Here is a 213,995-nt window from a genome sequence, read left to right on the forward strand (position 1 = left end):
TACCCTCGCTTGTCAAAGCCAGGGACGAGTTCAACATGGGTCAATTCTCAGTGGAAATTTACGCCCTACCCGGGTCACTTCTCAGTGGAAATCAACAAGCCGCCCTCAGTTCCGCTATCCGACGCTGGTTCTCCAGCTTCCCGGCATCTGATTTTCCCCGGATTTCGTCCCTGCGTTGAGAGTAAGTTCGCCTGGGATCGACCCTGTCCTCGATGTCCGCCAGCTGGCCCTGCTGGCTGTAACCCTGCATTGTGCGGTAGTTGAACCTCCCACCGCTGATCCACGGTTCGAAGGGGTCCTGTTCGGGCAGTTGTCGGCACGTGATCCAAGGCTGCCCATCAACGTTGATCTGGGTGACGTTTTCCGGGAGCTGCTCGATAAGTGCCATGGCGTAGATTTGGTTCAGCTCCCGCAGGTCGGCGGGGGTCTGCCGCTCAGCCGCAACGGTCCTTTGCTCTAGAGCGGCTATCTCCGACCTATGGGCGGCCTCGCTTCGCGCAACAAACTCATCGTGGCGAGCGAGGATGTTAGCCAGGTTTCCCTCTCCGCGATGGAGATCCTCGAAGTCCTTCGGATAGACATTTTTGTATATCAGTACGGCGAGCAGTTTGTTGGCGTCGAGCAGGTTCTGGTCGTCGGCTTCGAGGTTCGCTACGTAGATCGCGTATTCGTTGAATATGTTCGTGATCAGCCGGAGATCGCTGAGGTATCTCGAGACCTCACGCAGGAATTGGCGGTCGAGGCGCTCGATCAGCGCCAGCCGCTTGCCTTGATCCAACACCATGTCGATCGAGTTTGACGCGTTGATGATCGGGATGACCGGTATGATGAATTCAAAGAACTTGGTCCTGTCAGTGTTGACGAACATGTCGTCCCTCAACGCGTACAAGAACCTGATCTGCCGTTTTACGCCGGCATTGGCGTTAACAAGACTATTGATTTCCCGGAGCGTGATGAAGATATCCGCGTCGTTGAAGCGGTCGAGATCTTCAACAACCACGAGCTCGTAATCTGTGGATTGGAAGAAGTAGATAATCTCGTCTAGATGACGGTTTAGTATGGACTCTCCGGCGTCCGATGCGGGTTTTATCTCAATGTCCCTCAACGATATGCTCTTCAGCGACAGGCCGAAGCTTGCGACGTAGAAGTGGTGGATCGTCATCCACAGGAAGAGGCCCACCAGTACGATGCTGCCCAAATGAAGCCAGTTGCTTACCGCCAGGGGGCTGAGGAAGGTGCCGCCGATTACGGCTTGGCGGTTGAGGAACAAGTAGGCCGTGGCGGCTGTGCCGATCAGGATGAAGAGTGTCTTGAAGATCGACCAGAAGCCGGGGGATCGGATCCGCTTGAAGCGTGATAGCGGGAGCCTGTTCGCGTCAGCGCCGTAAAGCATCTGCTGCAGGATGCTTCTTTCGATTTCCTGACGATGGACCTCCTCGCTCGCGGCATCGACCCCCGGCACGAAGGCTGCCAGGGAAATGTTTAGCGCCGGTCGCGGGTATCGCTTCAGGAAAGACTTTATGATGCTGCTCTTGCCCGATCCATACGGACCCGTGAGCGCTATGTTGAATACCCTCTCGTTGTTCGTGGCGAAGCTGAGAGCTTCGGCGTAGACGCCCTCTTTGTCGGCCTCCTCGGTTGGGGCAAGGTCGATGAACTTCGACCCGGCGCTGCTTGGATGCGTCAGTTTGTCCAGGTAGGTCGCTGCTCGGCCCAACTGTACGCTAATCCAACGGAGGACGGATGTGGCGCGCGATTTCATTCGCCGGGACTAGCACAAACGCGCTTGCCGCCAACTCTTGTCGAACGTCACGACTTCAACGAGCGTCTGCTTTTAGGATCTGCAATTGGCCCGGCGATCGACCGGGATGAGGGCGCAAAGCGGACCAAAATCACTCGCACCGCTATCGGTGATTTTGAGTATAGACAATGGTCTCAAGGTGTCTCAAGAGGTAATTGCAGGGCGTGAATTTTGTGGATGCGGCGGCGCCTGTGGTAATTGGTGTGGGAAAGGTCAGGGTAATCCTAGTAAGACTACTTTGATTTCAAAGTCTTAGACTTGGCTTTTTTGTGGAAGCCCTGTCCACCACTTCCCCCGGCGAGGCTCGGCCCCGGGGGCGCTCCGTAGCACAGGAAAACGGCCCGGGAGGCCAGGCTCCCGGGGCAGTCAGGCTTGCACATCCTCCGTTTCGGCGACCTGCGCATCGTCGGCAAATCCGGGCCGGTCGGTGCCGGCCTCGCCTTGCTCGAGCGTGATCCCCTCCGCATCCTCTTCGGCGGTACCGTGGATGTGCGTCTCGTGGACGTGTCGTATCATCGTCGCCAGCTGGCGGAACGAACCCATTTCTGCGACCCCTCGCTTGGCTCTGATTGCAAGGGTCATAACTTAACTTTGGGTTCGGGGTTGCGGGAAATAAATCCTTAACGCGGCGCGAATCACCTTTCCTGGTCGAGCACCGCGGCAACGAGCTGGCGGAAGGCATCGGCGCGGTGGCTCATCGCATGCTTGGCCGCGGGCTCCATCTCGCCGAAGCTCTGCGCATGGCCGGCAGGCACGAACATCGGATCATAGCCGAAGCCCTGGCCGCCGCGCGGCGGCCAGACAAGCGTGCCGTCGACCCGGCCTTCGAACCATTCGACATGCCCGTCGGGCCAGGCAAGGGCGAGGGCGCAGACGAAATGCGCGTCGCGGCTGGTCTCGGGCGGCAGCGCCGCGAGCCGCTCTTCCACGCGCTGCATCGCGAAGCCGAAGTCCTTGCCCTCTCCCGCCCAGCGCGCGGAGAAGATGCCGGGCTCGTTGTTCAGCGCCTCGACGCACAGCCCCGAATCGTCGGCGAGCGCGGGCAGACCGGAAAGGTCCGCCGCCTGCAGCGCCTTCAGCTCGGCATTGGCGACGAAGGTCGTGCCCGTCTCCTCGGGCTCGGGCAGGTCCAGCTCGGCCGCGGAGACCGGCTCGATCCCATAGGGGCCGAGCAGCTCGCGAATCTCGCGTACCTTGCCGGCATTATGGCTGGCGATCACCAGCCGGCCCGGCTTCAGCTTGCGGATCGCCTGGGGGCCGATGTCCTTGGAAACTTCGCCTTCGCGGGTCATCCGATTGCCTTCAGCTGTGCGTCGAAGATCCGGTTGCAGCCGATCCGCGCGAGGCGGAGCAGGCGGAGCAGCCCTTCCTCGTCATAGGTCGCGCCTTCGGCAGTCGCCTGCGCCTCGGCGATGTTGCCGTTGGAGAGCAGGACGAAATTGGCGTCGGCGTCGGCGGCGCTGTCCTCGTCATAATCGAGGTCGAGCACCGGACTGCCCTTGTAGATGCCGCAGGAGACCGCGGCGACCTGGGCGGTGATCGGGTCTTCCTTGATCAGCCCGGCAGCCATCAGCTTGTTCACGGCGATGCGCAGCGCGACGAAGGCGCCCGAGATCGCCGCGGTGCGGGTGCCGCCGTCCGCCTGGATCACGTCGCAGTCGAGCGTGATCTGGCGTTCGCCGAGCAGCCTGAGGTCCGTCACGGCGCGCAGGCTGCGGCCGATCAGGCGCTGGATCTCCTGGGTGCGGCCGGACTGCTTGCCCTTCGCCGCCTCGCGCTGGCCGCGCGTATGGGTGGCGCGGGGGAGCATGCCGTACTCGGCGGTGACCCAGCCTTCGCCCTTGCCCTTGAGCCAGGGCGGCAGCCGTTCCTCGACGCTGGCGGTGACGAGCACGCGCGTGTCGCCGAAGCTGATCAGCACCGAACCCTCGGCATGGCGCGTGAAATGGGGCTCGATCGTGATCGTACGCATCTCGTCGGGGGCGCGGCCGGAAGGGCGCATCTGCTTCAGTCTCCTGCAAGGTTCGCAGCGGCACGTAGACGGAACGGTGGGAACGCGCCAGTCTTGGCGGGTGATCCGTGGAGGAACAGGGGAATGCGCAGGCTCTTGATCATGGGACTCGGCACGCTGGCGCTGGCGGGCTGCGTCAAGCCGAGCGGCGGGCCGGGCGGGCCGGTGCCGATCGAAGGCGATTCGATCCGCTACGAGACCGGCGCCTGTTTCGGCCGCTGCCCGATCTACGCCGTCACCGTGCGCCCCGATGGCACCGGCATGTTCGAGGGCAAGCGTTTCACGGCGGTGACCGGCCAGAAGGCATTCAGGCTCAGCCGCGCGCAATATGACGCCTTTGCCGCCAAGCTCGCGCCGTACCGGCCGGCGAGCGGCCAGGTCCGCTACGCGCCGGGCGAGAAGAATTGCGAGCCGGCGGCAACCGACATGCCCAGCGTCGACATCACCTGGACCCGCGCGATCGGCGACAGCCAGGGGCTCTATTTCTATTATGGCTGCCGCGCGGAGAAGAACCGCGCGCTTGGCCAGGCGCTGGGCGACGCCGTGGAGGCATTGCCGATCCAGGCGCTGATCGGCGAGCGGCCCTGAGATCCATCCTTCGTCGCCCCGGCGCAGGGCCGGGGTGACGGCAGAGGTTGGCGCGCCGGCTGTCCGCGCTACATAGGCTCCATGACCACCCCGCCGATCCGCGAACTGACCGACCGCGCCCGCGACGTGTTCCGCATGGTGGTCGAGTCGTATATCGATACCGGCGCGCCGGTGGGGTCGCGGACGATCGCGCAGATATCCGGGCTCAACCTCTCGCCTGCCTCGATCCGCAACGTGATGCAGGATCTGGAGGAGCTGGGGCTGCTGGCCGCGCCGCACACCAGCGCCGGCCGCATGCCGACCGAGACGGGCCTGCGCCTGTTCGTCGACGGCATGATGCAGGCGAGCGAGCCTTCGGTCGAGGAGCGCGCGGCGATCGAGCGCAACGCCGCCGAACACGGCCCGGTGGAAGCGGCGCTGGCCAACACCACCGCCGCACTCTCCGGCCTGTCGGCCTGTGCGGGGCTGGTGCTGGTGCCCAAGGCCGAGCCGGTGCTCCGCCAGTTCGGCTTCGTGCCCCTCAGCCGCGATCGGGCGCTGGCGGTGCTGGTGGGCGAGGATGGTTCGGTCGAGAACCGGGTGGTCGAGCTGCCCGGGATGGACCCGGCGGCGCTGCAGCGCGCGGCAAACTACCTCACCGGCACCTTTGGCGGGTTCACGCTCAGCCAGGCGCGGGCCAGGGTGGAGCGCGAGCTCGGCCAGCAGCGCGCGGCGCTCGACAGTGCGGCGGCGGCGCTGGTCGCGCGCGGGCTGGCGGTGTGGAGCGAGGATGGCGGCCGCCGGCCGGTGCTGATCGTGCGCGGCCAGGCGCGGCTGATCGATACCGCGGCGACGGAGGACCTCGACAAGGTCAGCCGGCTGCTCGATGAGCTCGAAGGGCAGGAGGAGATCGCCCGGCTGCTCGATTCGGCTCGGGAAGGCGAAGCGACGCGTATCTTCATCGGATCGGAGAACAAGCTGTTCGCCCTGTCCGGCTCGTCGGTGATCGCCAAGCCGGTGCGTGCGCTGGACGGGCGTGTGGTCGGCGTGGTGGGCGTGATCGGGCCGACGCGGTTGAACTATGCGCGAGTCGTCCCCATGGTGGATTTCACGGCGGCCACATTGGCCCGATTGCTGACCTGAACAGGGAAATATGACGGAAGAATCGAAGGTGACGGACACGGACGACACGACGCTGCGCGCGGAAACCGCGGAGGCTGCGCCTGAAGTGGCCGAGCAGGACCGCGTGGCGGAGCTCGAGGCGCAGCTCGCCGAGGCGAAGTCGGCGGTGATGTATGCCCAGGCCGAGACGCAGAATGTCCGCCGCCGCGCCGAGAAGGAAGCGCAGGACGCCAAGACCTATGCCGCGACCGGTTTCGCGCGCGATGTGCTGTCGGTGGCCGACAATCTTTCGCGCGCGCTTGCCGCGATCCCGGCCGAGCTTAAGGACGACGAGAAGTTCAAGGGCCTGGTGACCGGCCTGGAGGCGACCGGCCGCGAGCTTGATTCGGTCTTTGCGCGCCACGGCATCTCGAAGATCGTCGCGCTGGGCGAGGCGCTCGATCCCAATCGCCATCAGGCGATGATGGAAGTGCCGAGCGCCGATGCCGAGCCGGGTACGATCGTGCAGGAGATCCAGTCGGGCTACATGATCCGCGACCGGCTGCTCCGCCCGGCGCTGGTGGGCGTGGCCAAGAAGGCGGACTGAGCGGGGATGCATCCGTAACGGTAGCGATTGTGGGGGCGCGTCCTTTACCCTGCGTCGGCGCGACTATATTTTCCCCGCATGTCCAACGAAGATGCGCGCGCCCGCGCCCTGCGCCTGGCCGCCGAGGCCATCGAGATCTGCGATGAAGCGGGGCTCGACATTGCCGCGACCTATCTCCAGCACGGGCATGATCTGATTGCCCAGACGCCGGGGCGGGTCCGGCAGGATCGCTGGATCTGGGGCTCAGATGAGCCCCAGATTCCGCATGCTGACGATTCCGCTGCCGGCAACGACTAGGTGATCGTGGACGACGACGCCCAGCGTCCTGCCTGCCTCGATCAATTGCCGGGTGATGTCGATATCGGCCTTGCTAGGGGTCGCGTCCCCTGACGGATGATTGTGGACGACGATGATCGCGCCCGCGCCCACCTGAAGGGCGCGGCGCAGGATGTCCCGGACATAGAGCGGCGCTTCGTCGAGACAGCCTTCGCTGACGATCTCGTCGCGGAGCAGGCGATTGGCCGAGCTGAGGAAGAGTATGCGGACCTGCTCGGTGCGCTTGTACGTCAGGTCTGCGCGCAGATAGGCGACGAGGTCGGCATAGTTGCCGACGATCTCGCGGTCCCGGATGGGTTCGCGCAGCAGGAACAGGTGAATCTCGCGCGCCAGGGCGAGCAGCGCGGCGGCACGATCGTCGCCGTCCAGCTCCTCGCCAAGCAGCGTCTCGTCCGCGTTCAGCACCGCGGCGAGCGAGCCGTGCGCCGCGATCAGGGTTCGCGCGAGATCGCCGGATCGTTCGCCAAGGAACGGCGCGATGAGGCGTTCCACGAGGCGTCCTGCCCCTGCTTCTTCAGGCGCCTGCGATGGTTGTGCGTCGCGACGATCAGGATCGCCGTGACGAGATAGCTCCACAGGCTGCTCGTGAGCCAGTAGAGGAACGGATAGATTTGCGGATCGAGGGTCTTGAGAAAATGCCCCGCGACCTGAACGATCAGCAACGCGGCCATGGGAATCGGCCATAATCGGTTAGCCCGGACGACGAGGATCAGAATCGCGGCCAGCATCGTCGCGTCGACGATCAGCAGGCCCGTTTCCAGATTGAGCCAGCGCGCATGCGCGCCGGACACGGCGAAGAACGACCCGAGCGTGCCTCCCAGCACGACTGCCGCTCCGATCCTCTCGGGGGTGCCGCCACGCCAGAATGCATAGCCGACGCTCGCGACGAGCAGGATCAGAAAGACTGCGACGTGCCACATGGGACGGACGGCTGCCCGTCCCATGGGGCGCGGTCAAGCCGTTAGGCGGCGGCGCGCAGACGCGGCGCCTGCTCGGTGGCGCCGGTCGGGAAGCGCGGGCACGGCCAGAGGTCGCCGAACGACTCCGGCGAGGCGCCGAGCCGCTGCGCGAGCGCGCCGAGTTCCTGATGGGCCATGACCACGGCGCGACGGCTGTCGAAGGCGGCGATCATCGCGGTGCGGAGATGGTCGAGCGTGGATTGGGTGGCATGGGGCGGAAGCTGGATCGCCTCGGCCTGCGTCGTGGTCGCGCTCACCAGGTCCGCCAGGTTGCGCAATGCGGCGTCCGAAGCCTGCTCGCCGGCGATGGTGGCCTTGGCCACGATGGTGATGGCGTCGATATGCGGGAGGTTGGACATGCGTTTTCCTTTCCCCGCGCGGCAGGGCCGGCGCAGGTTGTTGCGACATTGGGTTTTGGCGAGGGCTAGCGGAGGAAGAGGCGGCCTATGGCGACGACGCCGTAGAGCAGCATGCTCAATCCGCCGAGCAGCATCGGCACGCCGATGGCGACCAGCAGCGTGAGGATGAACCGCTGTGCGGTACTGAGATCATGTGGCCGTACCCCCTTCAACAGCTGGCGCAGGCTGACATGTCCAACCCCCGGATCCATGTCGAACGCGCTCCGCGTCGCCTGGACCCGCTGGACGGGCATGTCGTTCCTGTCCGCCGCCGACGGAAATGCAGTGGCCGGGGCCGGATAGACAAGCGCCGCCGGGTCACGTGTGATTCGGTCATATCCCTGCTCCAGCCCGGCGTAGATGCGGGCGGCCTCGCGCCGCGAGGAGGCCCCGAGCACCTGGCGGGCACGGTCGAGCCGCTGGTCGATGGCCGATTTCGAGATCCCGAGCAGGCGGGCGATCTCCTTCGACGAAAGGTTCTGCTGGACGAGGCGCAGCACCTCGACCTGCTCGGCGGTGAGTCCGGCCGGCAGCTCGTTCATGCGGCGATCGCGACGGCGGCGATCGCGCGCCGGGGTTCCGGCCCGAAGGCCCGGAGCCTTTCATCCGGCGGCAAGAGGTCGCCCCATCCCCGAAGCATCGCGACTATCCAATCCCTGTTGCTCAGACATATCCGTCATCGCACCCGGACGGGGTGCCCATCAACTGCTTAAGCATCCGGAAGGGACGCGGAGCGGATTCGGCCCCTGCGCCGCCCATGCGGACATGACGGCTTTTTCATTTGAAATCCGGGACCGCCGCCGCCATCTCGGCCGTGGACGCACAATCGTGCGCCCGCAACCGCCACAACTCCGAGAATGGGGTCATGTCCAGCAACGATCATAGTCGATCGACCGTGCCGCCCAGGGCCGCCGTGCTGAGCTGATCCGCTCACCTCGCGCACCGGCCCGGGCGGCCGGTCGGCAGTGAGGTGCAATATGAACGCAGCCATCCGTTTCCTGTCGGATCTCCGCCGCCTGGGCATCGGGCGCGATCCGAACGCGCTGTTCGACGCGCGGCTGACCTTCGGCGAGAAGCTGGCCGATCGAGTCGCCGCGGTGGGCGGCTCCTGGAGCTTCATCATCGGCTTCGGCCTGTTCCTCGGCGCCTGGGCGCTGCTGAACACGATTCTGCTCGGCGCGCATGCCTTCGATCCGTTCCCCTTCATCTTCCTCAACCTGATGCTGTCGATGCTGGCCGCGCTGCAGGCCCCGATCATCATGATGAGCCAGAATCGCCAGGCGGCGAAGGACCGGCTGGAGGCGCGGCTCGACTATGAGACCAATCTGCGCACGGAGGTGCAGATCGACAGCCTGCACGAGAAGATCGACGCGCTGACCGCGGAGATAGCCAGGCTTTCGCGCGTCGAATAAAAACTACGCTATTGCTAATCATTCGCAACAAACGCTAAGGCGATTCGCGTGCCCGGATTCCCCCCGGCGCATGGGGATCGCCTTTGTACCAGTTCCTGGATCGCTCCGTCGCCGAGGTCGTGCCGATCGACCAATTGCTGCTCTCCTCGATGCGGCAATGGGTGGCGAGCGTGCGTGCCGGCCGCTGCCCATGCTCGACGCTGGGGCCCGCGTTGCAGAGGCAGGGACTTGCGAACCTGCTTCCCGATCTCAACATGGCAATGCTGCTGCTCGAGCGCGAGTCACTGTCCCAACTTCGCTTCAAACCGCCTTTCGCGGCGGAAATAGGCGACGACGAGGCCTTGCTCCTTTCGCTGCATGCGCTAGCACGCGCCGGCGCGCAGCCGCGCGTCGATGCCATCATCGAGCAGATCGTGAAGCCCGAAGCGCGCCTTCCCCTATCCGTAGCGGTGGCGCGGATTGCCGCCGCAATCGGGCGTTGAAGTGAAATTAGAGAGACCTGATCCCGTGAACATGCATGCCCGCCCGCCGATCGTCCTTCCCGAGCACGCTGCGTTCCAGACGTGCGCCGTCCGCTGGGTGAGGCATTGGAACGAGCATCTGTTCAGCTTCGCGATCGAGCGCCCGGCGAGCTTCCGCTTCCGCGCGGGCGAGTTCGTGATGATCGGGCTCGAAGTGGATGGCAAGGCGCTGATGCGCGCCTATTCGATCGCCAGCCCGACCTGGTCGGACGAGATCGAGTTCCTGTCGATCAAGGTAGAGGATGGGCCGCTCACGTCGCGCCTGCAGCTCGTCCGCCCGGGCGACCAGGTGTATCTCGGCAAGAAGCCGACCGGCACGCTCGTCGCCGACGCGCTGCTGCCCGGCAAGCGGCTCTTCATGCTCGCCACCGGCACCGGCCTGGCGCCGTTCCTGAGCCTGGCGCGCGATCCCGACATCTATGACCGGTTCAGCCAGGTGGTGATCGTCCATTCGACTCGCCGGGTGAGCGACCTTGCCTATCATGACGAGCTGACCGCGCAGCTGGCGGGGGATCCGCTGGTGGCGGATCAGGCGCTGCTCCAGTTCCACTATATCGCCACCGTCACTCGCGAGCCCTTCCGCACCACGGGACGGATCGGCCAGCTGATCGAGAATGGCTGGCTGTTCCAGCCGCCGGTGCTGGGCGACCGCGCGCTCAATCCCGAGACCGACCGCATCATGCTTTGCGGCTCGAACGCGATGATCAAGGATTTCGCGCACATGCTGGAAGGCCACGGCTTCACCGAAGGCTCGAACGCGAACCCCGGCAGCTTCGTGCTGGAGCGCGCCTTCGTCGGCTGATCGCGCAGTTCCGTCCCCCGGACTTGCCCCGGGGGAAGAACTGAGTGGATGACGCGCTCGCCGCGATTCCCTATCTCCGTCATATGGCCAATCGCTTCGATTCCGTCCCCAATCGCCGCGCGCTGATCGACCGGCGGGGCGTGGGCGAGCGGCTTCATGCGCTGCAGGCCAAGGACAGCGCCAGGCTGCGCGCGGCCGGGACGAAGGAACTCAAGGCGGCGCTCGATGCCGGACGCGCCGAGATCGCCGCCCGCCTCGCCGAGCACCCCTCCCGCGGGCACGAGATCGCGGCGGCGGGGGCCTTTCTGATCGACCAGCTCCTGCGCCTGCTCTGGGATTTCACCACGGAGCGCCTGCACCCCAACCCCAATCCCAGCGCAGCCGAGCGCATGGTGCTGATCGCGGTGGGCGGCTATGGCCGCGGCGAGATGGCGCCGCATTCGGACATCGACATCGGCTTCCTCGCCCCCTGGAAGGTTACCGGCTGGTGCGAGCAGGTGATCGAATCGATGCTCTATTCGCTGTGGGACATGCAGCTGAAGGTCGGCCATTCGTCGCGATCGCTCGACGAGATGGTGCGCCAGTCCAAGGCCGATGTGACGGTGCGCACCGCCCTGCTCGAGGCGCGCTATGTCTGGGGCGACACCGCGCTCTACGACGAGGCTGCGGCGCGCTTCAAGGCGGAGGTCCAGGCCGATACCGCGCGCACCTTCATCGCCGAGAAGCTTGCCGAGCGCGAGGCTCGGCACAAGCGGATGGGCGACAGCCGCTATGTCGTCGAGCCCAACGTCAAGGAAGGCAAGGGCGGCCTGCGCGACCTGCACACGCTCTTCTGGATCGGAAAATACGCCTATAACGTCCGCGAGCCGGCGGAGCTGGTCGAGAAGGGGCTGCTCACCAAGCTGGAGTTCCGCCAGTTCCGCCGGGCCGAGAATTTCCTCTGGGCGGTGCGCTGCCATCTCCATCTGATCACCGGTCGGGCCGAGGACCGGCTCACCTTCGACGTCCAGCGCGAGATCGCCGAGCGGATGCGCTATGCGGACCGGCCCGGCATGTCGAAAGTCGAGCGGTTCATGCGCTTCTACTTCCTCCAGGCGAAAGTGGTGGGCGACCTGACCGGCGTGTTCCTCGCCCATCTGGACGAGAAGTTCGCGGCCCGCGGCAGCCGCTTCGGCTTCCCGACATTGTGGCGCCGCCCCCGCAAGCTCAAGGGCTTCACGCTCGATCGCGGCCGCCTCGCCTTGCCGCGCGACGACTTCTTCCGGGAAGATCCGGTGCGGCTGATCGAGCTGTTCCAGCTGGCCGACCTGCACAATCTCGAGGTTCACCCGCTGGCGATGCGCGCCGCCGCGCGCGACGCCAAGCTGGTCGACGAGGTGCGCGACGATCCCCGCGCCAATGCGCTGTTCCTCGACGTGCTGACGTCGCCGCGCAATCCGGAGACGGTGCTGCGCTGGATGAACGAGGCGGGCGTGTTCGGCCGCTTCGTGCCCGATTTCGGCCGGGTCGTCGCGCAGATGCAGTTCGACATGTACCATCATTATACGGTGGACGAGCATTCGATCCGGGCGATCGGGCTGCTCAACCAGATCGAGAAGGGCGCGCTCAAGGACGACCACCCGCTCGGCACCAGCATCTTCAAGCAGATCGCCCAGCGCCGCGCGCTCTATGTCGCGGTGCTGCTGCACGACATCGCCAAGGGGCGCGGCGGCGACCATTCGATCCTGGGCGCCGAAGTGGCCGGGCGGCTCTGTCCGCGGCTGGGGATGAGCCCGGCCGAGACCGAGACGGTGGCCTGGCTGGTGCGCTGGCACCTGATCATGTCGGCCACCGCCTTCAAGCGCGACCTCAGCGACTTCAAGACGATCCTCGATTTCGCCGGCCAGGTGCAGAGCCCCGAGCGGCTGCGCATGCTGTTGCTGCTCACCATCGTCGACATCCGCGCAGTGGGGCCGGGCGTGTGGAACGGCTGGAAACGCCAGCTGCTCGCCGACCTGTACGATGCTACCGAGGAAGTGCTTCGCCTGGGCCACAAGCAGCGTGGGCGGACCGAGCGGATCGCCGCCAAGCAGGAGGAGCTCGCCCAGCTGCTCCGCTGGGACGAGGCGCGGATGGCCGCGTTCAGGAAGCGGATGACCGAGAGCTACTGGATCGCCGAGCCGGCCGACGTGCTCGAGCGCAATGCCCGCCAGATCGACGCGGCGGGCGATGCCCAGCTCTCGGTCGAGGCGCAGGTCTATCCCGAGCGCGGCGCGACGCTGGTGACGGTCTATGCCGCCGATCATCCCGGCCTGTTCTATCGCATCGCCGGGGCGATCCATGTCGCCGGCGGCAACATCATCGATGCGCGCATCCACACTACCCGCGACGGCATGGCGCTCGACAATTTCCTGATCCAGGACCCGCTGGGGCGGCCGTTCGACGAGGAGGCGCGGCTCAACCGGATCAAGGCGACGATCGCCGATGCGCTGGCCAACCGTGCCAAGCTCCAGGACCGGCTCAAGGCCAAGCCGTTGGTCCGGGCCCGCGCGGAAGCCTTTGCGATCGAGCCGAACGTGCTGATCGACAACAATGCCTCGAACCGCTTCACCGTGGTGGAGATCAACGCGCGCGACCGGCCGGCCTTGCTCTTCCATCTCGCCTACGCGCTGTTCCAGTCGAAGGTGACGATCCATTCCGCGCATGTCGCCACCTATGGCGAGCGCGCGGTCGATACCTTCTATCTGACCGATCTGATCGGCGATAAGATCGAGAGCGGCGGCCGATTGAAGACGATCGAGCGCCGCCTGCTCGAGGCCGCGATGGGCGATGGAACGGTGGCCGAGGCCGCCTGACGGAAGGAGATCGAGAATGCCGGTGATCGGACTGGGGGGCTTCTTCTTCCGGGCGCAGGACCCCGAGGGGCTCAAGGCCTGGTATGGCGAGGTGCTCGGCGTGGGCGGCGGCTTCGGGGCCGATGAGAGCGGCCAGACCAGCCCGTGGTTCTGGCATCCGGAACCCGGCCCGGTGGTGTTCGAGCCGTTCAAGGCGACGACCGACTATTTCGCGTCGGACAAGAGCTGCATGCTCAACTTCCGGGTGCGCGACCTGGACAGCCTGCTTGAGCAGCTCAACGCGCGCGGAGTGGAGATCACCACCAAGGACGAGTGGGACACGCCGGAGACCGGCCGTTTCGCCCGCATCCACGATCCCGAAGGCAACCCGATCGAGCTGTGGGAGCCGCCCGCGGCCTGACGGCCGGCCCTTCCCTGTATTTCAGGGGGCTTGTCTCCAGGGAATAATCGCCAGGCAAGTTCAGCATGACGGTGGGGAGGCCATGCGCCTTCGCCTGGGATCCTGGCTTCGCAGAGAGGTGGGGAAGGACAGGGCGTCGCCGCCTGCCGCCGCTCGCTAGCCCGGCTTCTTCTGCCACACCCGCACGTAATCGACTTCCATGCGCGACGGGAATGCATCGGCGTCGATTCCCTTGTCGCCGCCCCAGCCGCCGACCGCGACGTTGAGGATCAGATATTGCGGGCCGGCAAAGGGCCAGGTGTCGGGATTGCCCTTGTGGTCGTTGTCGAAGCGCAGAAAGGCGCGGCCGTCCACGCCGATCAGCATGCGATCCTGGTTCCAGTCCAGCTGATAATCGTGGAACGCGGTGCAGGCATCCGGCACCATTGCCTGGGCGGTCTTCTGCGTCTTGATGACGTGGTTATAGGCCTTGGTATGGATCGAGCCATGGACGCGGCCGGGATCCCAGCCGACATGCTCCATGATGTCGATCTCGCCCAGGCCCGGCCAGCCGGCCTTCTCGTCGCTGCCGAGCATCCAGATCGCCGGCCACAGCCCCTTGCCGCAGGCGAGCTTCGCCCGGACCTCGACGAAGCCGCCCGTCCAGTCGGCGAGGCCGCGGGTCTGGATCTTGCCCGAGCTATAGTCCTGGCCGCCATGATCGGCGCGGCCGCTCAGCCGCTCCCTGCGCGCCTCGATGACGAGCCGGCCGCGCTCGAGGCGGACATTCTCGCGGCGGTTCGCGGCATAATATTGCAGCTCGTTGTTCCACCAGCCTTCCTTGTTGCGGCTGGTGTCATAGGCCCATTTGCGGGGGTCGAGGCGCTTGCCGTCGAACTCGTCGGACCAGACGAGCGCATAGCCCGCCGGCACCGCCATCGGCTCGTCGGCATGGGCGGTGGAGAGCGGGGCCTGGATCGTCTGGGCGGAGGCGGCGCCCGGCAGCAGCAGTGCCGCCGCCAGGGCGCCGCATCGCATCACTTGGGCGCCAGCACCATCAGCATCTGGCGGCCTTCCATGCGCGGATAGGATTCGACCTTGGCATCCTCGGCACAGTCCTGCTGGACGCGCTGGAGCAGCGCCATGCCGAGCTGGCCATGCGAAAGCTCGCGGCCGCGGAAGCGCAGGGTGACCTTCACCTTGTCGCCTTCGCCGATGAACTTGTGGATCGCCTTCATCTTCACGTCGTAATCGTGATCGTCGATGTTCGGACGCATCTTGATCTCCTTGATCTCCTGCGTCTTCTGGCTCTTCCGGGCGAGGTTCGCCTTTTTCTGCGCCTCGTACTTGAACTTGCCGACATCGAGGAACTTGGCGACGGGCGGGTCCGCATTGGGGGAAACCTCGACCAGGTCGAGTCCAAGCTCCTGCGCCTGTTCCATCGCCTCGCGCGTGTACATCACGCCGAGATTCTCACCCTCATGGTCGATCACGCGGACCTTGGGCGACTGAATGAATTCGTTAAACCGCGGACCGTTCATCGGCGGTGCCACCATCGAGCGGCGATTCATGGGCGGACGTATACGACTTGCTCCTGTTGTTGCGGACTCAGGGTTTGGGCGGCTCAATAACGCAGGATGCGGCACTCGGGTAGTCCGACGCCTGCATTTCCGCCGAAATTCCGCGCACTGTGGCACGGCAACCGCAGATATCGGGTGTAAAGGCGCGGCCTGCAAGCCCGGTTTTAGCGATGGCTTAGGACCGGCCGGGCCATGAAGGCGCCCGAAAGGGCAGGGCATGGCGCGCATCGCCGCGATCGAATCGAGCGAGACCGGGTGGCGCATGCCCGCCTGGGCGGTGCCGCTCGCGCTGCTGCTCGGGCTCGTCCTGCTGTTCCCGCGTCCCTATGTCGGCGGCGGCGGCGACGACTGGCATTATCTCGAAGCGGCGCGGTGCGCGGCCCGGCATGGCCTCTGCCTTCCCGACACGCATTGGGCGGCGCGGTTTCCGCTGGTGGCGCCGATGGGCGCGGTGCTGTCGCTGCTCGGCGAGCGGCCCTGGACGGTAGGGCTGGTGCCGCTGCTCTATACCGTGGCGGGGCTGCTGCTGTTCGTCGGCAATGTCGAGCGCCGCTTCGGTGCCGCGGCGGCGATGCTGGCGGGATCGGCGCTGGCGCTGACGCCGCTGTTCCCGCTCAACGCCCTCCAGCCGCTGGTCGACCAGCCCGAATTCGCCTGGACCATGGCCGGCCTGCTCGCGATCCAGATCGCGCTGGAGCGGAACGATGCGCGCTGGGCGGCGGTGGCGGGCGCGATGCTGGCGCTGGCCGTGATGACTCGGATGAGCAGCCTGGCGCTGCTGCCGTTGCTCGGCCTGGGCTGGCTGATGCTGGCGCCGGACCGGCGGCGGCTCGCGCTGCCCTTCGCCGCCGCGGCCGTGGCGCTGCTCGGCATCGAGGCGCTTGCCTATGCGATGGCGACCGACGACCCGCTCCATGGCTGGAAGCTCTCGCTCCATCATGGCCGCATTCCCACCACCGAACTGGCGGCGGGCGTGGACACCGGCCGCAGCCCGCTGCTCAACCTGGACTTCATCCGCAACTGGCGGCGCAGCATGGGCATCCATGTCCATTGGACGGTGGACCCGCTGCTCAACCTTCTGGCCGATCCGTTGTGCGGGCTGACGCTGTGCGGCGCGCTGGCGCTCGCGGTGGCGCGGGCGGGCGCCTGGCGGCGCGATCGGTGGCTGCGCCTGGTCGCGGTCGCGGCGCTGCTCCATTTCGTGCTGCTCACCTATGTGCTGGCGGTGGATCCCAAGCCGCGCATGTTTCCCCTCGCCTATGCGGCGGCGGCGGCGACGCTGGGCGTGCTCGGGGCGCGGGCCTGGCGCGACGGCGGCCGGCTGATCGTCGCGGCGCTCTTCGCGCTGCTCGCCGGCCGCGCGCTGCTGATGGCCTATGACCAGCCCGACCTTGCATCGGCGCGGGCCGCCGCCGCGGGCTGGATCGCCGCGGCGCCGCCGGGAAGGCTCGCGACCGACGAATGGACGCGGCGGACCTTCGCCCTCGTTCCCGGCGCCGCTGCGCTGCCGCTGGGCGGGGACGCGCCGCGCCGTGACCTGCTCACGCTCGGCAAGGTGCCGTGCGCGGGCGGACAGGTGCTGCGCGAGGCGCGCTTCGAGCGGAACGAACCGGCGCCGCTTGCCTGGCTGCGCGGGCATGGCCTGTTGCTCGGTGCGCAGGTGCCCGTGCGCCTGTGCCTGGTCAGGCCGGCGCTCCCGCACGGCGCAGGTGGATGATCGGATAGGGCCGGCCGTGCGGATCGGTCTCCGAACGGCCGATCACTTCGAAGCCGCGGGCGAGATAGAAGGGCAGGGCGTTGTCCGCCTGTTCATTGGCATCGACCAGCGCGTCCGGCGAAAGCGCCAGCGCGTGACCGACCAGCGCGGTGCCGAAGCCGCGGCCATGCGCGGCGGGATCGACGAACAGCGCATCGATCATCGCGCCGTCCATGGCGAGGAAACCCTGCACCGTGCCGGCATCGTCCTCGACCAGCCAGAGCGGCGCCTGGGGCAGGAACTGTTCGGCGACGATCGCGTCGATCTCGGCGCGATGCTCGGGCGAGAGGAAGCCATGCGTCGCATCGACCGCGGCGCGCCAGATCGCCAGCGCGCGCGGGACGTCCGCGTCGGTGCCCGGGCGGATATGCGCCATCAGCGACGCCCCCACAGGATGACGATGCAGCCGAGCACCGCCAGCGCCGCGCCGGCCAGGTCCCAGCGCGTGGCGGGCACGCGCTCGACCAGCACCAGCCAGCCGAGCGAGGCGAGGATGTAGATCCCGCCATAGGCGGCATAGGCGCGACCGGCGGCATCCGCGCTGCTGAGCGTGAGCAGCCAGGCGAACAGGGCCAGCGCCGCGCCGCCGGGCACCAGCCACCAGACCGGCTTGCCCAGCCGCAGCACGCCCCAGAAGGTGAAGCAGCCCGCAATCTCCGCCAGTGCGGCGGCCGCGTAGATCGCGAGCGTGGCGGGGTTCATCGGCCGACGAGCCTCTCTATCGTCAAAAGCAGGACCAGGCTCAGGAGCGGACTGGCAATGGCCAGCGCCAGACCCGGGATGGGCCGGGCGGCATGAAGCCTCGCCCCGGCGCCGAGCGACAGGATCATGAGCGCGGGATAGAGCCAGAACTCTCGCTGCTTCTCGATGTCGCATGCCTGCATCGCGGCACTGCCGTCGCGCGGCAGGCATTCGCCGAGCGCCAGCAAGCCGAACAACACGAAACCGGCACCCAGGGCGCCGATGACTGCCGTCGCGAACATGCCCCAATGGGCCCGCCGGGCGCCGGGCGGGTTCATGCGAGGTCGGGCGGAGTCGCCTCGGCCACCAGCTTCGCCACCGCTTCGTCGAGGCTCAGCATCTGCTGGCCCTGCGAGCCGAGCACGCGCAGCGCCACGGTGCCTTCCTCGGCCTCGCGCTTGCCCACCACCAGCAGGTTGGGGACCTTGGCCACCGAATGCTCGCGCACCTTGTAGTTGATCTTCTCGTTGCGAAGATCGGTGTCGACGCGGATGCCGGCGGCCTGGAGCTTCTGCGCGACTTCCTTCGCATAGTCGTCGGCATCTGAGACGATGGTCGCGACCACGGCCTGGATGGGCGCCAGCCACACCGGCAGCTTGCCGGCGAAATGCTCGATCAGGATGCCGATGAAGCGCTCGTACGAGCCGAAGATCGCGCGGTGGAGCATCACCGGACGATGGCGCTCGCCGTCCTCGCCGACATAGCTGGCATCGAGGCGCTCGGGCAGCACCCGGTCCGACTGGACCGTGCCGACCTGCCAGGTGCGGCCGATCGCGTCGGTCAGGTGCCATTCGAGCTTGGGGGCATAGAAGGCGCCTTCGCCGGGCAGCTCTTCCCAGCCATATTCCTCGGTCGCCAGGCCGGCGCGGACCACGGCGTCGCGCAACTCCGCCTCGGCCTTGTCCCACATCTCCTCGGTGCCGAAGCGCTTGTCGGGGCGCAGCGCCAGCTTGATCGAATATTTGAAGCCGAAGTCGCGATAGATGCGGTCGGCCAGGCGGCAAAAGGCCTGCACTTCCTCGACGATCTGGTCCTCGCGGCAGAAGATGTGCGCATCGTCCTGGGTGAACTGGCGGACGCGCATCAGCCCGTGCAGCGCGCCGTGCGGCTCGTTGCGGTGGCAGCAGCCATTCTCGTAGAGCCGGATCGGCAGCTCGCGATAGGATTTGATGCCCTGGCGGAAGATCAGCACGTGCGCCGGGCAGTTCATCGGCTTGAGCGCCATCCAGTCGGCGGCGTCCGAGACGATCGGGCCCTCGTCGTCGATGTTCGGCACCTCGTCGGGGATGACGAACATGTTCTCGCGATACTTGCCCCAGTGGCCGGACTGCTCCCATTGGCGGGCGTCCATCACCTGCGGCGTCTTCACTTCGCTATAGCCGGCGGCGTCGATCGCGCGGCGCATATAGGCTTCGAGCTGGCGCCAGATGGTGAAGCCGTGCGGGTGCCAGAACACGCTGCCATGCGCTTCCTGCTGGAGGTGGAACAGGTCCATCTCCTGGCCCAGCTTGCGGTGGTCGCGCTTGGCGGCCTCCTCGAGGCGGGTCAGATGCTCGTCGAGCTGCTTCCTGTTGAGCCAGCCCGTGCCGTAGATGCGCGAGAGCATCGCGTTCTTCTGGTCGCCGCGCCAATAGGCGCCCGAGACGCGCGTCAGCTTGAAGGCATTGGGATCGACCTTGCCGGTGGAGGCGAGATGGGGCCCGCGGCACATGTCGAGCCACGCGTCCTCGCCCTTGCCGGCGCGGTATACCGTCAGCTCCTCGCCCTCGGGCAGCTCCTGCGCCCATTCGGCCTTGAAACTCTCGCCCTGCCTGGTCCAGCGCTCGATCAGGTCGGCGCGCGACCAGACTTCGCGGATCAGCGGCGCGTCGGCGGCGATGATCTTGCGCATCTCGGCCTCGATCGCCGGCAGGTCCTCCTCGGTGAAGGGGCGGTCCTTGGGCGCGAAGTCGTAATAGAAGCCGTCGTCGGTCGCCGGGCCGAACGTGATCTGCGTGCCGGGGAAGAGATTCTGCACCGCTTCGGCCAGGATGTGCGCATAATCGTGGCGCGCGAGCTCGAGCGCGTCCTTCTCGTCCTTGGCGGTGACGAGCGCCAGCTGCGCGTCGCCTTCGAACGGGCGGCCGATGTCGCGCAGCTCGCCATCGACGCGCGCGGCGAGCGCTGCCTTGGCCAGACCCGGGCCGATCGCGGCGGCGATGTCCGCCGGGGTAGTCCCCGGGGCTACCTCGCGGACGGAACCGTCGGGCAGCGTTATGCGGAACATCTCGGACACGGGGATGACTTTCGTGAAGGGGTGATCGGAGCGCGGCTTATGCCTTCGCGGGTGCGATATAAGCAAGCGCTGGTGAAATTGCGCGCCGGAAGGGCGGCAAAGCGAAGGGAGTGGCGTCCCATTGTCCCGCCTTGGTCCGGTAACCCGATCGCTCCCCCGGCGATCGATCCTGCGGCCTGGTTGCGCATGGGGCCGGGGGCGACAGGCAAAATCCTGCATTGGAAGCCCGTTTCGATGGCATAGAGCGGACGGACAGACGGAGAGGCCCAGATGGAAGAGCACCGCGCGACGACGATCCTGCCTTGCAACGACCTGGACGCCAGCCTCGCTTTCTATGTGCGGCTGGGCTTCCGGCTGGTCAGCGACTATGGCGACTACAAGATCCTGGATGACGGCAAGGGCTGGCACCTGCACCTCAACAAGGCGGTGCTCGGCTGGCTGGTGCCGGGGCACAATCCGTTCGGCATCTATCTCTATACCGACGATGTCGACGGCGTGGCGGATCGGGTGCGCGAGCTGATCATCGAGAAGGAAGGGCCGAGCCTGAAGCCCTGGGGCTGTTACGAGTTCGCGGTGAGCGATCCGGACGGGACGCTGGTGCGGATCGGCCGCATTGCATCCTGAAGCCGCGCAGCTGCTGGCCATGGCGGGCGAGGCGGCGCACCAGGGCCGCTTCGGCCAGGCGCTGCCGATGCTGAGCCATGCGCTGGCGCTCGACCTCGAAGGGACGGCGCCGGCCTATGCCGAACTGCTGGCGGGGCTGCGGCTCACCGGCTGGCCGCCGCAGCTCGAAGCGGATCTGGCGACCTGCCTGCACGCCGGATCGGTCGATCCGCAATCGCTGGCGCGGGCGGCGGCACGCATGCTGCTGGCGAAATATCCCGAGCCGGTGGTGGCGGAGGACCCGTTGTGGGCGGCGTTCCTCACGCGCTGCATCAATGTCGATCCGGCGATGGAGGCGCGGCTGGCATGGCTGGCCGGGCAGGCGCTGCCGGCGGCGTTGCGCGAAGCGCTGGCGGCACAGGCGTTCGCGAGCGAATATGTGTGGGGCGGGGAGGCGCTGGGGATTCCGCCCGGTGCCGCAGCCGAGATCGCGGAAGAGCGGCGGCTGGCGGCGGCAATGGTTTCGCTCGGCGACTCCTCCGATCGAGTCTCGCGGATGGTGCGCGCCCAGTATGAGGCCAACCCCTATCCCCGCTGGCGTGCGCCGGCGGCCCGCCCGCGTGTCTCGGTGGCGGCGCATCTCGCCGCGCTGGGGGCACCGCAGCCCGAGCCGCTGGAGGTGCTGGTCGCCGGGTGCGGCACCGGGTTCGAGCCGATCGACCTGGCGCGGATGGACGCGTCGCTTGCCATCACCGCGCTCGATCTGAGCGCCGCCAGCCTGGCCTATGGCCAGCGCATGGCCGGCGCGCTGGGCCTGGGAGCCATTCGCTTCGTCCAGGGCGACATACTCGATGCCGCGAAGCTCGGCGGCCGTTTCGGGCTGGTGAGCAGCACCGGGGTGCTGCACCATATGGAGCGGCCCGCGGACGGGCTGGCGGCGCTGGCGGAGGCGCTTGCGCGTGGCGGCGTGCTGCGGGTCGCGCTCTATAGCGAGCGTGCCCGCGCCTGGGTCGTCGAGGCGCATCGCGCGATCGCCGGGCATGGCTGGGACGCGAGCCCGGCGGGCATCCGCGCCTTCCGCGCCCAGGTCCTCGCACTGCCGGCCGGCCAGCCGCTCGCGCGGCTTCGGGAAAGCGATGATTTCTACACGCTGAGCGGATGCCGCGACTTGTGCTTCCATGTCCGCGAGCATTGGTATCGCCTGCCCGCGATCGGCGAGATGCTGGCGGCGGCCGGGCTCGAGCTGCTGATGCTCGATGCGCCGCCCGAGGCGCAGGCCCGGTTCGCGCAGGCCCACGGCGCCGCAGCCGACCGGCGCGACCTTGTGCTATGGGACCAGGTCGAGGCCGCGCATCCGCAGCTGTTCGCCGGCATGTTCCATCTCTGGTGCCGCAAACGGGACTAGGCTCGCATCGAAGCCGGGCATGCCCGTGCCTCTCGGCGTAGGACTATACCAACCCGAACGGCACCACGCGGTTCAGCTCGACATGGCCGATCTCGGCGCGGCCGAGATAGGGGACGCCCATTTCCCCGCACCAGCGCACGATCATCTGGTCGATCGTCTCGCCGAAGCTGTAGTTGCCGTCCGTCTCGCCATTGTCCTTGACCGCGGTGACCGCGCCCAGCCGCACGCCGGCAATGCCCTTGAGCTGCGTGGCATGCGCCATCTGGAACAGCATCCGGTCGATCCGGTAGAGTGGCTCGTCGACTTCCTCGATATAGAGCACGTGATCGGTCAGGTCGGGCAGATATTTGGTGCCGATCAGCGCGGCCAGGATGGCGAGGTTGAACGCGGCGGCGGGGCGCCCGTCGGCAAGGCCCGGCTCGAAGCCGCGCCTGTCGCCGTCGATCAGCCAGCCGAGCACCCAGCCGGCGCCCTCGCCGGTGTCGTTCATGCCCAGACTGGAGGCCATCGCGCCATGCGCCACCCGGCCGATCCGCCGGGCATAGAGTGCGCCGAGCAGGAAGCCCATGTCGGAGAAACCGACATAGGTCTTGTGGTTCGCCGCCGGCCCGAGCTTCGGCATCACGGCTTCCAGGATGCGGTTCGAACCATAGCCGCCGCGCGCGAACCAGATCGCGTCGAACGCCGGATCATTCGCGAATTCGAGGAATGCCGCCGCGCGCTCCGCGTCCGTGCCGGCGAAATGGCCGGCCTGCAGATAGCATTGCGGATGGAACACGATCTCGTGCCCGGGATAGGTCAGCGCCATGAACGCGGCCATGCGCAGCGATCCCTCGCGGCTGACCGGTCTTGCTGGTGCGACGACTCCGATGCGCATGCCTTGCCCCTTCGCTTCGAATTGCCGATAGCGCGAGGCCATGGAGCATCGCAAACCTTACTTCTTCGTGGGCATTGGCGGGTCGGGCATGATGCCGCTGGCGATGATCCTGGCCGGACAGGGCGCCAGGGTGGCCGGATCGGACCGCAGCCTCGACCAGGCGCGGCTGCCGGCGAAATTCGATTTCCTGGCGCGCAGCGGCATCGGGCTCTTCCCGCAGGACGGCAGCGGGATCGGCTCGGCCGAGCAGATCGTCGTCGCTTCGGCCGCGATCGAGGAGACCGTGCCCGATGCGCGCCGCGCCGCCGAGCTGGGCAATGCGCGGATGACGCGGGCGGAACTGAACGCCCGGCTGTTCAATGCCGCACCGCTCTCGATCGGCGTGGCGGGGACCAGCGGCAAGTCCACCGTCACCGGCATGATCGGCTGGATCCTCCACGCGCTGGGCCGCGATCCCACGGTGATGAACGGCGCGGTGATGAAGAACTTCGTCACGCCCGATGCCCCCTTTGCCAGCGCGCTGGTGGGAGCAGGCCAAGCCTATGTGAGCGAAGTCGACGAAAGCGACGGCTCGATCGCGCTCTATCGCCCGGGCGTGGCGGTGCTCAACAATGTCAGCCTCGATCACCTGCCGATGGACAAGCTGATCGAATTGTTCGGCGCATTCATCGCGCGGGCGGGCAAGGCAGTGATCAACCTCGACAATGGCGAGGGCGCCCTGCTGGCGGCGACGATGCCGCGCGAGCGGCTGCGCACCTTCGCGATCGGCGCGCCGGCGGATCTGACTGCGATCAACCTGCGCGAGCAGCGCTACGGCATCGCCTTCGAGCTGGCGCGCGAGGGCGAGGCGTCGATCCCGGTGACGCTGCAGGTGCCGGGCCGGCACAATGTCTCCAATGCGCTGGCGGCGATCGGCGCGGCGGCGGCGGCGGGGATCGCCGTGGAGGAGGCCGCCCAGGCGATCCAGGGCTTCCAGGGCCTGAAGCGCCGCTTCGAGCTGGTCGGCGAAGCGGGCGGGATCGCCGTGATCGACGATTTCGGGCACAATCCGGACAAGATCGCCGCGACACTGGACACGCTGCATGCCTTCGAGGGCAGGCTGCTCCTGTTGTTCCAGCCGCACGGCTATGGCCCGCTCAAGGTGATGCGTGCCGAACTCGTCGCGATGTTCGCCGAGAAGCTGGGCGGCGAGGATGTGCTGGTGCTGCCCGATCCCGTCTATCAGGGCGGCACCACCAGCCGCGAGGTGACCAGTGCGGACATCGTGGCCGATATCGCCGCGACCGGGCGCAATGCGCTCTACATTCCCGATCGCGCGGCAGCGGCGGCGCATCTCGTCGCCAATGCGCGCCCGGGCGATCGCATCGTGGTGATGGGTGCGCGCGACGACACGCTCAGCCACCTCGCCGCGGAGATGCTGGCACGGCTAGCGGATTAAAAACCGGTAATCTTTTCACGCATCTGCGCAAAAATATGGACTTTTCGGTGGAAAATGCCACCATTCCCGTGAGATTCCGGGGAGGCGGCACATGCGCTTGCTGCAGCCAGTCTATTGTCTTGTCGGCAAACATCACCGCAGTCGTGGTCGAGCCTGGAATGACGGCTCGGCTTTCCGATCCTGGTGCGAGGGATGCGGCAAACCGATGGTCCGCACCTTCCATGGCTGGCGCCTCGATCCCGAAGCACCGGCTGGAAAGTAGCATTAGCATCTAGTCTGGCAGGCTTTCCCATATGGAAAGCTTGGTTGACATTTCACGCCGACTCGAGTAAAGCTACCTTTACAAACTGCAAAGGAAGCCAATCATGGCCGGCAATCGGGCACAGAAGCGTTACACGAAATCGGTGATCCTGCTGATGGCGAGCTATGTGCTGATCCTGATCGGCGTGGTCATGCATGCGCGGAACAGTCCGCTGCATGGGCCGCTGGGCTATGTCGCCGGCGTGCTGCCGGCGCTGCCGGTGATCGGCGTGTTCTTCGTCCTCGGCCGCTATCTCGTCGAGGAGCAGGACGAGTATCTGCGCGTGCAGGTGACCCGCCAGGCGCTCGTCGCCACCGGCTTCGCGCTGAGCATCGCGACGGCATGGGGCTTTCTCGAGAATTTCGGCCTCGTGCCGCACGTCTATGCCTATTACGCCGCGATCCTGTGGTTCGCGGGCCTGGGCGTGGGCCGCTGCTTCAACAAGCTCGCGGCGATGCGCGGAGGCGGCGAATGATCAATCGCCTCCGCGTGCTGCGTGCCGAGCGGGCCTGGAGCCAGCAGGACCTGGCCGAGCGGCTCGATGTCTCCCGCCAAAGCGTCAACGCGATCGAGACCGGCCGCTACGACCCCTCGCTCCCGCTCGCCTTCAGGATCGCCGACCTGTTCGGCCTCACCATCGAAGAAATCTTCACCAATCCCAACCGCAAGGACTGACCGTCATGATCAAGCGCATCGCCTTCGCCCTGCTCGCCACCGCCAGCATCCCCGCCATCCTCCATGCCCCTGCGGCGCATGCCGCGACCGCGCCGGCACCGGCCGAGATGATCCAGATGGATCATCTCTCGGTGCAGGTGATCGGCAAGGGCAGTCCGGTGATCCTGATCCCCGGCCTGTCGAGCCCGCGCGCGGTGTGGGACGGCGTGGCGCCCGAGCTGGCGAAGACGCACACCGTGTATCTCGTCCAGGTCAACGGCTTTGGCGGCGACGCGCCGGGCGCCAATCTGGGCGAGGGGCTGCTCCCCGCCATGGTCGCCGAACTGCACAAGCTGGTCGCCGAGCGCAAGCTGGCGGGTGCCGCCGTGGTCGGCCATTCGATGGGCGGGCTGCTGACGCTGATGCTGGCCAAGGCGCATCCCGGCGATGTCGGCAAGGCGCTGATCGTCGACGCGATGCCGTTCGTCGGCTCGGCCTTCTTCCCCGGCTCGACGGTCGAATCGGTCAAGCCCCAGGCCGAGGCGATGCGCGCGCAGATGGCCGGCCTCTACGGCAAGCCGCTTCCCGAAGCGGTGGGCCAGGCCATTGCGCGGCAGAATGCGGCCAAGCCCGAATCGCAGGCGCAGGTCGCGGCCTGGATGGCCAAGGCGGACATGCGGGTCTCCGCCCAGACCATGTTCGAGGATCTCCAGACCGATCTGCGCCCCGACCTGAAGGCCATCGCCGCGCCGATCACCGTACTGGTGCCCTGGCTGGCGGCGCGGGGCGGCGAGGCGCCGACGCTCGACCTCTACAAGCGCGAATATGCCGGCGCGCCCAGGGTGAACCTGAAGGGCGTGGCCGATAGCGGGCATTTCATCATGCTCGACCAGCCCGAAGCGTTCCGCGCGGCGCTGACTGCGTTCCTGGCGGGCTGAGCCGGCGGCACACAAGGAAGGGCCCGGGACGTGTTCCCGGGCCCAGTTCTGCTCACATCCGTCATCTGGGGATCAATAGGTCCCGGAAAAGCTCCGGTTGAGATTCCGGTCGCGATTCCAGTCCTGGTCGTCGTGCCCTCCGAACAGCGCGCCCGCGCGCTCCTCGTCCTTCCACGCCGCATGCGCTTCGTCCGCGGTCTTGCGCAGTGTCACCTTGTCGTCGACCGACTGGATCCAGCGCGACGGGATCGAATGGTGATGGCCGCCGGCCTCGCTGTCGTTCCTGGTGAGGACGATGCGATCGCCGCGCACCTTGTCGACCTTGCCGACATGGCTGCCGTCCGAGCCAACCACTTCCATATGCTCGGCCACCCGGCGCAGGCCGTCGCGCTGGCCCTGGCGATCGGTGCGCCAGTTGTTGAACTCGTTCTCGAAGCGCTGGGCGTTCTCGCGGCGATACTCGTCATAATCGCTGTCGAGCTCGGCGATGCGCTGGCGGCGCCAGCCGGAATAGTGATCGTCGGGGCCATGGGGCCATCGTGTGTCGTAGCGCGTATCGGCTTCGCGGCGGCGCTCCGCTTCCTGGTCGCCGAACCAGGAGCGGACCTCGTCGCCGGCGCGATCGAAGAAGCCGCGGTCCGGATCCTGGCTGCGATACGGGGTGCGGGGCTCGTCCCAGCCGCGCTGCTCGCGGGCGCCGCGGTCCCAGCCGCCGCGATATTCGCTGCCATATCCGCCAGGGCCATAGCCGCGATTGCCGCGCGTTCGGCCGAGCTCGCCGGCCGCGGCATATTCGCGGGCGCTCGAATAATGTTCGCCGCCGGCGCGGCGGGCGCCGCTCACCTGATACTGGTCTTCGGGGCCGAAATAGCGGGGATCGGAGTAACGGTCGCTCATGGGAATCTTCTCCACTGCCGGTCCTTGGGGGGCTTGGCCGGCGTGGATTCAGCGGGCGAGAGCCGGCAATGGTTCCGGAAAAAGCCCCGCTTTTCAGTGCAGTTCGCCGCGCCGGCGAAGCGTTTTGCCGCGCTTGTTTCAAGCCGGTTGCATTGGGGAAAAAGCGCCGCTAATGGAGCGCCTCCCGGGGCCACCCGGGACAGGCGGCGGGGCTGTAGCTCAGATGGGAGAGCGCTGCAATCGCACTGCAGAGGTCAGGGGTTCGATTCCCCTCAGCTCCACCAGCCGCCAAGCCGCAGAATTCTGCGATTTCAATGTCATCGATGGACCCGAGCGGTGGCCGATTTGGTATCGCAAATGGGCATCGGTATGCTCGCCGACCGTCGCTCAAATGGCCTAGGTCGAGGCGAGGGATTTCCATGGGCATTCCGGGCGCAGGTGGATGTATTGGCACCGGTCCCCTCCTGCAGTGGCCGGCCTGCGAAAGGATAGGTCGCGTGGGAAAGGCTCAACATCCTCAATCATGCTGGGAAGCCGGATCGAGATTTTCGGTAATAGGCCGGCCAAGCGGATGGACCACAGGCTAGACAGCGATTTCCGACGTTCGTGAGATTTCATTCGCCTTCTCGCCATCCCAAACGAAGCGGAGGGCGATCTGCTTCCCGACGTTAGGAACCGGGATCGCTCCATTCATCCGCCACTGCTCGATTCTGTTGCAGGCCAGATTCTTCAGTGGGCTTGCCGTGTTGCGAATGATCAAGTTGAAATACTGGCCTGGGAATTTTATGCCACGAGTGCTGTCGCCCTCGCTCGCGATCACGACCAATCGAGGCCGGTCGTTGGTCAGATCAATAAGAAAGGTCGGCTCGACGGCTGCTTCCAGCATCAGGAAAACCTGATTGCCGACCTTGGGCGGGACAATCAGCCCCTGCGCGGCTCCGTTGTTCACATAGCCGCCGGTGTTGCCCTTCACAAAATAGTTGATGCCAACATCGACGCGACTGGTCGCGTCAACTTTCCAGAAAGTGTCTGATAGCGCCATGGCGTAGTTGCCTTCGAAGCGGACTACGCGTGAGTTGGTCAACTCGCCGATATGCCCGACCGCGCCGCCCTGCACCGAATTGTCGTAGAAGGCGATGTTGGGGATATTCACCATCCGGAAGGGACGGTTGGCAATGTTGTTCGACACGATGTCGATTTCGTTGTCGTAGAAGCTGAAGCCGGTGCCGGCGACAGGGGCCGGATTCGTTCTATTGTCGAAGATGCAGAGTTCGGCGTTCTCTTGCTGATTGAAGGTGTTGCCATGGATCAGCACGCTGTCGAAGTCTTCGCCATCGACCCAAATCACCGTTGCCGGGCCCATCTCAGCGTTGGTCTCGAACACGCAGCGGTCGCAAATCTCCATTGGCGTGCCACCGCCGGTGCCGTTTACGATGCGCATGAACTTGGGGGCGGCGCTGCCGAACCATTGCCGCTTCCACATCGAATAGCCCATGCTGGCGTTCTGAAGGTTGAATATCGATCGCGAGAAGCGAGTAGAGTCCTTTCTGGGAAGGAAGGAGAGCCGGTTGAAGTATAGATGCTGGCTGTGAACTAGGTCGAAGGCATCGGTTGCGCTGCCGTAGTTCTGCATCGCGAAGCCCTCGAAGGAGCAGTTCGTGGTGTTCACCGTGATCATTGGTCGCGCCACGCCGAACCAACGCAAGGTGCACGCCGGGCCAGCCGATCCGGCCTGCATCGGCGCGTAGGGATCGCCGATAAGCGCAATCGGGTAGCCAGAAATGTCGAGCGTAGTTTTCATCGGAAGGAGGCCGAATGGCAGGCGCACCGTGCCGCCCTGCAGGTTCTTCGCTACCAGCGCTGCTTTCTGAAGTGCAGGTGTGCCGTCGATCGAGTCCGCAATCGTCCAGTCACGGATCGCCTCGTCATAGTCCGGGCTGATCCAATGCAAAACGTGCACGGCATTATCGAACATGCCGGCACGATCCATCTGGGCGGCCGTTCTAGCGAACGTGCCCGCCTCCCCACGCTTGTGTTTCACGAGAGTGAAGCCGGTAGGCGATGCAAGTTCGGATGACCGGGCGGCGTCGCGGACCTTGGCTGCATCTTGGCGCTTCCAAGCACCGACCAAAAGGGGCTTGTGGTCGCTTTCCACGAAATCATCCGGAGCGTCCATCGCCTCGGCCGTGAAATTGCCCGGCGTCCATTTGAACACGACGCCGTCGTAGATCATGATATCGTTGGCTAGCGCCGCAGCTCTGAGCTGGAAAATGTCGCTGGCGACATTCCCGGCGGGGTCGGGATTGCCCTTGCGGCCTTCGGGAAGAAACGGAACTACGCCCGCCATGAAACTGCCGAAGGCAGCGCGCCTGGAAATCCCATCTTTCATGATGGGGAAATTATCTTCTCCCCCGGGGGAATCCGCAAGTGGGAGTTCCGAAATCCTCGCGATCATCAGTCACATTTGCGGGATGGGGTGAAGCACGAAATTTCACCCGATGGGAGCGGCGTGGGCGTGCCATCGGTCTGTGTGCCTGGTGGGATGTCAAGGCAAGCGATGGCCTCGAGGGGACATTCCCCTCAGCGCCGCCAGCCGCCCCTAGTTCCCGCATGTTGGAGCATGGCCGGCCTGGCATCCCGCCAGGTAGCGGGCTTGCGCGCGCCGGGCCATTGCCGTCCCGATTCGGACCGTTGTCCGTAATTTGCGCATTTCCCGGAACCGAATTCGCGTGCAGAACGTTGCGCCGGGCGGCGTCGTTCGGCGCCGATCTTGGTTGCGATCCCCGGATGCTGTTGGAATAAGGCGGCAATTTCTCGGGCTTGCCTTAGAGAACGGGGTTTGATGATCCACCGGTCCGGCGCGAAATACGAAATGCTGCTCTATGGCGCGCTCGCGGTTCTCCTCGTGGTGCCGTTCCTCGCCGACCTTCAGCTGCCGCTCGGCACTTCGGTATGGGTGATCTACCTGCTGCCGATCGTCTTCGCCTATCTGGCGCCGCGCCCGGTGGTGCCCGCCGCGGTCGCCCTAGTCGCGACGGTGCTGACCATCACCGGCTTCATGCTGGCGCGCAGCGGCGTCGACCCCAGCATCGCGCGGGTCAACCGCACGCTGGGCGTGCTCACCGCCTGGACGCTGGGCATCGTCGGCGTGCTGTTCGTCCGCAACCGGCTGGCCGTTCGCCGCGAGGAATGGCTGCAGGCGGGGCAGGTCGGGCTGGGACAGGCGCTCGCCGGAGACCTGGCGATCGACCGGCTCGGCGCGAGCGCGCTGCGCTTCCTCGCCGAATATCTGGGCGCGACGGCGGGGGCGATCTTCATCCGCAACGGCGACGGCTTCCTGCGCCGGGCCAGCTATGGCGTGCCGGCCGGCGCCGCGGTGCCCGAGCGAGTGACGCCGGGCGACGGGCTGCTCGGCCAGGCGATCGCCGACGGGCGGGGCTTCGTGCTGGCGCCGGTGCCGGACGGCTATCTCTATTTCGGCTCGGCGCTCGGCCAGGCCAGGCCCGGGCAGCTGCTGATCGCGCCCGCCCGGATCGACGGCCAGGTCAACACGGTGGTGGAGCTCGGCTTCGCCGGCGCCGCGATGCCGGCGGCGGCCGAGGACCTGCTCGAGCGGATCGCCGAGCAGCTCGGCATCGCGGTGCGCTCGGCCAAATATCGCACCCAGCTCCAGGAACTGCTCGAGGAGACCCAGGCACAGGCGGAGGAACTGCAGGCGCAGGGCGAGGAACTGCGATCGAGCAACGAGGAGCTGGAGGCGCAGGCCCGCGCGCTGCAGGAATCGCAGGCGCGGCTGGAAGTGCAGCAGGCCGAACTGGAGGAAAGCAACGCCCAGCTCGAGGAGCAGACCCAGACGCTGGAGGCGCAGCGCGACGACCTGGCGCATGCGCAGGCTTCGCTCGCCGGCCAGGCGCGCGCGCTGGAACAGGCGAGCCGCTACAAGTCCGAATTCCTCGCCAATATGAGCCACGAGCTGCGCACGCCGCTCAATTCGCTGCTGATCATGGCCCGGCTGCTCGCCGAGAACCGCGCGGGCAATATGAGCGCCGAGCAGGTGCGGCATGCGGAGACGATCGAGACGTCGGGCAACGACCTGCTCGCGCTGATCAACGACGTGCTCGACATCTCGAAGATCGAGGCCGGCAAGCTGGAACTGCAGCCGCGCCGCATCCGGATCTCGCCGATGCTGGAGAAGCTCCGCCAGGGCTTTGCGGCGGCGGCCGAGGCCAAGGGGCTGGCGCTGCGCTGCGAGGCGCTGCCGGGCACGCCCGACGACCTCGAGACCGATCCGCAGCGGCTGGAACAGGTGCTGCGCAACTTCCTCTCCAATGCCGTGAAGTTCACCGGCCGGGGCGAAGTGACGCTGAGCGCCGGGCGGGCCGCCGACGGGCGGCTGAGCTTCGCGGTGCGCGACACCGGCGTGGGGATCGCGCCCGAGCAGCAGAAGATCGTCTTCGAGGCGTTCCGCCAGGCGGACGGCACGATCAGCCGCAGATATGGCGGGACGGGCCTGGGCCTGTCGATCTCGCGCGAGCTGGCCCGGCTGCTGGGCGGCGAGATCCGGCTGGAGAGCAGCGCCGGCGAGGGCAGCGTCTTCACCCTGCTGCTGCCCGAGACCTATGATCCGGGGCTGATCGAGGCCGCGCCCATGGCGGAGGCACCGCTGATCGCCGCCGTGCCCACACCCCCCGCGCCCAGACGCGCCCCGCGCGCCGCCGAAGTCGCCGACGATCGCGAGCGGCTCAGCGGCGACAGCCGGGTACTGCTCGTCGTCGAGGACGATCCCGCCTTCGCGCGCATTCTCTATGACCTGGCGCACGAACTGGGCTTCGACTGCCTGATCGCGGGCACCGCCGACGAAGGCGCGCTGATGGCGCGGCAATATCTGCCCAACGCGGTGATCCTCGACATCGGGCTGCCCGACCATACCGGCCTGTCGGTGCTCGACCGGATCAAGCGCGATCCGCGCACGCGGCACATCCCGGTGCATGTCGTCTCGGCCGACGACAACAGCCAGGTGGCGCTCGCCGGCGGGGCGATCGGCTATATGCTCAAGCCGGTGCTGCGCGACCAGCTGGTCGGCGTGCTCGAAGGGCTGGAGGCGCACATGACGCGCCGCCTGCGCCGGGTGCTGGTGGTGGAGGACGATGCGCAACAGGCCGAAAGCGTGCGGCTGCTGCTCGCCTCGCGCGATGTCGAGACCGTCGATGCGCACAGCGCCGCGGCCGCGCTGGAGCGGCTCGGCAGCGAGACGTTCGACTGCATGGTGCTCGATCTCAACCTGCCCGACCTGCCGGGGCTCGACCTGCTCGAGCGGCTGAGCATGGACGAGAGCGTCGGCTTCCCGCCGGTGATCGTCTATACCGGGCGCGACCTTTCGGCCGACGAGGAGCTGCGGCTGCGGCGCTATTCCAAGTCGATCATCGTCAAGGGCGCGAAGTCGCCCGAGCGGCTGCTCGACGAAGTGACGCTGTTCCTCCACCAGGTGGTGTCGGACCTGCCCGAGCAGCAGCAGGCGATCCTGAGCCAGGCGCTCAAGCGCGACGCCGCGCTCGACGGGCGCCACATCCTCGTCGTCGAGGACGATATCCGCAACGTCTATGCGCTCACCTCGATCTTCGAGCCGCACGGCGCGAAGGTGCAGATCGCCCGCAACGGGATCGAGGCGCTGGCGGCGCTCGACGCGGCGCAGGGCGGGGGTGCCCCGGTCGAGCTGGTGCTGATGGACGTGATGATGCCCGAGATGGACGGGATCGCCGCGACCCGCGAGATTCGCGGGCGGCCGGAATGGCGCGGGCTGCCGGTGATCGCGCTCACCGCCAAGGCGATGGCGCGCGACCAGCAGGACTGCATCGCGGCGGGGGCGAACGACTATCTCGCCAAGCCGCTCGACGTCGACAAGCTGCTCAGCCTGGTCCGGGTGTGGATGCCGCGATGAGCGACGCCGCGGATCCGGTGGACGCGCTGGAGCTCGAGCTGCTGCTCGACGCGATCTGGCGGCGCTATCACCATGACTTTCGCGGCTATTCGCGCGGCTCGCTGCGGCGGCGGCTGGAGCGGGCGCAGGCGCGCTTCGGCTGCGATACCCTGTCGCAGCTGCAGGGGCGGGTGCTGCGCGAGCCGGCGCTGTTCGCCGAGCTGATGGGCTTCCTCACCATCCAGGTGAGCGAGATGTTCCGCGACCCGGCCTATTTCCGCGCGATCCGCGAACAGGTGGTGCCGCATCTGCGCACCTTCCCTTCGCTCAAGGTGTGGATCGCGGGCTGCGCGAACGGCGAGGAATTCTATTCGCTCGCCATCCTGTTCCGCGAGGAGGGGCTGGAGGAGCGGACCCTCTTCTACTGCACCGACATCAGCCCCGCCGCGCTCGAGCGGGCGGAGGCCGGCGTCTATGCGCTGGATCGCATCGCGCAGTTCACCGAGAACCACCGCGCCTCGGGCGGCAGGGGATCGCTCTCGGATCATTATACGGCGGGCTATGGCCGGGCGGTGTTCGACAAGAGCCTGCGCGCCCGGGCGGTGTTCGCCGAGCACAATCTCGCCAGCGACCAGGTCTTTGCCGAGGCGCACCTGGTCTCGAGCCGCAACGTGCTGATCTATTTCGATCGGGCGTTGCAGGATCGCGCGCTCGGCCTGTTCGGGCAGAGCCTGGTGCGCGGCGGTTTCCTGGGGCTCGGCGCGAAGGAGAATCTGCGCTTCTCCGCGCATGCCGGCGCATTCGCCGACTTCGTTTCCGAAGAGAAGATATACCGGCGCAACATCCGGCCGATAGCTGCGGAGGTCGACCATGCCGCAGCCTGAAACCGTGAAGATCCTCGTCGTCGACGATGTCGAGAAGAACCTGATCGCGATGGACGCGCTGCTTCGCCGCGACGGCGTGGAGATCCTCAAGGCGCCGTCGGGCCCGGCCGCGCTGGAACTGCTGCTCCGGCACGAAGTCGCGCTCGCCCTGCTCGACGTGCAGATGCCGGGGATGGACGGATATGAACTCGCCGAGCTGATGCGCGGGACGGAGCGGACGCGGCGCGTTCCGATCATCTTCGTGACGGCGGTGGCGACCGACGAGCGCCGGCGGTTCCGGGGATATGAGGCGGGCGCCGTCGACTATCTGTTCAAGCCGGTCGACCCGCAGATCGTGCGCAACAAGGTCGACATCTTCGTCGAGCTGGCGCGCCAGCGGCTGGAGATTGCCCGCCAGCGCGACCAGCTGGCCGCGGCGCTCGGCCGGATCCAGGCGCATAGCGACAACAGCCCGCTCGCCATCGTCGAATTCGATGCCGAGCTCCGGGTGATCGGCTGGTCGAACGGCGCCGAGCGGCTGTTCGGCTGGAGCGCGGCGGAAGTGCTGGGCCGGCGCGCCGCGAAGCTCGACTGGCTGGATCCCGCCAATGGCGCGGCGGTGGAGGCGGTGCTGGGGCAGATGGTCGAGGGGCATGAGCTGCGCCGCGTCGAGACGCTGCGCGCCAACGACAAGGGCGGAACCCTGCTCGACTGCGAATGCTATTGCTCGGCGCTGTTCGAGGGCGACCGGCTGGTCTCGGTCAGCGTCCAGATCCTCGATGTGACCGAGCGCAAGCGCGCCGAGGCGACGCAGCGGCTGCTGATCGGCGAGCTCAACCACCGCGTCAAGAACACGCTCGCCTCGGTCCAGGCGATCGCCACGCAGACGCTGCGCCATTCGGCCGGCCCTTCCGATTTCGCGCCGACCTTCATCGGCCGCATCCATGCGCTGGCCCGCGCCCATTCGCTGCTCAGCGCCACCACCTGGCAGGGCGCCAGGCTGCGCGAGCTGATCGAGGGGCAGCTCCAGCTCGGCACGATCGACCCGCAGCGCCTGAGCTTCGCCGGGCCCGAGATCGAGCTGTCGCCCGAGCCGGCGCTGCACCTTGCCCTGGTGCTCCATGAACTCGGCACCAATGCCAACAAATATGGCGCACTTTCGAACGAGGCGGGGCGGGTACGGTTGGAGTGGCGGCTGCGCGGCGCGATGCTCGAGCTCGAATGGGCGGAGACCGGCGGCCCGGCGGTGACGGCGCCGGGCCGGCGCGGCTTCGGCACGGCATTGATCGAGCGGAGCCTGAAGGCCGAGGGCGGATCGGCGGTGGCGGTCTTCGCGGCCGAGGGGCTGCGCTGGACCCTGACCGTGCCGCATTCCGGCGGCGCGGCGGAACTGCCGGCGGATCGCCCGGCGGATGACGGCGGCTGGACCAGGGGTGCCGGGGCCGCGATGGCGTCCATCGCCGGCAAGCGCTTCGCGATCATCGAGGACGAGCCGCTGGTCGCGCTCGAACTCGCCGCGATCCTCGCCGATGCCGGCGTGGAAGTGGTCGGCCCGGCCGCGACCGCCGAGCATGCCCGGGCGATCGTCGAAGGCGGACGGATCGACGGGGCGCTGCTCGACGGCAATTTGCAGGGCGCCAGCGTCGAGGCGATCGCAGCCGCGCTCGATGCGCATGGCGTGCCCTTCGCCTTTGTCAGCGGCTATGGCCGCGACCATCTGCCCGAGGGGTTCGCCGAGGTGCCGGCGATCGGCAAGCCCTTCGATCCCGTCGAGATCGTGGAAGTTGCCGGAGCCTTGCTGCGCGGCAAGGCGGTCCTCGCCTAGATAAGGGGCGCGAGCAGCACCATCAGCATCGCGACCGGCACCATGGCGCGCGGCACGGCCGGGCGATAGCTGAGCCCCAGCAGGATGATCGCGCTGGCGAAGGGGATCAGCCCGAACCACAGCACCAGCGCCCGCCCGCCGTCGCCCGCGAGACAGGCGATGAGGAAGGAGAACGCGAGCAGCGCCCAGCCATAGCGGGCCGGATGCCGGAGCGCGGCATGCCTTGCCCGGGCCCCGAGCAGGGGGTCGGCGTGGCGCGACATGCCGGCGGCGAGCGCGAACATGCCGAGATAGAGCAGACCGGCGACTGCCATCGTCATGCCGCGCGCCTCCGGCGTTCGGGGGCGCGCTTCGGGGGCCGCAGCTGCTTCGCGGCAAGCAGGGCGAGCGCCGCCGCGACGGCCAGCAGCACCGCCGACATGACGCTGATCGACAGGCCGATGAGTGCCGCGAGCGTACAGGCGAGCGCGGTCGCGCCGGTGAGCAGCGGCCAGGACCAGCGCGGCGGCAGCGCGGCGCCCATCGCCACTGCCGCGGCGGCGGCCCACAATGCCGTGGAGACCTCCAGCTCGGCCCGGCCGGTGAGACCGAGCGGCAACAGGCGGTTGGCGAGGAGATAGGCGGCGCACCCCAGCGGCACGCCGGGCAGTACGCCCGCGTTCAGCCGTTCGAGCACGCGGTTGCCGAGCGAGAGCGGCGCGCGCTCGCGGCGCTTGACGATCCACAGGACCAGGCCCGTCGCGATCGCCAGCGTCAGCATCGCGCCGCCCAGGAAATAGAGCCAGCGCGTCGCGATCGAGGCGAAGCGGGCCATGTGGAGTCCGTAGACGACATTATAGGTCTGGATCGCGCCGCGATTCTCCCGCCAGGCGCGGAGCGGCCTGCCGGTGGCGCCGTCGAAGCTGATCTCGGCGGGCGTGAAGCCGATCTGGTCGGCATCCGAGCGGAATATGGTGACCACCGCGGCCCGGTCGCCCGGGTTGATCACATAGACGCGGCCGATCGTGCCGCCGAGCCGGCGCTGGGCCTCGCGCAGCATCGGGGCGATCGGAGCCAGCGGCACGGGCACGTTCGCCCTGGCGCGCTCCGCCACGCCCGGCGCAAGATCGTGGTACACCGCGGCCAGGTCCTTGCCATAGGTGGCGGAGATGGCCCAGGGCATGTTGAGCGAGGCGAGCGTGACCAGCCCGGTGAAGGTGATCATCAAGTGGAACGGCGTGGCGAGCACGCCCAGCGCATTGTGCCCGTCGAGCCAGGAGCGCTGCCCCTTGGCCGGACGGAAGGTGAAATAGTCCTTGAAGATGCGGCGATGCGCGATGATCCCGGTGATCAGGGCGACCAGCATCGCCATCGCCGCGATCGACGCGAGCAGCCGGCCCCAGGGATAGGGCAGCTCCAGTTCGAAATGGAGGCGGTAGAAGAATTCTCCGCCCAGCGTCTCGCGCGGGGCGGGGGCGCCGCGCACCGGATCGAGCGCGCGATAGACGAAGCTGCCGTCGCTGTCATAGGCGGCCTCGACCGTGTTCGTCCGGGCGCTCGGGGCCGTGAGATACCAGCCGGTCGAACCTCGGGTGTTCGTCGCCAGCCAGTCGGTCGCGGCTTGCACGGCATCGGCCGGATCGGCGGTGGCGCGGGTCTCCGGGCGCATCCACTGGCCGATCTCGGGCTTGAACACGCTGAGCGTGCCGGCAAGGCACATGACGAACAGCACCCAGCCGAGCAGCAGCCCGGTCCAGCCGTGCAGCCAGGCCATGACCTGGCGCGCGCCTTCGCGGAGCGCGCTCATGCCGGTGCCCCGGCGGCCCAGCCGATCGCGGCGAAGAGCGCGGCGAGCAGGATTACCCCGGCCCAGGCGCGCCAGGGACCGCGGGCGAGGAACGCCCACAGCGTGACCGCCGGCCCGACGAGGAAGGCGAGCAGAGTCGCCGGCATGATCGCTTCCACTCTCGGCATCGGCAGCAGGCGCGCCATCGCCGCGGCGAACAGGGCGGCGACCGCATAGGCGCCGATCGTCCCGGCCACCGCGCGCGCCGTGACATTGACGCGGTAGCGCCAGCCCGCGCGCGCTCGTGCTGTTCCCGCCACGCGTTCCTCCCGGTTCAATATGCGAGGCGGAGCGAGGCGATGGGGTCGATCGCCTCGCGGCGCCTGTCCTGACCCTCTTCCTCGCCCGGCGCCGGGGCTCGCACGGCCATGGCGCCGGCGGGCAGCGCGCTGCGGAGGAAGGACTTCATCGCGGATCCCCTTGGAACACCCCTGTGGCGGGCTCGTTAGGGAATGGCATATTGCGAGTCAATCTCATTAGCGGAAGGCGGCGCGACGGGCGCACGCGCCGGGCAAAAAAAGAGGGAGCGGCAAAGCCGCTCCCCGGAGTTGCCTTCTTACGGCGGGTCTAGAAATCGATCTTCGCCCCGACGCGGAAATAGCGGCCCATGATGTTGGGGCCGGCCCAGGCCGGGTTGTAGCCGAAGGTGCTGTAGGCCGCGTTCGGATCGAAGGGCGGCTTGGTGTCGAGCAGGTTGAGCACGTTCAGCGACAGCGCGAAATTGTCGTTGATCCGGTGCTGGATCGTCAGGTCGACATTCCAGATGTCCTTCGAACGGCACTGCACCGGCGTGCCATCGTCATAGGTCGCCGCGCCATTGTCGACCGCGCTCGCGCAGTCGAACGGCGTGGCGCCGAAATCGACCTGCGAGACGTGATAGCCGGCGGTGTAATAGGCCGTGGCCGTCACGCTGGTGCCGCCGAGCTTGAGCGTGTTCTGCCAGCTCGCCCGCCAGCGCGGCGAACCCGAGCACGACGTGTTGTTGCAGGGGCTGAGCGTGTCCTCGTAGCGCTGCGGCGGCTGCGCCTCGCCGGTGATCGAGTCGATCAGCGTGAGGTGGTTCTTGTCGAGATACGAGACCTCGAGCGAGCTGATCCAGCGCACGCCCTCGGTCAGCTTCAGGTTCGCGTTGAAACCCGCGTCGATACCCTGGACCACCTGCCGGTTGGCATTGGCATAGAGGGCCCGGATGGTGCCGATATGCGGCAACGCGTTCGGATTGGCCGGATCCACCGGACCGGGGCGGACGGTGACGCCCGGAATGTTCACCACGCCGTTGTTGCGATAATAGGCGTCGAGCACCGGCGCCGTGTTGTTCACGCCGACGATCTGGTCCTTGACGCGGATCCGCCAGAAATCGAGCGTGAAGCTCAGGCCGCGGATCGGCTCGAAGATCAGGCCGGCGGTGATGCTCTCCGACTTCTCCGGCCGCAGATCGGGATTGCCGACATTGGTCAGGCCCATGCTGAAGGCCTGGCTGGCGTAGACATTGTTGCCGTGCGCGGCGCAGAACGCCGCATAGGTCTGGCAGAAGGTGCCGCCGCCGCGCGTGACGAAGCCGGTGGTCGGCGTGCCATAGGCTTCGTTGAAGCTCGGGATGCGGAAGCCCTTCGACCAGGTGCCGCGCACCGCAAGGGCACGGATCGGCGTGAACTTGGCGCCGACCTTGGGCGAGAAGTTCTTCTGGCCGCTCGAATAGGAGTCGTAACGGCCCGAGAGGTTCAGCTCGAGCATGTCCAGCGCGGTCGCCTGGACTTCGCCAAAGGCCGAGAAGACCTTGCGGCTGCCCGAGGTGCCGACTGCGTTGACGTTGTAATAGCGATCCCAGGGGCTGATGTCGCTGCCCGGATTGGCGCTGGGCGAGATGATCGATTCATAGCGATAGGAAAGGCCGCCCGCCGCATCCACGCCGCCGCCCGGCAGGTCGATGACGTGCCGCGACAGGTTCGCCGTGGCCTGCCACAGGTCCGAGTTCGACACCGTGGCGTTTTCCGGCGCGATATAGTCCCAGACGCTCTGCGGGTTCGCGGCCAGATTGGTGAAGTTGAACGTGCCGCGGGCCAGCACGTCCATGATCCGCTGCGGCTTCACATAGCCGCGCTGGATGCGGGTGAGCTTCGAATTGGCGGCGACGAAGCTCGCCGAATAGTCGAAGCCGGCGACCTGGCCGGACAGGCCGATCGTGCCGCGCAGCGTACGGGAGATCGCCTCATCCTCGCGAATCCGGTCGGACCGGAACAGGACCTGCGCGGTCTGGCCGGCGGCGGCATAGGGGTTCTGCGGGTTGAGCGTGCCGTTGGTGGCATCGCAACCGGTGTTCACTCCGTTGGGCGTGCCCCTGCCGGATGCGCACACATAGACCGGCATGATCACGCTGTAGGTGCCCACCGAGGTGGGATCCGGCAGGGTGCCGTTGAAGGCGTGCGGCGAGGACGTGGCGGCGGTGGACGTCTTGTAATAGTTCGCCTGTGCGTAGAACTGGTGCGAGTCGCCGATATTGGCGGTGAAGCGGCTCGACACGCCGAAGCGCTCCACGTCCGGCAGCAGCATCAGATACTCCGCCTGGTTGCCCTGGCAGACGATGCCGCTCGTGGGCGCGGTGGTCGCCTGTGCGATCTGCGCGGCGGAGAGCTGATACGGCGTCCAGCGTCCGCAGGGATTCGACGTGGCCATGTAGGAGAATCGCCCGGAACCGCTGGGGTTGCCCGGTGTCGCCACCGGACGGATCATCGCGACGCCAGGCGGGGCGTACAGGCCGAATACCGTCCCGTTCGCACTGATGCCGTTCCAGGTGTGGTTCGGCAGGCAGGATCCGCTGGCGCCGCAGATCCGGCTCCAGTCCAGCGTGTTGAACGGATAGTCGCGGTCCCGCGCCCAGAGCGGGTCCTGCTTCATATATTCGCCGCTGACGTAGAAATTGAAGCCCTGGTCGTTGAGGTCGCCATAGCCCCAGGTCAGGTCGGCGCGTCGCTCGCCCGCGTCGCCGCGCTGCGAGATGCCGGCCGAGACATTGGCGTGCAGGCCCTTGATCTCCTTCTTCGTGATCACGTTGATCACGCCGGCGACGGCATCCGCGCCATAGGTGGAGGAGGCGCCGTCCTTCAGCACGTCGATGCGCTCGATGATCGCGTTGGGGATGGTGTTCATGTCGACGAAGTTGCGCTGGCCGTCGTCCGCAAGCGGATAGGGCGCCATGCGCAGGCCGTCGAAGATGGTCAGCGTCGACTGCACGGTGAGGCCGCGCAGCGAGATGGCGCTGGCGCCCGCCGCGAAATTGCCGCCCGCATTCCAGCCCTGGGTGATCGTGCCGGCATTGCCGGCCGACAGGCGCTGCACCGCCTCGGTGACGGTGTTGAGGCCGCGCTGCTCCAGCGTCTCGGCCGAGAGCACGGTGACCGGCGACGGCGTTTCCGTGTCGGTGCGCCGGATCAGCGAGCCGGTGACGACGATCTGGTCGCCGGTCGCTTCCTGGGCAGCCGGGGCGGCCGCGGGAGCGGCAGCGTCCTGTGCGGATGACGCCGCCGGCGCGGCTTCCTGCGCCAATGCCGGCGCGGCGATCAGCATGGCGCCGCAAAGTGCCGTCGAGTCCCGCAACAGCCGGGTGATGGTCCTGGTTCGATTTATCATTGTCAGCCCTTTTGCTTGTGGCCGCGGCGGCAGTCTGTGCTCAGGCTGCTCGCGTGGCGGACCACTCCCTCTTTCGCTCGCGCGGCGGGGCTGCATCGCGCTCTGGCCATTTCGCTTGGGAAATTTCGCCGACCCGATCGTCCAGGATGTCGCCCGGCAGCCCGCCCGCTCGCTGCGCCGCCTTCACGATTGAAGCACGGGCGCAGGAGGTACGCTGCGGGGAGCGGGGGGCAGCTTCCTCCGTTAAGCGACCGAGGCGGCGCGTATTGCGACGAAGCCGGATCGATCGCGCATCGGGCGGACGAACGAAAAAGCCGGCGGGGTTGCCGCCGGCTTCGAAGTTGCTGGTAGGAAATGATCCAGGCCCGGCCGATGCGGGCGGCCGAGCCCGGAGCTGGCGGTCAGGCCGGCTTGGCGCCTGCCGTGCCGCACTTCACGAACTTGCCCTTGGCATCCTTGCAGTGCGTTGCCTTGGCGGGCGCGGGCTTTGCCGCCATGGGCTTGGCGGCAACGGGGGCGGCCGCCGCGGGCTTGGTGGCCATGGGCTTGGCCGCGGGCTTGGTCGGGCACTTCATGAACTTGCCGTGCGCGTCGCGGCACGGCGCTGCTGCGATCGAAGGCGTCGCCGCGGCGAGCATGGCGAGCGAGGCTCCGGCGATCATCAACTTCCTGAACATTGGCACTCTCCTGCTTGTGGAGAGGCGAGACTGCACCCGCCCGCGTGGCCGACAGTTCTCCGCAAGATGAACTTTCTGCAATATTCGGACACGGGAGAGTCACAGAGGGGCCGATTATTTCGGCGCGCCGGGAAAACATCCTGGCGCAGGGGCGATTGCATAGTGGTGGAGTAGGAATAGGCTGGCGACTCGTTGAGCGTGCCTTCCCGCCCGGCTGGGAGATAAGCGAATGCCCGAGAATGGCCTCTTCGATCTGTCGCTTCCGACACTGACCATCTATGATCGTGCCGACCGTCCCGCCCGCAGCCTGTTGGCGCATGCCGGGCAGATCATCGAGCTTGGCGGGGGCGGGCGCAACCTGTGGGCCGCGCGGCTCGACGAGGCGGTTCGCCTGACGGAGCGCCCGGTGATCCTGGTCGCGCACGGCATCGGCTGTTTCGCGGTGACCTGGTGGGCGCGGCTCTCGCCGGCTTCCTATGTCGAGAAGGTCGCTGGCGCGGTGTTCGTCCGGCCGCTGGGGTCGGCGGTGACTGCCTCGCCCGAGCAGCTCTTCGCCGGGCCCCGCCTGCGCATCGCCTTTCCCTCGATCCTGGCGGATACCGGAGCCGATGCCGCGGCGCTGGCACGCGACTGGGGCAGCCGCTTCCTCGATTCGACGCCGGTGCGCTCGATCGGCGACCTGCTCGCTTCGCTGCGCGGCGAACCGGACGCGGTGCCTGCGGCCGGGAATCCCCTGCTCTGCCTGGCGGGCTGAACCACAAAGCGCTGGATTCTCACGGGCACCTGCCCTAGGCCGGGCAGGTGCTGCTTCGGCAGTACCTCGCTATTTGGGGAGTAGCCAGCCGCGCCGTCGCGCGGGCTCCTGCGTCAACATGCTTGGCCGAGAGGCCATGGCGCGGGAGGGACGGGTCACCGTTCGGGCGAGACCAATGGCGTCGCATCTCCGCTCTTGCCGGGCGGGGAGGTGCGATGTCGTTGGATTTCGTCTCCGTCCGGCCCGGAGTATTGCCCGTGGAAGCCCTGCTCAGTTCCACCGCACTCGTGGCGCTCGCCGAGATCGGCGACAAGACCCAGTTGCTCGCCATCCTGCTCGCCACGCGCTTCAAGAAGCCGGTGCCGATCATCCTCGGCATCCTGGTCGCGACGCTGGCCAATCATTTCCTTGCCGCCCTGGTAGGTTCGGAAGCCGCCGCGCTGCTCCAGGGCGCCTGGTTCCGCTATCTGATCGCCGCTTCGTTCATCGCCATGGGGCTGTGGACGCTGATCCCCGACAAGATCGACGACATCGAGGACAAGCCGGCTCGCTTCGGCGCCTTCCTCACTACCGCCATTGCCTTCTTCCTGGTCGAGATGGGCGACAAGACTCAGCTCGCCACGGTGGCGCTGGGGGCGAAGTTCCATAATATATGGGCGGTCACCGCCGGCACCACGCTGGGCATGATGCTGGCCAATGTGCCGGCGGTGTTCCTTGGCAACGCGTTGCTCAAGCGCGTGCCGCTGCGGCTGGTGCACGGTATCGCCGCGGTGCTGTTCATCGCCGCGGGTATCATGATGCTGGGCGAAACCGCCGGCTGGTTCTGACGCCTAGGGACGCTGGATTTCGCCCATCTCGGCGGTGAAGGTGACGCGCAGCGCTTCGGAGAGGCTGCGCGCACCGAGCTTCTGCATCAGATTGGCGCGGTGCACTTCCACCGTGCGCGGCGAGATGCCGAGGTCATAGGCGATGGTCTTGTTGGGAAAGCCGGCCGCGAGCCCTTCCAGCACTTCGCGCTCGCGCGCGGAGAGATTGGCGAGCTGCGTGCGGGCCGCATCGGTGCGCGAGGCGCCGTTCGATTCGCGCATGCGCTCAAAGGCCTTGTCGATCGCGTTCAGCAGGCGATCGGCCTCGAACGGCTTTTCGAGGAAGTCGACCGCGCCCGCGCGCATCGCCTTCACCGCGACCGCCACGTCGCCATGTCCGGTGAGCACGATCACCGGCATGGCGGCACCGCGCTCGTTGAGCAGTTGCTGCACTTGCAGCCCGTCGATTTCGGGCATGCGGATGTCGAGCAGGACGCAGCCCGGCTCGACGCTGCGCAGTTCGCGGAGGAACGCCGCGCCCGATGGCCAGAGGCGCACGGCATAGCCCGTGGTCCGCAGCATGAACCCGATCGAGTTCCGGACGCTGTCCTCATCATCGACGATGTGCACCAGACGCTGGCCGTCCATCTAAATTACTCCATTTTGGTGCAAACGATATGCAGCGTATAAATGAAGGGAGCGGCGCATGGTCGCCGGTTGTTGCGGACGATGCGATGCCATTGCCGTCCAAATGCCCCTGACGCGTCCTGCGATATTCTCGTTCGTCAATTCGGCGGGGCTGCGGGAGGGCCCGCGGCATGCATCCGAGACTTGCATGACGGGCGCCCTATGTTTCCGCCAACTGGTGAGTCGAATGGATTCAACCATGGGAAGCGCGTAATCCCACCGATCGGCAAGTTCACACCCGTGAAAATACAGTGGTTAACCGGAGTGGAATGCGGAAGGGCCGCAAGGCATTGGACTTTTGGGTCCATCAACATTATGTACCGGTCATTATGGAAATCACCGCCTGTGCCGTCGCCAAGGGGCGCCCCCGCGAATTCGACACCGACTCGGCGTTGACCGCGGCGCTGCGCGTCTTCTGGAGCAAGGGTTATGAGGGCGCCTCGCTGAGCGACCTGACCGAAGCGATGGGGATCACCCGGCCGAGCCTCTATGCGGCGTTCGGCAACAAGGAAGCGCTCTTCCGGAAGACGCTGGATCTCTATCAGCGCGAGAAGCTCGACTATATGGGCAAGGCGCTCGACGCGCCGACTGCGCGTGGCGTCGCCGAGCGGCTGCTGATCGGCGCGCTCGAGATGCAGATGAGCTCGTGCGATCCCAAGGGCTGTATGGGCGTGATCAACTCGGTGGCTTGCGGGGCCGAAGCGGAGTCGATCCGCGCCGAGGTGCTCAAGCGCGGGGCAACCGTGAAGCAGGGCCTGATCGATCGATTCGAGCGCGCCAAGGACGAAGGCGACCTGCCCGCCGATACCGACGTGATCGGGCTCACCGCCTATCTGACCGCACTGCTCCAGGGCATTGCGCTCCAGGCCGGCGGCGGCACGTCGTGCGCCGATCTTCAGGCGCTGATCGACACCAGCCTGGCCTGCTGGCCGAGCAAGTAAGCGAGATTGCCGGCATCCGGCTTTCGCCGCGATGACAGGGAGGCGCCCGATCGCGAACGCCTCTTGAAAGTTTTTGTTTGGCCCCGCCTCGACAAAAAATACCGACCAGTATAAAAAGCCCTTGACGCAACGCAGCACGATTTCTATACCAGTCAGTATAGAATGAGGGAAGCTGCCGAAGCGACGACAAGGGGCCGACGCCCCGGGCCATCACTCCAGCAGCGCAGAATTTAGACAGGACCGGGACGGTGCGCCGCAGACACATGCGTCTGCGCGAAAGCCTCGTCTCGTGCCGGTTGGGGATGACCGGAAATGCCGGCGGAAACCGTTCCGCGCGGCACGGGGAGGCTTTTGCCTTCCGCCGGGCAACAAGCAGGAGGAGACGATCATGGCCTATCTCAACTTCGCCGCGCTCCAGGGCAGCCCGATCGCGGTGCCTGCCGATGTCCTCCCGGTCAGCGGCTTTTCCGCGCTCGAATGGCAAGTCGTCGCGATCGCGCAGCACGACCGGCTGGCGTCGCTGGAGAAGCCCGGTCGCCTCTCGGTGGCGCTGGGCGTGATCTTCGGGGGCGAGGTGCCCAATCCGAAACTAGCGGACCAGAAACTCGAGGCGCTGCGCCGCATGTCGGTGCTCGCCTGGCACAAGGGCTATGCCGTGCCCCGCCACGAGATCCGCGCCTTCCACGAAGCGGGCTTCACGCCCGACCAATATGAAACGCTGCTCGCCTCCATCAGCCGCGGCCGGGCAGCCCTGAATCAGGGGAAGCGATTCCAATGAACATGATCACGCGCATCGAATCCGAGACGGGCGACAACAAGCCGGGCGTCTCGGATCGCCTTCGCCGCATGCCGCTGTGGCAGCGCGGCAGCCTCGTCGCGCTGCCGGTGTTGCTGGTCGCCGCCGGCCTCAGCATCGCCAGCAAGGACGCGCCCGCCGCGATGGCGGCGCCGCCGCCGCCGGTGGTGACGGTCGCCACCCCGCTGGTCCGCGACGTCAACGAATGGGACGATTATGTCGGCCGGTTCGAGCCGAGCCGCGCAGTCGAGGTGCGTCCGCGCGTCTCGGGGGCGATCACCGGCGTCCATTTCACCGACGGTGCGATCGTCCAGAAGGGCCAGCTGCTCTTCACCATCGACCAGCGCCCGTTCGCGGCGGCCCTGGCCGAAGCGCGCGCCGGGCTGGCCAGTGCCGAGAGCGATCTCGCGCTTGCCCGCTCCGACCTGGGTCGCGCCGAGCGTCTCGTCTCGGTCGAGGCGGTGTCGAAGAGCGATGTCGAGCGGCTCCAGGCCCGCGTCCGCGCCGCCGGTGCGTCGGTGTCTGCGGCCCAGGCCCGGGTGCGCAGCCGCGCGCTCGACATGGAGTTCACCCAGGTCCGCGCGCCGATCGCCGGCCGCATCTCGGACCGCCGCGTCGATCCGGGCAACCTGGTGGCCGCAGGCGAGGGGCAGGGCGGTTCGCTGCTGACCACGATCAACGCGCTCGATCCGATCTACTTCACCTTCGACGGTTCGGAGGCCCTGTTCCTCAAGACCAAGCGCGCGAAGGAAACCGGCGCCCAGGAATCGCCGGTGGAGATCCGCCTGCAGGACGAGACCGACTATAAGTGGAAGGGCAAGCTCGACTTCACCGACAATGGGCTCGATCCCAAGTCGGGCACGATCCGCGGCCGCGCGGTGCTGAGCAATCCGGGCATGTTCCTGACGCCCGGCATGTTCGGCAACATGCGCCTCTCGGCCGGCGGCACCACCCAGGCGCTGATGGTGCCGGACACCGCGATCCAGACCGACCAGGCCCGCAAGCTCGTGCTCACCGTGGGCAAGGACGGCACCGTCGCGCCCAAGCCGGTGACGCTCGGGCCCGTGGTCGACGGCCTGCGCATCGTCCGCTCCGGCCTGACCGCCCAGGACAAGGTGGTGATCTCGGGTACCCAGTTCGCCGCTCCGGGCGGCAAGGTGAACCCGAAGCCCGGCAAGATCGCGCCGACCGCAACCAGTCAGGCGCCGGCCCTCACGGCGCCGGTGACGGGCGAAGCAACCTTCGCCCGTTGACCGTCAGCCGCCGGATCTCCCCAGGGTCCGGCGGCTGACACTTTCTTCGTTTCAGACCTCTTTTTCGAGGAGTGGCCCCATGCGCCTCTCGCGGTTCTTCATCACGCGCCCGATCTTCGCGGCCGTCATCGCGGTCGTGATCACGATCATCGGTGCGATCGCCTATCTCGCGCTGCCGATTTCCCAATATCCCGACATCGTCCCCCCGACGGTGACGGTCACCGCCTCCTATCCCGGCGCTTCGGCCGAGACCGTCGCCGAGACGGTCGCCGCGCCGATCGAGCAGGAGATCAACGGCGTCGACGACATGCTCTACCAGTCGTCGCAATCGACCGGCGACGGCAACGTCACCATCACCGTCACGTTCAAGTCGGGAACCAATCTCGATTCCGCGCAGGTGCTGGTGCAGAACCGCGTCGCGGTCGCGATCCCGCGCCTGCCCGAGGAAGTGCAGCGTCTGGGCGTCGTCACGCGCAAGACCACGCCGGACTTCCTGCTGGTCGTGAACCTGATCTCGCCGGACAACTCCGTCGATCGCGAATATATCTCCAACTATGCGCTGACCCAGGTGAAGGACCGCCTCGCCCGTGTCGAAGGCGTGGGCGACGTGCGCATGTTCGGCGCGCGCGACTATGCGATGCGCGTGTGGATCGATCCGGGCCGCGCCGCCGCGCTCAACCTGACGGCGGGCGACATCGTCCAGGCGCTGCGCGCGCAGAACGTCCAGGTCGCCGCCGGCACGCTCGGCCAGCCGGGCTCGACGCCGACGGGCAACGCCTTCCAGCTCAATATCGAGACGCAGGGCCGCCTGAAGGATCCCGCGCAGTTCGGCCAGGTGGTGATCCGCACCGATGCCGACGGGCACCAGGTGCGGGTGAGCGACGTGGCGCGCGTGGAACTGGGTGCGGCGGACTATTCGTCCAACACCTATCTTTCCAACAAGCCGACCGTGATCCTCGCCGTGTTCCAGCGCCCGGGCTCGAACGCCCTCGCCGCTGCCAATGCGGTGCAGGATCAGCTCAAGGCGATGTCCAAGAACTTCCCCAAGGGCCTGGAATATCGCGTCATCTACAACCCGACCGAGTTCATCGCGCAGTCGATCGACGCGGTCTATCACACGCTGGGCGAGGCGATCCTGCTCGTCGTGCTCGTCGTCATCGTCTTCCTCCAGAAATGGCGCGCGGCGATCATCCCGGTGCTTGCCATCCCGGTCTCGCTGATCGGCACGATGGCGGTGCTGCTGCCGCTCGGCTACTCGCTCAACAACCTCTCGCTGTTCGGCCTCGTCCTCGCCATCGGCATCGTCGTCGACGACGCGATCGTCGTGGTGGAGAATGTCGAGCGCAACCTGGCGCGAGGGATGACTCCGCTCCAGGCGGCGCGCACTTCGATGGACGAAGTGTCCGGCGCGCTCGTCGCGATCGTGCTGGTGCTGCTCGCGGTGTTCCTGCCGACGCTGTTCCTGAACGGCCTGTCGGGCGCCTTCTACAAGCAGTTCGCCGTGACGATCTCGGCCGCGACCGCGATCTCGCTGCTCGTCTCGCTCACCCTGTCGCCCGCCATGGCGGCGCTGCTGCTGCAGCATCACGAGGGCGAACCCCGGGGACCGATCGGCCGGATCGTGCGCCGCGGCGCCGATGCGTTCAACACCGGCTTCGAGCGGATGAGCGTCGGCTATGCCAAGCTCACCCGCGTGCTGGTCACCCGGCCGAAGCGGATGATGCTCACCTATGTCGGCCTGATCGCCGCGACGATCGGGATGTTCTGGGTGACGCCGGTGGGGTTCATCCCGCAGCAGGACCAGGGCTATTTCCTCACCGTCATCCAGCTGCCGCCGGGCTCGTCGCTCGAGCGGACGGACGAAGTGATGCGCAAGGTCGTCGCCCGTATCCTCCCGATCAAGGGCGTGAAGGGATCGGTGATGCTCGCCGGCTTCGACGGCCCGTCGCAGACGCTCGCCCCGAACTCGGCCGCCGCCTATGTGCCCCTGCTCTCCTTCGAGGAGCGCAAGAAGCTCGGGGTCACCTTTGACGGGATCATGAACGAGGCGCGCCAGCGCACCGCCGACATCAACGAGGCGATGCTGCTGGTCGTCCCGCCGCCCGTCATCCAGGGCATCGGCTCGGCCGGCGGCTACCGGATGATGATCGAGGACCGCGCCGAGCATGGCTATGACGAGCTGGGCAAGACCGCGTTCGGGCTGATCGGCCAGGCCAACCAGACTCCGGGCCTCAAGCAGATCTACACCTTCTTCAACACCGCGACGCCGCGCGTCTTCGCCGATATCGACCGGCGCAAGGCAGACATGCTCGGGGTGCCGCCGGAGCGGGTGTTCGAGGCGCTGAACGTCTATCTCGGCTCGGCGTTCGTGAACGACTTCAACATGCTCGGCCGCACCTATCGCGTGACCGCGCAGGCCGATGCGCCGTTCCGGGCGACCGAGGCGGACATCGCCAACCTCAAGACCCGCTCGAACTCGGGCGCGATGGTGCCGATCGGCTCGGTCTCGACCTTCGAGAACAAGACCGGCCCGTACCGCGTGACGCGCTACAACCTGTTCCCGGCGGTGGAAGTCGATGGCGATACCGCACCGGGCTACAGCTCGGGCGCTTCGCTCGACACGATGGAGAAGCTCGCGAGCGAACTGCCCGCCGGCTATGGCGCCGAATGGACCGGCATCGCCTTCCAGCAAAAGGCGGCCGGCAGCACGGCCGGGCTGGTCTTCGCGCTCGCGGTGGTGTTCGTCTTCCTGGTGCTGGCGGCGCAATATGAGAGCCTGACCATGCCGCTGGCGATCATCCTGATCGTGCCGATGTGTCTGCTCGCGGCGATGGCCGGAGTGAATCTGCGGGGCATGGACAATAACGTGCTCACGCAGATCGGCCTGGTCGTGCTGATCGCGCTCGCCGCCAAGAACGCGATCCTCGTGGTCGAGTTCGCCCACCAGGCGGAAGTGCAGGATGGGCTGTCGCCGGTGGAGGCCGCGGTGCGTGCCGCGCGCGACCGCCTGCGGCCGATCCTGATGACGTCGTTCGCCTTCATCCTCGGCGCCGTGCCGCTGCTGATCGCGAGCGGGGCGGGCGCGGAGCTCCGCCAGGCGCTGGGCACCGCGGTGTTCTTCGGGATGATGGGCGTGACGGCGTTCGGCCTGCTCTTCACGCCGACCTTCTACGTCGTCTGCCGCGCGCTGGGCGATCGCATCGCCAGGATGCGCGGCAACCGCAAGGCAGTCGACGAAGGCGGCCACGAGCCGGCGCTGCAGCCCGCCGAGTGAAACCCTGCCGCCGCTCCGGGCCCGTCCCGGAGCGGCGGGAAGGAGGAAATGAAATGACCTACCGTATCTTCCTCGCAACCGCCTCGGCCCTGGCGCTCGCCGCCTGTGCCGCCGGTCCGAACTATGTCGCGCCGACGCCGCCCCAGACCGCGGCCGGCACCTTCGTCGCGGCCAATCCGGCGGTGACCGCCGCGCCCGTCCAGGGCGACTGGTGGCGGCTCTACAATGATCCGGTGCTCGACAGCCTCGTTGCCGACGCGCTGGCCGCCAACACCGATATCCGCGTCGCCGTGGCGCGGATCGAGAAGGCCCGCGCGGTGCTGCGCGGCGCCAGGGCCAACCAACTGCCCCAGGCCAGCCTGAGCGCCGGCGCCAATTACGGGCGCCTGCCCGCGGCCCAGCGCCTGCCCGGCGCGCCGCGCGAGGACTGGCAGGTCGATGCCGGGCTTAGCGTCAGCTACGAGGCCGACCTGTTCGGTCGCCTCAGCCGCGGCACCGAGGCAGCGCGCGGCGATGTCGGCGCGGCCGAGGCGGATGCCGACGCGGTCCGCGTGATCGTCGCCGCCGAGACGGCGCGCGCCTATGCCGATGCGGCTTCGTCCGCCGAGCGGCTGGGGGTGGCCGAGCATATCGTCAAGCTGCTCGACCAGTCGATCGACCTGACCGAGCGCCGCCGCGGCGTGGGCCTGGCGACCCGGCTCGACACTGCCCGGATCGGCGCGCTCCGCAACCAGCGCCAGGCCGAGGTGCCGGCGCTCCAGGCCGCGCGCGATGCCGCACTGTTCCGCCTCGCTACGCTCACCGGTCGCACGCCTGCCGATCTGCCGGCGGTGGCGGGCGCGCGCAGCACGACGCTGCGCCTCGGCCAGCCGATCCCGGTCGGCGACGGCGCCGCGCTGCTGGCGCGCCGGCCGGACATCCGCGCCGCCGAGCGCCGCCTGGCCGCCGCCACCGCGCGGATCGGCGTGGCGACCGCGGACCTCTATCCGCGGATCACGCTCGGCGTCTCGGGCGGATCGACCGGCACCGATTTCGGCGACGTGTTCGGCGCCGGCCCGCTGCGCTGGCTCCTTGGCGGGCTGATCAACTGGGCGGTCAACCCCGGCCCGGCCCGCGCGCGCGTCGCCGGGGCGGAAGCGGACAGCAAGGTCGCGCTCGCCACCTTCGACGGCACGGTGCTGAACGCGCTGCAGGAGACCGAGACGGCGCTCTCCGCCTATGGCCATGCGCTGGGCCGGCGCACCGCGCTCCAGGCGGCGCGCAACGAGGCCGAGGCGGCGGTCAACATTGCCCGCGCCCGCCAGCGCGAGGGCGATATCGATTCGCTCGCCCTGCTCGATGCCGAACGCACCTTCGCCGATGCCGAAGCGGACCTGGCACAGGCCGATGCCTTCATCGCCGAGACGCAGGTGGACCTGTTCCGCGCGCTCGGCGGGGGCTGGCAGAAGAGCTGAGGGCCTGCCCTCTTCTCCCTACGTCATCCCCGCGCAGGCAGGGTCCGGAGCCAGGAAGGACAGCGCCTGCGCTCTGGATCCCCGTTTGCGCGGGGATGACGGAACGACTATACCGTCCTAGTCTTGCCGGCATGACTCACGCCATTGCCAAGATCGGGCGCGCCGCGCCCTATGCCACGGACATCAGCTTCGGCAAGCGCGGCCTCGTCGCCGACGAGCCCGAAGCGCGGGGCGGGGGCGATGCCGGGCCCGCACCCTATGAACTGCTGCTGGGCAGCCTGGGCGCCTGCACCGCGATCACGCTGCGCATGTACGCCGAGCGCAAGGCGTGGCCGGTGGAGAATATCGAGGTCGCCCTGTTCCTCCATGGCCAGGGCGAGACGCTCAATATCGAGCGCATCCTGACGATCACCGGCACCGATGCCGAGCAGAATGCCCGCCTCGCCGAAATCGCCGAAAGGACGCCGGTGACGCTCACTTTGAAGCGGGGTGTTCCGATCGCGACCAGGCTCGGGTGAATCTTGTTACAAATTCGCGCAACACCATAGACGCATTTTGTCGTAGAAGCTGAAACCATGCTTGCTACCGCGACTTCCCAGGACGATTCGGCGACCCTGCTCGTCGTCGACGACGACCGCGACATCCGCATGCTGCTGGCGAACAGCCTCGGTTCGCGGGGCTACAAGGTCGAGACGGCGTCCAGCACGCGCGACATGGACCAGATCCTCGCGCGCACCCCGGTCGATCTCGTGATCCTGGACATCATGATGCCGGGCGAGGACGGGCTTTCCGCCTGCCGCCGCATCGCGCGCGCCGATGGGCCGGAAATCATCTTCCTGAGCGCCCTTGGCGAGGAACAGGATCGCATCCTGGGCCTGGAGGTCGGCGCCGGCCATTATCTGCCCAAGCCGTGCAGCCCGCGCGAGATCCTCGCCACCGTGCGCGCGGCGCTGCGCAAGCGCGGCGCGATCGCCACGAACGAGAGCGGCGACGTCTATGTCTTCGAGGGCTGGCGCATCGACCTCGGCAGTCACGAGCTGTTCGATCCCAACGGCGTGCTGGTCGGCCTCACCGATGGCGAGTTCGCGGTGCTGCGCGTGTTCATCGAGCGTCCGCGCCGCGTGCTGAGCCGCGAGGCGCTGCTCGCCGCGGCCCGTGGTCCGGATTCGGATGCCTATGACCGGGCGATCGACGTGCAGGTGAGCCGCCTGCGCCGCAAGCTGCGCTCGGGCGGCGACGAGATCATCCGCACCGTGCGCAACGAAGGCTATCTGTTCGTGCCCAAGGTGGTGCGCGCGTGACACCGCGGCGCGGGGGTGCGGGTTCCCCGTTGTTCCTGCGCGTCTTCGTCCTGATGGTCGCCTGCGTGGCGATAACCCAGCTGATGAATCTCGGCCTGCTGATCGCGGTGCAGACGCCGTCGACCAAGGTCTACAGCGTCGGGCAGATCGCCAATGCGATGCGCGGCATCGGCGATCCGGACAGCGATCTTCTGATATCCCACCCGGCGTTCATCGAGCCGGCTCCCTGGAATCCCCGGAGCGAGCGCATCGAACTTGCCTTGGCCAAGGCGCTGCAAGTGCCGGTGGAGCGAGTGCGGATCGGCTTCCCCACGCCGTTCATGCAGCGCGAGAAGATCTATGATCGCGCCAGCGTGCCGCGCGCCGTTCCGCCGGCCAGCGATCAGGCGGCGCGGGCCGTGGTGATAATCGGCGATTTCTCCGCCGCGTTCCGCAAGGACGATGGGCAGTGGACCTTGATCGATTCCAACCACAGCTTCGAGCCGTGGCGCCTGTTCGTGCTGTGGTGGCTGATCCTGTCCGCGGCGGCGGTCGCGCCCTTTGCCTGGGCGCTCGCTCACCGCATCGCCAAGCCGATCGGGGCCTTTGCCGAAGCCGCCGAACGGCTCGGCCGCGATCCCCGCGCCGCGCCGATCGCGATCGAGGGGCCGACGGAAATCGCCGATGCCGCGGCGGCGTTCAACCGGATGCAGGCCCGGCTCAATCGCTATGTCGATGATCGTGCCACCGTGGTGGGCGCTGTCGCGCATGACCTGCGCACGCCCCTGATGCGCCTGGGACTGCGGCTGGAGGCGGCGCCCGACGCGTTGCGCCAGGCCTGCGAAGGCGACATCCGCGACATGGAGGCGATGATCTCCGCGACGCTGAGCTATCTGCGCGACACGACCAAGCAGGGCGTGCGCAAGCCGCTGGACCTGCGCTCGCTGGCCGAGACGGTCACCGATGACATGAGCGATCGCGGCGCGCCGGTGACGCTTGCGCCGGGAGGCCCGGTGGTGGTCGAGGGCAATTCGCCAGCGCTGAAGGCGATGCTCAACAATCTCGTCACCAATGCGCTCAAATATGCCGGGAGCGCCGAAGTCTCGCTGGTCGAGGCCGATGGCCAGGCGCTGATCGAAGTGTGCGACGACGGGCCGGGCGTGCCGCCGGAAGACCTGGATCGCGTGTTCGAGCCCTTCTTCCGCGGCGAGCGTTCGCGCAACCGCGATACCGGCGGGATCGGCCTGGGCCTGGCCAGCGCCCGCGCGGTGGCGCGCGCGCATGGCGGCGACCTCGTCATCCGCAACCGGAAGGAGGGCGGCCTTTCCGCGCTGGTGACCTTGCCCGTCTAACACGGCCACAAAGCGGAAACCTGCCAGCGACGTACCGAAATCCCGCCGACACCCGCACCGTCGAACCACATGCCCGACTGGGGAGGGCGAATGGGTCGGGATCAGCGAGTTCGGGTCGAAGCGGAAGGCAGCGCGTTGGAGCGCCTGCTTGCCCGGCCCGTGCCGTTGTGGAGCCTGATCCTGGTGCTGCTGTTCGTTCCGCTCGCGGCGATGGCCACGGGCGCGATCGTCGACGGATGGGAGAAGGCGGGCACGGTCGGCCGCGTCGCGATCACGCTGGCGCGCGTGCCGGACACGATCCAGCACCTGTTCCGCAGCAACGCGCCCTATTTCCACGGCGCCTATGAGAAGCTGCCGGGCGGCTTCTCCCGCGATCCGGGATTCGTCGATGCCGGCTATGCGCTGATCTCGCCCTTCGAACCCCGCCGCAAGCGATCGGTGGTGCAGCTGGTCCGCCTCGCGGACGGCGCGGTGGTGCGCGAGTTCGTACCCGATGTCGACGCGGCCAATGCCCGCTCGCGCTTCGCTTCCGCGCTCACCGACGTGCATCGCGACAAGAACGCCGCGCGCAACCGGCTGATGCACCCGCTGCTGCTCGCCGATGGCAGCCTGGTGCTGCACGACAGCTCGCCGCTTGCCCGCTACGACGCCTGCGGCAAGCTGCTATGGTCGCTGGACGGCATCTTCAGCCATTCCACCGAGCTGGGCCCGGACGGCGATCTCTGGGTGCCCTATCGCTACCCGGTGCCGCGCGAGCCGGGGGTGAAGCCCGACTTCTGGGACGATGCGGTGGCGCGGGTCTCGCCCGAGGGGAGACTGCGCAACGTCGACCGCATCGCCGACATCCTCGAGCGCAACGGACTGGCGAAGCTGTGGCGCGGCCGGCCCTATGTGCAGGATCCCTTCCATCTCAACGACATCCAGCCGGCGATGGCGGACGGCCGTTTCTGGAAGAAGGGGGACCTGTTCCTCAGCATCCGCAACCTCTCGCTGATCGCACTCTACCGGCCGGCCACCGGCGAGATCCTGTGGTGGAAGATCGGCCCGTGGCGCTTCCAGCACGATGTCAGCATCCTCGACGATCATCGCATTTCGGTGTTCGATAACAACACCTTGATGGGCTATCCCGACGAGCGCGTGAACGGGCACAACCGCCTGCTCGTCCATGACCTTTCCAGCGGGGCGACCAGCTCGCCCTGGGAGCGGGGCTTCGCCGCCAACCGGATCGCCACCCGCGCCCAGGGGCGGGGCACGCCGCTCGCCAATGGCGATGCGATGATCGAGGAGACCGAGCAGGGGCGCCTCGTCCGCATGTCGCCCCAGGGCGCGGTGCGCTGGCGCTACATCTCCGCCGATTCCGCCGAGCGGCGCATGGCCCTTTCCTGGGCACGCTATCTCGATCCCACCACCGATGGCCCGGCCATTCAAGCTACGGTGAATGCCAAATGCTCGTGAAAACCCTTCGTTTCCTGTCGCTTGTCCTCGCCCTTTCGGCGCCGCTCGCGGCCCAGGCCTATACCGGCCCGGGGCTGGGCCTGGGCGCGATCGGAGTCGCCTTCGGGCTGATCGGCTCGATCCTGCTCGCGATCGTCTCGGTCGTCTGGTACCCGATCAAGCGGCTGGTCCGCCGCATCCGCGGGCGTGCCCGGTGATCCTGTTCTTCCTCGCTGTCGTCGCGATGCTCGAACTGGCGCGCGCCTTGCCGCTGATCCCGGCCTTTCGCGCGCTCGCCGCCTGTGGGCAGCATGCCATGCGGCTGCTCGCCCGGAGGGGCGTTTCCGACTGGGGCAAGGAACGGGCGCTCCGGATACTTTCGGGCCGTATGTTCGTGCGGGCGATGCGTGCAGGCGGATTGCTGTTCGCCACCGCGGCCCCCGTGCTGGTGGTGCTGGCACTGGACGCCAACTGGCCGGAGATCGCCGCCTTCCGGTCGGACTGGATGGCAAGGCTGGCACTGATGCCCTTCACGCTCGGCTATGCCGTGCTGCGCTGGCAGGTGATCCCGCGTGTACAGCGGGGCTGACAAGCTCCTCCACCGCATCGCCCTGGGTTCGCCCGCGCTGCTCGAAGCGACCTTCGACATCGAGCGCGCCACCCACCGCAAGCGGATCGCGGCGGTGCCGATTCGGCGCCCGGTGTTCATCGCCGGGCTGGCGCGCGCGGGCACTTCGATCCTCACCCGGCTGCTCCACCGGGGCGGCAGCTTCGCCGCGCCGTCCTATCGCGACCTTCCGTTTCCGCTCGCGCCGAACAGCTGGGCCAGGCTGGGCGGCAAGCGGCATGTCGAGGCCAGCGAGCGCGGCCATGGCGACGGATTGACCCATGATCTCGACAGCCCCGAGGCGATCGAGGAGGTCTTCTGGCGCACGCGCGAGGGAAGCCGCTATCTGCGCCGCGATGGACTGGCCCCGGTCGCACCCCAGGCAGACACGCTCGCCGCCTTTGGCGACTATGTGCGCCTGGTGCTCCTCTGCCAGGGCGGCACTCGCTATCTATCGAAGAACAACAACAATATCCTGCGCCTAGAGGGGCTCGCCGCCGGTTTTCCCGACGCCCTTCTGGTCCATCCGTTCCGCGATCCGCTGCAACAGGCGCTGTCCTTGCTGTCGCAGCATCGCCGGGCGACCATGCTGGCGCGGGAGGACCCGTTCCGCCGCCGCTTCATGGCCTGGCTCGGCCATCACGAGTTCGGCGCGGATCACCGGCCCTTCCTGTTCGACGGCGCGCCTGGCCGCGACGAGGACGCGACCCGTGTCGATTACTGGCTGAAGCTGTGGGACAGCGTGCACCAGGCGCTGCTTTCGGCACCGGCCCGGGTGCAGGAGCGCCAGCTGTTCCTCGACTATGATGCGTTGTGCGCCAGTCCGCGCCACTATGCCCCCCGGCTCGCGGTGCTGGTCGAGGCGCCGATCGATGCCGCCGCGCTGCGCCTGCCCGACCCCCGCCAGGCCGAAGCCGATCCGGCATTGCTGGCAAGGGCGGCGGAAACGCATGCGGCGCTTCGCGCCTGTTTCCGCGCGCGCTTCGATTGACCGGGCGGGTCCGGCATCCCGCGGCGCGGCCCGGGTGCGGAAGGATTGCGCGACATGGAGTGGATCGAGGCGATATACCGCCAGGGTCGGGCGATCCCGTGGGCATGACGGAGCAGAGAATGACCGAGACGACACGGCGCGCGGTTCTGGCCGGCATGGCGGCGCTGCCCCTGGCGCCCGGGGTGGCGCTGGGCGAGAGGATCGGGGGCATCACGCGCTTCGATCCGGCGCTCGACGCGCTGATCGACACGGCCAGCCCGATCGAAGTGATCGCCACCGGCTTCAAATGGGCCGAGGGGCCGGTGTGGGTGCGGCGGGGCGGCTATCTGCTCTTCTCCGACGTGCCGGCGAATATCGCGTATCGCTGGCGGGCGGGCGAGGGCGCCAGGCCGTTCCTGAACCCCTCGGGCCTGGCCGGGCCGATCCCGGCGGGGGTGCGCGAGGCGGGCTCGAACGGGATGGTGCTCGATGCCCGCGGCGACCTGCTGATGGCCGATTCGGGCACGCGCGCCATCGCGCGGGTGCATCTGGCGACCCGGCGGAAGACGATCGTCTCCGGCGCATTCGAGGGCAGGAAGTTCAACAGCTGCAACGACCTGGCGATCGGGCGGGGCGGGATCATCTACTTCACCGATCCGCCCTATGGCCTGGCCGAGGGAGACGCCTCGCCGCGCAAGCAGCTGGCGTTCAACGGCGTCTTTCGCGTCAATCCCGACGGCAGCGACCTGCGCCTGATCGACAAGAGCCTGAAGCGGCCGAACGGCATCGGCGTCTCGCCGGGGCTCGACCGGCTCTATGTCAGCCAGTCCGATCCCGAGGATGCACGGATCTTCCACTGCGAACTGGCGGCGGACGGTTCGGCAAGAGGCCCGCTGTTGCCGTTCGTCGACTTCTCGGCGGAAGCGGCGCGCAAGCTGCCGGGCCTGCCCGACGGGATGAAGGTGGCGAAGAGCGGCCACCTGTTCGCCAGCGGCCCGGGCGGCATCTACGTGATTGCGCCCGACGGCAGGAAGCTGGGGCTGATCGCGACGGGCAAGGCGGCCGCGAACTGCTGCTTCGGCGAGGATGGCCGAACGCTGTTCGTCACGTCGTCCGACAGGGTGGCAAGGGTGCGGCTCCGAATGGCGGGATGGTGAGGCGGGCCTGATCCGGTTCCGTCCCACCGGCTTTCCGCCGCTATCCCCGGTTCTCCACGATCCTCCTCGCCCCGCCCTCGGGAATTGGGTGTCCATCCCCTCCTGCACGACCTAAACTCCTTCCATGACCGACGAACAGGCGATTCCCGCCGCCACCGTGATCGTGATGCGCGAGACCCGCGACGGGCCGCCCGAGCTGCTGATGGTCGAGCGCGCGGCGGCGATGTCGTTCGCGGGTGGTGCGCTGGTCTTTCCCGGCGGCCGCGTCGATCCGGGCGATTGCGTCCTGGCCGCCCTTCATGCCGGCGATGTCGAGGAGAATGCCGCGCGCATCGCCGCGATCCGCGAGACGCTGGAGGAAGCCGGCGTCGCCATCGGCCTCGACCCCGCGGGAGACATGCCCGCGCTGCGCCAGCGCCTCTATGCCGGGGAGCCGATGGGCGATCTGCTCGACGAAGCCGGCGCCGCGCTCGCGCTGGACCGGCTGGTGCCTTTCGCGCGCTGGCTGCCCCGGGGCGTGCACCACAAGGTCTTCGACACGCGCTTCTACCTTGCCCGCGCGCCGGAAGGAGCCGAACCGCAGGTCGATGGCAACGAGAATGTCCGCGTCTTCTGGGCGAGCGCGCGCGCGGTGCTCGACGCCGCCGATCGGGGCGAGGCGCACATCATCTTTCCCACGCGCCGCAATCTCGAGCGGCTGGCGCTGTTCGCGCGCTACGAGGATGCCGTCGCCGATGCCCGCGCGCATCCGATCCGCACCGTCACGCCCTGGATCGAGGAGCGCGACGGCGAACGCCATCTCTGCATTCCGGACGATCTTGGCTACCCGGTCGCCGCCCAGCCCCTGGATCAGGCGATCCGCATGTGAGGCGGGTGCGCCGCGCCGTGATGGCGGCGATCCTGTTCGCGGTGCTCCTTGGCGGATCGTTCCTCACCTGGGCCGCGCTGCGCAACCGGCCGCAGGACCTGCCCTGGACCCGGCTCGACCTGCGCCGGCAGATCGGCATCTTCACCGGCCGCAAGCTGGCCGGGCTGACCGGCGACTATGCCCGGTGCCGGGCGCTGCTGCGTGCCGCCGGGGTGCGCTACGCGGCGCTCGCCAGGGTTTCCGGCGACGCGCCGCAATGCGGCTATGCGGACGGGGTGCGCTTCGCGCCCGGCGGATCGCGGGGGATCGCCTTCGCGCCGGCCTCCCCCGGCACCTCCTGCCCGGTCGCCGCGGCGCTGTCGCTCTGGGAATGGGAGATCGTACAGCCCGCCGCGCAGCGGCATTTCGGCGCGGCGGTGGTGCGGATCGAGCATCTCGGCAGCTATTCCTGCCGTCGCATGTACGGCCGCAGCGCCGGCGACTGGAGCGAGCATGCGACTGCCGATGCGATCGACATCGCCGCCTTCCGCCTGGCGGACGGGACGCGGATCGGCGTGGCGGAGGATTGGGAGGAAGGGGGCGGGAAAGCCGCCTTTCTGCGCGACGTGCGCACCGGCGCCTGCAAGCTGTTCTCGACGGTGCTCTCGCCGGACTACAATGCGGCGCACCGCGACCATCTGCACCTCGACGAAGCGGAGCGAGGGGAGTGGGGGTGGCGGACCTGCCGGTAGGAAGGCGGCGAAGGGATCCCCTCCCGCAAGCGAGAGGGGAATGGGAAATCAATGCGAGAGCGACGCCGTGTCGACCTTCTCCACCCAGGCCGGATAGAAGCTCGGCTGGCGGTTCGACCAGCCCGAAGCCGTGGCCGCGGCTTCGCTGATCGACTGGAGCAGCTTGCGGCGCAGGTCCGGATGGAGATGCGGCAGCGCCGCAGCGGCGCAGAAGGCCGAGGGGAGCCAGGGGCGCACTTCGGCGCCGATCAGCCGCTCGTAGAGGAAGCGGAAGCTCGAGAAGCTGGTCAGGCGGCCCTGGCTCAGGTCGAAGGCGGCGATGGCGACGAGCGGCGACATGAACGGCTCGATGGAGTCGAAGTCGCTGTCGTCGGGCATCAGCGCGCGCACTTCGTGGAGGCGCTCATAGACATGCGCCTGGGCGCGGATGCTGGCGGCCTCGACCACGTCGCGCGACCAGCGCGCCATCGCGTCGTCGCGGTCCAGCCCGATGTCGAGCGAGCGGCGCACATAGCGCTGCGTCGCCGCGCTGAAACCCGCGAATTCCTTCATTTCGGCCAGCGTCATCGCGCCTTCCGCCGGTTTCGCCCTTGCTCCCATGGTTCAATACTCCCGCCCAGATCGTGACCCTCCGAGACCGATACTGCGACAATATGGTTAACGAGCCGCTGAACCAGTCGTCGTCCCCTGTTCATTATAGGAAACCAACTGATTCCGCGGCGCAACATGCATGCGATAAACCGAAGTCCCGCTTGTGGAAAACTGCGCATACTGATGGGGTTGCAGAGGGGAGCTGCCCATCCGGGGCGTATCCGGGTCCGGGTTAGCACCTAGGCCCGGCAGGGCGGCCCGGGTGCTTCGGCGGCGGGTTCGCGGCCCCGGTTCCCCGCAAACGGGAGCGAATCCGCAAGTCATCGACTCGTCGCAACGGTTCGTCCCATCGACCGGCCGCGGGCCTATACTTCCGTTCCATGATCTGGTCAGTCGCTGTTCATCAGACTGCTTCCTGACCGGGGGGTCCATGAATTTCCGTGTTTTCGCAGCGCGTTTCGCGTTGATGGCTGTTTGCACCCTGATGATGGCCGCCCCCCAGGCGGCTTCGGCCAAGGGCCGTACCTTCTGGCAGTGCGCGCCCTATGCCCGCGAAATCTCCGGAGTGAACATTCACGGTAATGCCTGGACCTGGTGGTCCCAGGCCGCCGGCCGCTACCAGCGCGGCGAGACCCCGAAGGTCGGTTCGGTGATGTCGTTCCAGCGTACCGCCCGCATGCCGCTCGGCCATGTCGCGATGGTCAGCCAGGTCATCAGCGAGCGCGAAGTGCTGCTCACCCATGCCAACTGGTCGCGTGCCGGCGGCATCGAGCGCAACGTCCGCGCCGTCGACGTCTCGCCCGAGGGCGACTGGAGCGAAGTGAAGGTCTGGTTCGCGCCGATGGGCGGCCTGGGCACCTCGGTCTATCCGGTCAACGGCTTCATCTATTCGGGCGGCGCGCCGCACGACCTCGACGACGACTTCAAGCCGTCGCTCGACCTCGACCTCAGCGACCTGATGGCGGAAGCGAAGAACGAGACGCCCGACGCGGGCTGATCGCCTCGACAGCGTGGAATGGAAGGGCCCGGCATCGTCCGGGCCTTTTCATGTCTACGCCTTCGGCACGAACGCCAGCGCCACGCCGTTCATGCAATAGCGCTTGCCGGTGGGCCGGGGGCCGTCGTCGAAGACATGGCCGAGGTGCCCGCCGCAGCGGCGGCACAGCACTTCGGTGCGGCGCATGCCGAGCGAATTGTCGGCGCGGGTGATCACGGCGTTGGGCAAGGGCTGCCAGAAGCTCGGCCAGCCGGTGCCGCTGTCGAACTTGGTCGCCGCGTTGAACAGGGGCAGCGCGCAGCCGGCACAGGCGAAGGTGCCGGCCCGGTGCTCGTTGTTGAGCGGGCTGGAGAAGGCGTATTCGGTCGCGCCCTGGCGCAGCACGCGATAGGCGGCGGGGCTCAGCCGCTTGCGCCATTCGGCATCGCTGCGCGTGAATTCGAACTTCTGCGCGGCCTCGGCCGGCGCGCCGCCGCATGCGGCGGTCAGCGTGCCCAGGCCGGCGACGACGAGCAAGGCGCGGCGGCTGGTTTCCATGGGAGGGGATGTGGGGAGGCGCCCGGGCCGCGTCCAGTCCCGGCGATGGCTCAATAGCGGCTGAGTTCCACCGCCATCTTCTTGTAGCCATGGACGAAGCAGGCGGCGACGCGTTCGGGTTCGCGCAGCACGTTCACGCGCAGGCGGCGCCTGGCCATCTCCTCCATCAGCACGCCGATCTGCAGCTCGGCCAGCCGGGCGCCCACGCAGCGATGGATGCCGTGCCCGAAGGCGAGGTGGCGCCGGGCGTTCTCGCGGTCGACGATGATCCGGTCGGCATCGGGGAAGACGCTCTCGTCGCGATTGGCCGAGAGATACCAGAGGCCGAGCTTGTCGCCCGCGCGGATCCTGTGGCCGTCCAGCTCGGTGTCCTGCGTCGCGGTGCGGCGCATGTGCGCTAGCGGCGTCTGCCAGCGGATGATCTCCTGGGTGGCATTGCCGATCAGGCCCGGATCGGCCTCGAGCTTCGCGCGCGCGTCGGGGAATTGCTCGAGCCCCCAGGCGAAGGCGCTCATCGAACTGCGCGTCGTGTCGTTGCCGCCGACGATCAGCAGGATGAGGTTCCCGAGGAACTCCATCTGATCCATGTGGCTCATCGCATCCGAATGGATCATCATCGAGATCAGGTCCGGCCTCGGCTCCTTGCCCAGCTTGCCCTGCCAGAGATTGCCGAAATAGGCGGCGCATTCGAACAGGATCTGGCGCCGCTCCTCCTTGCGGACGGGATCCTTGGCGATCTCGATATCGCCCGCCCAGTCCGACCAATAGGTGAGCTTGCGCCGCTCCTCCCAGGGAAAGTCGAACAGGAGCGCGAGCATCTGGGTGGTCAGCTCGATCGAGACGCTGTCGACCCAGTCGAACTCCCGACCCACCGGCAGCGAATCGAGGATCTCGGCAGTGCGCATGCGGATATTGTCGGTCATCCGCACCATCTCGCTCGGCGTGAAGGCGGGGGCGACGGTGCGGCGCTGATCGGTGTGCTTGGGCCGGTCCATCGCGATGAACATCGGCATCTTGATGTCGCCTTCCTGCATATCGGCGATGGTGATGCCGCCGGCCTCGGACGAATAGATGTCGGGCAGCGATTCGACCTGGACGATCGGCTTGTAGGTGGCGATCGACCAATAGGGGCCGAAGGCGCTGTTCTCGCAATGATAGATCCCGCCCCGGGCGCGCAGCTCGCGGAACGGGGCCTGCCAGACATCGTCGCGATACAGTTCGGGCCGGCTGACGTCGAGCGGATCGACGGTCTGGGTTCCGGGAATTCCGGTTTCGGTCGCGAGCGTAGCCATGCTGCCTCTCCTGCCTTTTGCAGGGAGGAAACGCCTAATTGACAGAAGTGTCAATAGTGAGAAACGGCCGGAGCAGGGCCGTTACGCAAATAGTCGTCATCCCCGCGAAGGCGGGGATGACGGGTTCGTTGAATAGTCCTGATCTCAGGCCGTCGCCTCGATCTTCGTACGGCGCTTGGGGCTGCCCGATTTGAGCACGCCGCGGCGAAACACGCGCGCCCCCACGGTGATGATGATCGCCACCCACAGCGCCTGCCAGCCCAGTGCGAGCAGGTGCGGCCAGATCGCCGGCGCGCTGCCCGCCAGCCCGATCATCGCGAAGGGCGAGCTGAACGGAAAGACCTGTGCCGCCGTCTCGATCCAGCTGCCGGGCCGCGTCGCCGCGCCGAGCGCCAGGCCGAACATCATCATCTGGAAGATGGTGATCGGCAGCGACAGCATCTGCAGCTCGCGCTGGGTGGAGGTCAGCGCGCCGATGCTGAGGAACATCGCGCCGAGCAGCATGTAGGACATGGTGAAATAGGCAATGAACAGCAGCGCATAGGTTGGCGCGCCGATCGCCGCGACCAGGCTGGGGAAGCTGCCCGCGATCTCGGGCGGCAGCAGCCGGGTCGCGTTGATGATGATCGTCGCCCAGAACAGCACGAACAGCACCGCGGCGCCGAACATGCCGATCAGCTTGCCGAAGAACACGCTTTCCAGCGGCACGGCCGCGGCCAGGATCTCGATCACCTTGTTCGAGCGCTCCTCGGCCATGGTGCCCACTGCCTGGCCCGAGAGGAACAGGGTGAGGAAGAACATCGCGAACACGCCGATCGAGGCGGCCTGGCCGCGCCCACTGGGCGAGCCCTGGCCGCGCTTCACCACCGTCTGGGTGACGGTGCTGGTGGGGGCGGCGCTGCCCAGCTTCTGCGCGCGCAGGCTCTGCTCGGCCAGCTGCGAGAGGAACTGCGCCTCGGTCCAGCCGCGGCTTGCATAGAGCACCTCCGGCTTGTCGAGCGGGCCATAGAGCACCGCCGCGGTATCGACCTTGTCGTTGTCGAAATAGGCGCGCGCCTGGGCGGCGGGGTCGCCGGTCGGCGCCTCGATCGTGAGCGGGGGCGGCATCAGCTCGCTCTTCTTGGGAAAGAGCTTGCGCAATTGCTGGTCGGTCTCGATCAGCGTCGGCGCCTGGGCGGGCGGCGCGATCACCACCATCCGCATCTGCGAATCGTCGCCGACGATCGACTGGGCGCCGATCCCGCCGACCGTGCCGAAGCCGATCATCAGCACGGGGGCGAGCAGGAAGAGCAGGAAGGTGGGCGTGAACACCGTGGCGGTGAAGTCGCGGCGCGCGACGGTGAGCGCCTGGCGCAGCATGCGCGAAAACTTGCTCACGCCGCTTCCTCCTGATCCACAAGGGCATCCGCGCCGACGATCCGGACAAAGGCGTCGTGCAGCCCCGGCCGCTCGATCGACAGGCCCGAGACGCCGTAGCCGCCGTCGATCAGCTTCACGAGCAGCGATTCGACGCCGCCGGCGGGCAGGGTGAAGCGCCAGCCATCGCCCTCGCGCTCGGCATCGGCGGGGAGCAGCGCGCGCGCACCCTCGACATTGTGGTGCGGCGTGTAGTGCGCCTTCATCGGCAGCGTCGCCCGGGCGTCGTTCACGGTGCCTTCGAAGCGCACCTTGCCGCCGGCGATGATCGAGAGCCGGTCGCACAGCCGCTCGGCATGGGCCATGACATGGGTGGAGAAGAGGATCGTCGCGCCGCGATCGCGCTCGGCACGGATCAGCTTCTCGAGCTTCTCCTGGTTGACCGGATCGAGACCGGAGAAAGGCTCGTCGAGCACCAGCAGCTCGGGCTCGTGGACCACCGATCCGAGCAGCTGGACCAGCTGCGCCATGCCCTTGGAGAGCTTGCGGATCTTCTCGTCCTTGGCATGGCCGAGGCCGGCATTGTCGAGCAGCGTGTCGGCGCGCTTGCGCCCCGTCGCCCAGGGCAGGCCGCGCAGCGCGCCCATGAAGGCGATCGCCTCGCGGCACTTCATGTTGGGATAGAGGCCGCGCTCCTCGGGCAGATAGCCGACCAGGTCGCTGGCGTCGCGCGGATGGGTGCGGCCCAGCATGTTCCGATCGCCCTCGTCCGGCTCGATGATGCCCAGCAACATGCGCAGCGTCGTGGTCTTGCCGGCGCCATTGGGGCCGAGCACGCCATAGACGAGCCCCTTGGGAACCGCGATGTCGACGCCGTCGACGACGCGCCGATCTCCGAAATATTTGACGAGTCCCCGGGCGCTTACGGCCAATTCGCCAGACAAAAGAGCGTCTCCGTCGGTGTCTCGGCCAGGCCGGGAGCGGGCTGGTGCCGTAAACTGCGGAAACGTGGTAGCGGGTCCGCGTGGAACAGCACAAGCCATTGGAAGCACGAATAAAGGCCAAAGCGGCGGAAATCGGGTTCGCCGATTGCGGGATCGCGCGCGCCGACGCCGCGCCGAAGACCGCCGAGCGGCTGCGCCAATGGCTGGAGGAGGGGCGCCATGGCTCGATGCTCTGGATGGAGGAGCGCGCGCACCACCGCGAGCGCCCGGCCGGGCTGTGGCCCGAGGTTAAGTCGGTGATCTCGCTCGGCATGAGCTATGCGCCGCGCACCGATCCGCTCGCCCTGGCGGGGGAGGGCGAGGTCGGCCGCATCTCCACCTATGCCCAGGGTGCCGATTATCACGACGTGATGAAGCGGCGGCTGAAGGAGCTGGGCCGTTGGCTGGTCGGCGCCGCACCCGGCACGGAACTCAAGGTGTTCGTCGATACCGCGCCGGTGATGGAAAAGCCGCTGGCCGAGGCGGCGGGGCTGGGCTGGCAGGGCAAGCACACCAATCTGGTGAGCCGCACCCATGGCAGCTGGCTGTTCCTCGGCGCGATCTACACCACGCTGGAGCTGGCGCCCGATGCGCCGGTGCGCACCACTTGCGGCAGCTGCGATGCCTGCCAGACGGCCTGCCCGACCGATGCGTTCCCGGCACCCTATCGGCTCGATGCGCGGCGCTGCATCTCGTACCTGACGATCGAGCACAAGGGGCCGATCCCCGAGGAATTCCGCACGGGGATCGGCAACCGCATCTATGGCTGCGACGATTGCCTGGCGGTGTGCCCCTGGAACAAGTTCGCGCGCGCCGCCCAGGCGAACCTGGCCTTCGCGCCGCGTGCGGAGCTGACCGTGCCGGCACTGGCGGACCTGCTCGCGCTCGACGATGCGGGGTTCCGCGAAGTGTTCTCCGGCTCGCCGATCAAGCGGATCGGGCGCGACCGCATGATGCGCAACTGCCTGATCGCGGCCGGCAACAGCGGCAGCGCGGCGCTGGTCGCGCCGGTGCGCGCGCTGCTCGACGACCCTGACGAGACGGTGCGGGAGGCGGCCGCCTGGGCATTGACGAGGCTGGCCGGATGAGTCTCTACCCTGGATCAGCGTCAGATCACCGTCCGCCGCTGAGCGCCGCCACGCAGCTTGCCTCGTCGATCGGGCGGCCGTCGCGCTGGCGGGCGTCGATATGCGTCACCACCGGCTCGCCGCGCTTCTGGGGATAGAGATAGGTGTCGAGCACGCAGATCGGCCCGGCGAACTGGAGCTTGCGGGCGGTGCCCTCGCTCATGTCGAGCTGGGGCTTGCCGAAGCGCGCGATCAGCCCGGGCGCGGTGGCACCCCGCAACGCGCCGAGATTGGCGGGCAGCCCCGCGGCCGGGCCCGGCGCGGGCCGGGCGCTCGGCACCGGGACATAGCCGGCGCGCGGCGGGGGGATCACGCCGCCTTCGCCACAGGCGCCGAGCGCCAGCATACCGATCAGGACTAGTCTCTTCATGCCCGCCTCCCGCGGTGGAATGCATGGGTGGCCATCGCGGCTCCGAGTACCGGGGCGACCAGGTTCAAAATCGGGACGAGGAACAGCGCGGTGCCCGCCGCGCCCAGCGCGAAGCGGCCGACGCCGGTCCGCCGCCGCCAGCCGCGCAGTTCGTCGCGCCGCATGTGCCGCGCCGCGACCATGTCGCCCAGGTCGCGGCCGAGCAGCCAGCTGTTGACCAGGAAAAAGGCCAGCGCCGTGCCCACGCCGGTGACGAGCAGGATCAGATAGAGCGGCGAGAGCAGCAGGTTCACGCCGATCAGCCGCAGCGCCGAGCCCAGGCCCATCGCCAGGGCGCGGCCAAGGGGCAGGTCGTGCGCCCGGGCATGGGCGCCGGGATAGTGTTTCCTCTCCACCGCGGCGACCACTTCGTCGGCGAAGATGCCGATCACCGCTACTGCGATGGCGCGGAACATCAGCCAATGGGCGACGAGCACGATCAGGATCGTGGCGATGTCGGCAAAGGCGTCCGAGCCGCTCCAGCCCCCCAGCCATGCCGCGATCCCGTCGGCCAGTGCATGCATGCCGAACCAGAGGCCGACGCTCGCCGCGGCGAACAGCACCAATGTCAGGATCACGGACTTGACGAAGACGGCCAGTATCGGCCGGTCGAACAGCTGGCCCAGCGACAGGAAGAAGGCCTGAATCATTGCATCCTCTATTGCCCGCCACTAGGGCGTCCGCGCAATCTTTTTGGAGCACCAGTTTGACCAGCCCGACTTATGACGTCGTCGCCATCGGCAACGCGATCGTCGACATCCTCGCCCAGGCCGAGGACAGCTTCATCGAGGAGATCGGCGTCGCCAAGGGCTCGATGCAGCTCATCTTCTCGCCCGAGGACGCCGATGCGCTCTATGCCAGGATGGGCCCGGGCCGCGAGATCTCGGGCGGTTCGGCGGCGAACACCGTGGCGGGCATCGCTGCGCTGGGCGGCAGGACCGCGTTCATCGGCCAGGTGGCCGACGACCAGCTCGGCCAGGTCTTCGCGCACGACATCCGCGCCGCCGGCGTCGATTTCGACACCGCGTCGCGCGCCGGCCAGCCCGCCACCGCGCGCTGCCTGATCTTCGTCACGCCCGACGGGCAGCGCACGATGAACACTTTCCTCGGCGCCTCGCAGTTCCTGCCGGCCGCCGCGCTCGACGAGGAACTGATCGCCAATGGCGCGATCCTGTACCTCGAAGGCTATCTGTGGGACCCCGAAGAGCCGCGCGCCGCGATGCGCAAGGCGATCGAGATCGCCCGTGCCGCCGGCCGCAAGGTGGCCTTCACCCTGTCCGACGTGTTCTGCATCTCGCGCCATGGCGACGATTTCCGCAAGCTGATCGAGGACGGGATGATCGACATCCTGTTCGCCAACGAGAACGAATTGCTGGCGCTGTGCGAGCGCGAGGCGTTCGAGGCGGCGGTGCAGCACCTGCACGGCAAGGTGCCGGTGCTGGTCGTCACCCGCAGCGAGAAGGGCGCGATCGCGCTGGTCGGCGGCGAGCGGGTCGAGGTTCCGGCCGAGCCGATCGCCCGGCTGGTCGACACCACCGGCGCGGGCGACATGTTCGCGGCCGGCTTCCTCCATGGCCAGGCCCAGGGCCGCTCGGTGCGGGACTCGCTGCGCCTGGGCGCGCTCTGCGCCGCGGAGATCATCCAGCACTACGGCGCCCGCGCCGAGGTGGACCTGAAGGAACTGGCCGCCGAGAAGCTGGCCTGAGCCATCCGTTCCTCCCTCCGCCAAGCGGGGGTATTCCAGACAGAAAAAGGGCCGGAGGAGCGATCCTCCGGCCCTTTTCTCATGCCCCGAGGGGCGTGGCCTCAGCGGGTGCCGGGCACCGGCGGGTCCAGCTCCTCATAGGCCTCGGGCTCGTGCACGTCGACGATCCCGCGGCCGACATGGCTGCGCGAGCGGCTATAGCCGAAATAGACCACCAGGCCGATCACTGCCCAGGACAGGAACAGGATGATGCTCTTGTGGTCCAGGCTGACGAACAGATAGAGGCAGCCCAGGATCGCGATCGGCGCCGTCAGGAACACGAACGGCGTCTTGAACGGGCGCTTGCGGTCCGGATCGGTCTTGCGGATCACCATCACCGCGATCGACACGGCGGCGAACGCGAACAACGTGCCCGAATTCGAGATGTTGGCGAGCTGGCCGACCGGGAAGAAGGCCGCGAACAGCGCCACCGCCACGCCGGTGATGATCGTGATCACATGCGGGGTGTTGAAGGTCGGGTGGATCTTCGAGAAGGCGGCGGGGAGCAGGCCGTCGCGGCTCATCACGAAGAAGATGCGGGTCTGGCCGAACATCATCATCAGGATGACCGAGGGCAGCGCCAGGCCGGCGGCGAGGCCGAGCAGGTTGCCGATCTGCGGCCAGCCGATCTCGCGCAGGGTGAAGGCCAGCGCCTCCTTCGAGCAGACCACGTCCTTGAAGCCTTCGGCGGCGCGGGTGGCGCACTGGGCGGCGAGCTCGCGGCTGCCCGGCTCGAGCGCATGGCCGGCGGCGTCCATCACGGGCTGGGTGCTGAGGCCCGGCGCGCCGATCACGCCGGCGGCGACGAGCAGGTAGAAGATGGTGCAGATGGCGAGGCTGCCGATCAGGCCGATCGGCATGTTGCGCTGCGGGTTCTTGGTCTCCTCGGCCGCGGTGGAGACCGCGTCGAAGCCGACATAGGCGAAGAAGATCGACGCGGCGGCCATCGAGACGCCGATGAAGCCGGTGGGCGCGAAGGGCGAGAATTGCGCGCCGTTCATCACCGGCACGGCCAGCACGATGAACGCAGTGAGCGCCGTGATCTTGATCGCGACGAGAATGGCGTTGACGGTGGCGCTTTCCTTGGTGCCGATGACCAGCAGCCAGGTGACCAGGCCGGCGATCAGCATCGCGGGCAGGTTGATCAGGCCGCCGTCGAACGGCCCGGTGACCAGCGTTTGGGGGATGTTTATGTGGAAGCTGTGCTCGATCAGGCCGACGACATAGCCGGACCAGCCGACCGAGACTGCGCCTGCGGCCACGGCATATTCGAGGATCAGCGCCCAGCCGACCATCCAGGCGATCAGCTCGCCCATCACGGCATAGCTGTACGTATAGGCCGAGCCCGAGACCGGGACCATCGCGGCCATTTCGGCATAGCAGAGCGCGGCGAAGGCGCAGACCACGCCGGCGATGATGAAGCTCACCATCATGCCGGGGCCCGCGCGCTGGGCGGCTTCGGCGGTGAGAACGAAAATGCCGGTGCCGATCACCGCGCCGATGCCGAGCATGGTGAGCTGGAAAGCCCCCAGCGAACGGTGGAGCGATTTTTTCTCGGCAGTGGCGAGGATGGCATCGAGTGGCTTTACGCGCCCGAAGATCATTGGATGGTCCCCTCAACGGCGGTTTGTCCCGCCGCCCCTTTTGGATGAAAGCGCGGAGCCTAGCCGCAAAACCGGGGGAGGCAATGCTTTAGTGCCCGCAAGCTCCGCTTTAGCGCGCGAATGCGGCGAGTCGCCGCGCGGGGACGGGGTGGCGGGAACGAATCCCGGCCTAGGTTGAGGACTCAATCAGCGAACCCGTCATCCCCGCGCAGGCGGGGATGACGAAGGAAAATCAGATACTTGTCTGGGTTCCCAACCTAGTGCGCGGTCGCGTGCGAGAAGAGGTTCATCACCAGCACGCCGGCGATGATCAGCGCCATGCCGAGCAGGGCGGGCAAGTCGAGCTTCTGCCCCTGGAACGCCCAGGCGATCGCCGCGATCAGCACGATGCCGACTCCGGACCAGATCGCATAGGCGATGCCGGTGGGAATCTCGCGCAGCGTGAGCGAGAGGAAATAGAAGGCGATCGCATAGCCGAGGATCGTGATCGCCGAAGGGAGGAGCCGGGTGAACCCCTCGGACTGTTTCATGAACGAAGTCGCAGTGACTTCGGCGACGATCGCGACGGCGAGGTTCAGATAGCGCATGGCGGCGAGGCAAGCAGGCCGCGCCGCCTTTGGCAAGCCGCCCCGTCCCGGCCGCTCAATCGTGCGTCTGCACTTCCCAGGTGGCGTGCAGCACGGTGCGGGTCTTGGCGAGGTGCGCGACGATCGCGTCGAGATCGGCATCCACCGCCCCGGTGCTGACCAGCGTCGCGCGAATCTCTACCAGTTCCTCCGATCGCTCGACGATCTCGGTATCGGCCACCGGATAGCGCATCAATTCCAGGTGATCGACGAGCGTATCGCGCAGGGCCGAGGCGTTGGCCGGATCGGCGGTGAGCGTGACCGAATAGGTCGCCTCCAGCGTCCCGCCGGCCAGCGGGATGCGGTTGATCGCGTTCACGACCGGCCGCAACAGGGTGTTGCCGGCCACCACGAAGAGAGTGAGCGTCGCCGCCTCCGCTGCCATGTCGGTGCCGGCACAGGCCCCCACCGCCGCCGAGCACCAGAGCGTGGCGGCGGTATTGAGGCCGCGGACGTTCATGCCCTCCTTCATGATCACGCCCGCGCCGAGGAAGCCGATCCCCGAGACGATATAGGCGATTACCCGCACCGCCTCGACATCGCCGGCCAGCTTCTGGGCGAGGTCCACGAACGCCGCCGCGCCGAGCGCGACCAGCGCATTGGTGCGCAGCCCGGCGGTGCGCTGGCGATACTGGCGCTCGGCACCGATCAGCGCGCCCAGCACCAGCGCGAGCGCGTAGCTGACCAGGCTGTCCAGATAGGATGCGAGATGGAAGGTGTGCAGGAAGTGCATGATGCCCCCGGATCCGGCGGTTTCGGCTAGCGGGCCAGCATTGGGCCGAGCGGCTTGCCGGCGAAGATGTGGACATGGAGGTGCGGCACCTCCTGATGCGCGTCGAGCCCGGTATTGGCGAGCAGGCGATAGCCCGGCGCCACGAACCCGGCCTCGCGCGCGACCTGGCCGACCGCGCGGACGAAGCCGGCGATCTCCGCCTCGCTCGCCCGGGCGGAGAAATCGTCCCACGAGACATAGGCGCCCTTGGGAATTACCAGCACATGGTGCGGCGCCTGCGGATTGATGTCGTGAAAGGCGAGGGCGAATTCGTCCTCGAATATCCTTCGCGACGGGATTTCGCCGCGCAGGATCTTCGCGAAGACGTTCTGGTCGTCATAGGACTCGGTGGCGTCGATGGGCATGCGCGGCTCCTTCGTTCCGCTCCATACCAGAGCATCGTCGCGGCGGAAGCGAGGATCGCTGAATCGAGTCTCGGCCCTTAGGTTGGGGACTCATAACTTGTTTCCGTCATCCCCGCACAGGCGGGGATCCAGGGCCAAGGATGGGGTGCGTGCGGCGGGTCCAGCCCTCTGCGGAGAGCGTTCGCGTGATGGCATCCATATCCCGCACTACTCTGGATCCCCGCCTGCGCGGGGATGACGAGGTTTGCTGAACGAGTCTCGATCCTAGACCGAGCGCCCCGCCTTTTCCGCGATCCCCGACACGCCTTCGCGGCGGGCGAGCTCGGCGCGGACGTCGTCCAGGCCCAGGCCGGCATCGGCCAGCAGCACGAGCAGGTGGAAGACCAGGTCGGCCGCTTCCTTGGTGAGTTCTTCGCGATCGTCCCGGATCGCGGCGATCACCGTCTCGGTGGCTTCCTCGCCCAGTTTCTGGGCGATCTTGGCGCGGCCGCGATGCGTGAGCTTCGCGACATAGGAACTGTCGGGGCTCGCCGTGCGGCGGGCGCGGATCACGGCTTCGAGAGCATCCAGGGTGTCGGCCATGGCCCCCGGCTGCGGGAGGCAGGCGCGCCTGTCAATCCTTGCGCTAATCCTCGGGCTTCAATCCCGGGGCGCGGCCTTGCGGAAGCGCGCGCGCAGCTGGCGGCGGACGAACCAGATGCCGCCGGCGGCACAGGCGGCAAGCGCCAGGTCCGAAAGCTCGGGCATCGAGCGCGTGCCGGCGCGGCCGGTGTGCGGCGGCTCGTCGGCGGCCAGCGCCGGCGTCGCGGCGAGCAGCAGCAGGGGAAGCAGGGCGTTGCGCATGGTACGCGACCTTAGCCGCAACGCCCCGACAAATCGTTAACCGCGGCGACGGGCCCGGCGCGCGACGAACGCGCCGATGGTCCCGAGCGCGAACAGGCCGAGCATGCCCGGCTCCGGGATCGACGTGGGGCCGCCCGAACCGCCGCTGCTGCTGCTGGTGGTGCCACCCCCACTGCTGCTGCTGGAGGGCGTGCCCGGATCGACGGGCGGCTTGTCCATGGCGAAGGCGGGCGTGGCGGACAGGGTAACGAGGAGGCCGAACGCGGCCAGATTGGCGAAGTTACGGATCATGGTCCTGATTCCCTCTTTGATTGTCTTCGGGAGGGAGCAAGAAGCCGGCCGCTTTGCCGAAACCGGCATTTTCCGCCGCTTTCGATGGTTAAGCTCCGGCGTGCGGAATTGGTGAATGTAAAGCTAACCGACGACCGGGCTTCGCACCGGGATGCCGGCGGCTGCCATCGCGCGATGGGCGTCGGCGATGCTGGCTTCGCCGAAATGGAAGATCGAGGCCGCCAGCACCGCGCTGGCATGGCCGTCGCGAATGCCCTCCACCAGATGGCGGAGGGTGCCGACCCCGCCCGAGGCGACCACGGGCACGGTCACCTGGTCGGCGATCGTGCGGATCAGCTCCAGGTCGTAGCCGTCGCGGGTGCCGTCGCGGTCCATCGAGGTGATCAGCAACTCGCCGGCGCCGAGATGGGCGAGGGCGATGGCGTGAGTCACTGCGTCGATGCCGGTGGGCTTGCGGCCGCCATGCGTGAAGACTTCCCAGCCCTGCGCGGTGCGGCGCGCGTCGACCGAAGCGACGACGCACTGGCTGCCCATCCTCTCGGCGATCTCGGCGACGACCTGGGGGCGCGAGACGGCGGCGGAATTGACCGCCACCTTGTCGGCACCGGCCAGCAGGAGGGCGCGGGCATCCTCGACGCCGCGCACGCCGCCGCCGACGGTGAGCGGCATGAAGCAGACTTCGGCGGTGCGGCGGACCACGTCGAGGATGGTGCCGCGCGCCTCGTGGCTGGCGGTGATGTCGAGGAAGCAGAGCTCGTCGGCTCCGGCCGCGTCATAGGCGCGCGCCTGTTCGACCGGATCGCCGGCATCGACCAGGTCGACAAAGTTGACGCCCTTGACCACGCGGCCGTTCGCGACGTCGAGGCACGGGATGACGCGGGCGCGGACGGTCATGCGATTTGCTCGGGCGAGGGCGCGAGGGCGAGAAGAAGAAGCGATTTCTCCGCGCCTCCGCATCTCCGCGTGAACAAGATCTTCGCTCCTTCGCGCCTTCCCGCCAACATCATGCCCGACCCACTTCGATCGCCCATTTGAGGTCGAGCCGGCCGTCATAGAGCGCGCGGCCGGTGATCACGCCTTCCACGCCATCCGCGACATGCGGGCGCAGCGCGTGGATGTCGGCGATGTCGGTGACGCCGCCGCTGGCGATGACCGGGATCGAGACGGCGCGGGCCAGGGCGACCGTCGCCTCGACATTGCAGCCCTTCAGCAGCCCGTCGCGGCCGACATCGGTGAAGAGGAGCGCGGCGACGCCGGCATCCTCGAAGCGACGGGCGAGATCGGCTACCGACACGTCCGACACATCGGCCCAGCCGCGCGTGGCGACCATGCCGTCGCGCGCATCGACGGCGACGACGATGCGGCCGGGATTGTCGCGCGCGGCTTCGCGGACCAGGTCCGGATTCTCCAGCGCGGCCGTGCCGATCACCACGCGGCGGACGCCGAGGTCGAGCCAGCGCTCGATCGATTCGCGGTTGCGGATCCCGCCGCCGAGCTGGATCTTGCCGCCGAAGCGCCCGAGGATCGCGGCGACGGCGGCGCCGTTGATCGATTCGCCGGCGAATGCGCCGTCGAGATCGACGACGTGGAGCCATTCCGCGCCGGCTTGCGCGAAGCGCTCGGCCTGGGCGGCGGGATCGTCGCCATAGACGGTGGCGCGGGCCATGTCGCCTTCGGCCAGGCGGACGACCTGACCGGCCTTGAGGTCGATCGCGGGGAAGATGATCAGGCCATCCGGGTCTAGGGGTGCCAAGCGAGGAACCTTTCCATCAGCGCGATGCCGTAGCGCTGGCTTTTCTCGGGGTGGAACTGGACGCCGATCATGTTGTCGCGGCCGATGGCGGCCGTGACCGGGCCGCCATGGTCGGTGGTGGCGAGCACCGCGTCGCCGGTGAAGGCGAAGCTGTGCAGGAAATAGGCCTGGCCCGGCTCGATCAGCGGGTGGGAAAGCGTGGGGACGACGTCGTTCCAGCCCATATGCGGCACGCGGATGCCGGGTGCGGGCGCGATCGCCCGGACGGTGCCGGAGACCCAGCCCAGGCCCGGATGGGTGCCCAGCTCCTCGCCCGTATCGGCCATCAGCTGCATGCCGACGCAGACGCCGAGGAAAGGCGCGCCCGCGCGGCGGACGCGCGCGTCCAGCGCCTCGACCATGCCGGGGATCGCCCGCAGCCCCGCGGCACAGGCCCCGAATGCGCCGACGCCGGGCAGGACGATGCGATCGGCCCGCAGCACCGTCCCGGGGTCGGCGGTGACCGCGACATCGGCAGCGCCCGCCGCCTTCAGGGCGTTGTGGACCGAGTGGAGGTTGCCGGCGCCATAGTCGATCAGGGCGATGGTCATCGCGTCACCGTCACAGCACCCCCTTGGTGCTGGGTACCGCATCCGCCTTGCGCGGGTCGATCTCCACCGCCTCGCGCAGCGCCCGGGCCAGGCCCTTGAACGCGGCTTCGGCGATGTGATGGTTGTTGGTGCCGTAAAGTGTCTCGATATGGAGCGTCAGCCCGGCGGTCTGGGCGAAGGAATGGAACCAGTGCTCGAACATCTCGGTGTCCATCTCGCCGAGCCGCTTCTGGCTGAACGCGGTCTTCCAGACGAGATAGGGGCGGCCCGAAATGTCCACCGCGACGCGGGTGAGCGTCTCGTCCATCGGCGAGAGCGCGTCGGCATAGCGCCGGATGCCCTTCTTGTCGCCCAGCGCCTTCGCGATGGCTTCCCCGATCGCCAGCCCGGTATCCTCCACCGTGTGGTGCTGGTCGATATGCAGGTCGCCCACCGTCTTCACGTCGAGGTCGATCAGCGAATGGCGGCTGAGCTGCTCGAGCATGTGGTCGAAGAAGCCGATCCCGGTGGAAACGGCATAGGCGCCGGTACCGTCGAGGTTGACGGTGACGTCGACGGAGGTCTCGCTCGTCTTGCGGCTCACGTTGGCGGTGCGCATGGCGTCTCACATAGCGATGGTTGCCGCGCATGCAATCTTGACCGCGCTGCCCGGTGCGCTACCCAAGGGGCATGACCGGCAACGTGCCTGACAGCCTGATTCCCTATGATGAGATCGTGCAGGAAGCCCTGCGCGCCGTGGTCGGCCGCGTGCTGGGCTCGGTCGCCGACTCGGGTGGAAACCTGCCCGGCGGGCATCATTTCTACATCACCTTCAAGACGCACGCGCCGGGGGTCGACATCCCGCAGCGGCTGATCGATCGCTTCCCGGACGAGATGACCATCGTCCTGCAGCATCGATTCTGGGACCTGAAGGTCGACGACAACAGATTCTCGGTGGGCCTGAGCTTCAATCAGGTGCCGGCGATGCTGAACATCCCCTTCTCGGCGATCACCGGCTTCCATGATCCGGCGGTGAATTTCGAGCTGCGCTTCCAGGCGGCCGATGGCGGCGACGAGCCCGAGCCCCAGCATGACGAGGCCGAGAATGACGAGCCGCCGGCCAAGCCGGTCGAGGACGGCTCGAACGTCGTCTCGGTGGATTTCAAGCGGAAGAAATAGGCGCGCGCAGCGCCGGCCGGTGCGTGTCGTGGCCGGCTCAGCGCATCAGCCGTGCGCGCAATTCCTGCATCGCCACTGCATCCACCGCGGCGGCGGGATCGTCCGCACCCAGGATCGCGCCCAGATGGTCGAGGATCTGGCTGGCGCGATCGAGATTCTGCAGCGACGCCATGTGCGCGGCGATCACGTGCGGATCGTCGATCAGCCGCTCGCCGAGCCGGTCGAGCAATTCCCGGACATGGTAGATCTCCTCGACCAGGCGCGTGCCGAGATTGGCGAGGTCCGGCGCGAGGCCTGCCATGGCCGGTTCGGCGGGGAGTTCGCCGCCGCTGCGCACCGCCTGCTGGATCGCATCGACGCGGGCCTGGCCGCGATGGCCCTGGAAGCTCGCGACGCGATTGCCGGAGACCCATTCGTCGACGGTGATCGCGGTCGTATCGAAGGCGACTCCGCAGCGGCCCTGCGTCTGCCACACCACCCTGCCGCCGACTTCGATCTCCGCGCGCGTGAGCGTCAGCAGGGTTCCGGTGCGGGGAAGGGCCGATCCGTCCACCATCGCCCCGCCCTCGGAGAGATTGCGGATGCGCACGGGCACCCTTAGCCCGTCCGCCTCGATCGTGGCGGCGAGCAACAGGTTCTTGCGCGGCTGGCGTTCTTTCGCCGCGCGGGCAGCCATGGACGCATCGACGTACATGATTCGCTTTTAGCCGGCCAAAAACGCACTCTTGGTTAACGCCTCCGCAGAATCCCTGAGCGCTGGAATCGCGGCCGCCCAGGGGCTAGGGGAGCGCGGAACGGACAAGAGGACCAGCCAGCGTGACCACCCGTACCGAAACCGATTCGATCGGCGCCATCGAAGTTCCCGCCAACGCCTATTGGGGCGCGCAGACCCAGCGCTCGATCGAGAATTTCCCGTTCGGCGAGATGGAGCGGATGCCGCTCGGCATCGTCCATGCCCAGGCGATCGTGAAGCAGGCCGCGGCGCGCGTGAACGTGAAGCACGGGCTCGACCCGAAGATCGCCGCAGTGATCGACCAGGTCGCGCAGGAGATCGTCGACGGCAAGCTCGACGACCAGTTCCCGCTGGTGATCTGGCAGACCGGTTCGGGCACCCAGACCAACATGAACGTCAACGAAGTGATCGCGGGCCGCGCCAACGAGATCCTGACCGGCACGCGCGGCGGCAAGTCGCCGATCCACCCGAACGATCACGTCAACATGGCGCAGTCGTCGAACGATTCGTTCCCGACCGCGCTGCACATCGCCGCCGCCCGCGCGGTGACGCTGAAGCTCTACCCGGCGCTCGACCGGCTGCACGCTTCGATCGAGGCCAAGGTCAAGGCCTGGGATCACATCGTCAAGATCGGCCGCACGCACCTGCAGGATGCGACGCCGCTGACGCTGGGCCAGGAATTCTCGGGCTATGCCGCGATGCTGGAGTCGGCCAGGGCGCGCTTCGCCTCGGTGCTCGATCTCGACATCTTCAAGCTGGCGCTGGGCGGCACCGCCGTCGGCACCGGGCTCAACGCCCCTCCGGGCTATGCCGAGGACGTGGCGGCCGAGATCGCCAGGATCACCGGCCTGCCCTTCGTCTCCGCGCCCAACAAGTTCGAGGCGCTGGCGACCAAGGACCAGCTGGTCAACCTGTCGGGCACCTGCAACACGCTGGCCGTTTCGCTGACCAAGATCGCCAACGACATCCGCCTGCTCGGCAGCGGCCCGCGCTCGGGTCTGGGCGAGCTCGACCTGCCGGCCAACGAGCCGGGCAGCTCGATCATGCCGGGCAAGGTCAACCCGACCCAGAGCGAATCGCTGACGATGGTCGCGGCGCAGGTGATCGGCAACCACATGGCGGTCACCGTCGGCGGCATGCAGGGCCATTTCGAGCTGAACGTGTTCAAGCCGTTGATCGGCTCGAACGTGCTGCGCTCGATCGAGCTGATGTCGGTCGGCATGGTGAGCTTCGCCGAGCGCGCGGTGGACGGCGCCAAGGCGAACGAGGCGCGGATCAAGGAGCTGGTCGATCGCTCGCTGATGCTGGTGACCGCGCTGGCGCCGGCGATCGGCTATGACAACGCCGCCAAGATCGCCAAGAACGCGCACGAGAAGGGGCTGACGCTCAAGGAGAGCGGGCTGGCGCTGGGTCTCGTCGACGAGGCCACGTTCGACCAATATGTGCGGCCCGAGACGATGATCGGGCGGTGAGCCTGCTTCCCCTCCCCGGAAGGGAGGGGGCGAGGGGCGCGTAGAGGCCCGGCGATGCGGAGTCGTATCGCCGGGCCTTTTGCGTATCGCGCGCATTCCGCCCGCGCCTCGCCCCCTATCGGGGAGGGGAACTTAGTTTGCTTTCAATCGCTTGCTCCCGCGTAACCACCAAGGGAGCGTATATGATCGGGGACGTGATCGCAGGCTGGATCGGCAACCGCATCGACCGTGCGGACGGCGAGGGCGGGGCGCTGGGCGCCGTTGCCGGGGTGCTTGCCTGGAAGGCCGCGAAGAAGATCGTGCCCGCCGCGATCGTGCTCGGCGCCGCCGCCTATGGCGCCCACCGGATATCGCAACGGATGCGTACCCCGGCCTGAGTCGACTCGCATGACTTGACGCGGGTGGGACTCCCAAGCCAAAGGCGCCCATGCCCCATCGCACCGAGACCGACCCGCACGGATTCAAGCGCCGCGGCGTGCTGTTCGTGCTTTCCTCGCCCTCGGGCGCCGGCAAGTCGACGATCGCACGCAAGCTGCTCGCCGCCGACGACCATCTCCAGATGTCCGTCTCGTACACCACCCGCGCGATGCGCCCGGGGGAGCAGGACGGCGTCGACTATAATTTCGTCGATCTCGAGAAATTCCGCGAGATGGTCGCGAACCATGAGTTCCTCGAATGGGCGCATGTGTTCGATCATCGCTACGGCACGCCGCGCGCGCATGTCGAGGCGATCCTCGATTCGGGTCGCGACGTGCTGTTCGACATCGACTGGCAGGGCGCCCAGCAGCTCTTCCAGCTGGCGGGGGGCGATGTGGTCCGCGTCTTCATCCTGCCGCCGTCGTTCAAGGAGCTGCACCAGCGGCTGATCAACCGCGCCACCGATACCACCGAAGTGATCGACGCCCGCATGGCGCGCGCCGCCAACGAAGTGAGCCATTGGGACGGCTATGACTATGTGCTGGTCAATGACGATGCCGACCAATGCTATCGCTCGGTCCACACCATCCTGAACGCGGAGCGGCTGAAGCGCTCGCGCCAGACGGGCTTGATCGGATTCATCCGCGGGTTGATGAAGTAGTCTCCCAACAGGGGAGATATCGATGACAAGACTGTTCCTCGGCGGCGCGCTCGGCGGGCTGGCCATGTGGCTGGTGGGCTTCATCTTCTGGGGAACGCCCCTCAGCCTGCTCGCGCTTTCCCAGACCGATGCGGCGACGACGGCTGCGGTGCAGGCGGCGCTCGCCCAGCATCTGGGGCCGCTCGGCAGCGGCGCCTATCCGATCCCCTGGGCGGGCACGCCCCAGGGCACCCAGCTCTATGGCCAGGGGCCGACGGCGCTGGTGATGTTCAACACCGGCGGCTTCGCGATGCCGGACAGCGGCGCGCTGATCGGCGGGCTGGTGCTGGCGATCGTGTGTGCGCTGCTGGCGGGGTTCGCGCTACGTACGGTGGCGCACGGGCATGATTTCGCAAGGCGGCTCAGGCTGGTGGCGATCGTGGCGCTGGCGGTGACTGCCTATTCCGATCTCGGCCAGCCGATCTTCAATCACGCGCCCTGGGGCTATTTCCTCTATCTCTGGGTGAGCGACGTCGCGAGCTGGATCGCGGCGGGCGCGGTGCTCGCCTGGGCGCTGCCGCGGCCGGCCGGAGCATCCGGCGCCTGACCTGGCTCTGCGGTGCGGGTGGTCGCGGTGTGACGGATCCTCGGCATTCCGCCCTGCCCTGAATCCTCCTCCCCGGAAGGGAGGGGGATTCCTAAAGCAATCCCAGGAACCGCACCCCCGCATCGAAATCCGCCCGGCGCGCATCGCGAGCCTGCACGGCGAGCGGGTCCTCGCCCCATTGCTCGGCCTGCCACAGCTCGTCGACATGCGCGGCCTGCCACAGCGTCTCGGCACCCGCCGCGCCTTCGAGCAGGGCCAGCGCGCCGACCAGCGTGCCGCTCACCGTCACCACCGGCGAGAGGCCGGCGAGGTGAAAGGCGTCGAGCGCATATACGGCTTCGGCCAGTCGCGCGACGGTCGCTTCGGGCTGGGCCCTGTGCATCACCCCGGTCGCCGTCTCGAAATGCACGTCGTAGCGGTTGCGCGCCCAGTCGAGCAGCGGATCCCAGGCTTCGGCCTGGCGCACGACCAGCGGCTCGGGGCCGTCGGCGCGGTAATAGAGCAGGTCGCTCTCGCCATAGGCGGCGAGGCCCCGGGCGAAGGGTGCGGAAGCCGGCGAGATCTTGTCGATCGCGGCATTGGCGAGCCCGGTGAGCTTCATCGCGCGCGGATCGATCGTCTCGCCCACGGCGCGCCATTCGTCCGCCACCGCCGCTGCCAGCGCCGGGGTGGGCAGGGCGAGGGGCGCGCGATCGGGCGTGCGCACCGGCTTGCCGTCGAGCGCCACCTGGCCGTCCTCGACGGTGACTTCCTTCCAGAAGCGCTTCATGCCTCGGGCGTCGCCTCCACGGGAGTCTTCCAGCGGCGCGCGAGGAAGCGCGGCACCACCGCCATGAAATAGAGCGACGACAACAGGATCGCGCCGCCGAACACGGTGACTCCGTAATGCTGCGCGCGGCCGGCCACCAGCAGCCCGATCACGGCGCCGGCGGTACCGAGCATGTTGACCGCGACGATGATGTAGTAGCGCTTCATCGCCAGGCGTTCGGCGTCTGTCATAGCGTCTCCAGATGCGCGAAGAGCTGGTCGGCATGATCGGCGACGTGGTGCGCGCCGGCGCCGAGCAGCTCCCCGGACGTGTGGTATCCCCATAGCACACCAAGGGCATGGGTGCCAGCGGCGCGCGCCATCGCCATGTCGAAGCTGGTGTCGCCGATCATCGCCGTGGTCTCCGGCGCGGCGCCGGCTTCGGCGATGGCGCGTTCGAGCATCGCGGGATGCGGCTTGGAGGGGTGGCGATCGGCGGTCTGCAACGTGACGAAGCGCTGGCGGATGCCGTGATGCTCGAGGATCAGGCCCAGCCCGCGGTCCGACTTGCCGGTGGCGACGCCGAGCAGCCAGCCGGCGTCGTCGAGCGCCGCGATCGTCTCCAATATGCCGTCGTAGAGCGGCTCGGGATCGAGCGCGTTGGAGGCGCGCATCGCGAAGAAGGCGCGCTTGTATTCGGCCGCCATCGCTTCGTGCAGATCGGCACCGGCCTCGGGCAGGAGGCGGGCGATCGCCGGCACCAGGCTGAGCCCGACAATGCGGCGGATGTCGCTGCGATCCGGCGGATCGAGCCGGTGCGCGGCGAAGGTGGCTTCCATCGCCCGGCAGATGTTCGCCTGCGAATCGACCAGCGTGCCGTCGCAATCGAATACGGCGAGACGGTTCACTTCGCCCCCCGCATCAGCGCGGCGATCCCGTCGCTGCCCCGCGCCGCCAGCGCGTCGGCGGCGGCCAGGCGGGCGGCGTCGGGCTTGTTCTGGCCAAGCTTGCGGGTGCCGCGCCAGGCCCGGATCTCCAGCCGATAGCCGATGATCGCAGTGAGCAGCTTGGCGGTCCGGGCGGGATCGACCTTGGCCAGCGTCCATTCGGGCTTTGGCGCGAGGCGGCGTTCCTGCTCATGGCTGATCGCATCGAGGATCGCGACCAGCCCGCCCTCGTCGGTGCGGGTCACCTGGCCTTCGAGCTCGACCGCGACATAGTTCCAGGTCGGCACTTCATCCGGGCCGGCGCCGTACCAGTCCGGGCTCACATAGGCGTCCATCCCCTGCAGGTTGAACAGGGCGGTGGCACCGTCCAGATGGCGGGCGAGGCCGTTGCCGCGCGCAAGGTGGAAGCCGAGCGTGTCGTCGCCCAGCCACACCACCGGCACATGCGCCACGCGCGGCCCGTCGGGCGTCGCGGCGAAGAGCGCGCCGAAGCCGATGTCGCGGACGAGGTCGCGGATCGCCGGGCGATCCTCCCAGCGAAAGGCCGGGTGCGGATGCATCAGCGGCTCCGCGGCGCGCGGGGCTTGTCGCCGCCGGCGCGCGGGCCGGGCCGGGCGCCGCGCGGCGCAGGCTTGCGGGCCGCCGGCTTGCCGCCCGGCTTGGCGGCGGGCGACTTGCGCGTGCTCGGCTTGCCGCCGCTGCGAGGCGCGGGCTTGTCGCCGCTAGGGCCTTCGCCGCGGCCGCGCCGTTCGCCGCGGCGCTCCTTGCGGACCGTCTTGGCATGGGCCCGCGCATTGGCCTTTTGCTGCTCCTTGGTGAGCGGGGCGGGGCCGTCGTCGAGCTGCAGCGCGTCGCCTTCGGCTTCCTCGAAGCCCAGCGTGGCGAGCGATTCGGCGAAGTGATGCGGCAGCGCGGCGCGCACGTCGATCTTCTCGCCATCGGGATGGTCGACGCGGATGCGGCGTGCATGGAGGTGCATCTTGCGGCTGATGCCGCCGGTCAGGAACGCCTCGGGCCCGCCATATTTGCCGTCGCCGACGATGGGGAAGCCGATCGCCGCCATGTGGACGCGCAGCTGGTGGGTGCGCCCGGTGAAGGGCTGGAGCTCGACCCAGGCGGCGCGGTTGCCGGCGCGGCCGATCACGCGGTAGCGCGAGCGGCTGGGCTGGCCTTCCTTCTCGTCGACCTGCATCTTCTCGCCGCCGGTGCCCGGCTGCTTGCCGATCGGCAGGTCGATGATGCCGTCCTCGATGCTGGGCACGCCGACCACCAGCGCCCAATAGACTTTCCGCGCGGTGCGGCTGGAAAAGTTCTTCGAGAAGGCCGCCGCGGCGCGGGCGGTGCGGGCGACGAGCAGCGCGCCCGACGTGTCCTTGTCCAGCCGGTGGACGAGCTTGGGCCGGCCCTCCGCTTCGAACTGGAGCGCGTCGAGCAGGCCGTCGACATGCTCGGTGGTCTTGGTGCCGCCCTGGGTGGCGAGGCCCGGCGGCTTGTTGAGCACCAGCGCTGCGTCGTCGCGGTGGATCACCAGGCTGCGGGCGAAGTCGATCTGCTCGTCGCTGAGCTTGATGCGTTCGCGCTTCGGGCGGCCGGGCTTTTCGGGCTTGGCCGGCTCGGCGGGAGGCACGCGGATCACCTGGCCCTCGCTGACATGGTCGCCCGGCTTGGCGCGCGCGCCGTCGACGCGCAGCTGGCCGGTGCGGGCCCAGCGCGAGACGGTGTTGAAGCTGGTGTCCGGCATGTGCCGCTTGAACCAGCGATCGAGCCGGATGCCGTCGTCATCGGCCTTGACCAGGAATTGGCGGACGGCATCGCTCATGGCAGGACCCTCAAAACTACGAGCCCGGCGAACAGGGCGAACATCGAACCGATCACCGAGACCAGCGCATAGGCGAAGCCCGATCCCCAGTCGCCGCGCTGGACCATGTTCATCAGGTCGAGCGTGAAGGCCGAGAAAGTGGTGAAGCCGCCCAGCACGCCGACGCCGATCAGCAGGCGCCATTGCTCGCCGCCATGGCCGATCCGCGCCAGCGTGCCGACGAGCGTGCCCATCAGGAACCCGCCGATCAGGTTCACGGCGAGCGTGCCCCAGGGATAGTTGGGCCCGAGCCAGCCGAGCGTGAGCTTGCCGGTGAGATAGCGCGCACCGGAACCGAAGGCGCCGCCGAGCATGACGAGGAGAAGGGCAGGCATCCCGAGCGGTTAGCGCGGAATGGCGGTCAGGGGAACCTTGGTAATTCCTCTCCCCGCGGGCGACGGGTTCCGGGGATCAGATCCCGTTGTTCGCCACCATGTCGATATCGGTGCCGCCGTCCGGCCGCCTGGTCAGGAACAGCACATAGGCGCTGCCGTCCTTGTCGCGCGTGCCGCCCAGGATATGCTCCTGGCCGTCGACCTGATGCTCGCTGGTGTAGCCGCCGCGGATCGCCTTGGTGTAATACCAGTCGAGCATCACCTGCATCGGCTGCGGCGAGGAGAAGCTCACCACGCGCAGCTGGCATTTGCCGGCGGTACTGCCCGCCGCCTCGGTCACGCGCGCCTGCGGATAGAGCGGCAGGTCGCGGGGCAGGCGCTGCGCCCAGGCCGCGGCATAGTGCAGCGAGGCGGCGCACTGGCTGGACTTCGGATCCTTCTGGCGCGCGGCGAGGCCGCCGAGCGTCACTGCCTCGCGCGCGGCGGTGCACTGGGTGCATTCCTTGGTCGCCTGGGTCGGGGCCGGAGTCTTGAGCAGCGGCCCGCTGTCGACCTTGCTGCTGTTCGCCGCGACATTGTCGTTCGGCACGCCGCCCGAATAGGGCTGGCCCGGCGGGCGGATCGCGTCGCCATTGGCCTGGCGGCCGAGTTGCGGGTCGACCATGATCTGGTCCTGCAGCGCGCTGGCCAGCGCCGGATCGGCCGCGTTGCCGCTCTCCGTCTCGGCGACGTCGCCCAGGCTCCCGCGGCTGCCGCACCCCGCCAGGGCGAGGGGCAGGGCAAGCATCAGGAAATACTGTCGGCGGACCATCTCGAACGCTCCTTTGGGCCGTTTTCATGCCCGAGGAAGGTTAAGGAAGCCTTGGCCAAGGCGAATTCCGGCCGGCCTCCGGGGCGACGGCAAGCGGAACTCCGGCCGCCCATATGCGTATCTGCACGAGCGATCAGATGGGGTTTTCATGCAGCTCAATGCGAAGATGGTCGGCGCCGGCGTCGCCGCCGCGGTTGCCGCCGGTGTGGGATATGCGCTGCTCTTCAGGCCCGAGGACGAGGCCGCGTTCAGCACCGTCACGCGCGAGGGCGCGTTCAGCGTGCGCGACTATCCCCGGCTGATCGTCGCCGAGGCGGTGGTGCCGGGGCTTCGCCAGGCCGCGCTCTCCGTCGGCTTCACCCGGCTCGCCGACTATGTGTTCGGCAGGGGGCGCGCGGGCGGGCGGCTGCCGATGACGGTGCCGGTGCTGTCCGACGGCGACGAGGACGGGCGCGGCTGGCGCACGCGCTTCGTGATGCCCGCCGATGCGAGCCTCGAGACGCTGCCCGATCCGTCCGCCGGGGTGCGGCTGCGCGCGCTTCCGGCCCGGCGGATCGCCGCGCTGCGCTTCACCGGCGTGGACAGTGACGGCCAGCTCGACGCGCATGAGGCGGAGCTGCGCGCCTGGATCGGCGACATGGGCTTCCGCCCCGCCGGGCCGGTCGAGCATGCCTTCTACAATTCGCCCTTCACGCCGGCGCGCCTCAAGCGCATCGAGGTGCTGATCCCGCTCGTGGCGTAACTGTTATATATTGATAATACACCTTGGATGGGATATAGCGGCGGCCATGCTGAACCTGCTCTCGATCCTCGTCGGTATCATCGCCCTGCCGCTCATGCTGATCGGGCTGATCCCGTTCCTCGGCTTGCTCAACTACATGGTGGTCCCGGTCGCGGTGGTCGGCATCGCGCTGGGTGCGCTGTCCGATTCCAATGCCGGGCGGAACCTCAACATCGTCGTCGCGATCGTCGGCATCGTCCGCCTCTGGCTGGGCGGCTTCATCTTCTGATCCGCGCCGTTCGCGGATGAGAAAGGGGCCCGGCGTTTCCGCCGGACCCCTCTCTGCCTGCGTGGCAAGCCCTTAGCGGCAGCGAACCTCGCCGCGATCGACCGACGAGCCCAGCGCCGCGCCCGCGGCCGCGCCGAGCAGCGTGCCCAGCGTGGCGTTGCGGCCGTCCGACAGCGCGTTGCCGAGCAGGCCGCCCGCGACGCCGCCCACGATCAGGCCGGTCGTGCCGTCCGAGCGACGGCAATAATAGCGGCCGTCATTGCCGCGATAGATGCGGTCGTTCCGGGTCAGGCGGCGTTCGCGATAATAGCGGCCGTCGCGATAATAGTCCGACGGATTGTAATAGCGCTCGCCCGGGGGCAGGCGGTTATAGTCATAGTTGCGATAGCGGCGCCAATCGCTGCGCCACTGGCGGTCGTCGCGACGGTCCCGGCGATCGTAGCGGTCGCGATTGCGGTCGCGGTCGCGCCAGTCCTGCGGAGCGGCTGCGGTCACGGCCGCGATCGCGAGCGGCGCATTGGCGATGGGGGCTGCGGCAACAGGCGTCGCGGCAAGGCCCGCGCCGGCGATCGCAACGGCAAGAAGGATACGCATGGGAGTTCTCCTTATGGTTCCTGCCGTCCAACGTACCGCAAGAAGGCGAGTTGCGTGAACGGGAAACTACCCCCCGTTCATCGCATGGCCATGCTTCAGAGACGTGTCTCGCCCGGATAGGCGAAAAGCAGGTCGCTGCCCGCCTCGGCGTGGAGGCTGGCGCTGCCCTGGAGCGTAACGCATTCGCCGGCGCGGAAGGCCACGCCGTCGACCACGCCTTCGCCGCGCAGCGGGATCAGCCAGCCGGTGACGCCTTCGGGCAGGCTCAGCATGCGCGGACCGCCTTCCCAGCGCTCGAGCACGAATTTCGGCCCCTCGACCAGTATCTCCCGGCCGTCCGCGACGCGCCCCGGCATCGGATGCGGCGTGTAGGGGACGGGATCGGAGACGGCGATGCCCTGGTCGAGATGGAGCTCGCGGGGGCGCCCATAATCGTAGAGTCGATAGGTGGTCTCGCTGTTCTGCTGCACTTCGACCAGCGTGATCCCCGCGCCGATCGCATGGATCGTGCCCGAACCCGAATAGAAGAAATCGCCCGCCTTGACCGGCTTCCAGTCGAGCAGATCCTCGATCGAGCCGTCGAGCGCGGCGGCGCGCAGGGTCTCGCGGTCGACGGGCCGCTTCGTGCCCAGCGCGATCGTCGAATCGGGTTCGGCGTCGAGGATCACCCAGCATTCGTCCTTGCCGCGCGGCAGCCCGGCGGCGCGCGCCTGCGCGTCGTCCGGATGGACCTGGACCGACAGTTTCTCGCTGGTGAAGAGATATTTGATCAGCAGGTCGGGCGCGCTGTCGCCCGGCGTCTGGAACCAGATCTCGCCCACCGGCTCGCCGTCCGCCGCGGGATCGGCGAAGCCCGGCCACAGGCGATGGCGGCCCCAGGGTTTGTCGACGCGGTGTGTGGCGAGCAAGGTGGCGGTCACGAATTTCCTCCTGAATCAGCGCTCGCTAGCGCAACGCGCGGCGCCTGTCGCGGGTCCGCCGCAATCCCGCCGCGAAAAGGATTGTTTGACGCCACTGGACCGGGCTAAGACCCCCACCCATGCGTACTCCCACCACCCGCGCGCTCGCGCTCGCTCTTCTCCCGGTTCTCGCGCTCTCGATGGCCGGTTGCGCCAAGAAGGGCGGCGGCAAGGATCTTCCCTATGTCGCGCGCGACGTCGGCACGCTCTATTCCACGGCCAAGCAGAAGCTCGACCAGCATCAGTACAAGCTGGCCGCGGCGCTGTTCGACGAAGTCGAGCGCCAGCATCCCTATTCGGTCTGGGCCCGCCGTGCGCAGCTGATGGGCGCGTTCAGCTATTATCTGAACCGCGACTATACCGAATCCATTTCGTCGGCGCAGCGCTTCCTCGCCGTCCACCCGGGCAACCGCGACGCACCCTATGCCTATTATCTGATCGGCCTGTGCTATTACGAGCAGATCAGCGACGTGCAGCGCGACCAGAAGATCACTCAGCAGGCACTCGATTCGCTGGGCGAGCTGACCCGCCGCTATCCGAACACCAAATATGCCGCCGATGCGCGCCTGAAGATCGACCTCGTCCGCGACCACCTGGCGGGCAAGGAGATGGAGATCGGCCGCTTCTACGAGACGCGTGGCCAGTGGCTCTCGGCGACGCTGCGCTTCCGCACCGTGGTCGACCAGTATCAGATGACCACGCACGTGCCCGAGGCACTGATGCGCCTCACCGAATCCTATCTCGCGCTCGGCGTGCCGGAAGAGGCGGAGAAGGCGGCGGCCGTGCTCGGTGCCAACTATCCGGGCACCGACTGGTACAACCATGCCTATAAGCTGATGCAGGAGAACCAGGGCAAGCTGAAGCAGGCCCAGGTGGTAGCCAAGCCCGCGAGCTGATGCTCGGGGCTTTCGTTCCTGTTAAGTTCCTGCGATAGGGGCAGGCGCATGCTGACTGCGCTGGCCATTCGCGACGTCGTCTTGATCGAGGCGCTCGACCTGGAGTTCGGGGCCGGGCTGGGCGTGCTCACCGGCGAGACCGGGGCCGGCAAGTCGATCCTGCTCGATGCGCTGGGGCTGGCGCTGGGCGCGCGCGGCGAGACCGGGCTGGTGCGCCAGGGCGCGGCGCAGGCAGTGGTGACCGCGACCTTCGAAGTGCCGGCGCGGGACGGCGAAGTCGCCAACCTCTTCCATCAGAACGGGCTGGAGCTGGAGCCGGGCGAGCCATTGATCGTCCGGCGCATCGTCAAGGCCGATGGCGGCAGCCGTGCCTTTCTCAACGACCAGCCGGCCTCCGCCGGCCTGCTGCGCGAGCTGGCGCCGCATCTGGTGGAGATCCACGGCCAGCATGACGATCGCGGCATGCTCAATCCGCGCGGCCACCGGGCGCTGCTCGACGCCTTCGGGCGCTGCGATCCCGGCCCGGCGGCGATCGCGCACAAGGCCTGGCGCGATGCCGAGGCGGCGCTGGCGGTGGCGCGGGCCGAGCAGGACCTGGCCGAACGCGACCGCGAATGGCTGGAACATGCCGTCGCCGAACTGAAGGCGCTCGCACCCGGGGCGGGCGAGGAGGAAGTGCTCGCCGAGCGCCGCGCCGCCATGCAGCGCGGCGAGAAGGTCGCGGGCGAGCTGCAGGGCATCGCCGAACTGCTCGACGGCTCGGAAGGGGGGCTGAGCCAGCTCCGCCAGGCGGCGCGCGTGCTGGAGCGGATCGCCGGCGATCACGAGGCGCTTGCCGAAGCGCTTGCCGCGATCGACCGCGCGATCGGCGAGGCGGCCGAGGCGCAGGATCGGGTGGACATGGCGGCCGAGGCGCTGGCCTTCGATCCCGCCGCGCTGGAGGCGGACGAGGCGCGGCTGTTCGAGCTGCGCGGACTGGCGCGCAAGCATCGGGTACAGCCCGACGACCTGCCGGTGCTGCTGGAGGAACTGGCAGGCCGGTTGGAGCGAGTCGAGAGCGGCGGAGCGGGGATCGCGAAGCTCGAAGCCGTGGTCGCCGGCGCGCATCGGGCCTATGCCGATGCGGCGAAATCGCTGTCCGCGCTGCGGGCGATGGCCGCCGCCCGGCTCGATGCCGCGGTGGCGACGGAGCTCAAGCCCCTGAAGCTCGATGCCGCGCGTTTCCGCACCGTGGTCGAGCCGCAGGGCGAGGCCGGCTGGTCGTCCTTCGGCATGGACAGAGTCGAGTTCGAAGTCTCGACCAACCCGGGCGCGCCGTTCGCGCCGCTGGTCAAGATCGCTTCGGGCGGCGAGCTGTCGCGCTTCATCCTGGCGATGAAGGTGGCGCTGGCCGAGGAGGGCGGGGCGCGGACGCTGATCTTCGACGAGATCGATCGCGGGGTTGGCGGCGCGGTGGCGAGTGCCATTGGCGAGCGGCTGGCCCGGCTGGCGGATACGGCACAGCTGCTGGTGGTGACGCACAGCCCGCAGGTGGCGGCGCGCGGCGCTCGCCATCTGCTGATCGCCAAGAGCCATGACGGGACGGTCACGCGCACCGGAGTCACGCCGCTCGATGCGGCCGCGCGCCGCGAGGAGATCGCGCGCATGCTCTCCGGCGCGGAGATCACCGACGAGGCGCGGGCACAGGCCGAGCGGCTGATCGCGGCCTAGCCCATCCGCCCGCGCCAGGCGCCGGGGCGACCCGCTTAGCCGCGCGCGAGCGCGCGCATCATGTCGCGGCGGATCTCGTCCTGGCGCGTGCGGATCATGCCGGGGATCAGCAGCGCGTCGATCAGCACCCAGATGAAGCCGATCAGCACGAAATAGGACAGGATCTGCAGGATCGCCGAGACCGGCCTGCCCAGATAGAAGCGGTGGGCGCTGACCAACCAGAGGAACAGCCAGAGCAGATAGGCCACCACCACGCTCGGTGCGTCGTTGGTCACGCGCTGTTCGACCAGCGTCAGTTCGGCAATCGAGAGCGCCATCTGCTTCCTCTTCGTCTCCAGCCGCGAATCTAGGGGCGCGGCAACCTGCGTCAATCGATTCCACCGACCCTCCGGTCGTCGCGCCGCAGCGGCGTTCTCCCGAAGATGAACGGAACCTCCGCGCGCACGACAGCTTGCGACACAAATGCACGGAGATGGGGACAAGCATGCGACAGCCGCCACCCATACCGGTTTCAGGCCGCAGGGGCGGCCCAGTTCAAAAAGAGGAGCGTAAAATGAATAAGTTGACCCTGATGCTGGCCAGTCTCGGCATCGCCGCTTCGGCCGTTCCGATGACCGCTGCGATGGCCGCGCCGCATCCGGCGCCCGCCTATCAGGCGTGGCAGTCGATCAACGGCCGCCAGGCGAACCTTGAGGCCCGCATCAACCAGGGCGTGCGCTCGGGCCAGCTCAGCCGCAGCGAGGCGGCCCGCCTCCGCGCCGAGTTCAACAGCCTGGCCCGGCTCGAGGCCCAATATCGCCGCTCGCGCCCGGGCCTGACGCTCGCCGAGCGCCGCGACCTGGATCGCCGCTTCGATGCCCTTTCGGCGCGCATCCGCGTCCAGAAGCATGATCGCGAGCGTCGCTGGTAAGCACCAACGAGTTCCCCCTCCCCGATCCCCGGGGGGCGGGAGCCTGACGGGGACGGGCTCTGCCGCGAGGCGGGGCCCGTTGCCATATCCGGTCAGCGCAGCGGCTTGCCGCTGTCCTTCCATTTGTCGAGAATCTGCGATTCGCCATCGTCCGCCGGCGTAGCGGCGGGCTGGGGCCGGGGCGCATAGCCGCCGATCGGCGTGCCGCTCTGGGCATAGGCCGGCTGGATGGTCTCGCGCGGCGTCGCGGCCGGCGCGGCGGTCTTGCCGGCGACCGCGGGCATCGGCACCGGCATCGGCACCACGGGCGCGATCAACGCCGCCAGGTCGGTCCGCACATGCGGCTCGGGCAGTGGCTCGCCGCCGCGATAGGCCTGGCGGAAGGCGGCGGCGGTGCCCCACCAGCCCTTCCAGCGGTGGAAGAAATGTGCGCCGAACACGCCGGTCATCACCAGGCCGCGGTTCCATACGGGCGTGACGGCATAGGTGTGGTAATGCGTCGCCATCCCCACCGGTGCGAACACCTGGCCGGCAAGCGCGGCGGCGGCGACGCGGGCGGCGCGATCCCAGGCTGCGCGGGAGGGGGCGCGGTCCATCGCGCCGTCACAGGCGAAGCTGAACTGGCAGCCGCGCTTCTCCGATCCCTGGAACACCACGCCGCACACGGTGGCGGGAAAGGCCGGATGGCGCACCCGGTTGAGGATAACCTGCGCCACGGCGCGCTGCCCGTCCGCCGGCTCGTTCGCCGCTTCATAGTAGATCGCGGTGGTCAGGCACTGGAGCGCGCGCGCCCTGTCCACGCCGCTGCCGGCGAGGTGGAAGGGCAGTGCGGGCTGGATGGATCCGTCGACCGGCCCATCCGTCGCGTCCGCGGGAATCGGCATGTCGGGAAGCCTGGCGGTGCCGGTGGTGCCGGCGCCTACCGCGGCATCCTCGTCGACGGCATAATAGAGTGCGGCGCCGGGGAAATGGTCCTCGGCCTCATAGCCGGTCGCGACCGGCCTGGGCTCGGCCTTGGGCTTGCTTGCCGGCGCCAGCGCCTGGGCGGAGAAGCCGGCGCCGATCAGCGACGCGACGAGCGCCGCCGCGATCCCGCGTGCCTGCATCTTCGAGAAACGCTGCCAGAACAAAGTCGCGCCTACCCCGCCCGGGCCCGTCGCCCGCGTGCGGCAATAGCCGATTTCAACAGCCCTCGCCCCCCCCGGATTTCCCCGCGTCCCAAGGCGAAACACTTGATGGTAAAGGTAATTTTTACCCTAGTGCCCGCCGCCCGTCATGCGGGGCAGGAGCAGCAGGATCACGACCAGATTGACCGCCATCCCGGCGATCAGCAGCGGCTCGACCGGCTTGCTCGGCACCAGATAGCCCGCAAGCGCGACCGAGAAGACGCCGAACGCATAGGCATTGGCGGCGACCAGGGCCGGCGCCGCGCCCCTGTTCGGAATCAGCGCGGCAAGCACCATCACCGCGCCCACGGCAAGGTCGGGCACCTTGAACAGCGTGCTGGTCATCTGGCCGCCCAGCACGCGCCACGCAGTGAAGCCCCCGACGAGCAGCGAGAGCAGGCGAAGTGCAAGCAGCATGTAAGTCCCCTCTTTCGTCGCGATCCGCTCTAGTCCCGCCCGCCATGATAGGAAGCGCGGAAGCCATTGGCGAATTCGGTCAGCCGCCCTTCGCCGATCGCGGCGCGCAAGTCCTGCATCAGCACCTGGTAGAACCAGATATTGTGCTCGGTCATCAGCATCGCCCCGAGAATCTCGCCCGCGCGAACGAGATGGTGGAGATAGGCGCGGCTCCAGGTGGCGCAGACGGGGCAGGGGCATTCGGGATCGAGCGGCCCCTGATCCTCGGCGAACCTGGCGTTGCGGATGTTGATCGGGCCGGTGCGCGTGAAGGCCTGGCCGGTGCGGCCGGAGCGGGTGGGCAGCACGCAATCGAACATGTCGATCCCGCGCTCGACGGCGCCGACGATGTCGTCGGGCTTGCCGACGCCCATCAGGTAGCGGGGCTTGGCGGCGTCGAGCTGGCCCGGCGCGAAATCGAGCACGCCGAACATCGCTTCCTGGCCCTCGCCCACTGCCAGGCCGCCCACCGCATAGCCATCGAACCCCACGTCGAGCAGCGCATCCGCCGAGGCCTTGCGCAGCCCCTCGTCGAGCGCGCCCTGCTGGATGCCGAAGATCGCATTGTGCGCGGCATGGTCCTCGGCGGCGAAGAAGGCGTCGCGGCTGCGCTTCGCCCAGCGCATCGATCGCTCCATCGCCGCGGCCTGCACTTCGCGGGTTGAGGTGGTGGGAACCAGTTCGTCGAAGGCCATGGTGATCGAACTGCCCAGCAGCCGCTGGATCTCGATCGAACGCTCGGGGCTCAGCATGTGGCGCGAGCCGTCGAGGTGCGACTTGAAGGCGACGCCCTCTTCGCTGCGGGTGGTCAGGTCCGCCAGGCTCATCACCTGATAGCCGCCCGAATCGGTCAGGATCGGTCGATCCCAGCCCATGAACCCGTGCAGGCCGCCCAGCCGCGCGACGCGCTCGGCGCCGGGCCGCAGCATCAGGTGATAGGTGTTGCCGAGGATGATGTCCGCGCCCGCGGCGCGGACGTCGGCGGGCTTCATCGCCTTGACGGTGGCGGCGGTGCCGACGGGCATGAAGGCGGGCGTGCGGATCTCGCCGCGCGGCATCGCGATGGTGCCAAGGCGCGCCTTGCCGTCGGTGGCGTGGATGGTGAACTCGAAACGGGGCATGTGCGAGCCCTTGCCTCCTTTGGCAGGGGAGCGCAACGGCGGGGGATGACCGCGAACCTTCTCGCCGACCTGCCCGATGCCGGCGCAGGCGAGGCCTTCACCGAGCTGCTGCACCGCCCGGGCATCCGCATCGAGCGCATCGTCTCGCAGGGACAGGCGACTCCGCAGGACGCGCCCATGGTACAGGACCGGGACGAATGGGTGCTGCTGCTGGAGGGCGCGGCCGGGCTGCGTATCGAGGGGGAAGACGTGCTGACGCTGCGTCCGGGCGATCATCTGCTGATCGCCGCGGGGCAGCGCCACTGGGTAACCTGGACCGCGGGGGATCGCGCTACGGTCTGGCTGGCGGTGCATCTCGGTTGAGGTCGAGCGACCAGGTCTCGCCCATCACTGGCTCGCCGAACATCGTATGGGCGGCGCTGTCGACCAGTTCGAAGCCCTGCGCCGCATAGATGCGCCGGGCGCTCGCGAGGATGGTGTGCGTCCACAGGTCGAGCCGCGCATAGCCCGCGGCGCGCGCGAACTCGACACAGTGGCGCACCAGCGCATCGCCGATGCCAAGCCCCCGCGCATGGCCCTCGACATAGAGGAGGCGCAGCTTGGCAATGTCCCCGCCGCCATCGGCAAGCATCACCGATCCGAGCATTTCGCCCCCGCGTTCGGCGACCCAGCATTGCTCGCGCCCCGGCCGGAAATCGCGCAGGAAGCCGGTGGTGACATCGTTCAGCAGCAGCTCCATCGGCCGCTCCCAGCCATAATGCTCGGCATAGAAGACCGCCTGACGGCTGGCGATCGCGCCCATGTCGCCGGTACGGAGCGTGCGGACGGTCCAGTTGCCCGCGCCGCCCTCGATCAGCGCGCGCGCGGCGGCGAGGTGATGGCCGAGGAGCGGACCGCCGCCAGGGCCCAGCGATTCGAGCTGGCGCCGGCTGTGCGCGCGCGTGGCCGTGTCGAGCGCATCGAATGCCGCCCGGCCGGCGGGGAGCAGGGCGATCGGGCGCCGGCGCGCATCCTCCGTCCCGCGCGCCCGGGCAACCCAGCCGCGCTCCTCGAAGCGTTTGACCGCGCGGCTGACATAGCCGGCGTCGAGCCCGAGCACTTCCTGCAGCTCGATCGCGAGCACCGGCTGGCGGCCGGCGATCTCATAGAGGAGCCGCGCTTCGGCAACGCCCAGTTCGCTGTCCATGTAGCGCGGCGCGAGCACTGCGGCGAAGCGGGTGTGCACCCGGTTGAAGGCGCGGAATTGTTCGATGGCCTGTTCCATGCCGCGAGATTGCACGGATATAATTGATTGAGTCAAGTATATCCGTGCAGGACCTCTTCCCGGTGCGATCGGCCCATGGGGGGTCAGGGCACCAGGGTGGTGAAGACGAACACGCCGAAGATGACGAGGTGCACCACGCCCTGCAGCACCGTCGTCCGCGCGGTGGCGAGCGACTGGGTGGTCACCAGCAGCGTCAGCGAGAGCAGGACGATGCCGCGCGAATCGAGGCCCAGCGCCAGCGGCAGGCCCTGGGACAGCGACAGCACGGCCACGGCCGGGATGGTGAGGCCGATGGTCGCCAGCGCCGAGCCGAGCGCGAGGTTGAGGCTGGTCTGCAGCCGATTGGCCATCGCCGCGCGCACCGCCGCCACGCTTTCCGGCAGCAGGACCAGCGCCGCGATCACCACGCCCACCACTGCGTGCGGGGCGCCGGCCGCGGCGACGCCGTCCTCGATCGCAGGCGCGAGCGCCTTGGCGACCAGCACCACTTCGACGAGGCAGGCGACCAGCAGCACGCCCGACAGCAGCGTCTGGCGCCCGCTAGGCGGCGGGGCGTGCGCCTCCAGGTCGGCGGCTTCCTCGTTGGGCGGGAGGAAATAATCCCGGTGCCGCACCGTCTGCACGGCGACGAAGGTCAGGTAGAGCAGCAGCGAGACGATCGCGACGAAGGCGAGCTGCGACGGCGCATAGAAGGGGCCGGCCGAAGCGGCGAAATTGGGCAGCACCAGCGTCAGCACGGTCAGCGTGCACAGCGTCGCGAGCGAGGCGCTGACGCCGACCTGCTGGAAGCTCTGCTCCCGGTGGCGCAGCGCGCCGAGCAGGATGAATGCGCCGACCAGCCCGTTCAGGATGATCATCACCGCCGAGAAGACCGTGTCCCGCGCCAGTGTCTCCGCACCCGATTTGCCCTGGAGCATCAGCGTGAGGATCAGGCCCACCTCGATCACCGTCACCGCCAGCGCGAGCAGGAAGGTGCCGAAGGGCTCGCCCACCTTGTGCGCGATCAGCTCGGCATGATGGACCGCGGCCAGCACGGTGATGATCAGCACCAGGCCGAGCAGCAGCGGCGGTATGTCGACCACGCCGCCGAAGAGCACGCTGGCCGCGCCCGCGAAGGGCGGAAGCCAGATCCAGGTCCAACGCAGTCGTTCCATGCCCGTCACTCTACAGACAGGGGCGGCGAGTTCAACGACGACGGGTTGGGCCGGGCGGGATCAGCGGAAGATTTCGGGGGAGACTTCCGGCTCATGGTCCATCCACCGGGTCGCGCCGGGCGTGAACAGCAAGCAATAGGCATAGATCTGGGCCAGGGCCGCCAGCGCGGGGATCACCGGCGAGCCGATCGCGGTGCCGTTGAGGAAGGGGATGACCGTGAGGGGCAAGCCGAACGCGAACAAGGCGATGCCGATCCACATCGCCACCTTGCTCCGCCACCGCGAAACCCACAGCGTAAGCGAGGCGGTCACCAGGAGGCCGAAGGCGAACGACAGGACAAGCAGAGGCGCCGGGTTGGCACTTGCCTTCGCCATGCGATCGAGCAGCGCATCCCAGTTGAGCGCGCTGTTGAGCAGGCCCGCGAAAAAGGCGGCGAAGGTAATTCGTTCGAAAAGAACGATCGATTGCGGCCGCATGCTCGTTCCCCTTGCCATGATTTGGTGTTGCCTTCAGCGATGCGCCGCGAGATAGTCGACGATGTCCTGCGGCGTGCGGAACATCACGTCGGGGCGCATCGCGACGAGCAGTTCCTCGGCGGCATAGCCCCACAGCACCGAGCCCGCGCGCATGCCCACTTCGCGCGCCGCGTCGATGTCGCGCGTCTCGTCGCCGATTGAGAGCACTTCGTGCGCCTTCATGCCCATCTTCTTGAGCACGCGGCGGAACTTGGGCGCCTTGCCGAACAGCGAGGAGCCGCAGGCGAAGCAATCGATCCGGGCGGCATGCACCGGGCCCAGGATCTTGCGGGCATTGGCCTCGGCGTTCGACGTGACGAGGGCGATCTTCACCCCGGTTGCGGCAAGCTGCTCGAGCAGGTCGGGCGTGCCCGGGAACAGCTCGATCTCATGCGTGTTGCGGCCGACCAGCCGGCGCAGGTAGCGGGCGATCAGCGGCAGCTTCCACTTCGGGATGCCAAGGAACTCGATCACTTCGCGCGAGCTCTTGTGGCGCAGCATGTCCACCTCTTCCGGCTGGACGGTGCGGAACCGGAACCGCTTCGCCAGCTCGTCGACGACCGAGAGGAACCAGTCGCCGCTGTCGGAGAGCGTGCCGTCGAAATCGAAGATCACCAGCCGGATGGGCGCGGCATCACTCATGCGCGTGTCCATTCCCATGCATGCGACATTCCGCCCCATCCCCCAATTCGATCTGGACGGTCGTATGATCGATCCGGAAGTCATGCGCCAGCCGATGTTGCAGTGCGATCAGGAACGCGTCGCCCGGATGGCCTTCCGGCATCACCAGATGCGCGGTCAGCGCCGCTTCGGTGGTGCTCATCGGCCAGATGTGGAGGTCATGGACGCGGCTCACGCCGGGCAGGTCCGCCAGCGCCGCCTCCACCGCCGCCGAATCGATGCCCTTGGGCACTGCCTGCAGCGCCATGGTGAGCGATTCGGTGAACAGCCCCCAGGTGCTCCACAGGATGACGACGACGATGAGGAGGCTGACCACCGGGTCGATCCATTCGGCGCCGGTGAGCAGCATCAGCGCGGCCCCGACCACCACCCCCGCCGAGACCGCGGCATCGGCCGCCATGTGGAGATAGGCGCCGCGGATGTTGACGTCGCCCTTGCGCCCGCGGGCGAAGAGCAGGGCGGTCGACAGGTTGATGACGATGCCGGCGCCGGCGACGATCATCACCGTCAGTCCGGGCACTTCGCGTGGTTCCGAAAGGCGCTGGATCGCCTCCAGCAGGATCGCGCCCACCGCGACGAACAGCAGCACCGCGTTGGCCAGCGCGGCGAGGATCGAGGAGCCGCGCAGGCCATAGGTGAAGCGCGGCGAGGCCGGGCGCTTGGCGAGCTCGGCGCCGCCCCAGGCGATCAGCAGCCCGAGCACGTCCGACAGATTGTGTCCGGCATCCGCCAGCAGCGCCATCGAATGGGTCAGGAAGCCGGCCCCGCCTTCGACGATGACGAAGCCGAGGTTCAATACCGTGCCGATGGCGAAGGCGCGCCCGAAGTCCGCGGGCGCATGGCTATGGCCATTATGGCTGTGGTTATGGTCGTGATGCGCGGCCATCGTTTCGCTCTTAGCTCCGTCCCGGCATGTGATGCTAGGACATCAATTCGGGCCGCGGCCCTTCTTGCCCCGGCCCATGCCCGGACCCATCATCACCTGCGGGCGGATGGTGACCAGCTCCTTGCGCTCGATCACGCCATTCCTGTCCGCATCGAAGCGCTTGAAGAGCAGGTCGAAGCGCTCCGCGAGCTCGGCGAAGCTCACCTTGTTGTCGCCGTCGCGATCGACTTCGAAGGGGCTGGGCACGGTGTTGCGATCGCCCATCCAGCGCTCCTGCCAGTCCGAATAGGCGATATAGCCCAGCCAGCCCTGGTGCCGGGTATCGACGGCGTCGAAGCTGCGCTTGAGCCCCGCATCGAATTCGGCGCGCGTCACCTTGCCGTCGCCGTCGGCGTCGAAGGCGGCGATCATCATCGCCACCGGTTCGACGATCACGGTGAAGGCGGGCTGCTGGGGCGTGCTGCTGCCGATCGGGCCGGCGCTGCTGCCCTCGGGCGCGGGGATGCGCGTCCGCTCCTGCGCGAAGGCGGGAGTCGCGGCGACAAGCGCGAGGGCGAACAACGAGCGCATGGGGATCCTTCCGATTCGCGGCGAAGAGGACCCTGCCGCGTGCGCACCCAAGCCGCAATCTGTGGCGAAGGTGGGGCGAGGGCCCGGGCCCCGCTTCCGGGCCTGCACAGGTCGAGGGCTTCCGCGGACGCGGTTCTTCGAAACGCCCGAGGGAAGGCGCACCGCCCGGAATGGCTGGCCGTTCACGGCAGCAGCAGCGACGCATCCCCGTAGGAATAGAAGCGATACCCTTCCGCGATCGCATGGGCATAGGCGCCCTGCATCCGGTCGAGCCCCATCAGCGCTGACACCAGCATGAACAGCGTCGAGCGCGGCAGGTGGAAGTTGGTGATCAGCCCATCCACGCCCTTGAACCGATAGCCCGGCGTGATGAAGATCGCGGTATCGCCTTCGAAGGGGCGGATCACATCGTCCTCCCCGGCGGCGCTCTCGATCAGGCGCAGGCTCGTCGTGCCCACTGCGATGACCCGCCCGCCCGCGGCGCGGACCGCGTTCAGGCGGTCCGCCGTGGCCCGGTCGATGCGGCCCCATTCGGCATGCATCCGGTGCTCCGCCGTGTCTTCGGCCTTGACCGGCAGGAAGGTGCCCGCGCCGACATGCAGCGTGAGCGTGGTGTGGCCGATCCCCGCCGCGTCGAGCGCGGCGAGCAGCCCGGGCGTGAAATGCAGCGCCGCCGTCGGGGCCGCCACCGCGCCCGGCTCGGCGGCGAACATCGTCTGATAGTCCTCGGCATCGCGCGCGTCGGTCGGGCGCTTCGACGCGATATAGGGCGGCAGCGGCATGCGGCCGCAGCGCTCGAGCAGCAGCTCGACCGGCTCGTCGCCGGCGAAGTCGAGTGCGAAGCTGCCGTCCTCGACGCGGTCGCCCGCCATGGCGGTTACGCCCTGGCCGAAATCGATCGTGTCGCCATTGCGCAGCCGCTTGGCGTTGCGGATGAAGGCGCGCCAGCGGCGCGGCCCTTCGCGCTTGTGGAGCGTGGCGCCGATCCTGGCCTCTCCACGCAGCCCTTCGAGCTGGGCGGGGATCACGCGGGTATCGTTGAACACCAGGCAATCGCCCGCGCGCAACTGGCCGGGCAGGTCGGAGACGCGCAGGTCGCGCGTCTCGGCGCCGGCGAGCACGAGCAGCCGCGCCGAATCGCGCGGTGCCGCGGGGCGCAGCGCGATCCGGTCGTTCGGAAGCTCGAAGTCGAAAAGGTCTACGTTCACGTATGCACTTGCCGGGCCGGCGCGCGTTACTGCGGCAGCGTCGCCTTCACTTCGCCCGGCGGCAATGCCTTGGGGGCATCGGCCGGCAGGTTGGCATAGGGCGGCGGATTGTCGGACTGGATATAGGCATGGACGATCTTCGTCGGGTTGGCCGGCGGTTCGCCGCGCTCGATCTTGTCCACCCATTCCATGCCGCCAACGACGCGGCCGAACACGGTATAGTCGTGATCGAAGGCGAGCTTTGGCGCCATCATGATGTAGAACTGGCTGTTCGCGCTGTTCTCGGCCTCGGTCTTCTGCTCGGGCGTGGCGTGTTCCGGCGCGCCGCGGCGGGCCGCGGCGACGGTGCCGCGCACGTGCGGCAGGTTGTTGAACTCGGCCGGCACGTTGGGCAGGTCGGAATCGCCGGTCCCGTTGCCCTTGGGATCGCCGCCCTGCGCCATGTTGTAGGGATCGTCGACCACGCGGTGGAAGGTCAGCCCGTCATAGAAATGGCGGCGCGTGAGCGTCTTGATCCGCTCGACCATCTTGGGCGCGGCATCGGGGCGCAGCCGGATCAGCACGCGGCCGCCCGTCGACAGGTCGAGCACCCAGGTCTCGGCCGGGTCGGCGGGCACCACGGCCGGATAGATGCTGTTCACATCCTCCGCGCTTACGCCCTTGAGCGGCTCGGCGGCCGGCTTGCGCGCCTTGCCGCCGCCCTGGGCGAGCGCAGGCGTGGTGAACATCATCAAGGCCGAAACGGCCAGTGCGGCAAGCAAACGCATCAAATTCCCCACTCGGATATACACCCTCGACACGCGGTCTAGACCAATCGCGCGGCCTCAACCACTCCCTTTGCGACCGATAGCGGCGATGCGCGCGGTCATCTCGGCATTGACGGCGGACGGAACGAACTTGCGGATATCGCCGCCATAGAGCGCGATTTCCTTGACCAGCCGGCTGGCGATCGGCTGGAGCGAGACATCGGCCATCAGGAAGACCGTCTCGATCCGGCTGTTCAGCTGCTGGTTCATCCCCGCCATCTGATATTCATATTCGAAATCGGCGACGGCGCGCAGGCCGCGGACGATCATGCTGGCGCCCTCGCGCTCGGCAAAGTCCATCAGCAGCGAATCGAAGCTGACGACATGGATCTCGCCGGCGATGCCCGCCACTTCGCGCTTCACCATCTCCATGCGTTCCTCGACGGTGAACATCGGGTTCTTGGAGGGGTTGGTGGTCACGCCGATCACCAGCCGGTCGCACAGCTTCGCGCCGCGGCGGATGATGTCCATATGGCCGAGCGTGATCGGATCGAAGGTGCCGGGATAGACGCCGGTTCGCACAGTCATAGGTCCTTTCCTCCGTCGCGATGACGGCAAGAATAAGTCACCGGTCGCGTTCCAATGTGTAGCGCGCGATATCGCGCAGCAGATCGGCCTCGGGGCCATAGGGTTTCAGATGCGCGATCGCCTGCTCGACCAGCATCCGCGCCTGCTCCCGCGCACGGTCCATGCCGAGCAGCGAGAGGAAGGTCTCCTTGCCCGCCGCGCCGTCCTTGCCCAGCTTCTTGCCGACCAGCGCCTCGTCGCCCTCGGCGTCGAGGATATCGTCGGCGATCTGGAAGGCGAGGCCCACGTCGCGGGCATAGCCGCGCAGGCCCGTGCGGCCCTCCTGCGGCGCTCGGCCCAGGATCGCGCCGCTTTCCACCGCGCAGCTGATCAGCGCGCCGGTCTTCATCGCCTGAAGCCGCGTGACGGTGGCAAGGTCGAAGCTGGTCTTCTCGGCTTCCAGGTCCATCATCTGCCCGCCCGCCATGCCGGCCGGGCCGGCGGCGACGGCGAGCGTGCCCGAAAGCTCGATGCGGACGAAGGGGTCGGGGTGGGTGCGCTCGTCCGCGATCACTTCGAAGGCGAGCGCGTGGAGGCAGTCGCCGGCCAGGATCGCGGTCGCCTCGTCGAATTCCCTGTGCACCGTCGGCTTGCCGCGACGCATGTCGTCATCGTCCATCGCCGGCAGGTCGTCATGGATCAGCGAATAGACATGGATGCATTCCAGCGCGAGCGCGGTGCGGGCGATGCAGGTGCGGTCGACGCCGAAGAGCTGCGCGGTGGCGGAGACGAGCAGCGGGCGCAGCCGCTTGCCGCCGCCGATCGCGGCATGGCGCATCGCGCGGTACAGCCCCTCGCGCGGATCGGACGGGATCGCCAGCAACAGGTCGAACTGGCGGTCCATCTCCGCCGAGACCTGCTTGAGCGCCGCCTGCAGCGCGAGGGAGGCGTGCGCCATGGCGTGGTTCAGCCGGCGGCGAAGGGTGCGGTGCCCGCGGCCCGGCCTTCGGCGTCGGTGCGGATCGCCTCGATCCGCGCCTGGGCGGCATCGAGCCGTGCGGCGCATTGCCGGCGCAGCCGGTCGCCGCGCTCATAGAGATCGATCGCTTCCTGGAGCTGTGCCTCGCCGCTCTCCAGCCGCGCGACGATGCGCTCCAGTTCCTTCAGCGCTTCCTCGAACGAGAGCGCAGTGACGTCCGCTTCTTCTGCCATGGTTTCGCTATGCGCCGGGCCGGGGCGCGATTGCAACCGCGCATCCCGCTTCCTAGCTGCGCGTTACGGGATCGGGCCCAAGGAGAAGCGCGCATGTTCACCAGCATCAATCCTGCCACCGGCGAGACGGTGGGCACCTATCACGAGCTGGACGCGGACGGGATCGAGATGGCGCTCGCCCGTGCCGAGGCGGCCTTCCGCGCCTGGCGCGATTCGCCGCTGGAGAAGCGGACCGAGCTGCTGGGCAGGATCGCGGACGCCTGGGAGGCGAACAAGCGGCATCTTGCCGAGACCGCCACGAAGGAGATGGGCAAGACGCTCGCCAGCGCGGTGGCGGAAGTGGAGAAATGCATCGCCGGTTTCCGCCACTATGCGAAGAACGGCCCCGGCTATCTGGAGCCGGCGACGGTGCGGACGGCGGGCGGCGGCCATGCGGTGGCGCGCTGGCTGCCGATGGGGCCGGTGCTGGCGGTGATGCCGTGGAACTTCCCCTATTGGCAGGTCGTCCGCTTCCTCGCGCCGACGATCATGGCGGGCAATGTCGGCCTGTTGAAGCACGCGTCGAACGTGCAGGGCTGCGCGGCGCTGATCCAGCAGATGATGAGCGCGGCCGGCGCGCCCGACGGGCTGTTCCAGAACCTGCCCATCAAGTCGGACAAGGTCTCGGCGATCATCGCCGACAGGCGGGTGGTGGCGGTGACGCTCACCGGCAGCGAAGGCGCGGGCGCGCAGGTGGCGCAGGCCGCCGGCCGTGCGCTCAAGAAAGTGGTGCTCGAACTGGGCGGGTCGGACCCGTTGATCGTGATGCCTTCGGCCGACATCGACCTCGCGGCGAAGACCGCGGTGACCGCGCGCGTCCAGAATGCCGGGCAGAGCTGCATCTGCGCCAAGCGCATGATCGTCCATGCCGAAGTGTATGACGCGTTCCTCGACCGGTTCGAGGCGGGGATGAAGGCCGTGAAGATCGGCGATCCGATGGAAGGCGATACGGGCATGGGGCCGCTCTCCAGCGCGGCGCAGCGCGACGCCGTGCTCGAGCAGGTCGCGCGCGCCCAGGCCGAGGGCGCGACGCTGCGCTTCGGCGCGGAGAAGCTCGCGCGGGAAGGGGCCTGGATGACGCCGGGCGTGCTGACCGACATGGATCCCGAATCGGACGTGGCCAAGGAGGAAATCTTCGGACCGGTCGCCGCGGTCTACAAGGTCAAGGACATCGATGCGGCGATCGCGCTGGCCAACGACGTCCCCTATGGCCTGGGCTCGTCGGCATGGACCAATGACGATGCCGAGATCGAGCGCTTCGCGCGCGACATCCAGTCGGGGATGACCGCGATCAATTCGCTGCTCGCCTCCACGCCGGAGGCGCCGTTCGGCGGCGTGAAGCTCTCCGGCCATGGCCGCGAGCTCGGCCCTTGGGGCATGCACGAGTTCATGAACCTGAAGGCAGTGATGTTCGGCAAGGACGTGAAGGCCGGGGATTGAGCCTCTAGTTCACCACGAACTTCCCCGTCATCCCGAAGCTCGCATGGAGCAGGTGGGTGCACTTGATCGGATAGGTGCCGGCCCCGGGAGCGGTGAAGTGGAGGTCGACGGCCGTGTCGCTGTCGAGCTCCACCTTGCCGTCACGGATCTTTGCCCGGTCGGCCGCCGGCATCGCCGCGGCCGCGAAGAAATCCCTTGCGGCGAAGCTGTGCCCGCCGCTGCTGGTCAGGTGCAGCACATAGCGCTGGCCATGGACCAGCGCGATCGTCGACGGCGTGAACTTGAAGTTGGAGAGCGCGACGTCGATCCGCTGCTCGGATGCCGGAGCCGCCGCCGTGAGGGCGAGGGCCAGCACGAGCAGCGGCGCCTTCATCCCTGGCGCTCCGCCATCACTTCGTTGATCAGGTCCTTGCGGCTCAGCTTGCCGATCATCGTCTTGGGCAGGCTCTGGCGCACCACCACTTCGGCGACGCGCTCGTGCTTGCCGATACGCGCGTTGAGCCACTGGGCCAGCGTCGTGCCGTCAACCGGCGGGGCGTCCTCGTCCAGCGTGACATAGGCGTGCGGCATCTCGCCGTGATAGGCATCGGGCAGGCCGATCACGAGCGCCTCCTTCACGGCCGGATGCTGGTAGAGCACCGCCTCGATCTGGCTCGGGAACACCTTGAAGCCACCGACGGCGATCATGTCCTTCAGCCGGTCGACGATGCGGATATAGCCGTCCTCGTCGATCAGGCCGACATCGCCGGTGCGGAGCCAATGCCCCCCGCCATCGACTTCGACGAAGACGTCGGCATCGGCATCGGGGCGGTTCCAATAGCCCTTCATGATCTGCGGGCCGGAGACGACGATCTCGCCGGGCTCGCCCTCGGGCGGCGGGCGGCTCGGATCTTCCTTGTCGACCAGGCGGACGCGCGTGCCCTGGATCGGCTGGCCGATCGTGCCGGGCTTGTTGAGCCCGTCATAGGGATTGGTCGAGACCACGCCCGAGCTTTCGGACAGGCCATAGCCCTCGATCACGCGCGCGCCGGTGACGCGTTCCCATTCCTCCTTGAGCTGTGCGGGCAGGGGCGCGCCGCCCGAGATGCAGAAGCGCAGCGACTTGAAGTCCTCGGGCTTCATGCCCGGTGCGTCGAGCAGCGCCTGGTACATGGTCGGCACGCCGGGCAGCGCGCGCGGCTGGGTGCGGCGCAGTTCGGCCAGCGCCTGCTTGGCGTTGAAGCGCGGCAGCATCACGATCTCGCCGCCGGTCACCACGGTGCGATTGAGCACGCAGGTATTGGCGAAGACGTGGAAGAAGGGGAGGACGGCGAGCACCGTGTCCTTGGCCATGCCCATCTCGGGATCGAGCCGCGCGACCTGGCGGGCATTGGCCGACAGATTCTGGTGCGTCAGCATCGCGCCCTTGGGCGTGCCGGTGGTGCCGCCGGTATATTGGATCAGCGCCAGGTCCTTCTCGGGATCGATCTTCGGCGACGTGCAGGCGCCGTCGTTCGCGATCAGCCCGGAAAAGGCGAGGATGCGCTCGTCCTGCGGCCGCTCGGTCACTTCGGCGCGCTTGAACAGGCGATAGAAGAAGGATTTCGCCGCGGGCAGCGCGCCCGCCACCGATCCGACCACCAGCCGCTCCAGCGCGCTCTGCTCGAGCACTTTCAGCGCAGTGGGCAGCAGCGCCGAGGCCGAGATGGTGAAGAGCAGCCGGGTGCCCGAATCCTCGACCTGGTGGCTCAGCTCCTCGACCGTGTAGAGCGGCGAGAAATTGACCACCGTCGCGCCCAGCTTGAGGATGCCGTAATAGGCCGCGACATAATGCGGCACGTTGGGCAGGAAGAGCCCGATCCGGTCGCCCGGGCCATAGCCCAGCGCCTGCAGGCCGCACGCGACCCGGTTGGCGCCGTCCAGCGTCTCGCCATAGCTGTAGCGCCGCCCCATGAAATCCAGCAGCGGCGCATCCGGATGCGCGCGGGCGCTGCCTTCGAACAGATCGACCATGGACTGGGGCGGGAAGCGGGTGTCCCAAGCGCCCGGATGACGATAGCTGGTACGCCAGATCTGTTCGGGGTCAGTCATTGACACAGGTGTAAGCAAGCCTCTGTGGGGGTCAAGTCGTAAGCCGTTTGCTCCAGGTGATGAGCACCGAGACGGCGAAGATGCCGATGTCGAGCACGGCTTCGAGACGCTGCGGAGAGAGATCGTCGATGCGCTGCATCCGGATGGCGATGTCTGCGCGGCGATCGGGCGATGCGAAGGCGAGAAGCGCAAGCATGGCTAGCGCCCCGAAGGCTATCCTTCTGGCTCGTCCCGACATGGTAAAGGCCATACGCCGCGCATCGCGGCCGGGCAAGGGGATCAGGCAGCTTCGCGATGCGCCGAGCGGGCGCGGTCGCGCCCGGCGGACTTGGCCTCGAACAGCGCGATATCGGCACCGCGATAGAGCGTCTTCCAGTCGATGTCGCTGGTCAGCGGGCCGGTGCAGGCGCCGATGCTGGCCGTGACCTTGAGATCGAAGGGCATGCGTGTCGTGCGCAGCCGGGCGAGCAGCTGCTCGGGTTCGACCCCGGCATCGACCGGAGCCAGGATGGCGAATTCCTCGCCGCCCAGCCGCGCGACCAGCGCGCCGAGTGGTGCGCTGTGGCGCAGCGTGCGGGCGAGCAGGCGCAGCACCTCGTCGCCGCCGTCATGCCCCAGGGTCTCGTTGACTCGCTTGAAATGATCGATGTCGGCGATGAGCAGCTGCTGCTCGCCCGGCCGGCCGATCGCCTGGGCAAGGAAGGCGCGACGGTTCAGCAGCCCGGTGAGCGGATCGGTATCGGCCAGGCGGCGTGCCATCACCTCGCTGGCGATCGCATCGTCGCGCTCGTCGCGCAGCAGCTTGATGCGATAGGCGATGGCGAGGCTCGACATCAGCGCCTCCAGCGCCATCGACAGCAAGGTCGAGTTGTCGAGCCAGAAGCTCCATTGGAGGACGTGGAAATTGGCGAGCGTCCGCATCAGCGAGGTGAGGATGGGGGCGCCCCAGCCGATCGCGAACAGCCACAGATAATTGGAACGCACCCGCCAGGCGCGCCACAACATGGGGGCCACCACGGCGCCCAGCATCAGGAAGACGGAGCTGAAGGCGGCATCGACGATCTGGACGTTCAGCGGCGCAAAGCAGAAGACGAGCAGCCCCACGCCGAGCAGCGCGCCCGCCACCACATAGACGAAGCGGCCGAGCCAGCCGGCGAACACCTGCTCCTCGAAGAAGCTGCGCGCGAAGATCAGCGCGCTCGCGCCGGTGAAGCCGAGCAGGAGATAGTTGAGCCGCAACCGATCGTTGTTGGCGATGTCCGGAAAGGCCCAGGCCAGCGCGCCGGAGGAGGAGAAGACATAGCCGAGCAGCCCCAGCGCCATCACGCAATAGAAGAGCTGGAAACGGTGGCGCAGTGCCCCCCACAGCGCGAGGTTATAGACGAACAGCGCCAGGCACAGCCCGCCGAAACCGGCATAGAGCGCGGTGAGCGCGATGTTGGCCTGCTGGCTCTCGGCGCCGGTCACCAGCCGCGGCCCCAGCATCACGCCGCGCATGTTGGCCGATCCCTCGACGTGCCAGAGCAGGCGCACGACCCTGGCCTCGCGCCGCGCGAGCGGCATCTCGGCGACCGCGCCGAGCTGGATCCAGGGCGTGATGCCGCGGGCGTCGGTGCGCTGCGTCGCCATCCGTCCGTCGGCATAGAGTATGTGCAGCGCGATGCCCCGCTGCCACAGGCTGGCGAAGCGCACGGAGAGGGGATTGGACATGCGCGAGCGCTGTTCGATATCTCGCGAGATCACCCAGAAACTGCCGGGGCCGAGCCGGTATTGCGGGGTCCTGCAATCGAAGCGCTCGGGGTGGCGGATCAGTTCGGCCGGGTTCATCTCGCCGGTGTCGCGCAGCACGCAGACGCCGAGCGCCTGGCCCATATTGCCTTGCGCTTGCGCGGGCACGACGAGGCCCAGCAACGCGATCAACGCGCCGACAAGGACGGACAGCCGCAGGAAACGCAACGCCAGCATGGCGCGGGTCTACGCCCAACATGACAAACAACCCGTAAAGATACATGCGTACCGGATCGTCTTTATGATCCGGCTCAGCCACTTACCGCGGGCCGGGGGCGCGGCGCGTCACTCCCCCGGCCGCATCGGCTCAGCAGCCGTCGCCGAGACCGGCGGCACGTTTCAGCAGTCCGCCGAGCCTGGGCTTGCAGGGTTTGGGCTTCTGCTCGGGCCTTTCTTCGTCGCCGTCCGACATCTGGCCGCGCATCGCGTCGCCCATGTCGGGCATGCCGGCCATGAAATTGCCCATCGCCCGGTACCGGACCTTGGCCGTCCATTTCGGGCGCCAGGCGATCTTCGGATCCCTGGGCCGCGCGGGAAAGGCGAAACCGGCCTCCGGCCCATAGGCGTAGAGAAAGCCCATCATGACCTCGCCCGCGGCCTTCTTCACTTCGGCGGGAATGGCGCAGCTGGTCTGGCTGGGCGGCATCACCACCTTCTGGCCGATCAGGCGATTCACCGTGCCCGGCGAGAGCCAGCCCCACAGGTCGCCGCCGAACTGGCGCGTGGCGGAGGATGCCCACCAGACCATGTCGTCCTTGCCTTCGCCGGCCGAGCCCATCGCCCAGGCATAATAGCCCGTCGCGGCGGGAACCGCCGCCCAGTTGAGCGGCACCGATCCGTCGGGGGCCTGGCCGGGCTTCACCCGCGGCGCGGCCATGAAGTCCTGGGTGAGGGCGAAGCCGATCTCGGGGCTGTAGTTGCCGGCGATCCGGTGCTGGCCGATCAGCGAGGAATTGCTCCCTATCTTCGCGTTCGTCTTGCCGTTGGGCCAGTCGCCATAGATGCGGCTGGTGCTTGCCCGGGGCACCGCCTCGGCCGGGATGCGCGCGCTGAACAGCTCGGGCGGCATCTGGCCCTTGCCGAGCCTGGCGAAGTCGATGACCAGGGGCTGGCCGGGCCCGACATGCGCGCCGCAGCCCCAATAGATCAGCAGCCGCCCCTTGGGCCGCGCGAGCTTGTCATAGGCATATCTGTCTTCGTCGTCGCGGGTTCCCGGCTTGCCAGGCTCGGGCGAGACGAGCGGCACCGATGCGCCCATGCGCATGCCCTCGGGCAGGAAATGATCGGCCCTGGGCGCGCCGCCCGTGGCGGGGAGGCGCGAACCGAGGCGCAACGTCATCTCGCGGCCGTCGGCCTGGCCCATCATGCCGGCATTGGTGCCGACATCCATCACATAGCGGGCTTCGGGCGCGCTATCGTTGCCGGTCTGCGCCACGACCAGGCCGGCGGCGAGCGTGCCTGCCAGCGCGGTGCCGGCGCCCGCAATCTTCCATTTCATCGAACGCATTCGGATCCTCCCTGGCAAGACCATGGCTGCGACCCGAAACGCCCGGTTTCCTTGCGGTATCGACACGAGACCGCAATGGGTGGGTTATTCATATATGGCACGCATGCCCTGATCATTGGGGTCATGCGCCTGGCCCATCGCAATCGTCACATCAAAGACCGCGCGACGTAACCGTCCGCTCATGCGGCTTACGCATCGTGCGACTAGGGCGCGCCCGGGCCGGCGGAAGACCGGCCGCGAGGAGCGGGTAGAACACCATCTCGCGCAGGAGCATGTCATGAAGATCTTTCTCATCGCCGCCGCGCTTGCGGTTCCGGTCGCGCCGGCGCTCGCCCAGAGCAGCGTGAAGGTTTCGTACCGGGCCAGCGCGCTCGCCACGGCCGAAGGCCGCCAAGCGCTGCACCGTCGCGTGAACCGCGCGGTCGTCCATGTCTGTGGCGACGATCGGGCCGCCGGCTCGATGCTGTCCAATCCTGCCGTCCGCGCCTGCCACAGGCAGGCCACCGCCGCGGCGCGTCCGCAGGTGGATCGCGCCATCGCGCTCGCCAATCGCGGCGTCGAAGTCGCAAGCCGCAACCGCTGATCCTCCAGCCCCCGCGCCGCCAGGCCCGACCATATGGCCTGCGACACAAGAACGGGGCCGCCGCGGGGCCGAACAAACGGAACGGGCCGGGAGTCCCCTCCCGGCCCGCATCGTCTTCAAATGGCCGAAGCCGTTACTTGGATGCCTTGGCGGCCTCGGTCTTCCTGCCCTTTTTCGGCTTGGGGGCGGCCGGCGTGACCTGGAAGTTCAGCACGCCGTCCTTCAGCTTCACATTCACCTCGCCGCCATGGACGAGCTTGCCGAACAACAGCTCCTCGGCCAGCGGCTGCTTGATCTTCTCCTGGATCAGGCGGCTCATCGGGCGGGCGCCATAGAGCTTGTCATAGCCGCGCTCGGTGAGCCAGGCCTTGGCCGCGTCGTCCAGCTGGATGTGGACGCCGCGATCCGCCAGCTGCAGCTCGAGCTGGAGGATGAACTTGTCGACCACCCGGCTGACCACCGCGGTCGGCAGGTAATCGAACGGCACGATGGCATCGAGGCGGTTGCGGAACTCCGGCGTGAAGAGCTTCTTCACCGCCTCCTCCTGCACGTCGTCGCGGCTGATCTCGCCGAAGCCGATGCTCTCCCGCGTCATGTCCGAAGCGCCCGCGTTCGTGGTCATGATCAGGATCACGTTGCGGAAATCGACGGTCTTGCCGTGGTGATCGGTCAGCTTGCCGTTGTCCATCACCTGGAGGAGGATGTTGAACAGGTCCGGATGCGCCTTCTCGATCTCGTCGAGCAGCAGCACCGAATGCGGCTGCTGGTCGACCGCGTCGGTCAGCAGGCCGCCCTGATCATAGCCGACATAGCCCGGAGGGGCACCGATCAGGCGCGAGACGCTGTGGCGCTCCATATATTCCGACATGTCGAAGCGCTGGAGCGGAATGCCGAGCAGCTCGGCGAGCTGCTTCGCCACTTCGGTCTTGCCGACGCCGGTCGGGCCCGAGAACAGATAGTTGCCGATCGGCTTGTCCGGATCGCGCAGGCCCGCGCGGCTGAGCTTGATCGCCGAGCTGAGCACCTCGATCGCCTTGTCCTGGCCGAACACGACTCGCTTGAGGTCGGTCTCCAGGTTCGCCAGCGTCTTGGTGTCGTCGGTCGACACGCTCTTCGGCGGGATGCGCGCCATGGTGGCGATCACGGCCTCGATCTCCTTGGGCGTGATCGTCTTCTTGCGCTTGGACGGCGGCACCAGCATCTGCATCGCGCCGACTTCGTCGATCACGTCGATCGCCTTGTCGGGCAGCTTGCGGTCGTTGATGTAGCGCGCGCTGAGCTCCACCGCCGACTTGATCGCGTCCGGCGTGTATTTGACGTGGTGATGCTCCTCGAACGCGGTGCGCAGTCCGGCGAGGATCTTGATCGTGTCCTCCACCGTCGGCTCGTTCACGTCGATCTTCTGGAAGCGCCGGAGCAGTGCCCGGTCCTTCTCGAAATGGTTGCGGAACTCCTTGTAGGTGGTCGAGCCGATGCAGCGGATCGATCCGCCCGACAGGGCCGGCTTGAGCAGGTTCGATGCGTCCATCGCGCCGCCCGAGGTCGCGCCTGCGCCGATCACGGTGTGGATCTCGTCGATGAAGAGCACGGCATGCGGCAGCTTCTCGAGCTCGGTGACGACCTGCTTCAGCCGCTCCTCGAAGTCGCCGCGATAGCGGGTGCCGGCGAGCAGCGCGCCCATGTCGAGCGAGTAGATCACCGCTTCCTTCAGCACCTCGGGCACTTCGCCTTCGACGATCTTGCGCGCCAGGCCCTCGGCGATGGCCGTCTTGCCCACGCCGGGATCGCCCACATAGAGCGGGTTGTTCTTCGAGCGGCGGCAGAGGATCTGCACGGTGCGGTCCACTTCGGCGGAGCGGCCGATCAACGGATCGACCTTGCCGGCCTTGGCCTTCTCGTTGAGGTCGACGGTGAACTGCTTGAGCGCGCTCTCGCCCTTGCCGGACTTGGTCTCCTGCTTGGCGGCCTTGTCCTCGTCGGCGGCGCCCTTGGGCGTGGGCGCCTCGGTGCTGCCGGTGCCGCCCTTGCCGACGCCGTGCGAGATGTAGCTCACCGCGTCGAGGCGGCTCATGTCCTGCTGCTGCAGGAAATAGACGGCGTAGCTCTCGCGCTCGCTGAACAGGGCGACGAGCACGTTCGCGCCGGTCACTTCGTCGCGGCCCGAGGACTGGACGTGGAGGATCGCGCGCTGGACGACGCGCTGGAAACCGCTGGTCGGCGACGGATCGGTCGCCTGGTCGACCTTGAGCGCTTCGAGCTCGGTGTCGAGATAGTGCGCCACGGTGTTCTTGAGCTCGCCCAGGTCCACGCCGCACGCGCTCATCACCTTGCTGGCATGCTCGTCGTCGACGAGCGCGAGCAACAGGTGTTCGAGGGTGGCATATTCATGGCGACGGGAGGACGCGGCCTCCAGTGCCTTGTGCAGTGTCGATTCCAAAGCGGAGGCGAAACTAGGCATTCAGGTACAACTCCTGTGGGCCGGAAAGGATACACAGCCCGTTGACCCCAATGTCGGGATCGTTGGGCCTCGCATCAAGCGCAGCGGCCCCGCACCGGAGTTTTGCATGGGCCTGGGCCCCATCTCCGGTGCCGTCACGCTCATTTCCTAAATAGAGCGTCCGCGCTTGCGCGGTGGTTAAGGGCAAATGAAATTTTGTTCCGACTTCGCGCGATCTCGGCCTCGAGGAGCGCGATGCGTTCGTTAAGTTCCTCAACCGAAAGGGGATCGAGGTCCTGCTTCGCGAGCTGGGCGACAAGGTCGTCCTTGCGACGCGGAAGATTTTCGTCGGCGTCCATGATGGCCCAGCGTTGACCGGGGCCGGACCGATGTCAATAAGACCCGGGGTTTCTTCTGCGTTCGAAAGCGACGAGCCGATGGGTCTTCCGGAAACGATGCTGGCAATCGACCCCGAGGCGCCGGGCGGGCCCGAGGTGCTGGTGCCGGTGTCGCGCCCGGTGCCCCGGCCGGGGCGTGGCGAGGTGCTGGTCAAGGTCGCCGCCGCGGGGGTGAATCGGCCCGAGGTGATGCAGCGCAAGGGGCTGTATCCGCCGCCGCCCGGTGCGCCCTCGATCCTCGGCATGGAGATTTCCGGCACCGTCGCCGCGGTGGGCGAGGAGGTGCCGCGCGAGCTCCTGGGCCAGCGCGTCTGCGCGCTGATCGCCGGGGGTGCCTATGCCGAATATGCGGTGGCGCCGCAGGGCCAGTGCCTGCCCGTGCCGCCCGCGCTCTCCATGGTCGAGGCGGCGGCGATGCCGGAGACGCTGTTCACCGTGTGGAGCAACGTCTTCGAGCGTGCCTATGCGACGGATGGGGAGTGGATACTCGTCCATGGCGGCACCAGCGGCATCGGCACGATGGCGATCCATCTCGCCAACCTGTTCGGGCTGACGATCATCGTCACCGCCGGATCCGACGCAAAGTGCGAGGCCGCACGGCGGATCGGCGCCGATCACGCGATCAACTACAGGGCCGAGGACTTCGTCGCCCGGGTGATGGAGATCACGGCGGGCAGGGGCGTCGACATCGTGCTCGACATGGTCGGCGGCGATTATGTGCCGCGCAACCTCCAGTGCCTGGCGGAGGAGGGGCGCCATGTCTCGATCGCCGTGCAGGGCGGCATGCAGGCGACGATCCCGATCTTCGAGATCATGCGCAAGCGGCTGGTGCTGACCGGGTCGACGCTGCGGCCGCGCCCGCTCGAGTTCAAGGCGCTTCTTGCCGACGAGGTGCACCGCACGGTGTGGCCCTTCGTGGCCGAGGGCAGGTTGAGGCCGGTGATCGACAAGGTGTTCCCGCTCGCCGAGGCGCCGGCGGCGCATGCCCGCATGGAATCGGGCGAGCATGTCGGCAAGATCGTGCTGGCGATCGACTGAGCACCGGCCGGCAGCGGACTGAAAAGATTCCGATTTCGCTAGTGGAACGACAGCTCGGCATCTAGCATTCGTCGTCGAATCGGGGGTGTCCAGGGTGCTTGCGTTCCTTCTTGCCGAAGGGAATTTCGCGTTCGTCGTCGCGGTATTGCTGATGCTGCTCATCGGCCTCGTGCAGGTGATCGGCTTCGGGCATGACGTGGACGCGGACCTGCATGCCGACGTCCATGGCGATCTCCATTTCGATTTCCTTTCCTGGCTCGGCGTCGGGCGGCTTCCGCTGCTGATGCTGATCGTCCTCTTCCTCGCGGTGTTCGGGATCGGCGGCCTGGCGCTGCAGCAGGTGCTGCGCGACTGGGCCGGCGGCCCGCTGCCGACATTCGCCGCGGTGCCGCTGGTCGGCATCGCCGCGCTGCCCGTCACCGGGCTCGCCGCGCGGCTGCTGGCGCCGATCCTGCCGCGCGACCACACCACGGCGGTCCCGCTCGAAGTACTGATCGGGACCACGGCGCAGGTGGTCACCGGCCGCGCCAGCCAGGGCTCGCCCGCGCGCGCCCGCGGCCAGGATCATCACGGCCAGGTCCATTACATCATGGTCGAGCCGGATGGCGCCGGCCAGGTCTTTCAGGAGGGCGAGCAGGTGCTGCTCGTCCGCCGCGAAGGCGAATGCTTCCGCGCGATCTCGCGCGGCGACTTCTATCTCCCCCGCCTGGATAGGTGACCCCATGAACGCGATCGTGCCCGAAGGAACCATGTCGATGATCCCGTATCTGATCTACGCCGGCATCGCGCTGTTCGCGCTGCTGATCCTCGGCCTGACCCTGGCACGGCTCTACAAGCGCGCCTCGAAGGAGATCGGGTTCGTGCGCACCGGCTTTGGCGGCGAGAAGGTGGTGATCAACGGCGGGGCGCTGGTGCTGCCGGTCTTCCACGAGACGATGCCGGTCAACATGAACACGGTGCGCCTCGCCGTGGAGCGCAAGAACATGGATGCGCTGATCACGCTCGATCGCCTGCGTATCGACGTGAAGGCCGAATTCTATGTCCGCGTCCGCCCCGACGCCCAGGCGATCGCCACCGCGGCGCAGACGCTGGGCATGCGGACCATGCACCCCGATGCGCTCAAGGAACTGGTCGAGGGCAAGTTCGTCGATGCGCTGCGCTCGGTCGCCGCAGGCATGACGATGGCGCAGCTCCACGAGCAGCGCGCCGAATTCGTCCAGAAGGTGCAGCAGGTCTCGTCGGTCGACCTGGCGATGAACGGGCTCGAGCTGGAGTCGGTCTCGCTCACCGGGCTCGACCAGACTTCGATCGAGCATTTCAACGCCAACAACGCCTTCGACGCCGAGGGCCTGACCAAGCTCACCGAGCAGATCGAGCTGCGCAAGAAGGCGCGCAACGACATCGAGCAGGATACGCGCGTGCAGATCGAGACCAAGAATCTCGAGGCGGCCCGCCAGTCCTTCCTGATCAGCCGGGACAATGAGTTCGCGCGGCTGGAGCAGGAGCGCGAGGTCGAGATGCGCCGTGCCGTGCAGGCCGCGGAAGTGGCGCGCGAGCAGGCGCTGCGGCAGCAGGAAGCCGATCAGGCCAAGATCGAGGCCAAGAAGCTGGTCGACAGCCAGCAGATCGAAGCGGACCGTGCGGTGCAGCAGGCCAGGATCGAGCAGGAACAGGCACTCGAACTCGCCCGGCAGGAGCAGCAGATCGCGGTGCAGAATAAGAGCCGCGAGGAAAGCCAGGCCCGTGCCGAGGCGGACAAGGCGCGTGCCGAGGCGGTGGTCGCCGAGGAACGGGTCGGCACCGCGCGCGAGGCCGAGGTCGCCGAACGCCAGAAGCGCATCGAGCTGATCGACGCGGCGCGCGAGGCGGAACGCGCCGCGATCGGCATCAAGGTTCAGGCCGATGCCGAGAAGCAGGCCGCCTCCGACCGTGCCGAGGCGGCGCGGCTCCAGGCCGAAGGCGAGGCGGAGGCCGCCAAGCTCAAGGCCGAGGCCGACCGCGTCCGCTTCGAAGTGGAGGCCGCGGGCCAGCGCGCGATCAACGAGGCGGCGAACCTGCTTTCGTCCGAGACCATGTCGCTCCAGACCAAGCTGGCGCTGCTCAAGGTGCTGCCCGAAGTGATCCGCGAAGCTTCCAAGCCGCTCGAGGCGATCGATTCGATCAAGATCGTCCAGGTCGACGGCATCACCGGGCGCGGCGGTGCGGCCGGCGCCGCCGAAAGCGGTGGGGAGGGCGATCGCAACCTCGCCAATTCGGCGGTGGCGGCGGCGCTGCGCTATCGCGCCCAGGCGCCGGTGATCGACGGGTTGATGCGCGAGCTGGGCTTTGACGGCGGCACGCTCGACGGGCTCGTCGCGGGGGCGGCGGAGATGGGCGCCAAGGGCATTGCCGCGGCGCCGTCCGACGATGACGACGACGCGCCTGCGCCACCGTCCGGGGCTTCGTCGCGAAAGGCGCGCTCGGGCAGCTGAGCGCGTCGCCTTTGGGGGAGGGGGACGACATGTATCTTCTGCGGAAGGATCCGGCGCTCGCGCTCGTATGTGGCGTGCTGCTGCTGGTGCTGGCCGGCGCGCTGCTGGTGTCGGATCGCTATTGGGTGGCGGCCAGCCGCCCGGTCGTCGACGATCTGGCCGAAGTGACGGTGCCGCCCGAACTGGGCGAGACGATCTCGGCGATCGATGCCTATGGCGTCCATATCCGGCGCGTGCCGAGCAAGGCCGAGCAATATGTCGCGATCAAGCGCGCCAGCTACGGGCTGGAAGCGCCCGCGCCCGCCTATACCCATATGCGCGGGCCCAGGTTCGGCTATTCGGTGCGGGAGGCGACCTTTCTCGGCATGCCCTTCTGGTACCATGTCGAATATGGCCATGTGCTGTTCTTCAGCTCGGACTGGGGCGTGGTCGCCGCGCCGCTCAACGAAATCGGCCATGCCGCGCTCGACAAGGCCAATGGCCGCGATCTGCGCGCGACGAGCATGATCCCCTGGTGGAGGCATGTCTGGGGCTGGCCGTTCGTCGCGGGGGTCGCGCTGGCGCTGTGGCTCTGGCATCGCCGCACGGTGCGCTGGCGTGCGGAGAACGGCTATATCTGATCATAAGTGGCACTTATGTTTCGGATGGCTGTTTCTATTGGACGCCGCGCCATGGCTGGTTCGAAGAACGGCCGATCAAGGGAGGAAATCATGGCTGCGCTGGTGCTCCACGAATATGCCGCGTCGGGCAATTGCTACAAGATCCGGCTCACCGCCGCGCATCTGGGGCTGCCGCTCGAGCGGCGCGAATATGATATCGTGAAGGGCGAGACGCGCACGCCCGAGTTTCTGGGCCAGGTCAACGCCAATGGCCGGATCCCGGTGCTCCAGCTGGGCACGGACGATTTCCTGCCCGAGAGCAACGCCGCCTGTTTCTACCTGGCCGATGGCAGCGACCTGATCCCGCACGACCGGTTCGCCCGTGCCGACATGCTGCGCTGGCTGTTCTGGGAACAATATAATCATGAGCCCAACGTCGCGACGCTGCGCTTCTGGACCGTCTGGATCGGCCTGGACAATCTCAGCGAGGTGCAGCGCGCGATGCTTCCGGCCAAGCGTGCGGCCGGCGAGGCGGCGCTGGCGCTGATGGACGAGCATCTGGCGAAACGCGACTGGTTCGTGATCGACCGGCCGACGCTCGCCGACATCGCGCTCTACGCCTATACCCATGTCGCGGAGGCGGGCGGGTTCAGCCTGGAGCCCTATCCCGCGCTGCGGGCCTGGCTGGATCGGATGGCGGCGCTGCCGCGGCACATTCCGATCACCGCCTGATATAGGGAGCGCCTGATTCGGAGAACGTAAGCGATCGATTATGCAGGTTTCTGTGACATCCGCGTGAAGTCGAAACGATTCCAATTGTAATATTCCGCGGCCATTTAGCCGGGCCAGGCAAGGGCATTTGCAGGGCTGGTTAAATGGCCACGATCACCAGGCTTCCGTTCGACGCGCAGCACGTTGCGGATTTCCATGCATCGACTCCGTCGATTCCCGAAAAGGCGATCACCGAGCGCAAGCGCTATCGCGCGATCTGGATCTCCGACATCCATCTCGGCACGCGGGGCTGCAATGCCGAGATGCTGATCGACTTTCTCGACCATGTCGATTGCGACGTGATGTATCTGGTGGGCGACATCATCGACGGCTGGGCGCTCAAGAAGCGCTTCTACTGGCCCGATTCGCACAACGACATCGTCTGGCGGTTCCTGAAGCGGGCGAAGCGCGGCACCGAGATCGTCTATATCCCGGGCAATCACGACGAGATGTTCCGTCAGTTCTCGGGGCTGAACTTCGGCGGGGTGCACATCCGCCGCCAGGCGATCCACACCACCGCCGATGGCCGCCGCCTGCTCGTGCTGCACGGCGACGAGTTCGACGCGATCACCATGTCGCATCGCTGGCTCGCCCATCTGGGCGATGCCGCCTATGAGATGATGATGGGCCTGAACCGGCTGGTGAACCGGGTTCGCCGCTGGCTCGACATGCCCTATTGGTCGCTGAGCAAATACGCCAAGGCCAAGGTGAAGAACGCAGTCGAGTTCATTTCGAAATTCGAAGAGATCGTCGCGCACGAAGCCGGTGCGCGGGGAGTCGACGGCGTGATCGCCGGACATATCCACACTGCCGAGATGCGCGACATCGAAGGCATCGCCTATTACAATGACGGCGATTGGGTGGAGGGTTGCACCGCGCTCGTTGAGCATTACGACGGTACCATGGAAATTCTCCATTGGGCCGAAGAGATGGCGAAACGCGAGAGCGAGGCAGCATCCGGGGTCAGACTGGCGGCTGCGTGACGGCAACGGAGGTCGGACCTGTGCGGATAGCTATCGTGACCGACGCCTGGGAGCCCCAGGTGAACGGAGTCGTGCGCACGCTGCAATCGGTGCGCCGGGTGCTCGAAAGACAGGGTCATCTGGTCGAGGTGATCTCGCCCGATCTCTTCTACTCGCTGCCATGCCCGACCTATCCCGAGATCCGCCTCGCGCTTGCCCGCGTCGCCAGCGTCGGGGCGATGCTCGAGGCGTTCGGGCCCACCGCGATCCATCTCGCCACCGAAGGGCCGCTGTGCGTCGCCGCGCGGCGCTGGTGCATCCGGCACGAAATGCCCTTCACCACTGCCTATCACACCCAGTTCCCGGACTATGTCTCGGCGCGCTCGGGCGTGCCGGCCGAGTGGATCTGGCGCTATATCAAATGGTTCCACGCGCCGAGCCAGGCAATCCTCGCCTCCACCCCCTCGATCCGCCAGTCGCTCACCGATCACGGCCTTTCCCATGTGAAGCATTGGGGCCGCGGCGTGGACCTTGCCAATTTCCGTCCCGGCCTCGATCCGCATCCGGCGATGAAGGATCTCGATGGGCCGGTGCAGCTCTATGTCGGCCGCGTCGCGATCGAGAAGAATCTCGAGGCGTTCCTCAAGACCACGCATCCGGGCACCAAGGTGGTGGTGGGCGACGGGCCGGCGCGCGCCTCGCTCAAGGCCCGCTTCCCCGAGGCGAAGTTCCTCGGCCCGATGTTCGGCGCCGAACTGGCCTCGGCCTATTCCGCGGCGGACGTGTTCGTCTTCCCGAGCAAGACCGACACGTTCGGGCTAGTGATGATCGAGGCGCTGGCGTGCGGCGTGCCGGTCGCCGGCTATCCCGTCACCGGGCCGATCGACGTGCTCACGCCCGAGACCGGCGCGATGGACGCCGATCTCACTCGGGCGATCGGCGAAGCGCTGACCCGGGACCGCGCGGCATGCGCCGCCTATGGCAGGACCTTCACCTGGGAAGCCAGCGCCCGCCAGTTCCTGAACGCGCTCCATCCGATGCATGGGGAACGGGCCGCGGCCTAGTCGAAAACGCCGTCCCGGCGACCGGACCCGATCCGGGGTTGCCGGGAGGACGACAATCGCAGGCGCAATGTCTTCGCCGTCCGCCCCTTTTCCTTGCTCTTCGCGCTGCATCGCATTAAGTCAGGCCCGTTACAGGCCGCCCGTGAAGGGCGGCCCTTTCTATTTCTGGAGACTGTAAGTGGCCCAGCCGCTGATGCCCCATGCGACCGCTTCCTGGCTGGTCGACAACACCTCGCTCTCGTTCGACCAGATCGCCGAGTTCTGCGGCCTGCACATCCTCGAGGTCCAGGCGATCGCCGACGACACCGCCGCGACCAAGCTCACGGGCCGCGATCCCGTCCGCGCGCACGAGCTGACGATGGACGAGATCGAGAAGGGCCAGAAGGACCCGAACTACGTCCTCAAGATGCTCAAGGGCCCCGAGCAGGTCCGCCGCACCAAGGGGCCGCGCTACACGCCGGTCTCGAAGCGCCAGGACAAGCCGGACGGCATCGCCTGGATCCTACGCAACCATCCGGAGATCTCGGACGGCGCGATCGGCAAGCTGATCGGCACCACCCGCACCACGATCGCCGCGATCCGCGATCGCAGCCACTGGAACATCGCCAATATCGTGCCGAAGGATCCGGTGACGCTGGGCCTGACTTCGCAGCGCGAGCTTGACGCGATCGTCGCCAAGGCGGCGAAGGCCGCCGGCATCGAGGCCCAGGTCGATACCCGCCTCGAGGGCGACCGCGAGGCGCTGATCGAGCAGCTCCGCGCCGAGCGCCAGGCCGCTACCCGCGATGCCGAGGCTGCCGGCGAGGATGCTCCGGCCGCTCCGGTCGAGCACACTGCCGAGACGCTGTTCCGCAGCAACAGCAGCAACAGCTGACGACCGGCCGGCCCCGCCGAAACGGGGCCGGCTTTCGTTGTTCCGCCCGGCAAGGGGCGCGCGGCTTCCCCCCGAACCCGATTCGGGGGGATTTGCGTATGGGCGTCTCGTTTCCCCAGGGCGTGCTCGGCAGGGGCCATGCCGCAAGGGGGCAGGCGTCAGGCCTCGTCCGGGAACAGGGCGGCGTGGCGGGCGCAGACGGTGCCCCACAGGTCCGCCGCTTCCGGCAGCCGCAATCCGAAGCATCGCTCGAGCCGCTCGACCAGTGCTTCGGCATCGGGAAGCAGTTCGTGCGTCTCGCCCGCGGGGCCCCGCCGGGTCAGCACGCGCCCGCGCAGCGTCGTGTGGCGGTCGCCGCGGCGCTGCAGGACGACGAGATTCTGGACGAACGGCGATTCGGGCTGGCGCTGCAATTCGCTGCAACGCCGCGCGAACAGCGCCTCGTCGGCGGGCGCGTCGTGAAAGTCGTAGCTGAAGGGGTCGCCCTCGCCATACCGCTCCTCGAAGCGCCACCAGCCTTCGACCCGGCGCAGCGCCACGTCATAGGGCGGGTGGTGTTCGCTGCCCGGCGCCAGCGGCAGCGGCGCCGCCTGCATGCCGCCAAAGCCGACATCGACCAGCCAGGGCCGGCCCTCCAGCGCCACCATGAGCGCCAGATGGTTGCCCATCGCGCCTTCGCCATGGACATGCCGCATCACGCCCGCCGAGATGCGGCGCACGTCGAAGCCAAGGGCTTCGAGCACGCGCCCGAACAGTCCGTTCTGCTCGAAGCACCAGCCGCCCCGCCGGCGGACGACCAGCTTCTCGAAGATCGCTTCCGGCTCGATCGAAACCGGCCGTCCCAGCTGCACGTCGAGATTCTCGAAGGGGAAGGCAGCGAGATGCGCCTGCATAAGGGCGGTCAGCGTCGCGCGGTCGGGGGCCAGCGGCCCGTCATGCCCGATCCGCGCGAAATAGGCCTGGAGATCCATGCGCCGCCCCCTTGTGATTGGGCGACGCATGCCGGGGTCAGCCGTCGATGTCGAGCCCCAGCGCGACGCGGGCGGCCAATGCGTGCTGCGGTTCGCGCTGCAGCGGGTGGAAGCGGGCGCCCTGCACGTCGCGAAGGGCGCGTTCGAGCCCGGCCTTGCGATAGAAGCCCGCGCCCCCGGCGACGTCCATCGCCCGGCTCACCGTCCCGATCGTGGCGTCGCCGAGCAGGGTGCGGCACGTCATCGCGCGGCTCGTCGTGGCCGGCCCCGGCTCGCCGTCGACCGCGATCGCGATCATCTCGCGCATCGCCATGTCCGCCGCGGCATGGGCGTTCTCCATCTCGCCGATGCGCTGGAGCAGATGGGAGTCGGGCCGGCGGGTGCGCGCGATTTCCAGCGCGCGCCGCCGCGCGCCGTCCGCCACGCCCATATAGGCCGAATAGATCGCGGCGAAGGCGATCATGCCGATCACATGGAACAGCATATGCCACTTGCCCTGCGGCCGCCGGCCGGAGATCGCGGCGTCGGCGACGAACACCCTGTCGAGCATCAGATCGTGCGAGCCGGTGCCTCGCATGCCCAGCACGTGCCAGCTATCGGTGATCGTCACGCCCTCCGCGCGCAGCGGCACGCCGAAATGGAGCACGGTCGGCCCCGCCTCGGGATCGTCGTACACCGCGCTGGTCATCAGCAGGTCGCCCAGTTCGCAGCCGCTCGAGAAGGGTTTGCGCGCGGTGATGCGGAAGCCGCCTTCCACCTTCTCGGCGGTGCCGGCGCTTTCCAGCCAGTCCGATCCGCCGCTCGAGACGAGGATCAGTTCCTCGGCCGCCACCCGGCGGAGCAGGCCCTCGGTCGGCGCACCCTGGTGCTTCAGGCGCCACGCCGCGGCGGCGACCAGATGGGTGTGCATCGAGAAGGCGAGCGCGGTCGAGCCGCAGGCGGCGCCCAGCACGCGGATCGCCCCGCAGACATCGGCGAAGCCGGCGCCGCCGCCGCCCAGGGCTTCGGGCACCAATGCCTTGAAGAAGCCCGCTTCCTTCAGCCGTGCATAGCCTTCGGCCACGAAGCTCTCCTCGGCATCGTGGCGCTCGGCATGCGCCGCGATCTCCGTGGCGATCGCCTGGGCCTCGGCGATCCAGTCCTGCGGCATGAGCTTGCCTTCCATCGTCATTCCCCTTTCGGTCGATTGGTCGCGCCACCAATCGGCCATCCTCCCGGCCATGCTCCAGTTCAGAAACTGAACTTGCCCGGTACAGACTCTGAACTACCATGAATGCGCGTTCGTGAAGTATTGGGGCGTGAAGTATCCGGCGTGAAGGATCGGGGATGACGCAAGGGAGCTACAAGCAATTCTGCCCGGTCGCGATGGCCGCGGAGATATTGTGCACGCGCTGGACGGTGGTGCTGCTGCGCGAGCTGTTCGCGGGATCGACGCGGTTCAACGACCTGCGCCGCGGCGTGCCGCGCATGTCGCCCGCCTTGCTCTCGCAGCGGCTCAAGGAACTCGAATGCGCGGGCATCGTCGCGCGCGAGGAGGGCGGCACCGACTATCGCCTTACCGAAGCCGGGCGCGAGCTGGAGCCGGTGGTCGAGGCATTCGGCATCTGGGGCCAGCGCTGGGTGGCATATGAACTCTCGCTCCAGCATCTCGATGCGCAGCTGCTGATGTGGGACATGCGCCGCCACCTCGATCCCACGCCGCTGCCGCCCAGGCGCAACGTGATCCAGTTCCGTTTCCCCGAACAGCCCGAGCCGCGCCGCCGCTACTGGCTGGTGGTCGATCCGCAATCCGGAGTCGACCTGTGCTCGATCGATCCCGGCCACGAAGTCGATCTGTTCGTCTCTTCGGATCTGCGGACCATGACGGCGATCTGGATGGGGTATGAGACGGTGCGGGACGCGCTCGATCGCGAGACGCTGCTGCTCACCGGTGCCCCCGGCATCGCGGCGCAGATGCAGCGCTGGCTCGGGCTCAGTCCCTTTGCCCGCCATGCCCGCCAGGATCGCCTCGCGGCATGACGGAAGCGGGCGGGGCGTGTAGCCTCGCCGCCGCGACTCGGCATGCCGGGGCGCCATCCGAGATCACGGAGGAATCCCATGTGTGACGAGCTGACCGCCGCCGACAATGCGCACTTCCTGCTGACTCGCCGCGAATTCGGCGCGGGCGCGGCTGCGGCGGGCGTCGCGGTGCTGCTCCCGGTTCCGGCCGGTGCGGCCGAGATCGCGGGGCGTGACGTCATCATCGCCACGCCGGACGGCAGCTGCGACGCCTATTTCGTCGCGCCCGCGACCGGCAGGCATCCCGCCGTGATCGTGTGGCCGGACATTTTCGGACTGCGGCCGGCCTTTCGCCAGATGGCCGACCGGCTTGCCCAGTCGGGCTATGCGGTGCTCACCGTCAACCAGTTCTACCGCTCGACCAAGGCGCCCTTCGTCACGCCGGGCCAGGGCTTCGACGATGCCCTGCGGGCCAAGGTCGGTCCGTGGCGCCAGCTGCTCACGCCGGATGCGAGCACCCGCGATGCAAAGGCCTTTGTCGCCTGGGTCGACCGGCAGAAGGAAACGGACACCCGGCGCGGCATCGGCAGCACCGGCTATTGCATGGGTGGTCCGATGGTCATGTACACTGCGGCGGCGGTGCCCGCACGCGTCCATGGCGGCGCGACCTTCCATGGCGGCGGGCTCGCGGCCGATGGCCTGATCGCGCTCGTGCCCCAGATGAAGGCGCACTGGCTGATCGCGATCGCCGAGAATGACGATGCCCGCGCCCCGGAGGACAAGGACAAGCTCAAGGCCGCCTTCGCCGCCAGCAGCCAGCCGGCCGAGGTCGAAGTCTACAAGGGCACGATGCACGGCTGGTGCCCGCCGGACAGCCAGGTCTATAACGCGGATCAGGCCAATCGCGCCTGGGAGCGCCTGCTCGCCACCTTCGCCGCGCTTTGAACGACGCTTGACGCGATCGGTTGATTTGTTCACTTTATGTTCGATTGATCCGGAGAGAAACCATGGCAGGCGATCTGACCTTCTACACCCATCCCCAGTCGCGCGGGCGCATCGTCCGCTGGGCGCTGGAGGAGGCCGGTGCATCCTATGAGACGCAGGTCGTCGAATATGGCACGACGATGAAGGGCGAGGATTATCTGGGCATCAACCCGATGGGAAAAGTGCCGGCGATCGTCCATGGCGGCCATGTCGTCACCGAATGCGCCGCGATCTGCGCCTATCTGGCCGAAGCCTTTCCGGCGGCGGGCCTCGCCCCCGATGCGAGCGAGCGCGCCGATTATTATCGCTGGCTGTTCTTCGCCGCCGGCCCGGTCGAGCAGGCGGTGACCAACCATGCCGCCCAGTTCGTCCCCAGGCCGGAGCAGGGCCGCATGTTCGGCTATGGCAATTACGAGCTGACGGTGGACGTGCTGGAAAGGGCCGTTTCGGCGCATCCCTACATCGCCGGCGACCGCTTCACCGCGGCGGACATCTATGTCGGCTCCGCGGTCGGCTGGGGCACGATGTTCGGCACGCTGCCCAAGCGCGACGCGTTCCTCGACTATTTCGGCCGGCTGAGCGAGCGGGAGGCCTATCGGCGCGCCTCGGCCAAGGACGATGCGCTGGCGGCGGAGCTGCAGCCGGCACAGGCGCCGGCCTAGCCAGTCCTTTCGATCACCCCGGCCTTGTGCCGGGGGCCCCGGGTGACGGGCGGGCGAGGCATATGCCGCTACGCGCTCACAGCTTGTAGAAGCGCACGGCGTTGTCGTGCAGGATGTCCTGCTTCTGCGCCTCGGTCAGGAAGGCCGCGCTCTCGATCCCCTCGATGGCGAGGCCGATCGCGTCGGGCCAATACATATGGTCCGATCCGAACATGATGCGCTTGGAAAAGCCCGAATCGACAAAGGTCCGCAGATAGGCGTGGAAGGCGGGGCGCGGCAGCAGCCAGTCGATCGCGCCGGTATCGATGTTCACGTTCGGATAGAGCATCAGCATCGCGATCGTGTCGTCGAGATAGGGCCAGCCGCCATGCATGATGTTGAGGCGCAGCTTGGGGTGGCGGTTGAGCGCTTCCTCGACCAGCTCGGGATTGCCGAAGCGGGCCCGCGCCGATGTGCAGCAGGGATCGAAGCTCGTCCCTGCGGGCATGGTGCCGGTGTGGAGCGCGACGGGCACGTCGAACGCTTCGGCCAGTGCGAGATAGGGATCGAATTTGGGATCGCTGAGCGACAGCCCGGCATATTGCGACGTCACTTCGCCGAGCACCTTGAGCCTGCCATCGGCAAAGGCCTTGCGGAGCACGTCGATCGGCGGCAGCGGCGTATCGTCCGAACCGCGGATTCCGGCGCCGGCGACGAAGCGATCGGGATCGCGGTCATGCCAGTCGATCGCGGCCTGGAGCCGGTCGCCATCGCCGCCGCTCACCACGCCCTTCACGACATTGTGCTTCTTCATCTCGGCGATGCAGGCGGCGAGATGGTCGGCCCCGGTCCGGATCGGGCTCTTGAAGCCCGAGATCGGATTGGTGACCGGGGCAGGAAGCTGCATCGTCGCCGGATAGGCGTGCATGTGTACGTCGATGATCGGGCGCCCGGTCGCGGGGGCGGCCGCTGCGCCCGGCAACAGGGCATAAGCGGCCCCGGCGCCACCCAGCTTCAGAAATCCCCTGCGGCCGATATCCATGACGATCCTCCCTGGAAGCTCCGTTCGCGCCGGAGTCGCCCCTTTGAATCGCAGTTCCGGGGCGCGGCTGTCCATGCGGTTCGTCCCGCCCGCGGCGCGTTCGTCACAAATCGCGGCGGGCGTGGCCGGCGATGGGCGGGGATCCGGTATCTGCCGGTCGAGCCGGGCTCCTAGCGGAGCCTGCCCTCCAGCCGTTCCATCCGCGCGGGCAGTTCCGCCATCACCGCGTCGCGATCGGCCTGGTCGGTCTCGCTCCAGCGGGCGATTTCCGCCAGCGTGCGGCCGCAGCCGATGCACCACCCCGTGGCGGCGTCCATCGCGCAGATGCTGACGCAGGGGCTTTCGACGATGGGCACATATTCGATCATCGCGTCCAGCGTGCCAGCCAGTCGGCCATTTCCTGGGGTTGCATGATCCTGGCGTCGCCCAGGCCGAGAATGTCGTCGCGGTTGCGGATCTTGCCGGTGCGCGGATCGATCACCAGGATCGCCGGCACCGCTTCGAGGGACGCGGCGCCGAAGCGCCGGGGCAGGTCCAGGTTGCGGTCGAACATGCCGATGTCGATCTGGACCAGCACGAAATTGCGCGCCACCCATCCGCGCATCTCGGGCAGCGCGAGCACGCCCGCCAGCACGCGGCAATCGACGCACCAGTTCGCGCCGAAATCGAGGAGCAGCGGCTTGCCCGATTTCTTCGCGCCGGCGAGCGCGGCATCGATGTCGCGGCGCGCGTCGCGCCCGGAGTCATAGGGCGCGGGCAGGGGGAGCGGCAGCCGGTCGAGCGTCCGCGCCTCGAGCCGCGGAGCCATGCGCTGGGCCGGCGCCGCGCCGGGCAGCATCGCCGCCGCCAGCGCGAGAGCCAGCCCCACGCGCCGGATCATTCGGCCAGCGTATAGTTCAGGAAGTCGGGGATGGGGCCGTTCCAGCCCTCGTCCGGGCCCCCCGAGTCGTTGGGATCGCGTTCGTCGCGGCGGCGGCTGCGGTCGCGGTCCCGGCGCGGCTGCTCGTCGCGGGCGCGGGTCTCGCGGACCGGCTCGTCGCGCCGCGCTTCCTCGCGCCTGGGCTCTTCCTTCCTCGAGCGAGGCTTCCGCGCCTTGTCCTCGTCGCCCTTGCGCCGGCGGCCGCGCGGCGCTTCCGCGCGCTCGTCCTCCTCGGAGGGGGCGGGCGCATTCCGCAGCTTCACCCGCTCGATCTTCTGGCCGGTGAGCTTCTCGATACTGGCGATGTTCTCGGCATCGTCGGCGGTCACCAGCGTATAGGCGGTGCCGGTCGCGCCCGCGCGGCCCGTGCGGCCGATGCGATGGACATAATCGTCCGGATGCCAGGGCGCGTCGAAATTATAGACGTGGCTCACGCCCTTGATGTCGAGCCCGCGCGCGGCGACGTCCGAGGCGACGAGGATGTTTACATCGCCCTTCTTGAACCGCTCCAGCTCGGCGATGCGCGCCGGCTGGTCCATGTCGCCATGGATCTCGGCCGAGCGGATGCCATGGCGCTGCAGGCTCTTGTTGAGCTCGCGCACCGTGGTCTTGCGGTTGCAGAAGATGATGCCGGTCTGGACGTCGTCCGCCTCGATCAGCGCACGCAGCACCTCGCGCTTCTTCATCGTCGTGGTCTCGATGAGGAACTGGGTGATGTTGGTGTTGGTCGTCGCCGGGCGGGCGACTTCCACGCGCTTGGGATCGTTGAGGAACTTGTCCGCCAGCTTCTTGATCACCGGCGGCATCGTCGCCGAGAAGAGCAGGGTCTGCCGTTCCTTGGGCAGCTTGGTGCAGATTTCCTCGATATCGGGGATGAACCCCATGTCGAGCATGCGATCCGCTTCGTCGATCACGAGCAGGCTGCAGCCGTTGAGCAGGATCTTGCCGCGGCCGAACAGGTCCATCAGCCGGCCCGGCGTGGCGATCAGCACGTCGACGCCCTTTTCCAGCGCCTTCACCTGGTCGCCCATCTGCACGCCGCCGATCAGCAGGGCCATGGAGAGCTTGTGATGGGTGCCGTACTTCTCGAAATTCTCGGCGACCTGGGCGGCCAGCTCGCGCGTCGGCTCGAGGATGAGCGAGCGCGGCATCAGCGCGCGCGTACGCCCCTCGCCGAGGATGTCGATCATCGGGAGGACGAAGGCGGCGGTCTTGCCCGTGCCCGTCTGGGCGATACCGATCAGGTCCTTGCCCATGAGGACCGGGGGGATCGACTGGCGCTGAATGGGCGTGGGCTCGGTATAGCCCGCGTCGGTCACTGCGCGCAGAAGTTCGTCAGAAAGGCCGAGATCGGCAAAGCTCATGCAATTTTCCGGAAAATCGGCGTGGCAGGTCCACGCGCGAAGCCTTCACGCGCTTGCGGATTTATCGGGGAAAGTCAAGCGCGGAGGTGCTCAGCGCTCCAATGCGAGCGTCTTGAAGTCTTCCACGTCGCAGGAACGGCCCGCCCGCGTGCGGATCGAATCGCGTCCGGCGCAGATCTTCTGGTCCTTGTTCGTCTTGACGTAGAAGCCGTTGTAGAAGCCGAGCGCCTGGCACTTGCGGCCCAGCTTGGCGCGCAGCAGCGAGCCGTCGCGCAGCACCAGGTCGACGCTGTCCTGAGTGTTCACGCCCGCGAAGCCGGAGATGTCCTGCACCTTCACGCAGTCCTTCGCCTTCTTCTCCACCACATGGGGGGCGCGGCGCACGATGATGGTCGCGCTGCTGGTGATGGTGACGCGCGGCACCTGGATCGTCACGCGCTGCTGCTCTTGCTGAAGGTTCAGGGTAACCGCTTTCCAGTCGGGCACGCCTGCGGGCGCCGCGGCGGGTGCGGCGACGAAGAGCAGGAGGCTGGATGCGACCAGGAACGGATTCGGCATTTCGCGTTGGTTATGTACGTTGCAGGTTTGAACAGTGGATGAACTGACACCGGTCGTGCTAGCCCAAAAATGCCATGACACCAGCCCAGCAACAGCTTGTCGATACCATCCTGGAACGCTTCGGCCCCAAGACGGTGACCACGGATCCCCATGCGATCGAGCCCTGGGAGTCGGACTGGCGCGGCCGGTATCACGGCCGCGCGCCGGCGCTGCTCTCGCCCAGATCGACGGAGGAAGTCGCCGCGATCGTCCGCCTTGCCGGCGAGCTCGGCGTGAGGATCGTGCCTCAGGGCGGCAATACCGGCATGGTCGGCGGGGCGACGCCGCCGGAGGACGGTTCGGCGCTGCTCCTCTCCACGCGCCGGATGAACCATATCCGCTCGGTCGACACCGTCGGAAATCTCGCGGTGGTCGAGGCCGGAGTGATCCTGGCCAATTTCCACGACGCCATGGCCGAGCAGGGGCGCCGCTTCCCGCTCACCCTGGGCGCCAAGGGCAGCGCGACGATCGGCGGGCTGGTCTCCACCAATGCCGGCGGCACCCAGGTGCTGCGCTTCGGCAACATGCGCCACCTCGTCGCGGGGGTGGAGGCGGTGCTGCCCGACGGCTCGATCCATGAGGGGCTCGTTCCGCTCAAGAAGGACAATCGCGGCTATGATCTCACCCAGTTGCTGATCGGCGCGGAGGGGACGATCGGCATCGTCACCGCCGCGACGCTGCGCCTCTATCCCGCCATCGTCGAGCGTGCCGCCGCCTGGGTCGGCGTCGCCGATCCCGAGGACGCGCTCCGCATCCTGCGCCTGATGGAGGCGCGCACCGCCACGATCGAGAGCTTCGAGATCATCCCGGGCGAGATACTGGGCCATGTCCTCCACCACATCCCCGGCACCCGTTCGCCGCTGGCCGGCGAGCATGCCTGGCATGTGTTGATCGAATCGGTGGCGACCGAGCCGGGCGCCGAGCCGCCCGCCGCCCTGCTCGAGCGGCTGCTCGTCCCCGTGTTCGAGGCGGGCCTGGCCGAAGACGCGGTGATCTCGACCAGCGAGGCCCAGGTCGAGGCCTTCTGGCACATCCGCGATTCGATCTCGGAGGCCGAGCGCGCGCTGGGGCCGGCGATGCAGCACGACATCTCGGTGCCGGTCGACAAGATGCCGCGCTTCATGCTCGCGGCCGCGGCCGAGGCCGAGCGGCGCTTCCCGGGCACGCGCGCCACAGCCTTCGGGCATCTGGGCGACGGCAACGTCCATTTCCATGTCCGCGCGCCGCAGGGCGCCGATCGGGACGCCTGGTATGCCGGCGACGGGCCCGCGGTGAGCCGCCTCGTCTACGACATGGTGGTGGCCGAGGGCGGATCGATCTCCGCCGAGCATGGTATCGGACAGATGAAGCGTGCCGAACTGGAGCGTTTGAGCCCGCCGTCGCGTATCGCGGCATTGAAAGCGATCAAATCGGCACTGGATCCCCGCGGAATCCTGAATCCCGGCAAGCTCGTAGCGCTTGCGCCCGACGCTGACACCCCATAGACCCTCGCCCCGGGATTCCAGACATCAGCATTTTTAGTTCCCAGGAGATTTAGGATGGCTTCCGCCCCGCAGCAGTCGCTGCCTCTGTTCTACAACGAGCTTGAGCCGCTCTCGAGCCAGCAGCACGCCGATTTCAAGATTCGCGCCGCCGACAAGGCGCCGTTCCTCGCCAAGCAGCACGCGGTGCCGGTCACCGTCGAGGAATTCCCGCTGGTGCAGCGCTTCATGCCGATCGTCTTCTCGCAGGGCGAGGAGCCGGTGCCGCTGGCGCTGATGGGCCTGAACGAGGGCATCAACACCTTCTTCGACGATGATGGCTCGCTCAACGAGACGAACTTCTACGTCCCGGCCTATATCCGCCGCTATCCCTATCTGCTGGCGCGCCTGCGCCCCGACAGCGACGAGCTGTCGCTCTGCTTCGATCCGACCTCGGACACGGTCGGCGCGTTCGAGGAGGGCGAGGCCCTGTTCGTCGACGGCCAGCCGAGCGACACCACCAAGAACATCCTGCAGTTCAACGAGCAGTTCGAGCAGGCCGGCGCCCGCACCGGCCAGTTCATGAAGGAGCTCAAGGATCTCGACCTGCTGATCGACGGCGAAGTGACGATCCAGCCGGACGGCGCCGCCCAGCCCTTCGTCTATCGCGGCTTCATGATGGTCGACGAGAACAAGCTCAACGAGATGCGCGGCGACCAGCTGCGCAAGATCGTGCAGAACGGCATGCTGCCGCTCATCTACGCGCATCTCTTCTCGCTGGGCCTGATGCGCGACATCTTCGGCCGCCAGCTGCGCCAGGGCAAGATGCCCGAGCCGCAGCTCGTTCAGCCGAACGCCTGATCGTGACGGCGCGCGGCGATCGATACAGCCGGGGGGCGATCGCCTTCCACTGGTCGATCGCCGCGCTCGTCCTGTTCAACCTCATCGTCGGCCTGTTCCACGACGCGATGCCGCGGGCGTGGGGCATCATGCCGATCCACAAGTCGGTCGGCATTGCCGTGCTGGTGCTCACGCTGGGCCGGATCGGCTGGCGGCTCACGCACAAGCCGCCGCATCTGCCCGAATTGCTGCCGGCCTGGGAGAAGGCGACCGCACATACGGTCCACTTCATCCTCTATGCGCTGCTGCTGATCCTGCCGATCAGCGGCTGGCTGCTCTCCTCCAATCCCGAGCGTCCGCGCCCGATCAACTGGTTCGGGCTGTTCGAGATTCCCGTGCTGCCCGCCACGCCGGGCATCGCCCACAATGCGCATGAGGCGCACGAGCTGCTCGGCTATCTGATGGCGGCACTGGTGGCGATCCACATCGCCGCGGCGCTGCGCCACCATTTCATCCTGCGCGACCGGGTGCTGGCGCGCATGCTTCCGGGATCGGGCCGACGCGGCTGATCGCGCGTTGAAAACGGTTTCTCGCGACCCCTTGAACTATCCGGCCTCTCACTTATATTTGCTGTGTACGGCGTCGTGTCCCCCCTTTCGCGAGGCCGTACGGCACGCCCTCGGGCGTGTCTCCTCCCTGAACCTTGGCCACCTCGTGGGTAACCACGAGGTGGTTTTTTATCGGGCGCTTGCGGGCTGCTGGTAAAATCGGCGCGGCATCTTAAGGTTGGCGCGATGAGGGGATTTGCGAAGTGCTTCGCCTGCTGCGTCGCCGTGGTGACCGGTTTCACGGCCATGCGCGCGCATGCCCAATTCCTCATGTTGCAGCCGGGCACCGGGCCTTCGGCTTCTTGCTATGACGGGCGAAAGACACCCAAGCCGAGCTCGATCGCAAAGGCGGAAGCGCGCGCGGAAAGGGCGTTCCTGGACTATCGCACGCTCGCAAAGGTGCCGCGCGGTCTGGGCGAAATCTTCCTGAAGCACACCTATCTCGGCCACGGGAATTGGGCGCTGGACGGAACCTTCATCGACGCCGCGGACGCGACGGATCCCTGGGTGAACCGCACCGCACGAGTCGAGCGCACCAGCCTCACGGTCGCGAACGGCGGCAGCTACCTCTATCGTGCCATATGGAACGCCTATGCGGCGGACGGCATGTTGCTGGGGTCCTATGACGCAATGCTGCAGAGCGGCCGGGGCAGTGCCGGTTTCATCACGATGGAACTGCGCGCTCCGGGCATGATGGCGAAGGCGCTGCCGGTCGTTCCGTTCTGCAGCCGGCCCGGCGATATCGAACGATGGAACAACAATCGGAAGTGAGCCGCCGGGCCGGTTCACTCCGCCGCGATCGCGCCCGGCAGCGCTTCGTCGGCCACGGCGTCGATGATATCGCGCAGCAGCCGTACCGCCGCCGCCAGTCCCGGGCCCGGCTGGTCGAGCGCCGGATCGAGATAGAGCGCGCGGTCGAATTCGAGCTGGATCGCATGCACGCCGCGGCGCGGATCGCCGTGCCGCTCCAATATATGCCCGCCCGAATAGGGCGTGTTGGCCATGGTGCGAATGCGGTGCGCGCGCGCCACGCCCTCGATCCGGCCCAGGAAACGCCCCGCCGCCGACTTGCCGAACCGGTCGCCGGGCACGAGCCGCGCCGCCGTCGCGGGATTGCCGAGCGGCGGCATCGAATGGACGTCGAGCAGCACCGCCACGCCGAAGCGCGCCCGCGCCGAGGCCAGCGCCGCATCGATCGCGGCATGCCAGGGGCGGTGGTCGGCATGGATGCGCTGCTGCACCTCGTCGGCGCTCAGCCGGCGCTGCCAGATGTCGCCCGCATTTCCCACCCGGCGCGGCACCAGCCCCAGCCCTGAACGCAGCTTGGCCGAAAGCGGCGCGCCGTGCGGCCAGGCGCCGTCGTCGAGCCGCGGGTCGCGCTCGTGCTCGGCGCGGTTGAGGTCGATCCAGGCGCGCGGCCGGGTGGCGACGAACAGGGTCTCGTCGCGCCGGGCGGCGAGGGCGATCGCGTCGGCATGCCGGTCCTCGAGCCCCCGCAGTGCCGCCAGCGGCACGCGCAGCGCGGCGCGCAACGCGTCCGGATAGTCGCGCCCGGCATGCGGCACCGACAGGATCACGGGGCTCCGCGGCTCGGCGGCACCATGGCGGACGAAGGATTCTCCGGTCACGACGTCATGACTATGCGTGCCATCGCACTGCCGCAATGGCATGGAATGGTATAAGGGCGGAAAATCTTAAGGGCTTCGGGTATAGGATGCGGCCCTGTTGATTTCGAGTGGGGGAACATGATCCGGATTCTGCTGGCCGAGGATGACCGCGTGATGCGGGAATACCTTACCCGGGCGCTCGAGCGTTCGGGCTATGCGGTCAGCGCGGTCGATCGCGGCACCGCGGCGATACCGCTGCTCGAGAACGAGCGCTTCGACCTGCTGCTAACCGATATCGTGATGCCCGAGATGGACGGCATCGAGCTGGCCCAGAAGGCGAGCGAGATCGCGCCGGACATGCGGGTGATGTTCATCACCGGCTTCGCGGCGGTGACGCTCAAGGCCGGCAAGCAGGTGCCCCAGGCGCGGGTGCTCTCCAAGCCCTTCCATCTGCGCGACCTGGTGCTCGAGGTGGATCGGCTGTTCGAAGCGGAGAATGCCGGGTTCAATTGAGGTTTTCGATTCCTGCGGTGCCGACCCGCAAAAACTGAAAAGCGTGCTTGCACGGGTCTGTGTTGCCCGCTAAAGGCCCGCTTCCCGTTTCGGCCGACAGGCCAATGGGCGCGTAGCTCAGTGGTAGAGCACTGTGTTGACATCGCAGGGGTCGCAAGTTCAATCCTTGCCGCGCCCACCATATAGAAAAGCCGCCAGGTCACCGATCTGGCGGCTTTTTTGATGCCTTGCACTGGTGCCGCGCCGCGCTTTGGCGCATCCTTGGCCGCATGCGGGAACAGGCTTCGGAATATGATTGGGCGGGCGGTCGCGGCGCCCAGTGGCGCGACCAGCTCGACGGGATGGAGGCGATGCTTGCGCCGGTCGATGCGCCGTTCGTCGCGGCGCTGGCGCTGGATGCGCCCTGTCGCATTGCCGAAATCGCCTGCGGGGGCGGCGGCACGACGCGCGCCATCGCCGCGGCGGCGCCGGCCGGCAGCGACATCACCGGCTTCGACATTTCGCCCGACCTGGTCGCCGCGGCCACCGCGCGGGCGGGCACGGTGGCGCGCTTCGTCGAGGCGGATGTCGCGCGCTACCGGCCCGAGCGGCGGTTCGATCGGCTGGCCTCGCGCTTCGGGGTGATGTTCTTCGACGATCCGGCGGCGGCCTTTGCCAATCTGCGCCACTGGCTGGCACCGGGCGGGCGGCTGGCCTTCGCGGTCTGGGGGCCGGTGGGCGAAGTCGGTTTCATGGCGCAGATCCGCGCCGCGATCGCATCCGTGGTCGAATTGCCGCCGGCCGATCCCGATGCCCCCGGCCCGGTTCGCTATGGCGACCCCGCCAGGCTGATCGCGCTGTTGGATGCCGCCGGTTTCCAGGGCGCCGCCAGCCATAGCTGGCACGGCGCGCTGCCCGTGCCAGCCGCCACGCCCGAGGCCGCGGCCGATTTCCTGCTTGCTTCCTCGTCGACGGCGGCGCCGTTGCTCGGTGCGCCGCCGGCCCAGCGCGAGGCGGCGCGCGCCCGCCTGGCCGAAGCCTGTGCGGGCCATTGGCGGGACGGCAATGCCTGGATGCCGGTGCGGGTGGAGATCGTCACCGCCGCCGGCTAGAGTCGTTTTCAGTAGGACGGCACCGGCCCGCTCCCCCACCCGGCCACCCAGCGGAAGTATATTCATGGGTGGCCGGGTGGGGGAGCGGGCCGGTGCCGATTCAGCAGAGCTGAAAACGACTCTAGGCGACGCGCAGTTCCGCCAGAAAGGCATGGACCTGGTCCGACAGGGCATCGGCGCCGACATGGAGCCTGCCCGCAACGTCGCGCATCGCGCGTGCCTGGTCCGAAGCATCGCGCGAAGTGCCGCCGATCGCCTCGACGTCGCGCTGGATGCCGGTGCTCGCATGCACTGCCTCGTCCACGTTGCGCGCGATCGTGCGCGTCGCTTCCTCCTGCCGGGCGACGGCGCTTTCCACTGCGTCGGCCAGCGCCGCCATCGCGCCGATCGCCTGCTCGACGCGGCTGTGCCCCGCGGCGACCTCGTCTATCCCGCCGCGGATCTCGCGGACATGCGCAGTGATCCGGTCGGCCGCGATGCCGGTCTGGGTCGAGAGCTGCTTCACTTCGTTCGCCACCACGGTGAAGCCGCGCCCCGCCTCGCCGGCGCGCGCCGCCTCGATCGTCGCATTGAGCGCGAGCAGGTTCACCTGCCGGGCGATGTCGCTGATCAGCCCGATCACCGAATCGATCGATTGCGCCGAATGGAGCAGGTCGCGCGTCCGCGCGCTCCCGCTCTCCACCAGTTGCGAGACCGCCGCCGCCGCCTGGCGCGCATCGCTGGTATTGTGGGCGATGCCGGAGAGCGCGCCGGCCAGCTCGCGCCCGCGCGCGGCGATCTCCGCCATGTTGTCGCTCGTCTGGGAGGCGGCGGTCGCCACCGCCAGGGCGCGGTCGCCCACGCCGCTCGCCCGGTCCGCCGTCAGCACCGCGCCATCCTCGAGCGCAGTCGAGAGCAGGCCCATGTCGTGCGACAGCGCCTCCACCTGCGCCTCGAAGCGTCGGCTCGCCGCCTCGATCCGCGCCGCGCGCTCCACCTGGGCGCGCGCCGTCGCCACTTCGCGCTCGGCGGCGAGATGGACGAGCCGGCGGTTGTTCACCGTCGCCTGCACCCGGCCGCCCCGGGTCAGGATCATCCCCTCCGATCCGCCCGAAGCGCGGTAGCTCTCCATCAGCCGGGCGAGGTCGTCGGTCATCTCCGCCACCGGACAGGCGCGGACATAGCGCGACACCGCCGCGCCATAGGAAGGGTTGCGCATCAGCGCATGGCCGAAGGGATTGAGCAGCAGCCGCCGCACGTCCTTCTCGAAGATCGCGCCGAGCGGGCGTCCGCGCTCGTCGACGATCGCCACCAGCCGCAGCTCGGGATCGTTGCCGAACAGCTCCGCCGCCCGCCACATCGTGTCGGTGAGCGTCAGCAACGGCGGATTGAGCTCGCGCTCGGTGAGCCAGGTGCCGCCTGGGGCGGGCGAGGGATCGGCCAAGGACATCCCCCGCCGGATAGGGGGCGGTTGGTAAATGCGCACTTAGCCCAGCGTTACAGTACCGAGACAAAGCGCATTTTTTCGCGAGTTGCGGCCGATTCTTCCCGAAAAACGCGCCGCGGACTGTAACCCGGTTGTCATCTGCCGATGCCTAGGGCGGGGAATGAAGCTCAGCATCGAGAATCTGGCCCTGAACCGGGGCGAACGCCGCGTGCTCGAGGGCGTGGACGCGGTGTTCGAGCGGGGCAAGGTGACGGCGATTCTCGGTGCGGCCGGCGCGGGCAAGGCCCTGTTGCTGCGCGCGATCGCCGGCCGTGCCGATGCCGATGCCGGCCATGTCCGGCTGGGCGGCAGGCTGATCGGTCGCTTGGGCCGGGCCGAGCGCGCCCGGGCGGTCGCGCTGGTCGAGCGGGATCGCCACCGCCTGCTCGGCCGGGGTTCCGCCGATCTCGCCGCCGCGCTCGTCGCCCGCCCTGACTGGCTGCTGGCCGAGGATCCGCTGAGCGCGCTCGACCCGGCCGCGCAATTCGCCCGGATCGCGCAGCTGCGCGCGGCCGCCGGGCAGGGGATGGGCATCGTCGTCGCGCTCGCCGATCCGGTGCTGGCCGCGCGCGTGGCGGATGCGGTGCTGCTGCTGGGCGGCGGCCGCATGATCGCCTTTGGCGCGCCCGGCGAAGCGCTCGCCCATCAGCCGCTACGCGCGGCGTTCGGCGTGGAGGTGATGATGATCGGCGACGCGCAGGGCCGCCTCCTTCCCGTGCCGATCGGCTGCCTCCCGGCCTGAGCTTTCCCGTCGGCCGGTGCGTGACAGCGCCCGTCGCTTGTGCCACTGCGTAATTAAATTACACGAACGAGTCGGGCCGGCGGAGTCCGCAGGAGAGCGAAATGCGTAACATCGACCATGTCATTGTCGGCCATGATGGCGGCGCGGGCGCCCGTACGGGCGATGTGTTCGACCCGAACACCGGCCAGGTCCAGGCCCGGGTCCAGCTCGGCACCCAGGCCGATCTCGACAAGGCCGTCGCCGCCGCGCTCGCCGCCCAGCCCGGCTGGGCCGCGACCAACCCGCAGCGCCGCGCCCGCGTGATGTTCGCCTTCAAGGCGCTGGTCGAGAAGAACATGGAGGAGCTGGCGCACCTGCTCAGCTCCGAGCATGGCAAGGTGATCGCCGATGCCAAGGGCGACATCCAGCGCGGCCTGGAAGTGATCGAATTCGCCTGCGGCATCCCGCATGTGCTCAAGGGCGAATACACCCAGGGCGCGGGCCCCGGCATCGACGTGTACAGCATGCGCCAGCCGCTCGGCATCGGCGCCGGCATCACGCCGTTCAACTTCCCGGCGATGATCCCGATGTGGATGTTCGGCGTCGCCATCGCCTGCGGCAATGCCTTCATCCTAAAGCCCAGCGAGCGCGATCCGTCGGTGCCGGTGCGCCTTGCGGAGCTGATGCGCGAGGCGGGCGCGCCCGAGGGCGTGCTCCAGGTCGTGCACGGCGACAAGGAAATGGTCGACGCCATCCTCGACCACCCGGCGATCGCGGCGGTCAGCTTCGTCGGCTCGTCGGACATCGCGCACTATGTCTATCGCCGCGGCGTCGAAGCCGGGAAGCGCGTCCAGGCGATGGGCGGCGCGAAGAATCACGGCATCGTCATGCCCGATGCCGATCTGGACCAGGTGGTGGCGGATCTGTCCGGCGCCGCCTTCGGCTCGGCGGGCGAGCGCTGCATGGCGCTGCCGGTGGTCGTACCGGTGGGCGACAAGACCGCCGATGCCCTGCGCGCGAAGCTGATCCCGGCGATCGAGGCGCTGCGCGTCGGCATCTCCACCGATGCCGAGGCGCATTACGGCCCGGTCGTCAACGCCGCGCACAAGCAGCGCGTCGAGAACTGGATCCAGACCGGCGTGGACGAAGGCGCCGAGCTGGTGGTCGACGGCCGCGGCTTCCAGCTCCAGGGCCATGAGCAGGGCTTCTTCATCGGGCCGAGCCTGTTCGACCGCGTCACGCCGGACATGCAGGCGTACAAGGAAGAGATTTTCGGCCCGGTCCTCCAGATCGTCCGCGCGCCCGATTTCGAAACCGCGCTCAAGCTGCCGAGCGACCATCAATATGGCAACGGCGTCGCCATCTTCACGCGCAACGGCCATGCCGCGCGCGAGTTCGCGGCGCGCGTCAATGTCGGCATGGTCGGCATCAACGTGCCGATCCCGGTGCCGGTCGCCTATCACACCTTTGGCGGCTGGAAGCGCTCGGCGTTCGGCGACACCAACCAGCACGGCATGGAAGGCGTGAAATTCTGGACCAAGGTGAAGACCATCACCCAGCGCTGGCCCGACGGCGGCGCGAGCGGCGACAGTGCCTTCGTCATTCCGACCATGGGGTAACCGGATGCCGGCACGCATCCGATACTCGCTCGTTGCGGCGATCTGCGGACTTTGGGTGGCGTCACTCTTCCTGCCCGTATTCGATGCAGGCGGGCCGGGCTGGATCTTGCTCGCAATGGGGTGGCTGGGCATTGGGATCGGCGAACTGAGCTGGCTTGCCAATCCGCTGCTCCTTGTGCTCGTGGTGCTGCTGCTGCCGGCCCATATACGCGGGAGCAAGCGATTCCTGGCTTGCGCGGTGTTCCTCGGGTTCGTCCTGCTCCGCGAAGCGATGCGCAGTACGATCATGGTCAACGAAGCGGGTACGCTCGAGCCCGTTCAGCGTTTTGCGGGCTGCTATGCGTGGATGGGGGCAGTATCTCTGGGCATGATTGCGGCCGCGGTCCAATGGGGGTTCGCGTCGCGGCCAGCGCCGGCGTGCGGTTAGGCTTGCAACCGCTTCGTCTTGCCCCTTCCGAACCACGGCACCGCCGCCGCTTCGAAATGGGCGTGGTAGCGCGGGTGCTCGGTACCCATCCAGCGATCCCACCAGGTGAAGTAGAGCCCGAAATTATGTCCGCCGCCGCTATGGTGCAGGTCATGATGCGTCGCCGTGGTCAGCCAGGCGGTGAGGGGGAAGCGCGTGAAGCCCGGCGGCATCAGCTCGTGCCCCGAATGGCCCAGCACGTTGCGGCCGATCTGGTGGAGCAGGAAGGCGAGCACCACGACCGCGTGCATCGGCACGAACAGCAGGAAGAGCGGCAGGAACATGCCCTCCAGCACGCCCTCGATCGGGGCGAAGCTGTACGCCGCCCAGGGCGTCGGCGTGCGCGACTTGTGATGGGTCAGGTGCGCGCGGCGGAACATCGCCCTGGTGTGCAGCCCGCGGTGCATCCAGTAGAAATAGGCGTCGTGGACGACCACGATGGCCACGAACTCCAGCGCTGCCTGCCACCAGGCCGGCAGGGCGAAGCCCATATGGATGATTCCCGCCTGGTTCATCGCCAGCGTGACGATGCTCCACAGCGCGAAGATGCCGACCGACAGCATCGAATGGCCGAACTCGCGGGCGCGATCCCCCTTGGCGGGCGCGCGCTTCTGGATGCGCCGGGCGGCGGTCCAGCGCGCGCCGGCCCAGAGGATGGCGGTCATCCCGCCGGCGGCGGCGAGATAGCGGGCCAGTTCGACGGCGAAGCTGTGTGCGCCGTGCGCGGCGAGCGGTACGATCCAATGTGGCATGTCGCATCCTCGAAAGCGGATGCCGCCTTGTTAGACCGCGGCGCCGCGCCGGTCGCGCCGCGCCCGGAAAATGCCGCGCATTTCCGGAATCGATCAGCCTTTTTCGGGATCGAGGATCGCGGCGCGCCGATATTCGCTGGGGCTGGTGCCCGTGGCGTCGCGAAAGGCGCGGTTGAACGGGGCGAGGCTGCCATAGCCCAGGTCCATCGCCAGGGTGAGCACCGGCAGGTCCACCCTGGCCGGGTCGCCCAGCCAGGCCTTGGCATCGGTGATGCGGTGCGAATTGAGGAAATCCGAGAAGTTGCGATAGCCCAGCCGCTGGTTGATCAGTGCGCGCAGCCGGTGCTCGGGCACGCCCAGCTTGCCGGCGAGCACGCCGATGCCGAGCCCGGGCTCGCGGTGGACATGGGCGGCCATCGCCGCGTCGAGCTTCTGCTTGAGCACATGCTCGGCCGGCGACAGCGGCGCGCGCGGGAGCGGCGGCGCGGCCTTGTCGAACAGCAGCTCGGCATTGGCCGTGAGCATCGCGGCGCCGAATGCCAGGATCGCGATCAGCGCGGTGCCCGACTGGAGCAGCATCAGCCAGATGTCGGTACGCAGCAGGTCGTACACGCTTTCCACCACCACGATGCCCAGGGTCTGCACGCCCACCACGATCACGAAGCCCAGCCGGAACATGCGGCGCTTCTCGAGCAGGTCGTCGCCGCGATTGGCGATGGCGATGACGATGGCGTGCACCGCGAGCAGGAAGGCGATGCCGTGCTGCACCGCGCCCGCCGCCACCGGCCGCTGGTGTGTCACATAGAGCGCGTGGGTGAAGAGCATCCAGTCGATCAGCGTCACGCCCAGGGCGAGGGCGAACAGGCGCTTGTCGATCGGCCGCTCGAAGATCAGATGGGCGAACACCCACAGCGCCAGCGGGGCGTTGAGCGAGAAGATCTGGATCACCGGCCAGGCCGCGGAACGCCACAGCTGCAATGCGGGCGAGACGATCGCGAGATAGGCCGCCACGCACACCAGCAGCGCGATCGTCGCCCGGCGGATCGGGGCAGGCGCGCCGCTGCGGGCCGCCACCAGCGCCATCAGCAGCAGCTGGCCGACTCCCATCAGCCGCATCGCCGTATCGATAAGCAACAGCCGCTCCATGCGCAGCCTTATGGCGCCGCCCTCCGCCAGCGTCTATTGGCGGGGATGGCTGGAACCAGGGGGAAGGGGCGATGACCGGGTTGCGCTTCGTGCTCAAGGCGATGATCGCCTGCATCGCGCTGGCGATGGTGGTGCCGGGCAAGCGCACGATCAGCGTGATCGCGTCGACGCCGCCCCAGGCGGCCAAGCGCATCGCGCTCAGCTTCGACGACGTGCCGCGCGGCCGCGGCGCCTTCCTCACGCCCGACGAGCGCACCGCGCGCCTGGTCGAGACCTTTCGCTCGCGCCACGTCCCCCAGCCGGTCTTCTTCCTCAATCCCAACCGGATCGTCCATTTCGGCGACGGGATCGATGCGCCGAAGCGCATCGCCGCCTATGTCGCGGCCGGCGGGGTGCTCGGCAACCACACCAATACGCATCTCAAGCTGTCCAAGGTCGCGGCGGAGGCTTTCCTCGCCGATATCGATCGCGCCCAGGCCTATCTGAAGACGCAGGGCAAGGCGTATCGCCCCTGGCTGCGCTTCCCCTATCTGGACGAGGGCGGGCCCGACAAGGCGAAGCGCGACGCCGTCCGCGCCGGGCTGGCCGCGCGCGGGATGATGAACGGCTATGCGACGATCGACGGCTCGGACTGGAACATGGAAGGCCAGGCCATCGCTGCGCGCAAGGCGGGCAAGACCGTCGACATGGAGGCGCTGCGCGACCTCTATGTCGAGACGCACGTCCAGTCCGCCGATTTCGGCGACGATCTGGCCCGTCGCGCGCTCGGCCGCTCGCCCGCGCACGTCCTGCTGCTGCACGAGACCGACATGGCGGGCCTGTTCCTGGGCGACCTGATCGACGCGCTGCGCCAGGACGGCTGGGAGATCATCGGCGCCGACGAGGCCTATGCCGACCCGATCCACCGCGAGCGCCCGGACGTTGCATGGACGGCGGGCACGATGATCGAGCAGCTCGCCTGGGAGAAGAAGCTCGCCAAGCCCCGCTGGTACGAGCGCAACGACGTGAAGATCGCCAATGCGCTCTTCGCCGAGCGCGTGCTGCATGAGAAGGTGGGGGCGGGGAAATGACGCCGCGCCGGGGCAGGCCATCCCATTTCCCTCCCTGGACGGGAGTTCCGATGTCGACTTTCTCATCGCCGGCGCGTTTTCCCGGCCCAAGGACCCAGCCATGACCCAGTTCGAACTCACCGACGACCAGCGTGCCATCCAGGAAATGGCGCGGAAATTCACCGCCGATGCGATCACCCCGCATGCGGCCGAGTGGGACGAGAAGCACATCTTCCCGCGCGACACGATCCGGGCGGCGGCGGAGCTGGGCTTCGCCTCGATCTACGTCTCGGAGGAGAGCGGCGGCATCGGCCTGGGCCGGCTCGAGGCGGCGCTGATCATGGAGGCGATGGCCTATGGTTGCCCCTCCACCAGCGCATTCATCTCGATCCACAACATGGCGAGCTGGATGATCGACCGGTTCGGCAGCCAGACGGTGAAGGACAAGTACCTGCCCTCGCTGATCACGATGGAACGGATCGCGTCCTATTGCCTCACCGAGCCGAGCTCGGGCTCGGACGCCGCCGCGCTCAAGACGCGGGCGGTGCTGGACGGCGACCATTATGTCGTCAACGGCTCGAAGCAGTTCATCTCGGGCGCGGGGGAGAACGAAATCTACGTCACGATGGTCCGCACCGGCGAAGAGGGGCCCAAGGGCATTTCGTGCCTGGTGATCGAGAAGGACATGCCTGGCGTCTCCTTCGGCGCGAATGAGCGCAAGCTGGGCTGGCATTCGCAGCCTACGCGCCAGGTCACGTTCGATTCGGTGCGCGTGCCGGTGGAGAATCGCATCGGGGGCGAAGGCGAGGGCTTTCGTTTCGCCATGATGGGCCTCGATGGCGGCCGCCTCAACATCGGTGCCTGTTCGCTCGGCGGCGCCCAGCGCTGCCTCGACGAGGCGGTGAACTACACCAAGGACCGCCAGCAGTTCGGCAAGCCGATCGCCGATTTCCAGAACACCCAGTTCGTCCTGGCCGACATGGCGACCGAGCTGGAGGCGGCGCGTGCGCTGCTCTATCTCGCCGCCGCCAAGGTGACCTCGGGCGCGCCAGACAAGACCAAGTTCGCGGCCATGGCCAAGCGGCTGGCGACCGACACCGGCAGCTCGGTGGTCGATCGCGCGCTTCAGCTGCACGGCGGCTATGGCTATCTGATGGACTATCCGATCGAGCGCTTCTGGCGCGACCTGCGCGTCCATTCGATCCTCGAGGGCACCAACCAGGTGATGCGCATGATCGTCGGCCGGGAGCTTACCCGCCAGTGACGCCGCTGTCAGGCCAGCTTGATCGCAACGGCTTCCAGCCCGCGATTGCCGATGCGCGCTTCGAATGCGAGCCGCTGGCCCTCGGCGACGGTCTTGATCCCGGCCGCGTGCATCGCGGGAAGGCGGAACGGCACGTCCTCGCCGCCCGCGTCGGGCGTGATGAAGCCCACCCCTTTGCATTCATTGTACCACTTGACCTTGCCGGTTTCGAACATGCCATGCCTTTCCATGATCTGGAGAGGCTATTGCGCCGCGGCCGGCCGGGCAATCGAATGAAGGACGAAAATGAACGCTGACGTCATCCTCCAGGTCGAAGGCCGCGCCGGGCGCATCCGGCTCGACCGGCCCAAGGCGATCCATGCGCTCGACACCGGCATGTGCGCCGCGATGCTGGGTGCGCTGGCGGCGTGGCGTGACGATCCGGCGGTCGAGATCGTGCTGATCGACCATGCCGAGGGCCGGGGGTTCTGCGCCGGCGGCGACATCCGCATGATCGCGACGAGCGGCGCCGGCGACGGCAGCCAGGCGCGCGACTTCTTCCGTACCGAATACCGGCTGAACCATGCGCTGTTCACCTATGCGAAGCCGATCGTGGCGTTCATGGACGGCATCACCATGGGCGGCGGCGTCGGCATTTCGCAGCCGGCGCGCTATAGGGTGGCGACGGAGAACACCAGGTTCGCCATGCCGGAGACCGGCATCGGCCTGTTCCCGGACGTGGGCGGCGGCTGGTATCTCTCGCGCCTGCCGGGGAAGATCGGCGAGTATCTCGCGCTGACCGGCCACCGGCTCGACGGCGCCGAATGCCTCGCGCTCGGCCTCGCCACCCATTATCTGCCGGCCGAGGCGCTCGACGAGGCCAAGGCGCGCATCGCCGCCGATCCCGCGGCGGTGGAGACGATCCTCGCCGAGCTGTCGGCGCCCGCGTCCGAACCGCGCATCGCCGCGCACCGCGCCGATATCGACCGCCTCTTCGCTGCCGACACGGTCGAGGGCGTGCTCATCGCGCTCGACGCCGATGGCGGCGAATGGGCCGCCGCCCAGCGTGCCACGCTGCGCGCCAAGTCGCCCCAGTCGATGAAGGTCTCGCTCCGCCTCGTTCGCGAGGGCCGCGCCCGGACCAGCTTCGCCGAGGAGATGGCGCAGGAATATGCGATCGGCAGCCGCGTCGCGCAGAGCCACGACTTCATCGAGGGCGTCCGTGCGCTGATCGTCGACAAGGACAACGCGCCGGCGTGGAACCCGGCCACGCCCGAAGCGGTGAACGACGCGGCGGTCGACGCCATCTTCGCGCCGCTGCCGGCCGATCAACAATGGGAGCCCTGATGCGCTACGCCACCCCCATCGATCTCTATCATGCCGTCAAGCATGGCTGGGGCCCGGAGACGATTTCGAGCGCCTTCGATCCGGCCGATCCGTGCCGCAACCAGTGCGCGGTGACCGCGCTCACCACCCAGCATTTTTTCGGTGGGGACATCATGAAGACCGCCACCAAGGGCGGCACCCATTTCTACAACCGGATCGACGGACGCTATTGGGACCTCGCGACCGACCAGTTCGACGAGCCGATCCCCTATGACAACACCCTCAGCTCCACCGAGGAAGCCCATGAGCACGCCACGCCCGTGCAGCTCGCGGCCTTGCTCGCCAATCTCGAACGCGTGCCCAGGAGGCCTGAATGAACTACGAAACCATCCTCGTCGAACAGCGCGGCGCCGCCACGCTGGTCACGCTGAACCGCCCCCAGGCGCTGAATGCGCTCAACAGCCAGGTCCTGTCCGAGCTGCTCGATGCGATGAAGGCGTTCGACGCCGATCCGTCGCAGGGTTGCGCGGTGATCACCGGCAGCGAGAAGGCCTTTGCGGCGGGCGCGGACATCAAGGAGATGCAGGCCCAGGGCTTTGCCGACATGTACGGCCATGACTTCTTCGCCGGCTGGGACGCGTTCACGCGCACCCGCAAGCCGATCATCGCCGCGGTCGCGGGCTATGCGCTGGGCGGCGGCTGCGAGCTGGCGATGATGTGCGACTTCATCCTGGCGGCCGACAGCGCCAGGTTCGGCCAGCCCGAGATCAAGCTCGCCGTCTCGCCCGGGATGGGCGGCTCGCAGCGGCTTACCCGCGCCGTCGGCAAGGCCAAGGCGATGGAGATGTGCCTCACCGGCCGGATGATGGACGCCCAGGAAGCCGAGCGCGCCGGGTTGGCCAGTCGCATCCTGCCGGCCGCCGAGCTGGTCGAGGAAGCGGTGAGGACCGCACAAGCGATTGCCGCGATGGCACCGCTGGCGGTGCTGGCCAACAAGGAGATGGTCAACGCCGCCTATGAGACCACGCTCGCCCAAGGCGTGCAGTTCGAGCGCCGGCTGTTCCACGCGCTGTTCGGCACCGCCGACCAGAAGGAAGGCATGACGGCGTTCGTCGAGAAGCGCCCGGGGAACTGGACCGGGAAGTAAGCGTCACTCGATGACGACAAGAGAGAGGATGAAGAGAAGTGGCACGCGTAGCATTTATCGGCCTGGGCCATATGGGCGGCGGCATGGCGGCGAACCTGGCCAAGGCGGGGCATGACGTCCGCGCCTTCGATCTCTCGCAGGACGCGCTCGATCGCGCCAAGGCCGCGGGCTGCCTGCCCGCCGCCAGCGCCGCCGAGGCGATCGCGGGCGCCGAGGCGGTGATCACCATGCTGCCGGCCGGCAGGCACGTGGAGGCCGTCTATGCCGACACGCTGCTCGACAACGCCTCGCCCGGCGCGATCCTGATCGATTGCTCGACGATCGACGTCGACACTGCCCGCCGCATGGTGCAGGCGGCGACCGAACGCGGGCTGATGGCGGTCGACGCGCCGGTCTCGGGCGGCATCGCCGCGGCCAATGCCGGCACGCTCACCTTCATGGTCGGCGGCACCGAGCAGGCGTTCGGCCGGGCGGAGCCGTTCCTGGCGGACATGGGCAAGGCCGTGATCCATGCCGGCGCCAGCGGGGCGGGGCAGGGAGCGAAGATCTGCAACAACATGATCCTGGGCGCGACGATGATCGCCACGTGCGAGGCGTTCGCCCTGGCCGAGAAGCTGGGGCTCGACGCGCAGCGCTTCTACGACATCGCCTCGGTCAGCTCGGGCCAGAGCTGGTCGATGACGAGCTATTGCCCGGTCCCCGGCGTCGGCCCCGAAAGCCCGGCCGACCGCGACTATCAGGGCGGCTTCGCGGCGCCGCTGATGCTGAAGGACCTGAAGCTGGCGCTGGAAGCGGCGGCGAGCGTCGGCGCCGACGTGCCGATGGGCACGCGCGCGGAGGAACTCTACCAGGCATTCGTCGACGGCGCCGGCGCCGGGCTCGATTTCTCGGGGATCATCAAGACTTTGCGGTAATCGAATTCCTCCCTCGGCTTGCTGGGGGAGGAATTTTAACACCCGCCCGCGCATAAGCCCGTCATGCGCCTGCCCATCCTCTCGGCCATTGCCCTGATCGCCGCGCCCGCCGCCGCCCAGCAGCAGCGCGCGCCCTTCGTCGTCGCCGAGACCGGCCAGGGCTTCGCGCATCTGGACGATGCGGTGAGCGCCGTGCGCGACGGTACCGCGACGATCCTGATCGCGCCGGGCACCTATCGCGAATGCACGGTCCAGACCGGGGGCAGGATCACCTTCAAGGCAGTCCAGCCCGGCACCGCGATCTTCGAGAGCCAGACCTGCGAGGAAAAGGCCGCCTTCGTGCTGCGCGGCCGCGGCTCGGCGGTGGACGGCATCGTCTTTCGCGGCTTTTCGGTGCCCGATGGCAATGGCGCCGGCATCCGCATCGAGATGGGCGACCTCACCGTCACCAATTCGATGTTCCTCGACAGCCAGGAAGGCATATTGGGCGGCGGCCACGAGACGGTGCGCCGCATCGCCATCGATCACACGACCTTCGCCGGCCTCGGCCAGTGCGAGACCGAGAATTGCAGCCATGCGATCTATCTCGCGGTGGACGGCGACGTGGTCGTCACCAATTCGCGCTTCGAACGCGGCACCGGCGGCCATTACGTCAAGCTGCGCGCCCGCCGGGTGACGATCACCGGCAACAGCTTCGACGACAGCCGGGGCAACAAGACCAACTACATGATCGACCTGTCCGAGGGCGGCACCGGCCTGATCGCCGGCAACACCTTCGTCCAGGGACCGCGCAAGGAGAACAGCTCGGCCCTGATCGTGGTCGCGGCGGAGGGGCGCACCTATCCGAGCACCGGCCTGCGCATCGAAGGCAACACCGCCACCATGGCGCCCGGCGCGCCGGGCAATCCCGCCTTCGTCGCAGACTTCACCGGCCAGCTCGGCACGCTCGGCCAGAACGATCTCGGCCCCGGCATCCGCATCTTCGAGCGGCGGCGGTAACGCCCTCTCCCCTCGAGGGAAGAGGGAGAAGTCACTTCATTTGCACGTATCGCCCGCGCCGGCATCCAGATCGAGGCAGCGCCCGTCGATCTCCACCGGCACCGGCACATGGATGAGCGCGGCAAGCGTCGGCGCGATGTCCACCGTCTCCACCGAAAGCGGCTGCTCGAAGCCGGTCATGCCCTTGCGCCAGAACAGGATCGGCACGCGGCGGTCATAGTCCCAGAAGCTGCCATGGGTGGCGATCGAGCCGCCCTCGGTGCCGGCGATCGGCGTGACGCGCGGCTTGAGCGCGATCACCAGATCGCCCGAGCGCTGCGGATCATAGGAAGCGCGGGCGCGCTCGAGCAGGGTCCAGGTCTCGGGCGGGGTGTGGACGATCGGCGTCGCCGCGATCTGGGCGCGGGTGAACACCGCCTCGACCTGGGGATTGGCCGACCAGCGCTTGATCGCCTCGGCCTGCACGCGGGCGCGGTCGGCCTTGCTCAGGTCGGGCGCGAGATAGACGTCGCCCGAATTGCCGCCCACCAGCACCGGGCCGGCGATGCCGAGCGCCGCGCCGATCTCCTTGCCCATCGTCTTGGCGTCGAGCCCCCTGGCGACGCGCGCCGCCATCGGCGCGGCATGCTCGCGGTTGCGCTCGGGCATGTCATGGCCGCCATGATCGGCGGTGAGCACCACGGCATAGTCGACGCCGGTCTTGTCGAGCACGGCGAACAGCTTGCCCAGCGTCTGGTCGAGCGAGAGCAGCTGCAGGCACATCTCGCTGCCTTCGGTGCCCAGGGTGTGGCCGACATAGTCGGTGGCGGAGGCACCGACGATGAGCAGGTCGGTATGGCCCGACTGGCCGAGCTTCATGTCGGTGGCGAGCCCCGCGGCAGTCGCCACGATCGCCTCGTCGAATTCGGGCGAGGCGCGGAAGGCGGTGCTGTTGCCCGCGGCGCGGGCGAAGCGGCCGTCGCCGACGCTGCGGTTCGGGTTGAGCTGGAAGGCGCGGCTGCGCGCCTGGCAGAAGGGCGGCAGGTCGAGCGGCTCCTGCGCCTCGGCGATGCGCTTGGTCACGTTGGCATTCATCCGCGTGACCATCGCCGGCTCGGCGCGGCCGGCATAGGAGACGAACGCCTTGCCGTTCCACCACCAGATCTCGTCGGTCTTGTGCCCGCCCATCATCACGGCGGCACGGTCCTTGCCCGCCACCGAGACGACGCGGCTCTGCGGATCGGCAAGCTTCATCCACTCGCCCAGCGTCGGCACCTTCAGATGCTTGTCCGAGACGGTGTAGTTGTTGGAGGTGCTGCCGGGCACGCTCTCGTCCTCGGCGCAATAGACCGTCTTGTCGGCGCGCGGCGCGCTGAAATCGGTCCAGTCATTGGCGATGATCCCGGTCTTCGACGGATGGTCGCCGGTCAGGATCGTCGAATGGCCCGGGCAGGTCTCGGTCGCGGCATGGCTCTGATAGCCCGAGGGGAAGACCGCGCCCGACATCAGCCGTGCGAAGCCGGCACTGAACTGGGCGCGATATTCCGCGAACAGATCGGCCGAGAACTGGTCGACCGAGATCACCACCACCAGCGACGGCGCGGCGCGCGGGGCCTGGGACGGGACATTCCGCGCCGGCGCGGCTTCCTGGGCGGCGAGCGGGGCTGCGGCGAGCAGCGCGGCTGCTGCTGCGAGCGGACGGAACGACTTCATGCTTTGGCCACCTCCGGCGTGTGCAAATCCTGCCGGGCTGCTATTGGGCCAACAGCTCTTCCACGGCAAGGACGCTCCATGGCGGCGGTTCGTTTCGGATTGATGGCGTTGTTGCTCTGGTTGTTTGCCGGCGTGGCCCTGGCCCAGGCGCCGGGCGAGGAGCATGTGAAGATCACGCTGGTCGCGGAGAGCGATCGGCCCGCGCCCGGCAGCGAGGTGACGCTCGCGCTTGCCTCGGTGCCCGAGAAGGGCTGGCACGCCTATTGGCTCAATCCCGGCGATGCGGGCCTGCCGGCGCGCGCCGAATGGATCCTGCCCAAGGGAGCGAGCACCGGCGAGATTCGCTATCCGGTTCCCGAGCGGCTGACGATCGCCGGGCTGATGAACTATGTCTATGAAGGCCCGTTCGCGCCGCTGGTGACGCTCAGGATCCCGGCCGATGCCACGGGTGCCTTTCCGGTGCGGGTAAAGCTGAACTACCTGGTTTGCACCGACGCGATCTGCGTGCCCGGCAAGGCGGACCTGTCGACGACGCTCCAGATCGGCGACGGCAGCGTGGTTTCCAGCATTCGCGCGCAGTTCGACGTCTGGCGCGCAGCGCTGCCCAGGCCGCTCGGCGCGGAGGGGATCTACCAGGTCGATGGCAAGGCGCTGCGCCTCGCCATTCCGTTCCCGGCCGCTGCGACGGCGCAGGGCGAGGGATATTTCTTCCCCGCCACGCACGGCGCATTCGATTATGCCGCGCCCCAGAAGGTGGCGCGCGACGGCGACCGGGTGGTGGTCGAGACGGCGGGCGTGAAGTCGGTGGGGCCGATCGAGGGGCTGCTGGCGTTCGGCAAGCAGGGCTTCTGGGTGCGCGCGGTGCCCGGTGCCGTTCCGGCGGCGAAGGCTGCCCCCGCACAGATGCCGTGGAGCGGCGCGCTGTTCGCCTTTCTCGGCGCGGTGCTGGGCGGGCTGATCCTCAACATCATGCCCTGCGTCTTCCCGATCCTCAGCCTCAAGGCGCTGAGCCTGGCCAAGGCCAATGCCGAGGGCGGCGACCCGCGCGCCGAGGCGCTGGCCTATACCGCGGGCGTGGTGCTGGTCTGCCTGGCGCTGGGCGGCAGTTTGCTGGCGCTGCGGGCGGGCGGCGCGACGCTGGGCTGGGCCTTCCAGCTGCAGGATCCGCGCGTCATCCTGGTGCTCCTCCTCCTGGTCGCCGGCATCGCCTTCAACCTGGCCGGGCTGTTCGAGCTTTCCGCCCCCGGCTTCGTCAACCGCGCAACCGCCAGGGGAACCGGCGGTGCCTTCATGACCGGCGCGCTCGCCGCCTTCGTCGCGACGCCGTGCACCGGCCCGTTCATGGGCGCGGCGCTGGGCGCGGCGCTGGTGCTGCCCTGGCCGGCGGCGCTGGCGGTGTTCGGCGGCCTCGGGCTCGGCATCGCGCTGCCCTTCCTGCTGCTCGGCTTCGTGCCCGCTTTCCGCCGGCTGCTGCCCCGGCCGGGTGCCTGGATGGAGACGCTGCGCCGCATCCTCTCGGTGCCGATGTTCCTGACGGCCCTCGCCCTCGCCTGGGTGCTGGGGCGGCAGGCCGGGGTGGCCGGCATGACGATCGGCCTTGCCGCTGCCTTGCTCGCGACGCTGGGCCTATGGTGGGCGGGCCTGCGCCAGCGCCGCGGCAAGGCGCGCGCCTGGCTGCCGGCCGTGCCGCTCCTGGCCCTCGCCCTCGCCGCGACCGCGCTGGTCAGCGCCGCGCCCGCCGGGACCGGGGCCGTCGTGCCGGGCGCCGAGAAGTTCAGCGAGGCCCGCCTCGCCGAGCTGACCGCGCAGGGCAAGCCGGTCTTCGCCTATTTCACTGCCGACTGGTGCCTCACCTGCAAGGTCAACGAGAAGGCCGTGATCGAGACGGATGCCGTCGCCAGGGCGCTGGCCGATCACAAGGTGACGGTGCTGGTCGGCGACTGGACCGATGGCGATCCCGCGCTCGGCCGCTTCATCGAACGGCATAACCGCGCGGGCGTGCCGCTCTATCTGTGGTACAAGCCGGGCGAGGCCGAGCCGCGGGTCCTGCCCCAGATATTGACCCAGGCCATGCTGGTCGACCTGGCAAGCAAGGGCTGAGAAGGAGAGCGAAGATGATTCATCGCATGCTGGTCGGTGCCGCCATCGTCGCGGCGGGTGTCGCTGCCGCGCCGCTCATGGCCGAGCCCGATGTCGCCGCCGCCGTCCCCAATTTCCGCGCCCTCGACATGCACGGCAAGGTGGTCGACCTCTCGGCCTATCGCGGCAGGACCGTGGTGCTCGAATGGAACAACCCCGGCTGCCCCTTCGTGAAGAAGCATTATGGCAGCGGCAACATGCAGAGGACCCAGGCGGCGGCGACCGCGCAGGGCGTAGTGTGGCTGACCATCAATTCGGGTGCGCCGGGCCTGCAGGGGCACATGACCGGGGCCGAGGCGCAGAAGTTCGTCGCCGCGGAGAAGGCGAAGCCCACTGCCTATCTGCTCGATCCCAAGGGGCTGGTCGGCAAGGGCTATGGCGCCAAGACGACGCCGCATTTGTATATCATCGATGGCCAGGGCCGGCTCGCCTATAAGGGCGGGATCGACGACAGGCCGACGGCCGACGCGGCGGACATCGCGGGGGCACGCAACCATGTGCTGGCGGCGCTGGCCGAGATGCGCGCGGGCAAGCCGGTATCGGTACCCGAGACGCGACCCTATGGCTGCAGCGTGAAATACGCCGGCTGACGGCATGACGTCTGCCCCCTTGTGCGACGCAACAAAGCGTTGCAGCATGCGATCCGTCGGCATTACCGGCACATGGGAGGCGCATGGCGGCACGCGGGGCGTTCGACGAAATCTGGGGGCATGGCGGGCCTGACAGTCCGCGCGCCGAGTTCGCCGCGCTTTCGAGGTGGCTGGCCGAAACCGATGCCGCCGAGCTGCAGCGCCGCCAGCAATCCGCCGAAGCCGCGTTCCGCCAGCTGGGCATCACCTTTGCCGTCTATGGCGACAGCGACGCGGCGGAGCGGATCATTCCGTTCGACATCGTGCCGCGCGTGTTCCTGGCCGGCGAATGGGCGCGGCTCTCGGAAGGGCTGGTCCAGCGCGTCGAGGCGATCAACGCCTTCCTGGAGGATATCTATGGCGCGCGCCGGATCCTGCGCGAAGGCGTGATCCCGCCGGAGCTGATCTATCTCAACGCGCAGTTCCGTGCCGAGGTCGACGGCGTCCGCCCGCCGCACGGCGTATGGGCGCATATCTGCGGCATCGACCTGGTGCGCACCGGGCCGGATCAGTTCTACGTGCTCGAGGACAACGCCCGCACGCCCTCCGGCGTATCGTACATGCTCGAGAATCGCGAGGCGATGATCCGCCTCTGCCCCGAGCTGTTCCGCGACTTTCGCGTGGCGCCGGTGGACAGCTATCCCGACATGCTGCTGAAGACGATGCAGTCGGTCGCGCCGGGCGGCAACCCCCGGCCGGTCTGCGTCGTACTCACGCCGGGCCATTTCAATTCGGCCTATTACGAGCACAGCTTCCTCGCGGATTCGATGGGCGTCGAGCTGGTCGAGGCGGCGGACCTGGTGGTGGACGACGATGTCGTCTGGATGCAGACGATCGCGGGGCGGGTGAAGGTCGACGTCATCTATCGCCGTATCGACGACGATTTCCTCGATCCGCTGGTCTTCCGCCCGGATTCGATGCTCGGCGTGCCGGGTATCATGGCGGCATATCGCGCCGGCAATGTCGCGATCCTCAACGCGCCGGGCAACGGCATCGCCGACGACAAGGCGATCTACAGCTACATGCCCGAGATCGTCCGCTTCTATTCGGGCGGCGAGGCCAGGCTGCCGAACGTCGAGACCTGGCGCTGCCGCGAGCCCGACGCGCTGAACTATGTGCTTGCCAATCTGCCGGAGCTGGTGGTGAAGCTGGTCGACGGATCGGGCGGCTATGGCATGCTTGTCGGCCCCACTGCGACGCGGGCCGAGATCGCGGCCTTCCGCGCCGCGCTGGTCGCCGAGCCGCATCGCTACATCGCCCAGCCCACGCTGGCGCTGTCCACCGTGCCCACGCTGGCCGAGCAAGGCCTGGCGCCGCGCCATGTCGATTTCCGTCCCTTCGTGCTGACCGGTAGCGACGGCGTGCGCGTCGCGCCGGGCGGGCTCACCCGGGTGGCGCTGCGCGAAGGCTCGCTGGTGGTGAACTCCAGCCAGGGCGGCGGCACCAAGGATAGCTTCGTGCTGCTGGACGACGGGGCATGAGCCGATGCTGATGCTCTCCCGCACCGCGGCGGCGCTCTACTGGCTCGGCCGCTATCTCGAGCGGGCGGATTTCATTGCCCGGCTGGTCGAGGCTACCATCCGCCTCGACGCGCTCTCCGCTCGTCCCGCCGGCGACGCGGCATGGCAGAGCGCGCTCGCCGTCACCTATACCGACCAGGCCTTTGCCGCGACCGGGCAGGAGCCGACCCAGGCCCATGTCGCGCGCTTCCTCGCGCTCGACGACGGCCATCCCGGCTCGATCGTCCGCTGCCTGGAGATGGCGCGCAACAATGCCCGCGCCGTGCGCACCGCGCTCACCCGCGAGGCCTGGACAGCGATCAACCGCGCCTGGCTGCTCTTCCAGAACCGCCAGACCATCGGCGGCGCCACCGCGACGCTCAACCTGCTCGAGCAGGTGAAGGGCGAAACGCGCGGCTTCGAAGGCGCGATCCACCGGATGATGCGCAACGAGGCGACCTTGCTCATCCAGCTCGGCGCGGCGATCGAGCGGGCGGACAACACCGCGCGGCTGGTCGACGTCAAATACCATCTGCTCCTGCCCCAGGACGAGCGGATCGGCGGCGTGGTCGATCGCGACCAGTGGAACACGATCCTGCAGACCGTCTCGGCGGTGAACGCCTATCGCTGGCTCTACGATGACGGGCTCCAGCCGGCCAATGTGATCGACCTGCTGATCAGTCGCGCCGAGCTGCCGCGCAGCCTGGCCGCCTGTGTCGAGGAAGTGGTCGCGCTGCTCAACGCGCTCGCCAAGCGCACCGGGCTCCAGGGCGAGGCGGACCGCATGGCCCGCGCCCGCCTAGCCCGGATGCAGAAGACCAGGACCCATGACGCGATCGTCTCCGGCCTGCACGAGCATCTCGAGGCGTTCGTCCGCGAGAATGCACTGCTCGATGGCGCGATCGCCCGGCAGTTCAGGTTCATCTGATGCGGATCGCGATCGAGCACCGCACTACCTATCGCTTCAGCGAACCCCAGGCGCGCATCGTCCAGATGCTGCGCCTTACCCCGTGCGACACGCAGGACCAGACGGTGGTGAGCTGGCTGGTCGGCGTGGATCGCGACGCGCGCCTTCGCGATACGGGCGACGGCTTCGGCAACATGGTGACGATGCTCTATGCCGAGGGCCCGATCGAGGCGCTCGACATCACGGTGACGGGCGAAGTGCTCACCAGCGAGGCGAGCGGCGTGGTGCGCGGCGCCCTCGAGCCGCTGCCGCCGCTCTTCTACCTGCGCGGCACCGCGCGCACCGAGGCGAGCGACGCGCTGTTCGTCTTCGCCGCGGACAGCGCCGGCACCGCCGACGACACGCTCGAGCGGCTGCACGCCTTCAACGCCGCGCTCCACCGGCGTTTCCCCTGCGTGCCCGACCTGCCCGATGCCGGCTGCACGGCATCAAGGGCATTCGAGACGGGCGGTAAGGTCAGCTCGCGCGACGTCGCCCAGATGTTCATCGCGGGAGCCCGCGGGCTGATGGTGCCGGCGCGCTATGCCTCCGGCTATCGTGCCGAGGATGCCGCCCGCTCCGCTCCGCACGCCTGGGCGGAAGCGCATGTCGAGGGCCTGGGCTGGGTGGGCTTCGACCCCTCGACCGGGCTCAGCCCCGACGAGAGCTATGTCCGCGTTGCGATCGGGCTCGATGCGAGCGGCGCCGCGGCGACGGGCGGCATGCGGATCGGGCATGGGCAGGAGCAACTGGCCGTGGACCTGCACGTCGATCGGCTGGGGGGCGAGGAATAGGATCTTCCCTCGCAACCTGGTTGCGCGGGGGGCGGATCAGGCGAAGGCGGCTGCGTTCGCCTGTATCGGCGCCGCGACGTGCAGGTCCTCGTCCTCCAGCACCGACCAGCCATTGGGGCCCAGCACCTCGATCGGGCGATAGCGCGTCTTGTAGGCCATCCGCTCGCTGCCCTTCACCCAATAGCCGAGATAGACATAGGGCAGGCCGGCGGCCTGGCTGCGCAGGATGTGCTCCATGATGATGAAGTTGCCCAGGCCCGGGCGGCTGTCGTCATCGGCAAGGAAGAAGCTGTAGATCATCGACAGGCCGTCGGCCTGCTGATCGGTGATGCAGGCGCCGACCAGCCGGCCACGCGCGCCGTCCACCGAAGGCTCGCGATATTCGATCACATAGGAGCTGACCGGCGACTGCTCGACCATGTCGGCATAGTCGTTCTCGTCCATCGCCGCCATGCCGCCGCCGGGATGGCGCGCCCCGAGATAGCGGTGGAGCAGCGCGAACTGCTCCTCGGTCGCCCAGGGCTTGCAGGCGGTGATCTCCAGGTCCGAATGGCGCTTGAGCAGCTTGCGCTGGCTGGCATTGGGCTTGAACGCATCGGCGACGACGCGGACCGAGACGCAGGCGGTGCAGCCCGCGCAGCTCGGCCGATAGGCGACCGACTGACTGCGGCGAAAGCCGATGCGGCCCAGCGCGTCGTTCAGTTCGCCCGCGTGCAGTCCCGAAAGCTCGGTGAAGATCTTCCGCTCCTGCCGCCCCGGCAGATAGGGGCAGGGGGAAGGGCTGGTGACGAAGAACCGCGGAAAACGGGAAAGTGCAGTCACCCCTGATGCCCCTATCTTCTGGTCGATACGCTGACCCGGCAGCGCTGAATATGCGGTGGTTCGCCAAGGATGAAAAGCGGCTTTACCATGAAAGAGGGTTAACGATTCACCAGTTTCGCGGAGTGCGCGGACGTTAACCATCGGGCCGCGTAAACCGCTGCCTGAAAAGGGGAATTTGTCCTGTGTGGCCATCATACCGGCTGCGGCGAATCGTGTGAATCCAGCGACGACTCAATTCGTCGCGCGTGCGATTCGTTTCATCGGGTCGGTGCGGAACAGAAGGAGTCCTGCGGAGTCGCGGTCGTTCTCGACGGGCAGGAAGTCGCTGGCCTCCTCCCGTCATGCTGCGCTGGTTCCGGGCCTATCCCCTTTGAGGCAAATACCTCGCTCGTCATCCGCCTTCGCGGGGATGACGAGAGGTGGATGCAAGCCGAGCCCCTTTCCCCATCGCGAACCCGCGCAGCGAGCCCTCGCATGGGAGGGGGAAACAGGGGGCCCCGATAGTCCAAACTTCCTGAACGTCGACGGCCCGAAGCCGCGGCGGATCAGTCGCGCGCCGTCCGGATCACGCCAGCTCGACCAGCTGCACCTCATATTGCGCGCGCCGCAGCGCGGTCATCAGCCGGTCGAGATGGTCGCGGTCGCGCGTCTCGCACTCCACGTCGAGGCTCAGGCCCTTGGCCGGCAGGTTGGTGAAGATGCGCTGGTGCGAAAGCTCCAGGATGTTGACCGAGAGCTGCTCGAAGATCTGCGCCACCTTGTAGAGCGCGCCGGGCCGGTCCTGCAGGCGGATGCGCAGCCGCGCCATCCGGCCCGAGCGGGCAAGGTCGCGCAGCAGCACATAGGCGAGCAGCCGCGGATCGATGTTGCCGCCGCACAGCACGATCCCCACGGTCTTGCCCTTGAAGCGCTGCGGCTCGGCGAGCAGCGCGGCGAGGCCGGCGGCGCCGGCACCCTCGACCACCGTCTTCTCGATCTGGAGCAGCAGGCTCACCGATTCCTCGAGGCGGCGCTCGCTCACCAGCACGATGTCGTCGACCAGCGCTTCGACCAGCTTGGCGGTGATGCCGCCCGGCTGCTTCACGGCGATGCCCTCGGCCAGCGTATCGCCGGCGCAGGGCATGTCGGTGTGGTGGATGCGGTTGTACATCGAGGGGTAGAGCTCGGCCTGGACGCCGACCACTTCGATGTCGCGCCCTTCCGACTTGGCCACGGTGGCGCAGCCCGAGATCAGGCCGCCGCCGCCGATCGGGATGATCAGCGTGTCGATGTCCGGCACATCCTCGATCATCTCGAGCGCCACGGTGCCCTGGCCGGCGATGATGCGCGGATCGTCGAAGGGATGGACGAAGGTGAAGCCGTGCTCCGCCTCCAGCTTGCGGGAATGCGCATAGGCGGCGTCGAACGTCTCGCCTTCCAGGATCACGTTGGCGCCGTGATGCTCGGTCTGCGTCACTTTCACGATCGGCGTGTTCTTCGGCATCACGATCGTGCTCGGGATGCCGAGCCGGGTGGCGTGATAGGCGAGGCCCTGGGCATGGTTGCCGGCCGATGCGGCGATCACGCCCTTGGCGCGCGCCGCTTCGTCGAGCTGGAGCAGCGTGTTGAGCGCGCCGCGCTCCTTGTAGGCGGCGGTGAACTGCAGGTTCTCGAACTTGAGATAGACGGTCGCGCCGGTCAGGTCCGACAGCGTCTTGCTCACCAGCGTCGGCGTCCGCACGATCTGGCCCATGATGCGCGCCTGCGCTGCACGGACGTCGTCGATCGATACGGGGAGCGGCTGGGTCGCCGGGACTGTCTTGCTGGCCATGATTCCGCTCGCCTAGACCATCTGGCGGCGGGGGGAAACCACGCTTCTGCGATGAAGGCCATGTTCGCCGGGCATGAAGGCGCCGTATCTGGCGCGCGGGGAGAACAGGCCCTATGCCCTGGCCCATGCTGAAGCGCCTCCTGCGGCTGTTCGCCGTGCTCGCCCTCCTCCTCGCCCCCGCTGCCGCCATGGCGGACGGGCTGATCGACAACGTCAACGGCATGACGCTGGACGAGAAGGGCGACGTGGTCCGCTTCAACGGCATATTGTTCAACCGCGAGGGCCAGATCACCGCGCTGCTCACCCGCGAGCACAAGCGGCCCAAGAAGCTCGAGTGGAAGCTCGACATGGGCGGCAAGACGCTGCTTCCGGGCATGATCGACGGGCATGGCCATGTGATGGGGCTGGGCGCGCAGCTGCTGCTGCTCGATCTCTCGGCCACCACGTCGCTCGACGAGGCCCTGGCGAAGATCAAGGCCTATGCCGATGCCAATCCCACCAAGTGGATCATCGGCCGCGGCTGGAACCAGGAGACCTGGAAGCTCGGCCGCTTCCCCACCGCGGCGGAGCTCGACCGGGCGGTGTCGGACCGGCCGGCCTGGCTCCAGCGAGTCGACGGCCATGCCGCCTGGGCGAACAGCCGCGCGCTACAGGTTGCCGGCGTCACGGCCGCGACCAAGGATCCGGCCGGCGGGCGTATCGAGCGCGATGCCAGGGGCGCGCCTTCGGGCGTGTTCGTCGACGGCGCCACTGCGCTCATCGACAAGTTCGTGCCCCGGCAGACTCCGCGCGAGCGCAACGCCGCCTTCCTGGCCGCACAGGACCGGCTGCTGTCGCTCGGCATCACCGCCACCGCCGACATGGGCACCAGCGTCGACGACTGGCTCACCTATCGCCGCATGGCCGACCTGGGCCAGCTGCGGATCCGCATCATGAGCTATGCCAGCGGCGTCGAGACCGCGCTGGCGGTGGCCGGGCAGGGGCCGACGCCCTGGCTCTATGGCGACAAGCTGCGCATGGGCGGGATCAAGCTCTATGCCGATGGCGCGCTGGGCAGCCGCGGGGCCTGGCTCAAGGCCGAGTATAGCGATGCGCCGGGCCAGAAGGGGCTGGGCTTCCTCACCGACGACCAGCTGCTCAACATGATGACGCGCGGGGCGATGGACGGTTTCCAGATCGCGGTCCATGCGATCGGCGACCGTGCCAACCAGCAGGTGCTCGACGCGGTCGAGGTACTGTCCGATACCTACAAGGACGATCGCCGCTGGCGGATCGAGCATGCCCAGATCGTCGATCCCAAGGATCTGCCGCGCTTCGCCAAGCTGGGCGTGATCGCCTCGATGCAGCCGGTCCACCAGACCAGCGACATGAAGATGGCCGAGGCCCGGCTGGGCCCCGACCGGCTGGCCGGCGCCTATGCCTGGAAGACGATGCTCCGCGACGGCACGCGCATCGCCTTCGGCTCCGACTATCCGGTCGAGAGCCCCGATCCCTGGGCAGGCTGGGCCGTGGCCTTCACCCGCACCGACGCCAATGGCCAGCCCTTTGGCGGCTGGCGGATCGAAGAGGCGGTGACCCGCGAGCAGGGCTGGGCGGGCTTCACCACCGGCGCGGCCTGGGCCGGCTTTGCCGAGAAGCAGATCGGCCGCCTCGCGCCCGGCATGCGGGCCGACTTCATCATCGTCGATCGCGATCCGCTGCTCGCCTCGCCCGCGGATCTGCGCGGCACCCAGGTGCTCGAGACCTGGGTGGGCGGCGCGCGGGTCTTCGTGAAGAAATAGGCGGGCGGATGCGGGTTGCGATCGGGCAGCTGGATCGACTGCTGCGCCTGCGCCAGCTTTCCGGCACCAATTGGCGGGAGCGTGCCGTCGCCGCGCTGGGGGCTTCGCTTGCCATTGGCGCGGCCGGGGCGATCAGCGCGCTGATCGTCGGCAGCCATGCCGCGTTGCTCCTCGCCGCGCCGATCGGGGCGTCGGCGGTGATCCTGTTCGCGGTGCCCTCGAGCCCGCTTGGCCAGCCCTGGCCGGTGATCGGCGGCACCACCCTGTCGATCGCGTGCGGCATCCTGGCCACGCAGCTGCTCGGGCATGGTCCGCTCGCCGCCGGCTTGGCGGTGGGGGCGTCGATCCTGCTCATGTCGGCGACACGCTCGCTGCATCCGCCGGGCGGCGGCTGCGCGCTCCTGGCCGTGCTCGGCGGGCCCGAGCTGCTCGCCAAGGGCTATTGGCTGGCGCTGGTGCCGGGCGGGCTCAACGCCGCGCTGCTGGTGGTGGCCGGCCTCGTCTTCCACCGCTTCTCGGGCCACAGCTATCCGCACCGCCCGGCACCGGTGCCCGCCGATCCCCATATCCTGCCCGAGGACATCGACGCCGCGCTCGAAGCGGCACACGAAAGCTTCGACGTCAGCCGCGAGGATCTCGCCGCGCTGCTCGAGGCGGCGGAGCGTCACGCCGTGGCGCGGCGGAGGCGCAGATGAGCGAAAGGCCGCGATCCCTTCGGACCGCGGCCTTGCCAATCCCCGTTGAATTGTCGTGTCAGGCGACCGCCGAAATCGGCTCCTGGCCCTCGGCGCCGTCCGGTTCGCGCAGCACATAGCCGCGGCCCCAGACGGTTTCGATATAGTTCTCGCCGTCGCATGCCATGCTGAGCTTCTTGCGCAGCTTGCAGATGAACACGTCGATGATCTTGAGTTCGGGCTCGTCCATGCCGCCATACAGGTGGTTCAGGAACATTTCCTTGGTGAGCGTCGTGCCCTTGCGGAGCGAGAGCAGCTCCAGCATCGCATATTCCTTGCCGGTCAGGTGCACGCGGGCGCTGTCGACTTCGACCGTCTTCGCATCGAGGTTCACCGCCAGCTTGCCGGTGCGGATGACCGACTGGCTGTGTCCCTTGGAGCGGCGGACGACGGCATGGATGCGCGCCACCAGCTCTTCGCGGTGGAAGGGCTTGGTCACATAGTCGTCGGCACCGAAGCCGAAGGAGCGCACCTTGGAATCCATCTCGTTGATGCCGGACAGGATCAGCACCGGCGTCTGCACGCGGGCGACGCGGACCTTCTTCAGGACGTCATATCCGTGCATGTCGGGCAGGTTCAGGTCGAGCAGGATGATATCGTAGTCATAGAGCTTGGCCAGGTCCAAGCCCTCCTCGCCGAGGTCCGTCGTATAGACGTTGAACCCCTCGGTCGTGAGCATCAGCTCGATTGCCTTGGCAGTGCTCGGCTCGTCTTCGATCAACAGCACGCGCATCGTCAAAGTCCCCTTGCCCGCAGGCTGCCTTGCCCCAATGAAAGGCATGCCCTGAGCGATTCATTAACCTAAGCGTGTCTGAAGGCAAAAGGTTAATTTCTCCCTAACCGGCCTGAATCCACGAGTCGCAGGGAATCTACTTAGGCGAGGACTCATCCTCGTTACGGAGTCGAGTCCTTTCGAGGCGAACTTCGCCGCAAGTGCGCTTCAGCTGCTCGGAAAGGAACGCGATCATCGTCTCGACGCGGGCGGGGCGGAGCGTGCCGGGCGGCGTGAGCAGATGGAGCCCGGACGCGCTGGCCGACCATTCGCCGAGCACGGCTTCCAGCCTCCCCTTGGCCAGGTCGTCCCCGACCATGAATTCGGGAAGCCGGGCCACGCCCAGGCCGGCGCGCAGCGCGGGCAGCATCGCGTCGCCATTGTCGGTGCGCATGGGTCCTTCGACCCGCACCGCCGCTTCCTCGCCGCCGGCCTTGCGGAAGCGCCACACATCGGGATTGGCGGTGTTGGTGTAGACGAAGCAGGCATGGCGGGCGAGGTCGGCCGGATGCTGGGGCCGCCCCACGCGATCGAAATAGGCCGGCGACCCGACGATATGGGCCACCATCGGCCCGAGGCGGCGGGCACGCAGCGAACTGTCCGGAAGCTCGGCGATGCGCAGCGCGATGTCGATCCCCTCGCCGACGATGTCGATGAACGCATCGGACAGGCGCAGCTCCACCTTGATGCCCGGATAGAGCTTCATGAAGTCGGCAAGCACCGGGGCCACCGCCTGGATGCCGAAGGTGAGCGGCGCCGCGACCCGGACCAGGCCGGCGGGCGCGCTGGCGGATTCGAAGGCGGCTTCCTCCGCCGCCTCGCCTTCGCTCAGGATGCGCTGGGCATGCTCGGCAAGGCCGCGGCCGCTGTCGGTGAGCGTCAGCCGGCGCGAGGTGCGGTGGAAAAGCGTGGTGCCGAGGCGTGCCTCCAGCCGGGTGATCGCCTTGGATACCGTCGCCTTGGACACCGCCAGCGCATCGGCCGCGCCCGAAAAGGAGCGGTGCTCCACCACCGCGGCGAAAACGGCCCAGGCCTCGAAATCGGGAAGTTTCATGCGTTGCTTCTCTTGTGGTGGTTCATGGCCGCCGGGTGTCGACGGCAATCCAGTTCAATTCCCAGCTCTTGCCGCCATCGGTCGAAAAGGCCTGCTCGAACCGCGCCGAGTTCGGCGTGATGTCCGCGATCACGAAGCGCACCAGGATGGCGCGCCCCTCCCAGCTGTCCTGCGCATAGAATTCGCCGCAGCCCTTGCGGAATGCGCCGATCGGCGCCGGCGTGAGCACGCCTCCGCCGGCGCTGGCGAAGTTCAGCGACCATTGGCGGGCTTGCGGATTGTAGAGCCGCAGCGAGGTACCCTCGACCCGGCCCGCCGGCCCATCGACCTTGAGCTCCGCCAGATTCGCTCGCCCACCCATCACCGGGCGCACCTCGGTGGTGCCGCTATATTCGACCCAGGCCGTCGAGCCCGAGAGCGGGCGCTTCAGGCGCTTGAGGTGCGTCGTCCAGGATCCGATCTCCCAATCGAAATCCTTCTGCCCGTCGGCATCCGGCGTTGCGGCGGCGGGGCAGGTCGTCGGCACCGGGGCCTGTTGCGCCAGTGCGGCGCCGGGCAGGGCGAGCAGCATGGCGGGAGCGGGGAGTCGACGAAGCATATGCGGCATGATGGCGGCCTTCGACGGTGGACCGGACCAGTCTAGCAGCTTTCGCCTCGAACGGAAGTCTTGGGAAACGATCGGTTTCCAACGTTTCCATTTACCGTGCGATCGGACCGCCTATCTTCCTGTCCAACACAGGAGGTTCAGACCCCATGATCGACAAACGACCCTTTGAAACGCTTGGCCATGCCGACCATGGCTGGCTCAATGCGCGGCATCATTTCAGCTTCGCGGACTATTATGATCCCGGCCGCATGAGCTGGGGCGCGCTGCGCGTCTGGAACGACGACGAGATCGCTGCGGGCGCCGGCTTCCCGCCGCATCCGCACCAGGACATGGAGATCATCACCTATGTCCGCCAGGGCGCGATCACGCACCAGGACTCGATGGGCAACAAGGGCCGAACCGGCGCCGGCGACGTCCAGGTGATGAGCGCGGGCACTGGCGTGCGCCATGCCGAATATAATCTCGAGCCGGAGACGACGACGCTCTTCCAGATCTGGATCATGCCGCGCGAGCGGGGCGGCCAGCCGAGCTGGGGCGCCAAGCCTTTCCCCAAGGGCGATCGCTCGGGCAAGTTCGTCACCCTGGCGAGCGGCTTTGCCGATGACGCGGACGCCTTGCCGATCCGGGCCGATGCCCGGGTGCTCGGCGCCACGCTGAAGGCGGGCGAGAGCGTAACCCACGAAGTGGGCGACGGCCGCCACGCCTATCTGGTGCCCGCGGTCGGCAGGATCGAGATCGATGGCGAGCCGGTCAACGCCCGTGACGGGGCCGCGCTCTCCAGCGGCAAGGCCTACACCATCACCGCGATCGAGGACGCCGAGATCGTCCTGGTCGACAGCGAATAATCAGGAAGGGAAGCAAGCATGTCGAAGATCCTCGTTCTCTATTACTCGTCCTATGGCCACCTCGCGAAGATGGCCGATGCCATGGCCGAGGGCGCGCGCAGCGCCGGCGCCCAGGTGGACGTGCGCCGGGTGCCCGAGACGGCGCCGTTCGAAGTCGCGCAGGCGGCCGGCTTCGTCGCCGACCACAGCCACCCGGTGCTCGAGGACGTGGGCGAGCTCGCCAATTATGACGGCATCATCGTCGGCGCGCCGACCCGGTTCGGCCGCATGGCGAGCCAGATGGCTTCGTTCTGGGATCGCGCCGGCGGCGTCTGGTTCCAGGGCCAGTTGAACGGCAAGGTCGGCGGCGCCTTCACTTCGACGGCCACGCAGCATGGCGGCCAGGAGACGACGCTCTTCTCGATCATCACCAACCTGCTGCACTTCGGCCTGACCGTCGTCGGCCTCGACTATGGTTTCCAGGGCCAGTCGGGCGTCGGCGAAGTGAAGGGCGGCTCGCCCTATGGCGCGACCACGATCGCGGACGGCGACGGCAGCCGCCAGCCGAGCGAAGTGGAACTGGACGGCGCCCGCTATCAGGGCCGCCGCATCGCCGAACTGGCCAACAAGATCGCGGCTTCCCCCCGCGAAGTCGAGACCGCGTAATCTCCCCCTCCTGGCGCGGTCTCCAGGGACGGCGGCCGGACCTCGGGTCCGGCCGCCGTTTTCGTTTGCGCGCGCGGGGCGGCGGGAAGCGCCGGGAAACTGGCCTGCGCCGCGGCGAAGCGGGCACGGGCCGCGGGCGCGCCCACCCAGCGCCAATGCCAGGGCTCCCAGCCCACGCCCTGCTTGTTGCCCGCGGGGAAGGAGAGCTCGAAGCCGAACTCCGGCGCCCGGCGCATCAGCCATTGCCCGCCCGGCGTCAGCGCGAAGCATTGCTCGACGGCGCGGCAATTTGCGCCGCGCTGGAGGAAGTCGATCGCATAGCCGGTGGCATGCTCGCTATAGCCCGGCGGCGCCACGAAGCGGGCCCGCAAGGCCGCCTCGCCGTCGCAATCGCGCAGCCCCGCGCAGAACACCCGGCGCTGATGGGCGATCGAGCGGAAGCAGGACAGCGCGCCGAGCGCGATCCCCTCCGCCTGCGCCGCGGCGAGCAACCGCTCGATATCGGGCACCGCCTCCCGCGCCATGACGCAGCCCGCCAGGCCCGGCACCGGCGCAAGGTCCGCGGGGGACGCCTCGCCATAGGGAAGGTGGTTGAACAGGCGCGTGACGGCGACGGGCACGGGGGCAGCATCGTTCGCGGCATGCGCCGTCAGCGGCAGGAGCGAGAGCAGGATCAGGGCCGAAGGACGCATACGCAACCTCGCGACGCCGCAAAAAAGGCGTCACCCGTTCAAACGCGGTTCAAGCGGAAAGGCTCACGCAACTTTGCACATTGCTGTGTCGTTGCGCAGTTGTGTCCACAGGGTCAAAACAGGCCCGCCGTTGCAGCAGAGGGAGAAATCATCATGTTCCTGCGAGTTTCATGTCTTGCCTTGTCCGCGGTGCTGTTGAGCACCACCGCTTCGGCGGCGCCGGCGCCGAATCACGCCGCGCCTGCCGCCATGCAGCGGGTGGACGGCAACAATGTCGGCCGCGTCCGCCACAGCGGCGGCGGTGCCTTTGTCGAGACCCGTCCGGGTCGCTGGGTCGAGTTCGCCGACGACGGCACGCTCATCCATCGCTTCGACGAGACCAACCGCAGCCGCGATGCGGTCAACCTCTACGATCCGTCGCGCGGCGCGCGCGTGCGCCTCGACCTGCGCCGCGGCGACATCTCGGGCGTGCCGCGCTCGGGCTCGCCGCGCTTCCTCTACCGCATCACCGACGTCGACCCGCGCCGCAACAACGGCTGGGGCGACAATGGCGGTTGGGGCGAGGGCGGCTGGGGCCGTCCCGGCGGCGGTCGCCCCGGCGGCGGCGGCTGGGATCGCCCCGGTGGCGGCCGTCCGGGCGACGGCGGCTGGGATCGCCCCGGTGGCGGCCGTCCCGGTGACGGCGGCGGCTGGGGCACCGGCGGCGTGATCCGCGACATCGAGGTCGGCCCGATCTGGAATCAGTCCGACGCCGAGCGCAAGTGCCGCGACACTGCCCGCAACATGCGCGCCGAATGGACCGGCAACTGGCACACTACCGCCGAAGGCCGCCAGTCGGTCTGCTCGATCCGCTTCCAGCGCTGATCCGAACCCACCACCGCTGGCGCTCCGGCGCCGGCGGTGGCATGGGCAGGCGATGTTCAAGGATCGCGTGCTCTTCATCGACGGCGAGGCATTGGTGATCGACAAGCCCGCGGGCCTGCCGGTCGATCGTCCGCGGGACCGCGCGGAAAGCCTCGAGGACCTGCTCGACCAGCTCACCTTCGGGTTCCAGCGCCTGCCGGTGCCGGTCCACCGGCTCGACCGCGATACCAGCGGCTGCCTGTTGCTCGCCCGCAACCCCAAGGCGCTGAAGCGCTTCGCCCAGGCCTTCGAGGCTGGCGCCGTGGCCAAGCGATACTTGGCGATCCTCGAGGGCGAGCCCGCACTCGACAGCGGCACGATCGACTTGCCGCTGGCCAAGGTCTCGACCCGCGAGCAGGGCTGGCGGATGGTCGGCGATCCCAGGGGCAAGGCCTCGATAACCCGCTACAAGGTGATGGAGCGCAAGGGCGGCAGGAGCCTGGTCGCCTTCTATCCCGAGACCGGCCGCACCCATCAGATCCGCGTTCACGCGGCCGAAGGGCTGGGCGCGCCGGTGATGGGCGATCCGGTCTATGGCCGGGGCGGGCCGGCGATGATGCTGCATGCGGTCGAACTGACTCTCCCGCGCGAGGGCAAGGACGATATCCACGCCACCGCCCCGCTGCCGGTGCGCTTCCACAATGCCGGGTTCGGGCCCGGCTTCGGCCGTGGCTGAGATACCCGACGAGGCGATCGTCGAGGAGAAGTTCCTCGCCTCGACCGGCCCGGGCGGGCAGAACGTCAACAAGGTCGCCACCGCCGTCCAGCTGCGAATCGACGTGTTCAAGCTGGGCCTGGCATCCTATGCCTATCAGAAGCTCAAGACGCTGGCCGGCACCAAGCTGACCGCGGGCGGAGAGCTGGTGATCACCGCCCGCAAGTTCCGCACCCAGGAAGCCAACCGCGCCGATGCCCGCGAGCGCGTCGTCGAGCTGATCGCCAAGGCGCATGAGCGTGACGCGAAGCGGATCAAGACCAAGCCCAGCAAGGCGGCCAAGGCGCGGCGGGTGGACGAGAAGAAGGGGCGCAGCGCAGTGAAGGCGGGCCGAGGCAAGGTGCGGTTCGATTAGGGCGAGAACCCAAACAAGTATCTGATTTTCTTTCGTCATCCCCGCGTAGGCGGGGATCCAGGGCCAGGCGCGGAGCCGAGGTGGCCGGGGTGCTGTCCGCTCCGGACGGCGTTCGCACGGTGGTGCCGATATCCCGCATTACCCTGGATCCCCGCCTGCGCGGGGATGACGATTGAAGGAATATGAGTCCCCAACCTAGCGTTCCCGCGCAAGCCACCCGCGCGGGCTGGTGCCGGTCCAGCGCTTGAACGCGCGCGAGAAGGCGCTGGGATCGGAGAAGCCGACCAGATAGGCGGTCTCGTTCACCGAAGTCCGCCCGCCGCTCAGATAGTTGAGCGCCATGCGGTGGCGGAGCGCGTCGAGCACTGCCTCATAGCCGCTGTCCTCATCCTTCAGCCGGCGCTGAAGCGAGCGCTGGCTGAGCCCCAGTTTCCGGGCAACTGCCTCCATCGCGACATCGCCCCGGTGGAGCACCGGCACCAGCACGCCTTCGACCCGGCCGTGCATCGACTTGGCATTTTCCAGCTCTCGCACCAGCCGGTCGGCGCGTTCGCTGAGCACGCCAAAGGCATAGCGGCTGGGATTGTGCAGCGCGATGCCGAGCCAGGACGGATCGATCCGGATCGCGTTGCGATCGCTGGCGAAGGTCGCCGGCACGCCCAGCACCGCTTCATATTCGTCGGCATGGGCCGGGGCGGGATGGGTGACGTGCACCGCCAGCGCGAAGGGCGCGTCGGGGAAGTGGCGCCGCGTCTCGCCGATGAAGCGGGCCCAACTGGCCTCGGTCATCTCGGGAAAGGCATCGGGGTCGGCGCGGGTGTCGGTGAGCCAGGTGCCGCCGTCGCGCTGCTCGATCCGGAAGCGGGGCCCCGCCATCGCCAGATCGACTTCGGCGACGAGCCGGCCATAGCGATTCAGCTCGGCCAGCGCCTCGCCCATGGTGGGCGCGGCATAGCAGATGAGGCCGACCACCGAGAATTCGCGGAAATCATTGCCCGCGCCCAGATGCAGCGCGAGCGCGGGCATGCGGCACAGTTCCTTCGCGGTGCGCATCAGCGCCTGATAGCGGGCGAAGGGCACGCGGGTGTCGGGATCGGCAAGGCCGGCCGGATCGATCCCCGATCGCCGCGCCAGCTCGGCCGGGTCGGCGCCGCGGGCTACGGCGAAGCGCCATAGATAGCCGGCATAGCCCGCCGAGACGGTCGGCGCCCTTTGGCGCGCAAAGTCATGCTTTCCGGTCGGCATGGTCATGTCCGGGACCAGTCTCGCCGGGTTATCGACTCCTTGGCAAGTCCGGGAGGGAAGATGACCGAGAAGACCGTCGCCATGTGGAGCGTGAAGGCGCTCAGGGGTTCCGCCTTCTTCTGGTTCGCCGTCGCGACGACCGGTCAGCTGGCCTTCGTTCTCTACATCGCCGGCTTCTATGGCCGTGCCGCCGCCCGGGGCGATTTCGAGCGGTGGAACCAGGTGCTGGTCGGCGGCTATGTCCCGGGCGGGCTGGCCGGCAACCTCGTCCTCGCGATGCATCTCCTGCTCGCGGCGGTCATCACGCTGGGCGGCCCGCTCCAGCTCGTGCCCGCGATCCGCCGCCGCTGGCCGCGTGTGCATCGCTGGAACGGCCGCGCATACATGCTCACCGCGCTGCTGATCAGCCTGGGCGGGCTCTACATGGTATGGACCCGGGGCACGGCGGGCGGCCCGTCGCTGCGGATCGGAATCAGCCTGAACGGGCTGCTGATCATCGGCGCGGCAACGGTCGCCTGGCGCTTCGCCCGCCAGCGCCGCTTCGCCGAGCATCGCCGCTGGGCGCTGCGCACCTTCGTGCTGGCGAGCGGCGTGTGGTTCTTCCGCGTCGGGCTGATGTTCTGGATCCTCGCCAATCGCGGGCCGGTGGGCATCGGGCCGGATTTTGACGGCCCCTTCGTCCGCGCCTGGGCCTTTGGCTGCTATCTCGTGCCGCTGGCGCTGCTCGAGCTCTATCTGGCCGCCGAGCGGCGCGGGCCGTTGTCGCGCTTTGCCGCCGCCGCGGGGCTCGGGCTGCTCACGCTCGCGGCCGGGGTCGGCATTTTCGGCGCGGTGATGGCGATGTGGCTGCCGCGCCTGCTCGGTTGACCCCTCCCGCCGGAGCGCCGGATCGACTACATGGGGGTCATGTACGCCTTCGACATCGACACCGCCGACAAGACCGAACTCTATCGCGACCTCGCCGCCGCGCTCGACGCGCTCACCGCCGACGAGCCTGACGCGATCGCCAACATGGCGAACGTATCGGCGCTGATCTGGCAGTATCTGCCCGGCCTGAACTGGGCGGGCTTCTATCGCAACGTGAACGACGAGCTGGTGCTCGGGCCGTTCCAGGGCAAGGCCGCCTGCATCCGCATCCCCTTCGGCAAGGGCGTGTGCGGCACCGCCGCCGCGACGCGCGAGACGCAGCTGGTCGAGGACGTGCACGCCTTTCCCGGCCATATCGCCTGCGACGCGGCCAGCCGGTCCGAGCTGGTCGTGCCGATCGTCGTCCAGGGCGTCCTGCTCGGCGTGCTCGACCTCGACAGTCCCGATCCGGCCCGGTTCGACGCCGGCGACGCCGCCGGCTGCGAGGCGCTGATGCGCATCCTCGGTCCCCGTCTGGTCGGCTGACCCGGATCGGGACTCCGTTAAGCATAGGCAAAAGTGGCGCCCCGCACGCGCGGAGTTTAATTCTTTGGCAACCATCGGAGCAGCGCGCGCTCCGACACGGGGCGAAGGAGTATCGATATGCGTCACCTGTTGAAGCCGGCCCTGATGGCCTCGGCGCTGCTGGCAGCGATGCCCGCGGTTGCGCAGGTGGCTTCGCCCGGCCCCGTCTGGGGCGGCAGCGGCGGCCCGATCCCGGCGCCGGGCGGAGCCTATGGCGGGCGCAGCGTGCCGATGCCGCCGCCGCCGCGCGTTCCCGGCCCGCCGCCCGTCGTCCAGAACGGTCCTGGCGTGCCGACCGCCGGCGCGCGCGTCTGGCAGAATGGTCGCTGGATGGCGCTGCCGCCGCGCGGCCACGGCCAGGTCGGCCGGCCGAACGGGAATCGCTGGGGCGGCATGATCGGCGGCCGCTGGTATGCCGGTGCGCAGGCGCCGGGCGGCTGGAACGGGTATCGCCGGCTTGGCCGGGGCAACCATCTGCCCGGCTATTGGATGGGCGGCGGCTTCCGCATTCCCGATTATCTGAACTGGGGCCTCGCCGCGCCGCCCTATGGCTATTTCTGGGTCCGCTATTATGACGACGCCGTGCTGGTCGACGATCGCGGCGACGTGTGGGATTCGGTAAGCGGCATCGGCTGGGCCGATGCGGATTCCTGGGCGGATTCGAGCGGCGGCTATTCGAGCGCCTATAGCCGTTCGGGCACCGGTGCCGGCTATCGCGAGCCCATCCGGCCGATCGATCCGAACGACTATTATGACGATTATCCGTCGAACTATGCGCCGCCGGCACCGCCGCCGGGCGTGCAGGTCCAGGGCTATTACGGGTCGGGCGGTGCCTATTACGGCTCGGGCAGCTATCAGTCCGGCGCCTATTATTATGGTGCGCCGGTGGGCTCGACCGTGATCGTCACCATGCCTGCCGTGACCACGACCACTGTCGTGACCGAGGAAGTGACGACCTCCTATGTCCGCGCGGCGTCGCGCCGGGTGGTGCGCAAGGCGCCGGTGCGGCGATACAAGCCGCGGGTGCAGTGCTGCGTCTGCGGTTGCCGCTGACTTCGCGCCGCGCCGCATGGCGAATGCGCGGCGATCCCATATTGCGAGAATAGGCTCCCCTCCCCGGAAGGGCGGGGAGCTGGCGCGCTTCAGCGCCGTCCGAACGCCACCAGGCTCTCCGCTCCGTCCGCGCCGATCGCGGACACCCCGACGAAATTGTCGTCGACGATCACGCCTTTCAGGCTGACTTCGGTGCCGGTGACGTCGAGATGGTTCGTCCAGTCGCGCGCATCGGCTCGGCGCCAGTGGACGCGGTACTTGGCCGCGCCGGGCACCGCGGCCCATTTCACCGAGGTGTCGGAGGCGAGCGCGCCGCCGATCGTCACCTTGTCCGGCGCGGCCGGCGCCGCGGCCAGGCGGCGGATCGTCGCGACGTTGAGCGCCGTCACTCCGGCCAGATAGGGAAAGTCCATGCGGTCGACCGTGTCGCCCTTGCCGGGGGCGAGATCCTGGTGCTGCGCGTCGTAATTCTCGATCCCCACCGAGAAGCGCACCGCCGGATAGCCGAGCTTCTGGAACGGCGAATGATCGCCGCCGCGGCCGAACCGGTCGGGCCGGCGGACGAGAAAGGCGTCGAGCCCGCCAGGGAGCGTGCCTGCGACCTGGCCGATCGCCTTGGCGAGCGCGCGCGAGGGGCCGTCGTCCTCGCCGCCATCGGCACGCAGGCCCTGGAGCGCCTGGGGGGCGTCATTCTCGCCGAAGCTTTCGGAGAAGATGCGCACGCGGTCCGCCACCTTGCGTCCGTCGGTGCCGACCGTGTTGCCGACGATGTCGTTGTTGAGCACCGCGGTGACCGTCCAGCCACGTTCCCTCGCAGTCTCGGCGAGCAGCTGGCCGCCGAACAGCCCCTGCTCCTCGCCGGAGAGCGCAGCATAGACAATCGTCGCCCGGAACTTTTCCCTGGAGAGGATGCGCGCCGCCTCGAGCACCAGCGCGACGCCGGAGGCATCGTCATTGGCGCCGGGGGCATCGGCGGTGGTGTTCATCACGTCGCCGACCCGGCTGTCGATATGGCCCATCACGATGACGACTCGCCTGGGATCGCTGCCCGCCTGAAAGCCGAGCACGTCGACGATCTGTACGCCGTTCGGCGCACGGGGGCCGGTGAAGCCGCGCGCGATATTGGCCACTTCGATGCAATCGCACTGGTCGCCGAGCTTCGCGAGTTCGGCCGCGAACCAGCGGCGGGCGGCGCCGATGCCGCGGCTGGGGTGGTCCGCGTCCGAAAGGGTGTGGCGGGTGCCGAAGCCGACCAGCTTCTCGACGCTGGCCTTCAGCCGGGCGGGATCGGGCCTTTCCTGGGCCTGGGCAATGGCGGGGACAGCGAGGAGGAGCGGAGCGAGGGCGAGAATGCGCATGCGGCGAGAGTGGCGGGGGAGCGGGGGTGGGTCAATCGCCCCGGCCGTGCCCCCGGGGACAAGCGCCGGGGCGACGAGCTGGGGGCGCCTCGCGCAGTAGTTCGACGCGATAGTTCAACTCAGCCGGTCGATCGCATCCATGTCGAGCGCGCCGGGAATCACCATCAGCGGCACGGGCAGCTTGCCGGCATCCGATCCGGAGAAATGCGTGACCATCGGGCCCGGCGGCCCGCTTGCCGCGGCACCGAGGACCAGGGCGGCGATGTCGCGATTGGCGGCGATCATCTCGTGGACGATCTTGGGCCCGTCGCCTTCGCGCACGGTGATCGAGGGCTGGAGCCCCGATTCGGCGAACAGCGTGCCGGCCGCGCGCGCGACCAGCGCCTCGGCGCGTTCGCGCGCTTCCTCCTCGATCGTGGCCATCACGCCGCCCCATTGGACGAAGTCCGGCTTGGGAATCAGCGCGAGGATCTCGACGTTGCCGCCGGTCTTCACTGCACGCCGCGCGGCGAAGCGCAGCGCGATCTCGGCTTCCGGGCTTTCGTCGATCACCACCAGATAGGTGCGCATGGAAGGTTCCTCTTGGTCGTGCGTTACGTGCCCCGTAGCGTCAATTCCTGCAAGCGCGTCTCTTGACCCGGGGCGGGGGCGGCGCAAAGAGGGCCCGAACCTGTTCCGGGCTCCAATGACGGGAACCTTCATGTCGATCGAAATCAAGATGCCTGCGCTTTCCCCCACCATGGAAGAGGGCACCCTCGCCAAGTGGCTCGTGAAGGAGGGCGACACGGTGAAGTCCGGCGACCTCATGGCCGAGATCGAGACCGACAAGGCGACCATGGAGTTCGAAGCGGTGGATGAAGGCGTCATCGCCAGGATCCTCGTCCCCGAAGGCACCGACAATGTGAAGGTCGGTACCGTGATCGCCGTGCTGGCGGGCGAGGGCGAGGACGTCTCCTCGGCCGCCGCGTCGCCGGTGCCGACTCCGGCGCCCGCGCCTGCGGCGGCTGCCGCTCCGGCTCCGGCTCCGGCCGCCGCGCCGGCTCCGGCGCCCGCCCCGGCCCAGCCGGCCGCCGCCTCGGGCGACCGGGTCAAGGCGAGCCCGCTCGCCAAGCGCCTTGCCGCCGAAAAGGGCGTCGACCTGACTGGCGTCGCCGGCTCGGGCCCGAACGGCCGCATCGTGAAGGCGGACATCGAGGGCGCGAAGCCGGGCGCCGCCCCTGCCGCCGCACAGGCGCCCGTTGCGGCCGCTCCTGCCGCAGCCGCAGCCGCTCCGGCCGAGCACAAGCCGGTCTGGTGGGACGAATCGATCCCGCACGAGGCCGAGAAGCTCTCGAACATCCGCAAGACGATCGCGCGCCGCCTCACCGAGTCGAAACAGACCGTCCCGCACATCTATCTCACGCTCGACATCCGGCTCGACGCCCTGCTCAAGCTGCGCGGCGACCTGAACAAGGCGCTCGAGGCGCGCGGCGTGAAGCTGTCGGTCAACGACCTGCTGATCAAGGCGCTCGGCGTGGCGCTGGCCCAGGCGCCCAGGTGCAACGTCACCTACACCGGCGACCAGCTGATCAAGTATAGCCGGTCCGACGTGTCGGTGGCCGTCTCGACTCCGACCGGGCTGATCACGCCGATCATCCGCGACGCGGCGAACAAGGCGGTCTCGGCGATCTCGACCGAGATGAAGGACCTGGCGGCGCGCGCCCGCGACGGCAAGCTGAAGCCCGAGGAATATCAGGGCGGCACCGCGTCGCTCTCGAACATGGGCATGTTCGGCATCAAGCAGTTCGAGGCGGTGATCAATCCGCCCCAGGGCATGATCATGGCGATCGGCGCCGGCGAGAAGCGCCCGTACATCGTCGACGACGCGCTGGGCGTGGCGACGGTGATGTCGGCCACCGGCAGCTTCGATCACCGTGCGATCGACGGTGCCGATGGCGCCGAGATGATGAAGATCTTCAAGGAGCTCGTCGAGAATCCCTTCGGGATGATCGCCTGAACCGGAGGGCGCGGCCATGCGCGTGCTGATCGAAGTGGTGCACATCGCGATCGGGCTGATCGCCGCGGCGTTGATTTCCGCGGCGGCCGCCTGGTCCTATCCGCGCGCGACCGGCGACATCTGGCTGGTCGGCTATGCCTGCATGATCGCCGTGGTGCTGATGGGCGTCGGCCCGGTGCGCCGGGCCTTTGCCGAGGACAAGGCCCGGCTTGCCGGGGCCAGGCCGGCCGGCACGGAGCCGCGTGCCGATGGTTGAGGGTGGCGCCACGCCCCCGCAGCAGCAGCCGGCGATTCGCGTGAGCACCATGCCTGCGGATGCCAATGCCTATGGCGATATCTTCGGCGGCTGGCTGATGGGCCAGATGGACCTCGCCGCCGGGCTGGTCGCCGCGCGCCATGCGCGCGGGCGGGCGGTCACCGTCGCGGTGGAGGGCATGAAGTTCCACGCGCCAGTCTCGGTGGGCGACGAAGTCTCGGTGTTCGCCGACATCGTCAAGGTGGGGCGCACCTCGATGACGATCGACGTCCAGTCCTGGCGCCGCGCCCGGCATTCCGAGGAAAGCTGCCTGGTCACCCAGGCGCAGTTCGTGTTCGTCGCGGTGGACGAGCACAAGCGGCCGCGGCCGGTGGACGCGGCCCCGGCCAACCCTATCTGATACAGAACCTATAAGCGGAAGGACTCCCCCCTTGGCTGACACCTATGACGTGATCGTGCTCGGTTCGGGCCCCGGCGGCTATGTCGCGGCGATCCGCGCCGCGCAGCTCGGCCTCAAGACGGCGATCGTCGAGCGCGAGCTGCTGGGCGGCATCTGCCTCAACTGGGGCTGCATCCCCACCAAGGCGCTGCTCCGCTCGTCCGAGATCTATCACTATATGCAGCACGCCAAGGATTACGGGCTGGTCGCCGAGAAGATCAGCGCCGACCTGGACGCAGTGGTGAAGCGTTCGCGCGGCGTCGCCAAGCAACTCAACCAGGGCGTCACGCACCTGATGAAGAAGAACAAGATCACGGTGCACATGGGCACCGGCGTGCTGACTGCGCCGGGCAAGCTGACCGTGACTTCGGAGGACGGCAGGAAGACCGATCTCGAGGCGAAGAACATCATCGTCGCCACCGGCGCCCGCGCCCGCGACCTGCCCTTCGCCCCGGCGGACGGCAAGCGGATCTGGACCTATCGCACCGCGATGACTCCGCCCGAGATGCCGACCAAGCTGCTCGTCATCGGCTCGGGCGCGATCGGCGTGGAGTTTGCCAGCTTCTACAACGACATGGGTGCCGAGGTGACCATCGTCGAGATGCTCGACCGGATCGTGCCGGTGGAAGACAAGGACGTCTCCGCGCATCTGGAGAAGCAGTTCAAGAAGCAGGGGATGGACATCCGCACCGCGACCGGCGTCGAGAAGATCGACGTGACGGGTTCGGGCGTGAAGGCCTCGATCAAGGGCAAGGACGGCAAGGTCACCGTCGAGGCGTTCAGCCACGTCATCGTCGCGGTCGGCATCGTGCCGAACACCGAGAATATCGGGCTGGAGACGCTGGGCGTGAAGACCGAGCGCGGCCATATCGTCACCGATGCGGCCTGCAAGACCAATGTGCCCGGCCTCTATGCGATCGGCGACGTCACCGCGCCGCCGTTCCTCGCGCACAAGGCCAGCCATGAGGGCGTGATCGCTGCCGAGGCGATCGCCGGCAAGCATCCGCACGCGATGGACGTGCGCAACATCCCGGGCTGCACCTATTGCCACCCGCAGATCGCGTCGGTCGGCCTCACCGAGGCCAAGGCCAGGGAAGCAGGCTATGAAGTGAAGGTCGGCAACTTCCCCTTCATCGGCAACGGCAAGGCGATCGCGCTGGGCGAGGCCGAGGGCTTTGTGAAGACGGTGTTCGACGCCAAGACCGGCGAGTTGCTCGGCGCGCACATGATCGGCGCGGAAGTGACCGAGATGATCCAGGGCTATACCATCGGCAAGACGCTGGAGACGACCGAGGCGGAGCTGATGGAGACGGTGTTCCCGCACCCGACGATCAGCGAGACGATGCACGAAGCCGTGCTCGGCGCCTATGGCCGCGCGCTCCACATCTAGCCGGTCTTCACGCTTTGTTGCCGATCTCCTGCCATGTTCGCCCGAACTGGTCGGAGATTCGGCGTGCGCATGTTCAAGCTGATCCTGTCGCTGCTCCCCCTCGTCTTCATCGGGGGGCTGCTGTTCTATTTCACCGGCTTCGAAGGCTGGAACGGTGGGGATTTCACCCAGGGGCTGGGGCCGACGATACTCGGGCTGGGCGCGATAGGGCTGCTCTTCTGCGCCCCGCTTGCCTTCCGGCTGTTCAAGCTGGTCATCACTCCGCGCGGTCCCGCGACGGCGAAGAAGGGCGATGTGGAGGAGGAGGGGTCGAGCTTCGACGCCGATGCCGCGCTCGACCGCTATCTCGCGCGCAAGGCGGCGGCCGGGGAGGCGATGCCCGAAGCGCCCACGGCCTTCCCCCGGGGCGACGCCCCGCCGCGCCCGGTGTTCGGCCGCAAGATCGGCTAGGAGCCCTGCGTTGAGGCGCGTGTCGCCCGCGGCCCGGGCGGCGCTCGCCGCTTTGCTGCTCTGCCTCGCCATGCTCGCGCTGTTCTGGCCGGGCGTCGCGATGTTCGACACGCTCAACCAATATGCCCAGCTGCGCTCCGGCAGCTATGACGACTGGCACCCGCCGGTGATGGCGCGGCTCTGGGCGCTGTTCCATGCGGCGGGCTGGCACGGCCAGGCGCCGATGTTCCTGATCCAGATGCTGCTCTGCTGGATCGGCCTGGGCCTGTTCGCGGCGGCGCTGGCCCGGCGGGGGGCGCGGATCGCGGCGATCGCGGTGCTGCTGCTCGGCATCTGGCCGCCGATCGCCGGCTGGCAGGTGATGGTGCTGAAGGACGCGCAGATGGCAGGCGCGCTGCTCGCCGCCACCGGCCTCGCCGCCTGGTGGCGGCTGCAGGACCGGCCGCTGCCGCGCTGGGCGGCGCTGCTCGTCGGCCTGTTGCTGCTCTATGCGACGCTGGTCCGCATCAACGCGGTGTTCGCCACCGTGCCGCTCGCTTTCGGGCTGTTGGGGGCGGGGACGTGGCGGCGCCCGGTGCGGCGCGGGGCGATGATGCTGGCGGCAATGGTCGCGGTGCTCGCGGCGCTGCCGCTGGTCAATCACGGGCTGCTGCGCGCCGGCGCCAGCGAGGTCGGACGGGCGCTGCCGACCTATGATCTGGCCGGCATCGCGCATCATGCCGGCCCGGAGGCCGTGCCGGTGCTGCCGGCAGAGGTGTGGCGCGCGGCCGAGGCGGAGCGGTGCATCCGGCCCATCCTCTGGGATCCGCTCGGCGATCGCTGCGACTTTGTGGCGGAGGGGCTTGCGATCACTGCGCCGGGCCGCAAGCTCACCGAAGCCTGGCTGCTGACGATCGCGCGCCATCCGGTCGCCTATGCCGAGCATCGGCTGGCGCATTGGAATGCGACGATGCGCTGGCTGGTCCCCTGGCGCTATCCGCTGGCCGCGCCCCAATGGGATTCGGAGCCCAACATGCTGGGGATCGGCTCTCCGTCGCCACGAAGCGAACCATTCCAGCAGCTTGCGGGGATGCTCGCCGAGAGCCCGCTCGGCGCGCCGATATTGTGGCTGACCGCGGCGCTCGCGGTGCTGGCGCTGGCCTGGCGGCACGACGGGGCGCGCAGCCGGCTCGCGGTCACGCTCGCGCTGTCCGCGGTGCTGACCGAGCTGGCGTTCCTGGTGATCAGCGTCGCCGCCGACTATCGCTACCATCTGTGGGCGATGCTCGCGACCGGGCTGGCCGCTGCGCTGGTGGCGGGCATGCCCATGTCGCGGCGCGGCCGGGGGATCGCGCTTGCGGCATTGCTGCTGATCGGAGCGACGAGCTTCGCGGCGCGGATCGCGCTGCCACCTGTCGGAGAAACTTACACCGATGCGGCCGGATAAATCCGCCGCTACGGGAAACCCCTGATAGGGGGAACCGTTACGCATGGGTAACATGACGTTAACGGAGAGACGGGTGGCCCAACGCGACGACCATGAGGAGATCCGGCGCAAGTTTCACGAAGTGGTGAACATGGCGCCGGAAGAGATCGAGGACTGGCTGGAGACCGCGGAGAGCCGCAAGGTCGGCCTCAAGCGGGATGGCGGGGAGAGCGTGGGCCATGCCTCTGGCCGCCGGATCGTCGGCATCCTGCGGACGCCGGAGGAGGATCTCGACGGCGGCGACTATGCGCACATGCGCAAGGTGGTCGGCTTCGTCGCCCGCCACCGCGCGCAGGGGCCGCACGAGGAGTATCGGATTCCCACTTCGCGCTGGCGCTATTCGCTGATGAACTGGGGGCATGATCCGCTGAAGGCGTGATATCCCCGCTCGGGCCGTCAGCTCCGCCGGGCATATTCCCCGGTCAGCGTCTCCCAGTCGTTCCAGTCGGGATCGCCCGGATAGCTGTGCACCGCACCGGTCTCGACCCAGGGGAGCTTCTCGCCGGCCCAGGTCTCCAGGAACGGCGGCCGGTCGTCGGGCGCGTCGAGCATCGTCGTGCGGACATTGACGAACCAGTCGATCCCTTCGGCCCGGGTGAAGACCCAGCTCTTGCAGCGATCGCAGTGATAGTGATGGGCGACGGGGCCGTGCAGGCCGCCGATCACCGGCTCGCCCCGGAGCAGTTCGAAGGCCGCGGCGGGCATGGTCAGCGTGAGCGAGAAGGCGCTGCCGGTCATCTTCTGGCAGCCGGTGCAGTGGCAGGCGCTGGTCAGCATCGGCGCGCCGGTCAGGCGGAAGCGCAGTTCGCCGCAGCGGCAGCCGCCGTCATGTGCCTGGGTCCAGTCGGTCATTCGGTATCTCCCTCGGTTCGCCGCGTCGCGCCGCGATAGCCGGAACGGCGCCCGCATGCTCGCGTTCCTTTTCCTGAAACAGGAGGAATGCCTGGATGGACAGATACTTCTTCGCGCTCGGCCTGGGGCCGGCCTTCGCACTGGGCGCCTGTGGCGGCAGCGAGCCGATCACCACGGTCGACAATATCGTCGCCCCCGACACGATCCTCCCTGGAAACGGCGCGAACGTTGCGGCTGGCGCGGTAGCGACGACCGGCCAGGCCTTCGCCGACACGGTCGGCGCGAGCAACGCCTATGGGATGGAAGCGGGCAAGCTTGCCCGGCAAAAGGCGACCGCGCCTGCGCTCAGGGATCTTGGCGGAGCAATGGTGCGGGCGTGTGCCGAATCGACTGCCGGCCTGGGGGCCGCGGGCGCGAGGGCGCGGCCGGCGATCGTTCCCGATCCCAGGCCGAGCGCCGGCCAGGCCGCGGACCTGGAGACGCTGCGCCAGGCGACGGGCGCGGACTTCGACGCCACCTACAAGGCGCAACAGGCGGCCGCGCAGGAGAAAGTGCTGGCGGCGGTCGAGGATTATGCCGCGAACGGCACCGTGCCGGCGCTCAGGGCCTTTGCCGCGAAGAGCGTGCCGGAAGCGCGGGCGCAGCTGGACAAGGTGAGGGGGCTATAGACGCGCCTTCCCGCTTCACTCCGGCGCGGGGAAGAGGAGTGCAAAAGGAAAGGGCGCGTTCCGCCGGGGAGCGCGCCCTTTCCGGTTTCGCGAGAAACCAAAGCCTATTCGTTCGCCGCCGCCGCAAAGGGAGAAGGCGCAGCCTCGACCGGGCGCGGGCCCGCCGGGGCCGCTGCCGGGACGGTGCTCATGTGCTTCAGGCGCCCGTCGATATGGCCGCCATTCTCGATGGTGATGTTCTCATATTCGACATCGCCGGTGATCTTGGCCGAGCGCTCGATGGTGAGCTGGCGCACGCGCACCGTGCCTTCGATCGCGCCGGCGAGACGCGCGGTCTCGGCGGTGACGTTGCCGAAGACCTGGCTGTCGGCGCCCTGGGCCAGGCTGCCGCAATTGACGTCGCCTTCGATGCGGCCGTCGATGTGCAGGTCCGCGCTCGCCGAAACATTGCCGGTCACGGTCACGTCCGGACCGATCACCGAGAACATGCCGCGCTTGCCCCCGTTGCCGCTGCTCTGCTGCGGCGGTGCCGGCGGCATCGCCGGACGTTCGTCGCGATCGCGACCACGATTATTACCGTTGAACATTCACGCTACTCCCCAATTCGGAACCCGAATCCCTGGCGATTTCCCTAGCATAATGCAGGGGAGCAGGCATCGGCGAAAAGCGCGGCCAAAAGCGGGGCACGCGTTCCAGAGAGGGATTGTCGTTCGCGGCGGGGCAGCGGGCGCGGCAACGCCATGCGGCGGCCAGCATCGTCCCGCCGGCGGCCGTCGCGGCGAGGGGGCCGGCGCCAAGCGCGGCAAGCGTGCCGGCGAGCGCCAGCGCCGCGGCGAATCGCTCGGCCGGCAACAGCGTGACGGCGAGCGCCGCGGGCACGAGCAGGGCGGCGGCGCCGATGTGCGGAAAGACGATCAGCGGCACGAGCGCGGCGGGTAGCGCCGCCCGGGCGGCCGGGCCGGGGGGCAGGGCGGTCAGCTGGGCGAGGTGCCAGGCGAGGAAGCCCGCGCCACCGGTGAGCGCGAGCCCGAACAGCTCCCAGGAGAGCAGGCCGGCGGGGCTGGCGAGCGGCGGGCCGAAGCCGCCCAGCAGCAGAGTCGCGGCCAGCGCGGCCAGCGCGGCGGCAAGGGGCTTGAAGCGGGGAGCGTGACGAACCATCCGCCGGCTCTAGCCCGGCGGAGGTTGACGCTCTCTTATCCTCCGGCCGACTCAGTTGACCCGCTCGCTGCCCGTCGCTATAGGCGCCCCCGTTCCGCGAGGGGCCGGTATTCCGGCGCATATCCCGCGCGGGGCAAGAGCTGAACGTTGCTGGAGACGCAATGGCCCGGGGGGTCAAGGACACCCGGGGCCTTTTCGTATTTCTCGTACCAGGGTTCCAGCAAAGTAACCGCCGGCCATGCCGGTAACATAAGGTGAAGGGCTTCATGCCGACGATCAACCAGCTGGTCCGCAAGGGCCGCGAACTGCAGAAGACCAAGTCGAAGGTCCCTGCGATGGAGCAGAACCCGCAGAAGCGCGGCGTCTGCACCCGCGTCTACACGACGACTCCGAAGAAGCCGAACTCGGCGCTCCGCAAGGTTGCCAAGGTCCGCCTGACCAACCAGCGCGAAGTCATCTCGTACATCCCGGGCGAAGGCCACAACCTGCAGGAGCACTCGGTGGTGCTGATCCGCGGCGGCCGTGTGCGCGACCTTCCGGGCGTGCGCTATCACGTCCTGCGCGGCGTGCTCGATACCCAGGGTGTCAAGGACCGTCGCCAGTCGCGTTCGAAGTACGGCGCCAAGCGTCCGAAGTAATCACAGCCATAGTAAGCCCCGGACGGGTTCCGGATCGGCTGAAGTTTGTAAAGGAAGTTTCAGATGGCTCGTCGTCGTCGCCCCGAAAAGCGGGAAATCCTGCCGGACCCCAAGTTCGGTGACATCGTTCTTTCGAAGTTCATGAACTCGGTGATGCTGGACGGCAAGAAGTCCGTCGCCGAGGGCATCGTCTATTCGGCCCTGGAAACCGTCGAGACCCGCGCCAAGCGCGATCCGATCGGCGTGTTCCATGACGCGCTGAACAACATCAAGCCGGGCATCGAGGTCCGCAGCCGCCGCGTCGGCGGTGCGACCTATCAGGTGCCGGTGGAAGTCCGTCCGGAGCGTGCCCAGGCGCTCGCGATCCGCTGGCTGATCTCGTCGGCCCGCAACCGCAGCGAGAACACCATGTCGGCCCGCCTCTCGGGCGAACTGCTCGATGCTTCGAACAACCGCGGCAACGCAGTGAAGAAGCGCGAAGACACCCACCGTATGGCCGAGGCGAACCGCGCCTTCAGCCACTACCGCTGGTAAGTCTTTCTCCAGCGCCGGCACGTCTGGCGCTGGAAATTTTCGTTCCTACATATCGGGGAGCCGGATCGTCCGGCTCCCCACATCCTTAAGGAAACCAGGTCATGGCCCGCAGCCATCCGCTCGAGCGTTACCGCAATATCGGCATCATGGCGCACATCGACGCCGGCAAGACGACGACGACCGAGCGCATCCTCTACTACACCGGCAAGTCCTACAAGATCGGCGAAGTGCACGAAGGCACCGCGACGATGGACTGGATGGAGCAGGAGCAGGAGCGCGGCATCACCATCACGTCGGCCGCAACGACGTGCAAGTGGCGCGCGGAAGAGGGCAAGGGTGAAGAGCACCTGATCAACATCATCGACACCCCGGGCCACGTCGACTTCACCATCGAAGTCGAGCGTTCGCTGCGCGTGCTCGACGGTGCGGTCGCCTGCTTCGACGGCGTCGCCGGCGTGGAGCCGCAGTCGGAGACGGTGTGGCGCCAGGCGGAGAAGTACAAGGTTCCGCGCATGTGCTTCGTCAACAAGCTCGACCGTACCGGCGCGAGCTTCGAGCGCTGCGTCGACATGATCAAGGACCGTCTGGGCGCCCGCCCGGCCGTCCTGTATCTCCCGATCGGCATCGAGGGCGGTTTCAAGGGCCTGGTCGACCTGGTCGAGAACCGCGCGATCATCTGGCTCGAGGAGTCGCTGGGCGCGAAGTTCGAATATCAGGACATCCCGGCCGACCTGGCCGATGCCGCCGCGACCGCGCGTGCCGAGCTGATCGAAATGGCCGTCGAGCAGGACGACGCGCTGATGGAAGCGTATCTCGAGGGCAACGAGCCGTCGGTCGCCGACCTGAAGAAGCTGATCCGCAAGGGCACGCTGAACTTCTCGTTCGTTCCGATCGTCTGTGGCTCGGCGTTCAAGAACAAGGGCGTGCAGCCCCTGCTCGACGCCGTGGTCGACTATCTGCCGAGCCCGCTCGACATTCCCGACGTGCAGGGCGTGAAGCTCGACGGCGAGACCCCGGATTCGCGTCCGGCGTCGGACACCGCGCCGCTTTCGCTGCTCGCCTTCAAGATCATGAACGATCCGTTCGTCGGCTCGCTCACCTTCGCCCGCATCTATTCGGGCACCCTCACCAAGGGCCAGTATCTGAACTCGGTGAAGGACAAGAAGGAGAAGATCGGCCGCATGCTCCTGATGCACGCGAACTCGCGTGAGGACATCGAGGAAGCGCGCGCCGGCGACATCGTCGCGATCGCGGGCCTCAAGGAGACCACGACCGGCGACACGCTGTGCGACACGGCGCACCCGATCATCCTGGAGCGCATGGAGTTCCCGGAGCCGGTGATCGAGCTGTCGGTGGAGCCGAAGACTAAGGCCGACCAGGAGAAGATGGGCCTCGCCCTGAACCGCCTGGCCGCCGAGGATCCCTCGTTCCGCGTTTCGACCGATCACGAATCGGGCCAGACCATCATCAAGGGCATGGGTGAGCTCCATCTCGAGATCCTGGTCGACCGCATGAAGCGCGAGTTCAAGGTCGAGGCGAATGTCGGCGCGCCGCAGGTGGCGTATCGCGAGTATCTCGCGAAGCCGGTGGACATCGACTACACGCACAAGAAGCAGTCGGGCGGCACCGGCCAGTTCGGCCGCGTCAAGGTCAAGCTGACTCCGGGCGAGCGCGGCTCGGGCTTCGTCTTCAAGGACGAAGTGAAGGGCGGCAACGTGCCGAAGGAGTATATCCCGGCGATCGAGAAGGGCTTCCGCGAGACGGCGATGACCGGCTCGCTGGTCGGCTTCCCGATCATCGACTTCGAAGTGCTGCTGTATGACGGTGCGTATCACGACGTCGACTCGTCGGCGCTCGCGTTCGAAATCACCGCCCGCGCGGCGATGCGCGAAGCGGCCCAGAAGGCCGGCATCAAGCTGCTCGAGCCGGTGATGAAGGTCGAGGTCGTCACGCCCGAGGATTATCTCGGCGACGTCATCGGCGACATCAACAGCCGCCGTGGCCAGATCCAGGGCACCGACAGCCGCGGCAACGCGCAGACGGTCGAGGCGATGGTGCCGCTGGCCAACATGTTCGGCTATGTGAATCAGCTCCGCTCGTTCACCCAGGGCCGCGCGCAGTACAGCATGCAGTTCTCGCATTACGACGAAGTGCCGCCGAATGTGGCCGACGAAGTGAAGGCGAAGCTGGCGTAACCAGGAATCAGCCGCTATGGGGCTCGCCTTCCGGCGAATCCCCTGGCGGCGCGGAAACAGAGATCAGAAGGTAGGAAAACAATGGCGAAGGCAAAGTTTGAGCGGAACAAGCCGCACCTCAACATCGGCACCATCGGCCACGTCGACCATGGCAAGACGTCGCTGACCGCCGCGATCACCAAGGTTCTGGCCGAGAACGTCGCGGGTAACGCCGCCGTCGACTTCGCCAACATCGACAAGGCTCCGGAAGAGCGCGAGCGCGGCATCACTATCTCGACCGCGCACGTCGAGTATGAGACCGACAAGCGTCACTATGCGCACGTCGACTGCCCGGGCCACGCCGACTATGTGAAGAACATGATCACCGGCGCCGCGCAGATGGACGGCGCGATCCTCGTGGTCGCCGCCACCGACGGCCCGATGCCGCAGACCAAGGAGCACATCCTGCTCGCCCGTCAGGTCGGCGTGCCGACCATGGTCGTGTTCCTGAACAAGGTCGACCTGGTCGACGACGAGGAAATCCTCGAGCTCGTCGAGATGGAGATCCGCGAAGAGCTGTCGCGTCGCGAGTTCGACGGCGACAATATTCCGATCATCCGTGGTTCGGCCACCGCCGCGCTCTCGGGCTCGGACGACAAGCTCGGCAAGGACGCGATCCTGGCCCTCATGGCCGCCGTCGACGAGTCGATCCCGCAGCCGGATCGTCCGCTCGACAAGCCGTTCATGATGCCGATCGAAGACGTGTTCTCGATCTCGGGTCGCGGCACCGTGGTGACCGGCCGCGTCGAGACCGGCGTCGTCAAGGTGGGCGAGGAAGTCGAGATCGTCGGCATCCAGGAGAACGTCCGCAAGACCACCGTCACGGGCGTCGAAATGTTCCGCAAGCTGCTCGACCAGGGCGAGGCCGGCGACAACATCGGCGCGCTGATCCGCGGCGTGGGCCGTGACGAAGTCGAGCGTGGCCAGGTTCTGGCCAAGCCGGGTTCGATCAAGCCGCACACCGACTTCAAGTCGGAAGTGTACGTGCTGTCGAAGGACGAGGGTGGCCGTCACACGCCGTTCTTCGCCAACTATCGTCCGCAGTTCTACTTCCGCACCACCGACGTGACCGGCACGATCGAGCTGCCGGAAGGCACCGAGATGGTGATGCCGGGCGACAACGTCGCGCTGGGCATCAAGCTCATCGCGCCGATCGCCATGGACGTGGGCCAGCGCTTCACGATCCGCGAAGGCGGCCGCACCGTGGGTGCCGGCGTCGTCGCCGAGATCCAGAAGTAAGCTTGGGCACACGCCGCAAGGCTTGAACCGAGTAAAGCAGCCGCCCGGCGCTCTCAAAAAAGAGTGTCGGGCGGTTGCCTTTTAATGAGGGCCGCTGTAAGGGCGCGCCTTCGGTTTTGGGTACAGCATAGAAGTCCGGCAACGGGCTCCGCTCTTTCGCATTGGTAGGGACATGGAAACGCAGAATATCCGTATTCGCCTGAAGGCGTTCGATCATCGAGTGCTCGACCAGGCGACCGGCGACATCGCCGACACTGCGCGCCGCACCGGCGCTCTCATCCGTGGCCCGATCCCGCTTCCGACGAAGATCGAGAAGTTCACGGTCAACCGTGGCCCCCACATCGACAAGAAGTCGCGCGAGCAGTTCGAAGTGCGCACCTACAAGCGCATGCTCGACATCGTGCAGCCGACTCCGCAGACCGTGGACGCGCTGATGAAGCTCGACCTGGCTGCCGGCGTCGACGTCGAGATCAAGCTGGCCTGAGCCAGTTGAAGCCCCTGCGAAAGCGGGGGCTTTCTCCTTCCGCCGCATTCCCGCAGAGGAATGCAGGTGAAGGGGTGGACAGGGAAGCGCTGCTGACGTAAAGGCGCGCCTCCACACGAGATTCGCGATTCCCTTTTGAGGGATTCGCCGGTTCCTCCACCGGATCGATCCCGATCCGAAGCAAGGAACCCGGAGGGCGCCAAGCGCGCGCTCACATCGCGATAGGGATACCGCCGGCCTCTTCGGAGAACCGGGCCTGCGTCCCCCGTCGCCTCTTCCTTCGGGGAGGGGTTCAGCCCGGACGGGGGCTCGCATCATATTTTCGGGCTGAGGCACGCACCCGCGGGAATTCCCCCTCGGGTGCCTATGCATAGGAGCAACTGGTCATGCGCACTGGCGTGATCGCGAAGAAGTTGGGGATGACCCGCCTGTTCCAGGACGACGGCCGCCACGTGCCCGTCACCGTCCTGGCGCTCGAAGGCGTGCAGGTCGTCTCCGTCCGCGAAAAGGATCGCGACGGCTATACCGCCGTCCAGCTCGGCGCCGGCACGGCGAAGAGCAAGAATGTCGCCAAGCCGCAGCGCGGCCATTTCGGCAAGGCCGAAGTCGAGCCCAAGGCGGTGGTCCATGAGTTCCGCGTCGACGCGGACGGCCTGCTCGAAGTGGGCGCCGAGATCTCGGCCGACCATTATGTCGCCGGCCAGTTCGTCGACATCCAGGGCAAGACGCAGGGCAAGGGCTTTGCGGGCGGCATGAAGCGTTGGGGCTTCGGCGGTCTGCGCGCCACCCACGGCGTCTCGGTCTCGCACCGCTCGCTCGGTTCGACCGGTCAGCGCCAGGATCCGGGCAAGGTCTTCAAGAACAAGAAGATGGCCGGCCACATGGGCGACAAGTTCCGCACCCAGCAGAACCTCGAGATCGTCGGCACCGACGTCGAGCGCGGCCTGATCTTCGTCAAGGGCTCGGTCCCTGGCTCGAAGGGCGGCTGGCTGTTCGTGAAGGACGCCGTGAAGGTCGCCCGCCCCGACGCCGCGCCGTTCCCGGCCGGCATCAAGTCGGTCGCCAACAACAACGACACCGCCCCCGCGGAGACCCCGGCTGAAGTGACCGAGGCCCCCGAGGCGACCGAAGGCCAGGAGGGCTAAGTGAAGGTCAAGGTTCAAACCCTCGACGCCAAGGCATCGGGCGACATCGAGCTCAACGACGGCGTCTTCGCTGTCGAGCCGCGCGCCGACATCCTGCACCGCGTCGTCACCTGGCAGCTCGAGAAGCGCCGCGCCACCGCGCGCGGCACCCGCGAGCGCGCCGACGTCGCCCGCTCGGGCAAGAAGTTCGGTCGCCAGAAGGGCGGCGGCACCGCCCGTCACGGCGATCGCCGCGCCCCGGTGTTCATCGGCGGCGGTAAGGCGCACGGCGCTCGCGTTCGCGACTTCAATCCGTCGCTGAACAAGAAGATCCGCGCGCTCGGCCTGAAGATGGCCCTCAGCAGCCACGCCAAGGCGGGTTCGCTGATCGTCGTCGACGCGTTCAGCACCGCCAAGACCGCGGAGCTCAAGGCGCAGTTCGCCAAGCTCGGCACCGGCAAGACCGCGCTGGTGATCGACGGCGAGGCCGGCAACGGCTTCCTGGCCGCGCGCAACCTGATCGGCGTGAACGTCCTCCCCGCGGTGGGCGCCAACGTCTACGACATCCTGAAGCACGACACGCTGGTCCTGACCCGCGCTGCCGTCGAGAAGCTGGAGGCGCGCTTCAATGGCTAAGAAGCAGGCAGCCGCGATCGACAACCGTCATTATGACGTGATTGTCGCGCCGCACATCACCGAGAAGTCGACGCTCGTCTCCGAGCACAACGCCGTTGTGTTCAAGGTCGCCGGCGACGCCACGAAGCCCGAGATCAAGGCCGCCGTCGAGGCGCTCTGGAAGGTCAAGGTGACCGGCGTCAACACGATCGTCCAGAAGGGCAAGACCAAGAAGTGGAAGGGCGCCCCCTACAAGCGCTCTGACGTGAAGAAGGCTATCGTGACGCTCGCCGACGGCGACCAGATCGACGTGACCTCGGGGGTCAATTCGTAATGGCACTCAAGAATTACAATCCGACGTCGCCTGGCGTCCGCGGCCTGATCCTGATCGACCGTTCGGCCCTGTACAAGGGTCGCCCGGTCAAGGCGCTGACCGAGGGCAAGACCAAGACCGGCGGCCGCAACAACAAGGGCCATGTGACCTCGCGCGGTATCGCCGGCGGCCACAAGCAGCGCTATCGCATCATCGATTTCAAGCGCCGCCTGTGGGACGTCGAGGGCACCGTCGAGCGGATCGAATATGATCCCAACCGCACCGCCTTCATCGCGCTGGTCAACTACGGCGCCGACGAGAACGGCAAGGACCGCGTCGCCTATATCATCGCGCCGCAGCGCCTCGCCGTCGGCGACAAGGTGATCGCCGGCAAGAAGACCGACGTGAAGCCGGGCAATGCCATGGAGCTGTCGTCGATGCCGGTCGGCACCATCGTCCACAATGTGGAGATGAAGCCGGGCAAGGGCGGCCAGATCGCGCGTTCGGCGGGCACCTATGTGCAGGTCGTCGGCCGCGACCGCGGCATGGTCATCGTCCGCCTGAACTCGGGCGAGCAGCGCTACATCCACGGCAACTGCATGGCGACGGTCGGTGCGGTGTCCAACCCGGACAACCAGAACACCAACCTCGGCAAGGCCGGCCGCAACCGCTGGAAGGGCATCCGCCCGCTGACCCGCGGTGTCGCGAAGAACCCGGTCGACCACCCGCATGGCGGTGGTGAAGGCCGGACCTCGGGCGGCCGCCACCCGGTCACCCCGTGGGGCAAGCCGACCAAGGGTGCGCGCACCCGCCACAACAAGGCGACGGACAAGATGATCATCCGCAGCCGTCACGCGAAGAAGAAGGGCTAACCGATGGCTCGCTCCGTTTGGAAGGGTCCGTTCGTGGACCTCCACCTGCTCAAGAAGGCGCAGACCGCGCAGGAGCAGGGCACCCGCGCCGGTCCGATCAAGACCTGGTCGCGCCGCTCGACGATCCTGCCGGACTTCGTCGGCCTGACGTTCAGCGTCTACAATGGCCGCAAGTTCGTGCCGGTCTCGGTCAACGAGGACATGGTCGGCATGAAGCTCGGCGAATTCGCGCCGACCCGCTTCTTCCCGGGCCACGCTGCCGACAAGAAGGGTAAGCGCTAATGAGCAAGCCTGCAGCCCCCCGCAAGGTTGGCGACAAGGAAGCCCTTGCCGTCGCCACGCAGATCCGCGGCTCGGCCCAGAAGCTGAACCTCGTTGCGGGCCTGATCCGCGGCAAGAAGGCCGGCGATGCGCTGAACATCCTTCAGTTCTCGACCAAGGCCATGGCCGTCGACGCCCGCAAGGTTCTCGCCTCGGCGATCGCCAATGCGGAAAACAACCACAACCTCGACGTCGACGCGCTCGTCGTCGCCGAGGCTTCGGTCGGCAAGTCGATCACGATGAAGCGCTTCGCGACCCGCGGCCGTGGCAAGTCCACCCGCATCCTGAAGCCGTTCAGCCGTCTTCGCATCGTCGTCCGCGAGCAGGAAGAAGCATAATGGGTCACAAGAGCAACCCGATCGGCCTTCGCCTCCAGGTCAACCGCACCTGGGACAGCCGCTGGTTCGCCGAGGGCGCCGACTATGGCCGCCTTCTCATGGAGGACCTCAAGATCCGCAAGTACATCCTCGAGACGCTGCCCCAGGCCGCGATCTCGAAGGTGGTGATCGAGCGCCCGGCCAAGCTGTGCCGCGTGTCCATCTATGCCGCGCGCCCCGGCGTGATCATCGGCAAGAAGGGCTCGGACATCGAGAAGCTGCGCAAGACGCTGAGCGCGATGACCTCGAGCGACGTGAGCCTGAACATCGTCGAGATCCGCAAGCCGGAAGTCGACGCCAAGCTCGTCGCCCAGGGCATCGCCGACCAGCTCGAGCGCCGCATCGCCTTCCGCCGCGCCATGAAGCGCGCGGTGCAGTCGGCCATGCGCCTCGGCGCCGAGGGCATCCGGATCAACTGCGGCGGCCGTCTCGGCGGCGCCGAGATCGCCCGGTCGGAATGGTATCGCGAAGGTCGCGTTCCGCTGCACACGCTGCGCGCGAACATCGATCACGCCACTGCCGAAGCGCACACCGCCTATGGCGTCTGCGGCGTGAAGGTGTGGATCTTCAAGGGTGAGATCCTCGGCCACGATCCGATGGCGACCGATCGCCTCAACCTGGAATCGCAGACGACGGGCGTGCGCCCGGCGCGCGAAGACCGCCGCTAAGGGTTAGGACAGAATCATGTTGCAACCGAAGCGCACCAAGTTCCGCAAGGCCTTCAAGGGCCGCATCCATGGCGACGCCAAGGGTGGCACCGCGCTGAACTTCGGGTCGTACGGCCTGAAGGCGATGGAGCCGGAGCGGATCACCGCCCGCCAGATCGAAGCGGCTCGCCGCGCGATCACGCGTCACATCAAGCGCCAGGGCCGTCTCTGGATCCGCATCTTCCCGGACGTGCCGGTTTCGTCGAAGCCCGCCGAAGTCCGCATGGGCTCGGGCAAGGGCTCGCCGGAATTCTGGGTCGCCCGCGTCAAGCCGGGCCGCATCCTGTTCGAGCTGGACGGCGTGCCGGGCCCGCTCGCCGCGGAAGCGTTCGAGCGCGCGGCGATGAAGCTGCCGATCAAGGTCAAGGTCGTGGCTCGCCTCGGCGATACCTCGCACCTGGAGGGTTGATAGAATGACCAAGGCTACCGATCTTCGTGCGAAGACCGAGGACCAGCTGAGCGAAGAGCTCGGCAACCTGAAGCGCGAGGCGTTCAACCTCCGTTTCCAGGCCGCGACCAGCCAGCTCGAGAAGCCGAGCCGGGTCCGCGAGGTCCGTCGCGACATCGCCCGTATCAAGACGCTGCAGAACGAGCGCTCGCGCTCGGCTGCGAAGTAAGAGGACGAAACCATGCCGAAGCGCGTGCTGACCGGGAACGTGGTTTCCGACAAGGGCGACAAGACGGTCGTCGTGCTCGTGGAGCGTAAGGTGAAGCACCCGCTCTACGGCAAGATCATCCGTCGCTCGAAGAAGTATCATGCCCATGACGAGGGCAATGAGTACAAGGCCGGCGAGACCGTGCGCATCGAAGAGACTGCGCCGATCTCGAAGCTCAAGACCTGGAAGGTGATCGAGCGGGTGAACACCCACGCGACCCCGACCAAGTCGGACGCAGCCGCCTAAGCATTTTCAACTGGAACCGCCGGGCAGGGATGTCCCGGTAGGCCGAACGAGAAGGAACCGGATCGATGATCCAGATGCAGTCCAATCTCGACGTCGCAGACAACAGCGGCGCGAAGCGGGTGCAGTGCATCAAGGTGCTGGGCGGATCGAAGCGTCGCTTCGCGTCCGTGGGCGACGTCATCGTCGTCAGCATCAAGGAAGCTGCTCCCCGCGGCAAGGTGAAGAAGGGTGACGTGCACCGCGCCGTCATCGTCCGCACCGCCAAGGACGTCCGCCGCGCCGATGGCTCGGTCATTCGCTTCGACGGCAACGCTGCCGTCCTGGTCAACAAGAACGAGGAGCCGATCGGCACCCGTATCTTTGGCCCGGTGGTCCGCGAGCTGCGCTCGAAGGGCTTCATGAAGATCATTTCGCTCGCCCCCGAGGTGCTGTGATGGCTACTGCCAAGATCAAGAAGGGCGACCAGGTCATCGTTCTGTCCGGCAAGGACAAGGGGCGGACCGGCGAAGTCGTCAAGTCGCTGCCCAAGGACGGCAAGGTTGTCGTCTCGGGCATCAACGTCGCCGTGCGCCACCGCAAGCCGAGCCAGACCAACCCGCAGGGTGGCCTGGAGCGTTCGGAAGCGCCGATGGCGGTGTCGAAGGTCGCGCACGTGACCAAGGACGGCAAGCCGACGCGCGTCCGCTTCGAGGAGCGCGACGGCAAGAAGGTCCGCGTCGCCGTCAAGACCGGGGAGGTCATCAATGGCTGATTCCTACACGCCGCGCATGCGCAAGCTCTATGACGAGCAGATCGCCAAGGCGATGACCGAGAAGTTCGGTTACAAGAACGTCATGGAAGTGCCGAAGATCGAGAAGATCGTGCTCAACATGGGCGTCGGCGAAGCCACGCAGGACAAGAAGAAGGTCGAGCAGGCCGCGTCGGAGATGGAACTCATCGCCGGCCAGAAGCCCGTCGTGACCAAGGCGAAGAAGTCGATCGCGCAGTTCAAGCTGCGCGAGGGCATGCCGATCGGCGCGAAGGTCACCCTTCGCCGCGAGCGCATGTACGAGTTCCTCGACCGCTTCATCACGATCGCGCTGCCGCGCGTTCGCGACTTCCGTGGCCTTAACCCGAAGTCGTTCGACGGCCGTGGCAACTATGCCTGCGGCCTCAAGGAGCAGCTGATCTTCCCGGAAATCAGCTACGATAAGGTCGACAAGATCCGCGGCATGGACGTGATCGTGACCACCACCGCGAAGACCGACGACGAGGCTCGCGAGCTTCTCCGTCTCTTCGGTTTCCCGTTCCCGCAGGATGCGGACGGCGAAGCCAAGGCCGCGTAAAGGAAAGAGAACTTAAGTCATGGCGAAACTGAGTTCCGTGAACAAGAACGAGCGTCGCAAGCAGCTGGTGAAGAAGTACGCCGGCAAGTATGCGAAGCTGAAGGCGATCGCGAACGACGAGAGCCTCGATGAGACCGAGCGTCTCATCGCGCGTCTCAAGCTGGCCGAGATTCCCCGCAACGGGAACCCGACCCGCATTCGCAACCGGTGCGAGCTCACCGGTCGCCCCCGCGGTTACTACCGCAAGTTCCGTCTCGCTCGTGTCATGCTGCGCGATCTGGCCAACAAGGGCCTGATCCCCGGCGTCACCAAGTCGAGCTGGTAAGGATCACGAAGATGGCAGTGACCGATCCCCTGGGTGATATGCTCACCCGCATCCGCAACGGCCAGCGCGCCCGCAAGGACTCCGTCCTGACGCCGGCGAGCAAGCTGCGTGCGCGCGTTCTCGATGTGCTCCAGCGCGAAGGCTATATCCGTGGCTATAGCGAAGAGCAGATGGGCCCCGCCGCGGGCATCCGCATCGAGCTGAAGTATTTCGAGGGCCAGCCGGCGATCAAGCACGTCGCGCGCATCTCGAAGCCGGGCCGCCGCGTCTATTCGGGCAGCCAGGAGCTTCCCCGCGTGCGCAACGGCCTGGGCATCACGATCGTCTCGACGCCTCGCGGCGTTCTCTCGGACGCGGAAGCGCGCGAGCAGAATGTCGGCGGCGAAGTGCTGGCGGAGGTGTTCTGATGAGCCGCATCGGCAAGAAGCCGGTCACCGTGCCGGCAGGCGTTACCGCCTCGATCGATGGCCGCGTGCTGAGCGTGAAGGGCCCGAAGGGCACCCTGTCGCTCAACCTGCGCGACGAGATCAGCTACACCGTCGAAGACGGCGGCATCGTGGTGAAGCCGGCGAACGAGACCAAGCAGGCGCGTGCCTTTTGGGGCATGCAGCGCACGCTGGTGCAGAACCTCGTCACCGGCGTGACGGAGGGCTTCACCAAGAAGCTCCTGATCACCGGCGTCGGCTATCGCGCTGCGTCGCAGGGCAAGGTGCTCAAGCTCCAGCTCGGCTATTCGCACGACGTGAACATCGACGTGCCGGAAGGCATCGAGATCAAGACCCCGGATCAGACCACGGTCGAGATCTCGGGGATCGACAAGCAGAAGGTCGGCCAGATTGCGGCCGAGATTCGCCGCTGGCGCAAGCCCGAGCCGTACAAGGGCAAGGGCATCAAGTACGACGGCGAGTTCATCTTCCGTAAGGAAGGGAAGAAGAAGTGATCAGCACCAAGGGTCTCTCGCTTTTCGCGAAGCGTCGTCGCCGCAACCGCACTGCGCTGCGTGCGCGTGCCGGTGGTCGTCCGCGTCTTTCGGTCCATCGCTCGGGCAAGCATATCTATGCCCAGGTGATCGACGATACGCAGGGCAAGACCGTCGCCGCGGCTTCCACCCTCGACAAGGACGTGCGCGGCAAGACCGGCGCGACCATCGAGGCCGCGCAGGAAGTCGGCAAGCGCGTTGCCGCGGCCGCCAAGGCCGCCGGCATCACCCAGGTCGTGTTCGACCGCGGTGGCTTCCTCTATCATGGCCGCGTCAAGGCGCTGGCCGATGCCGCTCGTGAGAGCGGGCTGGAGTTCTGAGAATGGCTGACGAAAACAACCAGGCGCCGGAAGGCGCGGGCTTCGAGGCCCAGGACGCCGGTGCCGGCGCTCCGCAGGAGCAGCAGGGCCGTGGCCGCGGCCGTGGCCGTGGTGGTCCGGGCGGCGGCGGTGATCGCGGCCGTGGCGGCCGTGACGGCAACCGTGGCCGTCGCGACGATCGTCGTGGCCAGAACGCCGAGGACGGCGGCGAGGAGCTGATCGAGAAGCTGGTCCACATCAACCGCGTCTCGAAGACGGTGAAGGGCGGCAAGCGCTTCGGCTTCGCGGCGCTGGTCGTCGTGGGCGACGGCAAGGGCCGTGTCGGCTTCGGCCATGGCAAGGCCCGCGAGGTGCCGGAAGCCATTTCGAAGGCGACCGCCTCGGCCAAGAAGAAGATGCTGCGCGTTCCGCTCAAGGAAGGCCGCACGCTGCACCATGACGGTGCGGGTCACTTCGGTGCCGGTCGCGTCTATGTGCGCTCGGCTCCGCAGGGTACCGGCATCATCGCGGGCGGCCCGATGCGCGCCGTCTTCGAGAGCCTGGGCGTGGCGGACGTGGTGACCAAGTCGGTCGGCACTTCGAACCCCTACAACATGATCCGCGCCACCTTCGAAGCGCTTGGCGAGCAGACCTCGCCGAAGAGCGTTGCGCAGCGCCGCGGCAAGAAGATCGCCGATCTGCTCGGCCGCGGTGGTTCGCAGACCGCCGAGGCGGATGCGGCCGCGATCGCGGAGTAAGCGACATGGCCCAGGAAACCCGCAAGACTGTCAAGATCCAGCAGATCGGCTCGCCGATCCGCCGCACCAAGGATCAGCGCGCGACGCTGATCGGCCTTGGCCTCAACAAGATGCACAAGGTCTCGGAGCTCGAGGACACTCCCGAAGTTCGGGGCATGATCCGCAAGCTGCCGCACATGGTGAAGGTGCTCGAGGGCTGAAGCCTTCGCGTATCCTGCAGCAAAATCGAGAAGGGGCGGTAGGCAACTACCGCCCCTTTTCCTTTGCGGCGGGCAAGGCGGGGCGGCTGCTTCAATCCGCCATGGCCGGACTGCCGCTTGTAATGCGGCGACGGCGACGCCAGCATCGACACCATGCGGGGAAGCCGAACAGCAAGGCGTGGATGGGTGCTCGCGAGCGTGGTCCTTGCGCTTGCGGCAGCCTTGGTACTGGCTTTCCTGTGGCGCCAGGCGCGCCAGGATCAGCCGGAATTTCCTCCGCCCGGCCCAGCCATTGTCGATGGCGTCTTCGCCGAGGATCGGTTGTGGCTGCGTCTGGAGAATGGGAGCCTCGTCTCCCTGCGACCGGATGCGGCAAGGGCGGAGCGCGAGGTGTTGCCGGGCAAGGCGCTTGGTTTGTGCCGCGCGGGAGGATCGCCGGTGGTGCTGGTTCAGGCGAGCGGGCAGGGGGCGTGGCTGCTCCAGGCCCGTGCGTCGGGGAAGTGGGGTCCCGGCAGATCGCTTGCTGTGGGGAAGGAGAACCTGATCGCCTTTGGCTGCGGCATGGATGGCGCGTTCGTCGTCACCAACCGGCGGCTCCTCACGATCGAAGGCGATACGGTGCGCGAAACCGCGCTCAGCCGCGAGCTCGAGGCGCCGATCGTCAGCACCACGATGTTCGCCGATGCCGCGGCGCTCTGGGTCGGCTTCAACAATGGAGAATGGGGCGGGGGACTGACCCGCATCCGCCGCGCGGATGGCAAGGTCGAGTCGCTCGAAAGCAATAGATCCGGCACGCTCTGCGGCGGGCCGCTCAACGCCGGGTGCGACGCGGTGAACGCGATCGCTGCCTCGCCCCGAGACCGCGGTTGCATCGTGGCCGCGATCGGCCTGGTGCATATGATGTCGCACGGCAGGATCGTGGAGCTTTGCGGCAATCGGATCCGGCGTCTCTATTACAAGGCGGAGGATCCCCAGCCGCCCTATCCGGACAAGAATGCCGATGAACCGGGAAATACCGTTGCCTTCTTCGGCGCCGCGCAGGTCCGGGGCGACCTGTGGGCGGTAGGGACTGACGGGCTCTATCGGTTCCCCGGTTCCGGGGGCGTCGCCTTTCGCTCTCTGCCGCGTTTCGAGGATCGCGGGGGCTATCGTGTGAGCTTCGCAGTACCAGGCGTCGTGTTGGTTCTTACGGATGTGAACGGGAAGGCATCCCTGAGCGGGGCGGTGCCGCTTCTGGTCGTGCGCTGAAGGCGGAGCGCGCGGATTGGGGAGTCGACAAGACGTCTCCGCCCCGCTATGGGCCCCGCTTCCTTTTCCATCAGCGCGACAAAAGCGAAAGCGAGTGCACGACCATGAAGCTCAACGATCTCCGCGATAACAATGGTGCCCGTCAGGGCCGCGTCCGTGTCGGCCGCGGCATCGGCTCGGGCCTGGGCAAGACCGCCGGCCGCGGCCAGAAGGGCCAGAAGAGCCGCGAAGGCGTCTCGATCAAGGGCTTCGAGGGCGGCCAGATGCCGCTCCACATGCGTATCCCGAAGCGCGGCTTCAACAACATCTTCGCCAAGGATTATGCCGAGGTGAACCTGGGCGCGATCCAGAAGGCGATCGACTCGGGCAAGCTGACCGCGACCGACCTGACCCAGGCCGAGCTGAACGCGGCGGGCCTGACCCGTGGCGGCAAGGACGGCGTGCGCCTGCTCGGCAAGGGCGAGCTCAAGGCCAAGCTGAACTTCACCGTCGCCGGCGCGTCGAAGAGCGCGATCGAGGCGGTCGAGAAGGCCGGCGGCACCGTGACGATCCCGACGATCGTGCCGGCCGCCGAGAAGGCCAAGGCCAAGCACCGCGTCGTGCAGAAGGCCCGCGCGGCGGACAAGGAAGCCAAGAAGGCCGCCGCCAAGGCGTGACGACGCGGCGCCCCGGTCGCGTGCCGGGGATCCAGCATCGTGCCGTTCGCAACTTGTCCCCAGCCTCGGGCCGGGGACAGATTGCCCAAAGGGTTGGACACCCTATATGAGCGGCGGGGGGCGGAAACGCTCATCCGCCGTTTCTGTTTCCGGGACCTGATACAATATGGCCTCCGCCTCCGATCAACTTGCTTCCAGCATCAACCTGGCGAAGTTCGCCCAGGCGACCGATCTCAAGAAGCGCCTGTGGTTCACCCTCGGCGCGCTGATCGTCTTCCGGATGCTGAGCTACGTGCCGCTGCCGGGCGTCGACCCCACCCAGCTGAATCTGCTTGCGCAGCAGACCCAGGGCGGCGTGCTCGACTTCTTCAACAACTTCACCGGCGGCGCGCTCAACCGCATGTCGATCGTCGCGCTCGGCGTGATGCCCTACATCACCGCCTCGATCGTGGTGCAGCTCGCGACGTCGCTGTCGCCGCAGCTCAACGCGATCAAGAAGGAAGGCGAGAGCGGCCGCAAGCGGCTGAACCAGTACACCCGCTACGGCACCGTCGCGCTGACCGCGGTGCAGGGCTATTTCATCGCCGTCGGCCTCGAGACGTTCGGTGCCAGCCAGGGCCTGCAGCCCGTGGTGGAGCCCGGCCTGATCTTCCGCATCGGCGCGGTGATCTCGCTGATCGGCGGCACCATGTTCCTGATGTGGATCGGCGAGCAGATCACCAATCGCGGCATCGGCAACGGCATCTCGCTGATCATCATGGCCGGCATCGTCGCCCGCCTGCCCACCACGCTCGTCCAGCTGTTCGAGAGCGGCCGCACCGGGTCGATCGATCCGCTGCGCCTGATCACGATCATCGTCGGCGTGGCGATCCTGGTGCTGTTCATCTGCTTCATGGAGCGTGCCCAGCGCCGCATCCTGATCCAGTATCCGAAGCGCCAGACGGCGCGCGGCGTGCAGGCCGAGCGCAGCCACCTGCCGCTCAAGCTCAACACCGCCGGCGTGATCCCGCCGATCTTCGCCTCGTCGCTGCTGCTCCTGCCGCTGACCGTCACTCAGTTCGCCGGCAACATGACCGCGGGCGAGAACTGGTGGAGCGACCTGATCATCAACCTGAACACCTGGCTGCGCCACGGCTCGCCGGTGTACATGACGCTCTACGGCCTCGGCATCATCTTCTTCTCCTTCTTCTACACCGCCGTGGTGTTCAATCCGGAGGAGACGGCCGAGAACCTCAAGCGCTATGGCGGGTTCATCCCGGGCATCCGCCCCGGCAAGAACACCGAGCTCTATTTCGATTACGTGCTCACGCGCATCACCGTGATCGGTGCGGCCTATCTGACGATCATCTGCCTCGTTCCCGAAGCGGTGTTCTCGTCGATGAGCATTCCGTTCCTGATGGGCGGCACCAGCCTGCTCATCGTCGTCAACGTGACGATGGACACGGTGACCCAGATCCAGTCGCACCTGCTGGCGCACCAGTATGGCGACCTGATCAAGAAAGCGAAGCTCAAGGGCCGCGCGCGCTGAGCGCGGCCCAAACTGGCCGAAACTGAGGGGATAGGCTTAGTGAACATCATCCTGTTGGGCCCGCCGGGAGCCGGCAAGGGCACCCAGGCTAAGCGGCTCGAGCAAGAGCGCGGCATGGTTCAGCTCTCGACCGGCGACATGCTGCGCGCCGCAGTCAAGGCGGGGACGCCCACCGGCCTGCAGGCCAAGGCAGTCATGGACGCGGGCGAACTCGTGTCCGATTCGATCGTCTCGGGCATCATCGGCGAGCGGCTCGACATGGAAGACACGCTGAAGGGGGCGATCTTCGACGGCTATCCGCGCACCGCGGCCCAGGCCGAATCGCTGGATTCGCTGCTTTCGGAGCGCGGCCGCAAGCTCGACTATGTGATCGAGCTCGAAGTGGACGAGGACGCGCTGGTCGAGCGCGTCGAGGGTCGCTTCACCTGCGCGAACTGCGGCGAGGGCTATCACGACAAGTTCAAGCTGCCCAAGGTCGCGGGCACGTGCGACGTGTGCGGCCATCACGAGTTCAAGCGCCGCCCGGACGACAATGCCGAGACGGTGCGCACCCGCATGGCCGAGTATCGCGCCAAGACCGCGCCGATCCTGCCCTTCTACGATGCCAAGGGGCTGGTGCGGAAGGTCGACGGCATGGCCGATATCGCCGAAGTGGGCGCGCAGATCGACGCGATCCTCGACGGCACTGCCTGATCCCGGCCCGGCCGGGCCGCTCGGCGCTTTGTAATATATTGTTGCCCTAACCCCTGCTTAAGCCGGGACTGGGACCATTCCCCTTTGCCCCGGCATCCAGGCCGGGCGGGGGATTGGTCATCGATGTTGCCCAAGCGCGCCCTGTTGCGAGCCGCCCGGTGGACCGGCCTGTCGATGCTCGCCCGCCGCATGACCGGCGCCCAGCTGCGCATCCTTTGCTATCATGGCCTGTGGCTGGCGCCCGGCGCGCCCTTTGGCAGCTGCCTGTTCATGACGCCCGAGCGGTTCGCGGCGCGCATGGCGCGGCTGGCGCGATCGGGCCTGCCGGTGCTGCCGCTGGGCGAGGCAGTCGAGCGGCTCGCCGCGAACCGCCTGCCGCGTGCCGCGGTGGTGATCACGATCGATGATGGCTGGGCCTCGACCCACAGCCACATGCTGCCGGTGCTCGAGCGGCATCGCCTTCCCGCGACGCTCTATGCCACCACCTGGTATGCGGGGCGCGATCTGCCGGTGATCAATGTTGCGGTAGACTATCTCATCGCCGCTTCGGGCCGGGCGGGGGAGGATCGCGGCGCGGTGATCCGCCGGATCGAGGCGCTGCCGGAGCGGGAGCGGCTCGATGCGCTGCGGGCGCATGGCCGGGCGCTCGGCGTGGGCGAGGCCTGGCTCGAATGCCGGCAGTTCCATCTCATGCGCCCGGCCGAGATCGCCGACGCGCATGGCCGGGGGCTCGACATCCAGCTCCACACCCATCGGCATATCGACGTTGCCGGCCGCATCGGCCAGCTCGTGCCGGAGATAGCGGCGAACCGAGCCGCGCTGGTCGCCGCGACCGGCGCCGGCGCATTTCTGCTATCCGAGCGGCACCTTCCATCCGTCCGCGCCGGCGCTGCTCGCGGCGAGCGGCATTCGCTCCGCCACGCTGGTGACCGAGGGGCTCAACCCGCCCGGTGCCAGCCCCTATGCGCTGCGCCGCTTCGTCGACGGGCAGCACGTGCGGGCCAGCGCCTTCGATGCCTATCTGGACGGCACGCTCCACTATGTCTCCCGCGCGCGGGCGGTGGCCGGTCGGATCGAGATCGAAGTGCCGCGCCGTGTCGCCGCCGCTTCTGGAATGCTGCTCTGCGCGCTATGATCGCCCTGGCTCGAGGGGGGAGGGATCATGAAGGCGCATTTTCCGATAGTGCTGGCGCTCGCCGCCGCCGCGCCTGCCGCCGCCGAAGTCGCCGCTTCGACGGAAACCAGCTTCACCGTCGTCGAGAAGGGGGCGATTGCCGCGCCGCCCGCCAAGGTCTGGGCGGCCCTGGTCACGCCCTCGGCCTGGTGGAGCGGCGAGCATAGCTGGTCGGGCAGCGCCGCGAACCTCTCGCTCGATCCGCGGCCCGGCGGCTGCTGGTGCGAGAAGCTGCCGGACGGCGGCGGCGTCGAGCATATGCGCGTGATCTTCGTCCGCCCGGGCAAGATGCTGCGCCTCAGCGGCGGGCTGGGGCCGCTGCAATCCTTTCCGGCCAGCGCAGTGATGACGGTCACGCTCGATCCCGCGCCGGACGGCAAGTCGACCAGGGTGACGATCGAATATGCGGTGGCGGGCGCGCCGGGCCTGGGCCGGATCGCCGCGCCGGTCGATGGCGTGCTTGCTGCGCAGCTTGCCGGGCTGAAGGCCGCCGCCGAGCGCTGAGCGGTTTCAACATTACGGTTTTTTCATGCCCCGGTCACCGCCCGTGGTGCCGCGGCGGGCTATCAGCAGCCCATGGCCGGCATGCCCCCGCCGGTCACGCATCAGAGGTCAAACACATCCGGTTTACGCGTTGCTCTTCCCGGCGCCGGCCCGGTCGCTCCTCCCCCTGCGATCGCCGCCGTGCCGATGGTCCGGATCAGCCCCCTTTCCGGATCGGGCTCGCCGGGAAGAGCGCCCAGGATGCGGATGCGCACTGAAGGCGCCGATGCTGCCCTGGCATCGACGCTCGGCCGGCGGACGCCCCCTTGTCCGTCGGCCACCCCTTTTGCCGGCTCGGGCGGAGGATGGACGTGAAGCACCATATCCTGATCGTCGAGGATGATGCCGCCGCCGTGGATTTCGTGACCCAGGGGCTCGCCGATGCCGGTTTCGCCATCGAGGCCTGCGCCGATGGCAGTACCGGTCTTGCCCGCGCGGCCGAGGGGGATTTCGACCTGTGGATCTTCGATCGCATGCTTCCCGGCATGGACGGCCTGTCGATGCTGGGTGCGCTGCGCGAACAGGGGCTGCGGACCCCGGCGATCATGCTCTCCGCACTCGGCACGGTCGACGACAAGGTGGGCGGGCTTGCTGCGGGTGCCGACGATTATCTTGCCAAGCCCTTCTCCTTCGCCGAGCTGCGCGCGCGCATCGCCGCACTGCTGCGCCGCGCCGATCGGGCCGAGGCGGACTCCAAGGCGACCCGGATCGTCGTCGGGGATCTCGAGATCGATCTGCTCAGCCGCACCGTTGCCCGTGCCGGCCGCGCCGTGCCCCTGGTGGCGCGCGAGTTCCACCTGCTCGAATATCTCGCCCGCCATGCCGGCGAGGTCGTCACCCGTACCATGATGCTGGAGCATGTGTGGAACTGCCGCTTCGATCCTGGCTCGAACGTGGTCGACGTCCATATCGGCCGGCTGCGCCGCAAGCTGGAGGAAGGGGAAGCCCCGATCCTCCATACGGTGCGTGGCGCGGGGTACCGGCTGGCGGCTGAAGGATAGCGCGCATCCCGCTCTCGACATGTGCCGCGCGCGGCGCGCGCGCCCTGCGATGCGGGGCCGCGCCCGTTCCGCTGCGCCGGCGGCATGACGCCGGGTGCCCAGCCGATCGGTCGCGCCTTCGTCATGCGCACATGGGCGAGCCAATCGCGCCGGCAAGGGCTTCGACGATCCGGTTGAACGCCATGCCTGCAGGATGGGCCGGCGGCATCGGCTTGGCGGAAGCCCCGGATTCGTGTATAAGTCCATTTTCGGCGAAAGCCTTTTCCACAGCGCTTGACTCTGCGCTGGTGGATGCATATGTCGCGCATCTTCCGAAACACCGGTGTCCGGCGGCGTGCTTGTGCGCTCGTCGTGCCGCCGCATTTCGGGATCAACGCTACGAGATGGGGTGCGAGCTGCCATGCGGCGCCCCGTGGAGCTGGGAGAAAAAATTCATGGCTCGTATTGCGGGGGTTAATATCCCGACGAATAAGCGCGTCGTCATCGCGCTTCAGTACATCCACGGCATTGGCGCGGCCAAGGCCAAGGAGATCACCGCCAAGCTGAACATCGCGGACGAGCGCCGCGTGCAGGACCTGTCGGACCAGGAAGTGCTGCAGATCCGCGAGGCGATCGACGCCGGCTACACCGTCGAGGGCGACCTTCGCCGCCAGACCGCGATGAACATCAAGCGCCTGATGGACCTGGCCTGCTATCGCGGCCTGCGTCACCGCAAGGGCCTTCCGGTCCGTGGCCAGCGCACGCACACCAATGCGCGCACCCGCAAGGGCAAGGCCAAGCCCATCGCCGGCAAGAAGAAGTAAGGGAGCGCTGAGAAATGGCACGTGAACCGCAGCGCATCCGCCGTCGTGAGCGCAAGAACATCACCGCCGGCGTCGCCCATGTGAACGCCAGCTTCAACAACACCATGATCACCATCACCGACGCGCAGGGCAACGCCATCTCGTGGTCGTCGGCCGGCATGATGGGCTTCAAGGGCTCGCGCAAGTCGACCCCGTACGCCGCCCAGGTCGCCGCCGAGGATGCGGGCCGCAAGGCCGCCGAGCACGGCGTGCGCACCCTCGAGGTCGAAGTGAAGGGCCCGGGTTCGGGCCGCGAGAGCGCCCTTCGCGCGCTGCAGGCGGTCGGCTTCCAGATCACGTCGATCCGCGACGTGACTCCGATCCCGCACAACGGCGTCCGTCCGTCGAAGCGCCGTCGCGTCTGATCGTTCCTGCTTGTCGCCGCGGGCCCAGAGGCGGGTCCGCGGTCTTGCAGCAATTACCTGGCGGGACGCGCCTCTGGTCCCGCCCAACATGAGGAAAGCCCGTGTCGGTCAACGCTAAGAACTGGCAGGAACTCAAGAAGCCCAACGGCCTCGAGAAGAAGCCCGGTGGCGATCCCAAGCGCAAGTCGACCTTCGTGGCGGAGCCGCTCGAGCGCGGTTTCGGCCTGACGCTCGGCAACGCGCTGCGCCGCGTGCTGCTCTCGTCGCTGCAGGGCGCCGCGGTCACTTCGATCAAGATCGAGAACGTCCTCCACGAGTTCAGCTCGCTGGCGGGCGTGCGCGAGGACGTGACGGACATCGTCCTCAACGTGAAGCAGATCGCGATCCGCATGCAGGGCGAAGGCCCGAAGCGCCTCCAGCTTTCGGCCACCGGCCCGGCTGAGGTGAAGGCCGGCGACATCGCCGTCTCGGGCGACATCGAGGTGATGAACCCCGATCTCGTCATCTGCCACCTGGACGATGGCGCGACGCTCAACATGGAGCTGACCGCCGACACCGGCAAGGGCTATGTCCCCGCCGCGTCGAACCGTCCGGCGGATGCGCCGATCGGCCTGATCCCGGTCGACGCGCTGTACAGCCCGGTCCGCCAGGTCTCGTACAAGGTCGAGAACACCCGCGTCGGCCAGGAGCTCGACTACGACAAGCTCACCCTGTCGATCGAGACCGACGGCACGATCACCCCGGAAGACGCGGTGGCCTATGCCGCGCGCATCCTCCAGGACCAGCTGGCGCTGTTCGTCCATTTCGACGATTCGGCGATCACCCGCTCGGCTCCGATCGGCATGGCGGCTGCGGCTCCGGCTGCGGAGGGCGCCGCGGGCGACGCTTCGCAGATCAACCGCTATCTGCTGAAGAAGGTCGACGAGCTGGAGCTGTCGGTCCGCTCGGCCAACTGCCTCAAGAACGACAACATCATCTATATCGGCGATCTGGTCCAGAAGACCGAGGCCGAGATGCTGCGCACGCCGAACTTCGGCCGCAAGTCGCTCAACGAGATCAAGGAAGTGCTTTCGAGCATGGGCCTGCGCCTGGGCATGGAAATCCCGGGCTGGCCGCCCGAGAACATCGAAGAGATGGCCAAGAAGCTCGAGCAGGAGATCATGGGCTAAGGCTCAAGATCGCTGCGGAACAAACGGAAGGGCCGCCCCGAAAGGGGCGGCCCTTTTGGTTTGCGCGGAGCATGGGCAGCTTTGTGCACCAAGTCGATCATAAGCCGCGCTTCGGGCCAAACCATTGGTCTATCCAGGTGTTGGGCAGCGGCTGACCGACGCGTGATTGTCACGCATCGCTCCGAAATCGCCTTGTAATGTAGGATTTGGAATGTTCCTCTTATGTTTCATAGGAAGCAGAGGAGCAAAATATGTCTGCCGTCGAGAGCTATTCTTCCCTCGCAGCCTTGAAGGCCGGCACGGCGAGCGGTGCGGCGTGCCTGGTCGGGGCAAGCGGCATTCCGGACGGAGTCTTGTTCTTCACATCCGGCGACTTCACCGACCAAGCCGATAATGTGAACATTGTGAAGGCCGACAGCGTCTCGCTGACCGCAGGGGCCTGGGTTCGACAAGCCGCAACGGCCGTGGTTGCGAAGTATCCCGCCGCGGGTGCGCCCTTCCTGAATCTTCGCGACTATATCCTCGACAACGGCTCCTACAATGTAATGGGTTTCGTGCCGCAGGCTGCCAAATCGGGCATACGCGATCGAACCAGCACCATTGACGTCGACGCTGCGATCCAGACTGCCATGGAAGCCATCGAAGGCGAGCGCGGTGGCGGACTCCTCTGGATGCCTGCCGGGCGCTTCAACATCGGGTCTCCCGTCATCGGTCAGCAAGGAGTGGGCATTTACGGACAAGGCCCCGCTGCCACATATCTCCATAATCGAGGGACTGGAGACTGTCTTGTCTATGGCACGGGCGCCGGAAGCGGCGATGCCGATTTTGAACGGACCCTCATTGAAGGCTTGGCTATCATCGGTTCGCCAACCAGCGGGAAAGCGTTCTGGGGCCGCAAGGCGACCACGATGTTCTGCATCCGCGATGTATATATCGAGAGCGGCAACAGTCCGGTCGTTCTGGATAGCTGTTATTCGCTGATGATGGAGAGGGTGCAGGTTCGCGGAGCGGAAACCGGCGACAATATTGTCCTGAACGCGATTAGCCATGACGTGACATTGCTGCAGGTGTCGTCGCAAGTCGCAAAGGCGGGCGCTGGTATCGCCATCGCTGGATGTTTCACGCCCCGCATCTACGGCGGAAAAGCGGAATTCAACAAACATGACCAGGTGCGGATCAAGAGCTGTCGAGGCGTCACCATTCGAGACATGTACATCGAGGGGATTCAGCCGAGTTCGACGGGATATGCGGGCATCGGTATCGCCGACGCCGATGCGGTCATTGTCTCGGGTGGCCTCTTCGACGCGACGCAGGGGGGCGCGATCGTAACCGGCTCGATTTCAGGAACCACGCTGACGGTCACGGAGGTTCTTTCGGGTATTCTCTATCGCGGAGCAAGCCTGACCGGAGCTGGTATCAGTGGAGGAACGATGATCACGGGCCTGGGAACCGGAGTTGGCAAAGAAGGAACCTATACCGTGAACAACGCGCAAAACGTGCCTTTGGGCACCATGCGGGCTCATGGCGGCGGGCCGATGGGGACCGATGGCACCGGCACCTACGTGAAGGTGAGCCGCGAGAGTTCTGCGGTAAGCATGTCGGACTATGGCTTTGTCAGCATCGATGCGAGCCAGCGCCACGTCGATTTTGGGGCATTGGCCTATGCATGCGAGGCCCGCATACCGTTTGGCGCGAGCTTTGCGAACGCCAACCCCGACAGCAACTTCATTCGGTTTCGGCCTGGCGAAGATGCACCGCTGCTGGTTACCGTCTCGAGTGCGCAAGCGATTGCCCATAATATGACTACGACGATCAGCTTCAATGTAGCAACCAAGGACGTGCGCAACGAGTGGAATGGAAACAATACATTTTCACCAGCCGTGACGGATATCTATATGGTCCGAGGCTTTATCCAGCTGGACGGCCTTGTCGGGACATCTCAGGCGAATATCATTCTCTATAATGTGACGGACTCGGAGAATGTAGCCCAGTTGGTCCGATACCTTCTCCCAGTCGCCCCCTCGGTGGATTTCTCATTCGAAGGAAAGCTGCGAGCTGGCAAAAGCTACCAGATACGGCTGTATTACTCCGACAGCGCGGCTTCCGCACGGAATACTTCCGGTCAGGCTTCGTCCAACCAGATCTCCATCGAGCGCGTGAAATAGATCGTGGATTCAGAATGAACGCTATGAAGAAAAATTGGTCATAGACACTATGGTCATGAAGCGATAAATCCGCTTCTTGGCCATTATATTTCTAGCTCAACTCTTAGATTTCCTGCTGATAAAGCTAATTTTCTGTTTCCGGACCGCCGCTTGGACTTGCCGAACCTGCTCCCGAACTCCGCTACCGGGTCCTTGGTGGTTGTTTGGCAGTTCCGGCGGGGGATGTCCGCCATCCTTCGATCCCCTTGACATCGCCACGCTCATATGGTACAAAACAGGAACATGCTGCTCTGCGCCTTTTGCGCCGGGCGGCATTTTTCGTTTCGGGGGTGTGCGATGGCGGATGGCGATAGGGAAAAGGACGGTGGCGGGCGCGTGGTGCGGCAGGCGCGGAACCGGAAGACGCAGGTGATCCGCACCGGCGGCAAGCGCTGGTCGCAGGCGGCGGAGCAGCGGTTCCTCGAGGAACTGGCCGCCACCGCCAATGTGCGGGCGGCAGCGGAGGCGGCGGGATTCTCGACCACCGCCATCTACCAGCGGCGGATGCGCTGGCCGGGCTTCGCGGCGGAATGGCAGGCGTGCCTGGAGCAGGGCTATGCGCGGATCGAGGCGCAGCTCGTCGCGCTCGCCACCGACAGCCTGCGGCGCGAACCGGTCACCGGGGAAGCCGCCGGCAAGGCCATGAGCGTCGCGGAAATGATGAACCTGCTCAAGCTGCACCGCGCCTCGGTGAAGGGCGGTGCGCCGCAGCGCTACGATGCTCGGGCACTGCCGCCCGACATCGAGGCGGTGCGCGCGAGCATCCTGCGGAAGATCGACGCCATCGAGCGGGGCGGCGGCGCGAAGGCGCCAGGGGCAGGGCCGGGGCCGGGGCCGGGGGACGGGGACCTGGCGGACGGCCCGCAGGACGAGCCCCGGCCGGCAGGGGAGCGCGGCATGGGGGGAGCGTGACATGGGCATCGTGCTGCCACGGCTGGGACGGCTGAATGCGGCGCAGCGCGCGCTGCTGCTGCGGGCGCTGAGCAATGCCGAGCTGCGGGCGCTGGACGGGGATTGGGGCGAATGGGCGCATGACGGACAATGCGCGCCCGAAGGGGAATGGCGAACCTGGGTGCTGATGGCCGGGCGCGGCTTCGGCAAGACGCGGGCCGGCGCCGAATGGGTGCATGGGCTGGTGCGCGATGCGGGCGCGGTGCGGATCGCGCTGGTGGCGGCGACGATCGAGGAGGCGCGCCAGGTGATGGTGGAGGGGCCTTCCGGGCTGCTGGCGACCGCGGGGCATTTCGGCGGGCGGCCGGTGTTCGAGGCGAGCCGGCGGCGCGTGCTGTTTCCGAACGGGGCGGAGGCGGCATTGTTCTCGGGAGCGAACCCCGAGGGGCTGCGCGGCCCCGAGCATCATTTCGCCTGGTGCGACGAGCTCGCGAAATGGCGGCACCCCGCGGAGAGCTGGGACATGCTGCAGCTGGGGTTGCGCGCGGGCGCGGCGCCGCGCGCGCTGGTCACCACCACGCCGCGGGCGGGGCTGGCGGCGCTGCGCGCGATACTGGCCGATCCGGGCACCGTCGCGACGGGCGGCGCGTCCGGGGACAATCCGCATCTGCCCCGGGCCTGGCTCGCGGCGATGGCGCGTTCCTATGGCGGAACGCGGCGCGGGCGCGAGGAGATCGACGGGCTGCTCGATGCCGATGTCGCCGGCGCGCTATGGCCATCGGCATTGATCGAGGCATGCCGCGGCGCGGCGCCGGACGGGGACGCACTCGTCCGCGTGGCGATCGGCGTGGATCCGCCCGCCAGCGCCGGGGGAACCTGCGGCATCGTCGCCTGCGGTATCGACGGGAGCGGGACGGGGCATGTGCTGGCCGATCATTCGGCGAGCGGGCTGTCGCCGGAAGGCTGGGCGCAGCGCGTCGCCGCGGCGGCGGAGGCGCATGGCGCGGACCGGGTGGTGGTGGAGACCAACCAGGGCGGCGACATGGTGCGGGCGGTGCTGCGCGCGGCGGATGTGCGGCTGCCGCTGCGCACCGTGACCGCGACGCGGGGCAAGGCCGCCCGCGCCGAACCGGTGGCGGCGCTGTTCGAGCGCGGCAGCGTGCGGCTGGCCGGGCGGTTCGACGCGCTCGAGGCGGAATTGATGGGCCTGACGGCGACGGGGCGCTATCAGGGGCCGGGGCGCTCGCCGGACCGCGCGGACGCGATGGTCTGGGCGCTATGGGCGCTGATGCTGGCGGCGCCGGCGGCGCCACGGGTGCGTACCGCTTGACTTCTGCCGCCGAATCCGCTTTGGGCGCCGCTTCACGAAAAGTGACAGGCTTTGGGCGGTGGCCATCTCACCGCCTGGTCCGGGGTACCTGATACGGCCCCCGAACGAACGGAAGGAAGAAGACAATGCGTCATCGCGTTGGCGGCCGCAAGCTGCAGCGTACCTCGGCCCATCGCGCGGCCCTGTTCCGCAACCAGAGCGCCGCTCTGATCAAGCACGAGCAGATCACCACCACCCTCGCCAAGGCGAAGGAGCTTCGTCCGTATGTGGAGAAGCTGATCACCCTCGCCAAGAAGGGTGGCCTGTCGAACCGCCGCCTGGCCCATGCCCGCCTGCTCGACGACGCCCAGCTGGTGAAGCTGTTCGACGTTCTGGCCGCGCGCTATGCCGACCGCAACGGCGGCTATACCCGCATCATCAAGACCGGCCCGCGCGCTTCGGACGCGTCGCCGATGGCGATCATCGAGTTCGTCGATCGCGACGTCTCGGCCAAGGGCCAGGATTCGGGCCCGGTGCTCGTCGACGAGGATTTCGACGCCGTCGCCTGATCGGCCGCGATATCGAGACAGGGAGGGGCGGTCGCACCAGGGTGCGGCCGCCCTTCCGCTTTCCGGCGCCTTCATCGCGTCGTCCTCCCCCTCCATCGAGCCGTCCTTGCCCGGATGCCGCCGGGCGCAGCAGGCCTGCCGCGATCTTCGCTATCGGGAGGGCTTGCGTGCGTCTGGCGATCTGGTTCCTCGCTCTGCTGCTGGCGACAGGCTTCGCCGCATCTCCTGCTTCGGCGCAGGACCGATACATGGCCGGCCTCGGCAACAATCCGGGCTCGCCGGTCGGCACGCCCCTGGCCCCGCCTGCGGGCGTCAGGCTGGTGTCGGTCAAGGGCTTCGACAATCGCAAGGATTGCAAGGAAACCGAGCTCGGCGTCGGCGACGAGGAGCTCTGCCTGACCTTCTGCACCGAGGAGGATCGCTCCTATATCGTCCACATCCCCGCCGGCACGATGTTCAAGCACCTGGCCGGTGAAATCTTCGACCGGATGCAGCGGGAGAAGGGCTTCCAGAACGTGATCGTCGTGGACGACCTCAACTTCTTCATCGCGGACAGCCTTTGCGCCCATCTCATGCTGCCCCCTTCCGAACGGGAGGAGGCGAAGAGGAAGCTGCGGGCGCAGCGTGCGGCGAAGGGGGAGCCATCGCCCGCCAATCCCGGATTGCCGTCGGGAGGGCGGTTCCTGCTTCGCGCCATGTGCCTGAACCAGGAGATGGACGTGCCCGGCGAGGGCGCCGAATATGCGCTCGGGACGGTCACCAGCCACCCGAAGCTTCGGCTGGTTCTCGGCGCCGTCAAGGGCCGGAAGATAGAGGACGACCGCGCCAGGCGCCTGCTTCAGGACGCCATATGGGACGTCACCGAGGGCTATGGCCTGGAGCAGGAAACGCTGGCCAGGCTGCGCGCGCTTCCTGCCGGCCGCTAGCGGCGCGCGGCAATCCGGGGGAGCCAAACCGGTCATTTGGCTCCCGCAACATTTCCTGTCCTTCCCCGGCCGTCCACGGCTTCCCACATGGCGGGCATGAACCGGCAGTTCCCGCAATCCTCCCTCGGCGCCTGGCTTGCCGCGGCGCTGGCCCTTGCCCCGCTCGGCATCCTGTTCTGGGCCGTTTCGGCGACTTCCGGCAACGGCTCGGCTTGAGCGACGGCGCAGTCCGGGTAAAACCGGGCCTTTCCCATTCGGAGGCTCCATGCGCCGCGCCCTCATCCTGCCCCTGCTCCTCGCGACCCCCGCACTCGCCCAGACCCAGCCGGAGACCAAAGTGACCAAGCCCGCCTATCCCGACACCCGCCGCGTCGACGTGGTGGAGGAACAGTTCGGGGTGAAGGTCGCCGATCCCTATCGCTGGCTCGAGAACGACGTGCGCAACGACAAGGAAGTCGCCGCCTGGGTCGATGCCGAGAACAAGGTGACCAACGCCTATCTCGCCACGCTGCCGGGCCGCGCCTGGTTCAAGACGCGCATCAAGCAGCTCTTCGACTATGAGCGTTTCGGCGCGCCGCAGAAGAAGGGCGGCCGCTATTTCTACCTGCACAATTCCGGATTGCAGAACCAGGCCGTGCTGTTCGTCCGCGACCGGCTCGACGGCGAGGGCCGGGTGCTGATCGACCCCAATGGCTGGTCGAAGGACGGCGCGACTGCGCTGTCCGAATGGGCGCCCTCGGAGGACGGCAGATACCTGCTCTACGCGATCCAGGACGGCGGCACCGACTGGCGCACGGCCAAGGTGCTCGACGTCGCCACCGGCAAGGAGACCGGCGACACCGTCCATGGCATGAAGTTCACGCTGAGCGCGGCCTGGGCCAAGGACGGCAGCGGCTTCTATTATTCGCGCTATCCGGACGTCGCGGCCGACGCGAAATACCAGGCGCTCAACGAGAACCACAAGATCTACTTCCACAAGCTCGGCACGCCCGACAGCGCCGACACGCTGGTGTTCGAGACGCCCGACCATCCCAAGTGGAGCCATTACGCCCAGGTCACCGACGATGGGCGCTGGATGGTGATCACCACCAGCGAGGGCACCGACGATCGCTACCAGATCACGCTGATCGACCTGCAGGACCCGGCGCGCAAGCCGCGGGTGATCGTGCCGGGGCTGGAGAATAGCTGGGGCCTGGCCGGCAATGTCGGCACGAAATTCTACTGGGTCACCAACAAGGGGGCGCCGAAGCTCAAGATCGTCACGATGGACGTGGCGGCGGCGAATCCGGCCACGACCGACCTGGTGCCCGAGGATGCGGCGACGCTCGAAGGCGCCGCGATCGTCGGCGGCACGCTGGTGGCGAGCTATCTGGTCGACGCCAAGACCGAAGTGCGTCGTTACAAGCTCGACGGCGGCGCGATCGGCCCGGTCAAGCTGCCGGGCGTCGGCACCGCCTCGGGCTTTGGCGGAGAGCCCGACGATCCCGAGACCTTCTACGCCTATACGAGCTTCAACGAGCCGACGACCATCTATCGCTACGACATGGCGACCGGCATCAGCACGCCCTGGGCGCGCCCCAAGCTGCTGTTCAAGCCCGACGACTACAAGGTCGAGCAGCGCTTCTTCGCGTCGAAGGACGGGACGAAGGTGCCGATGTTCATCGTCCGCAAGAAGAGCGTGACGGGCCCGGCGCCGACGCTGCTCTGGGGCTATGGCGGCTTCAACGTCTCCTATGGCCCCAGCTTCTCCTCCTCGCGCCTCGCCTGGCTGGAGCAGGGCGGCGTGTTCGTCCTCGCCAACATCCGGGGCGGCGGCGAATATGGCAAGGCGTGGCACGATGGCGGCCGCCTGGCCAACAAGCAGAACGTGTTCGACGACTTCATCGGCGCGGGCGAGTATCTGATCAAGCAAGGCATCACCGGAAAGCACCAGCTGGCGATCCAGGGCGGCTCGAACGGCGGATTGCTGGTGGGCGCGGTGGTGAACCAGCGGCCCGACCTGTTCGCCGCGGCGCTGCCGGCGGTGGGCGTGATGGACATGCTGCGCTTCGACCGCTTCACCGCCGGGCGCTATTGGGTGGATGATTATGGCTACCCGTCGAAGGAAGCCGATTTCAAGACGCTCTACGCCTATTCGCCCTATCACAACATCAAGTCGGGCGTGGCCTATCCGGCGATCCTGGCGACCACTGCCGATACCGACGATCGCGTCGTGCCGGGGCATACCTTCAAATATGCCGCGGCGATCCAGCATGCGGACATCGGCGACAAGCCGCACCTGGTCCGCATCGAGACGCGCGCGGGCCATGGTTCGGGCAAGCCGACCGACAAGATCATCGAGGAAGCCGCCGATCTCTGGGCCTTCACGGCCAGGTGGACCGGCCTCGAAGT

General features: G+C 67.8%; 241 protein-coding genes, 2 tRNA genes, 1 pseudogene and 1 riboswitch (1 of these 245 running past the window's edge). Of the genes and pseudogenes, 145 read left to right on the plus strand and 99 right to left on the minus strand.

All coding sequences use genetic code 11. The features are described from left to right. Nucleotides 1–91 precede the first annotated feature (91 nt). The 4 genes from BGP17_RS20575 to rph all read right to left on the minus strand — a co-directional run bounded on the left by BGP17_RS20575 (nt 92) and on the right by rph (nt 3,803). Nucleotides 92–1,762 carry a YobI family P-loop NTPase gene (locus tag BGP17_RS20575; protein WP_286713437.1) on the minus strand — a complete coding sequence of 557 codons (1,671 nt, stop codon included), beginning with the start codon at nt 1,760–1,762 and terminating at the stop codon, nt 92–94. A 405-nt stretch (nt 1,763–2,167) separates the two neighbouring features. After that, on the minus strand, nt 2,168–2,344 hold the full coding sequence (locus BGP17_RS20580; RefSeq protein WP_286713438.1) for a hypothetical protein: 177 nt from the start codon (nt 2,342–2,344) through the stop codon (nt 2,168–2,170). 92 nt (nt 2,345–2,436) lie between these two features. Then, nucleotides 2,437–3,093: an RdgB/HAM1 family non-canonical purine NTP pyrophosphatase gene (gene rdgB, locus BGP17_RS20585; protein ID WP_286713439.1), complete on the minus strand. Its 657-nt coding sequence runs from the start codon at nt 3,091–3,093 to the stop codon at nt 2,437–2,439. After that, nucleotides 3,090–3,803, minus strand: coding sequence for a ribonuclease PH (gene rph / locus BGP17_RS20590; protein WP_167297779.1), 714 nt, complete (start codon nt 3,801–3,803; stop codon nt 3,090–3,092). The genes rdgB and rph overlap by 4 nt, the downstream gene beginning before the upstream one ends. A gap of 93 nt (nt 3,804–3,896) precedes the next feature. Here rph and BGP17_RS20595 point away from each other — a divergent pair, with 93 nt between their 5' ends. The 4 genes from BGP17_RS20595 (at nt 3,897) to BGP17_RS20610 (ending at nt 6,384) form a co-directional block, all read left to right on the plus strand. Continuing rightward, the gene (locus BGP17_RS20595; RefSeq protein ID WP_286713440.1) at nt 3,897–4,400 is read left to right on the plus strand and encodes a DUF6438 domain-containing protein; all 504 of its coding nucleotides are present in this window, start codon (nt 3,897–3,899) and stop codon (nt 4,398–4,400) included. Nucleotides 4,401–4,481: 81 nt separating this feature from the next. Beyond that, a complete protein-coding gene (gene hrcA / locus BGP17_RS20600; protein WP_167297781.1) occupies nt 4,482–5,522 on the plus strand; it encodes a heat-inducible transcriptional repressor HrcA in 1,041 nt (346 codons plus the stop codon). 10 nt (nt 5,523–5,532) lie between these two features. Continuing rightward, nucleotides 5,533–6,087 carry a nucleotide exchange factor GrpE gene (gene grpE, locus BGP17_RS20605; protein ID WP_167297782.1) on the plus strand — a complete coding sequence of 185 codons (555 nt, stop codon included), beginning with the start codon at nt 5,533–5,535 and terminating at the stop codon, nt 6,085–6,087. A gap of 78 nt (nt 6,088–6,165) precedes the next feature. Then, nucleotides 6,166–6,384, plus strand: coding sequence for a hypothetical protein (locus BGP17_RS20610; protein WP_086130971.1), 219 nt, complete (start codon nt 6,166–6,168; stop codon nt 6,382–6,384). Here BGP17_RS20610 and BGP17_RS20615 read toward each other — a convergent pair. The 4 genes from BGP17_RS20615 to BGP17_RS20630 all read right to left on the minus strand — a co-directional run bounded on the left by BGP17_RS20615 (nt 6,331) and on the right by BGP17_RS20630 (nt 8,322). Beyond that, on the minus strand, nt 6,331–6,915 hold the full coding sequence (locus BGP17_RS20615) for a JAB domain-containing protein (RefSeq protein ID WP_167297783.1): 585 nt from the start codon (nt 6,913–6,915) through the stop codon (nt 6,331–6,333). The genes BGP17_RS20610 and BGP17_RS20615 overlap by 54 nt on opposite strands. After that, nucleotides 6,855–7,367, minus strand: coding sequence for a hypothetical protein (locus BGP17_RS20620; RefSeq protein WP_286713441.1), 513 nt, complete (start codon nt 7,365–7,367; stop codon nt 6,855–6,857). The genes BGP17_RS20615 and BGP17_RS20620 overlap by 61 nt, the downstream gene beginning before the upstream one ends. Nucleotides 7,368–7,384: 17 nt before the next feature. Beyond that, nucleotides 7,385–7,741 carry a hypothetical protein gene (locus tag BGP17_RS20625; RefSeq protein ID WP_167297785.1) on the minus strand — a complete coding sequence of 119 codons (357 nt, stop codon included), beginning with the start codon at nt 7,739–7,741 and terminating at the stop codon, nt 7,385–7,387. A gap of 65 nt (nt 7,742–7,806) precedes the next feature. Then, nucleotides 7,807–8,322 carry a helix-turn-helix domain-containing protein gene (locus BGP17_RS20630; protein WP_286713442.1) on the minus strand — a complete coding sequence of 172 codons (516 nt, stop codon included), beginning with the start codon at nt 8,320–8,322 and terminating at the stop codon, nt 7,807–7,809. Nucleotides 8,323–8,757: 435 nt separating this feature from the next. Here BGP17_RS20630 and BGP17_RS20635 point away from each other — a divergent pair, with 435 nt between their 5' ends. From BGP17_RS20635 to BGP17_RS20655, 5 genes are all read left to right on the plus strand, one after another. Next, entirely contained in the window at nt 8,758–9,192 is a 435-nt protein-coding gene (locus tag BGP17_RS20635; RefSeq protein WP_167297787.1) for a DUF1003 domain-containing protein, read from the plus strand. 83 nt (nt 9,193–9,275) lie between these two features. Beyond that, on the plus strand, nt 9,276–9,674 hold the full coding sequence (locus tag BGP17_RS20640; RefSeq protein ID WP_167297788.1) for a hypothetical protein: 399 nt from the start codon (nt 9,276–9,278) through the stop codon (nt 9,672–9,674). Between the two features lie 31 nt (nt 9,675–9,705). Then, on the plus strand, nt 9,706–10,515 hold the full coding sequence (locus BGP17_RS20645) for a ferredoxin--NADP reductase (RefSeq protein ID WP_167299304.1): 810 nt from the start codon (nt 9,706–9,708) through the stop codon (nt 10,513–10,515). An 83-nt stretch (nt 10,516–10,598) separates the two neighbouring features. Beyond that, a complete protein-coding gene (locus BGP17_RS20650) occupies nt 10,599–13,349 on the plus strand; it encodes a [protein-PII] uridylyltransferase (protein WP_286713638.1) in 2,751 nt (916 codons plus the stop codon). A 16-nt stretch (nt 13,350–13,365) separates the two neighbouring features. Next, entirely contained in the window at nt 13,366–13,749 is a 384-nt protein-coding gene (locus tag BGP17_RS20655) for a VOC family protein (protein WP_167297789.1), read from the plus strand. A 156-nt stretch (nt 13,750–13,905) separates the two neighbouring features. Here BGP17_RS20655 and BGP17_RS20660 read toward each other — a convergent pair whose 3' ends face one another. Together BGP17_RS20660 and infC are read right to left on the minus strand one after the other, a co-directional pair. After that, nucleotides 13,906–14,766 (minus strand): glycoside hydrolase family 16 protein, encoded by an 861-nt coding sequence (locus BGP17_RS20660; RefSeq protein WP_286713443.1) that lies wholly within the window; start codon nt 14,764–14,766, stop codon nt 13,906–13,908. Further along, nucleotides 14,766–15,299, minus strand: a complete 534-nt coding sequence (infC, locus tag BGP17_RS20665) for a translation initiation factor IF-3 (protein ID WP_086127343.1) — start codon at nt 15,297–15,299, stop codon at nt 14,766–14,768. The genes BGP17_RS20660 and infC overlap by 1 nt, the downstream gene beginning before the upstream one ends. A gap of 226 nt (nt 15,300–15,525) precedes the next feature. Between infC and BGP17_RS20670 the strand changes: the two genes are divergently transcribed. Continuing rightward, complete coding sequence (locus BGP17_RS20670; protein WP_286713444.1) at nt 15,526–17,025, plus strand: glycosyltransferase family 39 protein; 1,500 nt, start codon at nt 15,526–15,528, stop codon at nt 17,023–17,025. Here the strand turns inward: BGP17_RS20670 and BGP17_RS20675 are convergent. From BGP17_RS20675 to thrS, 4 genes are read right to left on the minus strand one after another with little or no spacing between them, the layout of a single operon-like run. Further along, the gene (locus tag BGP17_RS20675; protein WP_167297792.1) at nt 16,991–17,440 is read right to left on the minus strand and encodes an acetyltransferase; all 450 of its coding nucleotides are present in this window, start codon (nt 17,438–17,440) and stop codon (nt 16,991–16,993) included. The genes BGP17_RS20670 and BGP17_RS20675 overlap by 35 nt on opposite strands. Then, nucleotides 17,440–17,766: a YnfA family protein gene (locus BGP17_RS20680; RefSeq protein ID WP_167297793.1), complete on the minus strand. Its 327-nt coding sequence runs from the start codon at nt 17,764–17,766 to the stop codon at nt 17,440–17,442. The genes BGP17_RS20675 and BGP17_RS20680 overlap by 1 nt, the downstream gene beginning before the upstream one ends. Beyond that, entirely contained in the window at nt 17,763–18,083 is a 321-nt protein-coding gene (locus BGP17_RS20685) for a hypothetical protein (protein ID WP_286713445.1), read from the minus strand. Before BGP17_RS20685 ends, BGP17_RS20680 begins: the two co-directional genes overlap by 4 nt. Next, nucleotides 18,080–20,071, minus strand: coding sequence for a threonine--tRNA ligase (gene thrS, locus BGP17_RS20690; RefSeq protein ID WP_286713640.1), 1,992 nt, complete (start codon nt 20,069–20,071; stop codon nt 18,080–18,082). Before thrS ends, BGP17_RS20685 begins: the two co-directional genes overlap by 4 nt. Nucleotides 20,072–20,350: 279 nt before the next feature. Here thrS and BGP17_RS20695 point away from each other — a divergent pair, with 279 nt between their 5' ends. Both BGP17_RS20695 and BGP17_RS20700 read left to right on the plus strand, forming a co-directional pair. Beyond that, on the plus strand, nt 20,351–20,704 hold the full coding sequence (locus tag BGP17_RS20695; RefSeq protein ID WP_286713446.1) for a VOC family protein: 354 nt from the start codon (nt 20,351–20,353) through the stop codon (nt 20,702–20,704). Next, nucleotides 20,694–22,088, plus strand: a complete 1,395-nt coding sequence (locus tag BGP17_RS20700; RefSeq protein WP_286713447.1) for a class I SAM-dependent methyltransferase — start codon at nt 20,694–20,696, stop codon at nt 22,086–22,088. Before BGP17_RS20695 ends, BGP17_RS20700 begins: the two co-directional genes overlap by 11 nt. 43 nt (nt 22,089–22,131) lie before the next feature. Here the strand turns inward: BGP17_RS20700 and BGP17_RS20705 are convergent, their stop codons facing one another. After that, nucleotides 22,132–22,965: an LD-carboxypeptidase gene (locus BGP17_RS20705; RefSeq protein WP_167297798.1), complete on the minus strand. Its 834-nt coding sequence runs from the start codon at nt 22,963–22,965 to the stop codon at nt 22,132–22,134. Between the two features lie 40 nt (nt 22,966–23,005). On the opposite strand from BGP17_RS20705, the gene BGP17_RS20710 reads away from it, so the two are divergent. The 4 genes from BGP17_RS20710 (at nt 23,006) to BGP17_RS20725 (ending at nt 26,296) form a co-directional block, all read left to right on the plus strand. Next, nucleotides 23,006–24,403, plus strand: coding sequence for a glutamate ligase domain-containing protein (locus BGP17_RS20710; RefSeq protein ID WP_286713448.1), 1,398 nt, complete (start codon nt 23,006–23,008; stop codon nt 24,401–24,403). Between the two features lie 365 nt (nt 24,404–24,768). Beyond that, nucleotides 24,769–25,179: a hypothetical protein gene (locus tag BGP17_RS20715; RefSeq protein WP_167297800.1), complete on the plus strand. Its 411-nt coding sequence runs from the start codon at nt 24,769–24,771 to the stop codon at nt 25,177–25,179. Further along, nucleotides 25,176–25,379: a helix-turn-helix transcriptional regulator gene (locus BGP17_RS20720; protein ID WP_167297801.1), complete on the plus strand. Its 204-nt coding sequence runs from the start codon at nt 25,176–25,178 to the stop codon at nt 25,377–25,379. Before BGP17_RS20715 ends, BGP17_RS20720 begins: the two co-directional genes overlap by 4 nt. Nucleotides 25,380–25,384: 5 nt before the next feature. After that, nucleotides 25,385–26,296, plus strand: a complete 912-nt coding sequence (locus BGP17_RS20725) for an alpha/beta fold hydrolase (RefSeq protein WP_286713449.1) — start codon at nt 25,385–25,387, stop codon at nt 26,294–26,296. Between the two features lie 72 nt (nt 26,297–26,368). Here the strand turns inward: BGP17_RS20725 and BGP17_RS20730 are convergent, their stop codons facing one another. Continuing rightward, complete coding sequence (locus tag BGP17_RS20730) at nt 26,369–27,193, minus strand: DUF2171 domain-containing protein (protein ID WP_286713450.1); 825 nt, start codon at nt 27,191–27,193, stop codon at nt 26,369–26,371. Nucleotides 27,194–27,401: 208 nt separating this feature from the next. Here BGP17_RS20730 and BGP17_RS20735 point away from each other — a divergent pair. After that, nucleotides 27,402–27,477, plus strand: a tRNA-Ala gene (locus tag BGP17_RS20735). A gap of 299 nt (nt 27,478–27,776) precedes the next feature. Here BGP17_RS20735 and BGP17_RS20740 read toward each other — a convergent pair. Beyond that, a complete protein-coding gene (locus tag BGP17_RS20740) occupies nt 27,777–29,648 on the minus strand; it encodes a hypothetical protein (RefSeq protein WP_286713451.1) in 1,872 nt (623 codons plus the stop codon). A gap of 387 nt (nt 29,649–30,035) precedes the next feature. Between BGP17_RS20740 and BGP17_RS20745 the strand changes: the two genes are divergently transcribed. The 3 genes from BGP17_RS20745 to BGP17_RS20755 are packed head-to-tail and all read left to right on the plus strand — an operon-like array spanning nt 30,036 to nt 35,798. Next, complete coding sequence (locus BGP17_RS20745; RefSeq protein WP_286713452.1) at nt 30,036–33,131, plus strand: response regulator; 3,096 nt, start codon at nt 30,036–30,038, stop codon at nt 33,129–33,131. Beyond that, nucleotides 33,128–33,994: a CheR family methyltransferase gene (locus BGP17_RS20750; RefSeq protein ID WP_380926143.1), complete on the plus strand. Its 867-nt coding sequence runs from the start codon at nt 33,128–33,130 to the stop codon at nt 33,992–33,994. Before BGP17_RS20745 ends, BGP17_RS20750 begins: the two co-directional genes overlap by 4 nt. After that, nucleotides 33,981–35,798, plus strand: a complete 1,818-nt coding sequence (locus BGP17_RS20755) for a response regulator (RefSeq protein ID WP_167297804.1) — start codon at nt 33,981–33,983, stop codon at nt 35,796–35,798. The genes BGP17_RS20750 and BGP17_RS20755 overlap by 14 nt, the downstream gene beginning before the upstream one ends. Here the strand turns inward: BGP17_RS20755 and BGP17_RS20760 are convergent. The 6 genes from BGP17_RS20760 to BGP17_RS20785 form a co-directional block, all read right to left on the minus strand. Then, nucleotides 35,795–36,118: a DUF3325 family protein gene (locus BGP17_RS20760; RefSeq protein WP_286713454.1), complete on the minus strand. Its 324-nt coding sequence runs from the start codon at nt 36,116–36,118 to the stop codon at nt 35,795–35,797. The genes BGP17_RS20755 and BGP17_RS20760 overlap by 4 nt on opposite strands. Next, entirely contained in the window at nt 36,115–37,584 is a 1,470-nt protein-coding gene (locus tag BGP17_RS20765; RefSeq protein ID WP_286713455.1) for a PepSY-associated TM helix domain-containing protein, read from the minus strand. The genes BGP17_RS20760 and BGP17_RS20765 overlap by 4 nt, the downstream gene beginning before the upstream one ends. Beyond that, nucleotides 37,581–37,883: a DUF3649 domain-containing protein gene (locus BGP17_RS20770; protein ID WP_286713457.1), complete on the minus strand. Its 303-nt coding sequence runs from the start codon at nt 37,881–37,883 to the stop codon at nt 37,581–37,583. The genes BGP17_RS20765 and BGP17_RS20770 overlap by 4 nt, the downstream gene beginning before the upstream one ends. 14 nt (nt 37,884–37,897) lie before the next feature. Then, a complete protein-coding gene (locus BGP17_RS20775; protein WP_286713458.1) occupies nt 37,898–38,032 on the minus strand; it encodes a hypothetical protein in 135 nt (44 codons plus the stop codon). 158 nt (nt 38,033–38,190) lie between these two features. Then, nucleotides 38,191–41,250 (minus strand): TonB-dependent receptor domain-containing protein, encoded by a 3,060-nt coding sequence (locus BGP17_RS20780; RefSeq protein WP_286713459.1) that lies wholly within the window; start codon nt 41,248–41,250, stop codon nt 38,191–38,193. Nucleotides 41,251–41,651: 401 nt separating this feature from the next. After that, the gene (locus BGP17_RS20785) at nt 41,652–41,927 is read right to left on the minus strand and encodes a hypothetical protein (protein WP_286713460.1); all 276 of its coding nucleotides are present in this window, start codon (nt 41,925–41,927) and stop codon (nt 41,652–41,654) included. Between the two features lie 229 nt (nt 41,928–42,156). Between BGP17_RS20785 and BGP17_RS20790 the strand changes: the two genes are divergently transcribed. Then, nucleotides 42,157–42,681 carry an alpha/beta hydrolase gene (locus BGP17_RS20790; RefSeq protein WP_286713461.1) on the plus strand — a complete coding sequence of 175 codons (525 nt, stop codon included), beginning with the start codon at nt 42,157–42,159 and terminating at the stop codon, nt 42,679–42,681. A 63-nt stretch (nt 42,682–42,744) separates the two neighbouring features. Next, nucleotides 42,745–42,926, plus strand: a riboswitch (yybP-ykoY riboswitch). A gap of 12 nt (nt 42,927–42,938) precedes the next feature. Then, on the plus strand, nt 42,939–43,508 hold the full coding sequence (locus BGP17_RS20795) for a TMEM165/GDT1 family protein (RefSeq protein ID WP_167297811.1): 570 nt from the start codon (nt 42,939–42,941) through the stop codon (nt 43,506–43,508). A gap of 3 nt (nt 43,509–43,511) precedes the next feature. On the opposite strand, the gene BGP17_RS20800 is transcribed toward BGP17_RS20795, so the two are convergent. After that, a complete protein-coding gene (locus BGP17_RS20800) occupies nt 43,512–44,135 on the minus strand; it encodes a response regulator transcription factor (protein ID WP_286713462.1) in 624 nt (207 codons plus the stop codon). Between the two features lie 368 nt (nt 44,136–44,503). Here BGP17_RS20800 and BGP17_RS20805 point away from each other — a divergent pair, with 368 nt between their 5' ends. The 15 genes from BGP17_RS20805 to BGP17_RS20875 all read left to right on the plus strand — a co-directional run bounded on the left by BGP17_RS20805 (nt 44,504) and on the right by BGP17_RS20875 (nt 60,291). Continuing rightward, nucleotides 44,504–45,115 carry a TetR/AcrR family transcriptional regulator gene (locus BGP17_RS20805; protein ID WP_167297813.1) on the plus strand — a complete coding sequence of 204 codons (612 nt, stop codon included), beginning with the start codon at nt 44,504–44,506 and terminating at the stop codon, nt 45,113–45,115. A gap of 388 nt (nt 45,116–45,503) precedes the next feature. Next, nucleotides 45,504–45,893 carry a hypothetical protein gene (locus BGP17_RS20810; protein ID WP_208413353.1) on the plus strand — a complete coding sequence of 130 codons (390 nt, stop codon included), beginning with the start codon at nt 45,504–45,506 and terminating at the stop codon, nt 45,891–45,893. After that, nucleotides 45,890–47,164 (plus strand): efflux RND transporter periplasmic adaptor subunit, encoded by a 1,275-nt coding sequence (locus BGP17_RS20815; RefSeq protein WP_286713464.1) that lies wholly within the window; start codon nt 45,890–45,892, stop codon nt 47,162–47,164. Before BGP17_RS20810 ends, BGP17_RS20815 begins: the two co-directional genes overlap by 4 nt. Nucleotides 47,165–47,243: 79 nt before the next feature. After that, nucleotides 47,244–50,438: an efflux RND transporter permease subunit gene (locus BGP17_RS20820; RefSeq protein ID WP_167297815.1), complete on the plus strand. Its 3,195-nt coding sequence runs from the start codon at nt 47,244–47,246 to the stop codon at nt 50,436–50,438. 53 nt (nt 50,439–50,491) lie between these two features. Beyond that, a complete protein-coding gene (locus tag BGP17_RS20825; protein ID WP_286713465.1) occupies nt 50,492–51,892 on the plus strand; it encodes an efflux transporter outer membrane subunit in 1,401 nt (466 codons plus the stop codon). Between the two features lie 131 nt (nt 51,893–52,023). After that, nucleotides 52,024–52,410 carry an OsmC family protein gene (locus tag BGP17_RS20830; protein WP_286713467.1) on the plus strand — a complete coding sequence of 129 codons (387 nt, stop codon included), beginning with the start codon at nt 52,024–52,026 and terminating at the stop codon, nt 52,408–52,410. A gap of 57 nt (nt 52,411–52,467) precedes the next feature. Beyond that, a complete protein-coding gene (locus BGP17_RS20835; protein WP_167297818.1) occupies nt 52,468–53,193 on the plus strand; it encodes a response regulator in 726 nt (241 codons plus the stop codon). Next, complete coding sequence (locus BGP17_RS20840) at nt 53,190–54,524, plus strand: sensor histidine kinase (protein ID WP_286713469.1); 1,335 nt, start codon at nt 53,190–53,192, stop codon at nt 54,522–54,524. Before BGP17_RS20835 ends, BGP17_RS20840 begins: the two co-directional genes overlap by 4 nt. Before the next feature lie 90 nt (nt 54,525–54,614). Continuing rightward, nucleotides 54,615–55,979, plus strand: a complete 1,365-nt coding sequence (locus BGP17_RS20845) for an arylsulfotransferase family protein (RefSeq protein WP_167297819.1) — start codon at nt 54,615–54,617, stop codon at nt 55,977–55,979. Continuing rightward, entirely contained in the window at nt 55,976–56,176 is a 201-nt protein-coding gene (locus BGP17_RS20850; protein WP_286713471.1) for a hypothetical protein, read from the plus strand. Before BGP17_RS20845 ends, BGP17_RS20850 begins: the two co-directional genes overlap by 4 nt. Continuing rightward, nucleotides 56,173–56,547 carry a hypothetical protein gene (locus BGP17_RS20855; RefSeq protein WP_167297821.1) on the plus strand — a complete coding sequence of 125 codons (375 nt, stop codon included), beginning with the start codon at nt 56,173–56,175 and terminating at the stop codon, nt 56,545–56,547. The genes BGP17_RS20850 and BGP17_RS20855 overlap by 4 nt, the downstream gene beginning before the upstream one ends. Continuing rightward, nucleotides 56,531–57,556 carry a sulfotransferase gene (locus BGP17_RS20860; RefSeq protein WP_286713472.1) on the plus strand — a complete coding sequence of 342 codons (1,026 nt, stop codon included), beginning with the start codon at nt 56,531–56,533 and terminating at the stop codon, nt 57,554–57,556. The genes BGP17_RS20855 and BGP17_RS20860 overlap by 17 nt, the downstream gene beginning before the upstream one ends. 104 nt (nt 57,557–57,660) lie before the next feature. Then, complete coding sequence (locus BGP17_RS20865; RefSeq protein WP_286713474.1) at nt 57,661–58,692, plus strand: SMP-30/gluconolactonase/LRE family protein; 1,032 nt, start codon at nt 57,661–57,663, stop codon at nt 58,690–58,692. Between the two features lie 124 nt (nt 58,693–58,816). Further along, nucleotides 58,817–59,560, plus strand: coding sequence for an NUDIX hydrolase (locus tag BGP17_RS20870; RefSeq protein WP_286713476.1), 744 nt, complete (start codon nt 58,817–58,819; stop codon nt 59,558–59,560). Next, nucleotides 59,557–60,291: an extensin-like domain-containing protein gene (locus BGP17_RS20875; protein ID WP_380926145.1), complete on the plus strand. Its 735-nt coding sequence runs from the start codon at nt 59,557–59,559 to the stop codon at nt 60,289–60,291. Before BGP17_RS20870 ends, BGP17_RS20875 begins: the two co-directional genes overlap by 4 nt. A gap of 48 nt (nt 60,292–60,339) precedes the next feature. Here BGP17_RS20875 and BGP17_RS20880 read toward each other — a convergent pair whose 3' ends face one another. Then, a complete protein-coding gene (locus BGP17_RS20880) occupies nt 60,340–60,891 on the minus strand; it encodes a hypothetical protein (RefSeq protein ID WP_086128509.1) in 552 nt (183 codons plus the stop codon). Between the two features lie 421 nt (nt 60,892–61,312). Between BGP17_RS20880 and BGP17_RS20885 the strand changes: the two genes are divergently transcribed. Beyond that, nucleotides 61,313–61,879 carry a CHAP domain-containing protein gene (locus tag BGP17_RS20885; RefSeq protein ID WP_380926146.1) on the plus strand — a complete coding sequence of 189 codons (567 nt, stop codon included), beginning with the start codon at nt 61,313–61,315 and terminating at the stop codon, nt 61,877–61,879. A 54-nt stretch (nt 61,880–61,933) separates the two neighbouring features. Here the strand turns inward: BGP17_RS20885 and msrB are convergent, their stop codons facing one another. From msrB to BGP17_RS20905, 4 genes are all read right to left on the minus strand, one after another. Further along, nucleotides 61,934–62,416 (minus strand): peptide-methionine (R)-S-oxide reductase MsrB, encoded by a 483-nt coding sequence (gene msrB, locus BGP17_RS20890; protein ID WP_167297826.1) that lies wholly within the window; start codon nt 62,414–62,416, stop codon nt 61,934–61,936. Between the two features lie 50 nt (nt 62,417–62,466). Beyond that, on the minus strand, nt 62,467–63,708 hold the full coding sequence (locus tag BGP17_RS20895) for a cytochrome P450 (protein WP_286713477.1): 1,242 nt from the start codon (nt 63,706–63,708) through the stop codon (nt 62,467–62,469). 144 nt (nt 63,709–63,852) lie between these two features. Next, the gene (locus BGP17_RS20900) at nt 63,853–65,085 is read right to left on the minus strand and encodes an ABC transporter permease (protein WP_167297828.1); all 1,233 of its coding nucleotides are present in this window, start codon (nt 65,083–65,085) and stop codon (nt 63,853–63,855) included. Then, a complete protein-coding gene (locus BGP17_RS20905) occupies nt 65,082–66,008 on the minus strand; it encodes an ABC transporter ATP-binding protein (RefSeq protein WP_286713478.1) in 927 nt (308 codons plus the stop codon). Before BGP17_RS20905 ends, BGP17_RS20900 begins: the two co-directional genes overlap by 4 nt. An 80-nt stretch (nt 66,009–66,088) precedes the next feature. Between BGP17_RS20905 and queG the strand changes: the two genes are divergently transcribed. Next, nucleotides 66,089–67,135, plus strand: coding sequence for a tRNA epoxyqueuosine(34) reductase QueG (gene queG, locus BGP17_RS20910; protein WP_286713479.1), 1,047 nt, complete (start codon nt 66,089–66,091; stop codon nt 67,133–67,135). A 25-nt stretch (nt 67,136–67,160) separates the two neighbouring features. Here queG and BGP17_RS20915 read toward each other — a convergent pair whose 3' ends face one another. Continuing rightward, nucleotides 67,161–67,544 carry a hypothetical protein gene (locus BGP17_RS20915; RefSeq protein WP_286713480.1) on the minus strand — a complete coding sequence of 128 codons (384 nt, stop codon included), beginning with the start codon at nt 67,542–67,544 and terminating at the stop codon, nt 67,161–67,163. Continuing rightward, on the minus strand, nt 67,541–68,233 hold the full coding sequence (locus BGP17_RS20920; RefSeq protein ID WP_167297832.1) for an EI24 domain-containing protein: 693 nt from the start codon (nt 68,231–68,233) through the stop codon (nt 67,541–67,543). Before BGP17_RS20920 ends, BGP17_RS20915 begins: the two co-directional genes overlap by 4 nt. A gap of 56 nt (nt 68,234–68,289) precedes the next feature. Between BGP17_RS20920 and BGP17_RS20925 the strand changes: the two genes are divergently transcribed. Beyond that, nucleotides 68,290–69,288 carry an adenosine kinase gene (locus BGP17_RS20925; RefSeq protein ID WP_167297833.1) on the plus strand — a complete coding sequence of 333 codons (999 nt, stop codon included), beginning with the start codon at nt 68,290–68,292 and terminating at the stop codon, nt 69,286–69,288. A gap of 101 nt (nt 69,289–69,389) precedes the next feature. Here BGP17_RS20925 and BGP17_RS20930 read toward each other — a convergent pair whose 3' ends face one another. The 11 genes from BGP17_RS20930 to hisB form a co-directional block, all read right to left on the minus strand. Beyond that, the gene (locus tag BGP17_RS20930; RefSeq protein ID WP_167297834.1) at nt 69,390–70,931 is read right to left on the minus strand and encodes an amino acid permease; all 1,542 of its coding nucleotides are present in this window, start codon (nt 70,929–70,931) and stop codon (nt 69,390–69,392) included. Nucleotides 70,932–71,188: 257 nt separating this feature from the next. Continuing rightward, a complete protein-coding gene (locus BGP17_RS20935) occupies nt 71,189–71,518 on the minus strand; it encodes an SMR family transporter (RefSeq protein WP_286713481.1) in 330 nt (109 codons plus the stop codon). 55 nt (nt 71,519–71,573) lie between these two features. Next, on the minus strand, nt 71,574–72,290 hold the full coding sequence (locus tag BGP17_RS20940; protein ID WP_167297836.1) for an MgtC/SapB family protein: 717 nt from the start codon (nt 72,288–72,290) through the stop codon (nt 71,574–71,576). 26 nt (nt 72,291–72,316) lie between these two features. Further along, entirely contained in the window at nt 72,317–72,694 is a 378-nt protein-coding gene (locus tag BGP17_RS20945; protein ID WP_286713482.1) for a histidine triad nucleotide-binding protein, read from the minus strand. A 264-nt stretch (nt 72,695–72,958) separates the two neighbouring features. Further along, nucleotides 72,959–73,276, minus strand: a complete 318-nt coding sequence (locus tag BGP17_RS20950; protein WP_286713483.1) for a phosphoribosyl-ATP diphosphatase — start codon at nt 73,274–73,276, stop codon at nt 72,959–72,961. Nucleotides 73,277–73,333: 57 nt separating this feature from the next. After that, nucleotides 73,334–73,537, minus strand: coding sequence for a hypothetical protein (locus tag BGP17_RS20955; protein WP_167297839.1), 204 nt, complete (start codon nt 73,535–73,537; stop codon nt 73,334–73,336). 36 nt (nt 73,538–73,573) lie between these two features. Further along, nucleotides 73,574–73,828: a PEP-CTERM sorting domain-containing protein gene (locus BGP17_RS20960; RefSeq protein WP_286713484.1), complete on the minus strand. Its 255-nt coding sequence runs from the start codon at nt 73,826–73,828 to the stop codon at nt 73,574–73,576. Between the two features lie 123 nt (nt 73,829–73,951). Further along, nucleotides 73,952–74,722 (minus strand): imidazole glycerol phosphate synthase subunit HisF, encoded by a 771-nt coding sequence (hisF, locus tag BGP17_RS20965; RefSeq protein ID WP_167297841.1) that lies wholly within the window; start codon nt 74,720–74,722, stop codon nt 73,952–73,954. Between the two features lie 109 nt (nt 74,723–74,831). Further along, nucleotides 74,832–75,557 carry a 1-(5-phosphoribosyl)-5-[(5-phosphoribosylamino)methylideneamino]imidazole-4-carboxamide isomerase gene (hisA, locus tag BGP17_RS20970; RefSeq protein WP_167299311.1) on the minus strand — a complete coding sequence of 242 codons (726 nt, stop codon included), beginning with the start codon at nt 75,555–75,557 and terminating at the stop codon, nt 74,832–74,834. Nucleotides 75,558–75,568: 11 nt separating this feature from the next. Continuing rightward, on the minus strand, nt 75,569–76,171 hold the full coding sequence (gene hisH / locus BGP17_RS20975; protein ID WP_286713485.1) for an imidazole glycerol phosphate synthase subunit HisH: 603 nt from the start codon (nt 76,169–76,171) through the stop codon (nt 75,569–75,571). A 10-nt stretch (nt 76,172–76,181) separates the two neighbouring features. Further along, nucleotides 76,182–76,769, minus strand: a complete 588-nt coding sequence (gene hisB, locus BGP17_RS20980; protein WP_286713486.1) for an imidazoleglycerol-phosphate dehydratase HisB — start codon at nt 76,767–76,769, stop codon at nt 76,182–76,184. 71 nt (nt 76,770–76,840) lie between these two features. Between hisB and BGP17_RS20985 the strand changes: the two genes are divergently transcribed. Further along, complete coding sequence (locus tag BGP17_RS20985; protein ID WP_167297844.1) at nt 76,841–77,329, plus strand: SspB family protein; 489 nt, start codon at nt 76,841–76,843, stop codon at nt 77,327–77,329. Between the two features lie 37 nt (nt 77,330–77,366). On the opposite strand, the gene BGP17_RS20990 is transcribed toward BGP17_RS20985, so the two are convergent. After that, complete coding sequence (locus tag BGP17_RS20990; RefSeq protein ID WP_286713487.1) at nt 77,367–78,023, minus strand: PilZ domain-containing protein; 657 nt, start codon at nt 78,021–78,023, stop codon at nt 77,367–77,369. A gap of 122 nt (nt 78,024–78,145) precedes the next feature. On the opposite strand from BGP17_RS20990, the gene fumC reads away from it, so the two are divergent. From fumC to BGP17_RS21010, 4 genes are all read left to right on the plus strand, one after another. After that, entirely contained in the window at nt 78,146–79,534 is a 1,389-nt protein-coding gene (gene fumC / locus BGP17_RS20995) for a class II fumarate hydratase (RefSeq protein ID WP_167297846.1), read from the plus strand. Between the two features lie 182 nt (nt 79,535–79,716). Next, nucleotides 79,717–79,911 (plus strand): hypothetical protein, encoded by a 195-nt coding sequence (locus BGP17_RS21000; RefSeq protein ID WP_167297847.1) that lies wholly within the window; start codon nt 79,717–79,719, stop codon nt 79,909–79,911. A gap of 50 nt (nt 79,912–79,961) precedes the next feature. Further along, nucleotides 79,962–80,612, plus strand: coding sequence for a guanylate kinase (gmk, locus tag BGP17_RS21005; protein WP_286713488.1), 651 nt, complete (start codon nt 79,962–79,964; stop codon nt 80,610–80,612). A 22-nt stretch (nt 80,613–80,634) separates the two neighbouring features. After that, a complete protein-coding gene (locus tag BGP17_RS21010) occupies nt 80,635–81,198 on the plus strand; it encodes a hypothetical protein (RefSeq protein WP_167297849.1) in 564 nt (187 codons plus the stop codon). A gap of 91 nt (nt 81,199–81,289) precedes the next feature. Here BGP17_RS21010 and BGP17_RS21015 read toward each other — a convergent pair whose 3' ends face one another. From BGP17_RS21015 to BGP17_RS21045, 7 genes are all read right to left on the minus strand, one after another. Continuing rightward, nucleotides 81,290–81,967: an ATP12 family chaperone protein gene (locus tag BGP17_RS21015; protein WP_286713489.1), complete on the minus strand. Its 678-nt coding sequence runs from the start codon at nt 81,965–81,967 to the stop codon at nt 81,290–81,292. After that, nucleotides 81,964–82,197, minus strand: coding sequence for a hypothetical protein (locus BGP17_RS21020; protein WP_167297851.1), 234 nt, complete (start codon nt 82,195–82,197; stop codon nt 81,964–81,966). The genes BGP17_RS21015 and BGP17_RS21020 overlap by 4 nt, the downstream gene beginning before the upstream one ends. Further along, entirely contained in the window at nt 82,194–82,853 is a 660-nt protein-coding gene (locus tag BGP17_RS21025) for an HAD-IA family hydrolase (RefSeq protein WP_286713490.1), read from the minus strand. The genes BGP17_RS21020 and BGP17_RS21025 overlap by 4 nt, the downstream gene beginning before the upstream one ends. Next, nucleotides 82,850–83,452, minus strand: a complete 603-nt coding sequence (locus tag BGP17_RS21030; protein WP_286713491.1) for an FMN-binding negative transcriptional regulator — start codon at nt 83,450–83,452, stop codon at nt 82,850–82,852. Before BGP17_RS21030 ends, BGP17_RS21025 begins: the two co-directional genes overlap by 4 nt. Beyond that, the gene (locus BGP17_RS21035; protein WP_167297854.1) at nt 83,452–84,711 is read right to left on the minus strand and encodes an RluA family pseudouridine synthase; all 1,260 of its coding nucleotides are present in this window, start codon (nt 84,709–84,711) and stop codon (nt 83,452–83,454) included. The genes BGP17_RS21030 and BGP17_RS21035 overlap by 1 nt, the downstream gene beginning before the upstream one ends. Then, nucleotides 84,708–85,085 (minus strand): fluoride efflux transporter CrcB, encoded by a 378-nt coding sequence (crcB, locus tag BGP17_RS21040; protein ID WP_167297855.1) that lies wholly within the window; start codon nt 85,083–85,085, stop codon nt 84,708–84,710. The genes BGP17_RS21035 and crcB overlap by 4 nt, the downstream gene beginning before the upstream one ends. Before the next feature lie 76 nt (nt 85,086–85,161). Then, nucleotides 85,162–85,896 carry a hypothetical protein gene (locus tag BGP17_RS21045; protein WP_286713492.1) on the minus strand — a complete coding sequence of 245 codons (735 nt, stop codon included), beginning with the start codon at nt 85,894–85,896 and terminating at the stop codon, nt 85,162–85,164. 148 nt (nt 85,897–86,044) lie between these two features. On the opposite strand from BGP17_RS21045, the gene BGP17_RS21050 reads away from it, so the two are divergent. Beyond that, complete coding sequence (locus tag BGP17_RS21050; protein ID WP_167297857.1) at nt 86,045–86,638, plus strand: SOUL family heme-binding protein; 594 nt, start codon at nt 86,045–86,047, stop codon at nt 86,636–86,638. Nucleotides 86,639–86,684: 46 nt separating this feature from the next. Further along, nucleotides 86,685–86,906 (plus strand): hypothetical protein, encoded by a 222-nt coding sequence (locus BGP17_RS21055; RefSeq protein ID WP_167297858.1) that lies wholly within the window; start codon nt 86,685–86,687, stop codon nt 86,904–86,906. A gap of 72 nt (nt 86,907–86,978) precedes the next feature. On the opposite strand, the gene BGP17_RS21060 is transcribed toward BGP17_RS21055, so the two are convergent. Together BGP17_RS21060 and BGP17_RS21065 are read right to left on the minus strand one after the other, a co-directional pair. After that, the gene (locus tag BGP17_RS21060) at nt 86,979–87,500 is read right to left on the minus strand and encodes a glycine zipper 2TM domain-containing protein (RefSeq protein ID WP_208413355.1); all 522 of its coding nucleotides are present in this window, start codon (nt 87,498–87,500) and stop codon (nt 86,979–86,981) included. Nucleotides 87,501–87,595: 95 nt separating this feature from the next. Then, nucleotides 87,596–88,420, minus strand: a complete 825-nt coding sequence (locus BGP17_RS21065; protein WP_167297859.1) for a class I mannose-6-phosphate isomerase — start codon at nt 88,418–88,420, stop codon at nt 87,596–87,598. Nucleotides 88,421–88,539: 119 nt separating this feature from the next. Here BGP17_RS21065 and BGP17_RS21070 point away from each other — a divergent pair, with 119 nt between their 5' ends. Beyond that, nucleotides 88,540–89,355 (plus strand): outer membrane protein assembly factor BamD, encoded by an 816-nt coding sequence (locus BGP17_RS21070; RefSeq protein WP_167297860.1) that lies wholly within the window; start codon nt 88,540–88,542, stop codon nt 89,353–89,355. Nucleotides 89,356–89,403: 48 nt separating this feature from the next. Continuing rightward, complete coding sequence (gene recN, locus BGP17_RS21075) at nt 89,404–91,065, plus strand: DNA repair protein RecN (RefSeq protein ID WP_286713493.1); 1,662 nt, start codon at nt 89,404–89,406, stop codon at nt 91,063–91,065. 35 nt (nt 91,066–91,100) lie between these two features. On the opposite strand, the gene BGP17_RS21080 is transcribed toward recN, so the two are convergent. Next, the gene (locus tag BGP17_RS21080) at nt 91,101–91,382 is read right to left on the minus strand and encodes a TM2 domain-containing protein (protein ID WP_286713494.1); all 282 of its coding nucleotides are present in this window, start codon (nt 91,380–91,382) and stop codon (nt 91,101–91,103) included. 236 nt (nt 91,383–91,618) lie between these two features. Between BGP17_RS21080 and BGP17_RS21085 the strand changes: the two genes are divergently transcribed. After that, nucleotides 91,619–91,975: a hypothetical protein gene (locus BGP17_RS21085; protein WP_286713495.1), complete on the plus strand. Its 357-nt coding sequence runs from the start codon at nt 91,619–91,621 to the stop codon at nt 91,973–91,975. A 92-nt stretch (nt 91,976–92,067) separates the two neighbouring features. Here BGP17_RS21085 and BGP17_RS21090 read toward each other — a convergent pair whose 3' ends face one another. The 3 genes from BGP17_RS21090 to tgt form a co-directional block, all read right to left on the minus strand. Beyond that, entirely contained in the window at nt 92,068–93,105 is a 1,038-nt protein-coding gene (locus BGP17_RS21090; protein ID WP_286713496.1) for a cell wall hydrolase, read from the minus strand. Between the two features lie 126 nt (nt 93,106–93,231). After that, entirely contained in the window at nt 93,232–93,558 is a 327-nt protein-coding gene (locus tag BGP17_RS21095; RefSeq protein WP_167297864.1) for a hypothetical protein, read from the minus strand. 29 nt (nt 93,559–93,587) lie between these two features. Next, the gene (gene tgt / locus BGP17_RS21100) at nt 93,588–94,718 is read right to left on the minus strand and encodes a tRNA guanosine(34) transglycosylase Tgt (protein ID WP_167297865.1); all 1,131 of its coding nucleotides are present in this window, start codon (nt 94,716–94,718) and stop codon (nt 93,588–93,590) included. A 45-nt stretch (nt 94,719–94,763) separates the two neighbouring features. Between tgt and BGP17_RS21105 the strand changes: the two genes are divergently transcribed. Then, nucleotides 94,764–95,081, plus strand: coding sequence for a cupin domain-containing protein (locus BGP17_RS21105; RefSeq protein WP_286713497.1), 318 nt, complete (start codon nt 94,764–94,766; stop codon nt 95,079–95,081). Here BGP17_RS21105 and BGP17_RS21110 read toward each other — a convergent pair. The 11 genes from BGP17_RS21110 to BGP17_RS21160 all read right to left on the minus strand — a co-directional run bounded on the left by BGP17_RS21110 (nt 95,050) and on the right by BGP17_RS21160 (nt 103,522). Continuing rightward, nucleotides 95,050–95,982, minus strand: coding sequence for a bifunctional helix-turn-helix transcriptional regulator/GNAT family N-acetyltransferase (locus BGP17_RS21110; protein ID WP_286713498.1), 933 nt, complete (start codon nt 95,980–95,982; stop codon nt 95,050–95,052). The two genes, BGP17_RS21105 and BGP17_RS21110, sit on opposite strands and share 32 nt — an antisense overlap. 83 nt (nt 95,983–96,065) lie before the next feature. After that, on the minus strand, nt 96,066–97,136 hold the full coding sequence (locus BGP17_RS21115) for a calcium:cation antiporter (protein WP_167297868.1): 1,071 nt from the start codon (nt 97,134–97,136) through the stop codon (nt 96,066–96,068). A gap of 60 nt (nt 97,137–97,196) precedes the next feature. After that, nucleotides 97,197–97,613: a hypothetical protein gene (locus BGP17_RS21120; protein WP_286713499.1), complete on the minus strand. Its 417-nt coding sequence runs from the start codon at nt 97,611–97,613 to the stop codon at nt 97,197–97,199. A 33-nt stretch (nt 97,614–97,646) separates the two neighbouring features. Continuing rightward, the gene (locus BGP17_RS21125; RefSeq protein WP_286713500.1) at nt 97,647–98,294 is read right to left on the minus strand and encodes an HAD hydrolase-like protein; all 648 of its coding nucleotides are present in this window, start codon (nt 98,292–98,294) and stop codon (nt 97,647–97,649) included. Then, the gene (locus BGP17_RS21130) at nt 98,287–99,219 is read right to left on the minus strand and encodes a cation diffusion facilitator family transporter (protein WP_167297870.1); all 933 of its coding nucleotides are present in this window, start codon (nt 99,217–99,219) and stop codon (nt 98,287–98,289) included. The genes BGP17_RS21125 and BGP17_RS21130 overlap by 8 nt, the downstream gene beginning before the upstream one ends. A gap of 42 nt (nt 99,220–99,261) precedes the next feature. Then, a complete protein-coding gene (locus tag BGP17_RS21135) occupies nt 99,262–99,789 on the minus strand; it encodes an EF-hand domain-containing protein (RefSeq protein WP_286713502.1) in 528 nt (175 codons plus the stop codon). A 182-nt stretch (nt 99,790–99,971) separates the two neighbouring features. After that, nucleotides 99,972–100,997 carry a tRNA preQ1(34) S-adenosylmethionine ribosyltransferase-isomerase QueA gene (gene queA / locus BGP17_RS21140; protein ID WP_286713504.1) on the minus strand — a complete coding sequence of 342 codons (1,026 nt, stop codon included), beginning with the start codon at nt 100,995–100,997 and terminating at the stop codon, nt 99,972–99,974. Nucleotides 100,998–101,023: 26 nt separating this feature from the next. Next, nucleotides 101,024–101,764, minus strand: coding sequence for a peptidylprolyl isomerase (locus BGP17_RS21145; protein ID WP_243857093.1), 741 nt, complete (start codon nt 101,762–101,764; stop codon nt 101,024–101,026). A gap of 57 nt (nt 101,765–101,821) precedes the next feature. Further along, entirely contained in the window at nt 101,822–102,325 is a 504-nt protein-coding gene (gene coaD, locus BGP17_RS21150) for a pantetheine-phosphate adenylyltransferase (RefSeq protein WP_455431368.1), read from the minus strand. Between the two features lie 43 nt (nt 102,326–102,368). Then, complete coding sequence (locus BGP17_RS21155) at nt 102,369–103,268, minus strand: polyprenyl synthetase family protein (RefSeq protein WP_286713506.1); 900 nt, start codon at nt 103,266–103,268, stop codon at nt 102,369–102,371. Nucleotides 103,269–103,276: 8 nt separating this feature from the next. Next, nucleotides 103,277–103,522 (minus strand): exodeoxyribonuclease VII small subunit, encoded by a 246-nt coding sequence (locus BGP17_RS21160; protein WP_086128559.1) that lies wholly within the window; start codon nt 103,520–103,522, stop codon nt 103,277–103,279. 93 nt (nt 103,523–103,615) lie between these two features. On the opposite strand from BGP17_RS21160, the gene BGP17_RS21165 reads away from it, so the two are divergent. Then, nucleotides 103,616–105,001, plus strand: a complete 1,386-nt coding sequence (locus BGP17_RS21165) for an NAD-dependent succinate-semialdehyde dehydrogenase (protein WP_286713507.1) — start codon at nt 103,616–103,618, stop codon at nt 104,999–105,001. Between the two features lie 4 nt (nt 105,002–105,005). Here BGP17_RS21165 and BGP17_RS21170 read toward each other — a convergent pair whose 3' ends face one another. The 5 genes from BGP17_RS21170 to BGP17_RS21190 all read right to left on the minus strand — a co-directional run bounded on the left by BGP17_RS21170 (nt 105,006) and on the right by BGP17_RS21190 (nt 110,366). After that, nucleotides 105,006–105,374, minus strand: a complete 369-nt coding sequence (locus tag BGP17_RS21170) for a cupredoxin domain-containing protein (RefSeq protein ID WP_286713508.1) — start codon at nt 105,372–105,374, stop codon at nt 105,006–105,008. Then, nucleotides 105,371–107,071: a long-chain-fatty-acid--CoA ligase gene (locus BGP17_RS21175; protein ID WP_286713509.1), complete on the minus strand. Its 1,701-nt coding sequence runs from the start codon at nt 107,069–107,071 to the stop codon at nt 105,371–105,373. The genes BGP17_RS21170 and BGP17_RS21175 overlap by 4 nt, the downstream gene beginning before the upstream one ends. 31 nt (nt 107,072–107,102) lie before the next feature. After that, nucleotides 107,103–107,267 carry a hypothetical protein gene (locus tag BGP17_RS21180; protein ID WP_167297877.1) on the minus strand — a complete coding sequence of 55 codons (165 nt, stop codon included), beginning with the start codon at nt 107,265–107,267 and terminating at the stop codon, nt 107,103–107,105. A gap of 83 nt (nt 107,268–107,350) precedes the next feature. Next, nucleotides 107,351–109,036 (minus strand): GGDEF domain-containing protein, encoded by a 1,686-nt coding sequence (locus tag BGP17_RS21185; RefSeq protein ID WP_167297878.1) that lies wholly within the window; start codon nt 109,034–109,036, stop codon nt 107,351–107,353. A 130-nt stretch (nt 109,037–109,166) separates the two neighbouring features. Continuing rightward, entirely contained in the window at nt 109,167–110,366 is a 1,200-nt protein-coding gene (locus tag BGP17_RS21190; RefSeq protein ID WP_286713510.1) for a hypothetical protein, read from the minus strand. A 277-nt stretch (nt 110,367–110,643) separates the two neighbouring features. On the opposite strand from BGP17_RS21190, the gene BGP17_RS21195 reads away from it, so the two are divergent. Further along, complete coding sequence (locus BGP17_RS21195; RefSeq protein ID WP_286713512.1) at nt 110,644–110,949, plus strand: UrcA family protein; 306 nt, start codon at nt 110,644–110,646, stop codon at nt 110,947–110,949. Nucleotides 110,950–111,082: 133 nt separating this feature from the next. On the opposite strand, the gene clpA is transcribed toward BGP17_RS21195, so the two are convergent. Both clpA and BGP17_RS21205 read right to left on the minus strand, forming a co-directional pair. Further along, nucleotides 111,083–113,407, minus strand: a complete 2,325-nt coding sequence (clpA, locus tag BGP17_RS21200) for an ATP-dependent Clp protease ATP-binding subunit ClpA (RefSeq protein ID WP_167297880.1) — start codon at nt 113,405–113,407, stop codon at nt 111,083–111,085. 140 nt (nt 113,408–113,547) lie between these two features. Continuing rightward, nucleotides 113,548–113,745, minus strand: coding sequence for a DUF1192 domain-containing protein (locus tag BGP17_RS21205; RefSeq protein WP_167297881.1), 198 nt, complete (start codon nt 113,743–113,745; stop codon nt 113,548–113,550). Between the two features lie 78 nt (nt 113,746–113,823). On the opposite strand from BGP17_RS21205, the gene BGP17_RS21210 reads away from it, so the two are divergent. The 8 genes from BGP17_RS21210 (at nt 113,824) to BGP17_RS21245 (ending at nt 121,563) form a co-directional block, all read left to right on the plus strand. Next, complete coding sequence (locus tag BGP17_RS21210; RefSeq protein WP_286713514.1) at nt 113,824–114,822, plus strand: NAD(P)H-quinone oxidoreductase; 999 nt, start codon at nt 113,824–113,826, stop codon at nt 114,820–114,822. A 94-nt stretch (nt 114,823–114,916) separates the two neighbouring features. Continuing rightward, nucleotides 114,917–115,540: a YqiJ family protein gene (locus BGP17_RS21215; RefSeq protein ID WP_286713516.1), complete on the plus strand. Its 624-nt coding sequence runs from the start codon at nt 114,917–114,919 to the stop codon at nt 115,538–115,540. A gap of 4 nt (nt 115,541–115,544) precedes the next feature. Next, nucleotides 115,545–117,293, plus strand: coding sequence for a flotillin family protein (locus BGP17_RS21220; RefSeq protein ID WP_167297883.1), 1,749 nt, complete (start codon nt 115,545–115,547; stop codon nt 117,291–117,293). A 29-nt stretch (nt 117,294–117,322) separates the two neighbouring features. Then, a complete protein-coding gene (locus BGP17_RS21225; RefSeq protein ID WP_286713517.1) occupies nt 117,323–117,913 on the plus strand; it encodes a hypothetical protein in 591 nt (196 codons plus the stop codon). 90 nt (nt 117,914–118,003) lie between these two features. Further along, nucleotides 118,004–118,624 carry a glutathione S-transferase family protein gene (locus BGP17_RS21230; RefSeq protein ID WP_286713519.1) on the plus strand — a complete coding sequence of 207 codons (621 nt, stop codon included), beginning with the start codon at nt 118,004–118,006 and terminating at the stop codon, nt 118,622–118,624. A gap of 143 nt (nt 118,625–118,767) precedes the next feature. Further along, nucleotides 118,768–119,646, plus strand: coding sequence for a UDP-2,3-diacylglucosamine diphosphatase (locus BGP17_RS21235; protein ID WP_086128568.1), 879 nt, complete (start codon nt 118,768–118,770; stop codon nt 119,644–119,646). A gap of 20 nt (nt 119,647–119,666) precedes the next feature. Continuing rightward, nucleotides 119,667–120,689, plus strand: coding sequence for a glycosyltransferase family 4 protein (locus tag BGP17_RS21240; protein WP_167297886.1), 1,023 nt, complete (start codon nt 119,667–119,669; stop codon nt 120,687–120,689). 178 nt (nt 120,690–120,867) lie between these two features. Then, nucleotides 120,868–121,563, plus strand: coding sequence for a DUF1013 domain-containing protein (locus BGP17_RS21245; RefSeq protein ID WP_286713521.1), 696 nt, complete (start codon nt 120,868–120,870; stop codon nt 121,561–121,563). 158 nt (nt 121,564–121,721) lie between these two features. On the opposite strand, the gene BGP17_RS21250 is transcribed toward BGP17_RS21245, so the two are convergent. Further along, entirely contained in the window at nt 121,722–122,534 is an 813-nt protein-coding gene (locus BGP17_RS21250; RefSeq protein WP_286713522.1) for an arylamine N-acetyltransferase family protein, read from the minus strand. A gap of 37 nt (nt 122,535–122,571) precedes the next feature. Further along, nucleotides 122,572–123,699, minus strand: coding sequence for an acyl-CoA dehydrogenase family protein (locus tag BGP17_RS21255; RefSeq protein WP_286713524.1), 1,128 nt, complete (start codon nt 123,697–123,699; stop codon nt 122,572–122,574). A gap of 161 nt (nt 123,700–123,860) precedes the next feature. Between BGP17_RS21255 and BGP17_RS21260 the strand changes: the two genes are divergently transcribed. From BGP17_RS21260 to BGP17_RS21270, 3 genes are all read left to right on the plus strand, one after another. After that, complete coding sequence (locus BGP17_RS21260) at nt 123,861–124,553, plus strand: winged helix-turn-helix transcriptional regulator (protein ID WP_167297889.1); 693 nt, start codon at nt 123,861–123,863, stop codon at nt 124,551–124,553. 78 nt (nt 124,554–124,631) lie between these two features. Next, nucleotides 124,632–125,477, plus strand: coding sequence for a dienelactone hydrolase family protein (locus tag BGP17_RS21265; protein WP_167297890.1), 846 nt, complete (start codon nt 124,632–124,634; stop codon nt 125,475–125,477). A gap of 62 nt (nt 125,478–125,539) precedes the next feature. Then, entirely contained in the window at nt 125,540–126,178 is a 639-nt protein-coding gene (locus BGP17_RS21270; RefSeq protein ID WP_167297891.1) for a glutathione S-transferase family protein, read from the plus strand. A 76-nt stretch (nt 126,179–126,254) separates the two neighbouring features. On the opposite strand, the gene BGP17_RS21275 is transcribed toward BGP17_RS21270, so the two are convergent. The 5 genes from BGP17_RS21275 to BGP17_RS21295 form a co-directional block, all read right to left on the minus strand. Continuing rightward, nucleotides 126,255–127,199 carry an amidohydrolase family protein gene (locus tag BGP17_RS21275; RefSeq protein WP_286713525.1) on the minus strand — a complete coding sequence of 315 codons (945 nt, stop codon included), beginning with the start codon at nt 127,197–127,199 and terminating at the stop codon, nt 126,255–126,257. Nucleotides 127,200–127,369: 170 nt separating this feature from the next. Beyond that, nucleotides 127,370–127,567, minus strand: coding sequence for a DUF1289 domain-containing protein (locus BGP17_RS21280; RefSeq protein WP_208413358.1), 198 nt, complete (start codon nt 127,565–127,567; stop codon nt 127,370–127,372). After that, nucleotides 127,564–128,079: a thioredoxin family protein gene (locus BGP17_RS21285; protein WP_208413359.1), complete on the minus strand. Its 516-nt coding sequence runs from the start codon at nt 128,077–128,079 to the stop codon at nt 127,564–127,566. Before BGP17_RS21285 ends, BGP17_RS21280 begins: the two co-directional genes overlap by 4 nt. Beyond that, the gene (locus BGP17_RS21290; protein WP_286713527.1) at nt 128,076–129,482 is read right to left on the minus strand and encodes a DEAD/DEAH box helicase; all 1,407 of its coding nucleotides are present in this window, start codon (nt 129,480–129,482) and stop codon (nt 128,076–128,078) included. The genes BGP17_RS21285 and BGP17_RS21290 overlap by 4 nt, the downstream gene beginning before the upstream one ends. A gap of 90 nt (nt 129,483–129,572) precedes the next feature. Next, nucleotides 129,573–130,040 carry a hypothetical protein gene (locus tag BGP17_RS21295; RefSeq protein ID WP_086128579.1) on the minus strand — a complete coding sequence of 156 codons (468 nt, stop codon included), beginning with the start codon at nt 130,038–130,040 and terminating at the stop codon, nt 129,573–129,575. A gap of 74 nt (nt 130,041–130,114) precedes the next feature. Here BGP17_RS21295 and BGP17_RS21300 point away from each other — a divergent pair, with 74 nt between their 5' ends. The 4 genes from BGP17_RS21300 to BGP17_RS21315 all read left to right on the plus strand — a co-directional run bounded on the left by BGP17_RS21300 (nt 130,115) and on the right by BGP17_RS21315 (nt 133,758). After that, the gene (locus tag BGP17_RS21300) at nt 130,115–131,563 is read left to right on the plus strand and encodes an FAD-binding oxidoreductase (protein WP_286713529.1); all 1,449 of its coding nucleotides are present in this window, start codon (nt 130,115–130,117) and stop codon (nt 131,561–131,563) included. A gap of 54 nt (nt 131,564–131,617) precedes the next feature. Further along, nucleotides 131,618–132,400: a SapC family protein gene (locus tag BGP17_RS21305; protein WP_167297895.1), complete on the plus strand. Its 783-nt coding sequence runs from the start codon at nt 131,618–131,620 to the stop codon at nt 132,398–132,400. A 2-nt stretch (nt 132,401–132,402) separates the two neighbouring features. Beyond that, a complete protein-coding gene (locus BGP17_RS21310) occupies nt 132,403–132,948 on the plus strand; it encodes a cytochrome b (RefSeq protein WP_341786392.1) in 546 nt (181 codons plus the stop codon). A 225-nt stretch (nt 132,949–133,173) separates the two neighbouring features. Then, the gene (locus BGP17_RS21315) at nt 133,174–133,758 is read left to right on the plus strand and encodes a hypothetical protein (protein ID WP_286713531.1); all 585 of its coding nucleotides are present in this window, start codon (nt 133,174–133,176) and stop codon (nt 133,756–133,758) included. Between the two features lie 14 nt (nt 133,759–133,772). Here BGP17_RS21315 and BGP17_RS21320 read toward each other — a convergent pair whose 3' ends face one another. Next, nucleotides 133,773–134,657, minus strand: coding sequence for an N-formylglutamate amidohydrolase (locus tag BGP17_RS21320; RefSeq protein ID WP_286713532.1), 885 nt, complete (start codon nt 134,655–134,657; stop codon nt 133,773–133,775). A 75-nt stretch (nt 134,658–134,732) separates the two neighbouring features. Between BGP17_RS21320 and cpdR the strand changes: the two genes are divergently transcribed. From cpdR to BGP17_RS21335, 3 genes are all read left to right on the plus strand, one after another. After that, nucleotides 134,733–135,107, plus strand: coding sequence for a cell cycle two-component system response regulator CpdR (cpdR, locus tag BGP17_RS21325; protein WP_167297898.1), 375 nt, complete (start codon nt 134,733–134,735; stop codon nt 135,105–135,107). 106 nt (nt 135,108–135,213) lie between these two features. Continuing rightward, nucleotides 135,214–135,288, plus strand: a tRNA-Val gene (locus BGP17_RS21330). Between the two features lie 88 nt (nt 135,289–135,376). Then, the gene (locus tag BGP17_RS21335) at nt 135,377–136,198 is read left to right on the plus strand and encodes a class I SAM-dependent methyltransferase (protein ID WP_167297899.1); all 822 of its coding nucleotides are present in this window, start codon (nt 135,377–135,379) and stop codon (nt 136,196–136,198) included. 121 nt (nt 136,199–136,319) lie between these two features. Here BGP17_RS21335 and BGP17_RS21340 read toward each other — a convergent pair whose 3' ends face one another. Beyond that, the gene (locus BGP17_RS21340) at nt 136,320–137,627 is read right to left on the minus strand and encodes a methyl-accepting chemotaxis protein (RefSeq protein ID WP_286713533.1); all 1,308 of its coding nucleotides are present in this window, start codon (nt 137,625–137,627) and stop codon (nt 136,320–136,322) included. A 157-nt stretch (nt 137,628–137,784) separates the two neighbouring features. Here BGP17_RS21340 and BGP17_RS21345 point away from each other — a divergent pair, with 157 nt between their 5' ends. From BGP17_RS21345 to BGP17_RS21355, 3 genes are all read left to right on the plus strand, one after another. Then, nucleotides 137,785–138,405: an ATP-binding cassette domain-containing protein gene (locus tag BGP17_RS21345; RefSeq protein ID WP_286713535.1), complete on the plus strand. Its 621-nt coding sequence runs from the start codon at nt 137,785–137,787 to the stop codon at nt 138,403–138,405. 101 nt (nt 138,406–138,506) lie between these two features. After that, nucleotides 138,507–140,003 (plus strand): CoA-acylating methylmalonate-semialdehyde dehydrogenase, encoded by a 1,497-nt coding sequence (locus tag BGP17_RS21350; protein WP_167297902.1) that lies wholly within the window; start codon nt 138,507–138,509, stop codon nt 140,001–140,003. Between the two features lie 4 nt (nt 140,004–140,007). Next, nucleotides 140,008–140,430 (plus strand): hypothetical protein, encoded by a 423-nt coding sequence (locus BGP17_RS21355; protein WP_286713536.1) that lies wholly within the window; start codon nt 140,008–140,010, stop codon nt 140,428–140,430. On the opposite strand, the gene BGP17_RS21360 is transcribed toward BGP17_RS21355, so the two are convergent. Both BGP17_RS21360 and BGP17_RS21365 read right to left on the minus strand, forming a co-directional pair. Beyond that, complete coding sequence (locus BGP17_RS21360; RefSeq protein ID WP_286713538.1) at nt 140,427–141,221, minus strand: sterol desaturase family protein; 795 nt, start codon at nt 141,219–141,221, stop codon at nt 140,427–140,429. The genes BGP17_RS21355 and BGP17_RS21360 overlap by 4 nt on opposite strands. A gap of 93 nt (nt 141,222–141,314) precedes the next feature. Next, entirely contained in the window at nt 141,315–142,355 is a 1,041-nt protein-coding gene (locus BGP17_RS21365; protein ID WP_286713540.1) for an AraC family transcriptional regulator, read from the minus strand. Nucleotides 142,356–142,438: 83 nt separating this feature from the next. On the opposite strand from BGP17_RS21365, the gene BGP17_RS21370 reads away from it, so the two are divergent. Then, the gene (locus tag BGP17_RS21370; protein WP_167297906.1) at nt 142,439–143,437 is read left to right on the plus strand and encodes a polysaccharide deacetylase family protein; all 999 of its coding nucleotides are present in this window, start codon (nt 142,439–142,441) and stop codon (nt 143,435–143,437) included. 100 nt (nt 143,438–143,537) lie between these two features. Continuing rightward, nucleotides 143,538–144,680, plus strand: a complete 1,143-nt coding sequence (locus tag BGP17_RS21375) for an acyl-CoA dehydrogenase family protein (protein WP_167297907.1) — start codon at nt 143,538–143,540, stop codon at nt 144,678–144,680. A gap of 8 nt (nt 144,681–144,688) precedes the next feature. Here the strand turns inward: BGP17_RS21375 and BGP17_RS21380 are convergent, their stop codons facing one another. Beyond that, nucleotides 144,689–144,895 carry a cold-shock protein gene (locus BGP17_RS21380; protein ID WP_167297908.1) on the minus strand — a complete coding sequence of 69 codons (207 nt, stop codon included), beginning with the start codon at nt 144,893–144,895 and terminating at the stop codon, nt 144,689–144,691. Nucleotides 144,896–144,965: 70 nt separating this feature from the next. On the opposite strand from BGP17_RS21380, the gene BGP17_RS21385 reads away from it, so the two are divergent. The 5 genes from BGP17_RS21385 to BGP17_RS21405 all read left to right on the plus strand — a co-directional run bounded on the left by BGP17_RS21385 (nt 144,966) and on the right by BGP17_RS21405 (nt 149,045). Continuing rightward, a complete protein-coding gene (locus BGP17_RS21385) occupies nt 144,966–146,006 on the plus strand; it encodes an enoyl-CoA hydratase/isomerase family protein (RefSeq protein ID WP_286713541.1) in 1,041 nt (346 codons plus the stop codon). Next, nucleotides 146,006–146,362 carry a YunG family protein gene (locus BGP17_RS21390; protein ID WP_286713542.1) on the plus strand — a complete coding sequence of 119 codons (357 nt, stop codon included), beginning with the start codon at nt 146,006–146,008 and terminating at the stop codon, nt 146,360–146,362. The genes BGP17_RS21385 and BGP17_RS21390 overlap by 1 nt, the downstream gene beginning before the upstream one ends. After that, a complete protein-coding gene (locus BGP17_RS21395; RefSeq protein WP_286713543.1) occupies nt 146,359–147,132 on the plus strand; it encodes an enoyl-CoA hydratase in 774 nt (257 codons plus the stop codon). The genes BGP17_RS21390 and BGP17_RS21395 overlap by 4 nt, the downstream gene beginning before the upstream one ends. Nucleotides 147,133–147,170: 38 nt before the next feature. After that, nucleotides 147,171–148,046: a 3-hydroxyisobutyrate dehydrogenase gene (gene mmsB / locus BGP17_RS21400; RefSeq protein ID WP_167297912.1), complete on the plus strand. Its 876-nt coding sequence runs from the start codon at nt 147,171–147,173 to the stop codon at nt 148,044–148,046. A 63-nt stretch (nt 148,047–148,109) separates the two neighbouring features. Beyond that, entirely contained in the window at nt 148,110–149,045 is a 936-nt protein-coding gene (locus BGP17_RS21405; RefSeq protein WP_286713544.1) for a NosD domain-containing protein, read from the plus strand. Between the two features lie 36 nt (nt 149,046–149,081). Here BGP17_RS21405 and BGP17_RS21410 read toward each other — a convergent pair whose 3' ends face one another. Further along, the gene (locus BGP17_RS21410; protein WP_167297914.1) at nt 149,082–150,737 is read right to left on the minus strand and encodes an alkaline phosphatase family protein; all 1,656 of its coding nucleotides are present in this window, start codon (nt 150,735–150,737) and stop codon (nt 149,082–149,084) included. Between the two features lie 78 nt (nt 150,738–150,815). Between BGP17_RS21410 and BGP17_RS21415 the strand changes: the two genes are divergently transcribed. The 5 genes from BGP17_RS21415 (at nt 150,816) to BGP17_RS21435 (ending at nt 156,744) form a co-directional block, all read left to right on the plus strand. After that, nucleotides 150,816–152,837, plus strand: coding sequence for a protein-disulfide reductase DsbD family protein (locus BGP17_RS21415; protein ID WP_286713545.1), 2,022 nt, complete (start codon nt 150,816–150,818; stop codon nt 152,835–152,837). 14 nt (nt 152,838–152,851) lie between these two features. Beyond that, nucleotides 152,852–153,466 carry a redoxin domain-containing protein gene (locus BGP17_RS21420; RefSeq protein ID WP_286713546.1) on the plus strand — a complete coding sequence of 205 codons (615 nt, stop codon included), beginning with the start codon at nt 152,852–152,854 and terminating at the stop codon, nt 153,464–153,466. Between the two features lie 83 nt (nt 153,467–153,549). After that, nucleotides 153,550–154,986, plus strand: a complete 1,437-nt coding sequence (locus BGP17_RS21425) for a circularly permuted type 2 ATP-grasp protein (protein WP_167297917.1) — start codon at nt 153,550–153,552, stop codon at nt 154,984–154,986. 10 nt (nt 154,987–154,996) lie between these two features. Beyond that, nucleotides 154,997–155,932 (plus strand): alpha-E domain-containing protein, encoded by a 936-nt coding sequence (locus tag BGP17_RS21430; RefSeq protein ID WP_208413480.1) that lies wholly within the window; start codon nt 154,997–154,999, stop codon nt 155,930–155,932. Next, nucleotides 155,932–156,744 (plus strand): transglutaminase family protein, encoded by an 813-nt coding sequence (locus tag BGP17_RS21435; RefSeq protein WP_167297919.1) that lies wholly within the window; start codon nt 155,932–155,934, stop codon nt 156,742–156,744. The genes BGP17_RS21430 and BGP17_RS21435 overlap by 1 nt, the downstream gene beginning before the upstream one ends. A 36-nt stretch (nt 156,745–156,780) precedes the next feature. Here the strand turns inward: BGP17_RS21435 and BGP17_RS21440 are convergent, their stop codons facing one another. Continuing rightward, nucleotides 156,781–157,566 carry an arginyltransferase gene (locus BGP17_RS21440; protein WP_167297920.1) on the minus strand — a complete coding sequence of 262 codons (786 nt, stop codon included), beginning with the start codon at nt 157,564–157,566 and terminating at the stop codon, nt 156,781–156,783. 565 nt (nt 157,567–158,131) lie between these two features. Further along, nucleotides 158,132–159,376, minus strand: coding sequence for a threonine ammonia-lyase (locus tag BGP17_RS21445; protein WP_286713547.1), 1,245 nt, complete (start codon nt 159,374–159,376; stop codon nt 158,132–158,134). 125 nt (nt 159,377–159,501) lie between these two features. On the opposite strand from BGP17_RS21445, the gene BGP17_RS21450 reads away from it, so the two are divergent. Continuing rightward, a complete protein-coding gene (locus BGP17_RS21450; protein ID WP_286713549.1) occupies nt 159,502–161,157 on the plus strand; it encodes an amidohydrolase in 1,656 nt (551 codons plus the stop codon). Nucleotides 161,158–161,165: 8 nt separating this feature from the next. After that, nucleotides 161,166–161,852 (plus strand): HPP family protein, encoded by a 687-nt coding sequence (locus BGP17_RS21455; protein ID WP_286713550.1) that lies wholly within the window; start codon nt 161,166–161,168, stop codon nt 161,850–161,852. A gap of 58 nt (nt 161,853–161,910) precedes the next feature. On the opposite strand, the gene ctrA is transcribed toward BGP17_RS21455, so the two are convergent. The 3 genes from ctrA to BGP17_RS21470 form a co-directional block, all read right to left on the minus strand. After that, on the minus strand, nt 161,911–162,624 hold the full coding sequence (gene ctrA / locus BGP17_RS21460) for a response regulator transcription factor CtrA (RefSeq protein ID WP_167297923.1): 714 nt from the start codon (nt 162,622–162,624) through the stop codon (nt 161,911–161,913). Between the two features lie 136 nt (nt 162,625–162,760). Next, complete coding sequence (locus BGP17_RS21465) at nt 162,761–163,717, minus strand: LysR family transcriptional regulator (protein WP_167297924.1); 957 nt, start codon at nt 163,715–163,717, stop codon at nt 162,761–162,763. Between the two features lie 22 nt (nt 163,718–163,739). Continuing rightward, nucleotides 163,740–164,315: a hypothetical protein gene (locus BGP17_RS21470; RefSeq protein ID WP_286713552.1), complete on the minus strand. Its 576-nt coding sequence runs from the start codon at nt 164,313–164,315 to the stop codon at nt 163,740–163,742. A 155-nt stretch (nt 164,316–164,470) separates the two neighbouring features. Here BGP17_RS21470 and BGP17_RS21475 point away from each other — a divergent pair, with 155 nt between their 5' ends. Both BGP17_RS21475 and wrbA read left to right on the plus strand, forming a co-directional pair. Continuing rightward, the gene (locus tag BGP17_RS21475; protein WP_286713553.1) at nt 164,471–165,169 is read left to right on the plus strand and encodes a pirin family protein; all 699 of its coding nucleotides are present in this window, start codon (nt 164,471–164,473) and stop codon (nt 165,167–165,169) included. A gap of 18 nt (nt 165,170–165,187) precedes the next feature. Next, entirely contained in the window at nt 165,188–165,814 is a 627-nt protein-coding gene (gene wrbA / locus BGP17_RS21480; protein ID WP_167297926.1) for an NAD(P)H:quinone oxidoreductase, read from the plus strand. On the opposite strand, the gene BGP17_RS21485 is transcribed toward wrbA, so the two are convergent. Next, a complete protein-coding gene (locus BGP17_RS21485; protein WP_286713554.1) occupies nt 165,745–166,506 on the minus strand; it encodes a M15 family metallopeptidase in 762 nt (253 codons plus the stop codon). The two genes, wrbA and BGP17_RS21485, sit on opposite strands and share 70 nt — an antisense overlap. A 153-nt stretch (nt 166,507–166,659) precedes the next feature. On the opposite strand from BGP17_RS21485, the gene BGP17_RS21490 reads away from it, so the two are divergent. Genes BGP17_RS21490 through arfB form a run of 3 tightly spaced genes read left to right on the plus strand, consistent with a single transcriptional unit; the run spans nt 166,660 to nt 168,479 of the window. After that, complete coding sequence (locus tag BGP17_RS21490; RefSeq protein WP_286713556.1) at nt 166,660–167,370, plus strand: mannan-binding protein; 711 nt, start codon at nt 166,660–166,662, stop codon at nt 167,368–167,370. A 52-nt stretch (nt 167,371–167,422) separates the two neighbouring features. Further along, nucleotides 167,423–168,085, plus strand: coding sequence for an RluA family pseudouridine synthase (locus tag BGP17_RS21495; RefSeq protein WP_286713557.1), 663 nt, complete (start codon nt 167,423–167,425; stop codon nt 168,083–168,085). Beyond that, nucleotides 168,078–168,479: an alternative ribosome rescue aminoacyl-tRNA hydrolase ArfB gene (gene arfB, locus BGP17_RS21500; protein WP_286713559.1), complete on the plus strand. Its 402-nt coding sequence runs from the start codon at nt 168,078–168,080 to the stop codon at nt 168,477–168,479. The genes BGP17_RS21495 and arfB overlap by 8 nt, the downstream gene beginning before the upstream one ends. Before the next feature lie 195 nt (nt 168,480–168,674). On the opposite strand, the gene BGP17_RS21505 is transcribed toward arfB, so the two are convergent. Further along, nucleotides 168,675–169,730 carry an AraC family transcriptional regulator gene (locus tag BGP17_RS21505; protein WP_286713560.1) on the minus strand — a complete coding sequence of 352 codons (1,056 nt, stop codon included), beginning with the start codon at nt 169,728–169,730 and terminating at the stop codon, nt 168,675–168,677. Nucleotides 169,731–169,784: 54 nt separating this feature from the next. On the opposite strand from BGP17_RS21505, the gene BGP17_RS21510 reads away from it, so the two are divergent. The 3 genes from BGP17_RS21510 to BGP17_RS21520 all read left to right on the plus strand — a co-directional run bounded on the left by BGP17_RS21510 (nt 169,785) and on the right by BGP17_RS21520 (nt 172,208). Beyond that, nucleotides 169,785–170,591 (plus strand): DUF2306 domain-containing protein, encoded by an 807-nt coding sequence (locus tag BGP17_RS21510; protein WP_167297931.1) that lies wholly within the window; start codon nt 169,785–169,787, stop codon nt 170,589–170,591. Nucleotides 170,592–170,630: 39 nt separating this feature from the next. Further along, complete coding sequence (msrC, locus tag BGP17_RS21515) at nt 170,631–171,116, plus strand: free L-methionine (R)-S-oxide reductase MsrC (protein ID WP_167299323.1); 486 nt, start codon at nt 170,631–170,633, stop codon at nt 171,114–171,116. Between the two features lie 117 nt (nt 171,117–171,233). Further along, nucleotides 171,234–172,208: an RcnB family protein gene (locus BGP17_RS21520; protein WP_286713562.1), complete on the plus strand. Its 975-nt coding sequence runs from the start codon at nt 171,234–171,236 to the stop codon at nt 172,206–172,208. 89 nt (nt 172,209–172,297) lie between these two features. Here BGP17_RS21520 and BGP17_RS21525 read toward each other — a convergent pair whose 3' ends face one another. After that, entirely contained in the window at nt 172,298–173,566 is a 1,269-nt protein-coding gene (locus BGP17_RS21525) for a M20/M25/M40 family metallo-hydrolase (protein ID WP_286713564.1), read from the minus strand. Nucleotides 173,567–173,680: 114 nt separating this feature from the next. Then, nucleotides 173,681–174,136 carry a universal stress protein gene (locus BGP17_RS21530; RefSeq protein ID WP_086128624.1) on the minus strand — a complete coding sequence of 152 codons (456 nt, stop codon included), beginning with the start codon at nt 174,134–174,136 and terminating at the stop codon, nt 173,681–173,683. Nucleotides 174,137–174,266: 130 nt separating this feature from the next. Here BGP17_RS21530 and BGP17_RS21535 point away from each other — a divergent pair, with 130 nt between their 5' ends. From BGP17_RS21535 to BGP17_RS21565, 7 genes are all read left to right on the plus strand, one after another. After that, nucleotides 174,267–175,562, plus strand: a complete 1,296-nt coding sequence (locus BGP17_RS21535; RefSeq protein WP_286713566.1) for a pyruvate dehydrogenase complex dihydrolipoamide acetyltransferase — start codon at nt 174,267–174,269, stop codon at nt 175,560–175,562. 16 nt (nt 175,563–175,578) lie between these two features. Then, nucleotides 175,579–175,818 carry a hypothetical protein gene (locus tag BGP17_RS21540; protein ID WP_167297935.1) on the plus strand — a complete coding sequence of 80 codons (240 nt, stop codon included), beginning with the start codon at nt 175,579–175,581 and terminating at the stop codon, nt 175,816–175,818. Further along, nucleotides 175,811–176,218 carry an acyl-CoA thioesterase gene (locus tag BGP17_RS21545; protein WP_167297936.1) on the plus strand — a complete coding sequence of 136 codons (408 nt, stop codon included), beginning with the start codon at nt 175,811–175,813 and terminating at the stop codon, nt 176,216–176,218. Before BGP17_RS21540 ends, BGP17_RS21545 begins: the two co-directional genes overlap by 8 nt. 31 nt (nt 176,219–176,249) lie before the next feature. After that, nucleotides 176,250–177,647, plus strand: coding sequence for a dihydrolipoyl dehydrogenase (lpdA, locus tag BGP17_RS21550; protein WP_286713568.1), 1,398 nt, complete (start codon nt 176,250–176,252; stop codon nt 177,645–177,647). A gap of 69 nt (nt 177,648–177,716) precedes the next feature. Next, nucleotides 177,717–178,097, plus strand: a complete 381-nt coding sequence (locus tag BGP17_RS21555; protein WP_286713569.1) for a hypothetical protein — start codon at nt 177,717–177,719, stop codon at nt 178,095–178,097. A 19-nt stretch (nt 178,098–178,116) separates the two neighbouring features. Continuing rightward, nucleotides 178,117–179,523, plus strand: coding sequence for a hypothetical protein (locus BGP17_RS21560; protein WP_286713643.1), 1,407 nt, complete (start codon nt 178,117–178,119; stop codon nt 179,521–179,523). Between the two features lie 73 nt (nt 179,524–179,596). Next, a complete protein-coding gene (locus BGP17_RS21565) occupies nt 179,597–179,941 on the plus strand; it encodes a DUF3140 domain-containing protein (RefSeq protein ID WP_286713571.1) in 345 nt (114 codons plus the stop codon). Nucleotides 179,942–179,958: 17 nt separating this feature from the next. Here BGP17_RS21565 and BGP17_RS21570 read toward each other — a convergent pair whose 3' ends face one another. After that, complete coding sequence (locus BGP17_RS21570; RefSeq protein WP_286713573.1) at nt 179,959–180,414, minus strand: GFA family protein; 456 nt, start codon at nt 180,412–180,414, stop codon at nt 179,959–179,961. 95 nt (nt 180,415–180,509) lie between these two features. On the opposite strand from BGP17_RS21570, the gene BGP17_RS21575 reads away from it, so the two are divergent. After that, a complete protein-coding gene (locus tag BGP17_RS21575; protein ID WP_286713575.1) occupies nt 180,510–181,082 on the plus strand; it encodes a DUF4142 domain-containing protein in 573 nt (190 codons plus the stop codon). Nucleotides 181,083–181,186: 104 nt separating this feature from the next. Here the strand turns inward: BGP17_RS21575 and BGP17_RS21580 are convergent, their stop codons facing one another. Both BGP17_RS21580 and BGP17_RS21585 read right to left on the minus strand, forming a co-directional pair. After that, on the minus strand, nt 181,187–181,669 hold the full coding sequence (locus tag BGP17_RS21580; protein WP_167297943.1) for a bactofilin family protein: 483 nt from the start codon (nt 181,667–181,669) through the stop codon (nt 181,187–181,189). Beyond that, nucleotides 181,656–182,240: a hypothetical protein gene (locus BGP17_RS21585; protein WP_286713576.1), complete on the minus strand. Its 585-nt coding sequence runs from the start codon at nt 182,238–182,240 to the stop codon at nt 181,656–181,658. Before BGP17_RS21585 ends, BGP17_RS21580 begins: the two co-directional genes overlap by 14 nt. A 266-nt stretch (nt 182,241–182,506) precedes the next feature. Between BGP17_RS21585 and rpsL the strand changes: the two genes are divergently transcribed. The 41 genes and pseudogenes from rpsL to BGP17_RS21790 all read left to right on the plus strand — a co-directional run. Next, nucleotides 182,507–182,878, plus strand: a complete 372-nt coding sequence (rpsL, locus tag BGP17_RS21590) for a 30S ribosomal protein S12 (protein WP_086129340.1) — start codon at nt 182,507–182,509, stop codon at nt 182,876–182,878. A 63-nt stretch (nt 182,879–182,941) separates the two neighbouring features. Next, complete coding sequence (gene rpsG, locus BGP17_RS21595; protein WP_086128636.1) at nt 182,942–183,412, plus strand: 30S ribosomal protein S7; 471 nt, start codon at nt 182,942–182,944, stop codon at nt 183,410–183,412. 101 nt (nt 183,413–183,513) lie between these two features. Continuing rightward, nucleotides 183,514–185,607 (plus strand): elongation factor G, encoded by a 2,094-nt coding sequence (fusA, locus tag BGP17_RS21600; RefSeq protein ID WP_167297945.1) that lies wholly within the window; start codon nt 183,514–183,516, stop codon nt 185,605–185,607. A gap of 81 nt (nt 185,608–185,688) precedes the next feature. Further along, nucleotides 185,689–186,885: an elongation factor Tu gene (gene tuf / locus BGP17_RS21605; RefSeq protein ID WP_086128638.1), complete on the plus strand. Its 1,197-nt coding sequence runs from the start codon at nt 185,689–185,691 to the stop codon at nt 186,883–186,885. 172 nt (nt 186,886–187,057) lie between these two features. Then, nucleotides 187,058–187,369, plus strand: coding sequence for a 30S ribosomal protein S10 (gene rpsJ / locus BGP17_RS21610; RefSeq protein WP_029936463.1), 312 nt, complete (start codon nt 187,058–187,060; stop codon nt 187,367–187,369). A gap of 386 nt (nt 187,370–187,755) precedes the next feature. After that, nucleotides 187,756–188,514 (plus strand): 50S ribosomal protein L3, encoded by a 759-nt coding sequence (gene rplC, locus BGP17_RS21615; protein WP_086128640.1) that lies wholly within the window; start codon nt 187,756–187,758, stop codon nt 188,512–188,514. After that, nucleotides 188,515–189,129: a 50S ribosomal protein L4 gene (gene rplD / locus BGP17_RS21620; RefSeq protein ID WP_286713578.1), complete on the plus strand. Its 615-nt coding sequence runs from the start codon at nt 188,515–188,517 to the stop codon at nt 189,127–189,129. Next, complete coding sequence (locus BGP17_RS21625) at nt 189,122–189,442, plus strand: 50S ribosomal protein L23 (RefSeq protein WP_086128642.1); 321 nt, start codon at nt 189,122–189,124, stop codon at nt 189,440–189,442. The genes rplD and BGP17_RS21625 overlap by 8 nt, the downstream gene beginning before the upstream one ends. Continuing rightward, complete coding sequence (gene rplB / locus BGP17_RS21630; protein ID WP_086128643.1) at nt 189,442–190,293, plus strand: 50S ribosomal protein L2; 852 nt, start codon at nt 189,442–189,444, stop codon at nt 190,291–190,293. The genes BGP17_RS21625 and rplB overlap by 1 nt, the downstream gene beginning before the upstream one ends. Before the next feature lie 3 nt (nt 190,294–190,296). After that, nucleotides 190,297–190,575 (plus strand): 30S ribosomal protein S19, encoded by a 279-nt coding sequence (gene rpsS, locus BGP17_RS21635; protein ID WP_086128644.1) that lies wholly within the window; start codon nt 190,297–190,299, stop codon nt 190,573–190,575. Continuing rightward, entirely contained in the window at nt 190,575–190,952 is a 378-nt protein-coding gene (rplV, locus tag BGP17_RS21640; RefSeq protein ID WP_086128645.1) for a 50S ribosomal protein L22, read from the plus strand. Before rpsS ends, rplV begins: the two co-directional genes overlap by 1 nt. Continuing rightward, on the plus strand, nt 190,952–191,659 hold the full coding sequence (gene rpsC, locus BGP17_RS21645; protein ID WP_086128646.1) for a 30S ribosomal protein S3: 708 nt from the start codon (nt 190,952–190,954) through the stop codon (nt 191,657–191,659). The genes rplV and rpsC overlap by 1 nt, the downstream gene beginning before the upstream one ends. Before the next feature lie 16 nt (nt 191,660–191,675). Continuing rightward, nucleotides 191,676–192,107, plus strand: coding sequence for a 50S ribosomal protein L16 (gene rplP, locus BGP17_RS21650; protein WP_086128647.1), 432 nt, complete (start codon nt 191,676–191,678; stop codon nt 192,105–192,107). 4 nt (nt 192,108–192,111) lie between these two features. Beyond that, nucleotides 192,112–192,315: a 50S ribosomal protein L29 gene (gene rpmC, locus BGP17_RS21655; protein WP_086128648.1), complete on the plus strand. Its 204-nt coding sequence runs from the start codon at nt 192,112–192,114 to the stop codon at nt 192,313–192,315. A 12-nt stretch (nt 192,316–192,327) separates the two neighbouring features. After that, nucleotides 192,328–192,600 (plus strand): 30S ribosomal protein S17, encoded by a 273-nt coding sequence (gene rpsQ, locus BGP17_RS21660; protein WP_086128649.1) that lies wholly within the window; start codon nt 192,328–192,330, stop codon nt 192,598–192,600. Nucleotides 192,601–192,665: 65 nt separating this feature from the next. Further along, nucleotides 192,666–193,034 (plus strand): 50S ribosomal protein L14, encoded by a 369-nt coding sequence (gene rplN / locus BGP17_RS21665; protein ID WP_086128650.1) that lies wholly within the window; start codon nt 192,666–192,668, stop codon nt 193,032–193,034. Next, complete coding sequence (gene rplX / locus BGP17_RS21670) at nt 193,034–193,351, plus strand: 50S ribosomal protein L24 (protein WP_086128651.1); 318 nt, start codon at nt 193,034–193,036, stop codon at nt 193,349–193,351. The genes rplN and rplX overlap by 1 nt, the downstream gene beginning before the upstream one ends. Beyond that, nucleotides 193,344–193,925: a 50S ribosomal protein L5 gene (gene rplE, locus BGP17_RS21675; protein WP_086128652.1), complete on the plus strand. Its 582-nt coding sequence runs from the start codon at nt 193,344–193,346 to the stop codon at nt 193,923–193,925. Before rplX ends, rplE begins: the two co-directional genes overlap by 8 nt. A gap of 19 nt (nt 193,926–193,944) precedes the next feature. Beyond that, nucleotides 193,945–194,250: a 30S ribosomal protein S14 gene (gene rpsN / locus BGP17_RS21680; RefSeq protein WP_086128653.1), complete on the plus strand. Its 306-nt coding sequence runs from the start codon at nt 193,945–193,947 to the stop codon at nt 194,248–194,250. 11 nt (nt 194,251–194,261) lie between these two features. Beyond that, a complete protein-coding gene (gene rpsH / locus BGP17_RS21685) occupies nt 194,262–194,657 on the plus strand; it encodes a 30S ribosomal protein S8 (protein ID WP_086128654.1) in 396 nt (131 codons plus the stop codon). Next, nucleotides 194,657–195,190: a 50S ribosomal protein L6 gene (gene rplF / locus BGP17_RS21690; RefSeq protein ID WP_167297947.1), complete on the plus strand. Its 534-nt coding sequence runs from the start codon at nt 194,657–194,659 to the stop codon at nt 195,188–195,190. The genes rpsH and rplF overlap by 1 nt, the downstream gene beginning before the upstream one ends. Beyond that, nucleotides 195,190–195,549: a 50S ribosomal protein L18 gene (gene rplR, locus BGP17_RS21695; RefSeq protein WP_179188060.1), complete on the plus strand. Its 360-nt coding sequence runs from the start codon at nt 195,190–195,192 to the stop codon at nt 195,547–195,549. Before rplF ends, rplR begins: the two co-directional genes overlap by 1 nt. Nucleotides 195,550–195,551: 2 nt before the next feature. Continuing rightward, a complete protein-coding gene (gene rpsE / locus BGP17_RS21700) occupies nt 195,552–196,286 on the plus strand; it encodes a 30S ribosomal protein S5 (protein ID WP_086128657.1) in 735 nt (244 codons plus the stop codon). A 5-nt stretch (nt 196,287–196,291) separates the two neighbouring features. Next, complete coding sequence (gene rpmD, locus BGP17_RS21705; RefSeq protein ID WP_167297948.1) at nt 196,292–196,486, plus strand: 50S ribosomal protein L30; 195 nt, start codon at nt 196,292–196,294, stop codon at nt 196,484–196,486. Between the two features lie 222 nt (nt 196,487–196,708). Beyond that, the gene (locus BGP17_RS21710; RefSeq protein ID WP_286713580.1) at nt 196,709–197,734 is read left to right on the plus strand and encodes a hypothetical protein; all 1,026 of its coding nucleotides are present in this window, start codon (nt 196,709–196,711) and stop codon (nt 197,732–197,734) included. Nucleotides 197,735–197,838: 104 nt separating this feature from the next. After that, on the plus strand, nt 197,839–198,390 hold the full coding sequence (gene rplO / locus BGP17_RS21715; protein ID WP_167297950.1) for a 50S ribosomal protein L15: 552 nt from the start codon (nt 197,839–197,841) through the stop codon (nt 198,388–198,390). A 166-nt stretch (nt 198,391–198,556) separates the two neighbouring features. Beyond that, nucleotides 198,557–199,918, plus strand: coding sequence for a preprotein translocase subunit SecY (gene secY / locus BGP17_RS21720; protein ID WP_086128661.1), 1,362 nt, complete (start codon nt 198,557–198,559; stop codon nt 199,916–199,918). A gap of 39 nt (nt 199,919–199,957) precedes the next feature. After that, nucleotides 199,958–200,611 (plus strand): adenylate kinase, encoded by a 654-nt coding sequence (locus BGP17_RS21725; protein WP_286713581.1) that lies wholly within the window; start codon nt 199,958–199,960, stop codon nt 200,609–200,611. Between the two features lie 432 nt (nt 200,612–201,043). After that, nucleotides 201,044–201,388: pseudogene (locus BGP17_RS23900) on the plus strand (polysaccharide deacetylase family protein); the annotation flags it as partial. Between the two features lie 148 nt (nt 201,389–201,536). Beyond that, nucleotides 201,537–201,746 (plus strand): hypothetical protein, encoded by a 210-nt coding sequence (locus BGP17_RS21735; protein WP_286713583.1) that lies wholly within the window; start codon nt 201,537–201,539, stop codon nt 201,744–201,746. 27 nt (nt 201,747–201,773) lie between these two features. Further along, nucleotides 201,774–202,289 carry an SRPBCC family protein gene (locus BGP17_RS21740; protein ID WP_286713584.1) on the plus strand — a complete coding sequence of 172 codons (516 nt, stop codon included), beginning with the start codon at nt 201,774–201,776 and terminating at the stop codon, nt 202,287–202,289. Between the two features lie 350 nt (nt 202,290–202,639). Continuing rightward, complete coding sequence (locus BGP17_RS21745) at nt 202,640–203,329, plus strand: response regulator transcription factor (RefSeq protein ID WP_286713586.1); 690 nt, start codon at nt 202,640–202,642, stop codon at nt 203,327–203,329. A 434-nt stretch (nt 203,330–203,763) separates the two neighbouring features. Beyond that, nucleotides 203,764–204,132 (plus strand): 30S ribosomal protein S13, encoded by a 369-nt coding sequence (rpsM, locus tag BGP17_RS21750; RefSeq protein WP_137862269.1) that lies wholly within the window; start codon nt 203,764–203,766, stop codon nt 204,130–204,132. Between the two features lie 14 nt (nt 204,133–204,146). Continuing rightward, a complete protein-coding gene (gene rpsK / locus BGP17_RS21755) occupies nt 204,147–204,536 on the plus strand; it encodes a 30S ribosomal protein S11 (RefSeq protein ID WP_010545745.1) in 390 nt (129 codons plus the stop codon). 101 nt (nt 204,537–204,637) lie between these two features. Continuing rightward, nucleotides 204,638–205,705 (plus strand): DNA-directed RNA polymerase subunit alpha, encoded by a 1,068-nt coding sequence (locus tag BGP17_RS21760; protein ID WP_086128667.1) that lies wholly within the window; start codon nt 204,638–204,640, stop codon nt 205,703–205,705. A gap of 251 nt (nt 205,706–205,956) precedes the next feature. Then, a complete protein-coding gene (locus BGP17_RS21765; RefSeq protein WP_286713587.1) occupies nt 205,957–207,870 on the plus strand; it encodes a hypothetical protein in 1,914 nt (637 codons plus the stop codon). Between the two features lie 336 nt (nt 207,871–208,206). Then, complete coding sequence (locus BGP17_RS21770) at nt 208,207–208,821, plus strand: hypothetical protein (protein WP_286713588.1); 615 nt, start codon at nt 208,207–208,209, stop codon at nt 208,819–208,821. A gap of 1 nt (nt 208,822) precedes the next feature. Beyond that, entirely contained in the window at nt 208,823–210,130 is a 1,308-nt protein-coding gene (locus tag BGP17_RS21775; protein WP_286713589.1) for a terminase large subunit domain-containing protein, read from the plus strand. A gap of 125 nt (nt 210,131–210,255) precedes the next feature. Continuing rightward, on the plus strand, nt 210,256–210,678 hold the full coding sequence (rplQ, locus tag BGP17_RS21780) for a 50S ribosomal protein L17 (protein ID WP_086128670.1): 423 nt from the start codon (nt 210,256–210,258) through the stop codon (nt 210,676–210,678). Between the two features lie 167 nt (nt 210,679–210,845). Further along, the gene (locus tag BGP17_RS21785; RefSeq protein WP_286713590.1) at nt 210,846–211,604 is read left to right on the plus strand and encodes a hypothetical protein; all 759 of its coding nucleotides are present in this window, start codon (nt 210,846–210,848) and stop codon (nt 211,602–211,604) included. 265 nt (nt 211,605–211,869) lie between these two features. Further along, on the plus strand, nt 211,870–213,995 hold the 5' portion of the coding sequence (locus tag BGP17_RS21790) for a prolyl oligopeptidase family serine peptidase (protein ID WP_286713591.1). Its footprint extends 13 nt past the window's final position; 2,126 of the gene's 2,139 nt are visible here — the first part of the coding sequence; it begins with the start codon at nt 211,870–211,872; the stop codon falls past the right edge of the window.

This window comes from Sphingomonas sp. 67-41, assembly GCF_001899725.1.
Taxonomy (GTDB): Bacteria; Pseudomonadota; Alphaproteobacteria; order Sphingomonadales; family Sphingomonadaceae; genus Sphingomonas; species Sphingomonas leidyi.

Excerpts from the sequence above, each read along its gene's own strand:
- BGP17_RS20575 (WP_286713437.1), bottom strand. The coding sequence starts at position 1,762 with ATGAAATCGCGCGCCACATCCGTCCTCCGTTGGATTAGCGTACAGTTG.
- BGP17_RS20580 (WP_286713438.1), bottom strand. The coding sequence starts at position 2,344 with ATGGGTTCGTTCCGCCAGCTGGCGACGATGATACGACACGTCCACGAG.
- rdgB (WP_286713439.1), bottom strand. The coding sequence starts at position 3,093 with ATGACCCGCGAAGGCGAAGTTTCCAAGGACATCGGCCCCCAGGCGATC.
- rph (WP_167297779.1), bottom strand. The coding sequence starts at position 3,803 with ATGCGCCCTTCCGGCCGCGCCCCCGACGAGATGCGTACGATCACGATC.
- BGP17_RS20595 (WP_286713440.1), top strand. The coding sequence starts at position 3,897 with ATGCGCAGGCTCTTGATCATGGGACTCGGCACGCTGGCGCTGGCGGGC.
- hrcA (WP_167297781.1), top strand. The coding sequence starts at position 4,482 with ATGACCACCCCGCCGATCCGCGAACTGACCGACCGCGCCCGCGACGTG.
- grpE (WP_167297782.1), top strand. The coding sequence starts at position 5,533 with ATGACGGAAGAATCGAAGGTGACGGACACGGACGACACGACGCTGCGC.
- BGP17_RS20610 (WP_086130971.1), top strand. The coding sequence starts at position 6,166 with ATGTCCAACGAAGATGCGCGCGCCCGCGCCCTGCGCCTGGCCGCCGAG.
- BGP17_RS20620 (WP_286713441.1), bottom strand. The coding sequence starts at position 7,367 with ATGGGACGGGCAGCCGTCCGTCCCATGTGGCACGTCGCAGTCTTTCTG.
- BGP17_RS20625 (WP_167297785.1), bottom strand. The coding sequence starts at position 7,741 with ATGTCCAACCTCCCGCATATCGACGCCATCACCATCGTGGCCAAGGCC.
- BGP17_RS20630 (WP_286713442.1), bottom strand. The coding sequence starts at position 8,322 with ATGAACGAGCTGCCGGCCGGACTCACCGCCGAGCAGGTCGAGGTGCTG.
- BGP17_RS20635 (WP_167297787.1), top strand. The coding sequence starts at position 8,758 with ATGAACGCAGCCATCCGTTTCCTGTCGGATCTCCGCCGCCTGGGCATC.
- BGP17_RS20645 (WP_167299304.1), top strand. The coding sequence starts at position 9,706 with ATGCATGCCCGCCCGCCGATCGTCCTTCCCGAGCACGCTGCGTTCCAG.
- BGP17_RS20650 (WP_286713638.1), top strand. The coding sequence starts at position 10,599 with ATGGCCAATCGCTTCGATTCCGTCCCCAATCGCCGCGCGCTGATCGAC.
- BGP17_RS20655 (WP_167297789.1), top strand. The coding sequence starts at position 13,366 with ATGCCGGTGATCGGACTGGGGGGCTTCTTCTTCCGGGCGCAGGACCCC.
- BGP17_RS20660 (WP_286713443.1), bottom strand. The coding sequence starts at position 14,766 with ATGCGATGCGGCGCCCTGGCGGCGGCACTGCTGCTGCCGGGCGCCGCC.
- infC (WP_086127343.1), bottom strand. The coding sequence starts at position 15,299 with ATGAATCGCCGCTCGATGGTGGCACCGCCGATGAACGGTCCGCGGTTT.
- BGP17_RS20670 (WP_286713444.1), top strand. The coding sequence starts at position 15,526 with ATGGCGCGCATCGCCGCGATCGAATCGAGCGAGACCGGGTGGCGCATG.
- BGP17_RS20675 (WP_167297792.1), bottom strand. The coding sequence starts at position 17,440 with ATGGCGCATATCCGCCCGGGCACCGACGCGGACGTCCCGCGCGCGCTG.
- BGP17_RS20680 (WP_167297793.1), bottom strand. The coding sequence starts at position 17,766 with ATGAACCCCGCCACGCTCGCGATCTACGCGGCCGCCGCACTGGCGGAG.
- BGP17_RS20685 (WP_286713445.1), bottom strand. The coding sequence starts at position 18,083 with ATGAACCCGCCCGGCGCCCGGCGGGCCCATTGGGGCATGTTCGCGACG.
- thrS (WP_286713640.1), bottom strand. The coding sequence starts at position 20,071 with ATGTTCCGCATAACGCTGCCCGACGGTTCCGTCCGCGAGGTAGCCCCG.
- BGP17_RS20695 (WP_286713446.1), top strand. The coding sequence starts at position 20,351 with ATGGAAGAGCACCGCGCGACGACGATCCTGCCTTGCAACGACCTGGAC.
- BGP17_RS20705 (WP_167297798.1), bottom strand. The coding sequence starts at position 22,965 with ATGCGCATCGGAGTCGTCGCACCAGCAAGACCGGTCAGCCGCGAGGGA.
- BGP17_RS20710 (WP_286713448.1), top strand. The coding sequence starts at position 23,006 with ATGGAGCATCGCAAACCTTACTTCTTCGTGGGCATTGGCGGGTCGGGC.
- BGP17_RS20715 (WP_167297800.1), top strand. The coding sequence starts at position 24,769 with ATGGCCGGCAATCGGGCACAGAAGCGTTACACGAAATCGGTGATCCTG.
- BGP17_RS20720 (WP_167297801.1), top strand. The coding sequence starts at position 25,176 with ATGATCAATCGCCTCCGCGTGCTGCGTGCCGAGCGGGCCTGGAGCCAG.
- BGP17_RS20725 (WP_286713449.1), top strand. The coding sequence starts at position 25,385 with ATGATCAAGCGCATCGCCTTCGCCCTGCTCGCCACCGCCAGCATCCCC.
- BGP17_RS20730 (WP_286713450.1), bottom strand. The coding sequence starts at position 27,193 with ATGAGCGACCGTTACTCCGATCCCCGCTATTTCGGCCCCGAAGACCAG.
- BGP17_RS20740 (WP_286713451.1), bottom strand. The coding sequence starts at position 29,648 with ATGATCGCGAGGATTTCGGAACTCCCACTTGCGGATTCCCCCGGGGGA.
- BGP17_RS20745 (WP_286713452.1), top strand. The coding sequence starts at position 30,036 with ATGATCCACCGGTCCGGCGCGAAATACGAAATGCTGCTCTATGGCGCG.
- BGP17_RS20750 (WP_380926143.1), top strand. The coding sequence starts at position 33,128 with ATGAGCGACGCCGCGGATCCGGTGGACGCGCTGGAGCTCGAGCTGCTG.
- BGP17_RS20755 (WP_167297804.1), top strand. The coding sequence starts at position 33,981 with ATGCCGCAGCCTGAAACCGTGAAGATCCTCGTCGTCGACGATGTCGAG.
- BGP17_RS20760 (WP_286713454.1), bottom strand. The coding sequence starts at position 36,118 with ATGACGATGGCAGTCGCCGGTCTGCTCTATCTCGGCATGTTCGCGCTC.
- BGP17_RS20765 (WP_286713455.1), bottom strand. The coding sequence starts at position 37,584 with ATGAGCGCGCTCCGCGAAGGCGCGCGCCAGGTCATGGCCTGGCTGCAC.
- BGP17_RS20775 (WP_286713458.1), bottom strand. The coding sequence starts at position 38,032 with ATGAAGTCCTTCCTCCGCAGCGCGCTGCCCGCCGGCGCCATGGCCGTG.
- BGP17_RS20780 (WP_286713459.1), bottom strand. The coding sequence starts at position 41,250 with ATGATAAATCGAACCAGGACCATCACCCGGCTGTTGCGGGACTCGACG.
- BGP17_RS20785 (WP_286713460.1), bottom strand. The coding sequence starts at position 41,927 with ATGTTCAGGAAGTTGATGATCGCCGGAGCCTCGCTCGCCATGCTCGCC.
- BGP17_RS20790 (WP_286713461.1), top strand. The coding sequence starts at position 42,157 with ATGCCCGAGAATGGCCTCTTCGATCTGTCGCTTCCGACACTGACCATC.
- BGP17_RS20800 (WP_286713462.1), bottom strand. The coding sequence starts at position 44,135 with ATGGACGGCCAGCGTCTGGTGCACATCGTCGATGATGAGGACAGCGTC.
- BGP17_RS20805 (WP_167297813.1), top strand. The coding sequence starts at position 44,504 with ATGGAAATCACCGCCTGTGCCGTCGCCAAGGGGCGCCCCCGCGAATTC.
- BGP17_RS20810 (WP_208413353.1), top strand. The coding sequence starts at position 45,504 with ATGGCCTATCTCAACTTCGCCGCGCTCCAGGGCAGCCCGATCGCGGTG.
- BGP17_RS20815 (WP_286713464.1), top strand. The coding sequence starts at position 45,890 with ATGAACATGATCACGCGCATCGAATCCGAGACGGGCGACAACAAGCCG.
- BGP17_RS20820 (WP_167297815.1), top strand. The coding sequence starts at position 47,244 with ATGCGCCTCTCGCGGTTCTTCATCACGCGCCCGATCTTCGCGGCCGTC.
- BGP17_RS20825 (WP_286713465.1), top strand. The coding sequence starts at position 50,492 with ATGACCTACCGTATCTTCCTCGCAACCGCCTCGGCCCTGGCGCTCGCC.
- BGP17_RS20830 (WP_286713467.1), top strand. The coding sequence starts at position 52,024 with ATGACTCACGCCATTGCCAAGATCGGGCGCGCCGCGCCCTATGCCACG.
- BGP17_RS20835 (WP_167297818.1), top strand. The coding sequence starts at position 52,468 with ATGCTTGCTACCGCGACTTCCCAGGACGATTCGGCGACCCTGCTCGTC.
- BGP17_RS20845 (WP_167297819.1), top strand. The coding sequence starts at position 54,615 with ATGGGTCGGGATCAGCGAGTTCGGGTCGAAGCGGAAGGCAGCGCGTTG.
- BGP17_RS20865 (WP_286713474.1), top strand. The coding sequence starts at position 57,661 with ATGACGGAGCAGAGAATGACCGAGACGACACGGCGCGCGGTTCTGGCC.
- BGP17_RS20870 (WP_286713476.1), top strand. The coding sequence starts at position 58,817 with ATGACCGACGAACAGGCGATTCCCGCCGCCACCGTGATCGTGATGCGC.
- BGP17_RS20880 (WP_086128509.1), bottom strand. The coding sequence starts at position 60,891 with ATGGGAGCAAGGGCGAAACCGGCGGAAGGCGCGATGACGCTGGCCGAA.
- BGP17_RS20885 (WP_380926146.1), top strand. The coding sequence starts at position 61,313 with ATGAATTTCCGTGTTTTCGCAGCGCGTTTCGCGTTGATGGCTGTTTGC.
- msrB (WP_167297826.1), bottom strand. The coding sequence starts at position 62,416 with ATGGAAACCAGCCGCCGCGCCTTGCTCGTCGTCGCCGGCCTGGGCACG.
- BGP17_RS20895 (WP_286713477.1), bottom strand. The coding sequence starts at position 63,708 with ATGGCTACGCTCGCGACCGAAACCGGAATTCCCGGAACCCAGACCGTC.
- BGP17_RS20915 (WP_286713480.1), bottom strand. The coding sequence starts at position 67,544 with ATGAAGAGACTAGTCCTGATCGGTATGCTGGCGCTCGGCGCCTGTGGC.
- BGP17_RS20920 (WP_167297832.1), bottom strand. The coding sequence starts at position 68,233 with ATGATTCAGGCCTTCTTCCTGTCGCTGGGCCAGCTGTTCGACCGGCCG.
- BGP17_RS20930 (WP_167297834.1), bottom strand. The coding sequence starts at position 70,931 with ATGATCTTCGGGCGCGTAAAGCCACTCGATGCCATCCTCGCCACTGCC.
- BGP17_RS20935 (WP_286713481.1), bottom strand. The coding sequence starts at position 71,518 with ATGCGCTATCTGAACCTCGCCGTCGCGATCGTCGCCGAAGTCACTGCG.
- BGP17_RS20940 (WP_167297836.1), bottom strand. The coding sequence starts at position 72,290 with ATGCACTTCCTGCACACCTTCCATCTCGCATCCTATCTGGACAGCCTG.
- BGP17_RS20945 (WP_286713482.1), bottom strand. The coding sequence starts at position 72,694 with ATGCCCATCGACGCCACCGAGTCCTATGACGACCAGAACGTCTTCGCG.
- BGP17_RS20950 (WP_286713483.1), bottom strand. The coding sequence starts at position 73,276 with ATGGCCGACACCCTGGATGCTCTCGAAGCCGTGATCCGCGCCCGCCGC.
- BGP17_RS20955 (WP_167297839.1), bottom strand. The coding sequence starts at position 73,537 with ATGCGCAACGCCCTGCTTCCCCTGCTGCTGCTCGCCGCGACGCCGGCG.
- BGP17_RS20960 (WP_286713484.1), bottom strand. The coding sequence starts at position 73,828 with ATGATCCGTAACTTCGCCAATCTGGCCGCGTTCGGCCTCCTCGTTACC.
- hisF (WP_167297841.1), bottom strand. The coding sequence starts at position 74,722 with ATGACCGTCCGCGCCCGCGTCATCCCGTGCCTCGACGTCGCGAACGGC.
- hisH (WP_286713485.1), bottom strand. The coding sequence starts at position 76,171 with ATGACCATCGCCCTGATCGACTATGGCGCCGGCAACCTCCACTCGGTC.
- hisB (WP_286713486.1), bottom strand. The coding sequence starts at position 76,769 with ATGCGCACCGCCAACGTGAGCCGCAAGACGAGCGAGACCTCCGTCGAC.
- BGP17_RS20985 (WP_167297844.1), top strand. The coding sequence starts at position 76,841 with ATGACCGGCAACGTGCCTGACAGCCTGATTCCCTATGATGAGATCGTG.
- BGP17_RS20990 (WP_286713487.1), bottom strand. The coding sequence starts at position 78,023 with ATGTACGTCGATGCGTCCATGGCTGCCCGCGCGGCGAAAGAACGCCAG.
- BGP17_RS21000 (WP_167297847.1), top strand. The coding sequence starts at position 79,717 with ATGATCGGGGACGTGATCGCAGGCTGGATCGGCAACCGCATCGACCGT.
- gmk (WP_286713488.1), top strand. The coding sequence starts at position 79,962 with ATGCCCCATCGCACCGAGACCGACCCGCACGGATTCAAGCGCCGCGGC.
- BGP17_RS21010 (WP_167297849.1), top strand. The coding sequence starts at position 80,635 with ATGACAAGACTGTTCCTCGGCGGCGCGCTCGGCGGGCTGGCCATGTGG.
- BGP17_RS21015 (WP_286713489.1), bottom strand. The coding sequence starts at position 81,967 with ATGAAGCGCTTCTGGAAGGAAGTCACCGTCGAGGACGGCCAGGTGGCG.
- BGP17_RS21020 (WP_167297851.1), bottom strand. The coding sequence starts at position 82,197 with ATGACAGACGCCGAACGCCTGGCGATGAAGCGCTACTACATCATCGTC.
- BGP17_RS21030 (WP_286713491.1), bottom strand. The coding sequence starts at position 83,452 with ATGCATCCGCACCCGGCCTTTCGCTGGGAGGATCGCCCGGCGATCCGC.
- BGP17_RS21035 (WP_167297854.1), bottom strand. The coding sequence starts at position 84,711 with ATGAGCGATGCCGTCCGCCAATTCCTGGTCAAGGCCGATGACGACGGC.
- crcB (WP_167297855.1), bottom strand. The coding sequence starts at position 85,085 with ATGCCTGCCCTTCTCCTCGTCATGCTCGGCGGCGCCTTCGGTTCCGGT.
- BGP17_RS21045 (WP_286713492.1), bottom strand. The coding sequence starts at position 85,896 with ATGGTCCGCCGACAGTATTTCCTGATGCTTGCCCTGCCCCTCGCCCTG.
- BGP17_RS21050 (WP_167297857.1), top strand. The coding sequence starts at position 86,045 with ATGCAGCTCAATGCGAAGATGGTCGGCGCCGGCGTCGCCGCCGCGGTT.
- BGP17_RS21055 (WP_167297858.1), top strand. The coding sequence starts at position 86,685 with ATGCTGAACCTGCTCTCGATCCTCGTCGGTATCATCGCCCTGCCGCTC.
- BGP17_RS21060 (WP_208413355.1), bottom strand. The coding sequence starts at position 87,500 with ATGCGTATCCTTCTTGCCGTTGCGATCGCCGGCGCGGGCCTTGCCGCG.
- BGP17_RS21070 (WP_167297860.1), top strand. The coding sequence starts at position 88,540 with ATGCGTACTCCCACCACCCGCGCGCTCGCGCTCGCTCTTCTCCCGGTT.
- recN (WP_286713493.1), top strand. The coding sequence starts at position 89,404 with ATGCTGACTGCGCTGGCCATTCGCGACGTCGTCTTGATCGAGGCGCTC.
- BGP17_RS21080 (WP_286713494.1), bottom strand. The coding sequence starts at position 91,382 with ATGGCGCTCTCGATTGCCGAACTGACGCTGGTCGAACAGCGCGTGACC.
- BGP17_RS21085 (WP_286713495.1), top strand. The coding sequence starts at position 91,619 with ATGAATAAGTTGACCCTGATGCTGGCCAGTCTCGGCATCGCCGCTTCG.
- BGP17_RS21095 (WP_167297864.1), bottom strand. The coding sequence starts at position 93,558 with ATGCTGCTTGCACTTCGCCTGCTCTCGCTGCTCGTCGGGGGCTTCACT.
- tgt (WP_167297865.1), bottom strand. The coding sequence starts at position 94,718 with ATGCCCCGTTTCGAGTTCACCATCCACGCCACCGACGGCAAGGCGCGC.
- BGP17_RS21105 (WP_286713497.1), top strand. The coding sequence starts at position 94,764 with ATGACCGCGAACCTTCTCGCCGACCTGCCCGATGCCGGCGCAGGCGAG.
- BGP17_RS21110 (WP_286713498.1), bottom strand. The coding sequence starts at position 95,982 with ATGGAACAGGCCATCGAACAATTCCGCGCCTTCAACCGGGTGCACACC.
- BGP17_RS21115 (WP_167297868.1), bottom strand. The coding sequence starts at position 97,136 with ATGGAACGACTGCGTTGGACCTGGATCTGGCTTCCGCCCTTCGCGGGC.
- BGP17_RS21120 (WP_286713499.1), bottom strand. The coding sequence starts at position 97,613 with ATGCGGCCGCAATCGATCGTTCTTTTCGAACGAATTACCTTCGCCGCC.
- BGP17_RS21125 (WP_286713500.1), bottom strand. The coding sequence starts at position 98,294 with ATGAGTGATGCCGCGCCCATCCGGCTGGTGATCTTCGATTTCGACGGC.
- BGP17_RS21130 (WP_167297870.1), bottom strand. The coding sequence starts at position 99,219 with ATGGCCGCGCATCACGACCATAACCACAGCCATAATGGCCATAGCCAT.
- BGP17_RS21135 (WP_286713502.1), bottom strand. The coding sequence starts at position 99,789 with ATGCGCTCGTTGTTCGCCCTCGCGCTTGTCGCCGCGACTCCCGCCTTC.
- BGP17_RS21145 (WP_243857093.1), bottom strand. The coding sequence starts at position 101,764 with ATGCGTTTGCTTGCCGCACTGGCCGTTTCGGCCTTGATGATGTTCACC.
- BGP17_RS21155 (WP_286713506.1), bottom strand. The coding sequence starts at position 103,268 with ATGGCGCACGCCTCCCTCGCGCTGCAGGCGGCGCTCAAGCAGGTCTCG.
- BGP17_RS21160 (WP_086128559.1), bottom strand. The coding sequence starts at position 103,522 with ATGGCAGAAGAAGCGGACGTCACTGCGCTCTCGTTCGAGGAAGCGCTG.
- BGP17_RS21165 (WP_286713507.1), top strand. The coding sequence starts at position 103,616 with ATGTTCACCAGCATCAATCCTGCCACCGGCGAGACGGTGGGCACCTAT.
- BGP17_RS21170 (WP_286713508.1), bottom strand. The coding sequence starts at position 105,374 with ATGAAGGCGCCGCTGCTCGTGCTGGCCCTCGCCCTCACGGCGGCGGCT.
- BGP17_RS21175 (WP_286713509.1), bottom strand. The coding sequence starts at position 107,071 with ATGACTGACCCCGAACAGATCTGGCGTACCAGCTATCGTCATCCGGGC.
- BGP17_RS21180 (WP_167297877.1), bottom strand. The coding sequence starts at position 107,267 with ATGCTTGCGCTTCTCGCCTTCGCATCGCCCGATCGCCGCGCAGACATC.
- BGP17_RS21185 (WP_167297878.1), bottom strand. The coding sequence starts at position 109,036 with ATGCTGGCGTTGCGTTTCCTGCGGCTGTCCGTCCTTGTCGGCGCGTTG.
- BGP17_RS21190 (WP_286713510.1), bottom strand. The coding sequence starts at position 110,366 with ATGCGTTCGATGAAATGGAAGATTGCGGGCGCCGGCACCGCGCTGGCA.
- BGP17_RS21195 (WP_286713512.1), top strand. The coding sequence starts at position 110,644 with ATGAAGATCTTTCTCATCGCCGCCGCGCTTGCGGTTCCGGTCGCGCCG.
- clpA (WP_167297880.1), bottom strand. The coding sequence starts at position 113,407 with ATGCCTAGTTTCGCCTCCGCTTTGGAATCGACACTGCACAAGGCACTG.
- BGP17_RS21205 (WP_167297881.1), bottom strand. The coding sequence starts at position 113,745 with ATGGACGCCGACGAAAATCTTCCGCGTCGCAAGGACGACCTTGTCGCC.
- BGP17_RS21210 (WP_286713514.1), top strand. The coding sequence starts at position 113,824 with ATGGGTCTTCCGGAAACGATGCTGGCAATCGACCCCGAGGCGCCGGGC.
- BGP17_RS21220 (WP_167297883.1), top strand. The coding sequence starts at position 115,545 with ATGAACGCGATCGTGCCCGAAGGAACCATGTCGATGATCCCGTATCTG.
- BGP17_RS21225 (WP_286713517.1), top strand. The coding sequence starts at position 117,323 with ATGTATCTTCTGCGGAAGGATCCGGCGCTCGCGCTCGTATGTGGCGTG.
- BGP17_RS21230 (WP_286713519.1), top strand. The coding sequence starts at position 118,004 with ATGGCTGCGCTGGTGCTCCACGAATATGCCGCGTCGGGCAATTGCTAC.
- BGP17_RS21235 (WP_086128568.1), top strand. The coding sequence starts at position 118,768 with ATGGCCACGATCACCAGGCTTCCGTTCGACGCGCAGCACGTTGCGGAT.
- BGP17_RS21250 (WP_286713522.1), bottom strand. The coding sequence starts at position 122,534 with ATGGATCTCCAGGCCTATTTCGCGCGGATCGGGCATGACGGGCCGCTG.
- BGP17_RS21255 (WP_286713524.1), bottom strand. The coding sequence starts at position 123,699 with ATGGAAGGCAAGCTCATGCCGCAGGACTGGATCGCCGAGGCCCAGGCG.
- BGP17_RS21260 (WP_167297889.1), top strand. The coding sequence starts at position 123,861 with ATGACGCAAGGGAGCTACAAGCAATTCTGCCCGGTCGCGATGGCCGCG.
- BGP17_RS21265 (WP_167297890.1), top strand. The coding sequence starts at position 124,632 with ATGTGTGACGAGCTGACCGCCGCCGACAATGCGCACTTCCTGCTGACT.
- BGP17_RS21270 (WP_167297891.1), top strand. The coding sequence starts at position 125,540 with ATGGCAGGCGATCTGACCTTCTACACCCATCCCCAGTCGCGCGGGCGC.
- BGP17_RS21275 (WP_286713525.1), bottom strand. The coding sequence starts at position 127,199 with ATGGATATCGGCCGCAGGGGATTTCTGAAGCTGGGTGGCGCCGGGGCC.
- BGP17_RS21280 (WP_208413358.1), bottom strand. The coding sequence starts at position 127,567 with ATGATCGAATATGTGCCCATCGTCGAAAGCCCCTGCGTCAGCATCTGC.
- BGP17_RS21285 (WP_208413359.1), bottom strand. The coding sequence starts at position 128,079 with ATGATCCGGCGCGTGGGGCTGGCTCTCGCGCTGGCGGCGGCGATGCTG.
- BGP17_RS21290 (WP_286713527.1), bottom strand. The coding sequence starts at position 129,482 with ATGAGCTTTGCCGATCTCGGCCTTTCTGACGAACTTCTGCGCGCAGTG.
- BGP17_RS21295 (WP_086128579.1), bottom strand. The coding sequence starts at position 130,040 with ATGCCGAATCCGTTCCTGGTCGCATCCAGCCTCCTGCTCTTCGTCGCC.
- BGP17_RS21300 (WP_286713529.1), top strand. The coding sequence starts at position 130,115 with ATGACACCAGCCCAGCAACAGCTTGTCGATACCATCCTGGAACGCTTC.
- BGP17_RS21305 (WP_167297895.1), top strand. The coding sequence starts at position 131,618 with ATGGCTTCCGCCCCGCAGCAGTCGCTGCCTCTGTTCTACAACGAGCTT.
- BGP17_RS21315 (WP_286713531.1), top strand. The coding sequence starts at position 133,174 with ATGAGGGGATTTGCGAAGTGCTTCGCCTGCTGCGTCGCCGTGGTGACC.
- BGP17_RS21320 (WP_286713532.1), bottom strand. The coding sequence starts at position 134,657 with ATGCCATTGCGGCAGTGCGATGGCACGCATAGTCATGACGTCGTGACC.
- cpdR (WP_167297898.1), top strand. The coding sequence starts at position 134,733 with ATGATCCGGATTCTGCTGGCCGAGGATGACCGCGTGATGCGGGAATAC.
- BGP17_RS21335 (WP_167297899.1), top strand. The coding sequence starts at position 135,377 with ATGCGGGAACAGGCTTCGGAATATGATTGGGCGGGCGGTCGCGGCGCC.
- BGP17_RS21340 (WP_286713533.1), bottom strand. The coding sequence starts at position 137,627 with ATGTCCTTGGCCGATCCCTCGCCCGCCCCAGGCGGCACCTGGCTCACC.
- BGP17_RS21345 (WP_286713535.1), top strand. The coding sequence starts at position 137,785 with ATGAAGCTCAGCATCGAGAATCTGGCCCTGAACCGGGGCGAACGCCGC.
- BGP17_RS21350 (WP_167297902.1), top strand. The coding sequence starts at position 138,507 with ATGCGTAACATCGACCATGTCATTGTCGGCCATGATGGCGGCGCGGGC.
- BGP17_RS21355 (WP_286713536.1), top strand. The coding sequence starts at position 140,008 with ATGCCGGCACGCATCCGATACTCGCTCGTTGCGGCGATCTGCGGACTT.
- BGP17_RS21360 (WP_286713538.1), bottom strand. The coding sequence starts at position 141,221 with ATGCCACATTGGATCGTACCGCTCGCCGCGCACGGCGCACACAGCTTC.
- BGP17_RS21370 (WP_167297906.1), top strand. The coding sequence starts at position 142,439 with ATGACCGGGTTGCGCTTCGTGCTCAAGGCGATGATCGCCTGCATCGCG.
- BGP17_RS21375 (WP_167297907.1), top strand. The coding sequence starts at position 143,538 with ATGACCCAGTTCGAACTCACCGACGACCAGCGTGCCATCCAGGAAATG.
- BGP17_RS21380 (WP_167297908.1), bottom strand. The coding sequence starts at position 144,895 with ATGTTCGAAACCGGCAAGGTCAAGTGGTACAATGAATGCAAAGGGGTG.
- BGP17_RS21385 (WP_286713541.1), top strand. The coding sequence starts at position 144,966 with ATGAACGCTGACGTCATCCTCCAGGTCGAAGGCCGCGCCGGGCGCATC.
- BGP17_RS21390 (WP_286713542.1), top strand. The coding sequence starts at position 146,006 with ATGCGCTACGCCACCCCCATCGATCTCTATCATGCCGTCAAGCATGGC.
- BGP17_RS21395 (WP_286713543.1), top strand. The coding sequence starts at position 146,359 with ATGAACTACGAAACCATCCTCGTCGAACAGCGCGGCGCCGCCACGCTG.
- BGP17_RS21405 (WP_286713544.1), top strand. The coding sequence starts at position 148,110 with ATGCGCCTGCCCATCCTCTCGGCCATTGCCCTGATCGCCGCGCCCGCC.
- BGP17_RS21410 (WP_167297914.1), bottom strand. The coding sequence starts at position 150,737 with ATGAAGTCGTTCCGTCCGCTCGCAGCAGCAGCCGCGCTGCTCGCCGCA.
- BGP17_RS21415 (WP_286713545.1), top strand. The coding sequence starts at position 150,816 with ATGGCGGCGGTTCGTTTCGGATTGATGGCGTTGTTGCTCTGGTTGTTT.
- BGP17_RS21420 (WP_286713546.1), top strand. The coding sequence starts at position 152,852 with ATGATTCATCGCATGCTGGTCGGTGCCGCCATCGTCGCGGCGGGTGTC.
- BGP17_RS21425 (WP_167297917.1), top strand. The coding sequence starts at position 153,550 with ATGGCGGCACGCGGGGCGTTCGACGAAATCTGGGGGCATGGCGGGCCT.
- BGP17_RS21430 (WP_208413480.1), top strand. The coding sequence starts at position 154,997 with ATGCTCTCCCGCACCGCGGCGGCGCTCTACTGGCTCGGCCGCTATCTC.
- BGP17_RS21435 (WP_167297919.1), top strand. The coding sequence starts at position 155,932 with ATGCGGATCGCGATCGAGCACCGCACTACCTATCGCTTCAGCGAACCC.
- BGP17_RS21445 (WP_286713547.1), bottom strand. The coding sequence starts at position 159,376 with ATGGCCAGCAAGACAGTCCCGGCGACCCAGCCGCTCCCCGTATCGATC.
- BGP17_RS21450 (WP_286713549.1), top strand. The coding sequence starts at position 159,502 with ATGCTGAAGCGCCTCCTGCGGCTGTTCGCCGTGCTCGCCCTCCTCCTC.
- BGP17_RS21455 (WP_286713550.1), top strand. The coding sequence starts at position 161,166 with ATGCGGGTTGCGATCGGGCAGCTGGATCGACTGCTGCGCCTGCGCCAG.
- ctrA (WP_167297923.1), bottom strand. The coding sequence starts at position 162,624 with ATGCGCGTGCTGTTGATCGAAGACGAGCCGAGCACTGCCAAGGCAATC.
- BGP17_RS21465 (WP_167297924.1), bottom strand. The coding sequence starts at position 163,717 with ATGAAACTTCCCGATTTCGAGGCCTGGGCCGTTTTCGCCGCGGTGGTG.
- BGP17_RS21470 (WP_286713552.1), bottom strand. The coding sequence starts at position 164,315 with ATGCTTCGTCGACTCCCCGCTCCCGCCATGCTGCTCGCCCTGCCCGGC.
- BGP17_RS21475 (WP_286713553.1), top strand. The coding sequence starts at position 164,471 with ATGATCGACAAACGACCCTTTGAAACGCTTGGCCATGCCGACCATGGC.
- wrbA (WP_167297926.1), top strand. The coding sequence starts at position 165,188 with ATGTCGAAGATCCTCGTTCTCTATTACTCGTCCTATGGCCACCTCGCG.
- BGP17_RS21485 (WP_286713554.1), bottom strand. The coding sequence starts at position 166,506 with ATGCGTCCTTCGGCCCTGATCCTGCTCTCGCTCCTGCCGCTGACGGCG.
- BGP17_RS21490 (WP_286713556.1), top strand. The coding sequence starts at position 166,660 with ATGTTCCTGCGAGTTTCATGTCTTGCCTTGTCCGCGGTGCTGTTGAGC.
- BGP17_RS21495 (WP_286713557.1), top strand. The coding sequence starts at position 167,423 with ATGTTCAAGGATCGCGTGCTCTTCATCGACGGCGAGGCATTGGTGATC.
- BGP17_RS21505 (WP_286713560.1), bottom strand. The coding sequence starts at position 169,730 with ATGACCATGCCGACCGGAAAGCATGACTTTGCGCGCCAAAGGGCGCCG.
- BGP17_RS21510 (WP_167297931.1), top strand. The coding sequence starts at position 169,785 with ATGACCGAGAAGACCGTCGCCATGTGGAGCGTGAAGGCGCTCAGGGGT.
- msrC (WP_167299323.1), top strand. The coding sequence starts at position 170,631 with ATGTACGCCTTCGACATCGACACCGCCGACAAGACCGAACTCTATCGC.
- BGP17_RS21520 (WP_286713562.1), top strand. The coding sequence starts at position 171,234 with ATGCGTCACCTGTTGAAGCCGGCCCTGATGGCCTCGGCGCTGCTGGCA.
- BGP17_RS21525 (WP_286713564.1), bottom strand. The coding sequence starts at position 173,566 with ATGCGCATTCTCGCCCTCGCTCCGCTCCTCCTCGCTGTCCCCGCCATT.
- BGP17_RS21530 (WP_086128624.1), bottom strand. The coding sequence starts at position 174,136 with ATGCGCACCTATCTGGTGGTGATCGACGAAAGCCCGGAAGCCGAGATC.
- BGP17_RS21535 (WP_286713566.1), top strand. The coding sequence starts at position 174,267 with ATGTCGATCGAAATCAAGATGCCTGCGCTTTCCCCCACCATGGAAGAG.
- BGP17_RS21540 (WP_167297935.1), top strand. The coding sequence starts at position 175,579 with ATGCGCGTGCTGATCGAAGTGGTGCACATCGCGATCGGGCTGATCGCC.
- BGP17_RS21545 (WP_167297936.1), top strand. The coding sequence starts at position 175,811 with ATGGTTGAGGGTGGCGCCACGCCCCCGCAGCAGCAGCCGGCGATTCGC.
- BGP17_RS21555 (WP_286713569.1), top strand. The coding sequence starts at position 177,717 with ATGTTCAAGCTGATCCTGTCGCTGCTCCCCCTCGTCTTCATCGGGGGG.
- BGP17_RS21570 (WP_286713573.1), bottom strand. The coding sequence starts at position 180,414 with ATGACCGACTGGACCCAGGCACATGACGGCGGCTGCCGCTGCGGCGAA.
- BGP17_RS21575 (WP_286713575.1), top strand. The coding sequence starts at position 180,510 with ATGGACAGATACTTCTTCGCGCTCGGCCTGGGGCCGGCCTTCGCACTG.
- BGP17_RS21580 (WP_167297943.1), bottom strand. The coding sequence starts at position 181,669 with ATGTTCAACGGTAATAATCGTGGTCGCGATCGCGACGAACGTCCGGCG.
- BGP17_RS21585 (WP_286713576.1), bottom strand. The coding sequence starts at position 182,240 with ATGGTTCGTCACGCTCCCCGCTTCAAGCCCCTTGCCGCCGCGCTGGCC.
- rpsL (WP_086129340.1), top strand. The coding sequence starts at position 182,507 with ATGCCGACGATCAACCAGCTGGTCCGCAAGGGCCGCGAACTGCAGAAG.
- rpsG (WP_086128636.1), top strand. The coding sequence starts at position 182,942 with ATGGCTCGTCGTCGTCGCCCCGAAAAGCGGGAAATCCTGCCGGACCCC.
- fusA (WP_167297945.1), top strand. The coding sequence starts at position 183,514 with ATGGCCCGCAGCCATCCGCTCGAGCGTTACCGCAATATCGGCATCATG.
- tuf (WP_086128638.1), top strand. The coding sequence starts at position 185,689 with ATGGCGAAGGCAAAGTTTGAGCGGAACAAGCCGCACCTCAACATCGGC.
- rpsJ (WP_029936463.1), top strand. The coding sequence starts at position 187,058 with ATGGAAACGCAGAATATCCGTATTCGCCTGAAGGCGTTCGATCATCGA.
- rplC (WP_086128640.1), top strand. The coding sequence starts at position 187,756 with ATGCGCACTGGCGTGATCGCGAAGAAGTTGGGGATGACCCGCCTGTTC.
- BGP17_RS21625 (WP_086128642.1), top strand. The coding sequence starts at position 189,122 with ATGGCTAAGAAGCAGGCAGCCGCGATCGACAACCGTCATTATGACGTG.
- rplB (WP_086128643.1), top strand. The coding sequence starts at position 189,442 with ATGGCACTCAAGAATTACAATCCGACGTCGCCTGGCGTCCGCGGCCTG.
- rpsS (WP_086128644.1), top strand. The coding sequence starts at position 190,297 with ATGGCTCGCTCCGTTTGGAAGGGTCCGTTCGTGGACCTCCACCTGCTC.
- rplV (WP_086128645.1), top strand. The coding sequence starts at position 190,575 with ATGAGCAAGCCTGCAGCCCCCCGCAAGGTTGGCGACAAGGAAGCCCTT.
- rpsC (WP_086128646.1), top strand. The coding sequence starts at position 190,952 with ATGGGTCACAAGAGCAACCCGATCGGCCTTCGCCTCCAGGTCAACCGC.
- rplP (WP_086128647.1), top strand. The coding sequence starts at position 191,676 with ATGTTGCAACCGAAGCGCACCAAGTTCCGCAAGGCCTTCAAGGGCCGC.
- rpmC (WP_086128648.1), top strand. The coding sequence starts at position 192,112 with ATGACCAAGGCTACCGATCTTCGTGCGAAGACCGAGGACCAGCTGAGC.
- rpsQ (WP_086128649.1), top strand. The coding sequence starts at position 192,328 with ATGCCGAAGCGCGTGCTGACCGGGAACGTGGTTTCCGACAAGGGCGAC.
- rplN (WP_086128650.1), top strand. The coding sequence starts at position 192,666 with ATGATCCAGATGCAGTCCAATCTCGACGTCGCAGACAACAGCGGCGCG.
- rplX (WP_086128651.1), top strand. The coding sequence starts at position 193,034 with ATGGCTACTGCCAAGATCAAGAAGGGCGACCAGGTCATCGTTCTGTCC.
- rplE (WP_086128652.1), top strand. The coding sequence starts at position 193,344 with ATGGCTGATTCCTACACGCCGCGCATGCGCAAGCTCTATGACGAGCAG.
- rpsN (WP_086128653.1), top strand. The coding sequence starts at position 193,945 with ATGGCGAAACTGAGTTCCGTGAACAAGAACGAGCGTCGCAAGCAGCTG.
- rpsH (WP_086128654.1), top strand. The coding sequence starts at position 194,262 with ATGGCAGTGACCGATCCCCTGGGTGATATGCTCACCCGCATCCGCAAC.
- rplF (WP_167297947.1), top strand. The coding sequence starts at position 194,657 with ATGAGCCGCATCGGCAAGAAGCCGGTCACCGTGCCGGCAGGCGTTACC.
- rpsE (WP_086128657.1), top strand. The coding sequence starts at position 195,552 with ATGGCTGACGAAAACAACCAGGCGCCGGAAGGCGCGGGCTTCGAGGCC.
- rpmD (WP_167297948.1), top strand. The coding sequence starts at position 196,292 with ATGGCCCAGGAAACCCGCAAGACTGTCAAGATCCAGCAGATCGGCTCG.
- rplO (WP_167297950.1), top strand. The coding sequence starts at position 197,839 with ATGAAGCTCAACGATCTCCGCGATAACAATGGTGCCCGTCAGGGCCGC.
- secY (WP_086128661.1), top strand. The coding sequence starts at position 198,557 with ATGGCCTCCGCCTCCGATCAACTTGCTTCCAGCATCAACCTGGCGAAG.
- BGP17_RS21740 (WP_286713584.1), top strand. The coding sequence starts at position 201,774 with ATGAAGGCGCATTTTCCGATAGTGCTGGCGCTCGCCGCCGCCGCGCCT.
- rpsM (WP_137862269.1), top strand. The coding sequence starts at position 203,764 with ATGGCTCGTATTGCGGGGGTTAATATCCCGACGAATAAGCGCGTCGTC.
- rpsK (WP_010545745.1), top strand. The coding sequence starts at position 204,147 with ATGGCACGTGAACCGCAGCGCATCCGCCGTCGTGAGCGCAAGAACATC.
- BGP17_RS21765 (WP_286713587.1), top strand. The coding sequence starts at position 205,957 with ATGTCTGCCGTCGAGAGCTATTCTTCCCTCGCAGCCTTGAAGGCCGGC.
- BGP17_RS21770 (WP_286713588.1), top strand. The coding sequence starts at position 208,207 with ATGGCGGATGGCGATAGGGAAAAGGACGGTGGCGGGCGCGTGGTGCGG.
- BGP17_RS21775 (WP_286713589.1), top strand. The coding sequence starts at position 208,823 with ATGGGCATCGTGCTGCCACGGCTGGGACGGCTGAATGCGGCGCAGCGC.
- rplQ (WP_086128670.1), top strand. The coding sequence starts at position 210,256 with ATGCGTCATCGCGTTGGCGGCCGCAAGCTGCAGCGTACCTCGGCCCAT.